Raw genomic sequence first — 230686 nt, 5'->3', positions numbered from 1 at the left:
TTTTTTATTTGCAAAAACAAAAAAAAAACGAAAAATCTTATAATTTTACTGCTTTTTAAAAATATAAAAGATAATGGATATAAATGGACTACTTAATGAAATGAAAATAGAAGAAAATCTTCTGTCAAATCATGAAATTCTATTTCAAAAAATAAAGAATGATTCAGATTGGAATACTGAAATTAAGGCGAGAAAAACAGTTAGTTATGGTGTTCCTTATAATTATTCTAATATATCTTATCCGTTTATAGAGTTTCCTGATTATATATCTGAAACAGCTTCTTTAGTTGAAGAAAGGCTTAGTTTTTCAATAAATAATTGTTTGATTAATTATTATGAAAATGGAGAGTCAAAAATGGGTTTTCATTCCGATCAAGTAGATATTCTTGCAGATAATACTGGAGTTGCCATTGTTTCATTGGGTAATAAAAGAATAATACGATTTAAAAGTAAATTAGATCCATATAGTATTCTTGATATTTCGCTTTATCCGAATAGTTTGTTCTATATGACTCAATCCGTTCAGGAATTTTGGCTTCATTCTATTTTGCCAGAAACAGGAAATAATGCTGCAGAAAGAATAAGTATTACTTTTAGAAAGTTGATTTCTTGATTTTAAACAAGCAATTGAAGTTATAAATAAATTAGGGGTTTAACTAACCTTAAAGTTTTAAAGAAAATAGAAAAGCGCCGTAATCTTAGGATTGTGGCGCTTTTTTCTTGATTCTATGGAATTATATTAGGTATTAAATTTTTTAAATAATCAGGTACATAATTTATCGATTGGATTTTTCCTGATTCAATAGATAATACGTAAGAAGGTTGTTGTTCATATGCGGAAGAATCATATATGTCAACATAATCAAAATAATCGAAAAATTTATTAAGATTATCATATCCATCTTTATATCGTCTTTCAATTTCTTTTTCCGGAACAAAATGACCTCCATTTTCAACACGTATAGCAACTCTTTTCTTTGCTTCTTGGATAGAATTTAGACATAGAAAAATAAGCTGTAAATCATATCCATTATTTTTAAATATATCAGGCCAGTGAAGTGGAGTTGAATTGAAATTAGTTTCATAACAAAAACTAGATTTGTTGCCGATAGCTGTTTTAACTTGATTTTCTAATTCAGTAAAGGCTAATCTATGAGCCATTTCTCCTCTTATATCTGAATCGAATAAAGAGCTATAAAATTTTAAAAAATAGAAATCGTAATCAAAAGGAGTAAAATTTTCAGGAGAAAGTACTTTAGAAAAAGTAGATTTTCCAGAGCCATTGCATCCGGCAATGACTGTTAAAATAGGTTTAGACATTCTTGAATTGAGGAGCTACTGGTGGATTTTTTTGATCTTTTCCCAAAGCTATGTTTCTTTCATAAACAGCCACTTGCTTCTTTACAGAAGGCATAACTTTACTCATTTGCTTTAAAGCAAATTGTACTCTTTCGGATGTGTTAGAAATATCTTTCATAATGATGCAAATTTACAAAAAACAAATTAAAGATGTATATAATGTAAACCTCATGCTGTTTTTAGATCACTTCCCCTTCATCAACTTCTCCAAATACTCCACTTTATCTTTTTCAGCCTGAACCAAACGCTCATAAAGTTCCACAATTTTATCAATTGGGTTGAAAGTGCATTCTAGAGCATTTGCATTAACAATACTATCAGTGATAGCGTTGTCATATACATTATTGAAATAATTAACGACACCTTCATCTGAAAAACTTTTTATTGAATCAGCCGAAACACCCAAAGCTTCTGCAATAACGTTTAGTTTTTCATCGTCAAGCGTTTCGCTTCCCTCAATATTAGAAATCGTCTGTTGGCTCATACCAATAGCAATGGCAAGTGCTTCTTGTTTCATTCCTCTAAGCTCACGAATGCGGCTTATGTTTCTCCCTATATGTTTTGGTTTTGTTGCTGTGCTCATACTTCAAAGATATTAAAAATCCTTAAAAATTAGGATAATAGTAAAACACTATCTTTTTTGGTGAATTACTAAACCTAATGTTTTGTTAGAATGGATTCTATTGTTTAATTCGCTCAAACAAAAATACAATTTTTCGTACAATAATTATTAAAAACCAAAACAGTAAATATAAACGCCATGACAACACAAAATGAAAACAATGCAAGCGAGAATAAGGTAATAGCATCTTTGTCCAAATTTGTATCAGATATTTGTTTCGATGGAGATTTTAGAAACCATCCTGAATACTTAAATGAAATTTTCGAACACCTTCTTGAAACAGAACCAGGAAACAGTCTCCCTTTACGAATTAAAATGCTGAGTTGCATTAGAACGAGTAAAATGCTCGTAAAAGCCTTAGAACCATTCACAGACGAAGAAATCCATAAAGCTTGTACGGAAAATAGGAATTATTAAGCGGAAATAGGCATTTAAACGTTTTTTAGGGTTTTTAAAAGGCGATTAGGACATCGAGAAGAGATATTGCGTAACTTTATGTAAGTTTTAAGTCCTGGCATTTAATTTTAATGATTAATCATGAAAAAGTATGGAGCAGTTTTAAGTACACTTGCATTCGTATTTTCTCTTCACTGTCCTGCCCAGCGCACCAACACTGCCTCCGCTTCATCAGCAAAAGGAAACACGATATTATTGACGGATAATCTTGCAGGTAGAGATCTTGTTATAAAATCCTATTATGTAGAAGAAAGAATTAATAAGCTTTTTGGGGGAAGAATTATAACCTATGAAGTTTCAAAACTGGATATGGTCGATACTTACGATTTAGGTCCAAATAACACCAGAACTGTAATCCCGATATATGCAAAACCAAAACATCTCATAGTTCCTAATGCTATACCGGCAAAAGCTCCTTTAGAAGATGTAAAAACACCTTTAGTACCCGCCCAAACAGCACTTACAGCTTCTGTTCCAAAATCAAAATCGATTAATATTGATGTAATAAATACTTATGGAAAAGTAATCGACAAAGGTTACAAAACAGTCGAAATGCTAAGAAAAGTTGCCGATCGACTTTATTTTGATGGAAATCTAACCGAAGCCGCAGGTTATTATACGCAGTTATTTGAGCTAACTTCAGATTTAGAAGTAATCTATTTTTATAGATATGCTCAATCTCTAAAAGCCATTAACGAAACTGAAAAAGCAGAGGCTTTAATGAAAAGATTCAAAAGCGAAACGCTAGCTGTTAAATAGTTTTTTTCTTAACCGCAAAGGCACAAGGTTTTACGCAAAGTTAGCAAAGTTTGATTATTAAAAACTTTGCTAACTTTGCGCTTTCTTAGCGTCTTTGCGGTTAAAAAACAACAACATAAGGAAGCTTTTTCCGTAATCAGGAAGGCTTCATCGAAAAAAGGTATTTTAACGTTTTTTCAAGTTAGTTACAGAGATTGTTAAAGTGTAACACGCTGAATCATATATATTTAATAAAATTTTTAGCCAGACCACTAATTTTATTGAACTGTTTATGAAAAAGTCCAGAGTGTTTTTCAGCGCATTTTTATTAATAATTTACCTCAATTGTTTCGCCCAGAAAAAAGAAAACACAACAGTTTCGACAGCAAAAGGGCAGACCATATTATTGACAGACACTCAGTCGGATGAAAATCTGGTTATAAAATCCTATTATGTAGAAGAAAGAATCAATAAACTTTTTGGCGGAAGAATTATAACCTACGAAGTTTCCAAACTTGAAATGGTTGACACTTACGATTTAGGTCCAAATAACACCAGAACGGTGATTCCGAGATATGTAAAAAGAAAAGACAAAACAATCGCTCCAGTTGAATCTCCAAAAGCCAAAGAAGAGCATTTATTAACCTCACTCAAACCTGTTGAGGTTGCTATTTCGGCTCCTGCCAAAGAAACGAAATACACTAGTGTAGATGTAACAGGCACTTACGCTAAAGTATTAGAGAAAGGCTATCGAACTCCAGAAATGCTACAAAAAGTAGCCGACCGACTTTATTTTGAAGGTAATTTTAATACCGCAGCGAGTTATTATGAACAGTTGCTTAATTTGGTCAAAGATCCCGATGTTATTTACTACTACAGATATGCTCAATCCTTAAAAGCAATCAATCAATTAGAAAAAGCAAATGCTTTGATGAAAAGGTTTAAAAGCAAAACTTTGGTTGTGAAGTAGTTTTTTTGCTTGCGAAGTTTTTTTAACCGCAAAGAACGCTAAGAAGGCGCAAAGGTCGCAAAGCTATTTTGATGCTGAGTGTTACCAAAATCTAAATATTAAGTTCACAGAGCTTTGTGTATGTATAGCTTTGTGAACTTTTTTTATTTTAAGTTTTAGCCTGATTTCTTATTTATAGTTATAGCCAATGGTTTTAACCATTGAGATATAAAGAGAGACTATTATTCGTTTCCCGTGGTTGAAACCACGGGTTATGTTTGATATTCTACACGAATAAAACTTTGCGAATTTTATCTAAAGAAGCAGTTTTGTCATTTCGACCGAAGGGAGAAATCACACACGCAGATCGGCAAAGATTGGAAATATACTTTGTGGAGTTTCTAGTGCGATTTCTCCCTTCGGTCGAAATGACAATTTTGTAGACCTTTGCGAACTCTTGCGGTTCCTATTAAGTCTTGCATAAAAAAAACTCTTAGCGTCCTCTGCGTAAAAAAGAATTTGGGCAAAAAAAAAGACGATCAATTTGATCGTCTTTTTTTAAGCTCCCCCTCTTGGGCTCGAACCAAGGACCCTCTGATTAACAGTCAGATGCTCTAACCAACTGAGCTAAGGAGGAATCACCTTAAAAGGTTAATATGTTTGCTAAAAAAAGTTGCTCCCCCTCTTGGGCTCGAACCAAGGACCCTCTGATTAACAGTCAGATGCTCTAACCAACTGAGCTAAGGAGGAAGTTGTTGCTCTTTTTAGCGAGTGCAAATATAAAACTATTTTTAGTTTCTCAAAAACATTTTCACTCTTTTTTTGACTTTTTTTTACTTGCCAACAATTGCCTTGTAAATGTCGTTACCATTAGCAAATAGTAGTAGTGAAATAAGTAAAACAAAACCAACCATTTGCGCATTCTCTAGGAATTTATCGCTCGGTTTTTTGCCACTAATAATTTCATACAATAAAAACATCACATGTCCACCATCAAGTGCTGGAATTGGCAATAAATTCATAACTCCAAGCATAATTGACAATAAAGCTGTGATTGACCAGAATACTTCCCAGCTCCAAGAACTAGGGAAAATGTTGTAAATCGCAGCAAAACCACCCACTTGTTTGTAAGCTTTAGTTTCTGGATTAAAAATCATTTTCAATTGTTTTCCGTAACCTACTAATTGATCTTTTCCTTTTTGAAGACCAACCGGAATAGATTCGAAGAAACCATATTCTTTTGTGCTTATTTTATAATAACCTAGTTTTTCTAATGATTTCATGTCTAAACCACCAGGTATAACTCCCAATTTTCCTTCATTATTAACTTTTAAAGTAATTGGAGTTTCTTTAAAATCACGTAAAACAACTGCAGGAATTTCTTTTCCTTTATTAGCTAATAAAACAGCTTTTGCCTCGTCAAAATATTTAATCTTTTGTCCATTAAGAGAAAGAATCAAATCTTTTGCCTTCAAATTCTGATTAGCAGATTCTTCTGTAACTTTTCCAATAGCATAAGGTCTGCGGATATCGATAAGCATTCCTTTTTCTGTTTTAGAAAGCTGGTCAACAAAATCTGTTGGCATAGTAATCGTTTGCTGTTGTCCGTTTCTTTCAATCAAAACGTGTTTTGCCATGATCACATTCATGTTCATGTCACTATCAAAATTTTCTACAGCTTTTCCATCAATAGAAATAATTTTATCACCAGTTCTAAAACCAGCTTTAAGCATAGCAGGATTTTCAATTGCAACACCATCTTTTAAGTCAGCATTAGCAATATACGTATCTCCATAAGCAAATGCCATACCTATATATATAATAAAAGCCAAGATAAAGTTTACCGTAACACCACCAAGCATAATAATTAAACGCTGCCAAGCTGGTTTTGTGCGAAATTCCCAAGGCTGTGGAGGCAGAGCCATTTGCTCTTTGTCCATACTTTCATCAATCATTCCAGAAATTTTCACATAACCACCAAGAGGAAGCCATCCAATACCGTATTCTGTTTCTCCTATTTTCTTTTTGAAAAGTGAATATTTAACATCAAAAAACAAATAAAATTTTTCGACTCTGGTTTTAAACAATTTAGCAGGGATAAAATGCCCTAATTCATGAAGAATAATAAGTAAAGATAAACTCAATAGAAATTGAGAGAGTTTGATAACTATATCCATTTTTTGTTTTTAATTCGTATTTAACGCACAAAAGTAGCGTTTTCTATTTTAATATAAGTGTGCAATATAGTGTTTAAGATTTTAAATGTTTGTTAATAATTATATTAGTTTTTATTAAACAAAAAAGTAAATCTCAATTATTGCATTAGTACTTCATTCCATGAAAATGTTACAAAATGTCCTATTCTGATATTTTTAAAACTTATTGGGGAAGGTTTTTTAAAATTTCAATTCTAATTTCATTTTTTTAAGCTTATAAGATTATTCTTAAGTAGTTAACAAAACTATTTTGAATTTCTTAAAGACTTTTTTGTTTTATTAATTTTTTACAGTGAGAATATGAATTTTATTAAACAAATTGAGAGAATAAAAGAAATGCACAAATTGATTTCTGGAGAAAAAACAGGCTCTCCTCTGGCATTTGCAAGAAGGTTATGTTTGAGCCGAAGCCAGTTTTACAACGAGCTAGACCTAATAAAAGAACTCGATGCTCCAATAAAATATTGTAAAAAAAGAGAGACATTTTATTATGAAACTCATTTTGAATTGATTTTGAATTTTTCCCTTAAAACAATAAAAGATGATGAATCTAAAGAAATTTTTGGAGGTTCTAACTTCCGTCCAAGTTTATTGGACGGAAGTCTGATAAGTTTGCTGTAACAAAATGCTTCTCGAGAAAATGAATTTTGTTGAGTTTATTAACATTTAAAATTTGAATTATGAATTTAGAAGAATTGAATTTGGTTGAGCTTAATGCTCAAGAGATAAAAGAAGTCGAAGGAGGAATTTGGTTAGTTGTTCTTGGAGCGATTGCAACTGCTTGTATTGCTGATTGGGATAATTTTGAAAGAGGTCTTAAGGGACTGCCTTGTAAAGACTAAATCATAAATGTAAAATTTTTAAGAATAGAAAATTATGGAAAAACAATATCAAAAAACTGAAAAGAAAAGAATAAAAAGAAATTTTATAAAAATTATAATTTTTATTTCATTGCTATTTGTTTTTTCACAATGGGATTTTATCGAAAAATTTATTAGAAGTCTTTTTTAACTAAAAATAATTAAATATGGAAAATATAACAGAATTAACAATAGAAGAAGCAAGAGAAATTAGTGGAGGAGTAACATTTGCTTACAGAGTTGGAGAATTTATAAGATTCTCAGGTCATGCATATTTGTCGGGCATCTCAAATGCTTACGATATGGTTTATTCTTGGTAAATCACAACTTTTTTTAGATGAGAGATTGTTAAAATTCCTCATCTAAAAACTTAATAATCAGGAAGTTGAAGGTGGAATTCTACTAGTTATACTTGTGGATATAACGATCATAGGTATCGCACATGGTGTTGGATATGCATAGGCTATTTATATCACATTAATTAATTTATTTATGGAAATGTCATCGGAATTAAAATCAATAATAATTACTATCTACATTTTAGGGTTCTCTTATCTGTGTGGATATGTTATTGGGCAATTTTTAAATTAAATTTCAGCTCTAAACCAATAAACAAGAAAGTTGATGTTTTAAATGAGGGATCTAAAACTCCCTCATTATAAATATTGTATGAAAGAAAATGGGATAATAATTTAATGTATTTATACTTGTTTTGTTTGGATTTTGTGTTTCTGTTTTTGTAATAGTCACTAGTACTTTGTTTTCATTAAATAATTGTTAAGCATACTTATACAGCGAAAACAATAAAACAGCAATAAAATATTATAAGTTATTTAATGATTTTTATTTTTCCAGTTGCATTCCTTTTCTTTTTAGTAGTTCATAAAATTAATGAGGAATTTGATAGAAATAAAACTCATGAGACGATTAAGGTTTAGTATTTATGATCATTTATATGGAAACAAATAAAGATTCAATTTTAAGAAACATTAAATATTTGTCAGATTTTTTATCAGCCTTATCAAAACAGAAACCTTTAGACGTTGAAGACATTGATAATTATATTAATGAGTTTACAGAATATCATTTTAGGCTGTCTTTAAAATTAATTTTAGAAAAGGAGACAGAAAAAATAATCGAAATAATTTCTGGAAATGTTGATTACGAAAATATTAAAGATTTTGCAGATCTTTTACATTTAAGAATTTCTGTCGAAATGAACAAAAATGACAAAAAAGAAATGTCGGGAAAAATTATTCAATTATATGAGATTTATAATAAAATGTCTAAAACCTATTCTTTTGAAAATCAATTAAAAATGAATGAATTAAAAAAATATGGGAAGTAGAAAATTTAAAATAAATATTAAGTTAGAAATTATTGTTACAGTAGCAGCATTTGTGATTTTTACATATTACAGTGGAAAAGTAATTGGAAAGGCTTTGTATTATTTATTAAACTAGGATTAATTATAAAGAAGAATATATATTATGGAATCATCTAAATTTTTAAAACAGATAAGATTGGGAATATTTATATGTGTATCCTTATACTTACTAGGCTATGCTATTGGTTATCTTTTTAAATAACAAATGCTTTTAATTTGGTCAGACAATCTCTTTCCTAAAGTTCTTGGAAAGAGAATTTTTTAATGTCAAAATCTTTCTATGAATTTTAGTTCAGACCCAATAAACACCCTAGAAAATCTTATAGCAAAAAACAAAACAAAAAGCTTTTCAATCTATTTGATTTTAATTTTAACCGTTCTGATTTTCTTGGGATTATTGCCTTTAATTAAAGTCGACATCAGTAGTCAGAGCCGTGGTATTATTAGAAGCAAGATAGACAATGTTCCTGTTGCAACAATTGTAAGCGGCAGGATAAATTGGATAGCATTAAAAAATAATGCTTTTGTAAAAAAAGGAGATACACTTTTAAAGATCTCTAAAGAGAATTTGGAAAGCGAGAAAAGAACCCAAGATACATTGTCAAGCTCTGTTTTGTTATTGTTAAGTGATATTTCAAATCTTTTGCACAACAAAACATCGCAATTGCAGACATCCACAGCGCGAGAGGATTTATTTAAATTTCAATCAGGGAAAAACGAACTGCAAAGTAAAATTTCGCAAGCACAAATAAATTACGATCGTAATAAAATTCTTTATGATAAAGATATTATTGCAAAAGCAGATTTTGAAAAATATGATTATGAATTACGTTTAGCCAAACAAGCGTTGCAAAGTTTTGTAAGTCAGCAAAAATCAACATGGGAAAATCAGAAAAGAGATTTAGAAGAACGATTAAAAAATCTTAATGGAACTGTTACTAAAATAAACGTTGAGTCGAATAATTATTTTGTTTTGGCTCCCATTTCGGGAACTATAGAAAACTTTTCAGGGATTCAAAAAGGTTCTTTTGTAAATGCATCGCAATCTATTGCAACAATTTCTTCTCCAGATCATCTTATTGTTGAGAATAATGTCTCTCCAAATGATATTGGTTTGATTAAGAAAAATCAAAAAGTAAAATTTCAATTAGATGCTTTTAATTATAACCAATGGGGTTTGTTGGAAGGGAAAGTAATTGATATTGACCAAAATATAACAATGCAGGGAGAACAAGCATTTTTTAAAGTTCGCTGTGCATTAGATTCTAAAACTTTACACCTAAAATCGGGTTACAAAACCGATGTTTCAAAAGGAATGACCTTAACCACAAGATATATAATTACACGCCGAAGTTTATTCGATTTGCTATTTGACAAAATAGACAATTGGCTAAACCCAAAACAATTATCTGCTAAAATATAAATGGCTTCAATAAAAATAAAACAACATGATATTAAAGATTGTGGTGCTGCTTGTTTGGCATCTATTGGAAACCATTTCAAAGTTAATCTTCCCATAGCCAGAATTCGTCAATATGCCAATACAGATAAGCGAGGGACTAATGTTCTTGGGATAATTGAAGCTGCCGAGAAAATGGGTTTTACAGCAAAAGGAGTAAAAGGAGGTTTTGATTCTTTAGATAAAATCCCGCTTCCAGCAATTGCCCACATTATCACAAAAGAGCAATTACATCATTATGTAGTGATTTATAAAGTTGAAAAATCTACAATCATGGCTATGGATCCAGGTTTTGGTAAAATGGAAACATACACTTTTGATGAATTTCAAAAAATCTGGACGGGCGTTTTAATTCTTTTTGCACCAAATAATGATTTTAAAACATTAAATGAAAAAACTTCGCCTATAAAACGGTTTTGGAATTTAATTCAGCCACACAAAACTATTTTAATTCAAGCATTAATTGGTGCTATTGTATTTACAGTTTTAGGATTGGCTATGTCTATTTATATTCAAAAAATAACGGATTATGTTTTAGTTGATGGCAATAGAAATCTGCTTAATTTATTAAGTGTTTCCATGATCGCAATTATTTTGCTTCAGGCTTATATTGGCTCAAAGAAAAGCATTTTTGTGATGAAAACACGCCAGTTAATCGATGCCAAATTAATCTTAGGTTATTATAAACATTTGCTTCATCTGCCACAGCGGTTTTTTGACACGATGCAAATCGGAGAAATCACATCTAGAATAAATGATGCTGTAAAAATACGATCCTTTATAAATGAAACTGCGATCGAAATGATTGTAAATATTTTTATCGTCGTCTTTTCATTTGTATTAATGTTTACCTATTATTGGAAATTGGCTTTGGTCATTATTCTGGTTATTCCGTTTTATGTTTTTGTTTATTTTCTGCTAAATAAATTCAACAAAAAGGTTGAAAGAAACATAATGGAAAATGCAGCTGAATTACAAACACAATTAGTTGAAAGCATTACGCATGTTAGAACTGTAAAAGAATTTGGGATCGAAGAGTTTTCAAATTTAAAAACCGAAAACAAATTTGTAAAACTATTGTTTATAACATATAAATCTGGTCTAAATGGCATTTTTGCCACAACATCGACGCAGTTTTTGGCATCTGTATTTACTGTAATCTTAATGTGGATTGGTTCAGGTTATGTAATCGACAGAGCAATTACTCCTGGAGAATTGTTTTCGTTTTATGCTCTGATAGGATATTTTACTTCTCCTGTGGCTTCTTTAATAAATATGAATAAAACAGCACAAAATGCACTAATTGCAGCAGACAGACTTTTTGAAATCATGGATTTAGAAAGAGAAGAAACAGAAAACAAAATTGAATTATCAAAAGAAAATTTGGGAGATATAAAATTTGAAAATGTTTCTTTTCGGTATGGATCTCGCATGGAAGTTTTTAAAAATTTTAATGCCGTATTCAAGAAAAACCAGACAACAGCGATTGTAGGTGAAAGCGGTAGCGGAAAAACTACTTTAATTTCGTTATTGCAAAACCTTTACCCAATAAAAGAGGGCAAAATTAATATTGGAGATTTTGACCTTCATCATGTTCATTATAAGAGTTTAAGAGAAATTGTTGGTGTTATTCCCCAACAGCTTAATTTGTTTTCTGGAAATATTATAGAGAACATTGCTTTAGGGGAATCTTTTCCTAATATTCAGAGAATTTTAGAGCTTTCAAAACAACTTGGAATTCATGAGTTTGTCGAAAAATTGCCAAATGGATTTGAAACACAGATTGGTGAAAATGGAGCGATGCTTTCGGGCGGACAAAAACAAAGAATTGCCATCGCAAGGGCATTGTATAAAAATCCCGAAATTTTGTTAATGGATGAAGCGACGGCATCATTAGATACTCAATCAGAAAAAATTGTGAAAGATGTTATTGATAATTTTAAATCCTCAGGAAAAACTATAATTGTCATTGCACATCGTTTGAGCACAATAGCCAATGCAGATACTATATTAGTTATGAAAAATGGTTCAATTGTGGAATCTGGAAATCATTTTGATTTGTTAGAACAAAAAACGGAGTATTTCAATTTGTGGAATAAGCAGAATTTGATTTAAATGTTTGTTAATTAATAAACATTTCGATTTCTCGTTTTAACAAGATGCTGTAACTTTACTTTTTGAACACTGCCTTACTCAATTGGTAGTATAAAATCATTAAAAGTTACAAGTATATGGCAACGAAATTATTTTCTCCGCTCACGATAAAAAAAATCACTTTAAAAAATAGAATTGCAATCTCCCCAATGTGCCAGTATTCTGCAATTGACGGATTTGCAAATGATTGGCATCTTGTTCATTTAGGAAGCCGTGCAACTGGCGGAGCTGGACTTATTATTCAGGAAGCAACAGCAGTTTCTCCAGAAGCCAGAATTTCTCCTTCAGATCTTGGAATCTGGAAAGATGAACATATCGAAAAATTAAAACAAATCAACGCTTTTATTGTTTCTCAAAATTCGATTCCGGGAATCCAGTTAGCACATGCGGGAAGAAAAGCAAGTGTTTCGGCTCCTTGGTTGGGAAATAAAAAATTAGATTTCGCTCAAGGCGGATGGCAGACCGTTGCGCCAAGTGCGATTCCGTATCATGATGGCGAACCATTTCTTCCAGAAGCTTTAGATAAAAACGGAATTCAAAAAGTAATCTCCGATTTTAAAACTGCTACAAAAAGAGTAGTGGAAGCAGGATATCAGGTTTTAGAAGTTCATGCGGCTCATGGTTATTTACTGCACCAGTTTTTGTCTCCTTTAACGAATGTAAGAACAGATGAATATGGAGGAAGTTTCGAAAACAGAATCCGTTTCACTTTAGAAGTTGTAGAAGCAGTTCAGTCAGAATGGCCTTCAGATTTGCCTTTATTTGTTAGAATTTCAGCAACAGATTGGGCAGAAAATGGTTGGAATCCAGAAGAATCTGTACAGCTTTCTAAAATATTAAAAGAAAAAGGAGTAGATTTAATCGATGTTTCTTCAGGCGGATTGGTTTCGCATCAAAAAATAACATTAGGATCAGGTTATCAGGTTCCTTTTGCAGAAAAAGTAAAACAAGAAGCCAACATTGCCACAGGCGCAGTCGGACTAATTACAGAAGCCAGACAAGCAGAAGAAATTTTAAATATGGATCAAGCTGATTTAATTTTATTCGCCAGAGAATCATTGAGAAATCCGAACTTGCCTTTAGATTTCGCTAGAGAATTAAATGACGATATTCAATGGCCAAAACAATACGAGAGAGCTAAACTTTAATTTTTTTTCCGCCACGAATTCACGAATCTATTTTTTTTTAATTCGTGAATTCGTGGCGAATAAACTAAAACAAAACCAATGCAAAAGATAAAGACAGCACTATTATCATACGGAATGTCAGGAAAAGTTTTCCATGCTCCGTTTTTAGATATTCACGAAGGATTTGAATTATTAGGTTCTTGGGAAAGAAGCAAAAAATTAATTCAAGAAGATTATCCATACGTAAAAAGTTACGCTTCGCTAGACGAATTATTAAGCGATGATGTCGATTTAGTAATCGTAAATACACCAGTGGGAACGCATTACGAATATGCTAAAAAAGTGCTTTTGGCAGGAAAGCATGCAGTTGTAGAAAAAGCTTTTACAACAACAGTTGCTGAAGCAAAAGAGTTAGTCAAAATTGCAAAAGAAAAAGGCTTGAAATTGGCTGTTTTTCAGAACAGAAGATGGGACAGCGATTTTAAAACCATAAAAAAAGTAATCGACGACGGCGTTTTAGGAGATTTGGTAGAAGCAGAATTTCATTTTGACCGTTACAATCCATTATTGAGTCCAAAAGCGCATAAAGAAACAGCAAATGACGGAGCTGGAGTTCTTAAAGATTTGGGGCCGCATATTATTGATCAAGCTGTAAGCTTGTTTGGATGCCCAAAAGCCGTTTTTGGAGACATTCGTGTAACCAGAGAAAATTCTGTTGTAGACGATTGGATCGATCTGACTTTGTTTTATTCTAATTTCAGAGTTCGTCTAAAAGCTGGTTTTTTTGTGAGAGAAGCCAATCCGGCATACACCATTCATGGAAAAAAAGGATCTTTCTTAAAACCTCGCGGAGATGTTCAAGAAGATGATTTGAAAGTGGGTAAAAAACCGAATTTAGATTCTTGGGGGACAGAAGACGAAAGCTTGCAAGGACTTCTACATACTGAAATTGAAGGTAAAATTGTGAGAGAAAAAATCCCAACGCTTCAAGGCAACTATTTCAGTTTCTTCGACGGCGTTTACGATTCGATTGCAAACGATAAAAAAGAACCGGTTACAGCAGATGAGGGTGTGAAAGTAATGCAGATTATAGAAGCTGCAATTGCAAGTAATGCACAGCAAAAGGTAATCAGCATATCCTAAGTTAGGATTATCATTCCGTAGGAATGTTTCGTCGGTAGAAAAAATAATATTCAGACGCATTTACGTTCCGTAGGAACGTTTGATTTTGATGCCATTTTTTAATAATCTAATGTGTCAAACGTTCCTACGGAACAAATAAATCATATATAAAAAGGGCTATCTCAATTTTGAGACAGCCCTTTTTATTAGTTTTAAAAAAATGAAACAAATTATAATTCTACTAAACCTGAAAAATTGTAATTTTAATAAGAAGATTATAATTGAAAACTTCTTAATTTATAAACAATAACGTTGTAAATTGTGTATAGTTCTTCAATATACGCACTTTGCCATGCGTTTTTAGTATTTTTGACAATATCATAAAAATTTAATATGCTGATAAATTTTAACCCATTAGCGCTTTTTCAGACCAAAGGAAAAATCAAGAAAGTATTTAGAGAAGCAAAAGCCTCTTATTTAAACCGTATTCGTTTTGCTGTTGGAATGTTTTATTTCGGAATGGGTTTGAGTTTTGCTACATGGGCGAGCAGAATTCCAGATATTAAAACGGCTTTAAATTTAAGCGAAGGAGATTTAGGTTCTATACTTTTTGCGCTTCCAGTTGGACAATTGGCTATCATGCCGTTTTCAGGAAAAATGGTCACAAAATTTGGAAGCCACCGCATTCTTATTTTTTCTTTAATAATGTACGTTTTCTGTCTTATAAACTTAGGTTTAGCAACAACGGCATTACAATTATCTCTCGGATTATTTTTGTTTGGTTTATTTGGAAACCTTGCCAATATCGCTGTAAACACACAAGGCGTTTATACCGAAGTTTTGTTTAAAAAGACAATCATGTCATCATTTCACGGAATGTGGAGTTTTGCAGGATTCACAGGTGCGTTAGTTGGTTTAGGAATGCTGGCTTTAAAACTAAATCCGCTGCATCATTTTATAATTGTGGGGATTATAGTTTTATTGATGGTCGCGTTTAATTTTAAATTTTTAGTTAGAGCCAAAGAAAAAAAGAAACCAAAAGAAGAAGGCAAAAAACTATTTGTAAAACCAGATACCGCTTTGCTTTGGCTTGGTGTAATCGGATTTTGCAGTATGGCCAGCGAAGGTGTTATGTTTGACTGGAGTGGTGTTTATTTTAAAGATATTGTAAAAGCGCCAGGACCATTGGTGGTTTTAGGTTATACTTCTTTTATGATTATGATGGCTAGCGGAAGATTTCTTGGTGACGGATTAATCAATAAATTTGGACGCGAACGCGTTATGCAGATTAGTGGTGTTATGATTTCGGCCGGACTTTTTACAGCTGTTTTTCTACCTTATATTATTCCATGTACCATTGCTTTTATGTTTGTAGGTTTGGGCGTTGCAACGATTGTTCCTACCGTTTATAGTATTGCAGGTAAAAACCCAACAGTTCCTGCGGGAGAAGCTTTAACGATTGTTTCGAGTGTAAGTTTCTTAGGTTTCTTAATGGGACCTCCAGTAATTGGGCATATTGCGCAAAGTTTCGGATTGCAGTTTTCTTTTGCATTTATTGGAATTTTTGGAGTTCTAATTGCTTTTATGGTTTCTAAAATTAGAACATCAGCTTAATATCTTTTTGATTAATATTGATTAAAAACAAATAAATTTGTAGGAATTTATTTGTTTTTAAATATTTCTTTCTATATTTGAATTCAAGCAATTGCTTGAGTTTACAACGCTCTTTTTTCCAAAAGCCAATTTTATCTTTTGAATGAAGGATTTCGATCCTAAAATGATTTTGAAAGTAAATTGAATTTTTTTAATGAGAAAAAAGTACGCGGTCTTCTTTATTGTATGGTTTTTTAATTTTGCTTTTTCACAGAAGGAAATTACGGTAACAGGAATTGTTATTGACGCTCGAACGCAAAATCCGCTAGAAAATGTAGTGGTAACGATACAAAATACTGCTGTAATGCAGCTAACGTCAAAAACTGGGAAATTTGAACTTCATATATTTCCCAAAAAAGAACAATTGCTTTTATTGAGAAGTCAAGGATATAAAGATTTCCTTTTAAAAGTGCAGTCTAATGCAGGTCAAAATATAGATCTTGGGATTTTACAATTAGAAGATACGTATTCAGATGAAGTTCCGGCAGCATTGATTACACTTTCTGATAGTGATTTTTCGGATGATAATAGCTCGTCTGAAATGACTTCTGGACTTTTACAGTCTTCAAAAGATGCTTTTATGTTGGCATCTGCTTTCAATTGGGGGCAAGCCCGATTTCGTATTCGTGGTTTAGACAGCGAGAACGGAACGATGATGCTCAACGGAATGGCCATGAATAAAATCTACGACGGTAGACCGCAATGGAGCAATTGGGGCGGTTTGAATAATGTACTTCGTAATCAAGAATTCTCGGTTGGAGCTGCTGCTTCCAATTACACTTTTGGTGGAATTTTAGGTACACAGCAAATTTTTACAAGAGCTTCTTTATATCGAAAAGGAACATCGCTCACATTTTCAGGAAGTAATACAACTTATACTTGGCGCGGAATTGGAACTTACGCTTCAGGAATGAATGCTTCGGGTTGGGCTTATGCAATTTCTGCAGGAAAACGTTGGGCTGATGAAGGTTATTTTGAAGGTACAAATTTCAATGCAGATTCTTTTTTTCTTAGTGTCGAAAAGAAATTAAACAATAAACATTCAGTCAATTTTACGGGATTTTATACTCCAAATTCGCGCGGAAAAAACTCAGCCAATACAAATGAAGTAACCGGTTTAATGAATGAAAAATACAATTCGTACTGGGGATTTCAGAATGGTGAAAAACGAAATGCAAGAGTAAAGAATGTTGAAGAGCCTTTAGTTATGCTTAATCATTATTTTAAAATTGATGATAAAACAAATCTAAATTCTGCGATAATGTATCAATTTGGAAAGGTAGGAAATAGCAATATAGATTACCAAAATGCTGAAAGTCCAGATCCTGTTTATTATAAAAAATTGCCAAGTTATTTTAGTTCGCTTTATGCGAAAGATCAAGGTGAATTTTCAGGCGAGTTTACTCCCGATTATGAAAATGCAGATAAAAACAAAATAGCCCTTTTAGCAAATCCCCAGATAGATTGGAACAAAATGTATTTTGCTAATCAGAAGGTTGGACCAAATGGTTTTGAACCTTCTCAAAGTCATTATGTGCTTTACGAAGACAGAACAGACGATCAAACTTTTGCTATAAGTTCAAATTTGAATACACAGCTTTCTTCTAATATTTCTTTTGACGGAGGCTTTACTTTTAAAAAATTGAAGTCTCATAATTTTCAATATTTACTAGATCTCCTTGGTGGAGAATACTTCGAGGATATAGATCCGTTTTACAAAGGAAATCTTTCGCAATCTGATTTGCAGAATCCAAATCGAAAGGTTAAAAAAGGCGATACTTACGGATATAATTTTAATTTTCTGGCTAATACTTTGGATGTTTTCACGCAGTTTAGGTTTACGTATAACAAAACAGAATTCTTTTTGGCACAGTCTTATTCTGTTTCAGATTATCAAAGAGAAGGTTTGTATCAAAACGGACTTTATCCTACTACTTCTTTAGGAAAAAGTGAAAATGTAAATTTTGAGAATTTTGGTTTTAAAGGCGGATTTACTTATAAAGTTTCAGGAAAACAATTGCTGTTTTTTAATGCTGCACATCTTACTCGTGCGCCTTCATTAAGAAATACTTTTTCCAATTCACGTTTAAATAATAGCATAGTTGACGGAATCGAAAGTGAAAATATTACAAGTGCAGAGGCAAATTATGTTTATCGTTCTGCTAAACTCAAATTACGTTTAACAGCTTATTATACTTTAATTAAAAATACATCAAAAACTTCTTTTTTCTACGCAGAAGGAATCTTTGATAATGGCGCGGGATATGATGCTACTGATGCTTTTGTAAGTCAGACTTTGACCAAGTTAGACAAGAAAAATACTGGCGCAGAATTGAGTTTTGAGTATCAGATTTCATCAACATTTAAAACGAATTTATCTGCAGCTTTTGGAAATTATATTTACAGTAGTAACCCAAATGTGATGATTACAAATGATGCTAATATGGCAAAAGATGGTGTGCAGACGACATTTAATTTTGGAGAATCTTATCTCAAGAATTACAAACAGCCTGGAATGCCACAACAAGCTTATTCATTTGGACTGGAATATCGTGATCCTAAATTTTGGTGGCTTGGCGCTAATATTAATTATTTGGCAGAAAGTTATATTGATGTTTCACCAATTTCTAGAACATCTCAGTTTTATATCAATCCAGCAAACGGATTTCCTTTTCCCGAAGCAACTTCAGAAAGAGGAAATGAATTATTAAAACAAGAAAAATTTAATCCAATTACATTGCTGAATCTTAGCGGTGGCAAATCTTGGCGTATCCGTAAAAAATATATTGGACTTTTTGCAAGCGTAAATAATGTACTTGATTTGGTTTATAAAACAGGTGGCTTTGAGCAGGCAAGAAATGCAAATTTTAGAGCCTTAAATCAAGATGTTTCTAGTGGCACCCCTTCTTTTGGACCAAAATATTATTACGGTTACGGACGAACTTATTTTCTAAATCTTACTATCGGTTTATAAATTGAAAATCTATTTCTTATGAAAAAACTAGTTTTATTTTTTATCTCCCTATTATTATCTGGATGCAATGCTGAAGTTGAATCTCCAAAATTAGCTTGCACGCAGCCCAATTTTACTGCAAACAAAACGGTTGAAAACATATATGAGCTTTCGGGTACAACTGCGAAACAATATGTATATGATGATATTATAGAAGCTTATGTAGTGTCGAGTGATGAAGGTGGTAATTTTTTCAAATCAATTTCACTGCAGACTTTACCAACTGCAGTAAGTCCATCTATTGGTTTGAGTGTTCCTGTAGATGCCTCAAATACCTACATAGATTATCGTGTGGGAAATAAAGTATATGTAAAACTTAAAAATCAATTTACAGATCTATATTATGGTGGTTTAAGAGTTGGAAGTCTTTATGTGAGTAATGCTGGAGATCCTACAATTGGCAGAATTTCTCAAAACGAATATAAAAATGTACTGAACGCATCCTGCGCAATGATCGATGAAAATCAATTGGTGGCATCACTTTCTATAGAAGAAGCATTGTCAGATTCTAGATTAAATACTTTGATTGAATTAAATGATGTTGAATTTACAGAAGCAGCATTAGGGCGCCATTATTTTGAAGAATCTAATAATGTTGGAGGCTCGACCAATTGGAATTTAAGAGATAAAACAGGAAATCAAATTATTTTTAGAACTAGCGGTTATGCAAAATTTGCAGACCATTTTGTACCTGAAGGAAGTGGAACAGCGAGAGGAATTTTAACAAAGTTTGGTTCAGATTATCAGTTTATGGTTCGTTCTGAAAATGATGTTGTTATGAATGGAAAAAGAAGTACACCATTTTTCTCAGAAGATTTCCAGTCGGTTAAAAACAACGTGAATTTTGCATTGCCAGGCTGGAGCAATATTGTAGAAAAAGCAGCCAAATTATGGAAGAGTATGGTTTATTCTGGAAATGGTTATGCAGAGTTTAATACAACAAGTACAACAGCGGCCGAGAATATTGCATGGCTCGTTTCGCCTAAAATTAATCTTGAAGGATACAAAAATGCTGTTCTTTCTTTTAGAAGCGCACAGCATGATTTGAAGGTTGATTCGCCACTAAATACTTTGGAGGTTTACGTTTCGACCAATTTCGATGGTTCAAGTATAGCGAAGGCTAAATGGACAAAATTAAAAGCAAATGTCCCAACGCTTTCTACACCCGCTCGACAATTTATTAGTTCTGGTGGAATTGATCTTTCGGAGTATTCTGGAAAAATAAATATTGCATTTAGATATGTAGGATCTGGAAAAGATAAGACTTTAAACGGTGCTTTTATGGTTGATGACGTTAAGATTTTTGGAGAGAAATAAGAACTGGCTTAGAATAATGGAAATAATTTGCTGATTTTTAATGTATTATTGAAAAGTTTGTAGTTTTTGTATTTCAAAACGTTAAAATCTAATTGAATTTTGTATTTTGGTCATCCCAAATCAATACAAAAAAACAAATATGAGAACCTACTTTATTGCCATCATAATGATGGTGTTTCCTTTCTTGATGCATAGTCAGGACAATGTTAGACTAAAGCAGATCAATATTGTAAAAACAAATTACCAAAACTCTAAAGACGGCGAAATTGTTAACAAAACAATGGCTTTTAAAGACGGTAAACTTCAAACTATAACTACTTCAGATGTTGTACAGCATTTCTATTACAACAAAAATGGGTTGCTTGATATGACAGTTAAAGATAAAATTGGAAGTGACTGGAAAGAAGTGGTAAACTATTCTTATGATGCTGATAACAACATAACTAAATTTGTAAAAAAATATCAGGAAGGGCCTAATTATATTACAAAAGTAGTTTCGTTTTTATATGAAGGAGCGAGAGTAAAAGTAACTACAAAAAAGAGTACCAATCATCAGAATTTAGTAGACGATATTGAATATCTTGTTGAAAACGGGATTATTGTAAGACGTACTTCACGTGATAGAAATAAGGCTATTATTGGAAAATTAGAATATGTTTATGTAAACGATAATGTGTCGAGACATAAAGGATTAGTTGGAGATAAAATCTCTAAATCATACACTTATGATGATAAAAAATCGGTTGACCAATTAATCGTTCAAAATCTTTTCGGTGATAATTACAAAGTAATCGTTCCAATGATTTCTTATCATGAAGATGAATTTGAATTTGAATCTATTTCATATAATAATGAAATGAATTTTAGTCCATCGTCAACAGCTTTAGTAGCAATCAGCAGAAAATACAAATACAATAAATTAAACTATCCAATTTCTTGCTCTCAGATAGAAGAAAACGGAATTGTGAAAACGGAAAAAACGTTTATTTACGAATAAAAGTTTTAAAAATAGACCATTTATTGAGTAAGTGGAATCTTGTTGAGTTTATCTTGACGGGTTCCATTTTTTTTTGAAGTTTATTCTCCTAATATAAATGTAAAAACAAAATTGTATAATCGATTGTAGCTGACAAATCATTAAATTTGCAACTTATTCAAGACTATGTTAGAAAAAGAAGTTATAAACTTTGAGCGAACAGTAATCGTTGGGATTGTTACTCAAAGTCAAAGTGAAGAAAAACTAAATGAATATTTAGACGAATTGGAGTTTTTGACTTTTACCGCTGGTGGTGAGGTTATTAAACGTTTTTCGCAGAAAATGGAGCGCCCTAATCCAAAGACTTTTGTGGGAACGGGAAAAATTGATGAAATCAATCTTTTTGTGGTTGAAAATAAAATATCGACTGTAATTTTTGATGATGAATTAACGCCATCACAGCAAAAAAATATTTCAAGAATTATTGATTGTAAAATTCTAGACAGAACGAATTTGATTCTGGATATTTTTGCACAAAGAGCCGAAACTTCATACGCAAGAACGCAGGTAGAATTGGCGCAATGCCAATATTTATTGCCAAGACTTTCTGGTTTATGGACACACCTTGAGCGTCAAAAAGGAGGTATCGGTATGCGTGGACCTGGGGAAACGGAGATCGAAACAGATAGACGTATCGTACGGGACAGAATTTCGTTATTGAAAGAGAAAATCAAAACGATTGACAAACAAATGGGAGTTCAGCGAAGCAACCGTGGCGCAATGGTTCGTGTCGCTTTGGTTGGATATACCAATGTTGGAAAATCGACTTTGATGAATGCAATTGGTAAAAGCGATGTTTTTGTTGAGAATAAATTGTTTGCAACCTTAGATACAACAGTTAGAAAAGTGGTTATTAAAAACCTTCCTTTTTTGCTTTCTGATACGGTTGGATTTATTAGAAAATTGCCGACACAGTTAGTAGATTCTTTTAAAAGCACACTAGATGAGGTTCGTGAGGCAGATTTACTTTTGCATGTTGTAGATATTTCGCATCCAGATTTTGAGGATCATATCGAATCGGTTAACAAGATTTTGCAGGAAATAAAAAGTAACGATAAACCAACGATTATGGTTTTTAACAAAATCGATACTTATAAACATCTTACTATCGATGAAGATGATTTGATTACCGAAAGAACTCGTAAACATTATACGCTTGGAGAATGGAAACAGACTTGGATGAGTAATGTTGGAGAGGATAAAGCACTATTTATTTCTGCAAGAAACAAAGAAAACTTTGAAGAGTTTAGAGAAAGAGTTTATGAAGCGGTTCGCCAGATTCATATTACGCGTTTTCCATATAATAATTTCTTATATCCTGATTATAAGGATGCAGTTGAAAAAGAAGATGAAGAATAAAATAGAAACGGCTTTTGAGAAATCAAAAGCCGTTTCTATTTTGCCACAGATTAAAGGATTTTTTAATCTAAATAATCCTTTAATCTGTGGCATTAATAAATCTAGCCAATGCAATAATTAAAATCCGAAATTGATTCCTAAACCAAATACTTCTCTGGTTTGAAAACCTCTAAAAGCATTGTCGTCATATATTGTCTGGAATGAAAAATTTGCCGATAGAAATTTATTTACTTTCATGACAATGTTTAAGGAATAATTAATATCGACATTTTGAGGGTCTTCTAAATAATTTGAATATAAATTTAGAGTATTTTCGGCAGTAACATTAGTCATAATAGCCAGTTTGTAATACACAGAAGCATAGAATCCGAGTTCGTAACGCATGCTTTTGTTGGTATCGACACCAAAATAATATCCATCAGGATAAGGTAAACCTGTCGCGGGATCAATAGCTGTGGTGTAAGCTTTGTCTACAAAGGTGAATTTTGAGGTAAGCGGTGCAAAATTTATCTTGAGATTTTCATCTTTTGACCAATAAATACCAGGACCAGTTGTTAGATAACCTGGAGACATGAATTTAGTGTTTTCGGTTCTAATTTCTTTTCCGTTTGCATCCTGTCCGTAAAGATATCCCGTTGTAAACTGTGTTCTGAAGTTTAAGAAATAAGAATAATACCATTCTCCAAATGCTCTTTTTCCGACGATTGAATTGAATTCTAAACGGTCATCCGTTTTCTTTTCAAAATCAGCGTTTTTAGTTTGAAGCAAACCGTAATAGGCAAGAACTTTGTTGTCCCAGGTTAAATCGTCTTTTTTGTAGTTGAAATCATAATTGATTCCGAGTGTTCCTGAGAAACTGTCTTCACCTCCAGCAATCCAGTTGTTAAAACTAGATTGGTTTAATAAAAGAGATACGGTTCCTTTTGCTTTCCAGCCTTCTTCTTCAATTGTATCATTGATTTTTTTTACGGCTTTTTCGGTATTTTGTGCTAGTTCTTTTTCTGTATTTTGGGCTTGTACAAATGTAAGATTTGCTAAAACGAAGAGTAATAATAGTATCTTTCTCATGGTTTTTAGTTTAGAGTGTATTATCAAATATACTAAAAACCAATGAAAAGTTAAGGGATACTATGTGTTATTGAAGGTTATTTCTTAGATTCTTTGTATAATGGCACTGCAGAACATGCTTCGCCGTACATAATGCTTCGGGCAAAAGGCTGAAGATTATTTGTTGCTAAAATATAAGCGCGCATCGGAACTGGTTTTCTAGAACAGCCTTTTACAATTACAGGTTTGTTTTGGTAAACGGAGTAATCGATTTTGCTTAAAATTTCTTCATAAAGGCTTGCGTCAAGATCTTCGATGGTTCCGTTGACTACTTTTTTTGCAAAAGGTGCTAAATGAACGCTAACCAGAATTAATGCCCAAGCGGGAATTATAGCATCTGTACTGCAGTGTACAGCTACATATTGATCTTGATATTGTGACCAATCGTGGTTTTTAAGATGTTCTCTAAAGTCTTTTTCTTTCAATAAAAATCCTTCCAAAAGCCATTGCGAAATGTCAATCTGCACACGCATTCCTTTTGGATAATAATCCTCTAAATCAAAAACTTCTAAAGCACTATTGGCAACTTTATTGATGATTTCTTCCATTTCTTTTTAGTTTTCAGTCGCAGTCTCAGTCGCAGTTGTTAACTGAGACTGAGACTGTAAACTGTATACATATATTCAATTGTTTTAGCCACAGTTGAATACTGAAAACTGCGACTGAAAACTGAAAGCTTTTTTAAAGCATTCCTAATTCTAACTTAGCTTCTTCGCTCATTAAATCTTTGCTCCAAGGCGGATCGAAAGTAATTTCTACGTCTACATCTTTGATGTTTTCGATTGTTTTTACTTTTTCTTCTACTTCTCTTGGCAAACTTTCTGCAACTGGGCAGTTTGGAGAAGTAAGTGTCATTAAGATTTTTACTTCGTAATCTGTGTTTACCATTACATCGTAAATTAATCCTAACTCATAAATATCTACAGGAATCTCAGGATCGTAAATGCCTTTTAAAACTTTTACGATTGATTCTCCTAATTCGTTTGTGTCTATTTCTTGTTCCATTTTTGTATTTGTTTTTACCATTAAGAAATTAAGAGAATTAAGTTTTGCTTCTGTATTTACTAAGCTTAATTTTCTTTTAATTATTTAAGAAAAATTAAGTTCAAAGCTTTATGAAACTTAATGCCTGAATGGTTTTATTTTTTTTTAATTTTTGTTTTTAGCATCAAACGCCAAAGCGTACATTTTGATGTTTTTTATCATCGAAACTAAACCGTTTGCACGTGTTGCAGATAAATGTTCTTTTAAGCCAATTTCATCTATAAAATCAGTATCAGCTTCCAAGATATCTTTTGCTTTTTGATTAGAGAAAGCACGAATTAAAATCGCGATTATTCCTTTTGTCAAAATAGCATCGCTGTCGGCAGTGAAAACAATTTTATCGTCGTTTTGTTCACCTTGCAGCCAAACTTTTGACTGGCAGCCTTTGATTAAATTATCATCGGTTTTGTATTCTTCTTTAATTAACGGAAGACTTTTTCCTAGTTCGATGATGTATTCATAACGCTGCATCCAGTCATCAAACATTGAAAATTCGTCTATTATTTCGTCTTGTATTTCTTTTATTGTCATAATTATTCTTTAGAAAAATCAACTAATAAATTTACTAGTTTTTCGATTTCTTTTGGAGGAAAACCATTGTCAAAACCTGCTGTTTCATAGGTTTTTCCGTCTTTAGTTATTTTTAAATTTCCGATAGCGGCGCCATCATATGTACGTTTATCAGTTGGAGCTTTTAAAGTGTTGAGACTTTCTAAGTTAACTTTTGAATAAGCATCAACAATTTTATTCCATTTTGCATCGTCAATATTGCTTTTAACAGCTTCGGCGTTACGTTCTTTAACAACAGAAACCGATTTATTTTGTACTACAATACTTTTGTAATAACCTCTCGACATTGCAGAATATTCAATTTGAGTAGATTTCATGTCGGCTTTTTTTTGACTGCAGCATCCCGTAGCAATAAAAAGTGTCAGGAGCAATAATGATACTATTCGCATATAATTTGTTTTTTTAGCTTAACATAGTTTGTGCTTTCTTAACAGCATCAACCATTGCATCGATTTCTTCTTTTGTGTTATAAAATGAGAAAGAAGCACGAATTGTTCCTGGAATACAGAAGAAATTCATAATTGGCTGAGCGCAATGGTGTCCGGTTCTAACCGCAATCCCTAATTTATCTATAATAGAACCAACATCATACGGGTGAATTCCGTCAATATTAAACGAAATTACAGAAGCTTTATTTTTGGTGTTTCCGTAAATTCGGATACCCTCAATTTCGTTAAGACGTTTTGTAGCGTGCTCTAAAAGCTCAGTTTCATATTCGTGAATGTTTTCAAAACCAATGCTGTTCAAATAATCAATTGCAGTTCCTAAAACAATCCCGCCAGCAATATTTGGAGTTCCAGCTTCAAATTTATGAGGCAAATCTGCGTAAGTTGTTTTCTCGAAAGTAACTTCTTTTATCATTTCGCCACCACCTTGGTAAGGAGGAAGTTTGTTCAGCCATTCTTCTTTTCCGTAAAGAATTCCAGTTCCAGTTGGACCACACATTTTATGTCCTGAAAAAGCATAAAAATCGCAGTCTAATTCCTGAACGTCCGGTTTTAAGTGCGGAACTGCCTGTGCACCGTCAATTAAAACTGCTGCTCCAACAGAATGTGCTTTGTCAATAATATATTTAATTGGGTTAATAACTCCCAATGCATTTGAAATATGATTTACGGTAACAATTTTTGTTTTGTCTGAAAGCAATTTGTCAAATTCCTCAATGATTAATTCTCCATTGTCATTGATTGGAATAACTCTTAAAATTGCTCCAGTTTTTTCGCATAACATTTGCCAAGGCACAATATTACTGTGATGTTCCAATGAAGAAACTACAACTTCATCACCTGGTTTTAAAATCGAAGCAAATCCGTTTGAAACTAAGTTAATTCCGTGTGTTGTTCCCGAAGTAAAAAGCACTTCATGTGCATGTTTAGCGTTGATATGGTCTTTTACTTTTCCGCGAGAAATCTCGTAAGCGTCAGTTGCTAACTGGCTTAAAGTGTGAACGCCACGGTGAATATTGGCGTTGATTTCGTTATAATATTTTACTTCTGCATCGATCACAACTTGTGGTTTTTGCGAAGTAGCTCCGTTGTCGAAATATACTAATGGCTTTCCGTTTACAGTTTGAGAAAGTATCGGGAAATCAGCTCTTATTTTTTGAATATCTAGCATGTCTTATTTAGAAAAAATCTATCTACAAAAGTACTAAAACTAAATTTGTTTATACAGCAATTCTATAATTTCCTTTTATGATGCCATTGATTAAAGGCTTAAATGCTGATTTTATAAAAATCAGTTCGCTTTTCTGAATTATCTGAAACAGATTTATAATTTGAGTCTTAAAATCGTGAACATAAATTATTTATATTGCATTAAAAATAACTTAAATCATCATGAAAAAATTTCTCAAAGTACTTTTGCTTGTTGTGGTTCTTGCTTTTTTATATTTCGGATTTACCACTTATCCGAAACTTGATTTAATTTCTGGCTTCTCTGCCAAAAGTGTCGCTTCAGGACATTTTATTGATAATCGTCCGTTGGATTTAATTCAAAAAACAGACAATGATATCAATTTGGTTGATTTGGCTAAAAATTCAATTGATGATGCTGGAAAATTTGCCGTTTCAAATGTTTATGGTTTAAAGGAAAGAAAAGCAATTTATCGAGAAGGTTTAGGAGCGGTTTTGATTAATGATGATTTTGATGTCTCAAAACCGTATCTGCTTCCAAAAAGAACGAAATTAGAAAACAATCTTGCTTTTCCATACGGAAATAATGAACCAAAAGATTCTGCTTTCGCAAATGTTGATTACACAAAATTAAAAAGTGCAGTTGAAAATGCTTTTGATAAAAATGGTGGAAGAGCAAAAAGAACTCGCGCTGTTATAGTTTTGTACAAAGATCATTTAATTGCTGAAAAATACGATACTGGTTTTAATAAAGACAGTAAAATTTTAGGTTGGTCAATGACTAAAAGTATTACAAGTTCGGCTTTTGGAGTTTTGGCGAAACAAGGAAAAATTGATATTTATAAACCAGCTCCAGTTAAAGAATGGCAGAACGACGAACGTAAAAATATTACGCTTAACGATTTGCTTCACATGAATTCAGGTTTAGAATGGGAAGAGAATTACAGTACAATTTGTGACGCTACAAAAATGCTTTTCCAGGCCGAAGATATGGGAAAAGTACAATTGGATAAACCAGCGCAATTTAAACCTAATACACATTGGAATTATTCGTCTGGAACTACCAATTTATTATCTTTAATTTTAAGAAGACAATTTAAAACACAACAAGAATATCTTGATTTTTGGTATAGCGCCGTAATTGATAAAATCGGAATGAACTCTATGATTGTCGAACAAGATATGTCAGGAACATTTGTAGGATCGTCTTACGGATGGGCAACACCAAGAGACTGGTCAAAATTTGGATTGTTATATCTTCATAAAGGAAATTGGAACGGTGAGCAGATTTTAGATGAAAGCTGGGTAAAATATACCACAACGCCAACGAATACTTCTGATGGAAAATATGGTGCACAATTTTGGCTAAACGCGGGAGGAAAATTCCCGGATGTTCCTAGAGATATGTTTTATTGCAGTGGATATCAAGGTCAAATGGTGGCGATTATTCCGTCTAAAGATATGGTTATTGTGAGAATGGGAGTGAGAGAAGGTGATAAAAGTTTTGATTTTAATGGTTTTTTAAAGGAAGTTATTGCTTCTGTTGGGAAATAAAATTTTACCGCAAAGACGCTAAGTAAAAAGCGCAAAGTTCGCAAAGTTTTGTAATAAACCTTTGCGAACTTTGCGTAACCTTTGTGTCTTTGCGGTAAAACCTGACTACAAATCAAATCCTAAATTCACGCCTAATTTCATGGCAATGATTTTAGTAATTCTTTGTTTTAATTCTGGTATTTTAATGCTTTCGATAACGGCATTTGAGAATGCGTACATCAATAAAGCTTTAGCTTCTTTTTTCGGGATTCCACGAGACTGCATGTAGAACATTGCTGTTTCATCCAATTGTCCAACTGTACAACCGTGAGAACATTTTACGTCATCAGCAAAAATCTCTAATTGTGGTTTTGCATTGATTGTCGCTTTGTCACTCAATAAAATGTTGTTGCTTTTTTGGAAAGCATTTGTTTTTTGAGCTTCTTTTTCTACCAAAACTTTTCCATTGAAAACCCCTGTTGAACGATCAGAGAAAATTCCTTTATAATCTTGAAAACTTTCGCAATTTGGCGTTGCGTGGTTTACCAAAGTATAATGATCAACGTGTTGTTTATCATTTAATATCGAAATTCCGTTTAACGTACTTGTCAATCTTTCACCAAAATGGTAAAAGTTTAAGTTGTTACGTGTTAGATTTCCACCAAAAGAGAAAGTGTGTACGTAAGCGTGACTTTCTTGCTGCTGCGAAACATAAGTATTGTCAACCAAATTCGCTTCGCTATTATCGTTTTGAATTTTGTAATAATCAACAATTGCACGTTTTTGAGCAAAAATCTCCGTAACAGAGTTTGTTAAAACTGGATTTTCATTTAAACTTTGGTGACGCTCAATAATCTGAACATGTGAATTTTCGCCTACAATAACCAAATTTCTTGGCTGAACCATTAAAGCAGCTTCGTTTCCAGTTGAGAAATACATAATCTCAATTGGTTTGTCAGCTACTTTTTTCTTTGGGATATTGATAAAAGCACCTTCAATTGCAAAAGCAGTATTTAATGAAGTCAAGCTGTCATCTTTACTTGCAATTTGATTAAAGTAGGTATCAATAACCATTTTATATTTTGGTTTGGTCAATGCCGAAGACATCAAGCAAACATCGATTCCGTCATGCGTTGTAGAAGACAAATGTGAACTGAAAACTCCATCAATAAATACTAATTTGTAAGTGTCAATTTCGTGTAAAAAGTATTTTTTTACTTGATTGAATTCGATTGCATTTTCTTGCTTTGGAAAAACCGTAAAGTCATTTTTTAAGATGGCATTTAGCGATGTATATTTCCAAGCTTCTTCTTTTTTGGTTGGGAAACCTTTATTTTCGAAGTTTTTTAAAGCATTTGTGCGTATGTCATGTAAATCTGAATGTACATCAACACGCTCTTCAAAAGCCATAAAAGACGATACTAATTTTTCTTTTAAATCCATTTTGTTTTTGTTTCCTTCGGTGTTTCAGGTTTCAAGTTTCATGTTGCCTATTGAAACTTATTTCCTTTGAAATCTTTTTTATTTAGATAAGTGATAAAGTTTTTTATTTTACCGCTTAAATTTTCATAATCCTTTTTTAAAACTTCGAATTTTTGTTCCGAAATATATTCAAAATCAAAAACGCGATATAACTGAGATCTCGTTTCTCCGGCTGAACCTTTTGCAATTGATAAAAATTGTCGAAATTCTAAATTTCCATCTCTTTCAAAACCTTCTGCAATATTATCCATTACAGAACCTGAAGAATCTTTTATTTGATTTTTAAATCTGAGATCTGATCTTAACTCTGTATGAACTGCAATAAGATGAATTTCTTTTGCTAATCGTCGAGCTTCTTTCCAAATTTCTAAATCTTCAAATCTATTAATTGTTGCCATTTCTGTTTTTATTTATAAGTTAAAGATTACAAATATAGTTTGTAACTTGAAACTAAAAAAACATGAAACCTGAAACAAATTAATTCTCTGCTTTGATCCAGTCGTATCCTTTTTCTTCTAATTCGTAAGCCAATTCTTTTCCGCCAGATTTTACGATTCTACCGTTGTAAAGTACGTGAACGAAATCAGGAACGATATAATCTAACAAACGTTGGTAGTGCGTGATAACGATAATAGCGTTTTTGTCGCTTTTTAATTTGTTTACACCATTAGCCACAATTCTTAAAGCATCAATATCAAGACCAGAATCTGTTTCGTCAAGGATAGCTAATTTTGGCTCTAACATTGCCATTTGGAAAATCTCGTTTCTTTTTTTCTCTCCTCCAGAAAAACCTTCGTTTAAAGAACGAGAAAGAAATTTACGGTCGATTTCTAACAATTCAGATTTTTCACGAATCACTTTCAGCATTTCGTTAGCTGGCATTTCCTCTTGTCCGTTTGCTTTACGGGTTTCGTTGATGGCAGTTTTCATGAAGTTAGTTACACTAACCCCAGGAATTTCTACTGGATATTGAAAAGAAAGGAAAACACCTTTGTGTGCTCTCTCTTCAGGAGCTAAATCTGCAAGATCTTCTCCGTCAAGGATTACCTCTCCGTCTGTAACTTCGTAGTTTTCGTTTCCTGCAATAACAGCAGAAAGTGTACTTTTTCCAGAACCATTTGGTCCCATGATAGCGTGAACTTCTCCAGCTTTTACTTCTATATTAATTCCTTTAAGGATTTCTTTATCACCAATTGCGGCGTGAAGGTTTTTTATTGATAACATCTTTTTTTTGTTTAAAGTTTCAAGTTTCAAGTTCTCAGTTGTGCTGAAAAGCGAAACTTTGAAAAATCTTTTATTTTAATATGATATAAAATTCTTTTTTAATGGTTAAAAACTTGGTTTTTAACCTACAGATCCTTCTAAAGAAATCTCTAATAATTTTTGAGCTTCAACAGCAAATTCCATCGGAAGTTTGTTCAGGACATCTTTACTGAAACCGTTTACAATTAAGGCAATGGCTTTTTCGGTTGGAATACCTCTTTGGTTACAGTAAAATACTTGATCTTCTCCAATTTTACTTGTAGTTGCTTCGTGCTCAATTTTAGCCGATGGATTTTTACTTTCGATATAAGGGAAAGTATGTGCACCGCAATTGTTGCCCATTAACAATGAGTCACATTGAGAAAAATTTCTTGCATTCTCTGCTCTTGGAGAGATTTGTACTAAACCGCGGTAGCTATTTTGTGATTTTCCAGCTGAAATACCTTTAGAAATAATAGTCGATTTAGTGTTTTTTCCTAAATGGATCATTTTAGTTCCTGTATCAGCTTGTTGGAAATTATTTGTTACAGCAATTGAATAAAATTCTCCTACTGAATTATCTCCTTTTAATACGCAAGAAGGATATTTCCAAGTTACAGCAGAACCAGTTTCAACCTGTGTCCAAGAAATTTTAGCATTAGTTTCGCATAAACCTCTTTTAGTCACGAAGTTGTAAACTCCACCTTTTCCTTCTTTGTTTCCTGGGAACCAGTTTTGAACAGTAGAATATTTAATTTCAGCATCATCCAAAGCGATTAATTCAACTACAGCGGCGTGCAATTGGTTTTCGTCACGGCTTGGTGCTGTACATCCTTCAAGGTAAGAAACGTAACTTCCTTCATCAGCAATAACTAGAGTTCTTTCGAATTGTCCAGTTCCTGCTTGGTTGATTCTGAAATAAGTTGAAAGTTCCATTGGACATTTTACACCTTTTGGAATATAACAGAAACTTCCATCAGAAAAAACAGCTGAGTTTAATGCTGCGTAGAAGTTGTCTTTTTGAGGTACAACAGTTCCTAAATATTTTTTTACTAATTCAGGATGTTCTTTAATAGCTTCAGAAATTGGACAGAAAATAATTCCTTTTTCAGCCAATGTTTTCTTGAAAGTTGTTGCTACAGAAACAGAATCGACAACAATATCCATAGCGACATTGTTCATCATTTTTTGCTCATCAACAGAAATTCCTAATTTTTTGTACATCTCCAATAATTCTGGATCAACATCGTCCAATGTTTTATTAGGATCTACTTGTTTTGGAGCTGAATAATATGAAATCGCCTGAAAATCTGGTTTTTCGTAACGAACATTTGCCCATTCTGGCTCGATCATTTCTTTCCAAGCTCGGAAAGCCTCGATACGCCATTCGGTCATCCATTCAGGTTCTTCTTTTTTAAGAGAAATAGCTCTTACAATTTCTTCGTTTAAGCCAATAGGGAAAGTCTCAGATTCTATATTGGTATAAAATCCGTACTCATATTCTTTAGTTTCCAGTTCGATCTTTAAATCGTCTTCGGTGTATTTGCTCATTATATTTTTAATGTTGTCTTAAAGTTTTTAAAGTCCAAAGTTTTTAAGCCAGTTAGAGTCTTAGAAGATTTTATGGCTTTCGGCTTTTGACTATAAAGAAAATGATTCTCCGCAACCGCAAGTTCTGCTTGCGTTCGGATTATTGAAAACGAAACCTTTTCCGTTTAATCCGCCAGAAAATTCTAAAATTGTTCCAGCTAAATAAAGGAATGATTTTTTTTCAACAGCAATTTGTATGTCGTTGTCAACGAATATTTTGTCGTCTTCTCCTTTGGTTTTGTCAAATTTTAAATCGTAAGACAAACCAGAGCATCCACCGCTCTTTACACCTACTCTTACGTAGTCGTGTGCGGCGTCAAAACCATCGTCAGTCATCAGGTCGATGATTTTCTTTTTGGCAGTATCAGAAACTTTTATCATTGTTCTTAGATGTTTGTTTTTAATGAACATTTTTGATCTGTAATGAATTTAGTACAGATTTAAAACGCTAATTTTCAATGTTAAATAGAAATTATTTGCAAAGATACGACTTAAAAACCTTTTTCCATAACGGTTCACATTATTATAACAAATGAGAAAATAGATATTACTTATTTTGGTAAAATCGATCTTAAAAACAGTTTCAACAATTTCAAAAAAACCTTTTTTTAGAATTAAGCGGCAAAGATCGCTCCTAAATGTTAAAAAACAAGTATTTATACTGATTATAGTCGTTTTTTATTCAATATTTTTGCAGGAAATTGTGAGTAATTATGAAAAAACAAAATGAAATGAAGTGGTTTAAACCCTTGTTTGCAATAATTTTTGTTTTAGGAGCGGGTGCCGCGGTTCTCGTTTTTAGTAATGAGACTGATAATAATGAAAATGAAGCTAAAGCTAAAGAGGATAATATTGTAAATATAATCTCGTCTGAGAGTAAGGAAACAAGCGAAAAAAAGAATATTTTAGATTCACTAAATACTTTAAAAACAGCTTATGACGAGGCTATTTTAGAAAAGACTGCTTTGTCAAAAGAATTAGAATTAGAGCGTAAGAATGTCGAAAATCTAATGGCAATTATTAAAGTTTCTAATAATCCATCGGCAGAACAAATTAAAATTTATCGAAATCAGCTATCAGATTTGAATTCTTCTTTAGAAAGCAGAGTTCAGGAAATTAAAAAGTTGAAATCTCAGAATAAAAATTTATTGACAGAGATTGAAAGTCAGAATGTTGTCATGTATCAGCAAAAAGCGGAAAATGATACTTTGCTTTTGAAACAAAAGAAATTGGAATCGACTCTTAAAGATGCTTCAAAACTTTATTTAAGCAATTTTAAAGCAATTGCCCTTCGCGAGAAAAGTTCTGGGACAGAATTAGAAACGACCAAGGCGAAGAATACTAAAAAACTTAAAATTAGTTTTACTGTTAACGGAAATGCTGTTGCAAAAACAGGAAAAAGAGTTTTTTACATTCAGGTATTAGATCAAAAAAATACAGTTTTAGGTGATAATAAACTAATTGAGTTTGGGAACGACAAAGCGCTGGTTTATAGCTTTATTGTCAGTGCAGATTTTCAAGGAAAGTCTTTAAGCGCTTATGGGGTTTTAAATGCAGATCAGTTTAAGAAGGGAACTTATTTTGTGAATTATTTTGATAAGCAAGAAATCATGGGAAGTACTTCGGTTACATTAGAATAATCGAAGTTTTTAGCATTAAATCTTAGTAAAAGGAGTTTGAATTTTCTAGCTTTGTTCTTTTAGAAAATCATTCTCATGAAACTTTACCCTATAGAATCCGGAAATTTTAAGTTGGATGGCGGCGCGATGTTTGGCGTTGTTCCTAAAACTATTTGGAATAAAACCAATCCTGCCGATGCCAATAATTTAATTGACATTGCAGCTCGCTGTTTGCTGATCGAAGACGGAAATCGTCTTATTTTAATTGATACCGGAATGGGGGATAAACAATCAGAGAAATTCTTCGGATATTATTCGCTATGGGGATCACATTCTTTAGATAAATCTCTGGCTAAATATGGTTTCAATCGAGATGATATTACAGATGTTTTTATGACTCATCTTCATTTTGATCATTGCGGTGGAAGCGTTCAATGGAATTCGGATAAAACAGGATATGAGCCAGCTTTTAAAAATGCAAAATTTTGGACCAATGAAAATCATTGGGAATGGGCTACAAAACCAAACGCAAGAGAAAAAGCTTCTTTTTTGTCTGAAAATATTCTTCCAATGCAAGAAAGCGGACAATTGAATTTTATTGAAAGGCCTGAAACTGATTTTGGTTTTTCGGCAGCACTAGGTTTCGATATCTATTATGTTGACGGTCATACCGAAAAACAAATGATTCCGTACATTAAATATAATGATAAAACGATTGTTTTTTGTGCCGATTTATTGGCTACAGCCGGACATATTCCACTTCCGTATGTAATGGGTTATGACACAAGACCTTTGCTGACAATGCCTGAAAAATCAAAGTTTTTAAATGCAGCGGCAGATCATAATCATTATCTCTTTTTAGAGCACGATGCACATAATCAAATTATAACGGTTGAACATACAGAAAAAGGCGTTCGATTGAAAGAAGTTTTTACCTGCGAAGAGGTTTTTTAAACGAAATAATTAAACATAAAAAATCCCATTTTCAATATTTCTGAAAATGGGATTTTTTTATTTAAAGGAATTAAAATCTATTCTACAATAACCTTTTTTGCTGAAGCAGCGTCTCCGCTTATTAAATATATATAATAAACTCCTTTTGGTAGTCCAGATAAATTAATGCTATTATCTGTATTGCCAGAATTTAAAGTAAATGATTTCACAAGCTGACCTAATGTGTTGTAAACGTTTGCTTTTTCTAAGTTTAGGTTTTTAATGTTTAATTCTCCTTTAGTAGGATTTGGATAAATTACTGCTTGATTACGAGTAGATTCATCAACACCAAGATTTTTACAAGTATTAGCATAAACAGTAGTTGATTCTTTTATGTTTGACCAATTTGCATTTGAATAATTCTCGTCATCAACTTGTATACAGCTAAGAGCTGTAAGCCCTAAGAAAGAAGTGTATAATCCAGAAGCTGATTTTTTGCCAGTATTTGATGGCAGAATAAAGTTAGCATTGTTTCCGTTTCTAAGATTTAAAGAAACCAAAGGATTATTAACCACATATACAATTGTAAGCTTAGTATTTTTAGATAAATCTAATGTTGTAAGCTGATTTGAAGAAGCATCTAACGTTTCAAGTAGTAAATTGTTGCTTACATCAAGAGAAGTAAGTTGATTGTTGCTTAGGTTTAAGGTTGTTAATGAAGTAAAATATTCAATTCCAGTTAAATCTTTGATGTTGCTATTTGAAAGGTCTAAAGTTGTAACAGAACTTACGTTTTCAACTGTTATTTTTCCGTTTAAACCATCAGTATCAATTCCTAAATCAATTAATTTTTGTTCGAAATTAGTATCTGAAAGCACCACAGTTGTTGTCTCACATGTGGTATTATAAGTTGCATTTGCATCTTTAAGAGTAGCCCAATTTGCGTTTGAATATACAACGTCATCAACTTGAATACAAGTCAAATTTGGATTGTTTGTAAATTTTGTATAATTGTTTAGAAGGAAATTTTTATTATTTCCATTCTTCAAATTTAGACTCGTTAATTGATTAGAAATAGCATATAAACCAACCATGGAAGTATTTACGCTAAGATCTAAAGTGGTTAGTTGGTTTTTTGAACAGTTTACATATTCTAAAACTTTATTTTTGCTTACATCCAAAATTGTTAATTGATTAGATTGACAATATAGTTCTGTTAGAGTAGTGATTTTAGAAACATCCAATGAGGTTAATTTATTTTCGCGACAATCCAGCAGATTTAAAGCGGTATTATTGCTTACATCTAAACTAGTTAATTGACTTGTATTACAGCCTAAAAATGTTAAAGCAGTATTTGAGCTTACATCTAAAGAAGTATATAGGTTTGAACCCGAATCTAATTTTGTTAGCGCCGTATTTGCTTTAACATCTAAAGATGTTAATTGATTCGCATAGCAGCTCAAATTAAGCAAAGCAATATTATTGCTTACGTCTAAAGAGGTTATTCTATTGTTATTACAATCTAGAGTGGTTAGAGCGGTATTTTTACTTATATTTAATGTTGTTAATAAATTTTGGCCACAATACAAATCAGTTAATGATACAAAATCTTGTATTCCTGTTAAATCTGAAATATTACTTTTGGTAAGGTTTAAGAACTTTACAGTGCTAATATTATGAGTAAGAACTTTTCCATTTAATCCATCAGTGTCAATTCCTAATTCGATTAATTTTTGTTCAAAATTAGCGTCAGGAATCAAGGTGTAAGATGGTGGTGCAGGAGTGTACAAAGCCGAAAGCTCTGTTGGAGTCAGGACACGATTCCATATAGCAATATCGTCTAAAACTCCTTCAAAATAATCTTTTTCATTGTTTTTTCCTATTCTTATTGAATCTCCAAAACCATTAGCAAACAAATCTGCAGTTCCAGACAGTTCGAGAACGTTATTGATATACAATGAAAAGAAATTAGTGTTATCGTCAAAAGTCAAAGCAAAAAAGGTCCATTGACTATTGAAGTAATTTTCTTGAGATGAAAAAGTTTGTTCTTCAAAAGTGATATCTAAATAACCTTTAGAATAAAAGCTTATTTTAAAAGCGTTATCTGGATTGTTTCCGTAATTTATTACTGCAAAATCCATGCTTTTGCTAATAGGCCAAGCGGCTTTAAACCAACCAGTAATTGTTCGAGTATTATTGACTTGAGGATTGTTTGCTAAATAGGGTTGCATGCTGCTGTTTATTCCATTAAACGAGCAAGCCGAATTGCTATTTCCAAATCGATCAGAGACAAAAGTAAGATTTGAGGGGTTTCCATTGATATTATTTCCACTTATGTCATTTGTATTTCCATTAAAAGGATAGTAAAAAAGTAATCCATTTGCAGGAACATTCGAAGGAAGTGTTTGGGCAAAGGACGATAAACCGATTAAAAAAAGTAAAAAAAGTAATTTTGTTTTCATAGGCTAAAGCAGTTTTTGGATTTACAATGATACAATATTCATTTTATTATTTTTTACGGAAAGACGTAACGCAAGAGAAATATTAAAGGATAACAGAATGACAATTAGAAATGTTCAAATAAAAAAATCCCATTTTCAGTATTTTGAAAATGGGATTTTTGATTTAACTATCCGTAATTTTAATTGGTTTGAAACTTCCAGATTTGACCAACAGTTTCACCACCCTGATTGTCTTTTACGACAACTCTCCAGTAGTATTGTTTAGTCGATTCTAAAGTTACATTTAATGTATTTGCCTTAATATTGTCACCAACTTTTTTGACTGGCGGATTTACAATATCAAGGAAAACATCATACGTTAACTGATCTGCTGTATCAACATCAGATCCTATCCAACTCAAATCTGCCGTTGTAACAGCCAATTTACTATTCACTGCCGGCTGAACCAAAGTAGGAGCAAATGGCAAATGATTTACTACCGCAGTTCCAGCAGTGTAAAATTTGAAAGTTGAAGAATAAGCGCTTGATAAACCTTTACTATCCGTGGCTTTTACTCTCCAATAATATGCTGTGTTTTTATCTAAAGCTAAACTGCTTGTTGAAAGCGATGAATTTTCAAGCGTGCTTACAATTTGTGCAAATCCATTGTCTTTTGCAATTTGAATCTGATAGACAATAACATCTTTCTGCGCATCTGTAGAAGCATTCCATTGAAAAGAAACATTGTTGTCTAAACATAGTTTATTGTCAGCTGGCGCAGCTAATACAGGAACTGTAGGCGCTGTATTGGTTGCAGGTGGAGTAACTTCTGTATCGTCTCCACCACCTCCGCCACAAGCAGCAAATAGTAAACAAGCAATTGATAAGTATATAGAATTCTTCATTTTTTATTTTTTTATGATTTTAATGTATTCAGGAGTTTCCGAATAAATCTTTGCTGCATAAATTCCTGCAGGTAAATTTTCAAGATTTAAAACAGCTATTCCGCTTTCAGTGTTGTAAGTTCCTTTAGAAACCAACTGACCTCCGAAGTTGTATAATTCTATCGCAGTTTCAGTTTTAGCGCCCGGAATTTCAATTTCTATAACTCCATACGTTGGATTTGGATAAGCTAAAAGCATCGTACCTAATTCGGCAGAAGTAACTTTTTTAGCAAAAACACCTTCACAAGCTTTTGCAGTTGTAACTTCAATTAATCCTGCTTTGTTCACATCAACACTAAAGTTTGTGTCTGTAGTTTGAAATTGCGCTGTACCATCAATAAATACAGTAAATGGAGCAGTTCCTTCTGTGATTTCAACATCTACTTTTTTAGAACTTACATTAGATTTTCCTGTAATGGTTGCTCCTTTTGCAATAGTTACATTAAAGTTTTGCTCAAAAATCATATTAGGAATAGTGATTTTGATGCTGTAAACACCTGGAGTTAAACTCGTAACTTGTAAAGTATTGTTTGTAAAAGTATACGATTTGTCATTTATTGTAGCAACGTACTCAAAAGCATTTTTGGCAACAATACTGATTTCGCCATTATTTTCTCCCAAGCAAGATTCACTCTTAGTTTCAACAGCAAAATTGTTTGCAGGAACTACTATTTCTCCAGTACATTCTGTGTTATAGGTTGCAATATTATCTTTTTTATACAACCAGTTTTGATTTGCATAGTCTACATCATCAACAAGAATACAGTATAATTTAGGATTCGAAGTAAATGATAAATAAGGAGTGCTTAATAAAGTATTTTTACCATTTCTTAAGTCAAGGCTTGTTAACTGATTTGAGTCTACTAATAAATTTGTTAAAGCTGGATTTTTAGAAACATCAATAGTTTGAATTTTATTTCCAGAAATTTCCAAATATCTCAAAAGAGGGTTTTTAGAAACATCAATAGCCGTTATTTGACAGTTTTTTGCATATAAATAAAGCAAATTAGGATGTTGAGATACATCAAGGCTTTTTATAGCTGCATTGTTAGAAATACTAATAGTATATAAAGATAAATTATTTGAGATATCGATAGTACTTAATTGATTTGAAGAAATGCTTATAGACTCTAAATCTTTATTTGCTGAAAAATCAATCTCTGTAAGTTTGTTAGTATATAGACCCAACGTTTTTAATGAAGTGTTTTTAGAAATATCTATACTTGTTAATCCATTGTTGTTAGCATTTAATAATTTTAGCAGAGTATTAGAAGAAACATTTAATTCAGTTAGACTATTAGAACTACAATCTAAAGTTTCTAATGCCTTGTTTTTTGATAAGTCTAAAGTACTCACTTTATTATCTGCCATATCAAGATGTCTTAATTTTAGGTTTTTAGAAACATCTAGTTTTGTAAGAGCTCCATGGTAACAGTATAGTTCTTCTAACGATGCAAAATCTTCTATACCTGTTAAATCTGTGATTTGATTTGTTAAATCAAGAGCATACAAAGTTGTAAGATTTTCGATGCTTGACGTTAGGACTTTTCCGTTTTCACCATCTTTATCGATTCCATTTGAAATTAAGACTTTCTCAAAATTCGGGTCAGGAATTAATGTGTATTGAAGATTTTCGGCACACGCATCAACAGAATAAGACGCTGTTGCATCTTTTGCAATCCATTTTTCAGTAGAAAATGCAACGTCATCAACTTGAATACAAAGCAAATTAGGATTATCAGCAAAGTTTCCAAAAATCATGTTTTGCATATTGGCATTGTTTCCATTCTTCACATTTAAATTGTAAAGATTATTACTAGCACAATCAAATTCTTTTAGATTGGTGTTTTTAGAAACATCAAAATATTTTATTTTATTGAAGCTCGTGCTTAAGTTAGTAAGCGCAATACTTTTTGAAACATCTAAAACTGTAAGCTCATTGTGAGAGCAGTCTAAATGTGTTAAATAAATACTATTAGACAAATTAAGAGATGTAATAGCGTTATTGCTACAGTTTAAATTAGTCAATAAAGTATCATTACCGTAGTAAATTTTAGTAATAGTCAATTTTGTTATAGCATTATTACTGCAATCTAAAGAAGTCAATGATGGAGCTTGTGCAGCATCTAAAGCAGTCAGCTGATTTTTGCTGATGTTTAAATTCTCTAACAAACTGTTTTTAGAGAAATCTACAGTCGTTAATGCATTATTACTACAATCTAAAGTTTTTAAAGAAGTAAAATCTTGGATTCCGGTTAAGTCTGTAATTTGGCTTCCAGAAATATTTAAACTGTTTAAGTCAACAATATTTAAAGTTTCCACTTTTCCATTTTTTCCATCTTTATCGATTCCAAGAGCAATTAATTTTTCTTCAAATTTAACATCCGGAATTAGAGTATAAGGAACAATTACAGGGCAGGCATCTACAGAGAAACTTGCGGTTACATCTTTTCTTTCTGTCCAGTTTGTATTTGCATAGTCAACATCATCAACTTGGATACAAGCTAAATCAGGATTGTCTAAGAAATTTGCACTTGAACCTTTAAGTAAGGTATTTGCTCCATTTTTTAAATTAAGACTAATCAGTTTATTACCGCCCACATAAACAAATGAAAGTTTAGTGTTTTTAGAAAAATCTAATTTTCTGATTTGATTTTGGGAAATACTTATGCTGCTTAATTCTAGATTTTTTGATAAGTCTAAAGAAGTTAAATAATTTCCATACGCATTTAGATAATAAACCTTTTCATTCGTAGATAAATCTAATGTGTTTAGTTTATTATTTTCAATAGATAATGCTTCTAATTTTAAATTGCCTTTAAAATCAACACTAGTAATTTTATTATTACCAATATATAACGTTTTAAGTTCAGCATTTTTCGCTAAAGATATCTCTGTTAGATTATTGCTTCCAACATCTAAATAGGTTAATAGGATATTTTTAGAAACATCAATTTTTGTTAAACTATTACCGCTAACATCTAATTGTTGTAATGAAGTAAAATCTTCAATTCCAGTTAAGTCAGAGATGCCTGATCTGTATAAACTAAGAGACTTTAATTCAGCAATGCTTTCTGTTTTTACTTTTCCGTTTTTTCCATCTTTATCAATATTTAAAGCAATCAATTTGTCTTCAAATTTTGAATCAGGAATAATTGTATAAACATTACAATCTAAATTGAAACTTGTAATAGCATCTTTAGTAACTGTCCAATTTTCTGTAGCGGTAACATCTGCAACTTGAATACATTTTAACGTTGGATTACCAGAAGAATTTATAGTTGTTAAAGCACTGTTTTTAGAAACATCTAATTTCTCTAATATGTTACCCGATACATTCAAATTAGTTAAACTTGTAAAGCCTTCAATACCTTTCAAGTTAACGATAGAAGCATTTGACACATCCAAAGAAGTAAGGTCTTTAATGCTTGAAGTTAAAACAACTCCATTTTTTCCATCAGTATCAATTCCTAAATCAATTAATTTGTCTTCAAATTTTGAGTCTGCTATATAAGTTACCAATGAACAATCTATGTTAGAGAAATAAGCCTCTTTATCTTTATTTACCCAATTAGCATTAGAATAAGCAGTGTCATCTACAAGAATACATTTTAGATCTGGATTTGAACCAACAGCAATATTATTGATTATAGTGTTATTGCCATTTTTTAAATTTAGGCTTTCTAATTTGTTAGAATAAGAACTAAAATTCTTTAAACGTGTGTTTTTAGAAAGATCAAGTTTTGTTAATTGATTTGAGTAAACACTTAAATCAGTTAATAATGGGTTTAAAGAAAGGTCAATTGAAGTCAGTGAATTTGCAAAACCAGTTATAGATACTAATTTACTGTTTTTAGAAAAGTCAATTGTAGTAATCGAGTTATTATAAAAATAAAGAGAAGCTAATTCAGTATTTTTCGTAATATTTAAAGTAGTCAATTTGTTATAACTAACATCGAGACTGTTTAGCTTTGTCGAGTTAGAAACATCAATAGTGGTTAACGAGTTGCCATAAAATGATAAAGTTAGTAATTCTGTATTTTTTGAAAGATCAATTGTACTTAACTTATTACTATCTGCAGACAGATAAATTAGCTTAGTGTTTTGTGAAACATCTAAGCTAGTCAATTCGTTACCTTGAATATTAAGACTCTGTAGTAAAGTATTTTTAGAAACATCAACTGAAGTTAAATCATTTGAAAAAGCAGTAAAATAAATTAATGCAGTATTTTTTGAAAGATCAATCGTAGTTAATTTGTTACTTCCAATATTCAATGAAGTTAAAGATGTATTTTGCGATACATCCAATGTTTCTAATTGATTGTAATTAAGGTTTACCTCTGTTAGTTTTGTGTTTTTACTAAGATCAACTTTTGCTAAAGGACCATTTCCAGTGTAAGGAGATCCGTTGCATTTTAATGTCTTTAAATTTTTAAAATCCTGAATTCCTGTCAAATCTGAAATGCCAGTTTCAGCAAGATCCAAAGTTTCAACATCTATAATACTCTCAGTATTAACTTTTCCATTTTTACCATCTCTATCAATTCCTAATGAGATTAATTTGTCTTCAAATTTTTCATCTGGAATAAGCGTATAGAAATTACAATCTAAACCAAAAGAAGTCGTTGCATCTTTTGTTGTTGCCCAAGTATTTGCACTTTCAACATTAGCTACTTTAATACAAATCAAAGAAGGATTATTAGAAGTGTTTAAAGTTGCAATTTGCGCATTTTTAGAAAGATCTACTTTTTTTAATAAATTATTAGAAGCATTCAAATTTGTCAATGATGTAAAACCTTCAATACCACTTAAATCTGTAATTGAACTATTAGAAACATCAAGTGTAGTAATTGCTGAAACGCTTGTTTTTAAAACAGTTCCGTTTTTACCATCAGTATCAATTCCTAAATCAATTAATTTATCTTCAAAAGCTGCATCAGCAATTTTTACTACTGTTGCGCAGTCATAATTTGAGAAAAATGCATAAGATTCTTTATTAGAAGCCCAATTCGTATTAGCATAATTTACATCATCTACAGTTATACAAGTAAGGTCTGGATTTCCTTTAAAAGTGATGCGATTCGTTAATAATGCTGTATTATTACCGTTTTTAAGGTTTAAACTCGTAAGTTGGTTCGATGCACATTCTAAACTAAACAAAAGAGTATTTTTAGAAACATCCAGAGATTTTAGTTTATTTACATTACAAACAAGAGATGTTAAAGCAGTGTTTGCAGAAACATCAAGTGCAGTTAATTGGTTACTGAAGCATGATATAAAGTCTAACTTAGTATTTTTAGACGTATCAAGTGTTGTTAATAAATTAGACCAACACATTAACCTGTATAATTTCAAATTTTGAGAAATATCAAGAGTCGTTAATGCATTTGAATAACAACTAAAATCATATAATTCTGTGTTTTTAGAAAGATCCAAACTTGTTAAGCCAAGTCCGCTTACACTTAAAGAAGTCAAAGCTATATTTTTAGTAACATCTATACTTTTAATATTCGTGTCAGAGCAATCTAATGCTGTTAACTTCAGGTGTTTAGTAGCATCAAATGAACTTATAGGGTTGTTGCTAATTGATATTTGCTCTAACAGAAGATTATTTGTAAGATCGATTTCAGATATTTTATTTCCATCTATTGTTAAATAAGTTAATTTAACATTTTTCGAAACATCTAAACTTGTTAATTGATTAGCATAACAACTTAATTCAGTAAGATTTAAATTCTTAGAAACATCTAAATTTTTCAGTTTACCATCGCCACCATTGGAGCTGGAATATGAGACTCCATTACATCTTAACACCTGTAATGCCTCAAAATCCTCAATTCCTGTCAAGTCAGAAACTTGTCTTGTGTTAACAGACAATGATTTTATGTTTTTAACATTACTAGTAAGTACTCTACCATCTGGCGCTCCAGAATCTATACCTTCAGCGATTAAGAAATTTTCAAATTCGATATCAGGAATAGTAGTATATTGTTCTGTACCTGCAATATAAACTTGAACATCGTCAATTAAAACGTCAAAAGAGGCAGCATCAAAACTAAAAGTTGAGATCGATAAATCATAAGAAAGATCTACATCTGGAGTAAAAGAAGCTTCTTTTACAGTCCAAGAGTTATTTGTAGCAAACGTACTGCTTGACAGAGCGGTTCCGCTACCATTTTTTGAGATATTCAATGAAATAGGATGAGTTCCATCAAAATTGTTTGTAAGATACTTATACTTAAATTTAATGGTATAAGTAACACCTCCTTTTAGTGCAACTTCAGTTGTAATTTTTGGAGACTGAGTTGTGTAAGACAACATAGCGCTAATTGCACCTTCCGCAGAAGTATAGCTGGAAGTAACAGTATTTGCAATTGTCCAATTTTCAGGTACGCCTGCGTTCCAAGTTTCAAATCCAGGATTAGAGACTAAATTGGTTTGCGAATAAATAGAAAAATTTGCCAGAAACAGCAACAAGAGTAGTTTTGCTTTCATAGATAAAATTTAGAATTCGGTTGCGCAATTCTACCCAATTAAATCCGATAAACCTTACGTGAAGCCGTAATGACTATATTATTTGTTGTTTTTTTTACATTTATAAAATAAATAATAAATCCAAAGTATATTTTTTGAAAACAAATGATGTTTAATTGTTTGATTTTTAGTCGTTTGATAATATTCTGATTTTGAATAATTTCATTTAAAATTTCATAACACATTGTTAACGGTTAGTTTTTTGTAACAAAAAAGCATAATTTAGACCCATCTTTTAACTTTACATATATTTATAGATACATGAATCATATAAAACCTCTTAAATTATCTGCTTTTGCATTACTTGTTTTAGCAGGTTGTAATGCAACAATGCAGGCACAGGCTTCGGCTCCTAAAGAGTTTATAAAAGCTCCTTTAGCAGTTGTAAAAAAAGCTCCAGTTAGTGAAAATGAATTAAAAAGATGGAGTCACCTTGATTTGATAAAAGATTCTATCCCGGGAATGAGTGTTGACAGAGCTTACGCCGAATTACTGCAAGGTAAAAAAGGTCAGAAAGTGATTGTTGGAATCGTAGATTCTGGTGTCGATATTGAGCACGAAGATCTTCAGGGAATGATCTGGACAAATCCTAAAGAAATTCCAGGAAACGGAATTGACGACGATAAAAACGGATTTATCGATGACGTTCATGGATGGAATTTCCTTGGAAATGCAGTTCACGAAAATCTTGAAATGACACGTGTTGTTAAAAAAGGAGATGATGGTTCAGCTCAGTACAAAGAAGCTTTAGCGCAATATAATGAAAAATATCAGGAAGCTTTAAAAGATAAAGAACAAGTAGATTTTTTACTTGATGTTCATAATACAATTAAAAAAGAGCTTAATAAAACTACATACAAAATTGAAGATTTAAGTTCAATTACTTCAGCAGACCCAAATGTTTTGAGAAGTAAAGCAATTATGACTCAAATTTTCACAAATGCGGGACCAACTTTTGATCCAGAAGCTGATTTTGGAGAATATAAAGATCAAGTATATGATCAAATAGATTATAACTTGAACAAAGATTTTGACGGAAGAAAAATTGTTGGCGATAATCCAAACGATATTAAAGACAATCATTACGGGAATAACATCGTTTTTGGACCAGATAAAGAAAAAGCACTTCACGGAACTCACGTTGCTGGAATTATTGCTCAAATTAGAGGAAATAATTTAGGAGGAGACGGAGTAGCAACAAACGTTGAAATTTTGACTGTTAGAGCAGTTCCAGATGGAGATGAGTACGATAAAGATATTGCTTTGGCAATTCGTTATGCAGTAGACAATGGAGCAAAAGTAATTAACGGAAGTTTCGGAAAAAGCTTTTCTCCGCAAAAACAATGGGTTTATGATGCCCTTGCTTATGCTGCAAAAAAAGATGTTTTAATTGTTCATGCTGCTGGTAACGATGGTTACAATATTGATGAAACAAAAAACATCAACTATCCAAATGACTCTAAAGACAACGTAAAAGAGTTTACAGATAACGTAATCACAATTGGAGCAATTAACAAATCTTATGGAGAAACAGTTATTGCACCGTTCTCAAACTTTGGAAAAATAAACGTTGACGTTTTTGCTCCAGGTGAAGAAATCTATGCAACAGTTCCAAACAATAAATACAAATATTTACAAGGAACTTCAATGGCATCTCCAAACGCAGCGGGTGTAGCAGCGTTGATTCGTTCTTACTATCCAAAATTGAAAGCAGCTCAGGTTAAAAAGATTTTAATGGACTCTGGAGTAGCGCTTCCTTCAAAAGTTGTTTTAGGTACGAGTGAAAATCCTGGAGAAAGACCACCTGCAGTTTCTTCTGCAGAATCATCAAAAACTGCAAAAATGGTAAATGCTTACAATGCTTTATTAATGGCAGAGAAGATGTCAAAAAAATAAACATAAAACACTATTAATCCAATGGAAGGGCTAACGCTCTTCCATTTTCTATTACAAATAAAAATGCGAAAAATTATTTTACTTTCTTTCCTAAGCTTAGGTTTAAACTCAGCGTTTGCACAAAGCGCTCCATATTGGCAGCAGCACGCCGACTATAAAATGGAAGTTTCGATGGATGTAAAAAACTATCAGTACAAAGGAAAACAAGAGTTGGTTTACACCAATAATTCTCCTGACACTTTAAAAAAAGTATTCTATCATTTATTTCCAAACGCTTTTCAGCCAGGAAGTGAAATGGATGCACGCCTTCATTTTATTAAAGATCCAGACGGAAGAATGGTAAATAAAGTAAAAGGCGCTGATGGAAAAGAAGTAAAACAAAGCCGCATCGAAACTTTAAAACCAAACGAAATTGGTTATTTAAAAATTACAAACTTCAAGCAAGATGGTGCCGTAGCTCAAACAAGAGTTTCTGGAACAATCTTAGAAGTAACTTTGGCTAAACCAATTTTACCAAATTCTAAAACTACTTTTACATTAGATTTTGACGGACAAGTTCCAGTGCAAATTCGTCGTTCTGGAAGAAATAATTCTGAAGGAGTAGAACTTTCAATGTCACAATGGTATCCAAAATTAGCTGAGTTTGATTTCGAAGGATGGCACGCAGATCCATACATCGCCAGAGAATTTCATGGAGTTTGGGGTAACTTCGATGTAAAAATTACAATCGATAAAGATTACACAATTGGAGGTTCTGGATACTTACAAGACAAAAACTCAATTGGACACGGTTACGAAGATGCTGGTGTAACGGTTACTTATCCTAAAAAAGCAAAAACGTTAACGTGGCATTTTATCGCGCCAAACGTTCACGATTTTACTTGGGCTGCAGATAAAGAATACAATCATGATATTGTAAAAGGACCAAACGGTGTAGATTTACATTTCTTTTACAAAAACAACGAAAAAACTACTGCAAACTGGAAACAGCTAGAGCCTTTAATGGTTAAAGTAATGGAATATTACAACCAAAGAGTTGGAGCTTATCCATACAAACAATACTCATTTATTCAAGGTGGAGATGGCGGAATGGAGTATGCAATGTGTACTTTAATGTTAGGTAACGGAACTCTTGAAGGAATTCTAGGAACTGCAACTCACGAATTAGGACACTCTTGGTTTCAGCATATTTTGGCTTCAAACGAATCAAAACACCCTTGGATGGACGAAGGTTTTACAACTTACATCGAAGACAGTGCTTTGAATGAATTAAAAGGAGACAAAAAAGAGGTAAATCCTTTTACTGTAAATTACAAAGCTTACTACAGTTTAGTAAATTCTGGTAAAGAACAGCCACAAGGCACACACGGAGATCGTTACGACGAAAACCGTCCTTACAGCATTTCATCTTATGTAAAAGGAAGTATTTTCCTTTCTCAATTAGAATATGTAATTGGAAAAGAAAATGTTGATGCAACTTTAAAAAGATATTTCAACGATTTCAAATTCAAACATCCAACTCCAAATGATATCAAAAGAACAGCAGAAAGAGTTTCTGGAGCTGAGTTAGATTGGTACCTTACAGATTGGACAGAAACAACAAATACGATCGATTACGGAATCAAAGACGTTGCTGATAATGCAGGAAAAACAACAGTTTCTTTAGAAAGAATTGGAAGAATGCCAATGCCAATCGATTTAAAAGTAGATTATACTGACGGAACTTCTGAAACATTCTACATTCCGTTGAGAATGATGAATTTCATTAAGCCAAATCCAAACCCGAACGAGAAAAGAACAGTTCTAGAAGATTGGGCTTGGGCACAGCAAAACTATAGTTTTACAATTGATAAAAACAAAACTGCGATCAAAAAAATCACTATCGATCCAAGCGGATTAATGGCTGATGTGAAGCAGACAAATAATGTTTTTGAAGTGAAATAATCTTCAAAAAGAATAAAAAAAGAAAGTCCCGTTTAATTAATTTAAACGGGATTTTTTGTTTTTTAGTTATCAGCAGAAAATTAATTTCCTCCAGCTTTAGCTGGAGGAACAAAAATGAAAATAAAAAGGCTTTAGCCAAACATACGAGTTTGGCTAAAGCCTTTTTCACTCTTATAATAAAAAACCTCCAGCTAAAGCTGGAGGCAATTGGATTTTTACTTTATAATGATATTAAACAAATTGTGCTGAAAAAGAATTTAACTCAAATGTTCAATCATATCTTTTGTCATAGATTCCAAATCAAATTTATGATTCCATCCCCAGTCTTTTCTTGCTTCAGCATCATCTATACTTGCCGGCCAGCTGTCTGCAATTTTCTGACGGAAATCAGGATTATAAGTAATCTCAAATTCTGGAATATGTTTCTTGATTTCAGCAGCAATTTCAGTTGGAGTAAAACTCATTGCAGCTAAATTGTACGAAGAATGAATTTTGATTTCTTCAGCCGGTGCTTTCATGATATTGATAGTTGCATCAATTGCATCGTCCATATACATCATTGGCATTTTGGTTTCAGATGACAAGAAACATTCGTATTTTTTATCAGCAATAGCTTTATAAAAAATATCAACCGCATAATCAGTTGTTCCACCGCCTGGAGGAGTCGACCAGCTGATTAAGCCTGGATAACGGATACTTCGAACATCAACACCATAAATATTATGATAATATTCACACCATCTTTCTCCAGCTTGTTTACTAATTCCGTAAACAGTAGAAGGTTCCATTACAGTATATTGTGGCGTATTTTCTTTTGGAGTTGTTGGGCCGAAAACAGCGATACTTGAAGGCCAGAAAATTTTCTGAATCTTTTTAGCTTTAGCTAAGTTTAAAACATGAAAAAGGGAATTCATATTTAAATCCCAAGCAAAAGCAGGATTTTTTTCGGCAGTTGCAGATAAAAGCGCAGCCATCAGATAGATATCTGTAATTTTATGCACTTCAACCAAATGTTCGATCTGATTAAAATCTAAAGCATTGACCACTTCAAAAGGTCCTGAATTTACAACATCAGTATTTAATTTTCGGATGTCAGAAGCGATCACGTTTTCTGTTCCGTATATTTTGCGCAGTTTTTGAGTCAGCTCTGTTCCGATCTGACCGCAAGCGCCAATGATCAATATTTTTGGATTCATTTTTTCCAGGATTTTTAGCGACACAAATATAACGTTTTCGCAATTACATCTGCTTTTTAGAATCATAAATTATTAATTCAATAATTAAAAAGTTTTTTTGTTGGATTATTCGCTTTTACAGGGGGTGTGTCTTTGTGCCTTCTTATTTTTTGTATTAAAGGTCATTTTTAATGGAATTAAAATGAAAAAAAACGTCTAATTTGGCTTGATTGACAACGAAAAAAATAACCTTGATTTATAGAATCTTTAGCAAAAAACAGAATTCATAATTGTAAATTTACTTCGTAACTTTGTAGCCTAACATTTTAATAAATGAAATATAAAATATCTCTTTTTCTGCTTTTGACAACTGTGTTATTTTCTTGCCAAAATGAAAATGAAAAACGACTTGCAGAAAACGCAAAAGAAGCAAAAAAGAAGGAAGCTATTTTTAATAATATAAATAAAGGCTGGACTTTTCTAGACGAGCCAATTAACGAAATTTCAGAATCACAATTAAACTCTTGGACAGAGTGGCGTGAATTTATGAAAGAGATTGGCGAGAAGCCAAGAAAAACAATTGGAGCATTTCAGAAAAAGTCTGCAGCGATTTCTAAAAAAGCAATGGCGTTGAATGATAATATTCCAGCGCAATTTAATCAGCCTCAGATAAAAAGCCGTATTTCTATTTTAATTACCAAAATCAAAATGCTGGATTTGTTTATTCACTTAAATAAAATTCCAGATGATAAAGTGGTTTTTTTAATTCAAGAAATCAATAAAGAGCTGATTTCGCTAGAAAGACAAATGGATAAAATTGTCGAAAAAGCCAAAATACCAAAAGAAGAAGGAGAAGCAGATTTCCTTAGAATGTTAGACACAACACGTGCAATTCCGAGTTCTGCGCCACCATTAGATCCAAATAAACCAAGAATTGAGTAAGAACGCCTTATATACAACCTACGATAATCTGCCGAAAGCGCAGCAGATTGCAGCAAGTTTACTGGAAGGAAATCAGATCAAAATGAACCTTAGCGGTTTGCTGGGATCTGCAGTTTCGTTTATAATACGATCTGTTTTCAGAAAAACTGAACTCCCATTTTTAATTGTTTTAGATAATAAAGAAGAAGCAGCTTATTATTTAAATGATTTGGAGCAAATGATTGGAGAACAAGATGTATTGTTTTATCCAGCTTCATTCCGTCGTCCGTATCAGATTGATGAAACAGACAATGCCAATGTTTTGCTTCGCGCTGAGGTTTTAAACCGAATTAATTCAAGAAAAAAACCAGCCGTAATTGTTACGTATCCAGAAGCACTTTTTGAAAAAGTGGTTACGAGAAGAGAACTCGATAAAAACACTTTAAAAGTAGCTTTGAATGATAAAATTTCGATTGATTTTATCAACGAAGTCTTGTTTGAATACGAATTTAAAAGAGTAGATTTCATCACAGAACCTGGCGAATTTTCAGTCCGTGGAGGAATTGTCGATGTTTTCTCATTTTCAAATGATCATCCGTATCGAATTGAATTTTTCGGAAACGAAGTTGACAGCATCAGAACTTTTGATGTTGAAACGCAATTATCGGTAGAAACACATAAAAAAATCACGATTATTCCGAATGTTGAAAACAAACTTTTTCAGGAAAACCGTGAAAGCTTTTTAGATTATATTGCTGAAAAAACAGTTGTTTTTATTCAAAATACTGACGGACTTTTTAGTCAGTTAGACAAACAATTTGCAAGGGCAGAGGAGGCTTTTGAGAAATTGTCAAAAGAAATAAAACATGCTGCACCCGAACAATTATTTTTAAATCAAGCTTCGTTTATAAAACGCGCTTTAGATTTTTCGGTTGTTGAATTGGCTTCAAGACCCATTTTTAAAACCACTAAAAAGTTTGAATTTCATATTCAGCCTCAACCATCTTTCAATAAACAATTTGATTTATTGCTGAATAATTTGAGCGATAATCATTTTAACGGATATGTCAATTATCTGTTTTGTTCGAATGAAACTCAGGCAAAACGTTTCCATGATATTTTTGAAAGTTTAGACGAAGCCAACTCAGAGAATATCAGAAAACAATATCATACGATTGTATTGCCTTTATACCAAGGTTTTATTGACGAAGAAAACCAAATAACGGCTTACACCGATCATCAGATTTTCGAACGTTATCATAAATTCAACATCAAAAACGGATATTCGAAAAAACAGAATATCACTTTAAAAGAATTGACGGCACTTTCTGTTGGCGATTATGTAACGCATATCGATCACGGAATTGGGAAGTTTGGTGGACTGCAAAAAATCCAAGTTGAAGGAAAAACGCAAGAAGCCATAAAATTGGTTTATGCCGATAATGATATTGTCTATGTGAGCATTCACTCGCTTCATAAAATTTCAAAATACAACGGAAAAGACGGAACGCCTCCTAAAATCTATAAACTAGGATCGAACGCGTGGAAAGTCTTAAAACAGAAAACCAAAGCACGCGTAAAACATATTGCATTTAATTTGATTCAGTTGTATGCAAAACGTCGTTTAGAAAAAGGTTTTCAGTTTGCGCCTGACAGTTATCTTCAAAACGAATTAGAAAGTTCGTTTATTTACGAAGACACGCCAGATCAAATGAAATCGACGGCCGAAGTGAAAGCCGATATGGAAAGCGATCGCCCAATGGATCGTTTGGTTTGCGGTGATGTTGGTTTTGGGAAAACAGAAGTTGCGATTCGTGCTGCTTTTAAAGCGGTTGATAATAGTAAACAAGTTGCCGTTTTGGTTCCGACAACTATTTTGGCATATCAGCATTTTAGAACTTTCTCTGAACGTTTAAAAGATATGCCGGTTACGATTGGTTACTTAAACCGATTTAGAACGGCAAAACAAAAAACGCAAACACTAAAAGATTTAGCCGAAGGTAAGCTAGATATTGTTATTGGAACGCATCAATTGGTAAACAAAAATGTCGTTTTTAAAGATTTAGGTTTATTGATTGTTGATGAGGAACAAAAGTTTGGTGTAAACGTAAAAGATAAATTGAAAACCATTGCTGCAAATGTTGATACGTTGACGTTAACGGCAACGCCAATTCCAAGAACGCTTCAGTTTTCATTGATGGCGGCGCGAGATTTATCGGTAATTACAACGCCTCCGCCAAATCGTTATCCGATTGAAACGAATGTTGTTGGTTTTAATGAAGAAATTATCCGTGATGCAATTTCGTATGAAATTCAAAGAAATGGACAAGTTTTCTTTATCAATAATAGAATTGAAAATATCAAGGAAGTGGCAGGAATGATTCAGCGTTTGGTTCCAAATGCAAGAGTCGGAATTGGTCACGGACAAATGGACGGTGCAAAACTAGAAGAATTGATGTTAGGTTTCATGAACGGGGATTTTGATGTTTTGGTGGCAACCACAATTATCGAAAGCGGATTGGATGTTCCAAATGCCAACACAATTTTCATTAACAACGCCAATAATTTCGGATTATCAGATTTGCATCAAATGCGTGGTCGAGTAGGTCGAAGCAACAAAAAAGCATTCTGTTATTTCATCTGTCCGCCATATTCATCTATGACCGAAGATGCGAGAAAACGTATTCAGGCATTGGAACAATTCAGCGAACTGGGAAGCGGTTTCAATATTGCGATGAAAGATCTTGAAATTCGTGGAGCAGGAGATTTATTGGGTGGAGAACAAAGCGGTTTCATTAATGAAATAGGTTTTGATACGTACCAAAAAATCATGAATGAAGCGATCGAAGAGTTGAAGGAAAACGAATTCAAAGATTTATATCCTGAGGAAAATGATATCGATACAAAAGAATACGTAAAAGACATTCAAATCGATGCCGATTTCGAGTTATTATTCCCAGATGAATATATCAATAACGTTTCGGAACGTTTGGTTTTATACAACGAATTGGGTGCAATAAAAGACGAAGCTGGTTTACAGGAATTCGAGAAAAAACTAATCGACCGTTTTGGACCATTGCCAAAACCTGCTGTTGCTTTATTAAACAGCATCAGAATTAAATGGATTGCAACTAAAGTAGGAATCGAAAAATTAGTCTTGAAGCAAGGTAAAATGATTGGCTATTTCGTATCCGATCAACAATCAGATTATTATCAATCTGTGAAGTTCAGAAACGTTTTAAACTTCGTTCAAAAACAAAGCTCACTCTGCAAAATGAAAGAAAAACAAACCGTAAACGGATTACGTTTGTTATTGACTTTTGAAAATGTGAAGTCGATAAAAAGGGCGTTGGAGTTGATGGAGTTGTTTGAGGAGTAATATTTAAAAAATATTGAAGAAAAAGATGACTTCAAAAAGTCTTTATAAATGGGGTTTTGTAGGATTGATTCCAAATTTCGGATTAATTTCTGGAGCAATTCTCATTGTTCAAGGCTTTATTAGAAAAGATAGAAAAATGAAAATAATTGGATTCGCAGGAATTCTTGTTACTCCTTTGTTTTGGTATTTTTATTTAACTAGTGATTTTCATAAAGGACATTTAATTCAATTTACAAATTATCGATTGAATGAAGTTGTAAAAGATTTGGAGTTTTATAAAAGTAAAAATGATCAATATCCAGATAGTCTTGCTCAACTGAAACCTCAAAATAAATTCTTTATAGACCAAGAGTTTTTTAGTGATGAATTTGATTTTAAAAAAGTGAAGCCTGCAAGATTTTATTATAAAAAAGAAAGAAACAATTATATTTTAAAATCGTTTGGTCCGGATTTGATTTTGAATACAAAAGATGATATTTATCCTGAATTGAAAAAATAAAAAATGCCGTTTGAAATTCTCAAACGGCATTTTTATTATGGCTTTTCTCCATTTAATGCATTGCTGATATTATTAAAGGCGTCTTTTATGACTTTAAAATTGACATTTTCTTTATGAAGCATTAGGGAAGTATAAAGTTTGATAATTTCTCTATCAGAATCAAATTCGATAATATTATTAAGCTTAATGATATAATTGGTCATGGAGCTTTTTTCGTACCATCTGTCAAAAACAGAAAATCTTTGAAATGCTTTTTTATCATTATCATCGCAAATATAAATTAATGCATCATGAATATTTTCAAAAAACGAGGCAATAATGTTTTTGATTGTTTCTGAAATCAATACATCAAACTGTTCAGGTTGAGAACTAATTCTGTCTATAGTAATTTGATAAACATTTCCAAGTTCTATATCATTCCCAACACAAGATGCTAATGTGAAATCTTCATAGAAAGCAACCCTGTATTCAATTTGTCTTTTTGTAAAGAAACTATAATAACCAGAATCAGAATTAAAAGTATAATTATATTGTTTTAACAAGTTTGATACCTTTTGAAGTTAAGGTTTCGGCAGAAGTTTTCCCTTGTAAAAAAGAGCGTACAGCAACCTTATCTTCTCTCATTTTGATAATTGCTTTTTTAATAACTTCTTTATTTACTGCTGTAGTTTTCATATTGCAAAGTAACAGATTTAAGTTGAATACTCCAAAATTTGTAGTATTATTTTTATTCTTTAAATGTATTTACTTGGTTATCAGTATAATTTAAAAATTAAGCTTTCTTTATCTTTTATTTAAGAAAAATCTTAGAACTAAAAAGTTTTCTTTGAAACAAAATTTTCAAAGCCAACTTTTATGCAAAATCAATTTCTTTTTCTTTTTTTACTTATTGGATTTACTACAATTTTCGCTCAAGGAAAAAATAAAATCATTTTAAACGATTCTTTAAAATCTGAAACTATTGATCCGCTTCGTCCTTCAAAAGCGGCTTTTTATTCTGCTGTTTTGCCAGGTTTAGGTCAGATTTATAATAAAAAATATTGGAAACTTCCTTTAGTTTATGGTGCAATTGGTACGAGCACTTATTTGTATATCGACAATCAAAAAAAATATAATATTTATAGAGACGAATACAAAAGCAGACTCGAAGGTATAGAAAGTGATTCGCAATTTTTAGCTGGATTAAGCGAAAGCCAATTGATTTCTGCACAAAAACAGTTTCAAAGAAACAGGGATTTATCCGCTTTGTTTATGGTCGGTTTTTATGTTTTAAATATTATAGATGCCAATATTGATGCCGCATTGTCACAGTTTAATGTAGATGAAAGATTGGCATTTAAACCTGCAGTTATAAAAAATGATATCACCTTCAATAATAATTTCGGGTTTGCTCTGAATTATACTTTTTAAGAAAAAAAATAGCCACGAATTCACGAATTTTTAAAAATTTACTTAGAATTAATTCGGAATTCGTGGCAAAAAAATTATTTAACAATCAGTTTTTTAGTCACATTAAAATCTTTAGAAACAATATTTACAATATAAATTCCAGAAGATAAATGATGATTAACTTGTCCTGAAGAAGAAAGTCTTTGATTTAAAACTGTTCTTCCGTTCAAATCAGAAACGAAAATTTCAGCATCTCCGTTTGTTAATTCAGGCATTAAAACATGAAATTCATTGTTTGTTGCCGGATTTGGATAAATACCAATTACAGGTTCAGTTGTAGAAGCTTCTTCAATATTTAATGCTGCTCTTGAAGTTCCAACAGTTGTTGGTTCTAATTGCCATTGCGCACTGTACCAGCCATCTTGTGAATTTCCGTATTGAGCAGAACCAGTTTGGTTTTCGATATGAATAATATTTCCTGTCTGCCATCTGTTTCTTAAACGAGTCCAAGTTCCGTCAATATAATCGCTTGACCATTGCGCACTCCAGAAAGTGGTATCGGTGATGTTACATTGTACATTTCCAGTTTGACCTTCGATATTCATCAATTCACCAGTTGCTACATTTTTCAATACAAAATAAGTAGCGTCAATTGCAATTTTTTGCCATTTATAATTGTTGCTAGAAACACTCGTTCCGTAACCTACATTTGTTCCTGCATCAGATAAATAAGCACCAGTCCATCTGTTTTTGATCGTGTAATAATTTCCTCCTCCAGAAGCTGTTGTAACCGATACTAAACAAGTACTTGTTTTACTTCCATCAACAGTTGTAACGGTAATTGTCGCCGTTCCATTCGCTACAGCGGTAACTAAACCTGAAGCATTTACAGTTGCTACAGCCGTATTATTTGAACTATAGGTTACCGATTTATTAGTAGCATTTGCAGGAAGAACAGTTGGAGTCAATTGTTGTGTTCCGCCAACATTCAATGAAGCTGTGGTTGGACTCAAACTTACACTTGTAACCGCAACACCCGTTCCCGGATTTGAATCGTACCAAGTAGCATTCATATACCACCCTGTTTTATTTCGGCTTAAGTCGGCAGTTTGATTGGTTCCGTCGTTGAAAATTAAATTGCTTGAAGTTACGTTTGTAAATGTATAACTGTACCAACCATTTCCAGCATCGGTCATGTTTACTCCAGGCCAGTTTACAGTTGCCAAAACTCCTGTTGGTAAAGCATTCCAATAGTAAATTTTAATTCCAGTTCCCCAATTTGATGGTTTATAGAAATAAACCGTGAAATTTGTATTCGGATTTACTGTAATTGTTGCCGAAGCTGTTTTATTTCCGTCTTGTGTAGTTGCTGTAATTGTTGCTGTTCCGGCAGAAACTGCTGTTACAAGTCCGCTTGAATTTACCGTTGCGATTGCGGTATTGCTTGATGACCAAGTAACCGTTTTATTTGTGGCATTTGCTGGTGAAATTGTTGCAGAAAGCTGTTGTGTATTTCCAGCATATAGACTTGCAGAAGTTGGAGAAACGGCTACAGAAGAAACGGGAATTGCAGCGACAGTTATTGCAGAAGTTGCTGTTTTATTTCCATCAACTGTTTTAACTGTAATAGTTGCTGTTCCTGCTGCAACTGCTGTAACTAAACCAGAAGCACTTACTGTTGCCACAGCTGTATTGCTCGATGTCCAAGTTACGTTTTGATTTGTTGCATTTGCAGGAGCAATTGTAGCATTTAATTGTTGTGTAGATCCTAAACCAACAGTTACTGTTGTTGGACTCACAGAAACTCCTGTAACGGCTACAACCGGAGCATTTGTATTAGTTAAAACCAAATATTCGAAAGCAGCAAAATTACGCGTTGCACCTGCGGTTAAAGTAACCGAAGCATTATTGTTATATGGATTTACATAAGTTCCCGCTAAAGCCGCTGGAATAACGTACGATTTAGCTGCGTTTCTCAAATTCGACATTACAATAACTTTCTCAGTTCCTAATGTTTTGGTGAAAATACTAATATCATCATTAGCATACGTCGTTAAATCACCGCGTCTAATGGCTGCACTTGTTGTTCTGAAATTTAAGATTTTTGCGAAATCTGCGGCGGCAGTTGGATTTTGAGACCAATTGAATTTAAAATTAGTCCACGGCCAGTCTGTTTTTGGTTCGTAATCAATTTCTTGTCCGCTCATTAAAAAAGGAACGCCTCGCATATAAGCTGAAACTAGAAAGTTTGCAACGACTCCGTTATGGTTTTTAAATACAACAAATGGTCTTCTTACGCCATCATCATTTGTGTAGGTATCGTGATTTCCAGTATATCTAACGATTTGCTGATTTCCAGTTGCTTTCGCATATTCATAAGTAGTTTGATCTTGAATTCTTTGAGAAACAGGTCCGCCGCTAGCAATATCATATAACCCAGCATGAAACCATCTATCTCCATAATTCATGTCGAAACCAACTTGAAAGTTTTCTTGTCTGTCGCCTTCGGCTAACATTAATAAGTTGTGAGAAGTTATGCTTCGAAGATTTGAATTTACTTCTGACCAAAAATCTAAAGGAGGGTTATTAGCATAATCGCAACGGTAACCGTCAATATTAGCTGCAAAAATCCAATAGCGCATAGCATCTTTAATGGCTGCTCTTGTTGCTGAACTATTAAGATCAAGCGCTGCAATATCAGAGAAGTTTCCTAACTGCTGAATTGTGGTTCCGGTTCGTTTGTAATATTCAGGATGTGAAACGGTCCATCCGTGATCCCATGATGTTCCGTTGATGGCAATATCTAAAATAACGGCCATGCCGCGGCTGTGAGCGCCATCAACCAAAGTTCTTAAATCAGCCAGTGAACCGTATTCAGAACCGACGGCTTTAAAGTCTTTGATACAATAGGGCGAAGCCGAACTTCGGGAGTCTGTGCCGTGGGGAAAAATTGGCATTAAATAAATAACATTAGTGCCGAGTGCTTTTATATTGTCTAATCGGGCGGTTACTCCGGCTAAATCTCCGTTGGCGCTAAACGGACGAATATGCACCTGATACATATTGATATCTCTCGTATCAGGCACTCCTGCAAAGGGTGTTCCGTACTGAGCAGGATCTTGTGCATAAACTGAACTTGCAAATAATAATAGAAAGCAAATTAATGCTTTGGTAATATGAAATAATCTAGTGGTAATTTTGATTTTCATAATAATAGTTTTTGCATGCTTGTCGGCATTTCTAACTAAAATTCATTCTCACTCGCATTGTTTTTAAATTCGACAAACATTTTGTGGTTAATAGTTTTCAAGTAGTAAGTTTTAATTTTTTGCTCAAAAAAGAGCATAGTTTTTCTGCCACGAATTCACGAATAAGGATTTATCTAGAAAATCTTAATTCTGAAAATTCGTGGTAAAAAAACTTAGAAACTGAGTATCTCAGTCCCGAAGCTTCGGGATAGCATCTTAAATTATAATTTTTTCAATCCTTTTAAATCTGAAGCAGTTCCTTCTTTGATGCTGATGGCAACACCACCGCCCGGAGCTAAATATTGCTTCAATTTGCTTTTTGAGTTTACAATAACTTTAGTAACGGTATATTTCTGTGGATTCTGATTCCAATTAGCATCTTTAGCATCGGCATAAATTGTTGCGACGAAATTTTTTCCTGCAGGTAAATAATCAAATGAAATGTTTGCTGTTCTTGCATTTTCATCTGTAATTCCGCCAATAAACCATTCGTTTTTGCTTTTTGCTTTACGTGCAATTGTAATATAATCTCCAGGTTCAGCTTCCAAAATATAACTGTTATCCCAATCTACAGCCACATCTTTGATGAACTGAAATGCGTCTGGAAAACGCTCATAATTTCCAGGAATATCAGCAGCCATTTGCAGCGGACTGTACATGGTTACATAATAAGCCAATTGTTTTACTAAAGTTGTGTTTACTCGTTGTGAACTTCCTGTTCCGTAGTAAGAAAGGTCAGTTTGGAAAATTCCAGGCGTATAATCCATTGGACCTCCCATTAAACGGGTAAATGGTAAAATTGTAGTATGATCTGGAGCTAATCCTCCCATAGATTCGAACTCAGTACCGCGCGCTGATTCCTGAGCAATCCAGTTTGGAAAAGTACGGTTTAATCCCGTTGGGCGAACTGCTTCGTGGCTGTTAATCATAATTTTATAATCGGCAGCACGTTTGGCAACGTTGATGTAATGATTTACCATCCATTGTCCGTCGTGATGTTCGCCACGCGGAATAATCTGTCCTACATAACCTGTTTTTACAGCATCATAACCGTTATCATTCATAAATTGAAAAGCGCGATCCAAACGACGTTCGTAATTTGTAGCCGATCCAGAAGTTTCGTGATGCATAATAATTTTCACTCCTTTTGAAGCTGCATAAGCATGCACCGCTTTTACATCAAAATCTGGATATGCGGTTACGAAATCAAAAACGTCTTCTTTCCAATTGCCAATCCAGTCTTCCCAGCCAATGTTCCAGCCTTCGATAAGAATCGCATCAAAACCATTTTTAGAAGCAAAATCAATGTATTCTTTTGCGCGTTCTGTTGTGGCTCCGTGTTTTCCGTTTGGAGTAAGTTTGGTGAAATCATCCGTCATTTTTACGTTGTTTTCTTTTCCAAAAGCCCAAGTACTTCTTCCAGCAACGAAATATTCCCACCAAATTCCGATGTATTTCACAGGTTTAATCCAAGAAACATCTTTATAACTTGTTGGTTCGTTAAGATTTAAAATCAATTTTGAAGCTAAAATATCAGTTGCTTTATCGCTTACTATAATGGTTCTCCAAGGCGTTTGAGCGTCAGTCTGCATGTAGCCTTTTGCACCAACGGCATCAGGCGCCAAATGACTTGTCATTTTGTTGGTTTTAGCATCAATTTCAAGGTACATTGCTGGATAATTGATTAATCCTGCTTCGTGAATGTTGATGTATAAACCGTCATCAGATTTCATCATAGATGGTGTTTGTACAGAAAGTTCCTTAATTGGCTGCTGTGCATTAATTTCAATCGTAGCTTTTTTTATCAAAGAAGGAATTTCTGAAATCTTCGAAGTCGTATAAGCATATTCGTTGGTATCATAATCTCCTGGAATCCAGAAAATTTTATGATTTCCAGCCAATTGAAATTCGGTGCGTTCTTCTTTAATTACAAAATAATTCAGGTCATTTTGTTTAGGAAATTCATATCTAAATCCCAATCCGTCGTTGAATAAACGGAAACGAATGCGGATAAATCTATTGTTATTTTTTGCCTGAGCTAAAGTGACAACCAATTCGTTATAATGATTACGAATTGTTTTTTCTTCCCCTAAAACAGGATTCCAATTTTCATCAAAAGTAGATTGAGCCGTATTTGTAACGGTAAAACCATCCATAAATGAAGCTCTGTTTAGAAGCTCTAAACCTAAAGAACTTGGTTTAATAACTGGTTTCTGCTTATATGATAATTGGTAAGACGGAATTCCGCCTTCTTTTAATTCAAATTTTAAAGAAAGATTTTTGTCTGGCGAAGTTATTTCTTGTGCCTGAAGCCAAAAAGAGGCAAGGATAAAAAATAAAAGCGCTGTTTTTTTGCTCAAACGTATTTGAAGCAATGATTTTTGGGATTGAAAATTCATGTTATTTGGTTTTTTGCAAATTTAATTTTATTTAAAGCTGCATTGAAATTAATTTTTCAATACTAAATATTGAAAAGGCTGAAGTGTTACATCTGAACTAACCGTTACTGAAGCTCCGCTAAAAGCATCTTTCCAAGTTCCTTTTAATGTTGAAGGAATTAGATGTTTTACAGTTGAACTTGTTAAATTTGAAAGTACGAATACTTTTTCAGAGTCTTTTGTCATTGTGAAAGCACTAACAGAATTACTGCTGTAACCTGTAAATTCTCCTGTTTTAAGAGCGTTGCTTGCGTTTCTGAAAGCAATGATTTTTTTGTATTCAGCTAGCATTTCATTGTCTGCAGTTGACCAGTCAATTGGTGTTTTTGCAAAATAATTTAATCTTTTGTCGTAGCCAATTTCTTGTCCGTTATAAATCATTGGAATTGATTTTAAATAAGCTGCGACAACAAATGTTGCCATAGATCCTTTTTTGCCTCCAAAAAGCTCTAATGGCGTTCCATCAGAAAGATTCACGTCATGATTGCTTGTGTATCTAACTACTTTGTTTGCTGGATCGTAAACGTTTGCATATTCTGTAGCATTCGAATCTTGAATAGTTGTTGCGGGTTTGTTTTCTTTAAAAAGCTGCTCAAGCGTAGAGAAAAAATTAAACCCAAAAGTATAATCAAAACCTGATGCAAAGTGATTGTATTTTGAACCTTCAGCCAGCATTAAAATCGTTTGATTCTTTTTAATTTTTCTAAGTTTTGATATTGCATCTGACCAGAAATTGTTCGGAACAAAATCGGCATAATCGCATCTGAAACCGTCAATATTCGCATTATAAACCCAATATGACATCGCATCGATCATCGCGTCTTTCATTTCAGTATTATTGAAATTTAGCTGTGCGACATCATTATAATTTGTTCCTGGAGGAATGATAATATTGCCACTAGCATCTTGCTGATACCAATCTTTATGCTGTGTAATCCAAGCGTTGTCCCAAGCTGTATGGTTTGCAACCCAGTCTAAAACAACAGCCATGTTTTTCTTGTGCGCTTCTTCAACTAAAGTTTGAAGATCTTGTAAAGTTCCAAAATCAGGATTTATCGCTTTATAATCTTTTACTGCGTAAGGAGATCCTAATTCGCCAGTTGCTCTTTCTTTTCCAACAGGATAAATAGGCATTAAATAAATGACATTTGCTCCTAATTCCTGAATTTGAGAAAGCCTTTCTTGAACTCCTTTAAGTGTTCCAGCCTGACTAAAAGCACGAATATTTACTTGATAAATTACTGCATCTTCTTTCTTTGGCATTTTTTCAAAAGGTGCTCCATATTGTGTATACGGAAATGCTGGAGTTTTGTTGTCATCATCAGAAGAACTGCACGAAACAAATGCTAATGCAAGCAATAATCCGTAAATGATTTTTATATTAAATTTCATAATTTTTACATTTTAAGTGGTTGAGAAGTAACCTGCCTTTCGAAGTAAAAAGACAGGTAAACTCAAACCAAACTAAACTTAATTTTTTATTTTTTTGTAATCGTATAAGTTGCTGTTGGAGGATATCCAGTACTTGCAGGATCGACATCATTTATTTGTAATGTGATTTCGTAAGTTCCGCCTTCGCCAACATAATGAGAACCTTGATCGTCTAGATATACAATTCCGTCAGTTGTGTTTTTAGGCCCGTAATTGATTGTCCAGCTGTTGTTTAATCTGAATTTCACATTTCCAGGAACTAAAACGGCAGTAACTTTCCAAGTTTTTGTCTGATGATCGTAGCTCATCGGTGTGCTGTTATCCCAGCTTCCAGAAGTCGCATCACCAACAATTCCCCAAGAATAAGGCGTTGCAGTCCATTTTAAAGTGTTCAAATTCACTTTAATTTGATATGAACCAGCTCCAGGGAGTACAAAATCTGTATCACTCATGTTTTTAAGATCACTGTTTGTATCGCCAGCGCCATAAAATTGAGCCCAGTTTCTTTCTGTATTTAACTTAAATCCTAGTCCTGCACCTTCGGCAACAGTCATGTAACCTTGGTACACTCCTTTTTGAATTGCTGTTAAAGCCGCAGCGGTTTCAATAGCCCAGCCTTGATAGCTTCCGGGCATATAAATTTCGCCAAAAACAACGCTTTTTTCATAAGGAGTAACTGTTAAAGTAACAGGATTTGAATATACTTTACGATCCATCGCAGCTTCTACGCGAACGACTAGTTTTCCTTCAACATTAATAGGAAGACCTAGATCTACAGCAATTTTATTTAATTCTTCTCCAATTAAAGCTCTGCTTAAAACATCTGTACCTACTTCAATTCGTTTTGCTTTCATCCAAGCGTTTGCACCACTCGTATCTCCAACTAAATCAAATTGAATAGCGTACGTTACTGGAGCTTCAATAGGAAAAGCGACTTCTGGCCAAGAAACCAGTAAAACCTGATCGGCAGCGGTATCTTCTGTTAAAACTAATGTACTTGTTGAAACACTTATTTCTGAAGGGAAACTAACAGATTTTAATGTCGTTAATGGGGCGTCAGTGTCGCAGGATGAACCCAAGAACAGCAAACTGCCTAATATGAATAATTTATTGATATATTTTTTCATGATAGTTTTGTTTTTAGTAACCAGGGTTTTGTTTTAATCCACGATTGGCATCTAAAGCTGAGGTTGGAATTGGGAACAATTTTCTGAAAGCAGGAGACTCAGGTCTAAATTCGTTAGCCAATAAAAATTTATTGAAACGAATCATATCTTGTCTTCTATGGCCTTCCCAGTTTAATTCAAATCCTCTTTCGTTGTAAATATCATCTAGAGTAGGATTGTGGTCTAAAGCGTTTAATCCTGCGCGTTGTCTAATCTGATCAATAAATGGTTTTGCAGCAGCAGCGTTTCCTAAACGAGCATTACATTCTGCCATCATTAAGATAACATCTGCGTATCTGAAAATAGGGAAGTCGTTAGAAGCACCTCCACCAGTTCTAGGTGCTACAGGATAAAATTTCACATTACGAACACCCGCTTGAGGATCTGCTCCTGGATTGTCTAATGAAGCAACATCAAGCGTATAATTGAAACCTCCTGGCTGTTCTCCAAACAAAAACTGTTTTCTACGAACATCATTTGCATCATATTTCAAGAAGAAATCTTTAGGAACAATTGTACCATTCCAACCGCTGAAACCGAATAAAGCTTGTGCATGAGCACCGTATAAACTACGAACTGCATAAACGTTACGTGAAACAATATCTAGAGTAGCATAAATTGGCAAGATCGTTTCGTCTTCTGGAAGCACATCTCCAAATAACTCGTAATATTTACTTCCTAACGGATTTGAAGCATCTGTAGCTCCAGAGTGAAGTGTAAATCCGCCATCGGCAACTTTGTTACAGGCTGTTAAAGCTTCGTTCCATTTTGGAGTTCCTGTATAAACTTCTGCGTTCAAATATACTTTTGCTAACAAAGTATAACCTGCCCATTTATTGAATCTTCCATAATAATTTCCGCCTCTTGTTCCAGATAACAATTCAACGTTTTCAGTTAGTTCTTTTACAATAAAATCATAAACCTCTTTACGGCTTGACTGCGGAATTTTATCAACAGTAATATTATTGTCTGTGTAGAAAGGAACATCACCAAAATCATCAATCAATAAATAATAAAAGAAAGCTCTTAATGTTTTTGCTTCAGCAATTTTTGAAGCGTCAGCATTCGCTTTTTGCAATAAATCTACTGCTAGATTGGCATTGAAAATAGATTTATAAAGCCAGTTCCAAGTATTACCTATAATAAAATCAGTTGGAAGCCATTCATGTTTGTGAAGACGAGCAAAATCCATCTGCCAGTCACCCGTATTTCTATGCGGAATAACCTGTTCGTCAGAAGACATACAGTTCATATCGTACCATCCGTTATCTGCTCCAGCATAACCAACACCACTTGCTCCGTCTCTCACGAATTCTCCAGGAATTTGCGCATAAACGCTTGCTAGTGCTATATCAGCACCTTCAGGAGTTCCGTAAAAATCTTCTGCAGGATATTTATCATACACATTTTCTTCTATGTCTGTACAACTAAAAAGTGTCAGGAAACACAAGCTTCCTGTTATCAATATATTTTTAATTTTCATGTTTTTTACTATTTAAATTTTACAGTCAAACCAAACGCCACGCTTCTGGTACGAGGATAAATTCCTCTATCGCCACCGAAGTTATCTTCAGTTCTGCCACTTCCGCTTACGTTCAATTCTGGATCAATACCTGAATAATCTGTAATTAGGAATAAATTGTTTCCTGTAAGTGAAAGTCTAATAGTATCAATATATTTATCTGTAAAACGGAAACTATATCCCGCTGTAAGATTTTCTAAACGAACGAAAGAACCATCTTCTAACCATAAATCAGAACCGTAAGGAGAAGTATAAATTCCTGTTTCTACTGCACTAGCTAAAACATTCGATTTACCAATATTTTCCAATCTGCTTAAGTTAGAACGTAATCCGTTGTAGATTTTATTTCCTCCAGAACCTCTTACTAACATAGAAGCATCGAAGTTTTTATATCTGTAAGAAGGATTAAACGCAAAAGTATAAGTTGGTAAAGCTGAACCTGCATAATAGCGATCAGGGCTTTTAGCACCTTGATCAATTGTACCGTTTCCATCACGATCCAAAACAGTTTCAACATTGTTTTCGTTTTTACCTGTATGTTCTAAAATATAAAACGCTCCAATTGGTTTTCCTTTAACTAAATAAGAGTTTGCAGCTCCCCAGCCAACATAATCAGTATTTAAAGGAACGCCATTAATGCTTCCATTTAAATTAAGAACTTCATTTTTCATGAATGCCACGTTTCCTGCCAAAGTAAGCGTACTGTTTTGCGATTTAATAACATCGTAAGCAAGCGAGAACTCAATACCTTTGTTTGAAATACTTCCAACATTTGCCTTAATAGTTGGATAAGGATATGGAGGTTGAGGTACTGTATAATCAAATAATAAATCTTCTGTTTTAGAAGTATAAACATCTACAGTTCCTCTTAATCTATTATTGAAAAGAGCAAAATCAAGACCTAAATTTGTTTGTTTTTTAGTTTCCCATTTCAAGTCGGCATTTGAGTTTTGATAAATGCTGTAATTTGTAATTGGCTGACCTCCAAAATAAGTGATTCCTGAGTTTCCAACCAATGAAAGAGACTGCTGCGGAAGAAGACCTTGCTGATTTCCAGTTGCTCCGTAACCCGCACGAATTTTTAGCTCATCAAAAACATTTTGCTTTTGCATGAAAGGCTCTTTGTCAATTTGCCAAGCAACCGATGCTGAAGGGAAATTTCCCCATTTGTTGTTAGCTCCAAATACAGACGAACCATCACGACGGATACTTGCAGTAACCAAATAACGATCTAATAAAGAATAGTTTACTCTTGCTAAAAATGAAACTAATGTTCTGTCATTTTTGTATGATTCAATATCCCCAGGACGAACTTTTGACAAATCTCCCAATTGTAATGCATTGTAAGTTGTTTTATCATTCATAAAACCTCTTGCTTGGGCATAATTTCCTTGATACATCTGATTTTGCCATTCGTATAAACCTAAGGCATTAATGGTATGTACACCAAATGTCTTTTTGTAATTAAGACTTAAGTTGGTTAACTTTTCATTTTGTCTTTGGTTTCTAATATTCGCAAAACCATTTTGATCAATTGCATAAGCAACAGTTGATTCTATAGGTTGGAAATAACCGTATGTTACATTTGTTTTTCTCCAGCTTCCAAACCAGTTTAATGTTAAACCTTTAGCTAAGTCCAAATCGGCTTTTAAACTTCCAAATAAGTTGTCATTTTGCGCCTCATTTGTGGTAGTTTGTGCCGCCGCGTAAGGGTTTAAATATTGAAATACATTTGAATCTGTAAAATAAGTTCCATCAGTATTGAAAACAGGATCTGTTGGTCTAACTAAATAAGCATTTGTAATTAAATTTGAAGTATAAGCCGCAGTTCCAACACTTTGAATAATACTTGTTGTATTGTTAATTCCGGTATTTAAATTGAAAGTTAATTTTAATTTGTCATCCAAAGCTAATTGAGTTGCCTGAATACGGCCGATGTATTTTTTGTTGTTTGAATTAATAACAACTCCATCTTGTAAAATTGCTGATAAGGAAGCTCTATAACTGAATTTATCTGTTCCTCCGCCAAAAGACAAAGTATGAGTTTGTGTAATTCCAGTTTGCGTTAAAATTCCGTACCAATCTGTATTTGAACCATGATTTGCAGATGCAGGAACACTAACACTTTGTGCCGCAGCCCACCATTCATCGGCATTTAGCATATCTAATTTCTTCGGAATAAAATCTAAAGAGGTAGAACCAATATATTCCATTGTAGTTTTACCCGCTTTATTCTTTTTCGTAGTAATGATAATTACACCTGGCGCACCGCGAGAACCATAAATTGCAGTTGCAGAAGCATCTTTTAAAATATCAAAACTTTCAATTTCGCTAGGCGGAACTTGGTTTAGCAAATCCATATTTCCTTGAATTCCGTCAACAACTACTAAAGGATCGCTTCCACCAATTAAAGATGAAATACCACGAATACGAACGCTTGGTCCATTACCTGGCTCACTTCCTAATTGCGTAATGTTAACACCTGCCGCTTTTCCCGAAATCAATTGCAACGGATTCACGATTGCTCCTTGATTCATGTCTTTTGCACCAATAGAAGAAACAGCTCCAGTAACATCTCTTTTTGTTGCTGTACCGTAACCAACTACTACAATTTCTTGTAAGTCAGTCGCATCTGGAAGAAGCTGAATGTTTATTACAGACTGATTTGCAGTTACTTTTTTCTCTTTGTATCCAACAAAAGAAACAATAATAACCGACTGGCTGCTTTCTACAGTAAGTTTGTATTTTCCATCAAAATCGGTAACCATTCCGTTTTTTGTTCCTTCTTCAATAACAGAAGCTCCAGGCAAAGGCATTCCGTTTTCGTCTGTAATTACACCCGAAACAGTTTGCTTTTGAAATTCTATTACCTGTGTTTTAAGTTCTGGTTTTTTAAGGATAATTTGAGTATCACGAATTTTAAATTCGGTAGGAGTTCCTTTAAAAATTTTATCTAAAACAACATATATAGACTGATCTTTTACAGAAATTGAAACCGTTCGATCTAAGTCGATATCGTTCAATTTGTAAATAAATCTGAAATCAGTTTTTTGTTCAATGGTCTCAATAACCTTTTCGATTGTTGAATTGTTTAATTCGAGAGTAACCTTTGTTTTTTGGGCATAAGTACTCGCTTTAATATTAAACATGGCGACCAAAATAAGTAGAGTAGTTAGTTTCAATTTTAGGTCTTTTTGGAACAATGAGTATAGAAACCCATTATTCTTAGATTTTTTTTTCATAATTTTGTTAATTGATTGTAGTTAATTCGTTATATTCAATCACTTAGTTAATCGGAAATTGTTCGCAGCTCTTTCCGATTTTTTTATTCCCGTAATGTTATTTCTTCATATTTTTTTATTGGTTTTAGTGGTTATTTAATTAGTATTTGATTGTTTTTTATCGTGTAATTAATGCCGTGGATATCGTTAAAATAACTCATAACATTTTCAATTGATTCATCTTTAAAGCTGGCATTGAATTTCTCGCTAGCCAATTTTTCATTTTTGTTGATGATTGTAACGTTGTAGCGTCTTTCCAACTTCGTAATAATGTTTCTGAAAGTCATATTTCTAAAGGTCAATCCGCCATCTATCCAAGAAGTGTAGATATCTGTGATAACTGCTTTAGTCGAAATTTTAGCATTTTCTCTATTGAAACTTCCTTTAAAACCTGGTTTCAAAATGATGTTTTTAGAAGCGTCAAATTCTTCATTGGATTGATACATCCCAACAGAACCTTCAACCAAAACAACATCAGTTGCAGCATCTTCAGGATAATTTGAAACGTTGAAATGCGTTCCTAAAACACGAACATTCAATTCGTCAGCATTTACTATAAATGGATGTTTTTTATCTTTTGCAACATCAAAAAATGCTTCTCCATCAAGAAAAACTTGTCTGTTTTCGCCAGCGATAAATTTTACAGGATATTTTAAAGTTGTTCCAGAGTTTAAGTGAACAAATGTTCCGTCAGATAATTGAAGACGGAATTTTTTACCGTACGGAATCTTGATGGTATTATAAACCAGTTTTTCAGAATCTGAACCATTTCCGTAAACTAATTTATCTCCATTTTGATTTCCAACGATATTTCCCTTCGCATCTTTTACATTAGATGAATTGTTTTCAGAAATAATCTGAGTTTCTCCATTTTCTAATTGTAAAACAATATCTGAGCTTTTAAAATCGAATTTTTGTTCAACAGCTTTGTTAGCCATGTTTTGTTTGTAGAAAAAACCAATTCCCAATAAAACAACTACAGAAGCCGCAATAGAAATGTATTTTCTATAATTTGATTTTCTAGGCTGTAATTCAATTACTGTTTCTTGTTCTTTTGAAGCAGATAAAATAGTATTGAAAATGGAATCAGCCTTTTGCTCATCCATTTTTGGCATTTCGATCAATAGATTTTTCACTTCATCAACCGTCGGAAAATCTTCTGTAAGATTATTTTCTCGGCAATAAGCAATGATCTGTTCTGTTTCTTCAGCAGTACATTGATTTAAAATAAACTTCTCTAAAAGCGCTTTTATTTCAGAATTTGAATTCATTAAGAATGTTTTTAGGTTCTGTGTTTCTATAATACAGATGAAGAGGAGTGGAGTACTACTCAAACGTTATAAATTTTTAAATTTTAATATTTTTAATTTCTTAATGTGTTGATTTTTATAGAAATGCAAAAAATTTCTTTTTTAAAGAAACAATAATTAAATGCATTTTGTCATCCTGAGGAACGAAGGATCACACAAGAAAATCGACAAAGAAATCTCCCAATCTGAATATAAAAAAGATATTTTGGGCGAGCCAGCATTAGAAAAAGGGGCCAACTATCTTTGTCTTTATTCGCCCCTTTTCCTAATGCTGTCGGGCTGTCCGCGCTACTTCGGTAGCTTGCTCCCATCCCTCTCGCGAGCAAAGAGGTTTATTCACGATTCTTTTTTTCATTTTTACTAGGGAAAATCAATAGAAGATGACAAAAGTTATCGATTCTGATTGTGGAATTCCTTGTGTGATCCTTCGTTCCTCAGGATGACAAGATTGAGTGAAGTTTTAAAAGCATTCAAAAAAAAAATCACTCCGAAGAGTGATTTTTAGGGTAATATTTGTGGTTTTGGTTAGATAATTTCATCGTGAAGTTGAAAAAAACCGCGCATCGATTCGAGCGCTTTACTCATTTGGTTCCGGACTGTATTTATTGAAATTCCGAGTTCCTGACTTATTTCTTCATAGCTCATTCCTTTTTTCCGTGACATTTTAAAAATCTGCCGTCGTTTAGGAGGAAGCTGTTTTATAGCTTGTTTTTGGAGTTTTTTGCAGTCGGCTTCCCGAATAGCATAATCTCCATATTCATGTGATTTTTGGCTTTCATAAAAAACAGCTTCTTTTAAAATAACTTCATTTGCTGCTTTATTCAAAACATTAAAAGCCTGATTTCGTGCAATTGTAAAAATATAGGCCTTAAATGATTGTTCTATATCTAAACTTTCGCGATTAAGCCAAACCTTCATAAAAACATCCTGTACATTCTCCTCTGCGGCTTCTTTTGATTTTAGAAGACTAATGCTGTACCCATAAATATCTTGGTGGTATAAATCAAAAAGTTGACGAAAAGCTTTTTCGTTTCCATTTTTGAGTTCACTTACCAATAATTTTTCACTATGGTTGGCAGCTTCTAACAATTTAATTCGCTTTATTTAATTTTAATTGTATTAAACTATCAAAATAAGAGGTCTTGTGTCTGACTTCATCGCAAATATATAAAAATATTATTCGCAACAAATTATATATAAAAAAACTTAATTCTGATTTTTGAGTTAATTTTTAAAGGAAAGATACAAAAAGTACTCGCAGGTCGCTTTTATACAAGTAAGTGTCTTAATGACGCTTTTGCGAAATAAATTTTAATTGAGAATATCACTTTTGAGAATATTCTTATCTGCGAAATATTAAATCTATTTCGAAAATGAGTAATATTTAAAGAAAAAATCCTTTTATCTTTTAAAAAGACAAAAGGATTTGTGTTATAAAAAGAATCAAAAAATGATTCTAAATATTCTTTTACGAATTAGTTTTTCAAATCTTTGATAACTTTAAAAGCTACATCAACTTGATCTTCTCCAACTAAAATAGTAAACTCATTTGAAGTCGAAATTACCTCATTAATGATAATTCCTTCCCAAGCCAAACGTTGGAAAATGAAGTAATAAATACCAGGAACAACAATGTTTTCTTTTGGTAATTTTACAGTAATTGAAGCTAAATTATCTAATTTCTGGATTAATTTTTCTCTCATAAAGTGTTTTTCAACTAAGTGATTTACACTACTGCTGACAACGATATTAGTTTCGTTTACACCACGAGATGAGGTATAAAAAATATCAGATAAAGCATTAATATCAGAGATTAAATCTGCTTGTTTGTTCAAAACAGTTTCTGAAGCAGCAAAAGTGTAATCTGTAAGCTCAGAGCGAACAGTGATTTCACCAATATTCTTAATTACTTTATTGATTTTGTGGTTAAGTTTAAAGTCTAGTTCTTCCGTCAGTCGTTTTAAAGACATTACAACAGCTCCTTGTTTTACTTCTTTTCCAAATTCACTTTCCAATTCGGTCATAATATTTCGCGAAAGTGAAGTTAGGTTAATAATTCCAAGCGAGAGGGCATTCAATAAAAATGGTTTTGTTTTAATGTAGTTTTCTACAATAGAAGAAACAGTTTTCATAATTCTTTTTTTTTTTTGGTAACAGTTGGTTGTTAATTTAACATTGCGATGTTATAATTCTCTGCAAATATAAATAAAAAAACAAATTGTTACAATTATAACAATAAAAAATTATGTTAAAAGTGATAAAAAGCGTCTGTAAGATGTTCAATTGCAAATGTTTCCCCGTTTTTATGGACCGCAATGATATCAAAACGGATTTCTAAATCTTCTGCAAAATCCTTTTCCCTATCGTTTATGTAGGCATTTACTGCTTTAATAAGTAATTGGATCTTTTTTTGCTTTACAAAATCTTGCGGAGAACCGAAATCTAAACTTGAGCGAGTTTTAACTTCAACAATTGCCAAGACAGAATCTTTTTGTGCAATTATATCTATTTCTGCTTTTTGGATTACAAAGTTTCGTTCTAAAATAGAATATCCATTTTCTTCCAAATGAGCCGCTGCGAGATCTTCGCCTAATTTTCCTAAATCGTTATGTTCTGCCATTGTTCTAGTATTAAGTCTCAGTCACAGTTTTCAGTGTGAATCTTAGAAATTATTTTTACTAAATGAAATTGTTGCATGAAAAAACGCAAAATCACAAAGCATTTTAAAACTTTGCGACTTTGCGTCTTTCCAAGATTTTTATGTGGTATTTTTTGAGTTTCCTTAAAAAGGATTGTGCGGTATTATTTTTTAAAAGTAACCGTACTTCCAGAAGCTGTAACTTCTATAGAAACGGTATTTCCCATAATTAAAGCCCTGTTGTCTCTAATATGCCCGGCTGGGAAATTGAAAATTACTGGAATATTGTATTTTTTGGTTACGTCATCAATAATTTCTAAAGCGTTTTTCCCCCAAGGCACTTCGTTGTCTTTCATGCTTGTCATTCCGCCAATGATAATTCCTTTTAGATTTTCAATACAACCGTTACGTCTTAGATTCATCATCATACGATCAATATGATACAGATATTCATCCAAATCTTCGATAAATAAAATTTTATCCTTGCAGTCAATTGCGGATGGAGATCCTAATAAACTGTATAAAATAGATAAATTACCGCCAACTAATTCTCCAGTAGCACTTCCTAAACGATTCATAGGAGTTGGGCTGATAGAGTAGGAAATAGGTTCGTTAAATAAAGCGGCTTTTAACGAGCTTACAGCATCTGGAGTCGCTCTAGGAACCGTTACAGGCATAATGCCATGAATAGATTTGTAACCCATAGTATTCAAATGATTATGTAGAACCGTTACGTCACTAAAACCGATAACCCATTTTGGATGCTGTTTGAATTTAGTAAAATCCAGTAAATCTAACATTCTAACAGTTCCGTATCCGCCTCGTACACACCAAATTGCTTTAATGTTTGGGTTGTCTAATTGCTTTTGAAAATCGGCAGCTCTTTGTTCGTCTGTTCCAGCCAATTGATGATAATCCAATCCAATTGTAGATCCAATTACGGCTTCTAAACCCCAACTATGCAATAAATCTATTGTTGGTTTTAAATTGTCATCGATGTTTTTTCTAGCTGTTGCCAAAAGCGCTACAGTATCTCCTTTTTGTAAATAAGGTGGTGTTATCATGTTTTGTTGAGATTGACAGTTGAATGATTGTAAAGCAAAAATAAGAAATGCGAGTTTACAAAAGGCAAAACGTCTTTTTATATAGTCAATTCGATTTTTATTCATTTTTTTCTTTTGCTTAAATTTATAAAATTAATTTTTAAGGTTTGGTAAATTTAGCCTCCGTATTGTTTTTGCAGTTCGGCCAAAAGCAACATTAAACCTTTATCAGCTTCTTCAGATTGCACATTGGAAAATAAGATAAAAGCTTTGTTGATGTTTTTGCAAATATACACTTTGGTTAAAAATGTTCCTGGATTTCCATAGTGAAAAGAATATTTTAAGCCCGATTTTTCATTTATTTCAGAATACCATCCAAAAGAAAACTCAGGAAAACCAAAATGCATTTTATTAAATTCTTCTTCAGATAATACTTTTGATTTCCCTAACAAACCTTGTAATTGCATCTGCGTAAATTTGCAAAAATCAGGAAGATTTACATTGATATTTCCTGCTGATGAAAGCCAATTTAATTTATAATTTACAAATGGTTTTTCGGGCTTCAAATTTTCATCATGTCCCCACGGCTGGCTTATATCACTAACGTTTGGCTGTCCAAAACCGAAGTTGATATTTAGCTTTTTACCCAATTCTTGCACTAAAGTTTCATAACTTTTTCCAGTTGCTTTTTCGAGCATTAAACCTGCAGCAACAAAACTTGGATTGGAACCATACCATTCTTGTTTTTCAGTAACAATCTGTTTTTGCTTAAAAAACCAGCTTATAAATTCATAACGTTGTTCTTGATTATTTCCTTTAATTTCTTGTTGATTTGGAGTTTCATTTCCATAAGACCAAGTTGGAATTGGCGCTCGAAATGTCAAGAAATCTTGTAAGGTTACGTTATAAATTTCGGGATTACTTTCTGGTTTTAATTCAGGATATAAATCAAAAAATTTAGTATTCCAGTTTAATTTTCCTTCCTTTACTAAAGTCGCTGCGATGTAACTTGTGATCGTTTTTGTGATTGATCCTAAACGAAATAAATCATTAATTTTTGCTTTATGAGAAGACTTGTAACGTTGAAATCCTAAAACGTTAATTTCAAGAATAGAATCTGAAGAAACAACTGCATAAGCTAATTCTGGAATTTTATATTGTTTCCTGATTTCCTCTGCTTTGGAACTATTTTTTTGTCCATAAAATGGATTTGTAAAGCTCATGAATAAAGCAAAAAGCAGTATTTTTTTCATGTTATAAATTGTCAGATTTTTTCAGCAAGATACAAGACTTTTATTAGAAACAAATGTAATATTTTCAGATTTTATTTAAGTAAAAATCTTACAAAATAATTAAATTTGTCTTTTAAAAAATCTTCTCTATGCCTTTAAAATATAAATTTTGTTTGATTTTTCTTTTTTCGCTGACACTTCTGTTTAGTCAACCAAAAAAATACAAAATACACACCGTTGCTTTTTACAATTTTGAAAATCTTTACGACACTGTAAATGATGAATTTACAAATGATGATGAATGGACTCCAAATGGAGCACAACGTTGGACAACAGAAAAATATCAGCAAAAATTAAAAAATCTGGCAAAAGTTATTTCTGAAATTGGAATGCCCGAAAATTCAAATGCTCCAACCTTGATCGGAGGAGCCGAAATAGAAAATCGTGGCGTTTTAGAAGATTTAATAAAAGAACCAAAGCTATTGCCACTAGATTTAGGAATCATTCATTTTGATTCGCCAGACAAAAGAGGAATCGATGTGGCTTTATTGTATCAGAAAAAATATTTTAGACCAACTTCTTATTCGAATATTCCTTTAATTATTTATAAAAAAGAAATTTCCCCAAAAGAAGCAGAAGTTTTGGATGATGAAATAGAAGTTAAAAAGGAAAATAATAATCGAGTTTTTACAAGAGATCAGCTTTTGGTTTCGGGATTTTTGGAAGACGAAGAAATACATATTATTGTCAATCACTGGCCTTCTAGATCTGGCGGAGAAAAAGCAACGACTGCATTTCGGGAAGCTGCAGGAAAATTAAACCGAAAAATTATTGATTCATTGCAACAGATTAATCCAAGAGCAAAAGTATTGACAATGGGAGATTTCAATGACGGACCTTTTAATAAAAGTATAAAAACAGGTTTAGGCGCACGCGGAGTAAAAACAGAAGTTCCAGAATTTGGAGTTTTTAACCCTTTTGAAGAACTTTCCAATAAAGGAATGGGAACAATTGCTTTTAGAGATTCCTGGAATATTTTTGATCAAATTATCATGACAGAGTCTTTAATTAATGCTGATTTTTCGACTTTTAATTTCTGGAAAGCAGGTATTTTCAATAAACCTTATCTCATTCAAAGTTCAGGGCAATATAAAGGCTATCCTTTACGCAATACAATCTCACAAGCTGGGTTTAGCGACCATTTTCCAGTTTATGTTTATTTGATAAAAGAATTTAAATAAGTATTCAGTCGCAGTTGCAGTTTTCAGCCAGAGCAATTAGTCTCAGCAAAACTGAAAACTGCAACTGCGACTGAATACTTTTCATTACCTTAGCTATTCATAAATTTAGTATTTAAAAAATGGCTATAGCAAAACCTTTTAACCTGACCCAATGGATTGATGAAAATCGTCATTTACTTAAACCGCCTGTTGGAAATAAAAACCTATATGTAGATTCTGGAGATTATATTGTAATGATTGTAGCGGGACCAAATGCTCGAAAAGATTATCATTATAACGAAACTGAAGAGCTTTTTTATCAGTTAGAAGGAAGCATAAAAGTTATAATTCAGGAAGATGGACAGCGTAAAGAAATGGAATTAAATGCGGGCGATATGTATTTACATCCTGCAAAAGTGCCACATTCTCCTGTTCGTTCAGAAGGTTCAATAGGACTTGTTATAGAAAGAAAACGTGCTGGACAAGGTTTTACAGATGGTTTGCTTTGGCATTGCGATAACTGCAATCATAAATTATATGAAGTGTATTTTGAACTTCATAATATAGAGAAAGATTTTCTACCTCATTTTGAGCATTTTTACAATTCAGAAGAATTAAGAACCTGCGATAATTGTGGAACTGTTATGGAAACTGATCCTAGATTTGTGGCGAAGAAATAATATTTTATTTTGATAGAAATACGAAACCCGACAGGTTTCAAAAACCTGTCGGGTTTAATAATGTTTATCGTTTAGGATTTATGAAGAAATCCCTTTAATCCTAAAAATCTGTGGCAGAATAAAATTATAACTCAAACTTTTTCCCCTGCTCAGGATAAATAATTTTCAATCCTAAATCATTTTGAGCTTTTAACTGCTCTTTAATTTTTGCAATATTCTTTGCTGGAGGTTTCAAATGTGTTATGATAATTTTAAAGTTTTCAAGAGACCCCTTTCCTGCTAAATCCTCTAGAACATGAAGTTCTTTCATTAAATAATTTGGAGTTAAATGACCAAACAAAAATTTATCCGGCTGTTCGTTCGGAAAAGAAACTTCGATAAAAATCCCTTTTAATTGTTTTTCTTTAACCAATGGCGCAACGGCTGTCCATAAATCACGAAGATTATTGCTTTTTTCTACTTCATCTGGTCCTGTATCACCTAAGTACAAAGCATAATCATTGTTGTTTTTAATTAAGAAAGCAGTACTCTCAAACGGATTAACATGGCTAAGAGAAAAGGCTTTAACCGTCATTTTAGTATTAGTTAAAGGAGTTTCTTCAGTCAGATTTAAAGTTTGAAAATGGTATTTTTTTAAAGGAAAACCTGGACCGGCATCTCCAAAATTTGCCCAAGTCTGATCGTTGAAATAATGGTTTTCCATCATTTCCATACATTTATTTGTGGCATAAACCGTTTTTGAAGAATCAGCAGGAGAATTGATAATCAAACCTGATACATGATCTAAATGTGCATGAGAAATCAAATATCCTTTGATGTATTTTCGTAAAACTTCGCTTGTCGAAACTTTAAAAATTTTCTTTTCAATAGCTTTTTCAATTCCGGCGTTTACAGTTCCGGCGTCAAGACAGATATAATCAGTTGTATTTGATGGAGCTATTAAATAAGCCGAAAGATTTTTTTCATCAATACCACCCATTACGCCTAATGGAACTACAGAAAAAGAGGTTTTTGCTTTTTGAGGAAAAACATTCCATGACATTAAAATTATAAAAAGAAAAAGGCGATAGAAATTATTCATGTTCAAAAAAAATTAGAATTGCAAATTTCATCAATAAAGAGAAATAAAGCACTCAATTTTGGAAAAAATCATTTTAATTAATCCTAAATTTACATTTAGCTAAAGATTTATAGGATGATTAAAAAGGTACTGTTTATACTGTTTTTGTTTTTAATGAGCTCAGAAGTATATTGCTGTGATTGCTCAGGAAAACCATCAATAAAAGAAAATTGGGAGCTAGCCCATCAGGTTTTTATTGGAAAAATTGTTAAAGTAGACAGTTTATTGTATGGAAGTTATGGACAAAAAGTTTATGTTTTTTCTGTAAAAATTAGTAAATCATATAAAGGAGAAATTTTCCCTGGTTATGAGTATAGAGATCTATTGGCTAATGGTTCAGGATCATGTGATAATTATTTCAATATTGGGGAAGAATATCTAATCTATTCTAATCGCAGTAATTATGTATTAAGTAGTTCAATGTGTTCTAGGACAGCTTTGTTGAAAAATGTTGATTTAGAAGAATTATCAGTCTTAGATAAGTTGAACAAAGCCTATTTAAACGATAACGAAGTTAAAGTTTCTAAACTTCGTAATGACCTTGACTATCAAATAGATTTAGTCAAAAATTCATTTCAAGAAAAATTAAAAAGAAAAGATTTAACAATTTATATTTTATCATTACTAAGCTTTATTCTTATTGTAATTCTTCTTATATCATTTTTCAAAAACAAAAGAAGTTTTAAAAGGAATAATTAATTTATAATTCAATTCTAAAACAATATCTTTACATAAAAATATAACAATTTTAACTAAAAAAGTTACAATGACAACAATAGCATCGCAATTTGGAATGAAGGAAGCTCTTGAAAAATTGGGCATCAAAACAATAAATGAAGGAACATCGACAGGAATTAATAATTTTTCTTCTGGGGAAATTCTAGAAAGTTATTCGCCAGTTAATGGAAAATTAATTGCTTCGGTAAAAATGTCAACAGCTGCAGATTATGAAAAAGCAATTCAAACCGCTGCAGAAGCATTTAAAACTTTTAGATTGATTCCAGCACCACAACGTGGTGAAATTGTACGTCAGTTTGGAGAAAAATTGAGACAAAATAAAGAAGCTCTTGGAAAATTGGTTTCTTATGAAATGGGGAAATCATTGCAGGAAGGATTTGGAGAAGTTCAGGAAATGATTGATATCTGTGATTTTGCAGTAGGTTTATCTCGTCAGCTTCACGGATTAACAATGCATTCAGAGAGACCTGGTCATAGAATGTATGAACAATATCATCCGTTGGGAATTGTTGGAATTATTTCGGCGTTTAATTTCCCTGTTGCAGTTTGGTCTTGGAACACAGCTTTAGCATGGATTTCAGGAGATGTCTGCGTTTGGAAACCTTCTGAAAAAACACCTCTTTGCGGTATTGCTTGCCAAAATATAATTGCTCAAGTTATTAAAGAAAACAATCTTCCAGAAGGAATTTCGTGTTTAATAAATGGAGATTATAAAATAGGAGAATTATTGACAGCAGATACGCGTATTCCGCTTATTTCTGCGACTGGTTCGACTAGAATGGGTAAAATCGTAGCACAAACTGTTGCAGGAAGACTAGGAAAATCATTATTAGAATTAGGAGGAAATAATGCTATTATTGTTACTCCAGATGCAGATATAAAAATGACTGTTATTGGTGCAGTTTTTGGCGCTGTTGGAACGGCTGGACAGCGTTGTACTTCAACTCGAAGATTGATCATTCACGAAAGTATTTATGATAAAGTAAAAGATGCTTTGGTTGCGGCTTATAAGCAATTACGAATCGGAAATCCGCTTGACGAAAATAATCATGTTGGACCGCTAATTGATACTCATGCAGTCGAAATGTATGCAGCAGCTTTAAATAAAGTAGTAACCGAAGGAGGAAAAATCCTAGTAGAAGGAGGAGTACTTTCGGGACAAGGTTACGAGAGTGGATGTTATGTAAAACCTGCAATTGCAGAAGCCGAAAATTCGTTTGAAATTGTACAGCATGAAACTTTTGCTCCCGTTTTATATTTAATTAAATATTCTGGAGAGGTAGAGAATGCCATCGAAATTCAAAACGGAGTTGCACAAGGATTATCTTCTGCAATTATGACTAATAATTTACGCGAAGCCGAAAGATTTTTATCTGCAATAGGTTCTGACTGCGGAATTGCAAACGTAAACATCGGAACTTCTGGAGCTGAAATTGGTGGTGCTTTTGGCGGTGAAAAAGAAACTGGAGGCGGACGTGAATCAGGTTCTGACGCTTGGAAAATTTATATGAGACGTCAAACAAATACAATCAATTATACAACAAATCTTCCGCTTGCGCAGGGAATTAAGTTTGATTTGTAATTCATGTTATCTGAAATAAAAAAGGCTTCCAAATTTGGAAGCCTTTTTAGTTAAGTTAGGTTTACTTTTTTATAAGAGTTTGGTTAAATGATCCATCAACAGTATAAATTTTTGCTAGATAAGTTCCAGGAATTAAACTGCTCGTATCGATGCTTTCAGATTTTCCAGAAGTGATTACTAGATTTCCAGAAATATTGTAAATAAGTATTTTTTGTACTTTTTGTTCGGCATCTGATAAATATAAAGTGCTTGAAACTGGATTTGGATATAAAATTATTTTCGAAGTTTCTGTAGTAGTTTCTGTTACTGCTAAATCAGTTGTTACAGCCATTTTTGCAGTTCCTCCGCTATATACTGTGCTAATATAGAATAAATTAGCAACAGAACCTTTTGTTATGGTATGAGAACCAGCAGCGATTGAAGCAGTTACAATACCGGCAGATGCTGTATAGGAAACATTATCTACTTTAATAGTTCCTGTAAAGCTTGAATCGAAAACCAAAGTTAAAGTTGATGCACTAGTTGTTGTATACGTTATTGATGTGCTTGATTCTATTTTTAAACGCTCTGTCAATGTTAATCCGTTGTAGGTTACAGATCCAGGAGTAGAATTCATATTTCCAGTAATAGCATAGAAAGTACTTGTTTTTCCAGAGGTTGTAAAGTTATGAAGCTCAGATCCGCCAGTTGAGCCTGTTGTAACCGTTATTGTTCCCGATGCAGTTACAGGCGTTCCTGCAGTTCCTGATGTTGTTACAGAATAAGATACATTTGCTGTTGGAGTTCCTGTAATAGTTATAGTTTTTGCCGTTGTGTTTTTTACAAAAGACAATCCAGAAGCAGGTAATCCAGTTACAGTTGCATCTGTAGCATTTCCACCCCAAGTAAATACAATAGAACCTATGGCTGTTCCAGATGAAACGGATTGGCTATTGTTGCCAGTAGAAGTCAAAGTTTGATTTCCTGCAGCAGTAACCGTTACAGTTCCTGAACCAGTGGCTGGGGAACCACTAGTTCCAGAAGTTGCAATAGAGTACGAAACTGTTGCAGTTGGCGTACCTGAAATAGTTATAGTTTTAGCTGTAGTATTTTTTACAAAAGTTAATCCAGATGCAGGTAATCCTGTTACAGTCGCATCAGTAGCATCACCGCCCCATGTAAACACAATTGAGGAAATAGCGGTACCGCTTGCAACTGTTTGATTATTGTTTGATGCAGAAGTCAAAGTTAGGGTCTGCGTTCCAGCAGGTGGATTATCTTCTCCTTGTACAGAAACTAGAGTTCCAGTATAGTTTGTAAGAGCTGTTTTTAATGCTGTAATAACTAAAGAAGAAGTATCGTCTGTAGCGTTGTTGAATGTCCATTTTAAATCACCTCCAGAAATACGTCCAGCGTATTGTGTTGTTTTAGTTTTAGCTGTAGCAGGATCATCAATTACTAAATTTTTCACATACAAATTCGCATCCGTGTCAAAATTGTTATAAACATTAGCGCCTGATTTCGATTTTACAGAACTGCTTACAACTTCTCCTCTTGTAGTTGCCACATACGCATCGAAATCTGTTGTAGAGCTAATTTTCCCTGAAATATTATATAATGGATTAGGATCGTTATAAGCTACGAAACGCATATTATTTGTTCCGTTTGAAGCATCAAAAGTATTATTATAAGCTTTAATACTTCCTCCAGCTTCTCCAGAAAATGTTCCCATCGTTCCAGCATTGTTAACTTGGTTGGCTTCATCCCAAATATCAGAACCTTGAAGTGAAGTTAACATTGGGTGTTTACTGTTTCTATAATAATTTCCTTCAACAAAAAGTGAAGATCCCATAGTTGAGCCAGCTCCATATTTAGAAACTCCGTCATAGTAATTGTTATAAATATGTGCTGAATAATAACGCACGCGTGGATGACGTGAATCTGAGTGATCAAACCAGTTGTGATGATAAGTTATATATAAGCCAGAGGTTGTTCCTTCGCTTAAACCTAAAAGGCTAGCTTTTCCATTATCCCAAAAGTGGTTGTACGATAATGTGATATATGTTGAAGTTTTATTGTCTAATGCTCCATCACCTTTTATTTGGTCGGCGTCGCTTCCTGCATTTCCGTAGAATAAATCGCAGTTATGAACCCATACGTGATCATTATCTTGTTGCATTCCTACGTTATCACCTGCAGTACTATCACAGTTCATAAATCCTATATTGCTTACTTCTATGTTTGAAGCCGATTTCAATCTAACTCCCCATCCATTTGCAACGGCATCGTTACCAATACCTTCAATTGTAACGTAGCTTGAAGCGTTGTTTGCGTTTTCAATCACAACATCGCCACCTTCCATAACAGTCATATCAGTGATATTTCCGATTAAGCGAATGATGAATGGACGAGTGTCTTTCCCTTTTTTGATAGCGTAAAGAATATTTTGTAAACCAATGCACGGATTTGAACTTGCACCCGTAATATTCATTGAAATAGTGTTTTTTGTATTTTGGGTAATGTATAGAATTACCGCATTATCTTTTGGAGTTCCGTCTGCTTTGTATCCTCCAGGCACACGTCCACCTTCAAAAGCAAATCCGTTTCTGTCTTGCGCTGCTACAGTTAGATTACCAGTTGTAGCTCCAGTCCCTTCAGTGCCATTTACGACTGGTTTTACTTTTACAGTGTAAGTTCCCGCTTTTAGACCTGGAATGTCAGCACGAAAATAAGAACCATAACTTCTAATAAGCTGGTCATCTATTTTTTTGTCTGTAAATCCATTGCCAGTGTAATAAACATTGTAGGTTTGTGCTCCGCTCACAGGTTGCCATTTTACAAAAACGGACTCAAGCCAGCCAGAAGCTTCGTTAATTTGAACGGTTTGGGCCCATAACTGAACTGTCATAAGAAAGACAGCTACGAAAAGTAGGTTTTTTTTCATAAGTGTTTGTTTAAGATAGTTAATAAATTAAGTAAGTGGTTTAATTGTAATCGATTACACGAAATTATATATTAATTTTTAATACCGTAATTTTTTTACTAAAAAAAATAATATACTTAATTTTTTTGGCTTTTAAAATGTTAAAAATGCAACTAATTGCATTAATTGTAATTTATTACACATTTTGTTTTGTTTGAGGAAAGCCGTATTTTCCTAGCTTTTGATAATTTTAAGATTTGTCTAGGAAGAATTTAGAAGATTTGTAATTTTTTTTAATTACATAAATTACATTTTAAATTTTTGTAAGAAATAGATTCTTTTTGAATTTTGAATAACAGATAATTCTTAGAAGTTTTAAATTTGATTTTTACTCTTATGATTAAAAAAGTAGTGTATAAACATAAAAAAAAGCCTTTCTGATTTTACTCAAAAAGGCTTCTGGATTATTTAAAAGAGACTTTTAGTCTTTACTAGAAAGTTTTGATAAAAGTCTTAAGAATTCAATATACAACCAAACTAATGTGATCATTAATCCCATAGCTCCGTACCATTCCATAAATTTTGGCATTTTTTCTCTTGCACCTTTTTCGATTAAATCAAAATCTAAGAAAAGGTTAAGAGCAGCTATAATGATCACAAAAACACTGATACCAATACTCATCATAGAATTTCCGTAATGAACAGGCGTCCAGCTTGTAAACATTGATACAAGCCAAGAAATTAAATAATAAGTCGCAATTGCCAATGTTGCCGCAACAACAACAGATTTGAATTGTTCTGTAACTTTAACGATTCTAAATTTGTATAAACCAAGACAAACCAAGAAAGTAACAAGAGTTGCACCAACAGCATTGATTACGATTCCTGGAAATTTTAATTCAAATATTGCAGAAATACCTCCTATGAACAATCCTTCGAATAAAGCATATCCTGGCGCTAGGTAAGGAGATAACTGTGGCTTGAATGAAGAAACTAATACTAAAATAAAACCAATAATTACACCTCCAATTGTAGGTAACATCGGATTCATTCCATTAAAAGCCATCCACCATGTTACCATAGCAGCACCGCATAAAATAAGAAATAAGATAGCTGTTTTGTTGATTGTTCCAGACACCGTCATTTCTTGATTGTAATCAATAATCTGAGCTTGGTGTACTTCAGTTCTTGGTTCAGCATTTGATGAAAAACGCTTACTGTTTAAAAATGGATTTTTTGAATTAAAGTTCATATTTTACTACATTTAATTGAATTCAAATATATGGAGATTTTTTGAAGTGCAACCTTAGGAAAGAATTTTTTAACATGAATTTCTGTTCTTTATTTAAGGCATAAAAAAAATCCATTAAAACTGATTTAATGGATTTTCGAATATTTTAATTATTAAAATAATCTTATTTCAACAAGTCTAAAACTAATGATGGGAATAAACCTAAAGCAATGTTTAAAACAATTGATACTATAGCTGTAGCATAGATAAGGAATGGTCTTCCCGTTCTTTCCTGATTAGCTTCCTTAGAATACATTGCAATGATTAATTTGAAATAATATCCAACACTAATAATAGAGTTGATTACGGCAACGATTACTAAACCAATGTATCCTGCTTGAATAGTTTGATTGAACAAGAATAACTTAGCAAAGAATCCAGAGAAAATAGGAATTCCAGCCATTGATAATAATGAAGCAGTAAGAACTGCAGCCAATAGCGGATTTGTTTTTCCTAAACCGTGGAAGTTTGTAATATCCTCATTATCTTGATCTCTGCATACATATAAAATTACACTGAAAGCTGCGATTCCTGCTAATGCATAAGCAGCAGTATAATATAATAAAACCCCAGCTGAAGCAGAAACAGTTAATAATGTCATTAACATGAAACCTGCGTGAGAGATTCCAGAGAAAGCAAGCATACGTTTTACGTTTACTTGTCTCAATGCCATAATATTACCAACGCACATTGAAGCAATAGAAATAATAACCACAATTACTTCAAACGTATGTAAAAGGTCTTGATTTTCTAAAGAAGAAATAACATTCATGCCAGCAATCAGCTTAAATAGAGTTGCAATTGCTACTACTTTTGCTAATGTACTCATTAAAGCAGTTGTTAAAGCTGGAGAACCTTCGTAAACGTCTGGAGCCCAGAAGTGGAAAGGAACTGCTGCTACTTTAAATAGCATTCCGATAATCATTAAAATTAGTCCAATTGGAAACCAAATAGGTAATTCTGCTGATAAAGCACTTTCGTGAATTTCACTAATGTCAAAACTTCCCATTGCTCCGTAAATTAAACAGATTCCGAATAAAATAATTCCAGAAGCAAAAGATCCCATTAAGAAATATTTCATACCCGCTTCGTTACTTTTGATATTCAAACGATCACTTGCAGCAAGCACATATAAAGCGATAGATAAGATTTCAATTCCTAAAAAGAACATTGCTAAGTTTCCAAAAGAAACCATTGCAACCGCTCCAGCTAGTAAGAAAACCTTAATGGCAACATAATCTGAAATTTTCGATGGATGATTTTGGTAAAAATTATGACTTAATGCTACAAGGAAAATGGTCAAAACGATAAACAATGATGAAAAAGCTGTAGAAAACTTGCTCACTGCTATCATATTGTTGTAATAACTTTGTTCTGCTCCAAATTCACAGTAATTAAGTGCCAATACGCCTAATAAACCCAAAATGGTAATAGGAACGATCGCCTTTCTTAAATTAAGAATTTCAAACAATAGGCAGAAAATACCCAATCCTGTTATAGCTATTAATGTATTCATTTTTATCTTTTTGATTTAGGATTTCAATTTTTAAATGTAATCCTAATTTATTTTTTGTTTAAAATATTAGTTCTTATTGATAACTTGTAAAATGTTTTCCAAGCTAGGTGTAATCAAATCTGTAATAGGTTTTGGATAGAATCCGAAGAACAATAAAACAGCGATAATTACCACAAATGAAATTCCTTCGTTAAGTGTAACATCAGCGAAAGTTTTAGAATTAGTTTCACCTAACATTACGTGTTGGAACATTCTTAACATATAGTAAGCTCCCAAAATAATAGTTGTTCCGCCAAGAATAGCAAACCAAATATTGATTTGAGATAAACTGTATAATACTGTAAACTCTCCAACAAAGTTAAATGTACTTGGTAATGCAACAGAAGCTAATACTAAGATTAAAAACATTGATGTGAATTTTGGAGACTGCGTACGGATTCCGCCCATTTCTTCAATTTCTCTAGTTTCATATCTTCTGAAAATCACTTCAGCAGCAAAGAATAATCCAACCACAACAAAACCGTGAGCGATCATTTGCATAACCGCACCTCTTAAACCATCAAGAGTTAAAGTATACGATCCTGCAGCGATTAAACCAACGTGAGCAAGAGAAGAATAAGCTAATAGTTTCTTTAAGTCTTTTTGTCTTAATGCAACGATAGATCCGTAGATAACACCTGCAATTCCTAAAGCAATAAAGATATATATGTATTCTTTTGCTGCGATTGGCGCAAGTGGCAATTGCCAACGAAGCACACTGTATAATCCCATTTTAAGCATGATACCAGATAAAAGCATTGTTCCAACTGTCGGTGCTTTTTGGTACACATTTGCTTGCCAAGTGTGGAAAGGAATAATTGGAATTTTGATAGCATAAGCTAAAAAGAAAGCCAAGAAAATCCAGAATTGCTCGCAAGCTGATAAGTTTACTTTATATAAGTCTTCGATTAAGAAAGAACCAGCTTTTTGGTATAAATAAATAAAAGCAGTTAGCATGAATAACGAACCAGCTAGTGTATAAATAAAGAATTTAACCACTGCTTTTCTGCGTTCTTCAGCATCGCCATTACCCCAAATCAAAGCAATAAAGTAAATAGGAATAAGCGCTAACTCCCAGAAAATATAATATAAAAGACCATCAGCAGCTAAGAAAGTTCCAGTCATAGCAAAAGCCATAAACAAGATTAGTCCATAAAAAGCTTTGGCATTTTTATAGTCATTTCCGAAAGAAGAAAATATGATAATCGGAGTTAAAGCTGCAGTTAATAAAACCATTGCAAGTCCAAGTCCGTCTGCATTTAAAGCGAAAGAAATTTTTGGCTGTGTAATCCAGCTGTTAATTACGCTGATATTTTCGCCAGCGTTATAATTATTCAATAATACAATTGAACATCCTAAAGCCGCTAAACTAAAAAGTAAAGCAACTTTCGAAGCTAGTTTGTCACCAGAAAAATAAGTGGCAAATGCACCAATTAAAAGTATAATTAATATAGTAGAAACGTTCATAGTAATAATATTATTGAGCTAAAAATATATAAGAAACAATTGCACAAAGTCCTAAGACAAAAACAAATAGATATAATCCTATACTTCCAGTTTGTAATTTTTTTCCTTGATAAGCAATTTCGTTTGCTATTTTACCTAATCCAAAAACAAGAGAAGATAATCCTGTTTCGATATAATCTCTAAAAAATTTAGATAGACTATTAACAGGCGCTACAAATACAGCATCGTAAATTTCGTCTACATAATATTTGTTGTATAACACTTTGCTTAAACCAGTAATGTTTTCATCAGTTTCTGGAACATTATCTTGTTTGAAGTATTTTACGTAAGCAATTAAAATTCCAAGTAATCCGCCTAAAACTGCAACACCCATTAAAGTGTATTCTGTTGTACCTAAATGGTGTTCTTCTCCTGCTACTTTTGTGAAAAGAGGAGAAAGGTATTCATTTAACCAGCTGTTTCCGGGTAAACTAATCAATCCGCCAAAAGTTGCCAAAATGGCTAATATGATAAGTGGAATAGTAATTAATGAACCACTTTCGTGTAAATGATGTTTTTGCTCTTCCGTTCCTCTAAATTCTTTGAAGAAAGTTAAGAACATTAAACGGAACATATAAAAAGCTGTCATGATTGAAGCAATCGAACCAACAACGTATAATGGAATACTGTGGTGGAAAGCTGTCAATAAAATTTCATCTTTAGAAAAGAATCCAGAGAAGAATGGAACTCCAGAAATTGCTAATGAAGAAATTAGCATTGTCCAGAATGTGATTGGCATCGCTTTACGCAAACCTCCCATGTTACGCATATCTTGCTCTCCGTGTAATCCATGAATTACAGATCCAGATCCTAAGAATAAACAAGCTTTAAAGAAAGCGTGAGTGATTACGTGGAAAACGGCTACTTCATAAGCTCCAAATCCTAATGCTAAAAACATTAAACCTAATTGTGAAACTGTAGAGTAAGCCAATACTTTTTTGATATCGTTTTGAACCAATCCGATTGTAGCCGCAACTAATGAAGTGATTGCTCCAATAATTGCAATTACAGATTGAACATCAGTTGCAAGGTCGAAAACAAAGTTTAATCTTGTTACCATAAAGATGCCAGCAGTTACCATTGTAGCCGCGTGGATTAAAGCAGAAACTGGAGTTGGTCCAGCCATCGCATCAGGTAACCAAGTGTATAACGGAATTTGAGCAGATTTACCACAAGCTCCAATGAACAAACATAAAGCAGCTAAAGAAAGTAATGGTAAATTTAAGTTAGAAGCTCCAGCAATTGCCGTTTTTAAAGTTGCATAATCTAATGTTGAGAACATTGAACCAATGATAAACATTCCGATTAATAAACCTAAATCTCCAATTCTGTTCATGATGAAAGCTTTTTTCGCAGCATCATTGTAATCTTGGTTTTTATGCCAAAATCCAATTAATAGGTAAGAACAAAGTCCAACACCTTCCCATCCTATGAAAAGAACTAATAAGTTGCTTCCAATTACAAGTGTAATCATAAAGAAAACGAACAAATTCAGATAAGAGAAGAACTTGTGCATGTTTTCATCATCATGCATGTAACTGATAGAGTATAAGTGAATCAAAGATCCAATTCCAGTTACAAAAAGTAACCAAAGAACAGATAATTGATCTAATAAAAATCCAAGATTGATTTTTAAGTTGCTAATTTGAATCCAATCAAATAAAGTAACTTGAATTCCTTTTCCAGTTAAAGTTATTTGATTAAAAAGTAAAAGAGAAACTACAAAAGAAATTGCTACGGCAATAGTTCCGATTGCACCAGAAACTGTTTTGCCTAAGCTTTTTCCAAAAAAGACATTTACTAGAAAACCTAGTAAAGGAGTTAAAACTAAAATTAAAGCTAAATTGGTATCCATTTCTGATTATCCTTTTAAATTTTTTAAATTATCGATACTAATTGATCCGATATTTCTAAAGATAGAAACTAAAATGGCCAATCCTACCGCAACTTCGGCTGCAGCAACCGCCATCGAGAAGAACACAAAAACTTGTCCTTGCGCATCTTGATGATAAGTTGAAAAAGCAACAAATAAAAGGTTTACCGCATTCAACATAATTTCGATAGACATGAAAACGATAATAGCATTTCGTCTGTACAATACACCAAAAATACCAATACAGAAAAGTACAACACTCAAAAAGATGTAGTTTTCAATACCTATTTGATTTAATATATTACCCATTATTTATTTAATTTTTCTTTTTTAGACAATAGAACTGTTCCAATCATAGCAACCAAAAGTAAGATCGAAGCAAACTCGAACGGAACCATATATTCGTCCAATAATATTTTACCTAAAACTTTAATTGATTGGAAATCTTCTCCAGTAGAATCGTATTCACCTACAATTGGTTTTGAATTAATAAAAATTGTAATCAAAACAATTAATATTAAACAGAAGGAAACAATAGCGCCTAAACGTGTAATTCTAGGACGGTGAACTTCTCGCTGTTCGTTCAGGTTCATCAACATGATGGTAAACAGGAACAGGATCATAATAGCTCCGGAGTAGACTATTATATGAACAACAGCTAAGAACTGAGAATTTAATAGTAAATAATGACCAGCGATAGAAAAGAAACAGATTACCAAATAGATGGCACTATGAATCGGGTTTCTGCTGAAAATAGTCAAGAAAGCAGTAATAACGGTAATAAACGCTAAAAAGCAAAAGATAATTTGAACAGTTGTTGCGTGTGCAAAATCAGGGATATGTATCATTTAGTTAGCGTTTTTAAGTTGAGCGTTTTTCAAAGCCATTTCTAAAGGCATTACTAATTTATCTTTCCCGAAAATGAAATCTTCTCTATTGTAGTTAGCAGGAACTAATACTTTAGATTCTGTCAAGTAAATAGCGTCTTTTGGACAAGCTTCTTCACATAAACCACAGAAAATACAACGAAGCATATTGATTTCGTAGATTTCTGCATATTTTTCTTCTCTATATAAATGCTTTTCATCAGGTTTGCGTTCTGCTGCTTTCATAGTGATTGCCTCAGCAGGACATGATAAAGCACATAATCCGCAAGCAGTACAGTTTTCACGGCCTTGTTCGTCGCGTTTCAACATATGTTGACCACGATAAACAGGACTCATTTCACGAACCTGCTCTGGGTAATGAATGGTAACTTTTTTTCTGAAAAGGTGTTTTACTGTAATAACTAAACCTTTTACAATCGCCACAAGATACAATCGTTCAACAAAAGACATGTCTTTATTTGACACCACCTTTTTTCTACCCGATAATGATATAGTTTCTATTGACATTTTTACTATTATAGTTTATGATTTATAATTTGAAATCGATCAAATTCAAAATCTATTTTGTTTTTATTTGAAGCTAATTACAGTTCTTAGAACCCTAAAGCTGCTAAGATTTCGTGTCTTAATATTACAATACCTGTAAGCATGATATTAACGATCGAAAGCGGAATTAAAATTCTCCAGCCTAAGTGCATTAATTGGTCATATCTAAATCTTGGAATTGTCCAACGTACCCACATATAAAAGAAAATGAAGAAACATATTTTTATAAATAATGCTCCAATTCCTAATAAGTTAGCTGTATTTACACCTACATTTTCTACCATCCATTGCATTCCTGGGTAGTTGTATCCACCAAAGAATAATACAGAAATAATAGTAGAAGAGATAAACATACTTGCATATTCAGCAAACAAATAGAATCCCATTTTCATAGATGAATATTCTGTATGGTAACCTCCAATTAATTCGTTTTCACATTCTGCCAAATCGAAAGGAGTTCTGTTTGTTTCTGCAAATGAACAGATTAAGAAAATTAAGAATGATAATGGCTGATAAAAAACATTCCAATTCATTCCTTGCTGCTGTAATGAAATTTCTTTTAAACTCATTGTTCCAGTCATCATCAATAAAGCAATTATTGATAATCCCATTGCAACCTCGTAAGAAACCATTTGAGAAGCGGCACGAATAGCTCCCATCAAAGAGAACTTGTTGTTAGATGCCCATCCACCAATCATGATACCGTAAACTCCAACAGAAAGAACTCCGAAAATGTATAATAAAGCAATGTTTACATCTGTAGCTTGAAGAATAATGTCTCTTCCGAAAAGATGCAAACGATCTCCCCACGGAATTACAGCACTAGTCATTAAAGCAGTACTCATTGCAATTGCAGGTCCAACTACGAATAAAAATCTATTTGGTGTGTTTGGGAAAAATTCTTCTTTAGAGAATAATTTCATACCATCTGCAAGTGGTTGTAATAAACCTCCCCATCCAGCACGGTTTGGTCCAACACGATCTTGCAAGAAAGCAGCAACTTTACGTTCTGCCCAAGTAGAATACATCGCCATGATCATTGTTACCGCAAAAACGACAACAATAACAACACTTTTTTCTATAATAAATGCACTTTCCATTTCTTACTATTTTTGATCTTTATCAGTTAATGGAATTGCAGCCATACTAATCTTTTTACGGTCAATATCTCTACCTAAAAGGATATTCTTTTCTGTATCGATTGTAACTTTCTCTAATTTTTGAGTGTAATTGTTTTGGTTGATAACAGAATCTTTTTCAAATTCTCTTGGTCCTTCAATTACCCAGTCATTCACATCTTTATGATCAAAACGACAGCTGTTGCAAATGAATTCTTCCACTTCATGGTACTCGTCTTTACGACCAGTTACACGCTGAATTTCTCCACCAAACATCCAAACGGTAGTTTTACCGCAACATCCTGGAGTTGTACATTCTCTGTGTGCGTTATAAGGTTTGTTAAACCAAACTCTTGATTTAAAACGGAAAGTTTTATCTGTTAAAGCTCCAACAGGACAAACGTCAATCATGTTCCCAGAAAACTCATTGTCGATTGCTTTAGAAATTCCAGTTGAAATATTAGCGTGGTCACCACGATCTAATACTCCGTGAACTCTGTTGTCTGTCAATTGATCTGCAACTTGCACACATCTTTGGCATAAAATACAACGGTTCATGTGAAGTTGAATATTTGGACCAATATCTTCTGGTTCAAATGTTCTTTTCTCTTCGATGTAACGTGATTTCGGATTTCCGTGCTCAAAACTTAAATTCTGTAAATCACATTCACCAGCTTGATCACAAATAGGGCAATCTAATGGGTGATTGATTAATAAAAATTCTGTTACAGATTTACGGGCTTCAGTTACTCTTGCAGACGATTTACTGTTTACTTCCATACCATCCATACATCCTGTTACACAAGATGCCATTAATTTTGGCATTGGTCGTGGGTCAGCTTCACTTCCTTTAGAAACTTCAACTAAACAACAACGACATTTACCGCCGCTGCCTTTTAATTTTGAGTAATAGCACATGGCAGGCGGAACTAAATCTCCACCAATCATACGTGCAGCCTGCAGGATCGTTGTTCCTGGTTCTACGTCTATACTTTGACCGTCTATGGTTACTTTCATCTCTTTATGATTTGAATGTTGAAAGTCGGAATATTGAAAAGAATTGCTGTCCTTTTTAACATTATGAACTTTATAACTTTCTGCTTTTTATTTTTATACGATTACTTTACCGCCAACTAAATGCTTAACTTGTGAGAAAGGCTCGGCAACAAAGTGATCTCTATTTTTGATTTTTTCTGGGAAACGAACGTGATATTCGAACTCATCTCTAAAGTGACGAATTGCTGCAGCTACTGGCCAAGAAGCAGCGTCACCAAGCGGACAAATTGTGTTTCCTTCAATTTTACTCTGAATACTCCACAATAATTCTATATCTTCCTCACGGCCTTGACCGTTTTCGATTCTCCATAAGATTTTTTCTAACCATCCTGTTCCTTCACGACATGGTGTACATTGTCCGCAAGATTCGTGGTGGTAGAAACGAGCAAAGTTCCAAGTGTTTCTAACAACACAAGCAGTATCGTTGTAAACAATAAATCCTCCAGAACCTAACATAGATCCAGTAGCGAAACCACCATCACTAAGAGATTCGTAAGTCATTAAACGGTCTTCGCCATTTGCTGTTTTGAAAATTAATTCAGCAGGTAAAATTGGCACAGAAGAACCTCCAGGTACAAATGCTTTTAATGGACGGTTAGAAGACATTCCTCCTAAATATTCATCAGAATTCATGAATTCGTCAACACTCAAACCTAATTCAATTTCGTAAACCCCAGGATTTTTGATGTGTCCAGAAGCAGAAATTAATTTAGTTCCTGTAGAACGTCCAATACCAATTTTAGCATAATCGTCTCCAGAATTGTTTACGATCCAAGGCACAGTCGCAATAGTTTCAACATTGTTTACCACAGTTGGATTTGCCCAAAGACCAGAAACCGCTGGGAAAGGTGGTTTAATACGAGGGTTTCCTCTTTTACCTTCCAATGATTCGATTAATGCTGTTTCTTCTCCACAGATATAAGCTCCAGCTCCACAGTGAACGTGAAGTTCTAGATCATAACCTGTTCCTAATATATTTTTTCCTAACCATCCGGCAGCTTTTGCTTCGGCGATTGCTCTTTCTAAAATTTTGAAAACCCACATATATTCTCCACGAATGTAGATGTAAGATAGGTTAGCGCCCAAAGCGTAGCTTGAAGTAATCATTCCCTCGATCAATAAGTGAGGGATATATTCCATCAAAAATCTATCTTTGAATGTTCCAGGCTCAGATTCGTCGGCATTACAAACTAAGTGTCTAGGTCTTCCTGATTTTTTGTCAATAAAGCTCCATTTCATTCCGGCAGGGAAACCTGCACCACCACGACCACGTAATCCTGATTTTTTTACTTCTTCAGTAACTTCGTCTGGAGTAAGTGTTTTTAAAGCTTTTTCTACAGAAGCGTATCCGCCATTTTGACGATAAACTTCATAGGTTTTGATTCCAGGAATATTGATTTTATCTAATAATATTTTTTGTGACATCTTATTTATCGTGTAATATTATTTTATCATCTTTACAATCAGCGATTAACTGATCGATCTTTTCTTCTGTCAATTTCTCTTTGTAGAAATCGCCTAATTGCATCATTGGAGCATATCCGCAAGCACCTAAACATTCTACACCAGCAATGGTAAACATTCCGTCTGCGGTAGTTTCACCCATTTTAATGCCTAATTTTTCAGAAGTGTAATCCATTAAATTTTCGGCACCGTTTAAACAACAGCAAGAAGTCTGGCAAAACTCAAACATGTACTTACCAATTGGCTTTTGATTGAACATGGTATAAAAAGTAACCACTTCATAAACCTCAATTGGTTTTATCTGAAGAATCTCGGCAACTTTATCTTGCAATTCAATACTAAGCCAGTTGTTATGTGCATCCTGAACTTCGTGCAAAACAGGCAATAAAGCCGATTTTTGTTTACCTTCTGGATAATGACTGATCAATTCATTGATACGAGCGATCAATGCCTCAGTCATGTTTATTTCTTGTTTGTAATGTTTACGTTCCATTTTTAATTTTAGATTTTAGATTTTAGATTTTAGATTTTTTTAATCTTTATCTACAATCTATGATTCTTCAATCATTATTTAAGTTTTAGATTCTTCAATCTGAATTTTTCAATTCCTAATTATAATTTTAAACCTAAATTCTAAAATCTGCATTCTCAATCAGCAATCTAAAATCTAAAATCTAAAATCAACAATCTTTTAAGCGTCTAATTCTCCAGCAATTACGTTCAAACTCGATAGAATGATAATTGCATCAGAAAGCATAGCGCCTTTAATCATTTCTGGAAATGCTTGATAATAAATAAAGCATGGTCTTCTGAAATGTAATCTATATGGAGTTCTACTTCCGTCTGTTACTAAATAAAAACCAAGCTCTCCATTTCCTCCTTCTACTGGGTGATAGATTTCTGCAACTGGTACAGGAACTTCTCCCATTACAATCTTAAAGTGATAAATTAAAGATTCCATAGAAGTGTAAACATCTTCTTTTGGAGGAAGGTAGTAATCAGGAACTTCAGCATGATATTCGTTTCCTGGAGGCATTTTTTCTAACGCCTGACGAATAATGCTTAAACTTTCCCAAACTTCAGCATTACGAACACAGAAACGATCGTAAGTATCTCCTGATTTTCCAACAGGTACAATAAAATCGAAATCTTCGTAAGATGAATAAGGTTGTGCTACACGTACATCGTAATCAACTCCAGCAGCACGTAAGTTTGGACCTGTAAATCCGTAAGCCATTGCTTTTTCAGCAGTGATGCCACCAACGTTTACAGTTCTGTCAAGGAAAATTCTATTTCTCTCGAATAAGTTTTGGAATTCTTGCCAAACTGGTGGGAATTCTTCTAGGAATTTATCTAGTTTTTTGAAAACTTCTGGAGACCAGTCTCTTTCAAAACCACCGATTCTTCCCATATTTGTAGTCAAACGAGCTCCACAAATTTCTTCGTAGATTTCGTAGATTTTTTCTCTAAATTGAAAAACGTATAAGAAACCAGTATACGCACCAGTATCAACACCCAAAATACCATTACAGATAATGTGGTCAGTAATACGAGCCAGCTCCATAACGATAACTCTTAAATACTGTGCTCTTTTTGGAACTTCAATACCTAATAGTTTTTCTACTGTCATCCACCATCCCATATTATTAATAGGAGAGGAGCAATAGTTCATACGGTCTGTAAGAGGTGTAATTTGATAAAAAGGACGATTTTCGGCAATTTTTTCGAATGCTCTATGGATGTAACCAATAGTTGGCTCAGCCTCAAGAATTTTTTCACCATCCATCAACAAGATATTTTGGAAAATACCGTGCGTTGCAGGGTGAGTCGGACCTAAATTCAGTACAGAAAGTTCGCTTCCGTCTTCGTTTAGTCTCTCCTTAATTATTTTAGCATAACGATGCTCTGGTGGTAATAATAGTTCTGACATTTTATAATGTTGAATTATTTTTTAGCAATTTGTTGTTGTTCTTCCAAAGAATCTGTCGTCTTTATCAGTTCTTCCGCTGTCTTCCAATGGGAATTCTTTTCTCATTGGGTGAGACTGCATTTCATCCATATTTAAAATACGTTTCAATTGAGGATGTCCTTTAAAGTCAATCCCATAGAAGTCGAAAGTTTCTCTTTCCATCCAGTTAGATGAAAGGAAAATATTTGAAATCGTTTTGATTTCTGGTTTTTCGCCGTTTAGATAAACTTTGATCTTCAATCTTTTGTTTTCGTACCAGTTGTGTAGATGATAAACAACTGCAAACTGACGTTCACTTTCATTGTCTGGGTAATGAATACCGCATAAGTCAGTTAAGAAATGAAATTTTAATTCTGGATCGTTTTTAAGGAATAGAATCAACGCTGTAATTTTATCAGCTGAAGCTTCTAAAGAAAAAATATCTCTTTCTTGCTGAAAATTGAAAACATCGTTGTTGAATGTTTCTATAAGTTTATCTTGAATCAGGGTATTTTCTAAAGCCATTTTATGAGATATTATATGAAGCTAACAATTCTTGGTACTCTGGAGAGCTTCTTCTTCTTACAGATTCACTTCTTACCAGGTCTTGAAGTCTCATTACTCCATCAACAATTTGTTCTGGTCTTGGTGGGCATCCAGGAACGTAAACATCAACAGGAATTACTTTATCAATTCCCTGAAGAACAGAATACGTATCAAATACTCCTCCTGAAGAAGCACATGCTCCTACAGCAATTACCCAGCGAGGCTCAGCCATTTGTTCATATACTTGTCTTAAAATTGGAGCCATTTTTTTAGAAATAGTTCCCATTACTAATAACATATCGGCTTGTCTAGGCGAGAAACTCACACGCTCAGAACCAAATCGAGCTAAGTCATAGTGAGATGCCATTGTTGCCATGAATTCGATACCACAGCATGAAGTCGCGAAAGGAAGCGGCCATAACGAGTTAGCTCTTGCTAAACCAACAACATCACTAAGTTTTGTAGCGAAGAAACCTTCACCAGTGACTCCTTCTGGCGGCGCAACCATATTTACTTTTGAATCGCTCATTTTATTTTAGATTTCTGATTTTAGATTTTAGATTTTTGAAATCATAAAAAATAAAGTCAATTTTTTAAATCAGTTTTTAGTTGAGGATTAAATCTTAAATTTTAATTCTAAATCGGTTAAATCTAAAATTAGAAATCTAAAATCTAAAATCTCTAAATTATTCCCACTCTAATGCTTTCTTTTTGATGATGTAAAAGAAACCAACTAAAAGAAGAGACATGAAAACTAACATTTTTAACATTCCCTCAATTCCTAAGTCTTTGAAGTTTACTGCCCAAGGGTAAAGGAAAATTACCTCTACGTCGAACAATACGAACAAAATGGCTACTAAGAAGTATTTTACAGAAAAAGGAATACGGGCGTTACCAACAGATTCGATACCACACTCGAAGTTTTTATCTTTAACTTCAGAGGTTCTTCTAGGGCCTAATTTTCCAGAAATAATGATTGTTCCTACCACAAAACCAACAGCTAGAATAAACTGCATTAAAATAGGAATGTAACTGTATTGATCAGATTGCATAAACTTCGATTTTATACTTAAAAAATGAGCCACAAAGATAGCTTGGAACTCTGTAAAACACAAGCTAAAAAAGGATTTAAGTGAGGGGTGAAACCGTGTTTATGCGTAATTTTTATTGATTATAAATAACATGGTGTTATTTTAATATTTTTTTAAGATTTGAGCAAAAAAAAACGTCCCGATACTTCGGGACGTCTTCTGAGACCATTCAGAGGCAAAAAAAATAAATTGCTATATTTTTCTTAGATTACTGCTACTTTAGCAGCAACTTTCCCTTTTCTTCCTTCTTCTTCTTCGTAGCTTACACGGTCACCTTCGCGTAATTCTTCCGCGTTAATTCCTGAAGCGTGAACGAAGATGTCCTTTCCTGTTTCTTCGTCTGTAATGAATCCATAACCTTTAGATTCATTGAAAAATTTTACTGTACCTGTACGCATTGTAATTGTAATAATAATTTATAATGAAACAAATGTAACATATAAATTCATACAAAAGACATGTACGTGTTAATTTTTTGTAAAAATTATTGATTTACAGTGTTTTTACGTGGTTTATTGCATCAATTTGTTTATAAAATACCTTAATTTGAGAATCATTAATTGTAAGAATATAAAAATGATGCAATTGTAGGAATTTGATAATTTAAAAAAATATGCATTTAAGATTTTTCCTAACATTTTGTTAAAATATAAAAGCCGTTGAATTTTCAACGGCTTTTTGAGTTTTTATTAGAAAAATTACTTCAATTTAGGCAATATCTACTTTAATGCGTAATTCTTTTAATTGTGCATCGTCAATTGCAGCTGGAGCATCAATCATTACATCGCGTCCAGAATTGTTTTTAGGGAAAGCAATGAAATCTCGAATTGTTTCTTGTCCGCCTAAAATAGCTACTAAACGGTCTAAACCGAAAGCTAAACCTCCGTGTGGCGGTGCTCCAAATTGGAAAGCATCCATTAAGAATCCGAATTGCGCTTTTGCTTCTTCTTCAGTAAATCCTAAATATTTGAACATTAATTGTTGTGTCGCTTTATCGTGAATACGAATAGATCCACCTCCAATTTCGTTTCCGTTTAAAACCATATCATAAGCGTTTGCACGGACTTTTCCAGGTTCTGTTTCTAGTAAAGCCATATCTTCTGGTTTTGGAGAAGTAAATGGGTGATGCATCGCATGGTAACGACCGCTTTCTTCGTCAAGTTCTAATAATGGGAAATCTACAACCCAAAGAGGTGCAAATTCTTCAGGATTACGCAATCCTAAACGAGTTGCCAATTCCATACGTAAAGCAGAAAGTTGAGCTCTTGTTTTGTTTGCTGGACCAGAAAGAACAAAAATCATATCTCCAGGATTTGCTTCTGTTGCTTTTGCCCAGTTTGTCAAATCATCTTGGTTGTAGAATTTATCTACAGATGATTTATATGTTCCATCTTCGTTACATTTTACGTAAACCATTCCAGATGCACCAACTTGAGGACGTTTAACCCAGTCAATTAATCCGTCGATTTCTTTACGAGTGTAATTTCCAGCTCCAGGAACAGCGATTCCGACAACTAATTCAGCTGCATTGAAAACAGGGAATTCTTTGTGTTGTGCAAATTCGTTTAATTCTCCAAATTTCATTCCGAAACGAATATCCGGTTTGTCGTTTCCGTATGTTTTCATGGCATAGTCGTAAGTAATTCTTGGGAATTTATCTACTTCAATACCTTTAATTTCTTTTAATAAATGTCTTGTCAATCCTTCGAAAATATTCAAAATATCTTCTTGCTCCACAAATGCCATTTCGCAGTCAATCTGAGTAAACTCTGGCTGACGGTCTGCACGTAAATCTTCGTCCCGGAAACATTTCACAATTTGGAAATATTTATCCATTCCTCCAACCATCAAAAGCTGTTTGAAAGTTTGTGGAGATTGCGGCAATGCATAAAACTGACCTTCGTTCATACGGCTTGGTACAACAAAATCTCTTGCTCCTTCTGGAGTTGATTTAATTAAATAAGGTGTTTCAACTTCGCAGAAATCTAAATCAGAAAGATATTTACGAACTTCCATTGCCACTTTGTGACGGAATAACAAACTGTTTTTTACAGGATTTCTTCTGATATCCAAATAACGGTATTTCATTCTGATGTCTTCTCCACCGTCAGTTTCATCTTCAATTGTAAATGGAGGAGTTAATGCAGAGTTTAAAATCGTTAATTCAGAAACTAAAATTTCGATTTCACCCGTTGGAATATTTTTGTTTTTAGCTTCACGCTCAATAACAGTTCCTTTTACCTGAATTACAAATTCTCTTCCAAGAGTTTTAGCTAATTCAAAAACGGTTTTATCTGTACGACTTTCGTCGAAAATAAGTTGTGTAATTCCATAACGGTCGCGTAGATCGACCCAATTCATAAATCCTTTATCACGTGATTTTTGAACCCAGCCCGCAAGTGTAACTTCGGTATTAATATTTGAAGCGTTTAATTCGCCACAATTATGACTTCTATACATAATCAAAATTTTAGACTGCAAAAGTAAATACAAAATTCAAGATAATATAGTAAAGTGATAAGTTGATTCAGAATAATTTCAAATAAATTGTTAATTGTGAAATTCCGAAGCATTAATTTTTTAGTTTTGATTCTCTAAAAACTAATTTTAATACCCATGAAGAAACTCCTTGTTGCAGGTTTGGTAATATTTAATGTCTTGAATGTTATAGGTCAAGGCAAGAATTCAATTAAATTCAGTGCTAAAATCGCCAACAGAAACAGCGATACTTTAGTGATTAAAGGAAAAAATAATTTCAGACAAGTTATTCCAATTGATAAAAAGGAAGTTTTTGCAGCAACTTTTGATGCTCCACAAGGTTTTTATGTGTTTTCTGACGGAACAGAATCTTCTAATTTATATTTAAAACCAAATTCTGAAGTCAATTTGACAATGAATGCCAAAGAATTTGATGAAACGATTGTATATAAAGGTAAAGGAGTAAACGAAAGTAACTTTTTGGCACAGCAAGCTTTAAAAGATGAAAATTTTCAGAAAGACGCTTTTGCAAAAGAATCTGCAGAATTCACTGCTTTACTTGATGGTAAATTAAAAGCTGATACAGAAAGTCTTGAAAAAGGAGATTTCGCTCCTGAATTTAAAACTGCCTTGAAAAGTAGTTTTGAAAGTTTTCATCAGTACGCAGCCGAAGAATACGAAAGAGCTGTAAAAGCAAATAAAATGGTTGGAAAGGCATCTCCAGATTTTGACTATGAAAATTATAAAGGAGGAAAAACAAAGCTTTCTGATTTAAAAGGTAAATATGTTTACATTGATCTTTGGGCAACTTGGTGTGCGCCTTGTAGAGCTGAAATTCCTTATTTGCAAAAAATTGAAGAGAAATATCACGGAAAAAACATCGAATTTGTGAGTATTTCTATTGATAAGTTGAAAGACAATGAAAAGTGGAAAAAATTTGTGACAGATAAACAACTTGGAGGAACACAGCTTTTTGCAGATAAAGATTGGGAATCTGAATTTGTTGTAAATTACGGTGTAACAGGTATTCCGAGATTTATTTTGATTGATCCAAAAGGAAATGTTGTAAAATCGGATGCACCTAGACCATCTGATCCTGAACTTGATAAGCAACTTAACTCATTGTTGAACTAAAAAGTTTACGAAATTATAACGTTATAGTAAAAATACGGTTTTTAAAAAATACCAGCAAAACCAGTGCTTCAGCGCTGGTTTTTTTGTTTTATACACTTTTCCAATGTTAAGTTTTTATCCAATGTTACCAAATTGTTAAGTAAAAGTTTTTTTAATGTAAATTATTGATTACATTTGATAACGATTTGATAACATTTAATACCTAAAGATATGAAAAAGTGTGTGATTTTAGCGGCTGTGTTATTCTCAGGAATTTTAACAGCACAGGAAGGTAAACCTGAATTAGAAGTTGTTGGAAATAAAGTAAAAGCTACTTATTATTATAACAACGGAAGAATACAGCAGGAAGGCTTCTTTAAGGATGGAAAATTAGACGGTGTTTGGGTATCTTATGATGAAAGAGGAAATAAAACTGTAGAAGGGGAGTATACAGAAGGTTTGAAAACTGGAAAATGGATGTTTTTCAATGAAAAAAATCTTACTGAAGTAGCCTATGTTGACAGTAAAGTAAGTTCAGTTAAGAATATGCAAAAAAACGCTGTAGCTAACAGAAATTAATTAATTACAATTTCTAGATAATTATTTAAACCGCTCTTTTTGGGGCGGTTTTTTTATGCTTTAGATTTTTTATTTTTATGATTTCTTCCGTACCAAATTATAAATCCTGTTACAGGAAGAGCTGCTGCAAATAGACTCACAATGAAAGCGATGATTTTTCCAGGCAAATCTAGAATTTGACCTGTGTGAATTCCATAATTCATTTCTACAACTTGCAGACCGAGGCTTTTATTTTCAAAAGGCTGTTTCTGGATTAGTTTTCCATCTTTTGGGTGAAAATAATAATTGCTTTGATGATCGTAACGGAGCGTATGAGGATATGCGCCAGTGCTTATAATATCCCCTTTTTGCTGCGGAATAAGAACAAAAAGCATTTCTGCATTGGGCTGTAATTTTGAGGTCTGGATAAAAGCGCGATCAATTGCTGTAATTGAATTGGTTTTGAATTGTGTCGTATCAATTACAGGAAGTTTGGTTTCTACAGCTTTGTCTCCTCCAAAATTGAATGATTTGTAAATTCCGTCACCAACCCATTCGTAAGTAAAAGTAAGTCCGGTTATAGCTAAAATTAATGCGATAAGAGAAATGTAAAAACCTGTAGTATTATGCCAATCGTAGTTGAGACGACGCCATTTTGCAGACCATTTTATCGTTAAACTTCTTTTTAAATCGGTTCTCTTTTTTGGCCACCATTGTATAATGCCAGAAATTAATAAAAGGATAAAAATAATCGTTGCGCCACCAATAATATGTTTTCCAATATAATCGGGAAGAAGCAAATACAAATGAATGTATTCTACAATAATGAAAAAATCGGTTTTGGGATTTTCGGTCTTTAAATATTTACCAGTGTACGGATTAAAATATAAATATTGATTTTCAGTATCAGAATAAGTATAAGCAATTGCAGAGCGGTTTTTTCCATAATAAGAAATCATACTCACTTTATTCTTCGGGACAATTTTTTTTGCTTTTTCTTCTAAAACGGAAGGTAAAAGAAATGTTTTGTTTTGAGGTTCAACCAAACGCCATTCTTTTCTGGTAATGTCTTTTATTTCGTCATGAAAACAGAAAATACAGCCCGTAATACTTATGATAAAAACAATAAGCCCAGAAATTAATCCGAGCCATTTATGTAGAAAACGTATTTTCGTTTTGAATCCCATTTTTGATTAAAAGCGTAAAAGTATACGCAAAATCAATAGAGGGCAAATTATTTAAGCTAATTTTTAAGCAACTGCTTTTTTAGGTTTTAAATGATAGGCAACATATAATGAAATCGAAGCCAAGAAAATCCAGAAAACATCAATAAAGAAAATCTGAATTCTGTTTTGCATGAAAGAAGTCCAAAACCAATCGCCAGAAACAATTCCGTTGGTAATTGGAATCAAAAAGCCTAAAATACTTCCCGAAATCAAGCAGAATTTGTTTGTAAACGAATCGTTCTTTTTAAGAATAAAGAAGATTGTAAGCACTAACCATCCGCCAAAATAAAGTGCAAATAAATTAGATTGACTTAAAGGATAGAAAATTTTACTTCCAATGAAAGCCAGTGCAGTAATTGGATACATACTCAAACAAATAGCCAAATAAATACGAACAACAGCAGCGTTGAAACGTCTCTTCTTTTCAGACATATTGTTTTTCTGTCTGGCAACTAGCCAAATCATAACTCCAGAAATAATTACAAAACAAGTTATAATCCCTAAAAGGAAACTTACGATTTTTAAAGCATATCCGCCGTAATCGCCAAAGTGGATTCTGTAGAGAACATTTTTTACAACATCTAAATAGCTAGTTTGAGAAATTGGATCTTTTTTGGCAATCACTTTTCCGTCGGCAATTCGGTAAACTACTTTCCCGATTCCAGTAAATTTTTTGTGGCTTAAAAGTTCGCCTTCAACCAAAACGTGCATATTTGCATCACCATAATTTTGAATGAAAACTCGAGTGATTTCAAAATCTGACCAGTTCTTTTTTGTTTTAGCAACCAATTCATCAATATTAAATGGGTTGGCTAGTTTTTTATTTTCAAATTTATAATCGGGATCATTATATTCTAACTCCTTATATAATTTGTTTTCATCACCATTATATAAAGCCATTACCGCAGGAGCTACAATTAAAAGTTTAATCATAAAAAACGCGCCAGTAACTGCATAAACAAATTGAAATGGTAAACCAATCATTCCTAAAGCTGTGTGAGCATCAGTCCAAAGTGTTTTTAGTTTTTCTTTTGGACGGAACATATAAAAGTTTGAAATAATTTTGTTCCAATGAAGCAAAACTCCTGTTACGATTGCAAACAAGAAAAATAAAGCTGTAAAACCAGCTAAATAATACCCGTAAGGATAAGGAATTTGCGCTAGAAAGTGCAGACGATATAAAAGTTCACCCAAAGAATATGATTCTTCGTAAGTAAAAGATTTGAAGTTTTTAGTATTCAAATAAAAGAATTGACTTTCTTTCTGTTCTTTTGGTGCCAAAGTATCTTTGGTTGCTTCCATATAAACAGCAACTCTTTCTTCTGTTGAAGGTTTAGAGATGGTGATATTTCGACCGTGTAAAATATATTTTTTATCTAAATGCTGAAGCGCTTTGTCATAATCTAATTGTATTTCTCTAGTTATTGCTGTAGATTCACTTCTTTCCCAATTGATGATTTCATCTCTAAAAAAAGAAAAAGATCCAGCAAAGAAAATTACAAATAGAGCTACACTGATAACGATTCCGCTTACAGTATGTGTATGAAAATAGATATTATAATGACGGTTGTTCATAGAGGTTATTTCGTCGTGTTATAAGTTTGACCTAGATAAATAAAAAGACAAAAAAGTAAAGTCAGCAGAATATAGATTCCCCATATTTTCCAACCGCTTTTGGCTAAAAAAGCCACGACCATTAATGCCACCCAAAGAATAAAACCACTAAAAGCCATTGTTATCAGCACATCTGCTCGACTAAACCAAGCCGCCAGAGCTAAATGAAAAGAAACAGAAACAAAGTATCCTCCTAAAATAGCAGCAGTGATTTTAGAAAAACGAGGCCAAAAAGCAGGATTTAAGTATTTTGAATTTGCTGGCATTTAAAAATGGTTTTTAATTGTAATAGAATTCTAGTAATGCGACAAAAATTAGAAGTGCCAAAAGTGCTTTACTGTTTACTTTTTTTAAAGGAGTAAGAATGATGATTAAGCTTCCAATTGTCATTAGCTGAATAAAAAACATCAAAGTGCCACAGCCTAATGATTTTGTGAAAAGCCACATTATATAAGCAGATAATAAAAGACCCAATCCAATAATTTTGGTTTGTTTAGGGTTTTTCTGCATCCATTTTTCAAAGCCTAAATCATACGACAATACGGCTCTTTTTGAAGTATAATAAAGTGTGTAAAAAGCTAAAAAAACAATAAGGCTGGCAATTGTAATCATAATCTCTAGATTTAAAAAACACCTTTCGGTTAGGAAAGGTGTTTTTGATATTGTATTAGAATTTATATGCAACAGATCCCATAAACATTCTTGGTGATTGAACGTTGATAGTTGTATATCCGTTAAAATATAATTCGTCTGTTAAGTTGTTAACCTTTAATGACAATCTATATTTAGGCTGATCGTAGTACAAAGCAGCATTTAATACAGCATAAGATGGCAATGTAAAAGTTTGTGTTGCTGTTACACCAGTGTTAGCATCAGTTACATTTCTGTTGTATGCATAAGTTTTATCAGCAAAGTTTCCTCCAAAACCAATTCCTAGACCTTTTAATTTGCTTGTCTGTAAACTATAGCTAATCCAGTAGTTGATTAAGTTTTCTGGACCTGCAGTTTCAGGACGTAATCCGTTTACGTCTGCATTTGCATTGTTTAATTTACTGTTGTTGAAAGCATATCCAAAAATGAAGTTTAATCCTGAAATTGGATTTGCAGTAATCTCAGCTTCAAATCCTTTACTAGTTTGGTTTCCATCTTGAACATTTGTATTTGCAATTGGTCCAGTTCTTACGATATCTTTTACTTCGATATTGTAATAACTGAAAGTTGCACTTACTTTATTAGAAAAAGCATTTACTTTAACCCCTCCTTCAAACTGATTTGCTTTTTCTGGATCAAAAGCTTTTAATTCTGGTGTTCCGTTAGAATCTGCATTTAGATAACCAACATTTTTGAAACTGTTTTGGTAGTTTCCAAAAATAGAAACCTGATCTTTTATGATTTGATATACAACACCAAATTTTGGAGACAATGCATTTTGAGAATAATTTCCTGTTTTAGTATTTCCTGCTGGATCAAAAGTTCCGTCATTCTGAAAATGATCGAAACGAAGTGCCGCAGAAAGAATTAATTGATCAGTTACATTTATAACATCTGCAACATATGCACTATAAGTAGTAAGAGAAGTAAGTGCTTTGTATGATGTTCCTTCAGCAAAAAGAGCTTCTACAGCTTTTGGGTTAAAATCGTAATAATTTGCATTTGCAGCAGTATAATCCACTTCGTCAAAATAGAAGAAAGTTGGTAAATAACCGTAACCAGTTTTACTTTCTAAACGATAAATATCACCTCCAACTAAAGCTCTGTTTTTCATTCCAAACAATTCAAATTCTCCGTTGAAGTTTTGTTGGAATTCTAAAATATTATCTCTTCCGTCGATATTCCAAACGTTTCTTGACATTTTATTATTTCCTAATAAATAAAACCAGGTTTGTGGTCCTTCAGACTGGTTTGTACTAGTGCTTAAAACAGTTTGAGATTTCCATTTGTCTGAAAGTGCATAATCTGCCTGCGCAAAAATGTTACTAGTTTTAGTGTTCATCATGAATTCGCCGCCTGTGAAAGATCTTGACCAATTCATTTTGATGTCTTTCGCATCATATAAACCTAAACTGCTTGGAGTTGAACCAAACGGGATATAAATCAACGGCATTGATGAAGCATCTACATTAGACAACTCAGCATCAATAGAGATTGTTAATCTGTCGTTTACTTTATAAGAGAAAGAAGGAGCAAAGAAGTAGCTTCTTGTATGTCCGTAATCTTGGAAAGTATTTGCATTGTTGTAAGCTCCATTAATTCTTAAAAGAGCAGTGTCGTCGTCATTTAATGACGTATTTACATCGGCAGTTAATCGGTTTAGACCATAACTTCCTGACTGATATGAAATTTCACCACCAAAACGTTCAGATGGTTTTTTCGTTACACGGTTGATTAAACCTCCATAAGAAGTTAATAAACTTCCGAATAATGTTGCAGATGGGCCTTTAATGCTTTCAAGTCTTTCTAAGTTTGAAGCATCAACATTATTGGTGATTTTACCAGCAATTCCATTTCTCAATAAACTTTGTGTAATGAAACCGCGAGAAGCAAAGTAAGATCCTCCATCACCAACACGACCAGTAGAAGCCCAAAGCTGATAAAGTCCCGGAACATTTTTTAAAGCTTCATCTTGGTTAACAACCAATTGATCTTTCATTAAATCTTTAGTTACTACACTATAAACTTGTGAGTTTTCAAGATTTTTAATCGTCATTTTAGAAACGTAGTTACTTTCAGCTTTTGTATACTTATTGGCGTTTCCTTTAACGAAAATTTCTTCTAATTGTTCTGAATTGTTGATTAGGACAAAGTTTCTAGTTAAAGTTTCACCTTCGTTTACAACAATACTTTCTTCTTTTGTAGAATGCCCAACAGCAGAAACTCTGATGGTATAGTTACCTGGATTTACATTTTTAATTTCGTAAAATCCAAGGTTATCTGTTACAGTTCCAATTTTGGTTCCTTTTAAAACTACAGAAACATTATCTGCAGCGTCATTATTTGAGAGACTAATTTGTCCTTTTATAGTTGCTTTTTCCTGAGCTTGTACTGTTGTTGAAACAAACAAAATAAAGCAAAAACTTACAAGAGATAGTAAAGTTTTAAAACTCATATTATTTAGAATTGATTTTAATAAGGCAAATGTAAGTTATGAACCTACACAAAGCAAATTATTGTTATTTATTCTAAATAATTTTTTAAAGATTGATTTTTTAACCAGAAAAGGTAATTTTTTAAAATAAAAAAAACCTGTTCAAATTAATGAACAGGTTTCTGTATTGAAAATGATTGTGATTACAATTCTAAAGCACGTTTAGCATCGCCATTCATCAATAATTCTAATGGATTTTCTAAAGCTTCTTTTACAGCAACTAAGAAACCAACAGACTCACGTCCGTCGATGATTCGGTGATCGTAAGAAAGAGCAACGTACATCATTGGGTGAATTTCAACTTTTCCGTTTACAGCAATCGGACGTTCGATGATGTTGTGCATTCCTAAGATTCCTGATTGAGGAGGGTTGATGATTGGAGTAGATAACATACTTCCAAAAACTCCACCGTTAGTGATTGTGAAAGTTCCTCCAGTCATATCGTCAACTGTAATTTGACCATCACGAGCTCTTAAAGCTAATCTTTTGATTTCAGCTTCAATTCCACGGAAAGTTAAAAGTTCAGCATTACGAACAACAGGAACCATTAAACCTTTTGGTCCAGAAACTGCGATAGAGATATCAGCAAAATCGTAAGCGATTTTGTAATCACCATCCATCATTGAGTTAACATCTGGATATAATTGTAAAGCTCTTGTAACTGCTTTTGTAAAGAATGACATGAAACCTAATCCTAAACCACCATGTTTTGCCTTGAAAGCATCTTTGTATTCGTTACGAATTTGGTTGATTGGCGTCATGTTTACTTCGTTGAAAGTAGTAAGCATAGCTGTTTCGTTTTTAGCTGAAACTAATCTTTCTGCTACTTTACGACGTAACATTGATAATTTTGTACGCTCAGTTCCACGGCTTCCACCAGTTGGAGTTCCCATAGAAGGTACTGCATTTACAGCATCTTCTTTAGTGATTCTACCACCTTTACCAGTTCCAGAAACTGTTGCTGGGGCAATATTTTTCTCGTCTAATATTTTTCTTGCTGCTGGAGATGGAGTTCCTGCTGCATAACTTGTAGCTGCTGGAGCTTGAACTGGAGCCGCTTTTGGAGCTTCAGCTTTTACTTCTGCCTTTGGAGCCTCAGCTTTAGGTGCTTCAGCTGCTGGAGCTGCAGGCGCACTTCCTGCTGGTTTAGCAGCATCTGTATCGATTAAACAAACTACAGCACCTACTGCAACTGTATCACCTTCTTCAGCTTTTAGTGTAATTACACCGCTCATTTCAGCAGGCAATTCAAGAGTAGCTTTATCTGAATCAACTTCAGCAATAGCCTGATCTTTCTCTACATAATCTCCGTCTTTTACTAACCAAGTTGCAATTTCAACTTCTTTTATTGATTCCCCTGGTGATGGGACTTTCATTTCTAAAATCATCTTGTTTTTGTTTTAGGTTTTTATGGTTTCAATCCCGATAATTATCAGGATTGAAACTTGAAACATTTTTTTAATTATCTAAATAAGTTTTTGTCGAATACCATTCTAATTGCATCTGCGTGACGACGTTTAGCACGTGTATAACTTCCTGATGCAGGAGCAGAGTATGCTTTTAATGAAGCTAATCTCCATTTTACAAGATCAAAGTTCATTAACATAAAGCTGTAAGCTCCCATGTTTTTAGGCTCTTCTTGTGCCCAAACATAATCGTCTGCATTTGGATATTTTGCAATGATTTCTTTAATCTGCTCAACTGGGAAAGGGAATAATTGCTCGATACGAACAACCGCAACGTCATTTCTTCCATTGTTTTCTCTTTCAGCAACAATATCATAGTAGAATTTACCTGTACAGAAAACCAAAGTTTTAACACCTTTTTTATCTACAGCATTATCATCGATAGTCTCTTGGAAACTTCCATTTGCTAATTCATCAACAGTTGATACACATCTTGGATCACGTAATAAACTTTTTGGAGAGAAAACTACCAATGGTTTACGGAAATTCGTTTTCATTTGTCTTCTCAACAAGTGAAAGAAGTTTGCAGGAGTTGTACAGTCAGCAACATACATATTGTGTCTTGCACAAAGCTGTAAGTAACGTTCCATTCTTGCAGAAGAGTGTTCAGCACCTTGTCCTTCGTATCCGTGTGGCAATAACATCACAATACCATTTTGGTTGTTCCATTTATCTTCTCCACAAGAGATATATTGGTCAATCATGATTTGAGCACCGTTAGAAAAATCTCCAAATTGTGCTTCCCAAATTGTTAAAGCATTTGGATTTGCCAATGCATATCCATAATCAAAACCAAGAACACCATATTCAGATAATAAAGAGTTGAATACTCCTAATTTTCCTTTTTTATTTTCGATTGCATCTAAAAGAATAACTTCTTCTTCAGAATCTTCAACTTTAACTACAGCATGACGGTGAGAGAATGTACCACGTTCAACGTCCTGACCAGAAATACGAACATCAAAACCTTCAGTTAAAAGAGATCCGTAAGCTAACGCTTCTGCAGTTCCCCAGTCAAGTGTATTGTTGTCATATCCAACTTTTCTGTCGGTAACAATTTTAGTTATTTTATTGATAAACTTTTTGTCTTCTGGTAAAGTTGAGATTGTATTGATGATAGAATCTAATCCTTTTTTGTCAAAAGTAGTGTCTACTTTTTGAAGCATTTGCGTATCTGTTACTTGAACAAATCCGTCCCATTCGTTTTTCATGAATGGAGTAATGATTGTTAAATCTTTTTTACGAGAAGCTTCTAAGTTTTCTTCTAATTGAGATTTGTATTGTTTTTCTAAACCGTTTACATAAGAAGCATCGATTACGCCGTCAGAAAGTAATTTCTCAGCATAAATGTCTCTTGGGTTTTTATGTTTAGCAATGATTTTATATAAAACTGGTTGAGTGAAACGAGGTTCGTCACCTTCGTTGTGACCGTATTTTCTGTATCCTAATAAATCGATAAATACGTCACGTCCAAACTGCATTCTGTAGTCTAATGCAAAAGAAACTGCGTGTACAACAGCTTCAGCATCATCAGCATTTACGTGTAATACTGGAGATAAAGTTACTTTAGCAACGTCTGTACAATAAGTTGATGAACGAGCGTCTAAATAGTTAGTTGTAAATCCAACTTGGTTGTTGATTACAATATGGATTGTTCCTCCAGTTTTGTAACCATCTAATTGTGCCATTTGGATAATTTCGTACAAGATACCTTGACCTGCGATTGCAGCATCTCCGTGAACGGCGATTGGTAATACTTTAGAGAAATCGTCAGCAAAATATTTGTCTTGTTTTGCTCTTGTGATACCTTCAATTACAGCTCCAACCGTTTCTAAGTGAGAAGGGTTTGGTGCTAAATTGATGTTGATGCTTTTTCCAGATCTTGTTTTTCTGTCGGCAGTAAGACCTAAGTGGTATTTTACGTCACCATCAAAATATTCTTGATCGTAATCTTTTCCGTCAAACTCACCAAAGATATCTTGAGTAGATTTTCCGAAGATGTTTGCTAAAACGTTCAAACGACCACGGTGAGCCATTCCCATTACGAATTGTTCAACACCTTTTTCAGCAGCTTGCTCGATCAAAGCATCTAAAGCTGGGATGATAGATTCTCCACCTTCTAATGAGAAACGTTTTTGTCCAACATATTTAGTGTGAAGGAAGTTCTCAAAAGAAACAGCTTCGTTTAATTTATTTAAGATTGTTTTCTTTTCTTCTGTAGAGAAATTTGGCTGGTTAACATTTACAGCTAATTTGTCCTGAATCCATTTTACAACATTAGGATTTCTAATGTACATATACTCAATACCGATATGCTGGCAGTAAATTGCTTTAAGGCGATTTACGATATCTTGTAAAGAAGATGGCGACATTCCGATTGTCTGTGCAGCATCAAAAACAGTTGAAAGGTCAGCTGTAGATAATCCGAAGTTTTCAATATCCAAAGTTGGAGATGAAGTTCTACGGTCACGAACAGGATTTGTTTTCGTGAATAAATGCCCGCGCGTACGGTATCCGTCAATTAATTTTAAAACGTTGAATTCTTTCTTTAATTTTTCAGAAATCTGACTGTAATCTGTGTTATCGCTAGTCACGTACTCAACGATCGTTTGCACCGGATTTTCGTCATTATAAGTAGTTTGTCCAAAGTCAAAACCTTGAAAGAAACTTCTCCAGCTAGGCTCAACGCTGTCTGGGTTTACTAAATATTGATCGTATAATTGTGCAAAAAACTCAGTATGCGCTGCGTTTAAAAATGAAAACCTATCCATAATATGAGTGAATATACTTTTTGTTATATAGAAAGGCAAAAGTACAACAATCACATTTATTTAAATCTTTTTTTTACGTACTTTTACGTAAAAATTTGTTAAAATAAACGTTAACTATGAATAAAATTCAATTTTCAATCGATTGCAGATATTTTTTTGTGATTTTGGCCGTCTTATTTTCAAGTTATAGTATTGCACAACAAAAATATGTCATTGACAACAGTAATCATTTTTGGGATAAAGTTCAATTTGGAGGCGGTTTGGGCCTCGGATTTGGTTCTGGATATACCAATATTTCTGTAATGCCCAGCGCTATTTATAACGTTAATGAAGTTGTAGCCGTTGGAGCAGGTCTTCAATTTGGTTATTTGTATCAAAAAAATTATTACGAATCTTTCGTTTGGGGAGGAAGCCTTATTGGTTTAGTAAATCCAATTCCAGAAATCCAGTTATCAGCTGAATTAGAACAAGTAAGAGTTGATACTCAATATGAAGCCACCTATAATTTTCCATCATATTCAGATAGTTATTGGAATACTGCATTATATCTAGGTGCAGGGTATAGAACAAATAATGTTACCATAGGCGCGCGTTATGATGTTTTGTACAATCCTAACAAAAGTTTATATGGGTCTGGATTTATGCCTTTTGTGAGAGTGTATTTCTAAAGATGCTAAGATGCTAAGGTTCTGAGATTCTAAGTTTTTAGAATTGGAGTAAATTAATTTACACAAAGAGAGTAAACCTTTGTCGCTTTGTACCTTTGCGACTTTGCACCTTTACTTGTAATAATTCCTAAACCACACCTTTTGCCACTCTCTTTTTAAAATCAAAAAAGCAACTTGTTCAGCCAATATTACCAAATCTGATTCGTCAAGTTGTTTGATTTCGTTTTCAGGAACGTCAATGATGTATAGCAGATTTAAATATTCAGCAAATTTGTACTGAATCATTCGGTAGACTTTTTCATGAAGCTGAATTTTCAATTCGTCTGGAGAAATGCTTAACGGAAAATCGATTCCTTCATTGGCCAAATTAAAATCCTTATTAATCTGTTCAATAAGATTCAAATATAAAGTCTCTGCTTGCGCCTGAGCCAACAAAGATTCTGTATTTACTGGTGCTACAAACATGAGGTTTTAGATTTTTTACTGAATACTGATACTGAAAACTGAATACTAAACTTTACGTCCCATTAAATTTTCTCCGAAAGTTCTCAAAACATCTTTCTTTTCGGCGCTTATTTCCATTTTTTCTAAAGTTTCAAAAGCTTTAAAAGTGTACATTTCGATCGCTTCCTGAGTAGCTTTTGATGCTCCAGATTCGTTAAAAATAGACTTAGCAGTTTCTATTTTTTCTGAATTATCTTCTAATTGTAAAGTAAATAATTGTTCTAATTCTGAAGCTTTTTCTTTAGAAGAAAACTCCAAGGCTTTTAGATATAAATACGTTTTTTTGTTCTCAATAATATCACCTCCAACTTGTTTTCCGAAAGTTTCAGGATCTCCAAAAGCGTCCAGATAATCATCTTGAAGCTGGAAAGCCAAACCTAAATTTAGTCCGAAATCATAAATTAAGTCTGCCTCTTTTTCAGAAGTTTTGGCAACAATAGCGCCCATTTTCATGGCTGCTGCAACCAAAACAGCTGTTTTATATTCGATCATTTTCAAATATTCCGGAATCGTAACATCTTTACGAGTTTCAAAATCAACATCCCATTGCTGTCCTTCACAAACTTCAAGAGCGGTTTTGCTAAATAATTTAGCAAGATTTCTAAAAACAACTGGCTCGTATTGCTCAAAATATTGGTAAGCCAAAATAAGCATGGCATCTCCAGAAAGAATTCCTGTATTTAAATTCCATTTTTCATGTACGGTAACTTGTCCTCTTCTTAAAGGAGCATCGTCCATAATATCATCGTGAACCAGTGAAAAGTTATGAAAAACTTCAACCGCCATTGCCGCTGGAAGCGCAGTAGTATAATCAGTATCAAAAACTTCAGCAGCCATTAAAGTTAAAACTGGACGAATTCTTTTTCCGCCAAGACCTAAAATATATTCAATAGGTTCGTAAAGATTAGTAGGTTCTTTATGTATGTTTTGACTTTGTAGATAATTGATAAAAAAATCCTGGTACTGACTTATATCGTGCATAATGAATTCTGATTTCAAGCCTCAAAGATACAATTCAATTATGAATTTCAATTACTGAAATGATTAAAAGCTTATTAAGAATTGAAAGGAGCTCTTAACCCTTCTCATTTCTAATATGTTAAAATTATTTTGAAAAAACTTGGAAACTTTTTTGGTATTTAGAGTTTCCTGTCTATATTTGCAGCGTTGAATGGAAACTCAAAACACTGTAAAAGTTTCCGAAGAGAGTTTTAATGATTTGTAAAATCTATTAAATCAAGTATTTATGAAAACAAAATGGACCTTAGATTCTAGTCAGTCAGATGTTTTATTAGAAATGAGAAGATCGAGAACTGCTTATATGGGTGGAAGTACAAATAAATTTGATGGTTACGTGAACATTGAAGATAATGAGATCGAAGATGCTTCGGTAGAATTCTCATTGGATATCAATAATAAAAATGAGAGTTTCCAGTCAATAGATGCTTATTTACAGCTTCAGGACTTTTTTGAAGAAGACGAACATCCAATTATTAGTTTCAAATCGACTTCATTTCAAAAAGTAAACCAGAACATCAATTTTTTCAAAGGAGATTTAACTATAAAAGATATTACGAGAGTAGTTGAATTAGACGCAGAATTCTTAGGAGAAAATATTTATAACGGAGAAAAGAAAGTAGCTTTTGAAATTAAAGGAAACATTAAACGTGAAGACTTTGGTTTAAATTTCAGCTCTTTTAATCATACTTCGGGTGCTGCATTAGGTAAAGACATTAAGCTTATCGCAAATTTAGAATTTAGCATATAATTCTTACTAAATGAATAAATTAATGTAAAATTATTACAAATTTATCGGAAACTATTTTTTTGATTTTAGTTTCCAAAGTATATTTGTGATGCAATTCGAGAGTTTAAAATGAAAGAGAAGATTATAGCAAAAGCAAGCGAGTTATTTTTAAAGCTTGGTTTTAAGAGTGTTACAATGGATGATATTGCGGGAGAAATGTGTATTTCGAAAAAAACGATTTACAAATATTTCTGTAATAAGGAAGTTTTGATTGAAGAAAGTACTTCATTGGTTCATGGTCAAGTGCATGAAATTATGGATACCATTATAGCGAAGAATTACAATGCGATTCATGAAAATTTTGAGATTAGAGAAATGTTTCGTGATATGTTTAAAAATAACATTGATACTTCGCCAATCTATCAGTTAAAAAAACACTATCCAGAGATTTACCAAAACATCTTGTCTCATGAAATTGATCAGTGCACGCAGCTTTTTAGAGAAAATATCGAAAAAGGAATTCGTGAAGGTCTTTATAGAAGTGATTTGAATGTAGAGGTTTACGTTAAATTTTACTACACTCTGGTTTTTCATATTAATGAAAATACGGTTTCTGAAAGTGAAGCGCAAAGAATAGAATTGGAAGCCTTGGAGTATCATACTCGTGCAATGGCAACCCAAGAAGGAGTAGAGGAATTAGAAAAGCAATTACGAAGAATTAAAAATTAATCATCAATCCAAATTGTCGTCATTTTTCTGGGAGAGTTGTAAAAGATAAAATGGCGATGCTATCTCAAATTAAAATAAATATTTAACTACTTATGAAAAGAATCTTTCTTATAGTTTTGTGTACAATAGGCTTGTCTGCCGGCGCACAAACCACTACTTTAACTCTGAAAGACGCAGTCAATTATGCGCTTCAAAATAAAGCTGATGCAAAAAAAGCAAAACTTCAGGTTGAAAATAGTGAGTACCAAATTCAAGAAATACGTTCGAGAGCTTTGCCACAAATTAGTGCAAATGGAAATCTAACCTATAATCCAGTAATTCAAACAACAGTTATTGATGGAGCAGCTTTTGGTGCGCCAGGAACTACAATTCAAGCGGCTTTTGGTCAAAAATGGACATCAACTGCGGGAGTTTCTTTGACTCAAGCTTTGTTTGATCAATCAGTTTTTACAGGTTTAAGAGCAGCAAAAACAACACGTGAGTTCTATCAAATAAACGATCAATTAACTGAAGAACAGGTTATTGAAAGAGTTGCAAATAACTATTATTCAGTTTATGTGCAACGCGAAAGATTGATTTTATTGGATAGTAACTATGTGAATACACAAAAAGTTCGTGATATTGTTCAAGGTCAGTTTGATAACGGTTTAGCTAAAAAAATTGATTTAGACCGTATTATTGTAAAAATGTCTAACATTGATACAGATCGTCAACAGGTTAAAAACCAGATCGAGTTACAGGAAAATGCATTAAAGTTTTATATGGGTATGCCTATCGAAACTCAAATCGATATGCCAAAAGAAGAATTTGAAGTAGTTCCTGCAGCTTTAACACAAGAGCCAAATATTGAAAACAGAACAGAATATTTGCTTTTGAAAAAACAAGAAGAACTTTTAGTATTCAATAAAAAAGCTGTTGAAGCAGGTTATTATCCTACACTTTCATTATCTGCAGGTTACAATTATATGGGACAAGGACCTGAAATGCCTTGGTTTGCAAAACCAGAAAAAGGGGTTTACTGGTCAGATTTCTCTGCAATTGCTTTAAACTTACACGTGCCAATCTTTACAGGTTTCGGAACTCGTGCAAAAGTTAGACAGGCTGATATTCAAATCAGAGAACTTCAAGAAGATATTAAAGACACTAAACTTTCTCTTGATTTAGATTACAGAAATGCAATGGCACAGATTAATAATAATCTTGTAACTATTGAAAACCAAAGAGAAAATATGCGTTTAGCGTTAGAAATTCTAAGCAACACCAAAAATAATTACTTTCAAGGGTTAGCATCTTTAACCGATTTATTAGATGCAGAAAATGCATCACTTGAAGCTCAAAATAACTTTACAAGAGCAATTTTAAATTATAAAATTGCCGAAATATCTCTAATCAAATCAAAAGGCGAACTTAAATCTCTTATTAAATAACTAATTACAATGAAGAAAACTATTATAACAATCGTAATCATAATTGCATCTCTGGGTGTAATTGGATATATCTTAAATAATAATAAGAAGAAGAATAAAGAAAAAACAGATATCGTTGCTGAGAAAAATGCTGCTGTTTCTGTAAAAGTTTCAGAAGTTAAAACAGAAGAAATTTCATTGGATTTCGTTGCAAATGGAAACTTTCAACCTATTCAACAATTAACTTTTTCTGCAGAAAAATCTGGAAAAGTAATTAGTGTTTTAGCTAAAGAAGGTGACTATGTAAGAGTTGGTCAAACTTTATTGACAGTTCGTGGAGACGTAATCAATGTAAATGCGCAACAAGCACAGGCGGTATATGCAAATGCAAAATCAGATTATGCTAGATATGAGAATGCTTATAAAACTGGCGGAGTTACAAAACAACAATTAGATCAGGCTAAATTAGCTTTAACAAATGCTCAGTCAAACTTAACTCAGGCAAATATTAATGTTGGAGATACTAAAGTAAAAGCGCCAATTAACGGTTTTATCAATAAAAAATATATTGAGCCAGGATCTATTTTAGCTGGAATGCCTGCAACTGCATTGTTTGATATTGTAAACGTTTCTAAATTGAAATTGGCTGTTACAGTAAACGAAACTCAAGTTGCTAGTTTAAAAGTTGGAAACCAAATTAACGTAACAGCTAGTGTTTATCCTGATAAAACGTTCTCTGGAAAAATTACTTTCATTGCTTCAAAAGCAGATGAGTCTTTAAACTTCCCAGTTGAAATCGAAATCACAAACAATTCTAACAACGACCTAAAAGCGGGTATGTACGGAACAGCAAATTTTGCTTCAAACCAACAAAAACAGCACCTTATGGTTGTACCTAGAAATGCTTTCGTAGGAAGTGTAAGCAGTAACGAAATCTTCGTAGCTGAAAATGGTGTTGCTAAATTGAAAAAAGTAACAGCTGGTAGAATTTTAGGAGATCAAGTAGAAATCATTAACGGATTATCTGATGGAGAAAAAGTAATTACTACAGGTCAGATTAACTTACAAGACGGAAATACAGTAGAAATTATTAAATAATTTAAAGCATTAAGCTATAGGCTGTAAGCATTAAGCTTATTGCCTAAAGCCTAAAGCCTAAAGCAACAAATATGAAATTAGCCGAAATATCCATAAAACGTCCGTCGTTGGTAATTGTATTGTTTACAATTCTGACTCTTGGTGGATTGTTCAGTTACAGCCAATTAGGCTATGAGCTGATCCCGAAATTTGAACAAAACGTTATTACAATTTCTACGATTTATCCTGGAGCTTCTCCAAGTGAGGTAGAAAATACAGTTACAAAGAAAATTGAGGATGCGATTGCTTCCTTAGAAAATGTCAAGAAAATTGATTCGAAATCATACGAAAGTTTATCTATTGTTTCGATTACATTGACATCAAATGCAAAAGTCGATTTCTCTTTGAATGATGCGCAGCGTAAAATCAACGCCATTATTAGTGATTTGCCAGACGACGTAAAAACGCCAGCTTTGACTAAGTTCTCGCTGAGTGATTTACCAATTATGACGCTTGGTGCCAACGGAAAAATGGATGAAGCTGAATTTTATGACTTAATTGACAAAAAAATTGCTCCTATTTTATCTCGTGTACAAGGTGTTGCTCAGGTAAATATTATTGGTGGTTCTGAGCGTGAAATTCAGGTGAATCTTGATGCTGTAAAAATGCAAGGTTACGGACTTTCTGTTCCTCAAGTGCAACAAACTATTTTAAGTTCTAACTTAGATTTCCCAACAGGTAACATTCAAACTCGTAACCAAAAAATATTAATTCGTTTAGCGGGTAAATATAAAAGTGTTGAAGAATTAAGAAACTTAGTGGTTTCTTCTCAAAACGGAATTCAAATTCGTTTAGGTGAAATTGCTGACGTTCAGGATACACAGAAAATTGCTGAAAAGATTTCTCGTGTAGATCAAAAAAGTGCCATTGTATTACAGATTATCAAACAGTCTGACGCCAATGCGGTTGCGGTAAGTGAGCAATTATTAAAAACAATTGCAACTCTAGAAAAAGATTATAAAGTAAATCAGTTAAAATTAGAAGTAGCAAAAGATAGTACAATCTTTACTTTAGAAGCAGCAGATTCTGTTGTACACGATTTATTAATTGCGGTTGTTTTGGTTGCTTTTGTAATGTTGTTCTTCTTACATAGTATTAGAAACTCGTTGATCGTAATGGTTTCTATTCCGGCATCGTTAATTGCAACTTTCATCGGAATTTATTTAATGGGATATACCTTAAACTTAATGAGTTTATTAGGATTATCTCTGGTTGTTGGTATTCTGGTCGATGACGCGATTGTGGTACTTGAGAATATTTACAGGCACATGGAAATGGGTAAAAACCGAATTCGTGCATCGTATGATGGAACAGCTGAAATTGGTGGAACCGTAACTTCTATTACTTTAGTAATCGTGGTTGTATTCTTGCCTATCGCGATGAGTTCTGGATTGGTTTCTAATATTATTACGCAATTCTGTGTTACGGTAATTATATCAACGATGTTATCTCTTTTAGCTTCGTTTACTATTATTCCTTGGTTGTCTTCTCGTTTTGGAAAATTAGAGCACATTGAAGGAAAGAATTTATTCGGAAGAATAATCCTTGGTTTCGAAAGCTATTTAACACGTTTTACTGACTGGGTTTCTCATTTATTAACTTGGTGTTTAGATCATTATATTAAAACTTTTGTAGTAGTAATTATTTTATTCTTCGCTTCAACAGTTGGATTAATGGGTGGAGGTTTCATCGGAGGAGAGTTCTTTGCTTCTTCTGATAGTGGAGAGTTCTTAGTTCAAATCGAAATGCCAAAAGATGCTTCGTTAGAACAAACAAACTTTATGACTCAAAAAGCTGAGGCTTATTTGAAATCTCAGGAATATGTTCACAGTCAAATTACAACGGTTGGACAAACTTCTGAAGGTTTTGGAGCGTCTCAAGCTACTGCTTATAAAGCTGAGATTGACGTAAAAATGATCGAACAAAAAGATCGTACAGATGATGCGAATGTTTACGCAGCAAAAATCAAACGTAAATTAGAGAAAGTTTTAGTTGGAGCAAAAGTAAAAACAGTTCCTGTAGGTATCTTAGGTACAGCCGAAGATGCAACTTTAGGATTAATTGTTACTGGTCCTTCAACAGAAGCAGCAATGGCTTTTGCAAAACAAGCTGAGGCTGAATTACGTACAATTCCAGGAACAACTGAGATCAAATTAACGGTTGAAGACGGAAACCCTGAAATTAACGTAAAAGTAGACCGTGATAAAATGGCTGCTTTAGGATTAACACTTCAAACAGTTGGTTTAACCATGCAAACTGCTTTTAGTGGAAATACAGATGGTAAATATAGAGCTGGTGAATACGAATACGATATCAACATTAGATACAATGCTTTTGACAGAAAAAGTATTGCTGACGTTAGTAATTTGATTTTCGTAAACACAGCTGGACAACAAATTAAATTATCACAATTTGCTGATATTACAGAAGGTTCTGGACCTAGCCAGTTAGAGCGTAGAGATAAATCTGCGTCTGTAACCGTAAAAGGACAAAACGTTGGGGTTCCATCTGGAACAATTGTACAGCAATGGCAAGTGAAATTAGATAAATTGAAAAAACCTGCAGGTGTAAACTATATCTGGGGTGGAGATCAAGAAAACCAATCAGAAGGTTTTGGTACTTTAGGAATCGCTTTATTAGCCGCTATTATTTTGGTTTATCTTGTAATGGTGAGTTTGTACGACAGTTTCGCGCATCCATTCGTAGTATTGTTTGCAATTCCACTTTCGTTTATTGGAGCGATGTTAGCTCTTGCATTAACAAACAACTCGTTAAATATCTTTACCATTTTAGGTATTATCATGTTGATTGGTCTGGTATGTAAGAATGCGATCATGCTTGTCGATTATACGAACCAAAGAAGAGCAGCGGGAGAATCTATTAGAACGGCTTTAATTCAAGCCAACCACGCACGTTTACGTCCGATCTTGATGACAACAATTGCGATGGTATTTGGTATGTTCCCAATTGCATTAGCATCTGGAGCTGGAGCAGAATGGAAAAACGGATTGGCTTGGGTAATTATTGGAGGTTTGATTTCTTCTTTATTCCTAACCTTGATTGTAGTTCCTGTAATTTATAACATTATGGAGAAATTAATTCAGAAATTCTCTAAAGGAGAAAAAATCGATTACGAAGCTGAAATGGTTGCCGATTATACGCCAACTGAATTAAGCGAAGACGGTTTTAATCCAAAACATACTCATTAATAGTTTTAATTTTTGATAGAAATTCCAAAGTCCGAAATTGGAATTTCAAAATGAAAAATCCCAAGTTCCTTTAAATTGGAATTTGGGATTTTTTTAATTCAGTCTAAAAATATTTCACGCAGATTTTACAGATTTTGGCAGATTAATTAGAAAAGATCTGTGTGTATCTGCTTAAATCTTTTTAAATCTGCGTGAAAAAATATATCAGTTTTAATTTCCAATTCGAAGTTCTTCAAATTGGAATTTGGGATTTTTTTATTGTTAATTGAAAAATCTGTTTATTTGCATCACCTTACAAAACATATTATGCTACAAAAAGATAAGTCTGCCGCGATTGGTTTTATTTTCATAACCATGTTAATTGACATTACAGGATGGGGAATTATCATTCCTGTGATTCCAAAATTGATTGAAGAATTGATTCATGGAGACATTAGTGAAGCTGCAAAAATAGGTGGCTGGTTAACTTTCGCGTATGCGATAACCCAATTCGTTTTTGCTCCTGTAATTGGAAATTTAAGTGATAAATTTGGAAGAAGACCAATCATTTTAATTTCCCTTTTCGGATTTTCGTTAGATTATCTTTTATTGGCATTTTCACCAACGATTATCTGGCTTTTTATAGGAAGAATTATTGCTGGAGTGACTGGCGCAAGTATTACTACAGCTTCTGCATACATTGCCGATGTCAGTACTGCAGAAAACAGAGCTAAAAACTTCGGATTAGTCGGTGCAGCTTTCGGATTAGGATTCATCATCGGACCAGTTATTGGCGGACTTTTAGGTCAATATGGATCTCGAGTTCCTTTTTATGCAGCAGCCATTTTATGTATGGTAAACTTTCTGTACGGATTTTTCATTTTACCAGAATCGCTTAAAAAAGAAAACCGCAGACCTTTTGACTGGAGACGTGCCAATCCAATTGGAGCGATTTTAGGATTAAAAAAACATCCAACTTTAATTGGTTTAATTGCAGCAATATTTCTTTTGTATGTAGGTTCTCATGCCGTACAAAGCAACTGGAGTTTCTTTACGATTTACCAATTCAAATGGGACGAAAGAATGATCGGAATTTCATTAGGAATAATCGGTTTATTGGTTGGAGTTGTACAAGGAGGATTGGTTCGTTACATCAATCCGAAAATCGGAAATGAGAAAAGTATTTATATTGGTTTAGCTTTATATACAATTGGAATGCTGTTGTTTGCTTTTGCAACCGAAAGCTGGATGATGTTTGTGTTTTTAATTCCGTATTGCCTTGGCGGAATTGCAGGACCAGCTTTGCAGTCAGTTGTTGCAAGTAAAGTTGCTCCGAGTGAACAAGGAGAAATTCAGGGAACTTTGACCAGTTTAATGAGTGCTTCTTCTATTATTGGTCCCCCAATGATGGCCAATACATTTTACTTTTTTACTCATAACGATGCGCCTTTTAAATTTGCTGGAGCGCCTTTTATTTTGGGTGGATTTTTAATGTTATTGAGTACAGTTGTAGCTTATTTTTCGTTGAAAAAACATGCCGTTTCAAAAACAGAAATTAATCGGCAAGAAATAGAATAATAAAAAAGCCTTCATTGTTTAGATGAAGGCTTTTTTATTGCATTTGAAAAATTATCGTTTAATCAATTTTATTGTCTTTTGCTGATTTTCAGATTTTACTTTTAAAAGGTAAAGACCACTCGAAAGATTTGAGAAATCAATTTCAGAATGTATATCATTTATTGTTTTGAATAAAACAGATGTTCCAGAAACTGATATAATTTCAATATCATTGATTATTGAATTATTTTTAATGGTTAAAATATCTTTCACCGGATTAGGATAGAATTGGAAAGAAACCAAATTAAAATCAGGAGCAGAAAGAGAACCGTTTACCTTAGCCGTTACAGCAAGACGTTCTTTACTTTCGATTCCATTAATAGTCTGTGAAGCATAATATGTAGTTCCATTGACCAAAACAGTTGTTAATGGTAAAGGAGTTTCATTGGTTTTACTTGTTTTTCCTGCAGAAGAATTTGGAGTACTATACCATTTAATGTCTTCTCCTTCAACAATTAAATCTGCTAGAGTTTGGCCTTCTTTAAATTCTACAGTCAGATTACTCTGTCCATTTACTGTTGGAGCGACTGGATCAACAACAGCATTTATGATTACAACGCATCCATATAAATCAGAAGTAATAATGCTATACGAACCTGGCGATAAATTAGAAAAAGTATTATTTGATGAAAACTGATTCAAATTTGGAGAAATAGCATATCTATAACCTCCGTTTCCACCTGTGGCATTTACAGTAATATTTTGGTTTTGCACTGTTGTTGTGACTGCTAATGCATTAGGTTCAGTTATAGTAACTATCATAGTAGAAGAGCAGTTATTACTATCTTTTACTGTTACAACATAGTTGCCAGCGGAAAGATTAAAAAAGCTATTGTTAGATTGATAAGCGCTTCCGTTTAATGAATAGATGTAAGGAGCTTTTCCTCCAGAAGCTATTACTTGTATCGCAGCATTATTACTTCCTTTACAATATACAGGAGAAGTGATAGACGCTGTAACAACCACAGGACTTACAGGTGCTAAAGAAGCAGAAAGGGTAATTGTAGCATCTGAAGCATCTTTAACTTTAATAGTATAAGTTCCCGCACTTAAATTTGAAGCTATATTCGAAGTGCCATAAGTAATTCCACCATCAAAAGAATATTGATGAGGATATTTACCTCCTGCAGCATTTATAATAATAGTCCCTAAGGCTGTACAAGTAATAGGGGTAATCATAAGAGTGCCAAAAAGCGTTTGTGACGTGATTGTTATTCCAGATTTACTTGTGATACATCCATTTGCATCCTTCACTTCAATAGTATATTGTCCAATCGATAAATTGTCAAAAATGTTAGAACTTTGAGGAGAAATTATTAGTGAACCATTTGCATTTTTCAATGAATATAAATAAGGAGCAGTCCCACCAGAAGGAGTAACTGTTATTTTTCCATCGTTACTATTAACATTGGTGCTATTTGAAGCAGTATTATTTATAACTAAAAGATCTGGCTGTGTTACTAGCGCTGTCGATGAAATAATGCATCCAAGAGCGTCTTTTACATTGATAGTATATTGTCCAGCAGACAAAGCAGTAAAAACGTTATTGGAACTATATATACTATTGTTTATCGAATAAATATACGGAGCTTCTCCTCCGGTAGCTGTTACAGTTATTGATCCGCTATTATCATTGAAACAGTTTGTCGTGGTTGTAGTAACATCTACAATTACTGAAGACGGTGTCGTTAAGGTCACACTATTATCGTAATCTATAGTTCCTGCTGCATCTTTTACCCAAACAGTATAAAGTCCCGCAGATAAATTGCTAAAAATATTGCTTGATTGGTAAGTTGTTCCACCATTAATAGAATATTCGTATGGAGCCTGACCTCCTGATGCAGCAATTGAAATCGTTCCGCTATTAGTTGTACAATCTATTGCTTTTATAATAGTGGCTTGTGCTGTTAGGGCATTTGGATCTGGAATAGAGAAACTAACAGCAAATCCAAAACAGCCAAAAGAATCATAAACGGATATAATATTATTTGATCCATGAAGGTTGGTAAAAACATTGCTAGACTGTAATTCTCCGTCGTTAAGTGAATAAAGGTAAGTACCGCTTCCGCCACTTAGATTAACAACAGTTGCCGTTGTTCCTTCGAAAGTAATATATCCTTTGATTTTCGTTGGTTCTGCTATTGTGTAAGGTAGAGTGAAAATACAGTCATTTGCATCTTTTACTTTAATAATATAATTTCCAGATAAAACTTCGTCGAACTTGTTGCTATTTGTGTAGATATCATTGTTTAGCGAATATTGATAAGGAGCTTTCCCTCCCGAAGCAATAATTGTAATCGAACCCTTTTCATATCTACATAATATCGGCGTATTTGTAGCAGTTGCGCTTAAGTTAGCAAGAGGTTCAACTACCAAACTATTTGAATTTGAAATACAATTATTGCTGTCTTTTACAATTATTGAATAAATTCCCGCCAGAGCATTAGAAAAAGTATTGCTGCTGATGTAAGTACTTCCATTATCGAAAGAGTATAAATATGGAGCTTGTCCTCCCGTTGCAAAAACCGTTATTATTCCATTGCTAAGACAATCTATTGTTTTTGTAAGTACTGCTGTTGTTACTAAAGGTGCAGGAGCAATTAAAGTAATTGTTATAGATGTTTCAGAATTTTCAGCATCCTTAACCTTAATCAAATAATTGCCAGGTAATTCTTGAAAAGTATTAGAAACACTATAAGTGGCTCCATTGTCAATAGAATAAGTATATGGTGCAGTTCCTCCAGTAGCATTGACTGTAATTGTTCCATAAGGATTGTTACATGTCGGTTGAGTAGTAACGGTAGCTGCCGCTGAAAGCGTGTTGGTTTTATTAATAATTGAAATATTAGTTTGTGTGGTAAAACATCCATTAGAATCTTTTACCTGAACGCCATATAATCCAGATTTTAAACCATTAAAAATATTTGAAGTTTGAAAAAAAACAGCAGGCAGTCCGTTTTCATCTGTCAATGCGTAGGTATAAGGAGGAACTCCTCCCGTCGCATTAACTGTTATTGTCCCATCATTATCGGCAATAGAGGTTGAGTTTGTTGTACTTACTGTTGGCACTATAACATTCGGCTGATCTATATTTACAGCGAAAGAACTAAGACATCCGTTTGCATCTTTTACGGTTACATTATAAAAGCCAGCTGCTAAACCTGTAAAGGTATTAGCTGAACTATAACTGTTGCCAATTGAATAAACGTATGGAGCTTTTCCGCCAGTTACACTTGCGGTTATGATTCCATCATTGGCTTGAAAACAACTCAGATTGGTTTTTGTAAGAACTATTATTGGATAACTAGTAGGCGAAATGATTAAATTGTTTGCAATAGCTAATGTGCCATTAGCATCTTTTACAATTATTGAATAAGTTCCTGCAACTAAATTGGTAAAAACATTAGATGTCTGAAAAGTTACTCCATTTTTAGAATAAGTATATGGAGCTATTCCCCCAGATGCCGTAACAACTATTTCTGCATCACTCATACAATCGATCTCTTTGGCAATTGTAGCTACAGATGTAAGCGGACTTGCGATTTCAGCTGAAAAGCTTCCTGGTTCGCAATTATTAGAATCCTTTACTCTCACTCTATGTAATCCAGGAGCAACATTGCTAAAAACATTATTAGTTTGAAAATTACCGTTATCTATTGCATAAAAATAAGATCCAGTTCCTCCTTTTGCATCGATAATTGATATAGTATTTCCATCAATTACCATTTCTGCGTCTACAACTGCTGGTTCAGTAATCGTGTACGGAAGTGTATTTTCACACCCTGCAGCATCGATAACCTTAATGATATAATTTCCTGCTTTAAGATCGCTAAATACATTATTGCTTGTTATAGCACCATTATTTATTGAATATTGATAAGGTGCTTGCCCTCCTGTAGCCGTCACTGTCAGCGAAGTTTTTTCACCCCAGCATAATATTGGCGTGTTGGCAACTGCTATCGTTAGCGGAGGTGCTGGAGGTTGTACAGTATTGGATAAAAAGGCTGAAACACAACCTTTACTGTCTTTAATAAGGAAAACGTAATTACCAGGAACCAAATTGCTAAAAACATTGTTATTCGTAAAAGTTTGTCCATTATCAATAGAATAAAGATATGGACCTTGACCAGATGTTGCCTGAACACGAATTGATGCACTGCTGCAACTTGTAGCACCAGTAACCAATGCAACACCAGTTACAGCAATAAGCGGAGGTACAGTCACTGAAGTTGGACTAGAAACCGTATTCAAAGCATCCTTAACAATTATTGAGTAAGTACCAGCACTTAGATTGTTAAAAGTGCTGTATGGCTGATAGTTAAGTCCATTATCTATTGAATAATAATAAGGTAATTGGCCGCCTGAAGCATTCGCAGTTATTACAGCATTATTACCATTTCCAGCGCAATATAATTCTTGAGTAAGCGCTGCGGTAACAACTAAATAAGGAGCAATAATTGCATTTACTACCGTGCCACATCCTTCAGCATCGCGAACTCTAACAGTATAATTGCCAGGAGCTACAGTTGTAAAAACATTACTAGATTGATAATTTATTCCATCTAATGAATATTGATAAGCACCAGTCCCTCCAGTAGCTGAAACAATTATTACATTTTGATTCACAATTGCAGAAGTGGCAACTACAGCTGTAGGCTCAGTAATGGTATGACTAATAGAAGTCATACATCCAAAAATATTATCCATAACTCTTATGCTATAAACGCCTGGAGCAATATTCGGATAATAATCTTGATTTGTAAAAGAACCTCCATTTAAAGAATATGAATACGAACCATTTCCGCCGGAGGCGTTTATCGATAAAGATGCCGTGTCTCCTTTGCATAAAATAGGTTTGTGTGAAGCACTTACAGCTATCGTTGGAAATGTAGTCAGATTAAAATAATTGGTAGTAATAATACCATTATTATCAATTCTTCCATAAATTTTCATTGTACCAATTGTACCTATATAAGTAGTTGGATTTGCAATTGCATTTGTATTGTTTAATGCATCAGCCTCACTTAAAAAATAAGTAACAGTTGTTTCAGCAGGATTTAAATTGCCAATAAAATCTGCTTTAAGTATAGTTAAATTGAAAGATTCATTGCCACAAGTCGAAACAGAGGTAACTTGAGCAAAAAAAAGATTGGTAAATAATAAAAGAAAACAAAGTAGAGTTTTTTTCATAGTATTAGATTTGTTAAAATGGCTCAACAAATATAATTAAAAAACCCAGCCTCTAAATATTATAATATAAATATTGTTAAAATTACGGTTTCCCGTAAAAAATTAAATTCTAAAAAGATCTATTTTAAATACAAATAATGATTAAAATAGTCAATAATTGCTTTTCCTTCCAATAAAACATCAGCGCCAATAATACCGTGAACAGCTTTTGCTTTAAAAGATTCCAAAGCTTCATTTACATGCGAAAGATCAAAAATTACGATATTGAAATCTTTGTTTTTCCAGCTTCCCAATTGCAATTTGTTTTTAGATGAAATTTGTGTTGTCATTCCAGTTCCTCCAGCTCCAGAAGCTTTTGTTTTAGAATTTTTTGCAGAAAGTTCAAAACGTTCAATAGACTCAAAACCAACACAAGTGTTTGATGCGCCCGTATCTAAAATAAAATTGCCAGAAATGCCGTTAATTTTGGCTTTAATCTGTAAATGTTGTGTTTTAGTTATTTTGAACTTTATTTTTTTGTACTTCTCTATTTTGAGAATTTCGTGAAGATTTTCCATTTCTGTACTGATTGAAAACCAAAAATAAGGTAATTGTAGCCAAAAAGCTAGCTAGAGAAAAGATTTTCTATTTAATATTTAAAGAATAAAAAAGCAACAATTTTGCTGTTTTTTAACTGTTATGGTGTTGAATATGATATAATTATGCGTAATTTTTGATATTCTTTTTTTAAATTAGCTACAAAATGTTTTTTTATGGATCTAAATAAAATTCATCCTGATCAAAAATATATTGACGGACTTGCTGCAAATGATTCAGTAGTAATTGAAATGATATATAAGAAGTTTGCGCCTAAAGTAGTTCAGTTTATCACCAATAATTCTGGAGACAAAGATCAAGCGCAGAATGTGGTTCATGAAATCATGATTTTGCTTTTTAATCAGGCGAAAGCCGGAAAACTTCATTTAACGTGTCCGTTTGATGCTTATTTTTTCTTGTTGTGCAAAAGACGCTGGCTGAACGAATTGAAAAATTCTGTCCATAAAGAGGTGACCATTTATGAGAATGTGGTATCTGTCAATGAATCTGCTCACGAATTGATTGCTCAAGCACAAGAGTTTGAAGAAGAACAAAAGCGTTCTCAACAGGAAAATAAATTGGAAATAACACAGGAAAGAGTTGCTTTTGAAGAAAACCTGACCCGAATTTCAGATAAATATTTCAATAAAAAGAAACACAAAGTTGCTTCGCTAAAACCTTGGTATTTTGCCGCGGCGATCTCTATAATTGTGATGTTTGGTTTATTTTTCTTTGATTATAAGCATAATCCGTCTTTTGAAGATTATAATCATCCAGAAAGTGCTTATTTTACAGAAAGAGGAGTTTCTGAAGCCATTTTAAAGCAAGCAGAGAATAATTTCAACGGAAAAAGATATGAAACAGCTATTCCGATTTTTGAAATGATTTTGAAAGAAAATAATTCAGACGAAATAAAATATTTCTATGCAGTTTCATTATTGCAGGTAAGCAAATATCCAAAAGCCGAAAAGATCTTTAAAGAATTAGAAAACGGAAATTCTGTTTATAAAGAAAAAGCCAAGTGGAATATGGCTTTATCTAAACTAAAACAAGGAAAATACAAGGAATGTAAATCGATTTTAGAGACTATTTCCCAAGATTATGAAGACTACGATGATGTAGAACGTCTGCGCGAAGATTTGGAATAGATTTCAAATTATTAAAAAAAATATTACCCATTTACGGGAAACCTCAATCGAATTTAGAATTAAAGCTCTAAATTCGATTTTATTTTTATAAGAATTTACCCAAATTCAAAAATTAACTTAACCAAGAATGTAAATGAAAAAAGCTTTATTAGTTTTTCTTTTTGTGTTTTCTCAAACTGTTTTCAGTGCTTCCAAAATTACTGAGACAGAAAAACTTGCCACAACTTGTAAAGTTTGGGGATTCTTGAAATATTATCATCCAGAAGTTGCCAAAGGACAATTGAATTGGGATAGCCAGCTTTTGGAGAAATTACCATTAATAGAAAAAGCACAAACCAAAGAAGAGTTTTCATTAATTCTAGAAAATTGGATTGATGATCTTGGGCCAGTAAATGAAATTGCTCCAATTGTTACTCCAAAAGAGGTTAAACTTTTTGATAAAAATTTCGATTTAAGCTGGTTTAATGATAAATCGTTTTCTAAAAAGCTTTCAAAAAAATTAAAATTTATCGAAGAAAATAGATTTCAAAGTAATGAAGAATTTGGGCCAAGTTTTGACGGTTTTAAAAACTTAAAAAACTATTTTAATCTTGATTACACTAATAAAAATTCTAAGCTTTTAATGCTTTATGCGTATTGGAATGTGGTAGAATATTACTATCCATACAAATACAAAATGGATCAGAAATGGGATAAAACTTTAACTGAGGTATTGCCTTCTGTTGTTGAGTCCAAAACTCCAGAAGATTTTTATAAAGTATTGAGAAAAGCAGCTGCAAAACTCAATGATACTCATGTCGAGTTTCATATTTACCCGTCTTCTGCAACAGCAAAAAAGAGTTATTATTATTTTCCAGCAACAGGTAAAGTAATTGATGGAAAATTAGTAATTACTGAGATTTTAGGAGATAGTTTGGCAGAGGCCGACAATATTAAAATTGGAACCGTAATTACTAAAATAAACGATAAGAGCATTAAAGAAATTATTGAAGAGAAAAGAGATATTGTTTCTGCTTCAAACGACGCTGCTTTTCTGGATAAAGTTCTACGCACAATTTTAGTGAGCGAATCTGAAAAGGTAAACGTAGAATTCCTGAACGATGGAAAATACGAAACTAAGTCAATGACTTGGTTTAACTATCACGATTCGCATCGAAATGAGTATAAAAAAGGAGCTCAGATAAAGAAAGATAAATTTAAACTTCTGGACAATAATATTGGTTACGTAAACATGGGAGTTATTAAACCAAAAAATGTTCCTGATATGATTGATGCTCTCAAATCGACAAAAGCTATAGTTTTTGATATGAGAAATTATCCAAACGGAACTTTTGGAGAAATTGCTAATTTTTTAAATTCTGAAGAAAAAGAATTTTGCATTTATACCTACCCGTATCCAAATTATCCAGGAAAGTATACTTGGGAAGAAGGAAGAAAAGTGGGATTTGAAAATAAAGACAATTACAAAGGAAAAGTCGTTGTATTGCTTAATGAAGATTCTATAAGCCAGTCAGAATGGACGGCGATGTGTTTTCAAACAGCTGGCAATACCACAATTATTGGAAGTCAGACGGCAGGAGCAGACGGAAATGTTTTTGAATTTGATTTTAGTGGCTATCATACTAATTTCTCTGGTATTGGCGTTTACTACCCAGACGGAAGAGAAACCCAAAGAATCGGAATTGTGCCAGATATCGAAATAAAACCAACCATAAAAGGAATTCAGGAAGGAAAAGATGAGGTTTTGGAACGAGCTTTGCTATTTATTGAAAATGGAAAATAAGACTTAATTTGTCGTCTTGAGGAACGAAGAGTCACACTAGTTGATCCACAGAAAAATTTGGGGGTTTTCTTGGCGAAACTTCTTGTGAGATTCTTCGTTCGTCAGCGTGACAAAAACTAGTCTTTAATTTGTCAACCTTTGTCAAAGTTTTAAACTTTGTCAAAGGTTTTTATTTTTTAGGCAAGTTTTAAAAAATCGTTTTTTCAGTGTTTTCACGAAAGAGAATCCGTTAAATCTATGTGCCAATTTACACGAATTGCTATTCTTTTATTATTGTCGTAATTTTGGCACTTTAAAATTACAGCCTTGAATTCAACACCAATTATTACCGATACCCACACGCATTTGTATTCTGAAGAATTTGATCAGGATCGCAACGAAATGATTCAGCGCGCTATTGATGCTGGAGTTACTCGTTTTTTTATTCCTGCAATCGATGCTGCCGCAACGCAATCTATGTACGATTTAGAGAAAAATTATCCAGATAATGTATTCTTAATGATGGGTTTGCATCCCACTTACGTAAAAGATAATTATCTGGACGAATTGGCACATGTAGAAACCGAATTATCAAAACGAAAGTTCTACGCTGTGGGTGAAATTGGGATCGATTTGTATTGGGATAAAACGCATTTGAAAGAGCAGCAAATTGCTTTTAAAAGGCAAATTCAGCTGGCAAAACAATACAAATTGCCAATTGTAATTCATTGTAGAGAAGCTTTTGATGAGATCTTCGAAGTCTTAGAAGAAGAAAAATCTGAAGATTTATTTGGGATTTTTCATTGTTTTTCCGGAACTTTAGAACAAGCAGAACGCGCGATTTCTTACAAAATGAAATTAGGAATTGGAGGTGTAGTAACGTTTAAAAACGGAAAAATCGATCAGTTTTTGAATCAAATCGATTTAAAACACATTGTTTTGGAGACAGATTCTCCATATTTAGCACCAATTCCGTACAGAGGAAAACGAAATGAAAGCAGTTATTTAGTCAATGTTATTGCGAAATTGAGTGACATTTATGGAATTTCAGCCGAAGAAATTGCTACAATTACAACTCAGAATTCAAAGGACGTTTTTGGGATTTAACCCAGACCTTACAAAACTTTAATTTTTTTTTTGTTCTTTTGCCCACTTAAACCCAAATAAATAATGCAGAGATTTGATGCCATTCGACCGTTTTATGATTCCGAAATAAATGAAGCCCTTCATGCTGTGGTCAATCATCCTATGATGAAAACCATGATGAACTTTACGTTTCCGGATGTAGAAGATGAGGTTTGGAAGGAACAATTAAAGAAAACACACTCGATTCGTGATTTTCAATGCAATTTTATTTATAATACAATCCAGAAAGTTCTTGAAAAAAGCTCTGAAGGTTTAACGACTTCAGGTTTTGAGAAACTGGAACCAAATACGTCTTATCTTTTTATTTCAAATCATAGAGATATTCTTTTAGATACTACATTATTGAACGTTTGTTTGTTCGAGCACGGTTTGGTAATGACTGCTTCGGCAATTGGAGACAATTTAGTAAAGAAAGCTTTCTTGGCAACTTTAGCAAAACTAAATAGAAACTTTTTGGTTTTAAGAGGTTTATCGCCTAGAGAAATGCTTCAAAGTTCGAAGTTATTATCTGAATATATGGGACAATTATTGCTTCGCGAAAACCGTTCGGTTTGGATTGCTCAAAGAGAAGGAAGAACAAAAGACGGAAACGACGAGACCAATCCAGGGGTTTTAAAAATGATTGGAATGGGTTCTGACGAAGAAAACTTAATGGATTATTTTAAGAAATTGAAAATCGTTCCGGTTTCTATTTCTTACGAATATGATCCGACGGATGTTTTGAAAATGCCACAATTAATGGCAGAAGCAAAAAACGAAGTTTACGTAAAAGATAAAAACGAAGATTTCATGAATATCCTTAGCGGTATTATGGGAACTAAAAAAAGAATACATATTTCTGTTGGTGATGTTTTAGATACAGAAATCGATCAAATTGTGGCCGAAAATGATAATGTGAACAAACAAGTTCAAGCTTTGGCACAAACGATTGACGATGTTATTTTGAAAAACTACCAATTATGGCCAACAAATTTTATTGCTTACGATATTTTAAATGAAACAGACAAATTTGCTCACAAGTATAAAGAAAGTGAGAAATCATTGTTTGAGCGTCGTTTAGAAATGAGAATTGGGGGCGATAATCCTGTGACAAGACAAGGATTTTTAGCAATGTATGCGAATCCTGTTGTCAATAAATTAAAATACCAAGATGTCATCTAAAGCAAAAATATTGTTGATTTATACTGGTGGAACCATCGGTATGAGCAAAGATTTTGAAACTGGAGCGCTTAAAGCCTTCAATTTTGGTAAATTAATTCAGAAAATTCCAGAAATTAAACAATTGGATTGCGAAATCGAATCGATTTCATTTGAACATCCAATTGATTCTTCTAATATGAATCCTCAAATGTGGACGAAAATTGCCACTATGATTGAGGAAAATTACGATGCATTTGATGGATTTGTCGTGCTGCATGGATCAGATACGATGTCATATTCGGCTTCAGCATTGAGTTTTATGTTGGAGAATTTAGCAAAACCAGTTGTATTTACAGGTTCGCAATTGCCAATTGGAGATTTGCGTACCGATGCAAAAGAAAACCTGATTACAGCGATTCAGATTGCTTCTCTTCAAGAAAACGGAAAACCTGTTATTACAGAAGTTTGTTTGTATTTTGAATACAAATTGTACCGAGGAAACAGAACTTCTAAAGTAAACGCAGAACATTTTAAAGCTTTTACAGCGCCAAATTACCCTGAATTAGTAGAATCTGGCGTGCATTTAACATTAAACAGACATTTATTTCTTCCGATAAATAAAAATGCGAAATTGATCGTTCATAAAAATCTGGACAATCATGTAGCCATCATAAAAATGTTCCCTGGAATGAGCGAAATTGTTTTGGCTTCAATCTTGGCAACGACTGGTTTACGCGGAATTGTTCTAGAAACATACGGCTCAGGAAACGCACCAACCGAAGATTGGTTTTTAAGTTTAATCGAAAAAGCGATTAAATCTGGAATGCATATCGTAAACGTAACCCAATGTTCAGGCGGAAGCGTGAATATGGGACAATACGAAACCAGTACAGCTCTAAAATCTTTGGGAGTGATCTCAGGAAAAGATATTACTACAGAAGCAGCAATTACTAAATTGATGTATTTGCTGGGTCATAATATTCCTCAAAACGAGTTTAAAGATATTTTTGAAACTGCTCTTCGCGGGGAAATATCTTAAAGTAAAATTCCAAATTCCAATGCTTTGCCGTAAAGAACTTTGTCAAAGTTTTAAACTTTGACAAAGTTGAACACGTTTAGTTGTCATTTTTGGATTTAGAATTTAATTTTTGGAATTTCGATATGGAACAGGACAAGTTTCCAAATCTTCAATTGCTTTATGTTTTTTGTAATACAAATAAACGATTACAGAAATAATACATATAATTCCTTGAATAGCAACAGTAGTTCTAACGCCAAGTGAATGAGAAACATATCCAATAATCAAACTTCCAACAGGAATCATTCCTTGATATGCCATCATGTAGTAACTGATGCTTCTTGAACGCATATTTACAGAACTATGAGTCTGAATATAAATATTGATAGAAGAAGTTTGTCCCATCATCCCGATTCCGCTTAATGTCATACAGATTAAAGCGATTGTTATGCTGCTTGAAACAGCTAAAATAATTACGCTGAAACCAAGAAGCAAACTCGCTCCAATCATTAGTTTGTTCATATTCTCAGCAGATTTTAGATTAGCTAAATAAATTGCAGATAGAACAGAACCAATTCCGGCAGCACTTTCAAACCAGCTGAAAGTTTCAGCGTTTCCGCTAAAAATATCTTTTGCAAAAACGGGCATCAAAGTATTAAAAGAAATTACAAACAAACTGCTACAAGTAAGCATCATTAGCATTCTTGCCATTTCGGTTTCTTTTTTCACATAATCTAAGCCTTCGATAAGGTCGTCCAGCATATTCAATTTGTTTTCAGCTTTAATGTGCGGTGTAATTTTCATCATCATTAATGAAATTAAAACAGGCACGTAGCTTATGAAATTCCCAATAAAACAAATATCTTCTCCATATTCATGCAGAATAATTCCCGCAAGCGCAGGACCTGCAATACGTGCAAAGTTGTTCAAAGTTGAGTTTAATGCGACAGCGTTTGGAAGATCTTCTTTATTGTCCACAATATCAATCATCATCGTTTGACGACAAGTCATATCAAAAGCATTAATAATACCTTGAATAAGGCTTAAAGCCAAAATAAAGTTGATGTTATAAATTTTGAAATAGATAAGCAAAGCTAAAGTTCCCGCTTGAAGCATCGCAAGAGATTGCAAGAACATCATTGTTTTGTGTCTGTCATAACGACCAATAATACTTCCCGCTAAAGGCGCTAGAAATAAAGACGGAATCATACTTAAAAATGTCGCTAATCCCAATAAAAATACAGATCCCGTTATACTATAAACCATCCAGCTTACAGCTGTTTTTTGCATCCATGTTCCGATAACAGATACGGATTGACCGTAGAAAAATAACTTGAAATTTTTTGATTTTAACGCTTTAAACATAATCCTAAATATTTAATACAAAGGTCGGGATTATGATAGCATTAGAAAAATTAATAATTTTACTGATAATAAGTATTAAAACTTATCAATATGGAGATTTATCAACTAGAGTATTTTGTAAAAACTGCTGAGGTTTTGCACTTTACCAAAGCCGCAGAATTGTGTTTTGTAACGCAATCGGGGCTTTCGCAGCAAATTAAAAAGCTGGAAGAAGAACTCGGAATGCCTTTGTTTATCAGAATTGGAAAAAAAGTGCGACTTACAGAAGCAGGTTCGGTTTTCTTGATTCATGCGAAAAGGGTTCTCGAAAATGTCCAAAACGGGAAACAGGCAATTGAAGATTTAAACCAAATGATTGGTGGCGAACTGCGAATAGGTGTTACGTATATTTTTGGGTTATTAATTTTGCCAATTGTAAATACATTTGCCCATAGATATCAAAACTTAAAGATTATTGTAGACTATGGCACAACAGAATCACTGGAACAAAAGCTTCTTAATAATGATGTCGATGTAGTTTTGGTAATTCCATCTCATGAAATTGAAAGCGGAATTCAGAAAGTGCCATTGTTTACTTCCAATATGGTTGTGGCGGTTTCTAAAAAGCATGCTTTGGCCCATTTGGATAAAATTGCTTTTAAGAAAATAGAAGAAATTCCGTTAGTATTGCCAGGAAAAGGATCTAATTCAAGAGAATTTGTCGAAGAATTGTTTCAGAAGTTTAATTTGAAACCTAAAATTTCGATCGAACTCCATTCTATTCACGCTTTATTGCAAATGGTAGAAAACAGCGATTGGGCTACTATTGTAGCTGAGAAAGCATTAAAAGACTGGGACACTATAAAAGCCATTCAAATTACGGGAGTTCCCACAAAAAGAGATTCTTATATGCTAACAATGGGAGGTTACCAGAAAAAGGCTGTAAAATTGTTTATCGAAGAATTTAGAAAAAGCATTTAGAGTAACTGCAACTTTACTTTTGTAAAGTCAGATTTTTTTGTGTTATTTGCAGACCAAAATAGAAAGGTGTCCGAGTGGTTTAAGGAGCTAGCCTGGAAAGCTAGTATATGGGTAACTGTATCGAGGGTTCGAATCCCTTCCTTTCTGCAAGATAAAAGTCCGCAGTTTCATAAAATGGAATTCTGGACTTTTTTTATGCCTTATAAAACCAAAACGTATAATCTAGCCCCGATAGTAGCGGCATCCTTTTGTGGTGGGGTTCACCACAAAAGATAAAGCGGATAGCGGGACTAAAGCCGTACTGAAAACCAAAATTCCGGCTTCTTAAAAAAAGAAAAAATCATAAATACATAGTCCTAAAAAGTTATTTTCAAAATACGGTTTTCCACATTATTTTATTCTAGAAATATTATATATTTGGCTCCTGTGTAATATAAATAATTTGATGGATTTACCTCCTTATTCGCCAGGATTGCATAAACTGGTTACTTTACATGTCGGCGAAATTTCGAAGCTTACCAATAGCAAAGGTTTTGTCGCGGTTACTAATTCCATTTTAGAAAAATACGAACTTGAGAAGGTTGGAGCTGTTGTTCATGACTTTGATAATGATAGTTTTACGATTTCGTATTGTCTTAAAGAATCACATATTTGTATACACACTTGGCCAGAATACAATCAGCTTACTTTGGATGTTTATTTGTGTAATTATCTTCAGGATAATTCAGGAAAAGTGCGTGCCGTTATGGCTGATTATGTGGCTTATTTTGATGCAGAAATTATTAAAGATTTTGAAATTAACCGATAAGATATGAAGATTCCTTGTTACGACTGTAATACAGAAACCGAATTAGAGGTTGGTTTTGAAGTAATAAATTTTGTTTGTCCAAAGTGCCATAGTTTATATGCTCGAGATGATGAGGGAAAGTTTAGAAGAAAAAGCAAATATAAATCTGAAGAGAATGATGCTCCGTTGGCAATTGGTGATATCGGATTTCTAAAAGGCAGCAATTATAAGGTAACTGGAATCTTGTTTAAAAGCGTTCAAAGTTATAAATGGACCGAATTTATTCTTCAAAACGATAAAAAAGAGTTTATTTATCTCTCGCTTTCGCAAGGTCATTGGATTTTATTAACTGAAATGGAAGAGACTTTTAATGTTAAGTCACATCCTTTGGTTTTAGAACATGATGGGAAGGATTACGATATTTATGATTATTCGAATACTCAAATCATTAATGCAGAAGGTTTTTTTGATTTCGAACTTCCACAGAATACCATAATTCATGTTGTTGAGTATATAAGACCACCTTATATGATTTCTATTGAATCTTTGCATAAGGTCGATACAACATTTTATGGCGAATACATTAAAAAAGAAGATATTAGGAAAGCGTTTAAGAAAGTTTTTCTGCCATATAAGTTTGGCGTAAACATTATTCAGCCTTCGATGTTTGATCTTCGAAATACGGCAATTATTTTCTGTTTTATCGCTTTGTTAATTATTATTTCAAATTGGTTAATTTATAGAGACCAGCCAGAACAAAACGTTTTTTCAAAATCAATAAGATTTAGTGAATTTGATAATAAAGAAATAACTAGTGAAGCATTTGTTTTAAAAGGAGGTTCCGCTCCAATGACAATCAAAGTTTCTTCAGATGTTGATAATTCGTGGGCAAATCTTAATATTGCCTTGATAAACGAAGATAATGGTGATGAAATTTATGCAAATAAAGACATAGAATATTATCATGGTTATTCGGAAGGAGAATCTTGGATAGAAGGAAGCCAGTCTGAGAAGTTTAATATTTGTGGTGTAAAAGCGGGTAAATATCATCTTTTAATCACCCCAATGAAAGCGCCAGAAGACGTTAATAATGCTGAAATGCGTGTAAATGTGATCTGGAACCAATCTTCTAGCAGAAATGTTTGGCTGGTTATTATTGGTATGATTGCCATTTATTTTATAATACGATTTTTTAAATTGAGTTTTGAAAGAGATAGATGGGCTGATAGCTCCTATTCTCGCTACCAAGATTAAACAAATTATGGAAAGAATTTTCGATTTTATACGAAACAATATCACATCCTTACTTATAGGATTGTGTTGCTTTGGGGTTTATCTTTATTTTACTATTGCAGGAAATAGAATCTGCGATTGCGAATCGACAGAAAATTATAAATCAACAACGAGCGGAAGCCGTTCATCATACAATCATTTTTACCACAAATAAAAAAATCAATCAATATGGAATTATTTCACGCACAGCCTATAGTAAATTCGATTATTTATTCTTTTTTAGGAATAGTTATTTTATTAATCGGTTATTATATTATCGAAAAACTTACTCCAGAAAATACTTGGAAAGAAGTTGTAGAAAAAAATAATGTTGCTGTTGCCATTGTTTTGGCAGCATTTATCATTGGAATTTCTATGATTATTAGTGCCGCAATTCATGGGTAAAAAGTTTCTTAGGTTTGAATTTCTTTTACTTTTTGCCGTATTTATAATTGCCACTTGCGGACTAATTTACGAATTGGTTGCAGGAACTTTGGCGAGTTATTTATTGGGCGATTCGGTAAAACAATTTTCGTTTATTATTGGCGTATACCTGTTTTCGATGGGTATAGGCTCGTTTTTTTCAAAGTTTTTCCACAAAAATTTACTCAACACTTTTGTAGAAATCGAAATACTGGTTGGACTTATTGGAGGTTTGAGTTCGGTAGTTTTATTTCTATTGTTTGAAAGTGTTGGTTCGTTTCAGTTCATTTTATATTTATTCGTTTTCGTAACAGGCTTCTTGGTCGGATTGGAGATTCCGCTTTTAATGAATATTTTAAAAGATAGAGTCGAGTTTAAAGATCTGGTTTCGAATGTTTTTACATTTGATTATATCGGAGCTTTGCTGGCTTCAATTTTGTTTCCGTTAGTTTTAGTGCCAAAATTAGGCATTATGGGAACTTCTCTTTTCTTCGGAATGATTAATGTAAGTATCGCTATTGTTTTGTGTTTTTTACTGAAGAGAGAACTAAAAAATGTTTATTTTTTGAAAGCAAAAGCCATTTTTTCGTTTGTATTATTACTGGCTGTTTTTGTTTTCTCGAATGATATTCTCGCCTATTCAGAAGGGAAATTATACGGAGAAAATATCATTTATACCAATTCAACACCCTATCAGCGTATTGTTTTAACGCATAATAAGAGCGATTACAGGCTTTATTTAAATAACAACCTGCAATTCAGTTCTGCAGACGAATATCGTTATCACGAGGCTCTAGTGCATCCCGTAATGTCGATGGCTAAAAGCGCTAAAAATGTTTTGGTTTTGGGCGGAGGCGATGGTTTGGCAGTTCGTGAAATCCTGAAATACAAAGACGTTGAAAAAGTAACTCTAGTCGATTTGGACGAAGGAATGACAAAGTTGTTTAAAACCAATATTGTATTAACCAACTTCAATCAAAACTCGCTGAACAATCCAAAAGTTAAGGTAATCAATACGGATGCTTATATTTGGGCAAAAAACTGTAAAGAGCAATTTGATGTTGCTATAATCGACTTTCCAGATCCGTCAAATTATAGTTTAGGGAAATTGTATTCGCTAAATTTTTATCAGACTATAAAAACTATTTTAAAACCTGATGCTGCGGTGGTTATTCAAACTACTTCGCCCTATTTTGCACCAAAATCTTTTTGGTGTATCAATAAAACAGTGATGCAAGTTTTTCCGCAGGTAGATGCGTATCATGCTTACGTTCCTTCATTTGGAGAATGGGGTTATACGATTGCCATAAACGGTTTTGGAACTACTTTTAATACCGTAAATCGAAAAGCAGACAAATTGAAATTTTACAATTATCAATTTGATCGTTTCAATTATTTTACAAACGATATGATTTCGAATGAAATTGAAATTAATCGTTTAGACAACCAGATTTTAGTACGCTATTTTGATGAAGAGTGGGGAAGATTGCAATAAATCCAGAAGGAGTTTTTTAAAAGTAGTTGGTGCGGCTTTAATTGCGGTTCCGTTTCTGCAGTTTTGTTCCGATAAAATTGCGGTCATGATGATTCGTTTATCGGGAACTAAACATTTACTTGGACATCGTTTATGGATTAAAGATTTTCCTAAACCAACCAAACAAATTCAGATTCCGTATTTAATTGTTGGAGGCGGAATTTCGGGTTTGAGTGCTGCACGACAATTTCAGAAAAGAGGAATTTCAGATTTTTTAATGCTAGAATTGGAAAATCATTTGGGAGGAAATTCTTCAAGCGGAGAAAATAAATATTCGAAATATCCCTTAGGCGCACATTATCTGCCTTTGCCTAATTTTCAGGATAAAGAATTGCTTCATTTTTTAGAAGAAGAAAAAATTATTCTAGGTTATAATGAAAAAGGATTTCCCATTTTTGATGAATTACAATTGACTTTTGCTCCAGATGAACGTTTGTTTTATAAAAATAATTGGCAAGAAGACGTTGTTCCAAAAAATGGAAATTTGATTGCTGATGATTTAGAGTTTGACCAATTTTTCAAACAGATGGATGTTTTTAGAACAGGAAAAGGAGAAGATCAAAAGTATTTATTTGATATTCCGATTTACCTTTCTTCTAAAGATGAAAAGACGAGAAGTTTAGACCAAATCACAATGAAACAGTGGTTTAAAGAAAACAATTTTACTTCTGAACCTTTGTTTAACTACATCGATTATTGCTGTAAAGACGATTTTGGATTAGGAATTGAGTATGTTTCGGCTTGGGCTGGAATTCATTATTTTGCAGGAAGAAAACAAGATAGCACGCCCGAAAAACATGACAGCGTTTTAACTTGGCCGGAAGGAAATGCACGTCTTGCAGCTCATTTAAAAAAATATACTGAAGATAAATCTCTAAAAAATCATTTGGTTTATGAAGTCAAAACAGAGGGAAATAAAGTAATCGCAAAAGCTTTTGATGATGTCAATAAATCTTCTGTCGAAATTATTGCAGATAAAGTGATAATGGCTTCTCCGCAATTTGTAAATCAATATTTGATTCAGGATCGAAAGACATTTACAAAAGATTTTCATTACACGCCTTGGCTTTTGGCTACTTTAATTGTCAGTGAACTTCCAGATAATAGCAGTTTTCCGTTGTCTTGGGATAATGTAATTTATGGTTCTAAAGGTTTGGGTTATGTTTACGATCAGCATCAGACTTTGAATCAGGTTCAGGATAAAAAAGTTATTACGTATTATTTCAGTTTTTCTTCTGCTGATTTGAAGAAGACGAGAAAAGAGCTTTATAAAAAAGACAAAGAATATTGGAAACAGTTTGTTTTGAATGATTTGAAAATCGCTCATTTAGATATTGAAGAATATACAGAAGATATAGAAGTTTTTCTTTTAGGACACGGAATGATTTCGCCTGCGCCAGGATTTATTTTTGGCGAAGCCAAGAAACAAGCCAAACAAAACATTCAGGAAAAGATTTATTTCGCGCATAGTGATTTGTCTGGAATTTCCATTTTTGAAGAGGCTTTTCATCAGGGAATTAATGTTGTAAATGAGATTTTAGATGGAACAACCGTGGATTCATAAAGCCAAAACCGATTTAACTTTTATTATCGGGCCGTCGTTTTTTGTGCTAGCGATAATCTTTGTTTTTCAGGATTATATTGCTGAAATTGAGGAGAATTATTCTTTTTATACTTGGCTTTTCCTTATTGTTTTTATAGACGTAGCGCACGTTTATGCGACTTTATTTAAAACCTATTTTGTTGCCGATGAATTTCAGAAACAGAAAAGAAGATTGATTCTTTTGCCTCTTTTTTGTTTTGTTACGGGAATTGTGCTTTTCTCTTTTGGAAGTTTAGTCTTTTGGTCATTTTTGGCTTACGTTGCTGTTTTTCACTTCATCAGACAGCAATATGGATTCATGAGATTGTATGCCAGAAAAGAAGTAAAAACTAAAATTTCGATTTGGATTGATAATCTGGCGATTTATGCTTCAACGGGATACCCGATGTTGTATTGGTTTTTTTCGTCTAAGCGAAAGTTCAACTGGTTTGTAGAAAATGAGTTTTTTAGGTTTGAAAACCAGCTTATTTTAGAAATTCTATTTTGGATTTATATCAGCATTTTGATTTTATATGTTGTTTATACCACGATAAAATCTATTCAAAATCAGATTTTTAATATTCCAAAAAACAGTATTATTTTAGGAACTGCTTTGTCTTGGTATTTCGGAATTGTTTATTTTAACGATGATTTGATTTTTACTTTATTGAATGTCGTTTCGCATGGAATTCCATATATGGCTTTGGTTTATTTTAAAGAAATTGATGGAAAATCGGAATCAGAATTGGGGCGTTTGTCTTTCTTGAAACAATATAAAGGGCTTTTGATTTACGTTGGAATCCTTCTTTTAATTGCTTTTTCCGAAGAATTTCTTTGGGAACTTTTTGTTTGGAATGAAAACATCAGCGTTACGAATTTTGACTTTTCGAGCTGGCAGATTTTACTAGTTCCATTGTTGACTGTTCCTCAGTTTACGCATTATTTATTGGATGGTTTTATTTGGAAAACTAAAAGATGAGTTTTGGTTTTATTGGTTCTTTTGAAAACAAAAGTTCTAATCTAGCCCCGATAGAAGCGGTATCCTTTTGTTCTGGGGTTCAGAACAAAAGATAAAGCGGATAGCGGGACTAAACGTACTTTTGAAAATGAGTTTTTCAGCTTCTGAAAAAAAACTTAATTCTGCAAAGCTATTTTGACTTTCGGCATCATCTTGTCTACAAACATTTTATATGCGATTTCTGAAGGATGAAGGCCATCGGAAGCAACCAAACTTGGATTATTAAGGCCTTGACGTGTAATATCTGTAATGGATACAAAAGCGATTTGATTGTTGTTGCAGTATTTCTCGGCAAAGGTATTGTATTGGTCGATTTCTGTTGAAATTGTACTGCTTTGATTTCCTGCAAGAGCTTGTCCGTATGGAGTATACGCATAGTCTGGAATAGAAATAACGACAACATTTTTTTTATCGCCTTTGGCTAGCATTATGGCTTTATTGACTAATTCTGGAAATTCTTGTTCGTAAACTGAAAAATTTCTGTGCTGATATTGATTGTTTACTCCAATTAAAAGTGTTACCAAATCATAATTGGATTCTGGATTTTGAGAATTAATTGCTGAAATTAAATTGGATGTTGTCCAGCCTGTTGTAGCAATTATTTTAAGCGAAATGGTACTAGAATACATTGCGTTTAAACTTGTCTTTAATTGCTCTGGAAAACGGCATGTAGCGCATACACTTTGACCAATGGTATAACTATCGCCTAAGGCTAAATAATTTACGGAACTTGGAATTGGCGGTTGTGGCGTTGTTGGAGGGTTTACAACGGGTGGAGTAGTGGTTGTAGGTTTAGAATCAGTTTCATCTGAATTGCAGCTCAAAAGAAATACTGAAAGAATAACGGTAACTATTTGTTTAAAATGTGGTTTCATAATTTGTTTAAATTAGATTCTAGTGGCTTTAAACAAATAGTTACGTTAAATATGTGGATTTGGATTTTAAACCATTTCGGTTTTCATCATGATTTCTTCTTCGATGGCATTCCAAAGTCCAATGCGTTTTTCAAGGGCAAGAATTGAAACTTCTTCTACTTCTTTCCATTTTTGTGCATCTTCTTCACATAATTCTGTAATCATTTGCATTGCCATTGGTCCATGTTCATCGGCATCCAATTCGATATGTCTTTCAAAATAATAAAGCAATTTTGCTAAATCTGTTTCTGGAAGGTTTTTTTGGAAATTTTTCAAAATCTGAGTAAACATACTCGGAATCAAATCTTCTCTTCCAAAGGTAAATGCTGCGGCAATTTCGTGTGGTTTTCCTTCTTCGATTACTCTAAAAGTAAAGTCTAAAAACGATTTTACATTTGGGTGCAGTGAACTTTGTTTGATTGCAACAAATATATTATGAAGGGAATGTACTTCTGATAAAAAGCTTAAAACTCCAGTTGTATCAGCTCCACAATCTTCCATTGCTTCTAAATACATTTCATAATGACTTTGTCTTCTTCCGTCGATCGTTAAATCTGTTTCTTCTGCAAGAACAATTTCATTAATTAAATAACGAGTTTCAGAGTTTTTGGTAGCAAACCAAGGCGTTGTTGTACAGGTAAGTTTGGCTTGTAATGCTTTTAAAAGTGACATAAAATCCCAAACAGCAAAAACGTGAGTTTCTAGAAAGCTGTGTAAGTCATCTATGTTTTGAATCTTATTGTATAATGAGTGGTTTAATAGTTGGTCTTTTTGTGGTTGGATGCTTTTGTTTACCGCTTCGATATTCATTTTAAAAAATTTTGATGCAAAGATAAAAAGCTTCTTTATTAAAGAAGCTTTTTTAGATTGATTTTGTATATATTTTAATAAATATCAATTATTTAAATGCAGAAATTCCTGTTACATCCATTCCAGTTATTAATAAATGAATGTCATGAGTTCCTTCATAAGTAATAACACTTTCCAAGTTCATCATGTGGCGCATAATAGAGTATTCACCAGTGATTCCCATACCTCCAAGCATTTGTCTTGCTTCGCGCGCAATGGTAACCGCCATATTTACGTTGTTACGTTTTGCCATCGAAATTTGTGCAGTTGTTGCTTTGCCTTCGTTTCTTAAAACACCTAAACGCCAAGTTAATAATTGCGCTTTTGTGATTTCAGTAATCATTTCAGCCAGTTTTTTCTGCTGTAATTGAGTTCCCCCAATTGGTTTTCCGAATTGAATTCTTTCTTTCGAATATCTTAAAGCAGTATCATAACAATCCATTGCCGCACCAATTGCTCCCCAAGCAATTCCGTAACGAGCTGAATCTAAACAGCCAAGAGGTGCGCCTAAACCAGATTTATTTGGTAAAAGGTTTTCTTTTGGCACTTTTACGTTATCAAAAATTAATTCGCCCGTTGCAGATGCACGAAGCGACCATTTATTGTGCGTTTCTGGAGTTGTAAAACCTTCCATTCCGCGTTCTACGATTAAACCATGAATTCGGCCTTCTTCATTTTTAGCCCAAACAATGGCAATATCTGCAAACGGAGCATTTGAAATCCACATTTTTGCACCATTTAAAAGATAATGATCTCCCATATCTTTAAAATTGGTGATCATACTTCCTGGATCTGAACCGTGATCTGGTTCGGTTAAACCAAAACAGCCAATGAATTCACCTGTTGCCAGTTTTGGAAGGTATTTCATTCTTTGTTCTTCGTTTCCATATTTCCAAATCGGATACATTACCAAAGAAGACTGAACAGATGAAGTAGATCTTACACCAGAATCACCTCGTTCAATTTCCTGCATAATTAGTCCGTAAGAAATTTGGTCTAATCCAGCACCTCCATATTCAACAGGAATATAAGGTCCGAAACCACCAATTTCGCCAAGACCTTTAATAATTTGTTTAGGAAATTCTGCTTTTTGAGCATATTCTTCTATAATAGGAGATACTTCTCTTTTAACCCATGCACGAGCTGATTCACGAACCAATTTGTGTTCGTCTGTTAGCAAATCGTCTAAGTTGAAATAATCTGGAGCTTGAAATAGGTCTGGTTTCATTTTTATTAATTTTAGCAAAGCAAATTTACACAATAAAAATATAACAAATACAAGTTAAATTGTTATATTTTTTTATATCAAAAATAAAATTAATAGGAATTTGGCAAATAAATTGTAGTTTATTGATAATTTATAGACTATTTTTGAATTCCAAAAACAAAATTAAATGAGGCTGATCATCTCTTTTTTATTTTTCTTGATACTTAATACCGCTGTGGCTCAAACAAAAAAGGAGTTTACTGAACAAGAGTATCTAGAATTACAGGATAAAATTCGTTTCAGCATGAATGGTAACTTTGACCAAGGTCTAGAGTATGCGGCTGAATTACAGAAATCTAACAACGAAGAGCACGTAGCTTTTGCTTATGGTGCTGGATCATACATATATGAATTAAAAAATAATAGAGTTAAATGTGATGAATGGTATAGAAAGGCATTGACTTACTATGATAAACTTCCAGAATCTGTTCAAAAAATTAATCTAAGGGCCTACCTATATAATTATAGAGGATTAACGGAATGGAAAAGAAAAAATTTCAGTAATGCTTTAAGTAATTATCAGGAAGGAATTAGGCTTTCTACTAAAACATCTGATGTTATACAGATCGTAAAATTTAAAAGTAATATTGCTTTAGTTAATGAAGAAGTAGGTAACTACGAACTTGCTATTAAGAATCTTAGACAGAATAGTGACTTTGTAGATAAGAATGAAAGCCTATATGAAAAAGACCAATTTCAAAATAATAAAAGTAATATTTATACCAATTTAGGAAATGTCTATGAAGGATATTTCATGAAGGAACGCGGTAAAACAATTTTATTAGATTCGGCCGAGTACTTTTACAAAAGAGCAATAACTTATTCTCAAAATTATTTAAACAATAAAATTGCCTCTACGCTTAGTTTAGGAAATATTTATTTGTACAAGAAAGATTTTAAAAACGCAGAGAGAACTTACTTTGATATTGCGATGTATGCAAAACAAAATAATGATGATGGTTATTATAGAATTGCAAATTACAATTTAGGGGATCTTTATTATTCTCAAAAAAAGTACGACAAGGCTTTGGTTTTTTTGAAAAAAGTGGATTCTATTTCTGTTAAAGGAAAAAAGATAGATAGAATTTCTTTTCAATCTAATTACCTGCAGGCTAAAATTTATAATGCAAAAAATGAACCTGAATTAGCATTCAAACACTCTAAATTATATTTGGATTCTTATGAGCAATTTGAAGGAGATTTAAGAGAAGAAGCTTTAGAAGTTAATTACAAATTAGGAACAGCTAATCTAAGTGATGAGATGATTAGTATCCAGGAAAAGTATAAGTATGAGGTTTTATGGAATAAAGCCCTAAAAGTTTTCTATGTTATTTTGGTAGTGGGAATTGTATTTTTTCTAATTAAGAATATTCGAGATAAAAATAAAGCACAAAAGAAAATGAATGCTTTAATTGAAGAATTTAAAGCTAATTTGGAGAAAAAAGAAATTGAAAAAGCTGAAATCGAAAAAGTGGCAATTGAGAATACGTTATATGTAGAGGAAATTCCGGAATTGGAAGAAGCTTTCCTTAAAAAGGAAAATGCAAATCTTAGTATTGATGAGGCAAAAGAAAATAAAATTGTAGAAAAACTATTGGCACTAGAAGATAAACTAGAATACCTAAATGCCGACTTTACGCTTTCGTATGTTGCCAAAAAAATCAAAACCAATACAACCTATTTATCTTATGTTGTCAATAAAAGATTTGGTAAATCTTTTGGAGAATATTCTAATGAGCTGAAGATTAATTATGTTATTAATCAAATGATTACTAATCATTTATATCGTAAATATTCGACTCAGGCAATTGCAGAGAGTGTAGGTTTTAAAAATGCAGTTTCATTTGCAAAATCGTTTCGCAAAAGAACTGGAGTTTCTCCAGCTCAATTTGCGAACAATATTTAAAGCTGATATTAACCACTTCCATTTCCACTACCTTTTGCAGGATTGTTTGTTGGATCAACAGGATCGCCATCGCCGCCTCGTATGACTTTTTGAGCTCCTCTATCTATTTTTTCTAACTCAAAATCGTTGATATTTGATATTTTAGTTTTCATGTCTTAAAAGTTTAGTTGTTTTTACATTATTTTCTTAAAAAAGAATTAACCACTTCCATTTCCGCTTCCTTTTGCAGGATTGTTTGTTGGATCAACAGGATCGCCATCTCCGCCTCTTATAACTTTCTGAGCTTCTTTATTTAATTTCTCTATTTCGAAGTCTTTTATATTTAATATTTTAGTTTTCATGTCTCTCTTTTTTGGATTACTTTTATATTCTATTTTTTATGTTTTGATTAATAAGAATTAACCACCAGTAACACCGCTTCCATTTCCGCTTCCTTTTGCAGGATTGTTTTTTGGATCAACAGGCTCGTCATCACCTCCTCGTACAGTTTTTTGAGCTTCTTTATTCAATTTTTCTACTTCGAAATCTTTGATTTTTAATATTTTAGTTTTCATATCTCTCTTTTTTTGGATTGCTTTTATATTCTATTTTTTATGTTTTGATTAATAAGAATTAACCACCAGTAACACCGCTTCCATTTCCGCTTCCTTTTGCAGGATTGTTTTTTGGATCAACAGGCTCGTCATCACCTCCTCGTACAGTTTTTTGAGCTTCTTTATTTAATTTTTCTATTTCGAAATCTTTGATTTTCAATATTTTAGTTTTCATATCTCTCTTTTTTAGGATTGCTTTTATATTTTATTTTTTTAATTAAGGTTTAACCACGCCACTTCCATTTCCTCCTCCGCCTTTTGCAGGATTGTTAGGATCAGTAGGGTCATCTCCGCCACCTCTTACTGTTTTTTGAGCATCTTTATTCAATTTTTCTATTTCGAAATCTGCGATTTTTAATGAATTAGCTTTCATATCTTTCTTTTTTTTGGATTGCTTTATATTTTATTTTTTTAATTAAGGTTTAACCACGCCACTTCCATTTCCTCCTCCGCCTTTTACAGGATTGTTAGGATCGGTAGGTTCATCCCCGCCGCCTCTTACTATTTTTTGAGCTTCTTTATTCAATTTTTCTATTTCGAAATCTGCGATTTTTAGTGAATTAGTTTTCATATCTTTCTTTTTTTGGATTGCTTTTATATCTTATTTTTTTAATTTGATTAATTAAGGATTAACCACACCACTTCCATTTCCACCACCACCTTTTACAGGATTGTTTGTGTCATTTCCTCCGCCTCTAATTGTTTTTTGGGCTTCTTTGCTTATTGTTTCTACTTTAAAATCTCCTAATGTTAATGTTGTATTTTTCATGTTTTTAAATTTTTATAGTTTAAATTTTTGTACTATTAATCTTTCATAAATATTTTTTTCAGCTTTATTAAATGCGACAAAAAGAGCGCTGAAAATTGGTTTATGCTAAAAGTTTTTTTGGGTTTTATTTTGGTCAAAAGCAGTAAAAAATCGAATCTTATTTGTGAGGTAAAACTTTCAAATTATGGTCTGCTTTTTGCTTTTAGGGGAGTTTTTTGCTGCTGATTTGAGGTGTTTTTTGACGATTTGAAGCCGTTTTTTAAACCTCTTTTTTATGATTTTTGTTCTTCAAAATCATAAGTTTTTCTTGTCCTTATTTTCATGTTTTTCGATGTTTAGATTATTACTTATCCAAAACTAGAGAAAAAGCGAAACCGTTAATCGAAAATGGGCTCTGTGAGCTTTTTAGAAAGAAAAAATAAGCGTAATCATTTGGTATACAATAGTTTGTAATGTGTACTATACTTGGTATAATTTATAAATTGTATGTGGTATAATTAATAAAATGTATGTGTTTATGCGATTTTTATCAATAAAAACACCAATATTTGCAGTGTAATTATGATTTAAAAACGATCAAAAACGATGCTAAAACTGGTCCAAAAATTTCTACAAATCAATCGATACTCAGACATAAAAAATGAGTTCAAGGATCTGTTTTTGTCTCATCCAAACTATCCGAGTTTGTTTGCCATTACAGACTCGTTTGATTTGCTTTCGGTAGAGAACGCAGCGGTGAGAGTTTCGAAAGAACAAATAGTAGATTTACCACCTAACTTTTTGGCGTATTTTAAAGATGAATTAATTCTTGTAGAAAAGATTAAAAATGGTGTTCGCATTACAACATCAAAAAAAGGAAGTCAGAAATTATCTTATGACAATTTCCTTTTAGATTGGAATGGAGTTATTGTAGCGATCGAACCAAATAATGTTGTTGCAAGAGAAAATTTAAAAGTAGAGTACAATTGGATAAAATATTTTTTACCGCTTTTACTTTTAACAGGATTGTCATTTTTTTATAATGGCTACAATTTATTAAGTTCTGTTTTTTTAGTGACTTCTGTAATAGGTTTAATTGTAAGCATTTTTATTGTGCAACAGAAATGGGGAGTCAAAAATACTGTGATTTCTAAATTCTGTAATTTAAGTTCTAATTCTTCTTGTCATTCAGTTATAAGCTTCAATGATGATATAGCTAATAAATGGTTGAGCTTTTCAGATTTACCATTATTATTCTTTAGTTCTAGTATCATTGCCATCTTAGTAGCGCCAGCAAGCTCTGCTGTATTTGTTGGATTTTTAAGCCTTTTGGCAATTCCATTAGTAGTTTGTTCTATTTGGATCCAAAAATTTGAAATTCAAAAATGGTGTGTAATGTGTTTAGCAGTTTCATTTATCATTTTAATTCAGAGTATTGCTTGGTTTTCATCAGATCTTTTTACGTTAAGTTTTAGCTTAAATACTATTTTTCCTTATGTGTTTTCTCTTTTGCTTTTAATTCCGATCTGGGCTGTAGTAAAAGTGATGATCAAGAATATGTTAGACAATGAAAACTCATTAAAAGAGCTTAAAAAATTTAAAAGAAATTATTCTCTATTAAATTTCTTATCTAAAAAAGTAAAATATACAAAAGGATTTGAAGATTTGAGAGGTTTAACTTTTGGAAACAAAAGTGCATCTGTTAGACTTTCTGTGATTCTAAGCCCAAGTTGTGGACATTGTTATAAAACTTTTCAAGAGGCATTTGAATTGGTAATGAAGTTTCCAGATAAAATTTATTTAAACGTTCTTTTTAATATTAATCCAGAAAACAACGATAACCCTTATAAGGCAGTTGTTGAAAGACTTTTAACGATAAACAGAACAACTCCAGGGAAAACTGTTGAAGCGATTTCAGATTGGTACATTAAAAGAATGATACACAAGAAATGGCTTAAAAAATGGAATGTTGATTCTGTAAGTATGATGATAAGCCAAGAAATTCAAAAACAATACGATTGGTGTTCAATGAATAATTTTAATTATACACCGGTTAAAATTGTAAATGAAAGGCTGTTTCCGAACGAATATGAATTGAATGAGTTGAAATATTTCTTAAATGATTTTGTAGACGAAGTTCAAGTATTAGAAAAAATAGCATAAGTAAGAACAAGAGTTCTGCTTTGGAAAATAAAAATAATATTAACCCCACTAATACCTGCAGTTATGTTAAAGAATATTTTGAAATTGAAAGGTGCAGTAGAATTAACTGCTAATGAGCAAAAAACAATGAACGGAGCTAGCACTCCTATTTGTGATGACGGATTTAAAGCTAAAAGATGTACAGAATTTGGAACAGTACCAGCTTATTGGAACTGCATACCAAGTAACTATGTTGGAAGCTGTTAAGATTAGATTTTTGAGCAGCAACTTTTTTACAGATTAGAGGCTCAAACCCGAAAACGTAAATAACCAGTTATGTTAGAAAAAATTTTAAAGAGCAAAGAAACTAAGAAACTGACTAAAAAAGAGCAGAAAAACATTTTAGGTAGTGAATTTTCAACTGAACTAAATTGTGATGATGCTACGGTCGAAAAATATTATGCTTGCTAATTTGAATATATAAATAGTAACAGAGAGTAAGACCTCTGTTACTATATATAAAATGGTATTAAATATGCTAAAGAAAATTCTAGATCTAAATGGTGCTCAGAGTATTAGCAAGAGTGAGCAGAAAAACATGAAGGGCGGAATTCCAGAATGTTGGATTTATGCATTAGAAGCAGGATGCTTTTTAATACCACCAGGCGAAACTTGTCCGCTAAATACATCATCCGGTATTTGTGATACAAGTCGTCTTTGTTGTTGAATTTTTAACTTTTTTAAAAGTAATACGATATAGCCTTATTTAGAATTTAGTCATGTTTTTTTTGAATGTATAGGCGCTCGATCGTGGAACATTGAGCATATTCTCAGTATTGATGATTGGTACTGAGATTCTTAGGAGTTGGCCGCCGCGTTAATTTTATTTGGTTAGGGTAAACCGCGGCCATGTCCTAAAGAAATTGTGTTGCTAAAAATTTGTTTATAAATACTGAAACAGAGAAGATTTAGGTCTTCTCTGTTTTTTTATTTGCCTAGTTGTCTTCTTAAAAGAGAATTCTCTTCTTCTAGTTTTTGATTGTATTTACTAATAATCTCTATAATATTTAGATATAAAGTGTGGTCCTTCTCCTTATCTTGAGAAATATCATCTTTAAGTTCATCAACATCTTTGCCTAAAATTTTTGCAAATTGCATCCATTCATTTTCTCGTATTCGAGATACTCCTCTTTCTTTTTTAGAATAGGTTGTCTGCTCCATGGCAAGCATGTCAGCCATCTGTTTTTGCGAGAACCCTTTTTCTTTTCTGGCTTTTACTAGATTTTTATGTAACATAATATTTAGGAAAATAAATAAGCAATTTACAGTTATTTCTTAATAATTTTCACTCTATTTCAAAAATATCCTAAAAAATTCCTAAGAAATTTCTTTCTTTATTTAAAGAATTAACGATTTTTGAAAAATTAAAAGGGAGTATTTGTTTTTAAAGGCATTCCTTTTAATAAAAAATATCAATAACTAAAGAATAAGAAAATGAAAAGATTGCAAAAAATGGGTCTTGAAAATGTAAAGAAATTGTCAAGAGAAGAAATGAGAATTATTACAGCAGGAAAGTATGTTGAAAGACAAGGAGGTGTTTGTGTATCGACAAGTTCTTGCAGTTCGGGTTGTGCAGTTACTTCCGATGGGGAAACTGGGGTGTGTGACAACTGCTGTTACGCGTAGCATTGAAAATATTGTAATGTGAATTATAGTTTCACTACTAGCATAGTAGTGAAACTTATTTTTTAAGTAGTAAAGATGTCAAAAAAAATTATTATACTTTTTGCCTTATGTTTTAGTCTTTTGAATTATAGTCAGACAGCCGTTAAATTGCACGGAACTATTTTGACAAAAGACAATATTAACGATACAATATGTTTTGTTCCAGAAGCTTTTTTAGATAAAAAATACTATTCAAATGAAACTTTTAAAGCTAAAATTATTAATAACGAGTTTAATTTAAATTTTCGGTCTTATTATCCGCAAATGTATGTGTTGAACTTAAATAGTGAAAAGAATAATGGAAAATTTAGAATTGATTGCTTTTTTATTGACTCTAGTACGACAAAGATTAGTTTTGATTCTAACTATAAATTAAGTGTATCAAATGGGAAAACTAACACAGAGTTTTTGAAAAAATTCTTGCCTTATATTTTTAAGAATAGAAAAGAAAATCTCCATTTTTACAAATTTGATGAAAGTTTAGATGTGCGACTTTGTAACTACATTGAAGAGAACCCTGATTCATATGTTGCTTTATGGTTTTTAATTGGAAGATTTAATAAAGAAGGGCATACTGAATTGTATGAAAAATGTATGAAATCTTTTTCGCAAAAAATGAAGGCTCAGCCACTTTGGAAAATTTTAAATGAAGAGTTTGCTGAAATAAGTATAAAAGAAAATTATAAATTTCCAGAGATACTTTTAAAAAATATTGATTTAGAACCTGAAGCATTACAAGTGCCTGAATCAGAATATACTTTGATTGATTTTTGGTTTAGTCGTTGTCGCCCTTGTCTAGAAGAACTTCCAAAATGGATTGACCTTTATGAAAAATATAATTCAAAGGGATTGAATATAATTAGCATTTCTACAGATAAGACCGAAAATGTAAAAAACTATTGGCAAAAACGAGTAGTCGAAAAAAAAATGCCTTGGAAAAATTATTTAGATGAGAACGCTATTTTTGCGACCAAAGAAAAAATAGTTTCTTTTCCCACCAATTATTTGTTGAATAATAAAGGTGAGGTTATTAAAAAAAATGTTACTCCTGAAGAACTAGAAAAATTATTAATTGAAGCTTATAAAATTAAAAGTTATTTTGATAATTATATTACACAACCTTCAGTGCTTATTAAGAATTAAGCAATGTACACTGCTAATTTTTCATAAATAAAAGTGTAAACATCCTTCATAATGATTATGACTAATTTTGATTATCTTTTTCAATACTTAGAAAAAGAAAATATATCTATAGATAAAACCGAATTTCTGTTTCAAGTTCAATCACATCCTGATTATCCTACATTGCTTTCAATATCAGATACGCTTACTTTTTTTGATATTGAAAATGGTGTTCTAAAGTTAGATTTTGATTCTTTTGAATTTTTGCCAAATCGATTTGTTACTTTTTTAGATGATTCTAGCCAATTGTATTTAGTCGAGAGAACTCAAGATCATACATATATTTACTTTGATTCAAATAAAATAAAAAGTTTAGATCTCTTTCAATTGAAAAATAATTGGAGAGAAATAGTGTTTTTGGTTGAAAAACCTGAAACAGAAATTATTGAAAAAAGTAATAGAAAAAGAATCCAACTTCTTTTTCCAGCATTATGTACAATTTTACTTTTTGTTGTTTTATTTTTATTAAAAGTAGATTTAAAAGTCTATTTGTTTTTTATATTTCCAACAGTAGGAATTATTTTTTCAATTGCATCATTAAAGAATTTATTTGGTACAAAAAGTGATTTCTTTAATAATTTTTGCAACATTTCTTCTACATCAAGTTGCTCTGATGTTTTAAGCTCAAAAAAATGGAAACTATTCGAATATATAAATTTGAGCGATGTCAGTTTTGTATTTTTTGTGTTTCAATTTTTTCTGTTTTTCTTTTCAATTATCATAAATTCTATAAATGATTTTTTTCAAATTCAAAAAATATTTTTATCACTAGCCATGCCTGTAATATTGCTTTCAATTTACTATCAAATGAAAATTGAAAAAAAATGGTGCCCAATATGCTTATCCATAAGTTTGATCCTTATTGTTGAATTGGTTTTTATTCATTTGTTATTTAGTGGTGATAGCAGGTTATCAATAAATTATATTTCAATAACTGCTTTAAATTTTTCCTTGGTTTCATATGGGTGGTATATTGGTAGAGATTCATTAACTGAGCATAAAAATTTGAAGGAATTTCAATTAAAGGTAAATCGTTTTATGAGAAATTATCCCCTGTTTAAAAGTTCCTTACTGTCTAAACCAAAGGTTGAATTAGTAAATAGCCCGATTGTTTTAGGAAATGATAGTTGCAAAACAGAAATTACAATAATTACAAGTCCATTTTGTGGCCATTGTAAAACTGCTCATTTTATTTTAGAAAAAATTTATGAATCTCATAGAGAAGATATCAAGATTAAAATTATCATAAACACAAATATTGATAATCAAACAGAAAAGAAAAAGGTTTTTTTTAGAACTTTACTATCAATCTATTTACAAAAAGGTGAGAGAGAATTTATAGACGCTCTTAATTATTGGTTTAATAATCAGAGTATAGAGTTATGGTTGGAAAAATATAAGATGAAATACAATCAGGAACAAATAGATTATTTATACAGAGTATCTAATATTTGGTGTGAACAAAATAGATTTACTTTTACACCAGCAATATTTATAAACGGATATATTTACCCAAAAACTCATTATAGGGAAGACTTAAAATTTTACATCAATGAAATTATAGAAGATGAGCTTTGAGTCAAAACTAAAATCAATAATAATTATTTATCACTTCAATAAACTAAAAAAGACTATAAAAGCGCATTAAATCAGTGACTTATAGTCTTGATTGGTGTTTTGTTTTAATTTAAATTTACTTTTTATTTCTTTTTCTTTAAGTCAGGAAATTTATTGTTAAATTGCTTTTGATTTAATTAATTTAAAATTGAAAAAATTCACTCATTATAGACAAGCAGATAATAAAGATTGCGGGCCAACATGTTTAAAAATTATTGCTAAATATTACGGCAAGACAATCAATATTCAGGAGTTGAGAGATTTTAGCGAAACAACTCGTGAAGGAAGTAATTTGCTTTTTCTGAGTGATGCCGCCGAAAAAATCGGATTTAGAACTTTAGGAGTAAAATTGTCTGTAACAAGAATTGAAGAAGCTCCTTTGCCATGTATTCTTCATTGGAATAAAGACCATTACGTTGTACTTTATAAAATAAAAAAAGGCAAATATTATATTTCAGATCCTGCTTTTGGACTTTTAGAATACAATAAAGAAGAGTTTGTGAAATTTTGGATCGGAAATAATGCCGATGACCAGACAAAAGAAGGAATTGCACTTTTAATTGAAGCTACGCCAAAATTCTTTGAATCTGATTTCGAGAATGAAGAAAACTCTGGTTTAGGACTTGGTTTTCTTTCTAAATATTTATTCCAATACAAATCATTCCTGATCCAGTTAGCTATCGGACTTCTGGCAAGCAGTTTACTCAATTTAATCTTTCCGTTTTTAACGCAGAGCATAGTCGATGTGGGGATTCAGAATCAGAATATTCATTTTATCTATCTGATTCTTTTTGCCATGCTTTTCATCTTTGCAGGAAGAACCGGATTGGAATTAATCAGAAGCTGGATTCTGCTTCATTTATCCACTAGAATCAATATTTCGCTCATATCAGATTTCTTTATCAAATTAATGAATCTGCCAATTTCCTTTTTTGATGTGAGAATGACAGGAGATATCATGCAGCGAATTAACGACCACCGCCGAATCGAAAAAATACTGACCACATCTTCTTTAAATGTGCTTTTCTCTGTGATTAATATGTTTGTAATGGGTGCAGTTTTAGCCTATTTCAATCTGCAGATATTTTTGGTCTTTTTTGCAGGAAGCGTACTTTATTTTGTTTGGATAGTTTTGTTTCTGAAAAGAAGAGAAGCTTTAGATTATAAACGTTTTGCAGAAGTGTCCAATGAACAGAGCAAAGTGATGGAGCTGATAAACGGAATGCAGGAAATAAAACTCCATAATGCCGAAAAGCAAAAACGTTGGGGTTGGGAATATGTTCAGGCAAGACTTTTCAGGGTTTCAATAAAAGGCTTGGTTTTAGAACAGACACAGACAATAGGCTCTTCGGTAATCAACGAGCTAAAAAATATTTTCATCATTCTGCTTTCGGCAAAATTAGTTATAGATGGTTCTATTACGCTAGGGATGATGCTGGCAATAAGTGCCATTGTGGGAAGTTTAAACGGCCCTGTTACGCAATTAATCGAATTTGTGAGAGAACTTCAGGACGCCAAAATATCTCTTGCCAGACTGTCTGAAATTCATCAGAAAGATGATGAAGTGCAGCAGGAAGTTCATCAGACGAATGAAGTGCCTCAAAATGTCGATATTGAAATTAAAAATCTTTCTTTTAGATACTTAGGTTCAGATGTTCCAGTTTTAGATGATTTAAGTCTGATAATTCCAGCCAATAAAGTAACCGCAATAGTTGGCGTTAGCGGAAGCGGAAAAACAACTTTAATGAAACTGCTTCTGAAATTTTATGAACCCGAAAAAGGAGAAGTTTTAATAGGAAATGCGCAGCTTAAAAATATTTCTCAGAAAGCATGGAGATCTAATATTGGGGCTGTAATGCAGGAAGGTTTTATTTTCAGCGATACAATTGCCAATAATATTGCTTTTGGAGTGGATCATATTGATAAAGAGAGATTAATGTATGCTGCAGATGTTGGCAATATTAAAGAATACATCAGCGGACTTCCTTTGGGTTTTAATACCAAGATAGGAGCTGAGGGAATAGGAATGAGTACCGGACAGAAACAGCGTCTGCTGATTGCAAGAGCAGTTTATAAAAACCCTGAGATTTTATTTTTTGATGAAGCTACTTCTGCTTTAGATGCCAATAATGAAAAGGAGATTATGAAGAAGCTGGATATCTTTTTTAAAGATAAAACGGTTGTGGTTATTGCACACCGATTAAGCACTGTAATGAACGCCGACCAGATTGTCGTTTTAGATAAAGGAAAAATTATCGAAATCGGAAGCCATTCGGCATTAGTGGAACAGAAAGGCAATTATTTTGAACTGGTTAGAAACCAGCTGCAATTAGGAAATTAATTATGACAGAAGACTCATTTGAATTAAGAAGCGAAGAGGTTCAGGATATCCTGGCCAAAGTGCCGCATTGGATGATACGATGGGGAACCGTTTTGATATTTGCTATTATCATAATGCTGTTTTTTGTGTCCTGGTTTGTCAAATATCCCGACGTTGTAAGTACTGAAATTGTTATTACCACCAATATTCCGCCAGAGAAAATAGTATCGAAATCTTCAGGACGTATCGAAGCGATTTTAGTAAAAGATAAAACACAGATTGCTAAAAACAGCACGCTGGCAATTATTGAAAATACGGCGAATTACAAAGATGTTTTTCTGCTGAAAAAGATTGTGGATGCTTATGATATTAATAATCCTGAAAAAGCTTTTCCTTTTGCATCATTAAAAAACACGCAATTGGGAGAAATTGAAAGTGCTTTTGCGGTTTTTCAGAAAGATTATCAGGCGCAGCAATTGAATGAAAGTCTGCATCCTTTTGAAATCGAAAGCAGGGCGCAGAGTTCGGAGAAAATTCAAATTAAGGAAAGGCTGGATATTTTACAGCAGCAAAAGCTCTTGAACGAAAGCGAATTGGAACTTCAGAAAAACGAAATTGCCCGTTTTGAAGTGCTATTTAACAAAGGAATTATTTCTGCGCAGGAAATGGAAGCTAAAAAGCTTGGCTATCTTCAGGCGCAAAAGAGCTATAGAAGCCTTCTTTCGTCGATTTCCCAATTAAGGTCCTCTTTGATTGATAATACAAAATCGAGCCAGAATTCGCAGATAAATAGCACAAAAGAAGAAGTTAACTTAGGGCGTAATGTAGCACAATCCTTTTATCAGCTGAAAAAAGTCATAAAAGATTGGGAATTGGCTTATACACTTAAAACTTCGGTAAGTGGCGTGGTTACTTTTCTGCAGGTTTGGAATGAAAACCAGACTATCAATGTCGGAGATAATGTTTTCTCTATAATTCCAGATGCTAAAAATACTTTTATTGGAAAAGTAAAAGCTCCGGCTTTAAATTCAGGAAAAATAAAAGTAGGACAGAGAGTCAATATTCGTTTAGCTAATTATCCTGACAGGGAATTTGGCGTTTTAAAAGGCGAAATCAAAAATATTTCATTAGTGCCAGATAAAGATGGAAACTTGCTTCTTGACGTTGCGCTTCCAAACGGATTAAAAACCTCTTATAACAAACAGATTAACTTTCAGCAGGAAATGAAAGGAAGCGCAGAAATTGTAACCGAAGATTTGCGTTTAATTGAACGAATCCTGTATCAGTTTAAAAATATTTTTGAACAAGTTTAATACTAATTCTAATTAACCTAAACCCCAAAAAATAAATCAATGAAAAAAACAGTACTTATTGCATTTTTACTATTATTTCAATACTCTTTTTCAAAACCAATTACCGAAACTCAAAAGTTAGTTGCAACTTGCAAAGTTTGGGGCTTTTTAAAATACTATCATCCAAATGTTGCTGATGGAAGTAAAAACTGGGATGAACAATTATTTCAAATTCTGCCAAAAGTAGAAGAGGCTCAGACTTCCGAAGCTTTTTCTCTTGTTATAGAAAATTGGATTGATTCTTTGGGGGAAATTAAAAAACAGGAATCTTTAAAACCTGTTGTAAAAAAAGAATATTTTGATAAAAACTTCGATTTGTCGTGGGTTAATAATAAAGAATTGTTCTCGAAATCACTTTCAAAAAAATTGAAATTTATTGAAGAAAATAGAATTCAGGAAAAACAGTATTATGTTGCTTATGAATTTGGCAGTAATGGCCCTCCATTACAATTTAAAAATGAAGTAAAATATGCAGATTTTAAATGGACTGATAAAAACTTACGTCTTTTAGCCCTTTTTAGATATTGGAACTACATCGAATATTTCTTTCCATATAAATATCAAATGGATGAAAATTGGGATAAAGTATTAAATGATATGTTGCCAAGATATTATAAGCCAGAATCTGAAAAGGATTTTACTTTAGCAATGCGCGAGATCTCTGTAAAGCTAAATGATACTCACGCCGCGACTAGTATGGCTCAATTGTCGGACTATTTTGGAGATAAATTTATCCCTGTTGATGTTAAAATTATTGATCAAAAAGCTATTGTTATAGATTTGAAAAATGACTCTTTGGCAAAAATCAGCGATCTTAGAATTGGAGATGTAATTACAAAAGTAGAAGGAAAAACGATTGCCCAGCTTTTAAAAGAAAATTCAAAATATGTTGAAGGGTCAAATGAACCTTCGGTTTTAAAAAATGCCTATTGGACAATCTTTAATGGAAAAACACCAACTTTCGAGATTGAATTCATCCGAGATGGAAAAACAGCAGTAAAAACAATAAATCGATATAAATATCAAGATTTAAAAATTCAATTTCCTGATCAGGAAAAATGGAAAATTCTAGAAGGAAATATTGGATATGTAAATTTTGGAGAAGTTAAAGAAGAAGATCTTCCAAATTTGATTGCAGCACTTAAAAATACAGTTGCTATAATTTTTGATGATAGGAAAAGACCTCATGATGTAATATATCCGCTTGCAGATTGGCTTAATCCTGAACCTGTAGAATATGTGAAGTATGTAGATCCAGACGTTAATTATCCAGGTCGTTATATTTGGAGAAAAGAGGAAGAAAAAATTGGAAAGGTTAATCCAGATAATTATAAAGGAAAAGTAATTGTTTTAGTTGATGAAAATGCAGTTAGTCATGCTGAACATGCAGCAATGGCACTACAGACCGTCCCTAAATCGACTATTATTGGTTCTCAAACAGGAGGCGCAGATGGTGCAAATGCTAGATTTTTGATCATTAAAGGATTTTCTTCGTCGTTTACTTGTTACGGAGTTTTTTATCCAAACAAAAAAGAAGTACAACGTATTGGAATTGTTCCTGATATCGAAGTAAAGCCTACTATTTTAGGTATTCAACAAGGAAGAGATGAGGTTTTGGAAAGAGCAATTCTTTTTGCTAAAAAAGGGAAATAGAAAATCTAAATAAGAATCTTTGTCAAAGCTTTAAACTTTGACAAAGATGTTTTTACATCTTTAAATAAAAATCTTTAGTAAGCTCAATATATTCTGGAGTATAAACGTGTCTGTCAATTTCGATTGTCAATTCATCAATTTCAATTCCAGAAACTTCATTTCGGCTAAAAGCCAATAAACTGCGTTTGATTTCTGATTTTGGAGTTCCTTTTACGCGAGTAATCTTTAATGGAAACAATTCTGCTTCTTTTGCAAGAGCAATGAATTTTTCTTCTTCTTTAAAAGGAATAATTAAAGCAAATATTCCATTTTCTGAAAGTAATAAATCGGCAGCTTCGACTAATTCTTCAAAAGGCATTGCATCTTGAAAACGAGCTAAATCACGTTGTTCGCTTTCTGTTTTATAATCTTCAGCATAAAAAGGCGGATTCGAAACGATTAAATCGTATTCGTCTTCTGGTTCATCAATAAATTCATCTAAACCAGCATGAAAACAAAATAGTCGATCGCCCCAAGGAGAACTTTCAAAATTTTCTACGGCTTGCTCGTAAGCGTCTTCATCAATTTCAAGCGCATCAATTTGTTCTGCATGAGTTCGTTGAGCGAGCATTAAAGCAATAATTCCAGTTCCAGCGCCAACATCTAAAACACTAAACGGATTATGATAAATAGGTGACCAAGCACCAAGTAAAACACCATCTGTGCCAACTTTCATAGCTGTTTTATCTTGTTTTATAGAAAATTGTTTGAAACTAAATGTTGACATTTCTAAAAATTAAAAAATAAAAATTTACGAAAAGTAATGACTGAAAACTGTGACTGAGACTGATTACTAGATTATAGATACATCTCAATAAGACCTTCAGGAAGATCCATGATTACTTTTTTGTTCTCGCGATCGATTTTTACAAGAAACTGATCAATCATCGGAACTAAGATTTCAACTTCGCCATTTAAAACTTCAAAAAGAGGCTGTGCAGTTGAATCATTAATAGAAGTTATTTTTCCAAAAATGCCTAAACGTTTGTCTTCAATTTCGAAACCAATAACTTCATGGAAGTAGAATTTGTTACCAGTAAGTTTTGGTAACATAGTTAAAGGAAGATAAATAGGACTGCCAAGAAGAGCATCTGCATCTTCTTCGGTATTTACATCTTCAAAACGAACTCTTAAAAAGTCGTTTTTGTGTAATGAACTTGTTTCAATAAAAAAAGGAACCAAGTGTTTGTTGCTTTCAACAAACACTGATTCCAGATTTTCGTATAACTCAGGTTCATCTGTGTCTAAATAGACCAAGACTTCACCCTTGAAACTAAATTTTTTAGCGATTTTACCTAAATAAAAACAATCTTCTTTACGCATTATCGCTAAGTAAAATTATGCTTCAGTTGTTTCGTTATTCTCTTCAGCAGCAGGAGCTTCTTCTGTAGCTTCAGCAACTTCTTCAGCAGCCTCTTCTGTAGCAGCGGCAGCAGCTTCAGCTTGTGCAGCAGCAGCATCAGCAACACGTTTAGCGTTAACTTCTTGCTCAGCTTTTAAAGCTTTTGCTTTCACATCAGCTTTTGCTTTAGATAAACCTTCTTTTTTAGCATCAACTTTTCCAGCTTTTGATTCTAACCACGCAGTTAATTTAGCATCTGCTTGCTCTTGTGTTAAAGCACCTTTACGAACTCCTCCATCAAGGTGGTGTTTCAATAAAGCACCTTTGTAAGAAAGGATAGCTCTTGCAGTATCAGTTGGTTGTGCACCATTGTGTAACCATTTAACTGCGCTGTCAAGGTTTAACTCAACAGTTGCTGGGTTAGTGTTTGGATTGTAAGTACCGATTTTTTCTAAGTATTTACCATCTCTTTTTGAGCGTGCATCTGCAGCTACTACCCAGTAAAAAGGTTTTCCTTTTTTACCGTGTCTTTGTAATCTAATTTTTACTGACATAATCTTACTGATTAAATTTTGAGGTACTCGACCTCTGTTAATTAAGGGCGCAAAGATATAATTTTTTTATGAAAAACACGTTTTAAAAAAGATTAAATATATTTGGATTGTTTTTTTAGCATTTTTTTGACTTTTTAATTTAAGTATTTAGCTCTTAATGCGATACTTTTGCACCAACATTCATTTTAAATATGAAAAAATACTTTTACTTTTTATCACTTTTACTTTTAGTTGCATCTTGTACAGAGGATATAAGATTTAACAATCCAGCTTTTCAAACCTTAAAAGATAATACTTTTTGGAGGGCTCGGGCTTATAATTCTGGAATACAGACGAATGGGGTTTTTGTTGTTGAAGGTTCTTTAGGCTACGAACAAATAAGTTTACAGCTTCCTGAGCCAGCTGTAAAGACCTATATCTTAGGTGATAATGATGTTACAAAAGCCACTTATAAAAATACTTACAAAGGACAAGAAGAAGAATTTAGTACAGGAACAGATAAAGGAAACGGGGAAATTGTTGTTACAGAATATAATACAACTGATAATACTATTTCAGGAACGTTTAAATTTACAGCTATTAATGCTGATGCCGATGCCGAAAAGCAAACATTGCATTTTACAGAAGGTGTTTTCTATAAAATACCAGTAACACCGGGAAGTAACTTCACTATTAATTAGGTTTTTGGTTTAAATATTTCTTTGTCAAATCCAAATAAAAACTTAAATAAATTAATATTATAGTAGTTTAGAGATAAATAAGGTTACATTTGTTCCTATTATAAAAAATAATTTATGAATATTTTCGTGGGAAGCCTTCCATTCAGTATTGAGGAAGCAGATTTAAGAGAGTCTTTTGAGGCTTATGGAACAGTTGACTCTGTTAAGATTATTACTGATAAATTTACAGGAAGAAGTAAAGGATTTGGTTTTGTTGAAATGCCAAATGATGCAGAGGGCCAAAAAGCAATTGACGAATTAAACGGAGCTGTTGTTTCGGGACGTACAATTGTTGTAAATAAATCTGAGCCAAAACCAGAAGGCGAAAGAAGAAGCTTTAATAGCAACAACCGCGGAGGAAACAATCGTGGAGGTTTTGGAAACAACCGTGGCGGAGGAGATCGCGGAAACAGAAGAGAATATTAATATTTTTTTTCTAAAATATAAAAGGGATCAACGAAAGTTGATCCCTTTTTTTTGTTTTTTGTAGAGACGCACCGCAGTGCGTCTAATATAACGAGAAGACGCACTGCAGTGCGCCTCTACGATTTCTTATACATTCGCAGCTAACCAGTCACCAACTTCTTTAGTGCCGTATGCTTTGCCTCCATCTGCTAAATCTTCAGTAACTACTCCAGCTTCTAAAGCTTTATTTACAGCATCTCTCATTGCTTTTCCTTCTTCCATTAATCCGAAGTTTTCGAACATCATAGCAGCAGATAAAACAGTAGCCATTGGGTTTGCAATGTTTAATCCTGTAGCTTGCGGGTATGAACCGTGAATAGGTTCGAATAAAGATACTTCAGCTCCCATAGAAGCAGAAGGCATTAATCCCATTGAGCCTGAAATTACAGAAGCTTCATCCGTTAAGATATCTCCGAATAAGTTTTCAGTAATTAATACATCATAAGAGTTTGGCCATTGAACCAAACGCATTGCTACAGCATCAACAAATTCGTAGCTAACTTCAACTTCTGGATAGTCTTTTTCCATTGCTTGAACCGTTTCTCTCCACAAACGTGAAGTTTCCAAAACGTTTGCTTTATCAACGCAACATAATTTTTTAGAACGAGTCATAGCTAATTCGAAACCTTTTTTAGCTAAACGCTGCACTTCTGTTCTTGTGTAAACACAGTTGTCAAAAGCTGTATCGCCATTATCTTTTCTTCCTTTTTCTCCAAAGTAAATTCCACCAGTTAATTCTCTTAAGAAAACTAAGTCAGTTCCTTCAATTCTTTCTCTTTTTAAAGGAGATTTATCTAATAAAGAAGGGAATGTGAAAGTTGGTCTTACGTTTGCAAACAAGCCTAATGCTTTACGCATTTTTAGCAAACCTTGTTCTGGGCGAACTGGTGCAGAAGGATCGTTATCGTATTTAGGATGACCGATTGCTCCAAAAAGAACAGCATCAGCATTTTTACAAACTTCGTGTGTTGAATCCGGATATGGTTCTCCTACTGCATCAATTGCAGCTGCTCCAGTTAAAGCTGGTTTCCAAGTAATTTCATGTCCATATTTTTGTGCAATAGCATCTGATACTTTTACTGCTTGCTCAATTACTTCTGGTCCGATTCCGTCTCCGGCTAAAAGGGCAATGTTTAATTTCATTCTATATTTTTTAAGGTTCTAAGATTCTAAGATTCTGAGTTGCTAAGGTTCTAAGTTTTTATTCTTAGTGGCTTAGTTTTTTTGTTTTAAAGGTTTGAGTTGCTAAGATTCTAAGTTCAAAGAAAAATCTTAGTAGCTTAGAATCTTAGCAACTTAGAACCTTAAGTAATTATGTTAAGCATTTTCTGCGTTGCAATAATCGCTGCAACGGTTTGATCTGAGTCTAATCCGCGGGTTTTGAATTCTTTTCCGTTGTTTACCCATGTAATAATGGTTTCGCACAATGCATCAGAACTACTTCCTGGAGGGATTCTTACTGCATAATCAATTAATTTTGGAAGCGTTAGTTTCTTGCTTTTGTAAATCTTCGATAAAGCATTCATAAAAGCATCAAACTGACCGTCTCCCTGTGCATTTTCTTCGATTATTTCTCCGTTTAAATTTAAAGATAAAGTCGTAGATGGGCGCATTCCTTTAGAATGAACCAGCATATAAGAATTTATAGTTATTTTTTCTTCATAAGTATGACTGTCCAAAACATCCGAAATAATGTATGGAAGATCTTCCTTAGTTACGGTTTCTTTTTTGTCGCCCAATTCGATAATTCTTTGGGTAACCAATTTCAAATCTTCGTTATTTAGTTTTAATCCTAATTCCTGAAGATTTTTTTCGATATTGGCTTTTCCAGAAGTCTTTCCAAGAGCGTATTTTCTTTTTCTTCCAAAACGTTCTGGAAGAAGATCATTAAAATATAAATTGTTTTTGTTGTCTCCATCGGCATGAATTCCAGCTGTCTGCGTAAAAACATTATCGCCGACAATTGGTTTGTTGGCAGGAATTCTATATCCAGTAAAAGTCTCAACCAGTTTGCTTACAGAATACAATGAGGTTTCTTTCACATTGATTTTTACTTGTGGTAAATAATCGTTGATAACAGCAACAGTACTTTCAAGAGGCGCATTTCCAGCGCGTTCTCCCATTCCGTTTACGGTTACATGAAGCCCGTTGATTCCAGCTTTTATCGCTTCCATAACATTGGCAACGCTTAAATCGTAGTCGTTATGAGCGTGGAAATCAAAGTGAATGTTTGGATATTTTGCTTTTATGTTTGAAATAAATTCAAAAGCCAAAGAAGGAATTAAAACTCCTAAAGTGTCTGGAAGTAAAATTCTTTTGATTGGCTGAGTGGATAAAAACTCTAGAAATTGAAAAACATATTCAGGAGAATTTCTCATTCCGTTGCTCCAGTCTTCCAAATAAACATTGGTTTCGATATTGTTTTCTTTTGCTAAAGCAATGATTTGAGCGATTTCAGAAAAATGCTGTTCGGGTGTTTTTTTTAACTGATGCGTTAAGTGATTCATTGAACCTTTGGTCAATAAATTTTGCACTTTGGCACCGGCCTTTTTCATCCAGTCGATTGAAACGCCTCCGTCAACAAACGTTAGCACTTCAATTCGGTCAATATAGCCTCTTTCTTCAGCCCATGAAGTAATGCCTTTTACGGCTTGAAATTCTCCTTCGCTCACTCGCGCCGAAGCAATTTCGATTCTATCAATATTTAATTCCTCCAACAACAATTGCGCAATGGTTAGTTTTTCCGCAGCAGAAAAAGATACTCCTGAGGTTTGTTCACCATCACGAAGTGTCGTATCCATTATTTCAATTTTTCTTTTTTCCATATTGATGTTTCTAACGGGTCGGATATTATTAACATCCTATTTAATTTTGACGCTGATTTTACGTATTCGTTTTGCGAAGACGCTGATAAAACGGATTTTTTTATATTGAATAGAATAAAATCCGTGTCAATCCGCGCTTTTGCGAAAATAAATCAGTTTCATCCGCGTCCTATTATTCTAGAAAGACCCGACTGGTTTTTGAAACCTGTCGGGTCTAATATCCTGAATGAGATTTCTATTTAGTAAGGAAGTTTATCAGCAAAAGCTTTAATATCTTCCTTCATATCTTGTAAGTAATCAATGTCGTCAAAACCATTAATCATATTGTTCTTTTTGTAACCGTTGATAGCAAAAGATTCTTGCTGACCAGTCGACAATAAAGTAATTGTTTGGTTTGGAAGATTGATTTCTAATTCTGTTTTAGGATCAGCTTCAATTGCTTTGAAAATAGTTTCAGCAAATTCTGGGCTAATTTGTACTGGCAAAACACCAATATTTAAACAGTTTCCTTTGAAAATATCAGCAAAGAAACTGGAAACTACAGCTCTAAAACCGTAATCGTAAACTGCCCACGCAGCGTGCTCTCTAGAAGATCCAGAACCGAAGTTTTTTCCTCCAACCAAAATTTTTCCAGAATAAGTAGAATCATTTAAAACGAAATCTGCTTTTGGTGTATCGTCTCCGTTATATCTCCAGTCTCTAAAAAGGTTGTCTCCAAAACCTTCGCGTTTTGTAGCTTTTAAGAAACGAGCTGGAATGATTTGATCTGTATCTACGTTCTCAATTGGCAGTGGCACTGCACTGCTGGTAAGTATATTAAATTTATCGTATGCCATTTTTTGGAATTTTAGATTTTAGATTTTAGATTTTAGATTTTCTTTTGAAAACTTAAAACACAGAATCTAAAATGTTTTGTTTTAATAATGTTAGTTAATTTTATTTTGAAGAAATTTAGATGAAGATTACACAAAGTGAGAAATCTAAAATCTAAAATCTCCAATCTAAAATAATTCTCTCGGGTCAGTTAGTTTTCCTGTAACAGCAGCTGCAGCAGCCATAATTGGACTTGCTAATAAAGTTCTTGAACCAGGACCTTGACGACCTTCAAAGTTTCTGTTTGAAGTACTTACAGCGTATTTTCCAGCAGGAACTTTATCGTCGTTCATTGCTAAACAAGCTGAACAACCCGGCTGACGTAATACGAAACCAGCTTCAGTCAAAATATCTAAAATACCTTCTTCTTTAATCTGAGCTTCAACAACGTGAGAACCTGGAACCAACCAAGCCGTAACATTATCTGCTTTTTTTCTTCCTTTTACAATTTCAGCGAAAGCTCTAAAATCTTCAATACGTCCATTTGTACAACTTCCCAAGAAAACATAATCGATTTGTTTTCCAATCATTACGTCATCTTCGTGGAAGCCCATGTAAGCTAAAGATTTTTTGTAAGTCTCCTCACCACCTTCAACTTGGTTTGCACTTGGGATATGTTTTGTGATACCAATTCCCATTCCTGGGTTTGTACCATAAGTAATCATTGGTTCGATATCTTCAGCTTTGATGTTTAATTCGGCATCAAACACAGCATCAGTATCTGTTTTAAGAGTTTTCCAATATTCAACAGCTTTTGTCCAAGCTTCTCCTTTTGGAGCATAAAGTCTTCCTTCTAAGAAATCGAAAGTAGTTTGGTCAGGTGCAATCATTCCTCCACGAGCACCCATTTCGATACTTAGGTTACAAACTGTCATACGACCTTCCATAGTCATGTTTTCGAAAACATCACCAGCATATTCAACAAAATATCCTGTACCTCCAGAAGTAGTTAACTGAGCAATAATATAAAGTGCAACGTCTTTTGGGCCAACCCCTTTACTTAATTGTCCGTTTACGTTGATACGCATCTTCTTTGGTTTAGGCTGCATAATACATTGAGTAGAAAGCACCATTTCAACCTCAGAAGTTCCGATACCAAAAGCGATAGCTCCAAAAGCACCGTGAGTAGAAGTATGAGAATCCCCACATACAATAGTAGCACCTGGCAAAGTAATTCCGTTTTCAGGACCAACTACGTGTACAATTCCATTTTTTTGGTGACCTAATCCCCAGTGCGAAATTCCGTATTCGTTTGCATTGTCTTCAAGAGCCTGAAGCTGATTAGCAGAAAGCGGATCCTGAACTGGTAAATGTTGGTTTATGGTTGGTGTATTGTGGTCGGCAGTTGCAAAAGTACGTTGTGGGTATAAAACGTTAACGCCTCTTGACTTTAATCCTAAAAAAGCAACAGGACTCGTAACTTCATGAATGAAATGGCGGTCAATAAAAAACACATCTGGTCCATCTTCAATTTTACGCACTACATGTGAATCCCATACTTTGTCAAATAATGTCTTACTCATTTTTTATTTTTTTTAATTGTAATTTCTATAACCACAGCAATTTCCTGTTCATTATAATAGCAAAACAAAAGTAAAAAAAGATAAAAAAGCGTCAATTTCAATATTTCATTATATACGATACCCAAACTAATTTACAAATTGCCAAATGGCTTTTGCAGACTAAAATTTGAAAGAAAAATGATTAAGAAACTGATTTAGCTTTTCTTTTTCGGCTTTAATTTTTCTTGTTTGATTTTTGTTTTAATAGTTTGCAAATTTATCTCAAAATCAATATAAAATATAAGGATTTGATTGAAAAAATCTAACAAAATGAATAAAAATAGTAATAATTGTTAGTTTTGATTTCTTTGTGAAAAGGTTGCTTTTAAGGTTTTTTGAAGCCTTTAAGAGAGTTTTTTGGGCGTTATTTAGATTGAATAAAACACCAAAATACTACGACATCCAAGAGGTATATTTTTATGAAATTTTATGATTTTTTAAGGCTGAAATTGATTTTTTGAGAGTAGTACTTTTAAAAATTAATTCAGGGAGTTTTTAAATTCTAATGGAGTAAGACTCGTTTTCTTTTTGAATAATTTACTGAAAGATTGCGGATACTCAAAACCTAATTGATAAGCAATTTCTGCTACCGAAAGATTAGTCGTAATCAGAAAATCTTTTGATTTTTCTATTAATTTCGAATGAATATGCTGTTGCGCATTTAATCCAGTTAAATTACGAAGCATATCACTAAGATAATGACTTGAAACGTTAATCTGTGAAGCAAGAAATTCTACCGTTGGCAATCCTTTTTTCAAGGTTTCTGCATTGCTAAAGTAGTTATCCAGAGTTTCTTCGACTTTTAATAATAAATCGTGACTGATGGTTTTTCTGGTTATGAACTGGCGTTTGTAGAAACGATTGCTGTAATTCAGCAGAACATCAATATAAGAGACAATCACATCTTGGCTCATTTCGTCTATTGCGGTATTGAGTTCGTTTTCGATACTCTGCAATAATCCAATAATAATTGTTTTTTCACTATCAGAAAGATGCAGCGCTTCATTGGTATCATAAGAAAAGAAGCCATATTTTTTGATGCTTTTTCCCAAAGGATAATTTCGAATAAAATCAGGATGAAATAAAAGTGTATAACCACCATATTCAGCGCCTTCCTCATTTTCAGTAAAAATTAACTGAGTTGGGGAAGCAAACATAAGTCCGCCTTCGTTGAAATCATAATAGCCTTGACCGTAGCCCATTTTTCCGTTGGTCGAAAACTTATAAGATACCTTATAAAAATCAAGTAAAAAAGCATGATTGGCCAAATCTTCATTTATGACCAATTGTGTATTGTCTACCAAACTCACCATCGGATGAAGCGGTTTTGGCAATCGAAGCAAGTCATGAAACTGCGATATAGAAGAGATTTTTTCCGGATTATTGTTTTTCTTTTCCATGATATAAAAATAAGAAAATTAAAAGACTAATGAGGTATTATGAAAAGTATTGAACAATCTCTTTAGCTTCGGAGAAGCGAAATATCTATAGAAATCATATTTAATATTGATCGCAAAGCTCCAGCGGAGCGAAATATTTTAATACTGTATTTCGCTCCGCTGGAGCTCTTTTTCATCTGTATGCTTGAAGTTCTATAAATATTTAGCTCCGCTGGAGCTTAATAAAATAACGTTCAAGCTTCTTGGATTGCCTCATCAGGAATTATTATGAACCTAAAAACTGTTTTCCAAATTCAGTGCGGAAAGTTTCAGCGCCTAATTCTAATCGTTGTTTGTAAAGTGCTTTTGCATCTTCTCCGGCAACATATCTTAGCTGATTTTTTCCATCGGTTGCAGCTTCATAAACCACATCAGCAATTTGCTCTGGAGTTGATGCCATTTCAAACATCGTGTCAACACTTGCAAACATGCTGTTGGTCATAGCCTCATATTCAAGTTTTGCTCCTGTGTCAAGAGAACCGTGTAAAAATTCAGTTTTAATACCGCCCGGAGAAACCGTTTTAATATGTACACCAAACGGATTTAATTCGTAAGCCATACTTTCGCTCCAGCCTTCCAATCCCCATTTTGTAGCGTGGTAAACAGATCCTAAAGGGAAAGCGATTAATCCGCCAATAGAAGTTGTTGAGATAAATAAACCGCTTTTTCTTTCTCTGAAATACGGAATAAAAGCATTGGTAACACGAATAACTCCTAATAAGTTAGTGTTTAATTGTTTGATGATTTGATCGTCAGAAAGACTTTCTAAAGGGCCAATTAACCCATAACCTGCATTATTAAAAACGATATCAATGTCGCTTAGTTCCAATGCTTTTTTTACTGTAGTTTGTATCTGATCGTAATTGGTAACGTCCAAAGGTAAAAGCGTTACGTTTTTTAATTGAGAAAGTTCAGTTTCTTTTTCTGGAGTTCTCATCGTAGCAATTACATTCCATCCTTTTTCGTGGAATAATTTTGCTGTTGCTTTTCCTAAACCTGATGATGCGCCTGTGATAAAAATTGTTTTCATGATTATTGTTTTTTTAATTGTTATAATTTGATGAAGCAAAGTTCAGGATACACTACAGCTTAAAAGTGTTCATTTTGGTGCAATGAGTATCCAAAATGAATAATCGAAGTTTTTTGGATTAAAAACTTTGAGTGTAATTTGTTTTAAACACATAGAGACATAGTTTTTCTTTGTCTGCAAAGGCGTTTCACTTATTTTAAAAACATCCCGAGGCTTCGGGACTATGTGTTAAAAATCTAGATTTTTTTTAGGCTTCTTTTTATAAAATTGAGATCTATGTTTCTATGTGTTTAAAATTTTAAGAATTGCATTTGACAGTTTTATTGGATGCTTTTGTTAACAACTTTAGTTTCGTTATTTCTGTAAAAAAAGCGTAAATTTGAATTCCTCCGATTTTTCATTTCGCATTTTGTTATGTTTCATGTTGTCAATGTTTTGCAATGTGTAGGATTTGGAATTTGGAGCTTTAAAATTTGACTTTTACAACTCTATGTATTTAATATTCGATACCGAAACAACCGGATTACCAAAACGCTGGGATGCCCCAATAACCGATTCTGACAACTGGCCTCGCTGTATACAAATTGCGTGGCAGCTTCACGACGAAATGGGACAGCTTATAGAACATCAGGATTATTTGGTAAAACCAGAAGGATTTAATATTCCGTATGACGCCGAGCGTATTCACGGAATCTCTACTGAATTGGCTGAAGCCGATGGAATCACTTTGGCCGAAGTTTTAGAGAAATTCAATATTGCTTTAAGCAAAACTAAATTTATCGTTGGACAGAATTTAGGTTTCGACGTTAATATTATGGGAGCCGAATTCCATAGAATGGGTGTAGATTCTCAAATGAGTTCAATGCCTGTTCTGGATACTTGTACCGAAGTTACCGCTTCTTTATTACAGCTTCCCGGAGGTCGTGGAGGAAAATTCAAACTTCCAACTTTGACCGAATTACACAGCTATCTTTTCGATCAGCCTTTCGCGGAAGCGCACAACGCAACTGCCGACGTTGAGGCAACTACGCGTTGTTTCTTGGAATTGGTTAGAAGAGAGGTTTTCACCAAAGAAGAATTAGACGTTCCGAAGGAATATTTTAAAGATTTTCAGGAAAGAAATGCTGAGCCTTTTAAACTAATTGGCTTAAAACATATTAATTTAAAAGCAGCTTCTGATAAAATCAGAGAACAGCTTAAAGCTTTAGCAGGAGAAGGTCAGCAGACCGTTGTTTCAGAAGAAGATAAAGCTGATTTCAAAGTAGCGAAATTTGCGCATTTGCACAATCACACGCAGTTTTCGGTTCTTCAATCGACTATCGGAATTGGAAATATTGTCGCAGCTGCAGCCAAAAACGGAATGCCGGCCGTTGCAATGACGGATACTGGAAACATGATGGGAGCTTTCCATTTTGTGAGCGCTGTTATGAACCACAACAAAGCTGCTTCTGGAAAAAATAAAGCTTTGGTTGAAGCTGGTGAAGAACCAACAGAAACTGAGGTAAAGCCAATTGTGGGTTGTGAATTTAATATCTGCGAAAATCACTTAGACAAAAGCAAAAAAGACAACGGTTATCAGGTTGTTTTGTTAGCTAAAAATAAAGCAGGTTATCATAACTTGGCTAAAATGGCTTCGATCGCCTATACAGACGGATTTTATTATGTTCCGAGAATTGACCGCAAAATTGTCGAGCAATATAAAGGAGATATCATGGTTTTGTCTGGGAATTTATACGGAGAGATTCCGAGTAAAATCTTGAACATAGGTGAAAACCAAGCCGAAGAAGCTTTAATTTGGTGGAAAGAACAATTTGGCGAAGATTTCTATCTAGAAGTGATGCGCCACAATCAGGAAGACGAAAATCGCGTCAACAAAACCCTGATTGAATTTTCGCAAAAGCATAATGTCAAATTAATTGCGACTAACAATACGTATTATTTAAATAAAGAAGATGCCAATGCGCACGACATTTTATTGTGTGTAAAGGACGGTGAAAAACAAGCAACACCTATTGGACGTGGACGTGGTTACCGCTACGGACTTCCAAATCAGGAATACTACTTCAAGTCGCAAGACGAGATGAAAAAGCTTTTTGCTGATTTGCCAGAAGCGATTATCAATATTCAGGAAATTATTGATAAGGTTGAAGGATATTCACTTTACCGTGATGTATTGCTTCCGAAGTTTGATATTCCAGAAGAATTTGTTGATCCTGAAGATGAAAAAGACAATGGTGTTCGTGGTGAAAATGCGTATTTGCGTGATCTTACAATGCGAGGAGCTGAAAGAAGATATGGCGTAATTACCGAATCAATTCAAGAACGTCTAGATTTCGAATTGCTGACAATTTCAAATTCTGGATATCCAGGTTACTTTTTGATCGTACAGGATTTCATTGCCGAGGCTAGAAAAATGGACGTATCGGTAGGGCCAGGTCGTGGATCTGCAGCAGGTTCAGCCGTTGCATATTGTCTGGGAATTACCAATATTGACCCTATTAAATACGACTTACTTTTTGAGCGTTTCCTAAATCCTGACCGTGTATCGATGCCCGATATTGATATCGACTTTGATGACGAGGGTCGTGGACGTGTAATGGATTATGTAATCAACAAATACGGTCAAAAACAGGTAGCACAGATTATCACTTATGGTAAAATGGCAACCAAATCGGCTATTCGTGATACGGCGCGTGTACTGGATTTACCGTTGTTCGAAGCCGATAGAATTGCAAAACTGATTCCAGGAATGATGCCGTCTAAATGGAATTTGGCGCGTTTTATTTCAGAGAGTGAAGAGGAAGTTAAAAAAGCCCTTCGTTCAGACGAATTTGATAACGTAAAAGAATTAATTGCGATTGCCAATGAAGATGATTTGGCAGGAGAAACCATTCAGCAGGCAAAAATTCTTGAAGGATCGATGCGTAACACAGGAATTCATGCCTGTGGTGTAATCATTACGCCGTCGGATATTACGAATTATGTTCCTGTTACGACAGCAAAAGATTCTGATTTATATGTAACACAGTTCGATAACTCGGTTGCAGAAAGTGCCGGATTGCTGAAAATGGACTTCTTGGGTCTGAAGACCCTTACGCTGATAAAAGATACCGTAAAACTGGTAAAATACAGAACAGGAATTGATCTTGATCCAGATAATTTCCCGATTGATGATGAAGAAACGTATGCGCTTTTCCAAAGAGGTGAAACCGTTGGAATCTTCCAATATGAGTCACCTGGAATGCAGAAATACATGAAAGATCTGAAACCAACGGTTTTTGGAGATTTAATTGCCATGAATGCATTGTATCGTCCGGGACCTTTGGAATATATTCCGTCTTTCGTTCGAAGAAAAAACGGCGACGAGGAAATCAAATACGATTTAGATGCCTGTGCCGAATATTTATCTGAAACCTATGGAATTACGGTTTACCAAGAGCAGGTAATGCTTTTGTCTCAGTCTTTGGCAGGATTTACAAAGGGTGAGGCCGACGTCTTGCGTAAAGCGATGGGTAAGAAACAAAAAGACGTACTAGATAAAATGAAGCCGAAGTTTGTGGAGCAAGCTGCTGCTAAAGGTCATGACGCAAAAGTCTTGGAAAAAATCTGGAAAGACTGGGAAGCGTTTGCGAGTTACGCCTTCAACAAATCGCACTCGACTTGTTATGCTTGGATTGCGTACCAAACGGCTTATTTGAAAGCGCATTATCCTGCGGAATATATGGCAGCAGTACTTTCGAATAACATGAACGATATCAAACAGGTTTCGTTCTTTATGGAAGAATGTAAACGTATGGGATTACAAGTACTTGGACCAGACGTAAACGAATCGTATTATAAATTTACGGTAAACGATGATTATGCCGTTCGTTTCGGAATGGGTGCAATTAAAGGTGTAGGTTCTGGAGCTGTAGAAACCATTGTAGAAAATAGAAAAGACGGAAGATATAAATCAATTTTTGATTTAGCGAAGCGAATTGATTTGCGTGCAGCTAATAAAAAAGCGATTGAGAATTTGGCACTTGCGGGAGGATTCGATTCATTTGAAGGAACAACAAGAGCGCAATATTTTCATGACGATGGCGACGGAATTACATTCTACGAAAAAGCGATGCGTTACGGATCAAAGTTTCAGGAAAATGAAAACTCATCTCAGGTAAGTTTGTTTGGAGAAACCAGTGAAGTACAAATTGCTGAGCCTGTTGTACCGCCATGTGAAGACTGGAGCACAATGGAAAAATTAGCTAAAGAAAAGGAAGTTGTCGGAATCTATATTTCTGGACATCCGCTGGATGATTTTAGATTTGAAATGAAATACTTCTGTAATGCTCGATTGGAAGCATTGAAAAGTATGAATGAATATGTTGGAAAGAATTTACATTTTGCCGGAATTATCAATAACGTACAGCATCGTGTTGCTAAAAACGGAAAAGGTTGGGCAGCGTTCAACTTAGAAGGGTATGACGAAAGTTATGAGTTTAAGATTTTTGGTGAGGAGTATTTAAAATTCCGCCATTTCTTAATTCAGAACAATTTTGCCTTTTTGAAAATATTGATAAAAGACGGTTGGGTAAATCATGATACAGGTAAAAAATCAGATCCAAGAATGCAGTTTGTTGAGATTCGCCAATTGCAGGATATTTTAGAAGCTTTCGCTAAAAAGCTGATCGTTCTATTGAATATAAAAGATCTTCAGCCTGAATTTATACATAAGCTGAGTCATTTATTTAATGAAAATAAAGGAGAGAATTCTGTGACTTTTGAAATCATGGAATTAGAAAAAATAAAAAAACTGGTTGAGGTAGAAACGCCGACAGATTTTGAAGATTCTGATGATGCTATTTTTGAAGGTGAAAATGAAAATGAAGATGCCGCACTTGAAGATACAAAAATACAAGAGGTAAATGAAGTCGAAGAGATAAAAGTAGTTACCAAATTGACGATGCCTAGCCGTCGTCTGAAGATCAAAATATCAGCTGAGTTATTGCAGGAATTGGAGAAAATGCAGATTAATTTTAAACTGAACTAAAAAATTAACAGTTAAAATTTAAACACATGTTAAATTTTTATGTTAAAAATATGCGTGCATAATAGTTTTTTAGTAATATTGCCCAAAATTACAACGTTTTCGTTCCAAGTCTAACTTTACAAACCATAAGAATATGTTAAAATATCCTAAGTTTGTACTAATCAATAAATCAAAATTATGAAAAAGAACCTATTTTTATTAGGATTATTAGTTTGCTCTATGGCCACAATGGCGCAAACAGAAAAAGCAGAAAAACCAGAAAGCTGGTATTTTAAATTGGGTGGATCATATTTTAACCAAACAGCATCTACAGAATTTCCTGAAGTAGGAGGACAAGCTCCTAATAGAGATATTTATTCAGGTACTTTAACTAGCAATAAATTGGTTTCAAGAGAAAGTATAACTGGTTCTTTTGGACAAGGTTTCAGAAGTGGTATTACTGCTGGTTACCGTTTTTCTACTCGTTTAGGAGTTGAGATGGCTGCAAATTACTACATAAGTAATAGTAAGACAATGGCTCAGACTGTAGATAGACTTTATGGATACGATGCTGCTACTACTGCCGCTACATACATTAGTTTTACAGCTGAAGGACAAATCAAAGCATTTGATTTAGCACCTTCTATTGTAATGTTTTTAGGTGATGCTCATGGTTTTGAACCATATACTAAAGTTGGAGTTATTGTGCCAATTCACGGTACATTAGATATTAAAACAGATAGAGAGCTTTTGACTTATGTAGGTGCTAATCAAGTAGCTAAAAATGATATCTATTCTAAAGATGTTGTGAAGCCAAATCCAACAATTGGATTTATGGCAGCATTAGGAACGTCTTATAAATTAGGAAAACACATTTCTGCTTTCGCAGAGTTAGAATACCGTAACTTTACTGTTCATGGTAAGACTAAAGAAACTACAGAATATACAGTAAATGGACAAGATGCATTAGCAACTAGAACTACTGCACAGAGATATACAAACTATCACAAGAAATTAGATGTAAATTCTAACAATCCATTATTCAATCCAAATACTGCAACGTCAGACACGGCAGATACAACTAGACCAAATGATAAAATGGATGAGTTAAGTTCTTATGTTGGAATTTCTGGTTTAGGATTAACTTTAGGTCTTAAATACAGCCTATAATTTTTCCAATTTTTTTTATAGTTTATAGTTTACAAAAAGAGGATATTCGAAAGAATATCCTCTTTTTTTTGAGTCTTGTCTGTCATCCTGACGAAGGAAGGATCACACTAGAGACTCGACAAAGATTGACGATTTAGATTGCGGAGTTTCAAGTGTGATCCTTCCTTCGTCAGGATGACAAATTGTATTTTAATTGATAATTATAATTTCGAATCTCTAAACTCCTTCAAAACTTGATCAATAACCCAAGTGGTTCTGGCGCCAGAAGTACCTTTTGATGGAGAAGCATTTTCATTCCCTAAAAGTTCAGCAATAACAGTTTCAATAAACGGCTGTTGAATGTGAAGCGGGTTTTCAATCGTAATGGTTTCTTTTTCGCCATTAACATATTGAATATGCAGGGGATCATTTCCAAAAGTAGAAAAAGAGATTTTTCCTTTATCACCTACAATTTCGGTATTGTCATAACGTTCGAAACTAGTAAAATTCCAAATGCCTGATCCGTGAATTCCGTTTTCAAATAAAAATGACATTGAAACAGCATCTTCGGCAGGATAAGCCATTAACTGAGAAGTGGCATGTCCGCGAACTGATTTTATCGGACCTAAAACAAAATCTAGGAAATCTAGAGTATGACAAGCCAAATCAACAAAAATTCCACCTCCAGAAATATGAGGTAAAACCGTCCAAGGAAGATTGATTTCGTCGTCATAACGTGCTTCAAAAGGATGGTACAAAACACAATTTACGTGTCTGATAGTTCCTAATTTTCCCTGATCGATTATTTCTTTTATTTTTAAAAAACGAGGCAAAGCTCTTCTATAATAAGCGACAAATAAAGGAACATTGTGTTCTTTGCAAGCGCTGATCATTTCGTTACATTCCGCAAAAGTTAAAGCCATTGGTTTTTCAACATAAACAGGTTTTCCTGCTTTGGCGCATAAAATGGTATATTCTTTATGAGAAGATGGAGGAGTAGCAATATAAACAGCATCAACTTCTGGATCATTAATTAAATCTTCAGCATTAGAATACCATTTCGGAACATTGTGGCGTTTGGCATAATCTTCGGCAAGTGTTGCGTCTCTTCGCATAACCGCTACTAAAGCCGAATTTGGAGCTTTCTGAAAAGCTGGTCCGCTTTTTACTTCGGTTACATTTCCGCAGCCAATAATTCCCCATTTTATAATTTCCATTGTTTAAGTTTTTAGTTTCTCAAATTTAGCATAAATGGTTTATTTAAAAAAGTTAGCCACGAATTCACGAATTTATTTTAATCTACATGTTTAAAATTCTGTATCGAATTGTATGAATTTATTTCACGCAGATTTAAAATGATTTTAGCAGATGCACGCAGATTTTTTTAAATCAATCTGCCTAAATCTGCCAAATCTGCGTGAAAAAAAATAAAAGCCACAGATTAAAAGATTTTCACAGATTTATCTAATCCATCAAATTCGTTTAATCTGTGGCATAAAATAAATTAGCCACGATATTCAGAAATAAATTCGTGAATTCGTGGCTAAAAAAAATCTAGCTTAAAGTTCTACTTTTTTGGCAAAGCTTTAAAACCCATATTGTAAAGTGTAAATGCTTGAATATCTACATTTTCTTGAATAGACGCCGCAACAGATTTTCCTGCTCCGTGCCCTGCTTTTACATCAATTCTAATTAAAACTGGATTTTCTCCTGTTTGTTTTTCTTGTAATTCAGAAGCAAATTTAAAGCTGTGTGCCGGAACAACACGATCGTCATGATCTCCAGTTGTAACCATTGTTGCAGGATAATGAGTTCCTTTTTTAACGTTGTGAACTGGAGAATATCCTTTTAAGTATTCGAACATTTCTTTGTTATCTTGAGCAGTTCCGTAATCAAAAGCCCATCCTGCGCCAGCAGTAAAAGCATTGTAACGAAGCATATCCATAACTCCAACGGCTGGTAGAGCGACTTTCATTAAATCTGGTCGCTGAGTCATTGTAGCACCAACCAATAATCCTCCGTTAGATCCTCCGCGAATAGCTAAATAATCTGATGAAGTATATTTTTGAGCGATTAGATATTCCGCAGCAGCGATAAAATCATCGAATACATTTTGTTTTTGCAATTTCGTTCCTGCATCATGCCATTTTTTTCCGTATTCACCGCCTCCTCTTAAGTTAGCAACAGCGTAAACACCTCCGTTTTCCATCCAAACAGCATTTGCAATACTGAAACTTGGCGTTAAACTAACATTGAATCCGCCGTAACCGTAAAGGATTGTCGGGTTTTTACCGTCTAATTTTGTTCCTTTTTTATAGGTAATAATCATCGGGATTTTTGTACCATCTTTTGAAGTATAGAAAACTTGCTTAGACTCGTAATCTTCACTTTTGAAATCAACTATTGGTTTTTGATAAACTTCAGATTTTCCAGATTTTGGTTCAAAAGAATAAATGCTTCCTGGAGTTGTGTAATTTGTAAAACTGTAATAAAGAATCTTTTCGTCTTTTTTTCCAGCAAATCCTCCAGCAGTTCCAACAGCAGGAAGTTTGATTTCTCGAACTAATTTTCCGTTGTAATCGTATTGTAATACAAACGAAACGGCATCTTTTGTATAATTAGCAAAAAAGTATCCAGCGCCAGTTGAAGGGTTCAATACGTTTTCAGTTTCTTTAATAAAATCTTTCCAATTTTCTATTTTTGGATTAGCCGCATCAACAGTAACAACACGGCCGTTTGGCGCATTATAATCAGTATGAATGAATAATTTTGTTCCTTCATTTTCAATAATTGAATTGTCAGAATTAAAATTATCTACAATTGTAACGATTGGACTATTTGGTTTAGTCAAATCTTTAATATACAGTTCATTTCCGTAAGTCGAATTAGCAGCTGTAATTATTAAGAAATGGTCGTCTTCAGTAACATAACCGCCAACATATCTTCTTTTTAAATCTCCTCCAAAAATAACTTTATCGTCTTTTTGAGAAGTTCCTAATTTGTGAAAATATAATTTGTGCTGATCTGTTTTTGCAGACAATTCGCTTCCTTTTGGCTTTTCATAACTAGAGTAGTAGAAACCTTCATTTTTGTACCAAGAAATACCGCTGAATTTTACATCAACCAAAGTATCTTCAAGAACTTTCTTAGAAATAGCATCAACAATAATTACTTTTCTCCAGTCGCTTCCTCCTTCAGAAATTGCGTAAGCCGCTTTGTTTCCGTCTTTAGAAAAATCTAAACCGCCAAGTGAAGTTGTTCCATCTTTAGAAAAAGTATTCGGATCTAAGAAAACTTCTTCTTTTCCGTTTTGATCTTTTCTGTAAACAACAGATTGATTCTGAAGTCCGTTATTTTTAGAATAATAAGAAAATTTTCCTTCTTTAGATGGAGCGCCGATTTTTTCGTAGTTCCAAAGCGTTTCCATTCGCTTTTTAAGTTCGTCGCGAAACGGAATTTTATCTAAATAAGCATAAGTAACTTCGTTTTCAGCTTTTACCCAAGCTCCAGTTTCAGCAGATTTATCATCTTCAAGCCAACGATAAGGATCGCTTACTTTTGTGTCAAAATAGACATCGACAGTTTCTCCTTTTTTGGTTTGTGGATATTGTATTTTGCCTTGCCCAAACGAAATTCCTGCGGTTGTAATTGCCATTAATAAAAATGTTTTTTTCATAGTTAGTTTTATCTGTTGTAACAAAAATAGCACTTTTTGTGAGAATTGATAAATGTTTAACCGCAAAGAACGCTAGGAGTTTTTCGCAAAGTTCGCAAAGCAAATAAAACTTTGTGAACTTTGCGTTTTCCTTTGCGTTCTTTGCGGTTAAATAAAATTACAAGTTGAAATTAACTCCCAAAACGATATTTCTTCCAATGTTTGGAATACCGTCTGTTTTCAATCTAGAAAGGTGCGCAATGTATTTTTTGTCAAATAAATTGTTTCCGTTTAAATTAATGTCGAAAGCCGTTTTTCCTAATTTAACTGTTCCTCCAAAACCTAAGTTCACCAAAGTATAACCTTTAGAAGCCGTTTCAAAACCACTAACATTGTCTTGGTTGAAAGTCGAAGAAACATTCAAAGAAGCAAAACCTTCGCTTAACCAGTTTTTGATATTAAATTCGGTTCTAAGTGTGTTGTTCCAGTTGTTTGCAGGAATCAAAGGCAAGTAATCTTTGTTTTCTTTTTTACCTGTAACCGTTTCAAAACTAGTTTCAAAATGCAACCAGTCTAATGGATGCGGGTGAAAGTGCAAACCAACTTCCCCACCGTACAATTGTGCATTGTCCTGAACATAAGCAAACACATCATTATCGTCTCTAACTTCTCCAGTTGGCGAAGTGTAGATATAATTGTTTACGTGATTATAGAATCCGTTTACGAAAAATTCAAAATGCGTGTTTTTGTACTCTAAATTCAAATCGGTCTGAACGTTTTGTTCTGTTTTCAAATCGGCATTTCCAATTTCGTAACGATTTGTTCCTTCGTGAACGCCATTTGAAGTTAATTCAGCCAAGTTTGGAGCTCTAAATCCTGTCGCAACATTTAAACGAAGCGTTAAAGGTTCTGCCAATTTTGTTTTATAACCTAACGAAGCATTAAAGCTGTCAAAAGATCTATCAAGTGGTAAAAAATATCCCTCTTCACCTTCAGTTCCGTGTGCAATTGAAGTAATATTTCTGTTGTCAAAACGTAATCCAGCTTGAATAACGCTGTTATCCCATTCGTAATTTGCAGTTCCAAAAACTCCAAAATCGTTCGTTGTAGCATTTGGAATTAAATATTCTTCGCCAGAATTTTTGTTGGTTTGATGCATTCCTTGAACTCCTAAAATAGTTTCAACTTTTCCGAATTTCGGAAAATGATATTTTGCATTATAATTGAACGTATTCAATTTCATGTGAAGAGAAGCTTCATTACTGTCTTCAAACTCGCTTCTGTCATTGGCAATATATCCTAAATCAACATCTAGTTTTGAATTTTCGAAGAAAATAACATTGTTTAAACTCAATAAATGATTGAAAATTCCTTGTCTTGGAAATTGTGTGTCTTTGCTAGAAGATTGTTCCGCGATTCCGTCTTCTGGAATTCCAATATCCAGTTTGTTGTAGTTGTATCTTAAAACACTTGAAAAACTTGAATTGCTGTATCCAATTCCGGTTTTAAAATCTGTTTCGTTATAACGTGAATTTGTCACTCGGTCTCCGCCAGAAATTTTGTAATCAGAATGTGTGTTGTAGCTTCCGCGAGCCAAGAATTTCCAATTATCAGTAGAAGTTTTTAATCCGATAGAAGAATTGCTTCCTTCTGTATTAGTAAAATATTTTTGGCTGAAATTAGCTTTGAAAGTTCCTGCATCAGCAAATTTTTCAGGATTGAAATATAAAACGCCACCCAAAGCATCAGAACCATATAATAAAGAAGCTGGGCCTTTAATAACTTCAACACTTTCTATTCCGGCATCATTTAAACCTAAACCATGCTCGTCTCCAAACTGTTGGTTTTCGATACGAACACCTTGAGAATAAACCAAAACACGATTACCGCTAAGTCCACGAATTACAGGTTTCCCGATAGAAGTTCCAGTAGAAATCTGAGAAACTCCAGGAATTGTCGCTAAACCTTCAATTAAAGTTGAAGTTCCTTTTTGCTGTAAGGTTTTGATGCTTTCGTGCTCGATTTTCATTACGTTTTGCGATTGCAATTTGTTGAAAGGCGTAGAAACAACAACTTCATCCATTTCCAAAATAGATTCTTCAAGCGTAATGTCTAATGTATTTTGCTTCAGCAATTTTGCAATCGTTTTATTCTGATTTGCATAACCAACATATGTAAAAGCAACACGAAGACTTCCGTTTGGAAGATTGTTCAATTCGTATTTTCCGTTTGCATCTGTTGTTGTTCCTTTGTGTAATTCTGGAGCATAAACAGAAACTCCTGGCAATGGATTATTCTGATTATCGGTTACGGTTCCTGAAACCGAATTTTGAGCAGAAAGCATGCCCGAAAACCCTAAAATAAGGGCAATTATAAATTTTTTCATTTGAAAATGATGCTATAGTTAAATTGATTTTTTTCTTCGAATGAAAATCAAAACTAACAATAAAGCATTCTGATCCTGATTGATAAAAATAGGATTAGGAAACTCAATGTTTTTTTGAATTTTAAACTAAAAGAAATGTGATGTTTTTTCGAATAATCGAAACTTAAGAAACTATAACAGCAGGGGGACCTCGTAAGTAATACGAAGTGTTTGAAACAGAAAAAATCTTCTCTGAAAATGGGAAGAAATAAGGTGTTTCTCTATCAAATGAATGAAATTCAAAAGAGAAATTTTGAGGAAGAATAAAAGATTCAAAAGCAAAATGACAAACGAAACAAACGTCATAATCATGATGTTGATGCGTTATTTCGCCACTCGGATCATTGTAATTATGATGGCATTGTTTTTCTGAAAGCTGTTTTACAATATGCTCATAGCTGTGTATCGACTGAAACAATATCGAGAACAATATTGTTACAGCAAAAGATAAACTTAATATGAGCTGCTTTCTTTTCATGATTTGCAAAGGTATAAAAGATAAAAGAAAATTCATTTATTTTTTAAGCCTTCGAATCGATTTATTAAAGAAAATGCAGCAATTAATTTTATTCGCGATCAAAAAGAGAATATTTCGACTTCTTATCGTAACTACAGAAACCATTATATTATATTTGTATGTGAAATAAATACGCTCAAAATAGCGTTTGTTTAAAATCATCTCTTTAAAACCAAAACTACGATATGCGAATTATTTTTAGCTGCTTATTTTTACTCACTTTCTTTAACTCTTTTGCACAAGAAGATGTTAAACCTGAGATAAAACCAGTTATAAAAATAGATTCTTTGTATCGAGAAGATCAGTTTTATTTTTCGGTTACGTATAACATGTTTACTGATATTCCAATCGATTTCAAACAGAATAAATTTTCTCTTGGACTTTCGGGAGGTTTCTTGCGCGATATGCCTGTTAATAAAACTAGAACCATTGCTATTGCTACAGGATTAGGCTTAAGTTATCAAAACTACTATCAAAATTTAACGATTTCTGAAGATGCTTCAGGTGCCATTATTTATGGTGTGAATAATTCTAGCGAATTTGTTTCTAATCGTTATAGACAATATTCCGTAGATCTTCCAATAGAATTTAGATGGCGTAACTCGACTTATGAAAGTACTAAATTCTGGCGTATTTATGGCGGAGTAAAATTGAGCTATATCTTTTCGAGTACATCTGTTTTAGATGATGGCGAAAAAACATATAAAATCAAAAATAACGGAGATATCAATAAATTCCAATACGGACCTTATATTGCAGCGGGATACAATACATGGAATGTTTACCTCTATTATGGTTTAAGTCCGTTGTTTAATTCTGCGACGACTTTATCTGGCGAAAAAATCAATATGAAAACCTTAAATGCGGGATTGATATTCTATATTTTATAACCACAGATATAAAAATAAAAGCTGCGGCATTATTCCAACAAACAATCCAATTAATATTTCTCTTGAAGTATGAGCGTTCATTTCTAAGCGAGATGAAGCTACAATTCCTGACAATAAAATCAGTAACGCAGGCCAATATGGATTATGCAGTTGAAGATGAATATTTAAGCCAATTACAAAAATGGTGAAACCGCTTATCGCAACCATATGCAAGCTTGCTTTGGTTTTAAACAATACACATACCAAAGCCAAAATCGAACTAAATAATGCTCCGAGAAAAAAGAAATGAAGCTCAGGATAACGAGTAATTACGATACTTCTTTTGACCAATAAAATATATAGAAAGCACTGCAAAATTAGCGGAATTGTACGTTCTGTAGTTTGGCTTAACATAATCGATTTTACATGTCCAGTCGATTTCAATAATAAATAAAACAAGACTGGAACAATCACATTTATTACCAAAATTTGAATTAAAACATAATATTTCTCATTTACACTAAATACATCTTCTTTATAAAAAAGATAAAATAAAGTGGCGTACACTGATATAAAAATGGGATGTAATATATAAGAGAAAACGGGCAGTAACTTTTTCAAAATGATTAAATTTTTGGTATAAAAACAAATATAATCAATAAATGTTTTCTGCCACGAATTACACGAATTCACATGAATTATTTTTTTAGCCACAGATTTCAGGATTGAAAAGATTATATTTTTCACGCAGATTCTGCAGATTGAGGCAGATCTAAGCCAATTTAATTAAAAAAAAATCTGCGCGCATCTGCTTAAATCTTTTTAAATCTGCGTGAAATTAATTTGTAAAAATTTGGGACATTAGTGGCAAACCTTTTTTTAATTTTGAAAAAAAGAAATTTCTAAATGAGCATAAATTTAAAAAGCCTGGTTTCAGTTCTAAATGCCAAATGGATTGGCTCAGATGCTGATGTTTTAATCGATCATATCTCAATTGATAGCCGTTCTCTTCAAAACGGATCACAGACTTTATTTTTTGCTCTGGCTGGCGTTAACAACAATGCTCATTTATTTATTCCCGATTTAATCGAAAATGGCGTGCATAATTTTGTAGTTCATCATATACCTGAAGGTTATGCAGACAAAGCTAATTTTTTGGTTGTTGAAAACACACGTCAGGCGCTTCAGGAATTTGCGGCTTACTACAGAAATCTGTTTCATTTTCCAGTTATCGGATTAACGGGAAGCAACGGCAAAACGATTGTAAAAGAATGGCTTAATTTCTTATTGAGTCCTGATTATAATATTATTAGAAGTCCAAAAAGTTACAATTCTCAAGTTGGAGTGCCGCTTTCGGTAATTGCAATTAATGTAAAACATAATTTAGGAATTTTCGAAGCCGGAATTTCAACGGTTAATGAAATGGTGAAACTGGAGAAAATCATCAAACCTAATATTGGAATTTTAACTAGTATTGGTTCTGCACACGATGAGGGTTTTTTAAATTTAGTGCAGAAAATTGATGAAAAACTGATTTTATTTAAAGATTGCCCAATCATTATTTATCAAAAAAATGAAGTGGTAGATTCTTGTTTGTCTCAATTTGTTGCCGAATATATGCATCATCCGAGAAAATTGTTTTCTTGGAGTTTTACAGATAAAAAAGCTGATGTTTTTATTGAAAAACGAGAACATAAAAACGACCATACTTTTATCCAATATCGATACAAAAACGAAAAATTCAATTTAGAAATTCCGTTTAATGATTCGGCTTCTGTAGAAAATGCGATTTCCTGTTTGTTGGTTTTATTGCATTTTGATTACGATCAAGAAACGATTCAGAATCGAATCGAGATGCTTTATCCAGTTCGAATGCGTTTGGAAGTAAAAAACGGAATTAACAATTGCAGTATTATTGATGATAGTTATAGTTCCGATTTTCAGTCGCTTAAAATTGCTTTGGATTTCTTAGAAAGCCAAAAGAAAAAAGGAGCTTCAAAAACCGTTATTTTATCTGATATTTTCCAGAGCGGATTCGCCAATGAAGAATTGTATTCTAAAGTGGCTCAATTAATTTCAGATAATAAAATAAACCGCATAATTGGCATTGGTTCAACGATTTCTTCTTTTGGAGCTAAATTTCCAAATAGCGTAATGTTTCCAAACACAGCTGATTTTATTGCAGAAATTGACAATCTGAATTTCAATAATGAAACTATTTTAATAAAAGGAGCAAGGTCATTTAAGTTCGAAGAAATTGTTTCACTTCTTGAAGAAAAAACACACGAAACGGTTTTAGAGATTAATCTCGATGCCATTAGCCACAACTTTAATTATTTCAAATCCAAATTGGCTGCTAATGTAAAAATGATGGTGATGGTAAAAGCATTTGGTTACGGAAACGGCGGTTTAGAAATTGCCAAATTATTAGAACATCATAAAGTGGATTATTTGGGTGTGGCTTTCGCCGATGAAGGAATAGCGTTAAAAAATGGCGGAATAAAACTTCCAATTATGGTTTTAAATCCTGAATCGACAAGTTTTCCATCCATTATTCAATATCAGTTAGAACCTGAAATTTATAGCATAAAAGGATTAAATGCTTTTTTGAAAATTGCACGTGAAAAGAAACTAAAGGATTTCCCAATTCATATCAAAATCGATACAGGAATGCATCGTCTAGGTTTTGAAGAAAATACACTCGAAGAATTGATCGAAACTTTAAGAGGAAATGCAACTGTTCGCGTTCAAAGTATTCTTTCGCATTTAGCGACAAGCGATGATCCAAAACATTATGATTTTGTGAATCAGCAGATTGCATTGTTTGAAAAATTATCTTCAAGATTAATCAGCGAATTAAATATCAACCCAATTCGACATATTTTGAATACTTCTGGAATTAGTAATTTTCCAAATGCACAATATAATATGGTGCGTTTAGGAATTGGTTTATACGGAGTTTCAAATGATCCTTTGGAACAAAAATATCTGGAAAACGTTGGAACTTTAAAATCTATTATTTCTCAAGTTAGAACCATTCCTGCGGGCGATAGCGTAGGTTACGGACGCCGTTTTATGGCAGAAAAAGAAACTAAAATTGCCACAATTCCGATTGGTTATGCTGATGGAATTGCGAGATTATGGGGAAATGAAGTTGGTTTTGTCACCATTAAAAATCAAAAAGCCAAAATAGTCGGAAGCGTCTGCATGGATATGCTAATGGTCAACGTAACCGATATAGATTGCAAAGAAGGTGATTCTGTGATTATTTTTGGCGAAAGCCCGACCGTTATTGAGATGGCTGAGGCTTTAAAAACGATTCCGTATGAGATAATGACGAGTATTTCGCAGCGCGTAAAGAGGGTATTTTTCAGATAATTTTAAGAAATTCCAATAAAATTGCGTATTTTCGATAATCATTTATTATTCAACTAAACAGATCAAATATGGGATTTTTTTCAGAATTTAAGGAATTTGCAATGAAAGGCAACGTAGTCGATCTGGCTGTCGGGGTGATCATTGGAGCTGCTTTTGGTAAAATTGTAAGCTCATTTATTGAAGATGTAATTACGCCATTATTATTGAAACCAGCTTTAGATGCTGCGCATTTATCGACTATTGAACAATTAACTGCTTTTGGAGGTGTAAAGTACGGAGTCTTTATATCGGCAGTAATTAACTTTATAATTGTGGCTTTTGTTTTATTTCTGATAATTAAGGCGATGAACCATGCTAAAAAGAAAGATGTTGCGCCACCGCCTCCAGCTGGACCAACTCAAGAAGAATTATTGACACAGATTAGAGATTTATTGAAAAATAAATAAAAATATAATACCGCTACACTAAGTCTAATTTAACCGCCTTCTAAAGAGGCGGTTTTTTTACAAGAATTAATTAATAAAGTATGGGACATAATACAAGTGCTTTAATTGGACGAATGCCAATTAATATTGAAAAAATAAAATTTTATGGACTTGCGGTTGCATTTGAAGATGATTTTGCAATTATCTTTTTAGATGAAGATCATCTTTTTCAATGGTATTTAAAATTAAATTTAGATTATGTTTCGGATAATGAGAATTTGCGTTTCGGCGATGAATTAGTTCATTTTTTTGCGAAAGAAATCGAACTGGAAGATTAATAATTGCATATTTGAGTTATGAATTTTACGGAGAATTTTATAAAAGTGCCGTAAAAATTAATGAAGGAGAAATTAATTTAATGCTGAAAGAAATAGGTGTTGATGCTTTTAATAGTAAAAATGAATTTCATAAGTTAAATCTTGACCATTATCGAATGTCAGAATGTTATTATTGGGATGAGAAGTTAAATAGGGCACAATTTAAAGATAATGTTATAGCTGGATTTATAATAAAATAATTGATTTATAAAGATATAGGCTTTAAAACAGTTTTATTAGGTTAGATGTTTTAAATAATGAAGCTTATAATTGTTACAAAATGTTTGTTTTGTAACAATTTGTTATTTTTTGTGAATCACCTTGCAGAGACTTTTATTATACTTACTTTTGCGTTACAAATTAGATTAATTGATTATTTAAAAATATAAAAATGAGAATTGCAGTTGTAGGCGCTACTGGAATGGTAGGCGAAGTAATGCTTAAAGTATTAGCAGAAAGAAATTTTCCTGTTACAGAATTAATTCCTGTTGCATCAGAAAGATCAGTTGGAAAAGAAATCGAATATAAAGGAACGAAATATAAAGTAGTAGGTTTACAAACAGCTGTTGATATGAAAGCTGATATTGCAGTTTTCTCAGCTGGTGGAGATACTTCATTAGAATGGGCTCCAAAATTTGCTGCTGCCGGAACAACTGTTATCGACAACTCATCTGCATGGAGAATGGATCCAACTAAAAAATTGGTAGTTCCAGAAATCAATGCTTCTGTTTTAACTAAAGAAGATAAAATTATTGCAAACCCAAACTGTTCTACTATTCAAATGGTTTTGGCTTTGTCTCCTTTGCACAAAAAATACAACATTAAAAGAATCATTGTTTCTACTTACCAATCTATTACAGGAACGGGTGTAAAAGCGGTAAAACAATTAGAAAACGAGTACGCTGGAGTTCAAGGTGAAATGGCTTACAAATATCCAATTCACAGAAATGCGATTCCACATTGCGATAGTTTTGAAGAAAACGGATACACTAAAGAAGAAATGAAATTAGTTCGCGAAACTCAAAAAATCTTAGGAGATAATACTATCAGAGTTACTGCAACTGCAGTTCGTGTGCCAGTTGTTGGCGGACACAGTGAAGCGGTAAATGTTGAATTTACAAATGATTTTGATGTAAATGAAGTTCGTGAAATCCTTCATAATACTGACGGAGTAACGGTACAAGATAATTTAGATACGTTTACTTACCCAATGCCTTTATACGCAGAAGGTAAAAATGATGTTTTTGTTGGAAGAATTCGTCGTGACGAAAGCCAGCCAAATACATTAAACATGTGGATTGTTGCTGATAACTTAAGAAAAGGAGCTGCAACAAACACAATCCAAATCGCTGAATACTTAATTCAAGCTGGTTTAGTATAATTAGAGATTAAATAAAATTGTTATAAAGAGAAAACCGTAATTGCAGTAATGTAATTACGGTTTTTTTGATTTTTTAGAACTAGAAATTTACTTCTTTTTCATTAATTCCTGACCACATTGAATTCCTATTTCTCTTGCTATTTTACTTTTTTTAGGATCTTGTAAATCTGCTGGACCAATATTTTGTTCTTTCATTTTTGTCAATGCGCAATTGGCAAGAAATTCAGCTTTGTCGCTCATTACACCGTTTTGCATAAAGCTTCTTTTTAAAACGCTTTTGTATGTTTTTTCGGTTTCTGCTGTCCAGTTATTGTTTATTGCTGTATTAGATTTAAATTTGGAAAGTGCTTCTTGCGAACATTTAGCTCCCATTTGTCTTACAGACATTACAACTCCAGGTTTTTTAATATCGTTTGGTTTTAAATTATCCGCTTTAATTTTATCAAAAACACAGTCTGCAATATAAGTTGCTTGTTCGTCTGAGAACATTCCGTTTCCTTTAGTTTTTGCAGTTTCTGTAAATTGCTTTTTAAAATCGGCTTCTTTTTCTGGTGTCCATTCGTTTTTATTGCATGAAAACAGCGTTAAAGTAACTAATGCAATGCTGATGTAATTTAGAAATTTTTTCATTTTGTTTATTTTTTTTACTGATTAAATCAGATATTTAATTTTTTGCAAATGTACTTAGGAGCGATTCCTTAAATAACCTGTAAAAGTCAAATTACTAATAGGATAAGTCTTTTTATTAGAGTTTGAAAAACTATTTTTTCTCGATTTCTTGCGAACAGCTAACAGATATTGATAATATTTCCATAGAGTTTTTATAATCTCGAACCGCTTTAGGCATTAGGTTTTGTTCTTTCATTTTTGTAATAGAACATTCGGCAAACTTTGAAGCATCTTCTTCTTTAATTCCTTTCTTGATCATGCTCTTTTTTAAATTTTGCCTGAAATAAGCTTCGATTTTCGGATTCCAGTTTTCCCATAAATCTTCTGATGGTATACTTTCATCATCTATTACTTGTTTTTGAGATTCAATTGATTTCTCAATTTTAGGTTTGGCTTCTTTTTCAGAAACTATATTTTCTTTATTCCCGCAAGCAAATATTGCGAGTAAAAGAAGTAAGCTAAAGCAGGATTTTACCTTGTTCATTTTTAATTAAAATTTTATTCGACAAAAGTAATTTCAAGGCTTTTCTTCAATACACTCTAAAAGACATAAGAATATTAAGATGAGGTAAAAAATAGGAAGAGTTAGAAATGGCTTAATATGATAGTTTTAAATCTATGTGGGACGAAGAATTGACTAAAAGACCGCTGATTGTGAATTTAGAAATGGACGATTATAATAATTTTCATGAAGTTATTTTAGTCGCCGAAAATTTTGGAGATATTCCACCAAATACGGCATTAATGAAAATAAAAGCCGGAGATAAAAAATATGAAATTAAAATAACATCGACAGAACAGAAAAATGCTGTGATTAATTTTAAGTATAAAGAGTAATATAGATAATTCCTAAAGATAAAAAATGAAAAACATCATTTTGTTTTTTATGTTTTTTTGGAGATTTTGACAATCAAATAAATATAAAAGTTTTTTGCTCCATATAGAGAGAATTAAGCAGGGATATTAAATAATTTAATTATAAACATTTGAAAGGAAAGAGATGAAAATAGTATTTCTTATTTTGTTGGTATTGATAATTGTTTTAGGATATAATCTAATACAATATATGTCATTTAATTTTAATTCTGAGGGGAATTATTTTGATGAAACTAATATGATTGTTTATAAAGAACAAACAAAGGAAGTTTTAATAATGGGAACGGTTTTATTAACATTCTGTTTATCGGTTTGCAGTTATTACTTATGGAAATTGAAAAACAAAAAAAGCGAGAATCAATAAAATTCTCGCTTTTCTATTTTTTAATATTCCGGAGCTAGTTCTAATTCCAGTCCTTCTAAATCTTCAGTAATTGGGATCTGACAACCTAAACGGCTATTAGATTTAACGTAAAATGCTTCCGAAAGCATGGCTTCTTCATCATCTCCCATTTCCGGTAATGCAACATCATTTAGAACATAACACTGGCAAGAAGCGCACATAGCCATTCCTCCGCAGGTTCCTTCAACAGGAAGTTCGTATGCTTTGCATAACTCCATTATATTCATTGCCATATCAGTTGGAGCCTGTAATTCGTGTATAACTCCTTCTCGATCTTTAATCTTTATTAATACATCCATTTTTGATTATTGGAATTTTATTGTAGAATTTGAAAACGTGTTCAAACTCTTATTAATTTTAACTTTTTTCTTTTAAGCTAAAAGCATATTCTTTTGGATTACCATCTTTAAGGCGCATTTTTACACCAATAATATTGCCTCCTTTTTCTAATATCGTCACAAGAGATACAACAGAGTAATAATCTTTATCAGACTGGAAAATTAAAGTTCCTTCGTAAGTAGAATTTAAAATTCCTTGTTTGTCTGTTTGTGCACTTACTTTTCGCGGATGCGAGAATTCGGCAGAACTATAAGTTGCTTTATTAGTGAACTTTGCTTTTCCGTCGCAAAGGTCATATAAAAAATCATAATTGCCAATTCTTAAAGCGCCTTCTTCAGTTTTCCCATTCGTAGAAAAAATAATTTGTCCCGAATATTGAAAATCTGACCATTCTTCAGATTCATTTACCCAAGCTTTGTCAGCAAAAAGTGTTTGGCCCTGTTGTGCATTTACAGCGCTTATAAAAAATAATAAAAAAAGAGCGTAAAAGTTTCTCATAAGTTTAAGATTTAGGGTTACGTTTACAAATTTAAGTTAAAAATGTAATAATTATGTAACCAAAACTCTTAAAACTTTGAGTAGTTTTTTATGAATGTCGCAAAAATGATCGTTTTTTGAAGATGTTTTTACGATTTATTTAAACAAATCATAATAAGGCTTATTATTCTTGTTAAAGCCTAATAAAATACTTTCAAAAAACAATACAGAGGTTGTTACATTATATTTACCACTGTTTCAATTTGTGGGGCGTATTTTTTTATTGTTGTTTCAACTCCAGCTTTCAGTGTCATTTGATTTACACTGCAGCTAATACATGCGCCTTCTAAACGAACTTTTACATGTTTATCATCTTCAATGGAAATTAATGAAATGTCTCCTCCGTCTGATTTTAGGAAAGGCCTAATCTCATCTAAGGCCAATAAAACATTATTTGTTAATTCTTCTGTTGTCATAATATAATGTGTCAATTGTGAAAAGGTGCCAATTAGAAAATTTCAATTATGATCTAATTGGCAAATTATCTCATTATCTAATTAGTTTTTCTTAACTGCTGAGCAACCTGCCATTGTTGTAATTTTGATGGCTTCTGTTGCTGGTAAACTTTCGTTTCTGTTTACTGTTTCTTGTACCACATTTCTAGTGATTTCTTCAAAAACTTTTTCTATCGGAGAAGCTGTCTGCAATGCCGCTGGACGACCATAATCTCCTGCTTCACGAATAGATTGTACAATTGGAACTTCACCTAAAAATGGTACGCCTAAATCTTCAGCAAGGTTTTTTGCACCTTCTTGTCCAAAGATATAATATTTGTTTTCCGGCAATTCTTCTGGTGTAAAGTAAGCCATATTTTCAATAATTCCTAAAACAGGAACATTGATATTATCTTGCATAAACATTGCAACTCCTTTTTTAGCATCTGCAAGTGCTACTGCTTGTGGAGTACTTACTACAACAGCTCCAGTAATAGGAAGCGATTGCATAATAGATAAGTGAATGTCTCCAGTTCCAGGAGGTAAGTCAAGAAGCATGAAATCTAATTCTCCCCAATCTGCGTCAAAAATCATTTGGTTTAATGCTTTTGCTGCCATTGGTCCTCTCCAGATTACGGCCTGACTTGGTGCAGTAAAGAATCCGATTGAAAGCATTTTGATTTCATAACTTTCAATTGGTTTCATTTTTGATTTTCCGTCAACTGTTACAGAAACTGGTTTTGCGTTTTCAACATCAAACATAATTGGCATAGATGGTCCGTAAATATCGGCATCCAAAACTCCAACTTTAAAACCCATTTTAGCTAGAGTAACAGCTAAGTTTGCAGTAACAGTAGATTTTCCTACTCCTCCTTTTCCAGAAGCAACTGCAATAATATTTTTGATTCCAGGAATAGCACGACCTTTAATTTCAGGTTTCTCTGGAGTTTCTACTTTAATATTTACTTTAACTTTAGCATCAGGCGATATTAAATCATGAATTGTTTTTTTAATATCATCTTCTGCTCTTTTCTTGATATGCATAGCAGGTGTATGCAATACTAAGTCTACAACAGCTTCATCACCAAAAGTAATAACATTGGTTACAGCGCCGCTTTCAACCATATTTTTTCCTTCTCCAGCAATAGTGATTGTCTCTAAGGCTTTTAGAATTTCTTTTCTATCTAGTTTCATTGTAAATGGGCTATTTTTTATTCTTAGAAAGCAGTCTTATAAGATTATATTTATTTAAACTGATTTCAGGGTGCAAAGATAACAGATTAAGTTCGGAATTAAGCCTTTTTTGAATTGTAATTATTGATAGAGAGATTATTCAAAATTATTCTCGATTACTTTTCGAACTTGATTTTGAATAAAGATTTTAAAATAAATTACTGTTTTGGATCACAACTAATTGATTGGCAATCTAAATAAGATGTCTTTTTGTATAAATTTTCTGCTTTTTAAGAGCCACTTCTCACAAAACTTCGTTATATTTGAGTACCCCAAACCGATGATTATCAATTTATTAAAAAGTATCTGAGAACTTATTTCTTTAGAACTGTTTAAAGGGTTTTCGGTATTTTTTTAAAGTTGTTTCTACTAATTTAAAACTTTAAAAACATGCGAAATTTTACTTTTTCTTTAATTATTGTTACAGTCAGTTTTTTTGCATTTTCATTTAATTCACTGCCCAGCAATGTCAAAAACAAGGCTGATTTAACGAATCGAAAAGCGGTTTCGGTTATTACTATCGATGCTGCTTCAATTAATGCCTTTTTTAAAAAATATCCTAAACTTAAAAAATATCAGAAAGATGTTGAGGGTATTTACAAAGCCAAAGACTATAAATCTATTTGGTATGATGATAAAAGCATCTCTGAATTTGGGTCATTATTATACCAGAAAGTAAATGTTCTGAAAGATCAGGGAATTGAAGAAAAAATGCCTTACAAAGAAGAAATCGATGAGGCATTTAATGAAAGTTCTTCAAACAAACCAACACAACTTGATACCGAATTATTGCTAACCAGCATGTATGTATTTTATGCGAGCAATGTGTATTCTGGAGTTGATCCTGCAACATTAAAAAAAATAGGATGGTATCTGCCTGCAAAATCTATTTCATATTCTCACATTCTAGATTCATTAATGGTGGATTCAGACCGATTGGATAAAGATGATAATCTTTTATTTAGCCAATATTATAGATTAAAAGATGCGCTGAAAAAATACCGTAAAATAGAAACCGATAATCTATGGCAGAAAATTACAATTGACAGCTCTACTTTTAAAGATTTAAGACCAGACGATACCGCTATTGCCATCAAACAAATTAGAAACCGTCTGTTTGTAGTTGGAGATTTAAAACAAGATTCAGGAAGTGATATTTATGATGAAGAATTAATGGCGGGAGTTTTAAATTATAAAAAAAGATATAATTTAAAGATAAATTATGCTCTAACCAGAGATATTATCAATCAGATGAATGAGCCGATAGGTAAAAGAATTAGAACTATTATGCTAAATATGGAAAGATGCAGATGGATTCCGACCAAATTGGCAAAAGCAGACGAGTATGTTATGGTTAATATTCCTTCGTTTAGATTGTTTTATGTCAAGGATGGAAAGTATGATCTAGTTTCGGATATTTTTGTGGGTAATAGGCTTAGCGAAACGGTAATTTTTAGCGGAAATATGGATCGAATTGTTTTTAGTCCGTATTGGTATGTGCCGAATAGCATTATTCAAAATGAACTAAAACTCCAGATTGCAAGTGATAAAAACTATTTGGAAGAACATAATATGGAATGGAACGGAGGGAAAGTAAGACAAAAACCAGGGCCTAAAAATTCTCTGGGATTAGTGAAATTTATGTTCCCAAATCCAAATGATATTTATATGCATGATACGCCTGCAAAGAGTTTGTTTGAATTTGAAAAACGTACTTTTAGCCACGGCTGTATAAATGTGAAAGAAGCCAAAGAGCTTGCGCTTCATATTTTGAAAGATGATCCAGACTGGCCAGCCGATAAAATCGAAAGCGCTATGAACGGCGGAAAAGAAACAACCTGTATGCTTAAACGTAAAATTCCGGTTTATATAGGTTATTTTACGTGTTGGGTGCAAGACAATGGAGAAGTCAATTTTTTCCCAGATGTATATGATCGAGACCAAAGTTTGGACAAGCTGATTTATAATGATGCGATAACAATGAAGGACTAAAAAATAGAAGCCCGGCGGATTTAAAAAAATCTGTCGGGCTTCTTTAAAAAAAATGGTCTACAAGCTTATTCGTATTTTAGATATTTTAAAACGTCTATTTTGGTTACCTGAAACGCTTTTGTTAAAACAATTACTAAAGTTAAAATCAAAAGAGAAATCAGTGCAATTACAAAAGGAACGGATGATATTCCAATTCTAAAAGCGAAATCTTCAAGCCATTTCTGTAATAATATATAAGCAGGAACAATTCCAATTCCAAATCCTATTAAACAAAAAACAATATATTGTTTCGATAATTCTTTTAGGAGAATATCTGTTTCTGCTCCTAATGTTTTTCTAATGGCGATTTCTTTCAATCTTCTCTCCATCGAAAATGATGCCAAAGCGAACAATCCGAATATAGCAATTATGATTACGACTAAATTTAGGATGAAAAAGAGGTTTTTTTGTTTGACTTGCTCTTCATAAGTTTTTGCAAATCCTTTGTCAACAAATTGATAGTCAAAAGGGTAGTCTGGATTTACGTTTTTCTCCCAATATAATTTCAATTTTTCTAATGTTTCTGTTAAATTGTTTGGAGAAACCTTTACAAGGACATTGTTAAAGTTATTCCATTTTAAAGTTTTAAGATTTATAAAAACCATTGGCGGAACTTTATCCTGCAGACCAGTGATGTTGAAATCTTTTACAACTCCTACAATTTTAAACTTCAAATTGCCTTTTTCATTTCCCCATCCAGAAGTTATAATCGTGTTTATTGGATCTTTAATATTAAGTGCTTTTACCAAAGTTTCATTCATAAGCATACTGCTTATAGTATCTGAAGCATATTGAGGAGATAAATCACGTCCTTTTACGATTTTGATTTTCATCATATCCAAGAAACCAAAATCCATTTCGACATTTCTTGGCTGAACAAAAATGCCATTGTGTTTAAAGCCAGAGCTAGAATTGGTACTTCCTCCAAAAGATCCTGCAAAAGTAGAAACATCTAAAACTCCAGGTATTTTTTTGATTTCCTGTTTGGCAGTTAAATACTCGTCTGTTCGTTTAAATCTATCAAGGCTGTTAAATGGAATTGAAATTACTTGATCTCCGCTGAAACCTAAATCTTTCTCCATCATATAATCGACTTGAGAATTCACAATCAATGCGCCGATTATAAAGAATGCCGCAATTCCGAATTGAAAAATAAGCATCGAATTACGAATCCAGATTCCGCTTTTACTTCTAGAAAAATTCCCTTTCAAAACTTTTAGAGTTTCAAAATTTGAGATATAAATGGCAGGGAAAATACCAGCAAAAATGATTACTAATCCAAATATTAAAACAAGCTGCAGGTAAAATTCACTGCCATTCATAGTCAGCGTTTTGTTTAGGAAATTATTATAATACGGTAATGCAAGTTCAACAATTGCCAAAGCAAATAAAATGGCAAGCGTTACAATTATAGCGGTTTCAAAAATAAATTGAGTAATAATCTGGTTTTTTGAAGCGCCTACAATCTTACGAACTCCAACTTCTTTTGCACGTTTTATTGCCGATGCAGTTGCTAAATTGATATAGTTTACCAATGATAAAACTAAAATCAAAATAGATAAACCTACCATGATATAAAGTAATTTTAAATTACCATAACCCTCAGGAAAGTTTCTTCCTCCAGAACTTTTTGTCCCATGTAAACGAGAGGTTTTCAACTGATCTATAATCACTTTTACTTCACCATTCTCTTTAATATACTGTTCAACAGTTTGTCCGCTTTCTTTGGCATCTTTAACAGTTCTGTTTACAAAAACTACATTCTGCATTTTCTTTAAAACAAGAGCAGGATCTACTCCATCTTTAATTTTGACCATTAAGCCATAATTAAAATTCCCCCAGCTGTTTAAATCTCCCTCTCTTTTTACACCGCTGAAAACGTAAGTTGGCTCAATAGATGAAGGTTTAATTAATCGATAAACCGACTTAACAGTATAATTGTTGTTTTTGTATAAAATAGATTTTCCAATAGGATCTTCATTCTTAAAAAGCAACTGAGCTTGTTCTGTAGAAATAGCAACACTGTTTTTTTCTTTTAGAATATTCTGTTTAGCACCTTGGATGATTTCGAAAGGGAAAAAGTCAAAGAAATTTTCATCAGAAACCATGATGTTTTTAGTCAATAGTTTTTGATCTTTATATTTGATAATTTCCTCGTCATACCAATTGTTCATAAAGCAAACTTTCTCAATTTCTGGAATGCTAGCTTTACAAGTTTCTCCAAACGGAATTGAATTGGAAGCCCAAATATCTCCCGAACCAATTTTATTAAGAACCAAATAAGAGCTTTCTTTTTCAGGATTCCATTGATCGTAAGAATGCTCATTGTTCCAATATAAAATTGCAAAAATCACCGCAGCAATTCCGATGCTTAATCCTAAAACATTTAAAAACGAAAACAGTTTGCTTTGTCTTAAATGATAGATAAATATTTTAAACCAGTTAAAAATCATTTTGATGTATATTTTTATAGTTGATATGGTTGTTCTTGAAAACCTTTCGGTCTTAAATCATAGTAAATATTTTGCAAACCAGTTCTACCAGAACTACGAGTGCAGTAACAATAATTTTAATCATCACTTTATTATTTAGCGTCCATAAAAACATCAACATTACGTTGATTTAATTTCTCAGAAAATATAACTCCGTCTTTCATGTGAATGGTTCTTTGCGAAAAAGAAGCGTCATAATCAGAGTGGGTAACCATCAAAATAGTAGCGCCTTTAGCGTGTAAATCGGTTAAAAGTTCCATTACTTCATTACCGTTTTTACTATCTAAGTTTCCTGTTGGCTCATCGGCAAGAATAATCTTTGGATCGTTTACCAAAGCTCTTGCAACGGCAACTCTCTGCTGCTGTCCTCCAGAAAGCTGTTGTGGAAAATGTTTCAAACGATGAGAGATATTTAACTTCTCAGCAATAGCTTCAATTTTTTGCTTTCTTTCAGAAGCTTTTACATTGTTGTAAAGCAAAGGCAATTCGATATTATCATAAACAGAAAGCTCATCGATTAAGTTGAAGTTTTGGAAAATGAAACCAATATTTTCTTTTCTAACTTTTGCTCTTCCTTTTTCTTTTAGGCTAATCATTTCTTGATCCAATAATTTATAGCTTCCATCATTTGCACTATCCAAAAGTCCAATAATGTTTAGTAAAGTCGATTTTCCACAGCCAGAAGGTCCCATGATAGTTAAAAAATCTCCTTTTTTTATTTCTAAGTTGATACCGCTTAAAGCAGCAGTTTCTATTTCTTCTGTTCTAAAAACTTTGGTTAAATTCTGAATTGTGATCATAATTTTTAAGGTTTTGAAATGTTATTAAATGCGTTTTTTGATTGATGATTGAAACGATGATTTTTTTATAATTGTAAATTGTAACTGAAAACTGTGACTGCGACTGAAAACTAATTATTCAAGAGAAAGCTCTTCGATATCTTTATAATCGGTGTAAGAAGAAGTAACTACAGATTCGCCTTCTTTTAAACCTTCTAAGACTTCATAATAAGAAGGATTTTCGCGACCTAATTTGATGTTTCTCCTTTCGGCTTTGTTTCCTTTTACTACAAAAATCCATTTTCCAGCCGCTTCCTGATTAAAAGCGCCCCTCGGAATAACTAAAGTTTTGTTCTTTTCAGACAAAATCAGTTTTACGCCAAAGCTAAGTCCATCCTGCAAGACAATATTTTCTTTTGAAACAAAAGCTAATTCAACTGTAAATCGGCCGCCTTTAACCTCTGGAATTACTTTGGTCACAACAACTTCAAGATTTTTTCCTTTAAACTCTACTTGTCCTTTCAAACCTTCTCTCAGTTTTTCAAGATAAAACTCATCTACTTCTGCTGTAAGTTTATAGCCTTTATTAGAATCAATTTTTCCGATGCTCGCGCCCGCCTGAAAAGTTTTTCCTAAAACAGGTTCAAAAGAAGTCAATCGTCCTGTTTCTGGCGCTGTGATTAAAAAGTTCTTTTTGTTGTTTCTAAGAATATCCAAACTCTTTTCCATAGTCTGGATCGAACGGTTTATTTGAGAAATCTGAACCTGATTGCTTTGTTTCTCTTTTTGAATGCTCTGCTGAATTGTTCTTTTACGTTCTTCCTGAAAACGAAGACTTTCCTTAAAAGTATTCCAGTCATTTCTAGAAATTACATCTTTCTCATAAAGTTTAGCATTCATTTCATACAATCTTTTAGCATCATTGTAATCGTGTTCTATTAAAACTAAATCTTTTGTCAAGTTCAATTCCTGATTTCTGATATTTAATTTCCCTGTATTTAAATTGTTGATTTGCTCAATAATAGCTGTTTCCTGAGTAAGATAATTCAATTCTGTATTCGGATTGTATAAACGAGCCAGCGATTGTCCTTTAGTAACCATTGCGCCATTTTCTACAAAGATTTCTTTTACAGAACCGCCCTCAGTAACGTTTACCAGCATCATATTCAAAGGTTCTACTTTTGCCTGAAAAACAACGAAATCTTCAAAAAAAGCTTTTTCTGCTTTTTGAACTACCAATTCTTCTGCTTTTACATTTAAAGTCCTTTTGGTATTAAAAGCAAAAATCGTGATGGCTAGCAAAACTAAAAAAACAGCAATTGCTATTGCGAGATATCTAAATTTTTTATTTTTACGAGGAATTATCGTGTCCATTTTTTATTTATTTTACTGATAATCAATAGGTAAATACTGTGCCATAAAATTTATTATTTGTAAAGTATTGATTTTAAAGAGGCTCTAGAAAACACATCAAAAAAGCAGTGTCCGATAATGAACAGTTGACCGTTCGAAAGCGGACAGAAAAAAGACCACATGAGAAAAAAACTAGCCCAAATATTAGTTGTTGACGATCAGGAAGAAATTCTTTTTTCTGCAAAAATGATTCTTAAAAAGCATTTTGAGACCATTTTTACAACTAATAGTCCAAAAAAAATCATTTCGATCTTAAGCGAAAATGACATAAATGTGGTTTTGTTGGACATGAATTACCGAATTGGTTTTGAAGATGGGCGAGAAGGAATTCATTGGCTGAAAGAAATCAAAACGCTTTCTCCGAGTACAATCGTTATCTTAATGACAGCTTTTGGTAAAATTGAAACAGCTGTAGAGGGAATTAAAATTGGAGCTTTTGATTATGTTCTAAAACCTTGGAATAACGAAAAACTGCTAGAAATCATTGATAAAGCGGTTACTGAAAGCAGAAAAAACAGTAAAAAAGCCTCTGTAGAAAAGGAAGAAAAAAACGAAAAGAAATATTTTGTTGGCACTTCGGCCAAAATCAAACAAGCTTATTCTATCGCCGAAAAAGTTGCTCGAACAGATGCAAACGTTTTAATTTTGGGTGAAAACGGAACAGGAAAGTATGTTTTTGCTGAATATATTCACCAACATTCAGAAAGAAAAAATCAGCCTTTTGTACATGTAGATTTGGGTTCACTAAGCGATAATTTGTTTGAAAGCGAACTTTTTGGCTACGCCAAAGGTGCTTTTACCGATGCTAAAATCGATACTCCGGGACGTTTTGAAAATGCATCGAACGGAACTATTTTCTTAGATGAAATTGGAAATATTCCGCTGCATCTTCAAGCTAAATTATTGCATGTTTTACAGACCAAAACGGTAACGCGTTTAGGCGAAAGCAAACCGCGTCCGCTGAATGTTCGTGTTATTGCCGCAACAAACAGCGATATTAAAACTGAAGTAAAAAATAAAACATTCCGTGAAGATTTGCTGTATCGAATTAATACAATGGAAATAAATCTTCCGTCTTTACGCGAAAGAAAAGATGATATTGTGCCGATGGCAAACTTTATTTTAGAAAAGATTGCTGAAAAATACAATCATGCTCCCGAAGCTTCGGGATGGCATTTTGAAGATAATGTTGATCTATATCTTGAAAAATATCCGTGGAAAGGAAACGTTCGCGAAATGGAAAACAAAATCGAACGCGCTTTGATTTTAGCAGATAATAATACCATTTCTGTAATGGATTTGGATATTTTGGACTTCGAAGAAATTCAGGAAAATGATGAAAATCCGTTATCAGAAATGGAGAAAGGCGCAATTGAAAAAGCACTTTTTAAACATAACGGAAACATCAGTAAAACTGCCGAAGAATTAGGTTTGTCTCGTGCCGCTTTGTACAGAAGAATTGAAAAATACGATTTGAAGAATTAAAGAAAATGAGTAGCGTCCAGCTTTAGCTGGATGTTAATATTGAGATAAGATTGGGGCTTTAGCCAAACTTACGCGTTTTGGCTAAAGCCTATTTCTGTAAATAATATATCTCTCCAGCTAAAGCTGGAGGCAATTCAAAAAAATAATGAAGAATTGGAAGTTTTATAATGCCTTGTTCGTGAGAGTCGTGTTTGTAATGGCACTCTTTCTTTGCAGTGCGCTATTGTTATATAAAGGATTTCAATACAATGCTTTATTAGTTGGAGTTTTTGTTTTAATTTTTCTTTTCGAAATGTATTTTTATGTCAAAAACCAATTGCTGTTTTATGACAAAACGATAAACTCGATTCTACACGACGACTTTTCTACCCATTTCCCAGAAGAACATAAAAAAGACAATTTTAATAGCCTGTATCTTTTATATGACACTTTAAAAGTTCAGAAACAAGAGCAGATTTCCAAAGAATTAATCTACCGTTCGATTTTGAACAGTATTGATACTGCTGCTTTAATCTTAGAAAGACAAGATGATGATTGGTCTATTTTTATAATGAATGACTGCTTTTCGAATCTTTTTAAAGTACCAAAAGTAAACCATTGGAAATACCTAAAAAACTATCTTCCGAGTTTATGTAGCGAGATTGAAAAAGTTGGTTTTGCAGAACTTAAAACGGCTATTTCAATCAAAATTGAAGATCAGGATTTGCAGACTTTTATGCTCCAGACTTCGCGGACACAAACCTATAATAAAGAGTATTTTATCATTTTGCTGGATAGTATTCAGCGTGTTATTGAGAAAAAAGAAAAAGAAGCATGGATTAATTTGATGAAGATCATTTCGCATGAATTAATGAATTCTTTAACGCCTATTCGTGCGCTTTCGCAGAATCTGCTTCATATTGTAGATCAGGAAGAGTTGGAAGAAGATGATTTTGAAGACATCAAAAGCAGTATTTCGACAATCATAAATAGGAGTGATCATTTACAGTTTTTTGTGGAGAATTACCGTAAACTGGCAATGCTGCCAACACCAAATAAACAAATGACGCCAATCAATGCTTTGTTTGAAGATTGTCTTCGAATTATGAGTCCGATCTTGAAGGAAGAAAAAATCGAGTTGATAAATGAAATACATAGTTCCCGTTCTATTATGATTGATAAAAATCAGATGGAGCAGGTGATTATCAATTTGATTACCAATAGTATTCATGCTTTAAAAGAAAAAGAAGAAAAGAAATTAATAATCTCCAGTTATACAGAAAACAATCGTTTTTTCATTGTGATTTCAGACAACGGAAAAGGAGTAGATGCTGAGATTCGAGATAAAGTTTTCTTGCCATTTTTCACCACAAGAAAGGATGGCGCGGGAATTGGTTTGACGCTTTCTAAGAATATTATTGAAGCTCACGGAGGTTATCTAAGCTATCAAACCGACGAAGATCAAACGAGTTTTGTGATTTGCTTGATTTAGTGGGTTTGCCACAAAGATTTTATCGTAGAGACGCACTGCAGTGCGTCTACGCAAAGAGAATAAATATCGAGAATGGTTTTAATTTCGTAAAGTCGAGAAGTCGCAAAGTTTTTTTCACGCAGATTTTACAGATTTGAGCAGATTAAATTTGAAAAAATCAGTAAAAAGATCTGCGCTCATCAGCTAAATCTAAAAAGATCTGCGTGAAATAAATATTTAGCTTTCAACTTCTGGTTTCCAAAAATGCTTTTCAAAATCTACAATCTGATTGTTAACTACTTTGATTCCCTCATTTTCCAAAAGCTGTTGCATTAAATTAGTTCCGTCAAAATGATGTTTTCCTGTCAAAAGCCCTTTTTGGTTAACGACTCTGTGCGCAGGAACATCATCCATATTATGACAGGCATTCATTGCCCAGCCCACCATTCTTGCAGAGCGTGCTGCACCTAAAGCTTTTGCAATAGCACCATAAGAAGTAACTTTTCCAAACGGAATTTGTCTGGCGATTACATAAACTCTTTCGAAAAAATTTTCCTCTGCCATGATTATTTTGCCACAGATTAAAAGGATTAAAAAGGATTTTAAAATTACTATTTATCTGCTAAAATCTGCGGAATCTGCGTGAAAAATTATTTACCACAAAGGAAAAAATCATTTTAAACCTTTTATCCCGATAGCTATCGGGAGTGGCTATAAAAATTAACCGAAATAATAGTTTAAAATATTAAAAAGCGTTGCAACAGCCACTAATCCAGTAATAGTCCCGATAATGGTATTCATGTTTCTCATGAAGTAATCGGTTTTCTTTTCTATTCTTCCGAAGAAAGCAATATAGCTGTATAAAATTCCGAAAGCACCAAGAACAGAACCTAATACAAATGTTAGTATAATCGGGTTTTGAAAAGTAAAAAGATTGTATGAAGCCAGTGTAACACTTACGACAACATAATACGGAATAGGGAAGAAGTTTAATCCAGAAAGCAGCATTCCGAGGAAGAAACTGCTTTTTTTGCTGCTCTTCTTTATTTTCGTTTTTTTCTTTGCTATTGGATCTTTCGCAAAAAATAAAAAGTAAATAGTTAAGATCGAAAAAATAACAAAACCAACTTCACGCAATAAGGTTACAACATCTGGACGATTGTCTATAACACGAGCAAATAGCACTGCGATATAAGCCTGAAAGAAAATAACCAAAACAGCACCAATTACAAACGATAATGCATTCTTTTTCCCTTCTTTCATTTTTATTTTGGCAGCAGTCATATTGAGCAATCCTGGCGGAATTGTCCCAATAGCAGCAGCAATAAAACCTGTAAGTAATGGAGTAAGGTAGGTCATTTAGTTATTAAATCAGTTAGATAAAGGTTTCAAAATTAAAGTTAATCTTTAATTTTGAAACGAATATACGTAATTGCCTTATTAATTTCTAAATATTGTTTTTCGTAGAAAGTCTGGATAGAAGTCACAACTTCAGGGCTTCCTTCGTTTTTATACACGTTATGATTCGCGTATAAAACTTCGTGACCTTCACCATGAAGTAATCCAAGTGTATAACCGTGCATAAATTCGCTATCGGTTTTAAGGTTTACAACACCGTCTTTTTTCAGGATTTTTTTGTACAGTTTTAAGAACTCAGAATTGGTCATTCTGTGTTTCGTTCTTTTGTATTTGATCTGAGGATCTGGGAAAGTAATCCAGATTTCGTCTACTTCGCCTTCGGCAAAAATATGATTGATCAATTCGATTTGTGTACGAACGAAAGCAACATTATGAAGACCGTCTTCAACAGCAGTTTTAGCACCACGCCAGAAGCGAGCACCTTTAATGTCAATTCCGATAAAATTTTTGTTTGGGTATTTCTCTGCTAATCCAACAGAATATTCTCCCTTTCCACATCCTAATTCTAAAACTAATGGATTGTCATTTTTAAAGAAATCAGAGTTCCATTTTCCTTTTAAAGGCATTAAATCGCCTACAACTTCTTCTCTGGTTGGCTGAAAAACGTTTTGGAATGTTTCGTTTTCTCTGAATCTTTTTAGTTTATTTTTACTTCCCACTTTTACAAAAATTTTCGGCAAAATTAAGGAATATAAACGAATGAAAATAGCGTAATTAGGTTTAAAAAGTTTTCAGCCACGAATTCACGAATTTTATTTTTAAAATAATTCGTGAATTTGTGGCTGAAAAAAAAATATTTTTAACCGTAATGAGGCTCAGTAATTGGCTTTGATTTTGGATCTAATGTTTCATCGTGTTGAGATAAATCCAATCCGATGTGTTCTGATTCTTCTGAAACTCTTAGCGGAATAATGAAATTAGTTACTTTAAACAAGAAATAAGCTCCGAAGAAAGTAAAGATTGACACTAAAACCAACGCCATCATGTGATGTCCAAAAACATTCCATCCACCGTGAAGTAAGCTTGCATCTTCGCCGTGAGCGAAAATCGCAGTCAAAATCATTCCCATAATTCCTCCAACACCGTGGCAGGCAAAAACGTCAAGTGTATCGTCGAATTTTTTTGAATATTTACAGTTTACAGCTGTGTTAGAAACCAAGGCCGTAACGAATCCGAAGAACATACTTTCTGGCACCGAAACAAATCCTGCAGCTGGTGTAATGGCAACAAGACCCACTACAGCTCCAATACAAGCACCTAAAGCAGAAACTTTTCTTCCGTTCATTCTGTCAAAGAAAATCCAAGTTAACATAGCTGCAGCCGATGAAGTTGTTGTTGTAGCGAAAGCCATAGCAGCAGTTCCGTTAGCAGCAAGAGCAGATCCAGCGTTGAATCCGAACCATCCAAACCAAAGCATTCCTGTTCCTAATAAAACAAAAGGAATATTAGTTGGAATATGCTGACTGTTTTTTCTTTTTCCTAAAACAATAACTCCTGCCAAAGCAGCAAAACCAGAACTCATGTGTACCACAGTTCCTCCTGCAAAATCTTTTACTCCAAAATAACTTCCTAAAATACCCGTCGGGTACCAAACGGCGTGACATAAAGGAGCATATATAAAAATGGTAAATAAACTAATGAAAACTAAATAAGAGATAAAACGAACGCGCTCTGCAAATGAACCTGTAATAATTGCAGGGCAAATGATGGCAAATTTCATTTGAAACAAAGCAAAAAGCATAAAAGGAATTGTGCTTGCCAATTGTTTATGAGGCAGAACGCCAACATAATCCATAAAAGCAAAAGTGGTCGGATTACCGAAAAAGCTGTAAAAATGATCTCCAGAACCAAAACCAACCGGTTCTCCAAAAGCCAAACTAAATGCAACTACAACCCACAAAAGCGTCACGACACCCAGACAGATAAAACTTTGAAGCATGGTCGAAATAACGTTTTTCTTTCCCACCATTCCGCCATAAAAGAAAGACAATCCTGGCGTCATGATTAAAACCAGACAGCTAGAAGTAAGCATCCAAGCAACATCGGCAGGAACGATATGATCTGTAGTTCCAAATTCTGATAAAACATAATTATTTTCTGTAACTGTTGGCCAAAATGCCCCTATCGTACATACGACGCTTATCATGATAAAGGAGATAATCCAGCGTTTTTCTATTTTCATTTTTAAAATACTTTGTTTAACCCTATTTTTTTTGGGGTCAAAGTTAGAAAAAAATAAATATTCTTGTTTTAAAGGCTGTTAAAATAGAGGTATAGGTTTTATTTTGATTGATTTTGTAAAATACAGGTCGTTTTTTTGACAGTATCTTATTCTAAAGTTACAAAAAAGCGCTGTTTTTAACGAATTTATTAAAATTAATTTAGCAACAGCGCTTCTAAAGTGCTAGAAAAGTTACGTTTATAATAAGAAATATGTAAAATGTTTTATTTTTTTTGAAGTTTTGCAATCAAAGCGTCTTCAATTGGAGCTTTTATTTTGGTTACGGCATCAACCTCATCATTTGGAACAGTCATAGATAGAACATAATGCTGAATTTTCCATTCGTTACCTACTTTTACCAAAACTCCAGAACCGCGGCAGATTTTCATTTGTGTGTCTAACAATTCATCAAACCAAGCAATCTTTCCGCTTTTATCAAAAAAGATATGACGTTCTAAAGCTTTAAAATTCCACGTTGTTCCTTTATCGAAATAAGGTTTTGCCCAAACTGAAAATTCTTTTTTGGTCCAATTTTCGGTTGCATCGGTTCCAATGTAAATCGCATTGTCTGCCAATACATTAAAGTAAGCGTCATATTTTACTTCACCCGCAGCTTTATGCCACGCATCAAGAGTCTGGTTGATTTTGTTTTTGTCAGCTTGAGCATTTGCAAAAGAAGCAATGAATAAAATAAGTAAAAGTGTTTTTTTCATGAGTACTATTATTTGAGTTTAAAGATATTAATTTTTTTGAACCATATAAAATTACATAAGAAAAAAACAAGGAAGATTTCTTACAATATAGATAATCGTCTATAGAAAGAATGCAAAGTTTGTTTTAAGATTTTCTAATGACTCTGTAACTTTGCAACTTTGTTTCTTTATTCTTTACTAAATTATCTTACATTACTTATATGGTGTAATATCTCAAAAACCACTATATTTGATTTTCAATAAAAATACCCCAGTCATGAATGCAAAAATACTTCTAAGCTCACTAGCTGTTACTTCTTTACTTTTTATTTCCTGCAAAAAGGAATTAGAACCGCAAGAAACCACAGCAACCTCTGAATTAGTAAGGTTAGGACTAGCAAAAGATACTACAAAAGCTGCTCCAGTGGTGCAAAATCCTGCAGCAAACCCAAATACTGTTTTAAGTGACACAAAAGGAATTAATCCTGCTCATGGTCAGCCAGGACACCGTTGCGATATTGCTGTTGGAGCGCCTTTAAATTCTGCACCACCACAGCAAGGACAGGTTACAGCACAAGCAGGACAAACTGTAAAGGTAAGTCAGCCTCAAGTTGTGACTACTACTACGACAACACCAGTTAAAGTGGCAAAAGGAATGAATCCTCCACACGGACAGCCAGGACACAGATGTGATATTCCTGTTGGAGCTCCTTTAAATTCACCTAAAGCGACAGCGACAACAACAGCTTCAAACACAGCTCAAAGCGGAACAGTTACGCAAAACTTTACTGTTACTCCGCCAGCATCAAACCCAGTTCCTGCTTTGTTAAGCACAGAAGGTAATGAAGTGAAAGTAGCAGACGGAATGAATCCGCCACACGGAAAACCAGGTCACCGTTGTGATATTGCTGTTGGCGCACCATTGCCGAAATCGTAAGTGAAAGTGACAAAGTAATAAAGCAACAAAGTGACAAAGATTCTAGGAAAACTTAGAATCTTTGTCACTTTGTTACTTTGCAACTTAATTATATTAATGTTCTTTTATTTTTTCGAAAGTGCTCGTCAATGTTTTTTTAGCTTTTGCCAATGCACCGCTAAAAGCTTTTTCAAGACTTTCGGCGTGTTCTGTAACTGTAATTGGCTGTAGTTTTACGGGACGAACTTCAATCACACACTTTTTGTCATGCAAGCTGAATTTTTCTCCATTTTCATCTCCAAAATGAATTTCTACGCGAGTAATTTTATCTTGAAAACGGTCTAAGCTTTTTTCTACTTCTCCAGAAAAATAACTTTCTAATCTTGCACTTCCTTCAATGTTTTTGTCGGTGTTGATTTGTACTTTCATAACAAATAAAATTTAATGATTCATTCTCAAACTTATCGATTTTAAAGATAAAAGACAAGTTGGTTAAGGAAATATTATGAAATTTTAAACGATTTATTTTTCAATTTTGTAATTTCGATTTGGAGAAAATATACTCAGAGTATCTTATTTTTAAAATAAAGAAAAAACTTACAATTTGTTTTTGTTTTTCATATATTTGAAGTTCCTAAAACTTCAAATAATGAACACAAAAAAAATTTTTGCCCGTACGGCATGCTGGCGGTATTGGAAACAACTGCAACGCGTATTTGAAGGCGTAGGACAGCTAACCCGTGCGGGTTTTATTTTCCCTAAACTTCAAATTTATGAGTACCAACACCCTTTCCAAAGAAACCGAATTGAGGTTAACAGAATTCTTCAACAATTCAATCGATTCGAAAAGTATGGCAAAAACCATTAGGCAAGTAAATTATATGCTTGCGCTAAATGTTATTCGAGAAGATGGATTTTTAAAAACCGAAACAATAAATCTTGAAGACAGTTTTTTTTGGTTAAATCAGTTAGCTGAAGCTCTTGATCCTTATTTGGATGTGGAGTAAGAAATGAGAAAAGCCACTGAGAAGTGGCTTTTTTGTTTGACTACTTAATAAATCTAATTTGTAAGTTCAATTTGAAGTATAGTGTGTCTTTTTCAATATACAAATCTCCAAATTCATATCTTGATGTGCTTGCTGTATCTAATTTTGTCGTATTTAAAAGATAATTTTCAAATTCGTTTTTATTGTATATATGATAGCAAACAATTTCTCCGTCGTTTTTAACTATAAGATATCCTCCTGTAGCATGATATTCTCCTGTCCAAACTTTTGTTGGTGTCATGCCTAAAGCAATATCGGTCAGCAATTTTTTTATTTTATAAGAATAAAATTTATGATTGTTGCTTAGATCAAAGTTTAAAGGATTATTTTCTTGTGCATGTTCAACAAGTTCAATTAATTTAGATCTTTTGCTAGCATAAAAGTCAAAAACAATTTCACTAAGAATATTTGGTAATAAACTATCAATAAGAGCCAGATTATTTCCGAAAATTTGATTTTCAATCTTGACAAATTCTAACTTTCCATTCCGCTTTAAAATTTCATTTATTCTTCCTTTGATGTCACGAGATATTTTCTCTCCTTTTTTTATGAAAATTGAATTTATGTATTTTATATCTTCAGTGTAATTTAAGCCTGTAACCTTAAAAATAAAGTTTGTTGGTTTACCTGGATTTAAAAGCGTAGAAGGATTTCCAATCTGAGATTTAATGCTAAATCCTAAAGTTGGTTGTTGATTTGTTCTTAAATCATGAATAACGATTTGTATGTCAGATTTTGTTTTTGAATCAGCTTTCAGAGAAATACATTTAATCTCAGACATGAAAGATTCAATCTCAGGAACAGCAAATGTATTTTGTTTGTTTTCTTTAATTTTTTCAAATAAGTACAAAGATCTTATTTTAAACTCCTCCATTGGAATTCTTAATAATTCTTCTTTATCACTTGATATTATAACGATATCATCGTGAATAGAATATTCAAAGGAACCGTTTGATTCTGTTCTGAGTATTTTTACAATAGGATAAAAGATACCTTTTAACTTATTTATATTTTCATCTCCAGGGGTTAATTTTCCATCACTTAGAAGTTTTAGCAAAGTATAAATTTCACTCCATTCTCCTTTATTTCCGCTAATCATAAGAAAGGTCTTATTATATCAATTATTTTCTCAGCCGTTGCTTGAATTGCAGGAATAGCAACAGAATTTCCAAATTGTTTATATGCGGAAGCATCAGCAACTGGAATTACAAAATGATCAGGAAAACCTTGTAATCTTGCCCATTCCCGAGGAGTCATTTTTCTGATTCCTTCACGATTTACTTCGCCTTTAATATGGGTAGATGGAGTAAAATCTGTAATTCGATCGTCAAAAACTAAATTTCTTTCTCTTCCCATTCCTCCAACTAAGATAGAATTTGATATTTCGTCATCTTTAATGATTTGATATCCAAATCCATTTCCTTTGCTAGCGTGTCTTTCTTTGTGATTTTTTAAAGTTTGTAAATATTGATTTGATAAATAGTATTTCGTAGGAACTACATTGGTTTCTTTAACATCTTTAAATGTAACTTTTTCATCTAAAGTTTCTGGATATTCAAATGACTTTATTCCTAAGTCACTTCTAAAACCAACAATATAAATACGCTCTCTGTTTTGAGGTACACCAAATTCTTTTGCGTTCATGATTTCAGGATCAGGCACATAATATCCTAAATCATTTCGTAGAACATTTAAAATTGTTTCTAAAGTTTTTCCTTTATCGTGACTTTTCAGCCCTTTTACGTTTTCTAAAAAAATTGCTTTTGGTTGTTTGTCTCTTATAATTTTGGCAACGTCAAAAAATAATGTTCCTCGCGTATCTTCAAATCCGCCTCTTTTTCCTGCAATTGAAAAAGCTTGGCAAGGAAATCCTGCGCATAAAACATCAAAACCTTCTGGAATATAATTCTTTGTTCTTTCTTTTGTTATATCTCCAAAAGGAGTTTCTCCAAAGTTTGCTTTGTAAGTTTTTTTTGCGTTTTCATCCCATTCAGAAGTAAAAACACATTTTCCTCCTAAATTCTGTAGAGCAATTCTAAAACCACCAATTCCAGCAAAAAGGTCGATAAATTTAAAAGTATAATTTTCGGGAGTAGGAAACGGAACATCTTCCACTTCAAAAAGTAATTGTTGTAATGCAGAATCAGAAACCATATTTAGGTTCTCTTCTTCGTTCTTATATTCAACAATTTGTTTTATGTATTGAGCAGCTTCTTCTTCAAAATGATCTTTAACGCCGTTATGATAATTGTGCAGATAATGTGTAACAACGGCTTTTCTATTATCGTCTTCTTCTACAAAGCGATTTTTAAATTTTTTACCATCAAATTCGTCAATGTTGATCTTTTCTTCTCCCGTCATTTTGCGCTAAAATTAATGGTGCAATTTATGAATAATAATCCAAAATTAGGAATTATGTTTTCCACAAAACGGAGTTGATAAGCAGTAATTATTTCTTTAACTCTTATCCTTCTTCCCCCACTTAACCTTCATTTTTCCTTCATTATCATAAGCGATCAAATGCAGGACAATACCCTTTTCGCGAACGGCTTTTCGTTCTTCTTTGGTGGCGAGTTTGGCGTCGTTTTTAGAATTTCTTAGCGGAACTGTAAGCGCAAGATTGGTGCCTCGTCCGAAAGAATAAATACCTTCTGCATCAAGGTTGAGAACGCTCGAACTGATAGTCAATTTATGAACATCTATCTGTTCGCCGCGAAGATTGAGCGAACCCGATAAATCGCTGAAAGTAATATTCTCCACATCGCGAAACGGAAAAGCAAATTTGCCGACTTTCATAATCGGTTCAAAATTGATTAAGGCACCTTGGTTGACATTAAAATCGAGTTTTCCTTTCATAGAATTCATAATCAAATCGCCTGTGCTGCTCATTAAACCTGCAACATTGGCATTGCTGGTTAATCGGCCACGAATGTTTTTTGGACTAAAAGATTTGATTCCGAAATTGTTGAAAGACCTTAAAAAACTCGCAATATCAACTCGGTTTACCTGCGCGTTTGAGGTAAAAACATAATGGTTTCCGCTTGGCTGGACAGAACCGCTAAAATTAATACTTCCGCCAGAGGTTTGTAGTTTTCCGTTTTTGAGCAGAACTTTAGAATTGAGCATTTGTAGCGTAGCTTGCGTATTGGTTGCAGTAAGCGCGCCATATGTGATTTTATCGGCCTTTAGATTAATTACAGCTGTACATTTTTCGATTACCGATCTTAATTGATTTGTAAAATTCACATTGTTTTTAACTGGTTTTTTCTCTGCTACTTTCTGTTTTGGCGAATTTTTTAAAACGCCTAAAAACTGTTTCACATCAATATTTGGGCAGTAAATATTCCAATTTACGACCATTTTTTCGGGCGCATCGTAATAGAGATTTAAGAAATTATCGATTTTTCCGTCAATGCGAATAATGTTCTTTTTGTGTTTGTAGGCAATTTTTTTAATATAAAGTGCCTCTTGCGTAAAGGATAATTGCACTGCCGTTTTTTCGGCGTGAATGTTTTTCGGAAGATAATCAAATGTGGCATCAGCAATATCTACATCGCCGGTAAATTTGGGTTTATTGATGTAGAGATCGACAATATCAAACTGAAATTTCAAATTGGCTTTGGCATGACCGCTTTCAAAATGAAGGATTTTTTCGTTCGTCATTCCGTTCAATTTTGAAATATCAAAATCAGAATTTACAACTCCAGTTGCAATTGGTTTTTCTAAATCATTGATAACTGCTTGTGCAATTTTTAATGGAATACTTTCATATTCAGCTTTAAAATTGGTTAGAATAATGGCTGAATTTGGATCGCTGGATTCCTTTTCGGGTTTAAAAGTGTTAGTAAAAATTCCTTTGAAAGAACAATTGGTAAACAAACCATCCGGAATGCTCAATTCGTTATCTCTCACATCTGCTTGCACCACAATCTTCGGATCGCCTTCTACATTCAAATCGCCTTTGATGTCGCAATTTACTTTAATTGGTTTTTTTATATCGAATTTATTCAGCTTCGAACTGATATTTCCAGACAATAAATTAGAAGCATTTTGCCATAAAATATCCGTTCCGATATTGATTCCGAAAAGCGAATTGCTTTTCCCGATATTAAAGAAAGCAACAATATCAAAGGCATCAGATCCAATTTTGAGTTTTTGAGTTTTGATATCTATTTTTTGATTGGCTTCAGCATACGAAATGTCAAAATTGCCTTCTAGAACTTTTTCTTTGGCAAAACTTCCATGAACGGTATTAAAAGCTAGACTGTTAATTTTGGTTTTCAAATACAGATTAGTCTGCCAGCTGTCATCATCATAATTTACTTTAGATTCCAAACTCGCTACATCAAAATCAAACAATTTATGTCCTAAATGATTGTCGATAATTACGTGAACTTGGCTCAAGCTAACCTGATCAATTGTAGTTTCAGGTTTCTCTTTATCGGTTTTAGGTTTTTTCTTTTTAGGTTTAAAAATGTTAGCATTAGAATAACCATCTTCGGCTTTGTAAATGTAAATATCAGCGTCGTTGATCAAGATTTTATGAATGTTGATTTCATGATGTAGTAAGCTCCAAATATTTAATCGTGCTTCGATTTCTTTCGCTCTCAGCAGAGTATGTTTGTGAGTTGGCCATTTATTGTCTTTTATTTCGACATCATTTAATGCCAATGTGAAGTAGGGAAAACCCGTTAGAAACTTATAATGGAAATCGGTAATATGAAATTTACCATTTATATTTTCGTTGATTTTGGTATTGACTTTGGCAATAATTTCGGTTTTATGTCGGTTGAAATAAATGGACAAACCTCCGCAAGCAAGCAGAAGAATTGCAATTAAGCCCAAGATAAAATATCCAAAACGTTTGGCATACTTTTTAAAAGAATCAGATTGCAGAAAGGATTTGGTTTTGGATAAAGCTTCTTTCATAGTAGCCGAATTTTGAATGTATTAAAGATACTACAAAAAACTTTAACTTTTTATTAGTTTGATTTTCAGGTAAATAAATTGTAAATTTAGTTTTGTATAGTTCATAATTAATGACAATACATTTATAATGAAAACTAATTTAGTAATCGTGTTTGATTTATTTTAAATTTTTAAATTTGTACTGTAGTTTGAAAGTTAAATATTCAGACATAATTTTAATCTTAATATATTATGGCATTAGCAATAACAGATGCTACTTTTGATGAAGTAGTTTTAAAATCAGATAAACCAGTAATGGTAGATTTTTGGGCAGCATGGTGTGGTCCTTGTAGAATGGTTGGTCCAATCATTGACCAATTAAGCGAAGAGTACGCTGGTAAAGTAGTTGTTGGTAAAGTAGATGTAGATGCTAACCAAGAATTCGCTGCAAAATATGGTGTGCGTAACATACCAACCGTTTTGGTGTTTCAAAATGGTGAAGTTGTAGGAAAACAAGTAGGAGTAGCTCCGAAACAAGCCTACGCAGATAGTTTAGACGCTTTATTGTAATCTCAGATTACTGACTAGTCCTAAATAATCGATACAGATTATTAGACAAATATATTTAATTAAACACCTGTAAGAACTTTTTTTGCAGGTGTTTTTGTTTTATAAGTTCTCATTTCTACTATGTTTTGTTTGTGCATTTGATTGGGTGTTAGCATATAATTAGAATAATGGGGCCTTTCATTATTATAAACCTCAATTGCATCTTTTATTAAAATCTTCATCACAGCAAGTTGCTGATTAAATTTATCAATATTAAATTCTTGTTTTAAAATTCCATTTATTCTCTCCGCCACTGCATTTTCATAAGGATCAGAGTTTTGTGTCATACTGCATCTTATATTGTTTTTATATAATAGTTTTTGATATTGATCAGAACAATACTGCAGTCCTCTATCTGAATGGTGGATTAATGTTTTTCCTTTATCTCGGCGCTGTTTTATTGCATTTTTTAAAGCTGTTAAACTGCTTTTAGTATTCATATTATCTGCCACATAAAAACCCATTATTTTTTTAGAGTAAGCATCTGTTATAAGACTTAAATAACATGGATTCTCTCTTTTTCCAACATAAGTTATGTCTGATACCCAGACTTGTTCTGGTCTGCAGATTTTTAAATCCAATATTAGATTCTCATGCTTTCTAAATCTATGATGAGAGTTTGTTGTTATATGATAAGAACGTCTAGGTGTTATTAATAAATGATTAGCTCTAAGTATATCTATAAATTTATCCCTGCCGATTTTGAGTTGATTCAATTGGATTTTTAAAAGATAATATAGTTTTTTTGCTCCTATTCGGGGCATTGTATTTCTAATTTTCAAAACCAGACTAATAACTTCTGAGGCAATAAGCTTTCTGGAACTGGTTCTTTTTATTCTTCGATAATAAACCTGTCTGTCTATCCCGAACAAAGTACAGGCAAACATTATTGTTTGTTGATGTTCTTCTTTAAAATGTTCGATTGTTCGGGTGGTGAGTTTTTTCGAATGTCAATTTGATATTCTTTTTCTGCTATATCAATCATCATATCGAAAATAATAGCTTTTTTATCGGCAACGTAAGCCTGCTGTTCTAAAAATGATTTTTGTTTTTCTAATAACTTCACTTTGGCTTCAAGTTCCATTATTTTTTGTTCAGGAGATTTTGGCATAGCAGAAGGTGTTTGATTGTCCCAATCAAAGTTACCAAATTTTCGAAGCCATTGAACGATTGTAGAACGGGACTGAATGGCATAATCTTTTTTAACCTGAGAAATTGAAATTCTTCCTTGTTCTATTTCCTGAACAATTTGAAGCTTAAAAGACATGCTGTAATCTTTTTGGGTGCGCTTTACATAGCGCAATTCTTGATCTTTTTCCATAATGATACTTTTTGTGTATCGCTATTTCAGGACAAGACACACGATTAATATAAAAAAGGTCCGACGAAAGTTGGACCTTTTTTATTGGGTTTATTTTTTTTTGCCACGAATTTCACAAATTGACACTAATTTAGTTTTTAAAAAGCAGATAAAACTGTCTTGATAATTTCACAAATCTAATTCGTGAAAATTTATGAAATTGCTTCGCTTGTTCACTATCGCTCGAGTCGTGGCGTACTTATTTAAAAATAATGGTAAAAGTTGCTCCTGCATTTGGCTTCGAGCAAACTTCGATTTTGCAGTTAATGGCTGCAGCCAAGTCACGAATTAAATGCAATCCTAATCCCGATTTGATCCCAATTACTTCTGAATCGTTGTACAAAGCCTTGAATTTTTCTTGCGTTCCGCCTGGGCCATTATCTGTAATAGAAAGATAGTTTTTCTGATTTTCATGCCAAGCTTTCCACACAATTTTGGCATTCGGAGTTTTGTCTAATGCTTTTATGGCGTTTCCTGTCAAATTCCTGATAATGGTTTTTAGATAATTTTCGTCTGTTTCTAAAATTATGTTTTCAGGATTTTCGAACAAGATTTCAACGTTTTCAATATTTGAAAAGTGTTTTTCAGTTTCATCGAATAAAATAGTTACGGCAATTTTTTTAGGCTGAGGTTTAAAGTTTTCCATCTGTCCTTTGCTCCAAAGCAGAATATCTTCCATCGATGACAATAAATTTTCGGCTCCAGTTGTAATTTTATGCTGCATTCTCGATGCGGTTTCTTCATCAATCAATTCAGGATTTTCTTTTTGAAGATGTAAAAAATGAATCAGATTTGAAATCGGACTTCGCAAATCATGATTTAAAATACTAAAGAATCTAGTTTTAATTTTATTGGCTTCGTCCAATTCCTGATTTAAAGCCTGAAGTTTCAAATTGGTTTTCTTTCGATTTTGACTTTGCTTCATTAATAATAATCCTATTATACAAACCAAAGCAATTCCCGAAATCAGAAATATACGCTGTTGTTTTACTTCTTTAATTTGAATGTTTTTAATGTCATTTTCTGTCGAAAGATTCTTGATTTTTTGCTGTTTAGTCTGATTCTGATAACGCGCTTCGGCAGTTGCAATGCTTTGTTTAGCAGACTGTGCCATCATTTCGTCATTGTTTTTGCTGTAGATTTCGTTATAATAATAAGCTTCTTTCCATTGTCCGAGCGCGGCATAACTTTGAGATAGTTTTTTATTGATCATGACAAAAGATTCTTTGTCATAATGCAGGGCATTTTTTGAAGCTTTTTTCAGTGTTTCGATCGCTTTTTTGTATTCTCCTTTTTCATATAAAACCCTTCCCATTATGGTATTAGCTTCCATGATCATATCTCCGTCGTTGGATTTTTGCCCAAACCGAATGGCTTTTTCAGCATAAATATAAGCGATGTCAGGTTTGCGTTCATTTGCATAATACTCAGACATACTGCGGTTTGCAAAGCTCAAATTAAGAAAAAGAGAATCTTTTTTAGAAGGGTAAATGTGTATGAGTTTGTAATACTTTGTAATACTATCAATGTTTTTTAAAGGAACAAAACTCTGCAAATAATAATTGCATAAAAAAGCACTTACGTAGGGAGAATTTTTTACATAAGGTTTTGCTTCATTCAAATACTCTATCGCCTTATTATACTGCTTCATTTTAGTGTAAGCACTTCCAATTTGAAGATAAGATATTCCAATATTCTCTTCGTTGACTTTGTCTTTTTTAAGCAGTTTTTTGTATGAAATCGCTTTTAACTGATAGCCAATAAAGGTTTCATATTGCGCATTATTCTGATAATATTCGGCTAAACTTCCGTTTAAAATAGCTTTGGTATAATTGTTTTTTGTAGTATCTAAAACTTGTTCGATATAGGTTGCCAAAGATTTGCTTTTTACGGTATCTTGAACCGAATAATAAACGTAATTAAGACGCATTAAAATGGTCGTTTCGTTTTTTAAATGTTTGACTTTATGAGCATATTTCCAAGCCTGTTCATAATTTATTAATGCTTTTTGATATTGATTGTTAGTGAATTCGTAAGCAAGTCCTTTTTGAAGATAAAAACGGCTTAAATAAGCATTGTTGTTTTTAGAAAGCAATATTCCTTTGTTTGCGGCAGGAATAAGTCTCGCATAATCTTCGGCATCTAAAAGTGATGTGGAGTATTTCAGCCATACTTTAAGTTTTTCGTCAATAGTTTTATAACGTGCCAAATTAGGTTCCCGCTGAGCAAAAGCATTAAAACTTATAAAAATAAAAAGCAGGAACTTTAAGTTTTTCATGCCATTAGATTTAAGTTTTCCTTATAACTTCTTCCAATTGGGATAATGGCATTATTATTCAAAACAATTTCATTCGAATTTATTTTTTGAACATATTGTTTCTGCACGGCATAACTTCTATGTATTCGGACAAAAGACTGAAAATGATCTTCTTTCAGTAAATTTCCGATACTCGAAAGCACGCAATGCCTCTTTCGGTCTGTAACTACCAAAGTGTAATCTTTTAGCGCTTCTAGATATAAAATTTCGTGAAGTTTTACTTTGGTTTGTTCATGTCCTTCTTTAATATAAATAGTATCGCCACCAATACTCGCTTCAAAGAGAGAAACTTTCAGTTTTATTTCCATAAATTCTTCAATACGATTTATGGTTTGAGTAAAGCGATCTAGTTTTAAAGGTTTTATAATAAAATCAAGTGTTTCGATCTGGAAACTTTCTACAGCATGTTCAGAATGTGCCGTTATAAAAACGCAAACAGGAACTTCGAGCGCTTGTTTTCTAAATTCAATTCCGTTTAAGCCAGGCATATCAATATCTAAAAACAAGATTTCTATTTTTTCTTTTTCTAGAAACGAAAGCGCTTCTTCGGCAGTTTCAAAAACGCCCAAAATATCCAGAACAGGAAACTTTTTGGCAAATGACAATACAGTTAACCTATCAATTTCGTCATCATCAACAATAATACAACTGTATTTTTTCATCATTCGAATCTAGATTTATGTTGTCTGTCTATTTAAAATGCTGTTCGTCTATTGGTGGTTTTTCCAATGATTTTATTGATTCAAATTTGTCCTGTAAATCATTTGGAAACGGAAAAAAACGAACTTTTGAGTTTTACAAAAATAATGTTATTGAATTAAATAAGAACCATTTAACCAATTTTTTAAGACTAGATTATTATGAGAGCTTTCAAAACCATTTTTACCATTTTACTAACTGCCGCTTTGGCTATTTCTTGTAGCAGCGACGACAATGACAATACACCAAAATTTGAAAAAGAGAATCCGCTTGACGCTTATTATACTGCAACAGGTTTTAGTACAGTAACGAACTTCATTAATTTTGGAGATTATGAATTCGGATTGGTATTTACGCCAACTGTCAAAGGAAAAATTAAAGCCATTACGCTCAAGCTCCCGTCGACAAACCCGTCTGTGCGGGTAACGATTTGGGATTATACAGCAAAAACTGTTTTGCGTTCTGAGACTTTAAATGTTGAAACAGCAGACGTACAAGTTTCTAAAGAAATCAGCGAATTAGCTTTAGATAAAGACAAAAAATACATGATTACCATGAATTCTAATGATTGGTATAAAAAGAACAAAGCCGACAATTCGAACGTAACGTATCCTATTGTTGCTGGAAACATTACATTCAATGAATACAGATGGGTTTCTGGAACTGCACAAATTTTCCCGACAAATGTTTCGGCAAATTACAATGCAGGAGATTTAAGCTTTGATTTTCAACAAACTGAATAATTCTTATTTTGGATAGCTTTGAATTAGTAAAGGAAAAGGTTTGACGATTGTCAAACCTTTTTCGTTTTTTTTAAATAATGAATTAGTGACTATGGTTTTCACTGTTTTCATAACCTAAAATCGTAATCATATAAGGTGTGCTGGAAACCTTAGTCTTTTTGATTGCCAATGTAGAAAGGTTTACTTGTATTAATTCTCCAGTTGTTGGCGAAGTGATATAGGCAAAACGATCTGTAACCGCCATTTGAGGTTTTAATGTCGCATCTGTAGCCGTTTCGGTTGTTGCTTTAATTTCTTTTGCAACTTGTAAACTACTGATATCATAAAGTTTAAAATCTCCAGAATGCAATAAAACAGCTAGTTTTGTATGATCGTAACTTACTTTACACTGCATAATTGTTGTGTTTTGAATAATTGGCTTTACGGTATTGGCTACAACGTCAATTAAATAAGCACCTTTTGCAGCAGTATAACCAATGAATTTTCCAGCAGAAGCCGTTTCTAAAATACTTCCAAACCAAGCCGTTCCAAAATCTTCAGGATGATCAATTAGTTTTTGGTTTCCGTTGCTTTCTACAACTAAAATTCCGCTAGAAGAACCGAAAACTGCATAAACTCCATCTGAAGCATTTCCGTGAATTCCTTTTGTGGTAATTTTAGCATCAAAAAGTGTTTTTCCTGTGTTGTCAATGATTTTTACTTTTTCAGGAAGCGTTCCTGTTACTGAATTGTCTTTCTCAGTAATCGCATAAGTTCCGTTAGTAAAAGTCGCCATTGCACCGTGATGCGCCAATAAACCTGCATTTATTGTTTTGAACGTTGCTCCAGCGGTATTTACATCAGCTTCTTTACCGACAGAAAGTGTTCCGTCTCCGTCATTGAAAGTCAGGATTTCTCCAATTTTACTTTTAAAATGCGTTGGTTTTAATGCGCTTGTCGCTAAAACTCCAAATTTTGCAACATCATCAACATCAACGTGATCGCCGTGTAATTCCAATCCGCTGTCGAAAGTTTCTACGAAATTATTATCTCTGTGAACAATTCCTGCAAAACGCCCAGATTCTGTTGTGTATAAAGAGGCTTTAGCAAATTTTGCCGTAAAAGAACTGATCTTATCTTCATGCGGATCAAAAAGCGTTAGCTCAGTCGTTTTTTCGTCAGAGAGTAAAACTCGAACAAATGTATGTTCTTCCGAAGTGTCGTGATCATGATCATGATCATCGTGGTTATCATCGTCGTTGCTACACGAAACCGCAAAAAGCGATACAGCAAATAAAAATAGTAGTTTGTAAAACTTGTTTTTCATTGTAATAAAGGATTTAAAATTTGTAAATAATTGAGTTTTGAATGGTTTGCTTATCGCGAAAACGAAAAGGGAATTTTCATAGAAACAATAATGTTTCGTCCCGCTTCTGGAAGTTCGATAAGTCGGTAAAAGCTGGTGTGATTTAAATATCTTGTATTAAATAAATTTTGGATCTGAATATTGATGCTGATATCCTGTTTTCCTGTCTTAACTTTTGAGCCAAAAGCCACATTAAAAACATGACTTTCAGCCGTTTTTTTCTCAGGTGGAACGATATTATTTTGCTGTGCTGTAAAACGATAATCAACAGAAAAATAAGGTTCTTTTAAAAATGAGATTTGTGGTTCGTAATTCAATCCGAACAAAACAGAAGGTGGCGGAGAAAACGGAATTGTATAGCCTTTTTTACTTCCTGACTTTTGTTCCGAATAAAGATATTCGGCACCAATTTCTGCACTTAAAGATTTCAGGAAATAATATCTTGTTTGAAATTCTGCGCCATAGCGAAAGACTTTACTTTGCTCATATTCAAAAACCTGATTTCCGGCACCATAATAAATATCATGCGTTGAGGTTGGATTGAGATAAATGAAATTCGGAAAATAGTTAACAAACGGAGTCAGTTGAAAAGAGAAGTTTTGTGCTGCCCATTCCATTCCCAAATCCAATTGATACGAACGTTCTGCGTCCAGATTCGGATTTCCTTTTTCGAATCGGAAATAATGATAATTCACGCCATTTGAAGCCAATTCTTTGGCAATAGGCATTCTAAAACTTGATCCCAAATTGGCTTTCAGAGAAAGCTTTCCAGGATTGTAATTTGCACCAATTGACCATGTAAAACTGTCAAAAGTTTTCGTGAGATCTTGAGAACGCTGTAAATATTCCAATTCTGTTTGATTGTTTTCTGAAACCGGACTTTGAAACCAATCGTAATACGATTTCATTTTAATTTTTCCGTAATCGTAACGAACAGCGCTGTTTAAGAACCATTTTTCGTTCAGTTCAATTTTATCATAAGCAAATAAACCAGCATTAAATTGTGTGAAAGACGGAATTAAAAAGCTCCATCCGCCAATTTCATTTTGTTGAAAAACCAAATTCGAACCAACCGTAATTTGATGGTTATCAATTCTGAATTCATCTTTAGCAGAAAAAGACCAGACATCTTTATCGTATTGGCGTTCCAAATCTTGTGGAGCGTACATATCTTCAGGATAAATTGGAGGCATATAACCGTGATTGACATAATGGCTATATTCTCTTCTAAAATTATTTTGAAAACCAATTTGCGTTTCAAAAGCATGATTTCCCAACTGAAAAGAAGTCGTATTACTAACCTTTAAATGATTGACTTGTTGATACGGCATCAAAATATCACGGCTCGATTTGTCATGTAATTCCAGATCTACATTTCGAGGTTCCAGCCCGTGCGCATTCGCGAAAAATCCGCTTTTGGTATGTACGTTACTGAAATAGAAAACCGATTTGAAATATTCTCCAGAATAACCTGTACTCAAATGAAGATCGAGTTCACGTCCAGCCGTATTTCGCAAATGATTTTTATATAACGGAACGGCATAACTATAGACATGAACCACATCGGTTGGAACGCGATAATCGCCGTAATCCATTGTGGTTACTCGAGAATCAAAGAACCAATTTTCGTTTCTTCCAAATAAATTAATAGAACTTCCAAATTGCGCATTGTTGCTTTTTCCGGTAAGATCAACGCTTCCGCCAAAAGTGTTTTGCGACGGAAGAGGCAAAGGTTTAATATTTATTGCGCCGCCCACAGCATCAGATCCATAAATAAATGAAGAAGGACCTTTTATAATTTCTACTCGGTTTACCGCATATTGATCGATTTCCAATCCATGATCTGCGCCCCATTGTTGGCCTTCGTGTTTCAAACCGTTCTCCACCACAATAACCTGATTAAAGCTCAAACCACGAATTAGGGGTTTTGAACCTCCAGAACCGATAGAAATAGTTTTAACTCCTGGCAATTTCTGCAAAGACTGCATCAAACTTCCGCCAAGATTACGCTGAATAAAACTATTGTTCACCGTTTCAACATTCAGCGATTCTTCTTTTTTGCGTTTTTCGGCAGAATTTCCGTTAATTAAAACTTCGTCAAGTTCCTTGATTTCTGGTTTCTTTTCTGATGGCTGATTTTGAGAAAAAGCTTCAGCTGAAACCAATAAACTGAGGAGTAAGAAACAATATTTCCAATACATGGATAGGGCATTCTTCATTAATCTGATCTTATAAAATTTTAATACTTAAACCTTTCAGCGTTTGCCAGCCTTCCTTATCCGTCAAGCGGATCATAAAATGGTAATCTCCAGAATCAACATCGGCAGGAATGGTGATTTGTGTCGTTGCTTCATAACTTTTCAAACCATTTGGAATAGTGTAATTGCTGATGAAAAGCATTGGTTTTACTGGAGTTTTTACAGCATCAGTTTCGCAAGTTGTTACTTCTGTGCTATGAGTATGATGATCGAAATTGTGATGAATATCTAAGCTATAAGAACCCAATTCGACATTGTCGTTAAAAGTGGCTTTGAAAGTGAAGGTCTTTCCGCGTTCAATTGTACTGCATTGAATAGGAAAAGCATCTACTGCTGAAATGTCAATTACTGGATATTCGGTATCGATTTCTACATTATCACTGGAGCACGAAGAAATAAAGGCAAGAGCAAAAATGCCTAATAGGAATTTTAAATTTTTCATATTTTTTGATTTATAATCGTTAGGTTTTTCTTCACTTCTAGCTTACTTCCGTTTTGATCGTTTACGATAATAATGAAGTCGTATTTTCCTTCTGCAGCATCTTCAGGAATGTCAAAATGCTTGTGAACCGTAGCGTTTTTTGAGTCCGCATATTGCGTCCAAGTAATTTCGTGAGACCAAGTTTTAGAATACGTTTCAGTGCTTTTTTGTACAATTTTCACTTGTACATTTTCGATTTTATCAGCAGCAGTTACTTCAGCATTAAAATGGAAATCTTGTCCAATAGTTGCTGTTTCGCTGTTGTTAAGACCTAGTTCGATTTTGTCAATCGAAGGAATGGCTGGTTCTGAATCATCATTGCTACAGCTTGAAAAAGCAATTGCAGCAAAAAGCGAAGCCAGAATGAGTTTTGTTGTTTTCATTTTTTCTGATTTGATTTTAATCATTTTATAAAGGGTATTTGGGTTACGAAAAAGGTATAATGATTCTAATATTCAAGTCCCAGAGAAACGGAATAGAATTAGAAAATTCGCCATTTGACTAAGTCCCAGCGGGACGAAATATTTATAGAAATCGATTTGCCATTTTAGAAGAGCCCCAGCGAGGTGAAATATCTTCTGAATGATTGAAAAACAGCACAACACAAACTAAAAACCAGAATTAAGTTTTAGTTTAAATGTTATAATCGATAAAATTGAAAGGGGACTTTTTGTGCAGAAAAAGCAATATTCTAGCAAAGAAATTTTGAATTCCAATGCAAAAATGAAATATCAATACAAAGTATTAACTGCTGTAAATGAAAGAGATTGCTATAAAAAGTTTTAAGATTTAAATCATTAAAAACAAATTAATAACCGAATTGGCATGCAACCTGTGCACAAAAAATTAAAGTGTAAAAGTGGGCGGGGCTCGCAGTGAGAAAAGCGACCCTTTGAAAAATGTAAAATGCTGTTGGTTGTAAAAATTAAGGTGTTTTACAACAGAAATATTTTTATAGAATTGAAAAATAGCAACTTCAAATGTGCCAACCGCGCTGAATTTAAAATCGCAAATCGAACATTTATGAAACGAATGAAGTTTTGCCTTAAATTGTGGTTTTTCTGAAACCGAAAATTCTATTTTCTCTTTCTGCGAATGCGTGTCCAAAATATGCTCATACGAGTGGACAGCAGGAAAAAGTATTGCAAACAATACGATTAACGGCATCAAGAGATTTATAAATTTAATTTTCTTTTTCATTCGTTGAGATTGCTTCTGATGGTTTTTAAAACCAGAATTAATGCAATAGTGTTGCAAATATAGAAATCTTATTTTTAAATGCAATATTGTTGCGGTAATTGTTTGTGAAAAATCAATGCATTTGCTTATTTTAGCAAATCTTATATTCCTTAAAAATGAAAATTTTCTACAGCCTTTTTGCTTTTTTTATGACAATTATGATTGGATTTTCGCAATCAAAAACAAAAGGAAATCTTGTTTTAGAAAATGGTGTTTCAGAGCAATTAGCTCAATTTAGAAAACATCAAATTTCTAATATTACTTACGAACTTTCATTTGAAATTCCGAATAAGAAAAATGAAGATATTGTTTCAAAATTAGCTTTAGAAGCAACATTATCAGATGTGAGCGAGCCTTTGTATTTAGACTTTAAAGAGAAATCGCAAAACATCAAAACAGTTGAAGTAAACGGGAAAACAGTTGCAATTGTTCACGAAAAAGGACATATTGTAATTCCTGTTGGAAATTTGATTTCAGGGAAAAATACAATTAGGATTTCGTTTATCGCAGGGAATTTATCTTTAAATAGAAACGACGATTTTTTATACACTTTATTAGTTCCAGACCGC

The 230686-nt window shown here is 33.2% G+C and carries 199 protein-coding genes and 3 tRNA genes (1 of these 202 cut by a window edge); 84 read left to right on the top strand and 118 right to left on the bottom strand.

The genetic code is table 11. The features are described from left to right. Positions 1-73 precede the first annotated feature (73 nt). Positions 74-613, top strand: a complete 540-nt coding sequence (locus tag V6624_RS09200) for an alpha-ketoglutarate-dependent dioxygenase AlkB (protein ID WP_338841609.1) — start codon at positions 74-76, stop codon at positions 611-613. A 113-nt stretch (positions 614-726) separates the two neighbouring features. Here V6624_RS09200 and V6624_RS09195 read toward each other — a convergent pair whose 3' ends face one another. The 3 genes from V6624_RS09195 to V6624_RS09185 all read right to left on the bottom strand — a co-directional run bounded on the left by V6624_RS09195 (position 727) and on the right by V6624_RS09185 (position 1942). Beyond that, positions 727-1320 (bottom strand): zeta toxin family protein, encoded by a 594-nt coding sequence (locus V6624_RS09195; RefSeq protein WP_111286386.1) that lies wholly within the window; start codon positions 1318-1320, stop codon positions 727-729. Continuing rightward, positions 1313-1477, bottom strand: a complete 165-nt coding sequence (locus V6624_RS09190) for a hypothetical protein (protein WP_162614952.1) — start codon at positions 1475-1477, stop codon at positions 1313-1315. The genes V6624_RS09195 and V6624_RS09190 overlap by 8 nt, the downstream gene beginning before the upstream one ends. 66 nt (positions 1478-1543) lie before the next feature. Continuing rightward, positions 1544-1942 (bottom strand): helix-turn-helix domain-containing protein, encoded by a 399-nt coding sequence (locus V6624_RS09185; RefSeq protein ID WP_111286384.1) that lies wholly within the window; start codon positions 1940-1942, stop codon positions 1544-1546. Between the two features lie 177 nt (positions 1943-2119). On the opposite strand from V6624_RS09185, the gene V6624_RS09180 reads away from it, so the two are divergent. The 3 genes from V6624_RS09180 (at position 2120) to V6624_RS09170 (ending at position 4145) form a co-directional block, all read left to right on the top strand. After that, the gene (locus tag V6624_RS09180) at positions 2120-2398 is read left to right on the top strand and encodes a hypothetical protein (protein ID WP_111286382.1); all 279 of its coding nucleotides are present in this window, start codon (positions 2120-2122) and stop codon (positions 2396-2398) included. A 120-nt stretch (positions 2399-2518) separates the two neighbouring features. Then, complete coding sequence (locus V6624_RS09175) at positions 2519-3196, top strand: hypothetical protein (RefSeq protein WP_111286380.1); 678 nt, start codon at positions 2519-2521, stop codon at positions 3194-3196. Between the two features lie 271 nt (positions 3197-3467). Then, positions 3468-4145 carry a hypothetical protein gene (locus V6624_RS09170; protein WP_111286378.1) on the top strand — a complete coding sequence of 226 codons (678 nt, stop codon included), beginning with the start codon at positions 3468-3470 and terminating at the stop codon, positions 4143-4145. A 542-nt stretch (positions 4146-4687) separates the two neighbouring features. Here V6624_RS09170 and V6624_RS09165 read toward each other — a convergent pair. The 3 genes from V6624_RS09165 to rseP all read right to left on the bottom strand — a co-directional run bounded on the left by V6624_RS09165 (position 4688) and on the right by rseP (position 6301). Further along, a tRNA-Asn gene (locus V6624_RS09165) sits at positions 4688-4761 on the bottom strand. A 39-nt stretch (positions 4762-4800) separates the two neighbouring features. After that, positions 4801-4874, bottom strand: a tRNA-Asn gene (locus tag V6624_RS09160). Positions 4875-4957: 83 nt separating this feature from the next. Next, entirely contained in the window at positions 4958-6301 is a 1344-nt protein-coding gene (rseP, locus tag V6624_RS09155) for an RIP metalloprotease RseP (RefSeq protein ID WP_111286376.1), read from the bottom strand. A 339-nt stretch (positions 6302-6640) separates the two neighbouring features. On the opposite strand from rseP, the gene V6624_RS09150 reads away from it, so the two are divergent. From V6624_RS09150 to V6624_RS09085, 14 genes are all read left to right on the top strand, one after another. Beyond that, positions 6641-6961, top strand: coding sequence for a hypothetical protein (locus V6624_RS09150; protein ID WP_239455657.1), 321 nt, complete (start codon positions 6641-6643; stop codon positions 6959-6961). A gap of 59 nt (positions 6962-7020) precedes the next feature. Next, positions 7021-7182, top strand: coding sequence for a class IIb bacteriocin, lactobin A/cerein 7B family (locus V6624_RS09145; RefSeq protein ID WP_111286374.1), 162 nt, complete (start codon positions 7021-7023; stop codon positions 7180-7182). Between the two features lie 185 nt (positions 7183-7367). Continuing rightward, the gene (locus V6624_RS09140; RefSeq protein ID WP_162614951.1) at positions 7368-7520 is read left to right on the top strand and encodes a hypothetical protein; all 153 of its coding nucleotides are present in this window, start codon (positions 7368-7370) and stop codon (positions 7518-7520) included. 635 nt (positions 7521-8155) lie between these two features. Beyond that, the gene (locus V6624_RS09135; protein WP_111286372.1) at positions 8156-8548 is read left to right on the top strand and encodes a hypothetical protein; all 393 of its coding nucleotides are present in this window, start codon (positions 8156-8158) and stop codon (positions 8546-8548) included. A gap of 319 nt (positions 8549-8867) precedes the next feature. After that, on the top strand, positions 8868-10010 hold the full coding sequence (locus V6624_RS09130) for an HlyD family secretion protein (RefSeq protein ID WP_111286370.1): 1143 nt from the start codon (positions 8868-8870) through the stop codon (positions 10008-10010). After that, a complete protein-coding gene (locus tag V6624_RS09125; protein WP_338841608.1) occupies positions 10011-12161 on the top strand; it encodes a peptidase domain-containing ABC transporter in 2151 nt (716 codons plus the stop codon). A 116-nt stretch (positions 12162-12277) separates the two neighbouring features. Beyond that, positions 12278-13348: an NADH:flavin oxidoreductase/NADH oxidase gene (locus V6624_RS09120; protein ID WP_111286366.1), complete on the top strand. Its 1071-nt coding sequence runs from the start codon at positions 12278-12280 to the stop codon at positions 13346-13348. A 78-nt stretch (positions 13349-13426) separates the two neighbouring features. Beyond that, positions 13427-14470 carry a Gfo/Idh/MocA family oxidoreductase gene (locus V6624_RS09115; protein WP_111286364.1) on the top strand — a complete coding sequence of 348 codons (1044 nt, stop codon included), beginning with the start codon at positions 13427-13429 and terminating at the stop codon, positions 14468-14470. A 372-nt stretch (positions 14471-14842) separates the two neighbouring features. After that, entirely contained in the window at positions 14843-16063 is a 1221-nt protein-coding gene (locus tag V6624_RS09110; RefSeq protein WP_111286362.1) for an MFS transporter, read from the top strand. 193 nt (positions 16064-16256) lie between these two features. Then, entirely contained in the window at positions 16257-19076 is a 2820-nt protein-coding gene (locus tag V6624_RS09105) for a TonB-dependent receptor (protein ID WP_338841607.1), read from the top strand. A gap of 18 nt (positions 19077-19094) precedes the next feature. Then, on the top strand, positions 19095-20432 hold the full coding sequence (locus tag V6624_RS09100) for a DUF5689 domain-containing protein (protein ID WP_338841606.1): 1338 nt from the start codon (positions 19095-19097) through the stop codon (positions 20430-20432). Between the two features lie 139 nt (positions 20433-20571). Continuing rightward, positions 20572-21429, top strand: coding sequence for a hypothetical protein (locus V6624_RS09095; protein WP_111286452.1), 858 nt, complete (start codon positions 20572-20574; stop codon positions 21427-21429). Between the two features lie 165 nt (positions 21430-21594). Further along, positions 21595-22827: a GTPase HflX gene (gene hflX, locus V6624_RS09090; RefSeq protein WP_111286356.1), complete on the top strand. Its 1233-nt coding sequence runs from the start codon at positions 21595-21597 to the stop codon at positions 22825-22827. Then, a complete protein-coding gene (locus V6624_RS09085) occupies positions 22817-22948 on the top strand; it encodes a hypothetical protein (RefSeq protein WP_262510498.1) in 132 nt (43 codons plus the stop codon). The genes hflX and V6624_RS09085 overlap by 11 nt, the downstream gene beginning before the upstream one ends. Here V6624_RS09085 and V6624_RS09080 read toward each other — a convergent pair. The 6 genes from V6624_RS09080 to V6624_RS09055 form a co-directional block, all read right to left on the bottom strand. After that, positions 22945-23895 carry a DUF3078 domain-containing protein gene (locus V6624_RS09080; protein WP_338841605.1) on the bottom strand — a complete coding sequence of 317 codons (951 nt, stop codon included), beginning with the start codon at positions 23893-23895 and terminating at the stop codon, positions 22945-22947. The two genes, V6624_RS09085 and V6624_RS09080, sit on opposite strands and share 4 nt — an antisense overlap. Before the next feature lie 77 nt (positions 23896-23972). Continuing rightward, a complete protein-coding gene (locus tag V6624_RS09075) occupies positions 23973-24482 on the bottom strand; it encodes a DUF2480 family protein (RefSeq protein WP_111286352.1) in 510 nt (169 codons plus the stop codon). Between the two features lie 133 nt (positions 24483-24615). Beyond that, a complete protein-coding gene (locus V6624_RS09070) occupies positions 24616-24939 on the bottom strand; it encodes an SUF system Fe-S cluster assembly protein (RefSeq protein WP_017494560.1) in 324 nt (107 codons plus the stop codon). Positions 24940-25083: 144 nt separating this feature from the next. Continuing rightward, positions 25084-25509 carry a SufE family protein gene (locus V6624_RS09065; RefSeq protein WP_012023259.1) on the bottom strand — a complete coding sequence of 142 codons (426 nt, stop codon included), beginning with the start codon at positions 25507-25509 and terminating at the stop codon, positions 25084-25086. 2 nt (positions 25510-25511) lie between these two features. After that, positions 25512-25865 (bottom strand): hypothetical protein, encoded by a 354-nt coding sequence (locus V6624_RS09060; RefSeq protein ID WP_338841603.1) that lies wholly within the window; start codon positions 25863-25865, stop codon positions 25512-25514. An 85-nt stretch (positions 25866-25950) separates the two neighbouring features. Next, entirely contained in the window at positions 25951-27165 is a 1215-nt protein-coding gene (locus V6624_RS09055; RefSeq protein ID WP_338841602.1) for a cysteine desulfurase, read from the bottom strand. A gap of 221 nt (positions 27166-27386) precedes the next feature. Here V6624_RS09055 and V6624_RS09050 point away from each other — a divergent pair, with 221 nt between their 5' ends. Then, positions 27387-28736 (top strand): serine hydrolase, encoded by a 1350-nt coding sequence (locus V6624_RS09050; RefSeq protein WP_338841601.1) that lies wholly within the window; start codon positions 27387-27389, stop codon positions 28734-28736. Between the two features lie 105 nt (positions 28737-28841). Here the strand turns inward: V6624_RS09050 and sufD are convergent, their stop codons facing one another. The 5 genes from sufD to V6624_RS09025 form a co-directional block, all read right to left on the bottom strand. Further along, positions 28842-30158 carry a Fe-S cluster assembly protein SufD gene (gene sufD / locus V6624_RS09045; protein WP_338841600.1) on the bottom strand — a complete coding sequence of 439 codons (1317 nt, stop codon included), beginning with the start codon at positions 30156-30158 and terminating at the stop codon, positions 28842-28844. Positions 30159-30205: 47 nt separating this feature from the next. Continuing rightward, a complete protein-coding gene (locus V6624_RS09040; RefSeq protein ID WP_111286340.1) occupies positions 30206-30595 on the bottom strand; it encodes a four helix bundle protein in 390 nt (129 codons plus the stop codon). Between the two features lie 79 nt (positions 30596-30674). After that, positions 30675-31421 (bottom strand): Fe-S cluster assembly ATPase SufC, encoded by a 747-nt coding sequence (gene sufC / locus V6624_RS09035; RefSeq protein WP_008466070.1) that lies wholly within the window; start codon positions 31419-31421, stop codon positions 30675-30677. Positions 31422-31541: 120 nt separating this feature from the next. Continuing rightward, on the bottom strand, positions 31542-32990 hold the full coding sequence (gene sufB, locus V6624_RS09030; RefSeq protein ID WP_111286338.1) for a Fe-S cluster assembly protein SufB: 1449 nt from the start codon (positions 32988-32990) through the stop codon (positions 31542-31544). A gap of 90 nt (positions 32991-33080) precedes the next feature. Then, a complete protein-coding gene (locus V6624_RS09025) occupies positions 33081-33410 on the bottom strand; it encodes a HesB/IscA family protein (RefSeq protein WP_111286450.1) in 330 nt (109 codons plus the stop codon). 350 nt (positions 33411-33760) lie between these two features. Here V6624_RS09025 and V6624_RS09020 point away from each other — a divergent pair, with 350 nt between their 5' ends. Next, positions 33761-34669: a hypothetical protein gene (locus tag V6624_RS09020; RefSeq protein WP_338841599.1), complete on the top strand. Its 909-nt coding sequence runs from the start codon at positions 33761-33763 to the stop codon at positions 34667-34669. Positions 34670-34744: 75 nt separating this feature from the next. Next, positions 34745-35602: an MBL fold metallo-hydrolase gene (locus tag V6624_RS09015; protein ID WP_111286334.1), complete on the top strand. Its 858-nt coding sequence runs from the start codon at positions 34745-34747 to the stop codon at positions 35600-35602. A 77-nt stretch (positions 35603-35679) separates the two neighbouring features. Here the strand turns inward: V6624_RS09015 and V6624_RS09010 are convergent, their stop codons facing one another. From V6624_RS09010 to V6624_RS09000, 3 genes are all read right to left on the bottom strand, one after another. Then, positions 35680-38043, bottom strand: a complete 2364-nt coding sequence (locus tag V6624_RS09010) for a leucine-rich repeat domain-containing protein (RefSeq protein ID WP_338841598.1) — start codon at positions 38041-38043, stop codon at positions 35680-35682. Positions 38044-38222: 179 nt separating this feature from the next. Beyond that, the gene (locus V6624_RS09005) at positions 38223-38927 is read right to left on the bottom strand and encodes a hypothetical protein (protein ID WP_111286330.1); all 705 of its coding nucleotides are present in this window, start codon (positions 38925-38927) and stop codon (positions 38223-38225) included. Between the two features lie 3 nt (positions 38928-38930). Further along, positions 38931-45461 (bottom strand): T9SS type A sorting domain-containing protein, encoded by a 6531-nt coding sequence (locus V6624_RS09000; RefSeq protein ID WP_338841597.1) that lies wholly within the window; start codon positions 45459-45461, stop codon positions 38931-38933. A 300-nt stretch (positions 45462-45761) separates the two neighbouring features. On the opposite strand from V6624_RS09000, the gene V6624_RS08995 reads away from it, so the two are divergent. Together V6624_RS08995 and V6624_RS08990 are read left to right on the top strand one after the other, a co-directional pair. Continuing rightward, positions 45762-47396: a S8 family peptidase gene (locus V6624_RS08995; protein WP_338841596.1), complete on the top strand. Its 1635-nt coding sequence runs from the start codon at positions 45762-45764 to the stop codon at positions 47394-47396. A gap of 63 nt (positions 47397-47459) precedes the next feature. Continuing rightward, positions 47460-49340 (top strand): M1 family metallopeptidase, encoded by a 1881-nt coding sequence (locus V6624_RS08990; protein ID WP_338841595.1) that lies wholly within the window; start codon positions 47460-47462, stop codon positions 49338-49340. A 257-nt stretch (positions 49341-49597) separates the two neighbouring features. Here the strand turns inward: V6624_RS08990 and V6624_RS08985 are convergent, their stop codons facing one another. After that, positions 49598-50536, bottom strand: coding sequence for an L-threonine 3-dehydrogenase (locus tag V6624_RS08985; RefSeq protein ID WP_111286321.1), 939 nt, complete (start codon positions 50534-50536; stop codon positions 49598-49600). Positions 50537-50848: 312 nt separating this feature from the next. Between V6624_RS08985 and V6624_RS08980 the strand changes: the two genes are divergently transcribed. Genes V6624_RS08980 through V6624_RS08970 form a run of 3 tightly spaced genes read left to right on the top strand, consistent with a single transcriptional unit; the run spans position 50849 to position 55314 of the window. Further along, a complete protein-coding gene (locus V6624_RS08980; protein ID WP_111286319.1) occupies positions 50849-51457 on the top strand; it encodes a hypothetical protein in 609 nt (202 codons plus the stop codon). Beyond that, complete coding sequence (gene mfd / locus V6624_RS08975) at positions 51450-54815, top strand: transcription-repair coupling factor (RefSeq protein ID WP_111286317.1); 3366 nt, start codon at positions 51450-51452, stop codon at positions 54813-54815. Before V6624_RS08980 ends, mfd begins: the two co-directional genes overlap by 8 nt. 25 nt (positions 54816-54840) lie before the next feature. Further along, positions 54841-55314 carry a hypothetical protein gene (locus V6624_RS08970; RefSeq protein ID WP_111286315.1) on the top strand — a complete coding sequence of 158 codons (474 nt, stop codon included), beginning with the start codon at positions 54841-54843 and terminating at the stop codon, positions 55312-55314. Between the two features lie 35 nt (positions 55315-55349). On the opposite strand, the gene V6624_RS08965 is transcribed toward V6624_RS08970, so the two are convergent. Next, positions 55350-55856: a DUF6169 family protein gene (locus tag V6624_RS08965; protein ID WP_111286313.1), complete on the bottom strand. Its 507-nt coding sequence runs from the start codon at positions 55854-55856 to the stop codon at positions 55350-55352. Then, complete coding sequence (locus V6624_RS08960; protein WP_162614949.1) at positions 55840-55989, bottom strand: hypothetical protein; 150 nt, start codon at positions 55987-55989, stop codon at positions 55840-55842. Before V6624_RS08960 ends, V6624_RS08965 begins: the two co-directional genes overlap by 17 nt. Positions 55990-56169: 180 nt before the next feature. Between V6624_RS08960 and V6624_RS08955 the strand changes: the two genes are divergently transcribed. Further along, positions 56170-56724: a DUF5683 domain-containing protein gene (locus V6624_RS08955; protein WP_111286311.1), complete on the top strand. Its 555-nt coding sequence runs from the start codon at positions 56170-56172 to the stop codon at positions 56722-56724. A gap of 74 nt (positions 56725-56798) precedes the next feature. Here V6624_RS08955 and V6624_RS08950 read toward each other — a convergent pair whose 3' ends face one another. The 12 genes from V6624_RS08950 to V6624_RS08895 all read right to left on the bottom strand — a co-directional run bounded on the left by V6624_RS08950 (position 56799) and on the right by V6624_RS08895 (position 76033). Further along, positions 56799-59912: an Ig-like domain-containing protein gene (locus tag V6624_RS08950; RefSeq protein WP_111286309.1), complete on the bottom strand. Its 3114-nt coding sequence runs from the start codon at positions 59910-59912 to the stop codon at positions 56799-56801. A 260-nt stretch (positions 59913-60172) separates the two neighbouring features. Then, the gene (locus V6624_RS08945) at positions 60173-62350 is read right to left on the bottom strand and encodes a glycoside hydrolase family 97 protein (RefSeq protein WP_239455655.1); all 2178 of its coding nucleotides are present in this window, start codon (positions 62348-62350) and stop codon (positions 60173-60175) included. A gap of 48 nt (positions 62351-62398) precedes the next feature. Beyond that, positions 62399-63781 carry an alpha-amylase family glycosyl hydrolase gene (locus V6624_RS08940; protein WP_338841594.1) on the bottom strand — a complete coding sequence of 461 codons (1383 nt, stop codon included), beginning with the start codon at positions 63779-63781 and terminating at the stop codon, positions 62399-62401. An 86-nt stretch (positions 63782-63867) separates the two neighbouring features. Next, on the bottom strand, positions 63868-64947 hold the full coding sequence (locus tag V6624_RS08935) for a SusE domain-containing protein (RefSeq protein WP_111286305.1): 1080 nt from the start codon (positions 64945-64947) through the stop codon (positions 63868-63870). A 13-nt stretch (positions 64948-64960) separates the two neighbouring features. Next, positions 64961-66469 (bottom strand): RagB/SusD family nutrient uptake outer membrane protein, encoded by a 1509-nt coding sequence (locus V6624_RS08930; RefSeq protein ID WP_111286303.1) that lies wholly within the window; start codon positions 66467-66469, stop codon positions 64961-64963. A gap of 8 nt (positions 66470-66477) precedes the next feature. Then, positions 66478-69690: a TonB-dependent receptor gene (locus V6624_RS08925; protein ID WP_239455654.1), complete on the bottom strand. Its 3213-nt coding sequence runs from the start codon at positions 69688-69690 to the stop codon at positions 66478-66480. Between the two features lie 191 nt (positions 69691-69881). Beyond that, positions 69882-71060: a FecR family protein gene (locus V6624_RS08920; protein ID WP_338841593.1), complete on the bottom strand. Its 1179-nt coding sequence runs from the start codon at positions 71058-71060 to the stop codon at positions 69882-69884. Between the two features lie 564 nt (positions 71061-71624). Beyond that, positions 71625-72188, bottom strand: a complete 564-nt coding sequence (locus V6624_RS08915; RefSeq protein WP_111286297.1) for an RNA polymerase sigma factor — start codon at positions 72186-72188, stop codon at positions 71625-71627. A gap of 386 nt (positions 72189-72574) precedes the next feature. Next, entirely contained in the window at positions 72575-73231 is a 657-nt protein-coding gene (locus tag V6624_RS08910; RefSeq protein WP_008466087.1) for a hypothetical protein, read from the bottom strand. 116 nt (positions 73232-73347) lie between these two features. Then, positions 73348-73719, bottom strand: coding sequence for a YraN family protein (locus V6624_RS08905; RefSeq protein WP_111286295.1), 372 nt, complete (start codon positions 73717-73719; stop codon positions 73348-73350). A gap of 182 nt (positions 73720-73901) precedes the next feature. Further along, the gene (locus tag V6624_RS08900; RefSeq protein WP_095929630.1) at positions 73902-74801 is read right to left on the bottom strand and encodes a S66 peptidase family protein; all 900 of its coding nucleotides are present in this window, start codon (positions 74799-74801) and stop codon (positions 73902-73904) included. Between the two features lie 155 nt (positions 74802-74956). Continuing rightward, the gene (locus V6624_RS08895; protein WP_338841592.1) at positions 74957-76033 is read right to left on the bottom strand and encodes a serine hydrolase; all 1077 of its coding nucleotides are present in this window, start codon (positions 76031-76033) and stop codon (positions 74957-74959) included. Between the two features lie 128 nt (positions 76034-76161). Here V6624_RS08895 and V6624_RS08890 point away from each other — a divergent pair, with 128 nt between their 5' ends. Both V6624_RS08890 and V6624_RS08885 read left to right on the top strand, forming a co-directional pair. Next, entirely contained in the window at positions 76162-77253 is a 1092-nt protein-coding gene (locus V6624_RS08890; RefSeq protein ID WP_338841591.1) for an endonuclease/exonuclease/phosphatase family protein, read from the top strand. Between the two features lie 119 nt (positions 77254-77372). Beyond that, positions 77373-77912 (top strand): 3-hydroxyanthranilate 3,4-dioxygenase, encoded by a 540-nt coding sequence (locus V6624_RS08885; RefSeq protein ID WP_111286287.1) that lies wholly within the window; start codon positions 77373-77375, stop codon positions 77910-77912. Between the two features lie 124 nt (positions 77913-78036). Here the strand turns inward: V6624_RS08885 and V6624_RS08880 are convergent, their stop codons facing one another. Further along, positions 78037-78993, bottom strand: coding sequence for an MBL fold metallo-hydrolase (locus V6624_RS08880; RefSeq protein WP_111286285.1), 957 nt, complete (start codon positions 78991-78993; stop codon positions 78037-78039). Between the two features lie 114 nt (positions 78994-79107). Here V6624_RS08880 and V6624_RS08875 point away from each other — a divergent pair, with 114 nt between their 5' ends. Next, positions 79108-79731: a hypothetical protein gene (locus V6624_RS08875; RefSeq protein WP_162614948.1), complete on the top strand. Its 624-nt coding sequence runs from the start codon at positions 79108-79110 to the stop codon at positions 79729-79731. Positions 79732-79798: 67 nt separating this feature from the next. Then, positions 79799-81352: an aldehyde dehydrogenase family protein gene (locus V6624_RS08870; protein ID WP_338841589.1), complete on the top strand. Its 1554-nt coding sequence runs from the start codon at positions 79799-79801 to the stop codon at positions 81350-81352. 61 nt (positions 81353-81413) lie between these two features. On the opposite strand, the gene V6624_RS08865 is transcribed toward V6624_RS08870, so the two are convergent. From V6624_RS08865 to aspS, 18 genes are all read right to left on the bottom strand, one after another. Further along, entirely contained in the window at positions 81414-84275 is a 2862-nt protein-coding gene (locus V6624_RS08865; protein WP_338841588.1) for a T9SS type A sorting domain-containing protein, read from the bottom strand. Between the two features lie 460 nt (positions 84276-84735). Next, positions 84736-85506, bottom strand: a complete 771-nt coding sequence (locus tag V6624_RS08860) for a Bax inhibitor-1/YccA family protein (protein ID WP_338841587.1) — start codon at positions 85504-85506, stop codon at positions 84736-84738. 163 nt (positions 85507-85669) lie between these two features. After that, the gene (locus V6624_RS08855) at positions 85670-87061 is read right to left on the bottom strand and encodes an NADH-quinone oxidoreductase subunit N (protein ID WP_338841585.1); all 1392 of its coding nucleotides are present in this window, start codon (positions 87059-87061) and stop codon (positions 85670-85672) included. 66 nt (positions 87062-87127) lie between these two features. Continuing rightward, the gene (locus tag V6624_RS08850) at positions 87128-88567 is read right to left on the bottom strand and encodes a complex I subunit 4 family protein (RefSeq protein ID WP_111286273.1); all 1440 of its coding nucleotides are present in this window, start codon (positions 88565-88567) and stop codon (positions 87128-87130) included. Between the two features lie 10 nt (positions 88568-88577). Continuing rightward, positions 88578-90461 (bottom strand): NADH-quinone oxidoreductase subunit L, encoded by a 1884-nt coding sequence (nuoL, locus tag V6624_RS08845; protein WP_111286271.1) that lies wholly within the window; start codon positions 90459-90461, stop codon positions 88578-88580. 6 nt (positions 90462-90467) lie between these two features. Beyond that, positions 90468-90788 (bottom strand): NADH-quinone oxidoreductase subunit NuoK, encoded by a 321-nt coding sequence (gene nuoK, locus V6624_RS08840; RefSeq protein ID WP_008466103.1) that lies wholly within the window; start codon positions 90786-90788, stop codon positions 90468-90470. Then, positions 90788-91327 carry an NADH-quinone oxidoreductase subunit J gene (locus V6624_RS08835; protein WP_111286269.1) on the bottom strand — a complete coding sequence of 180 codons (540 nt, stop codon included), beginning with the start codon at positions 91325-91327 and terminating at the stop codon, positions 90788-90790. The genes nuoK and V6624_RS08835 overlap by 1 nt, the downstream gene beginning before the upstream one ends. After that, positions 91328-91873, bottom strand: coding sequence for a NuoI/complex I 23 kDa subunit family protein (locus tag V6624_RS08830; RefSeq protein ID WP_111286267.1), 546 nt, complete (start codon positions 91871-91873; stop codon positions 91328-91330). A gap of 86 nt (positions 91874-91959) precedes the next feature. After that, positions 91960-93012, bottom strand: a complete 1053-nt coding sequence (gene nuoH, locus V6624_RS08825) for an NADH-quinone oxidoreductase subunit NuoH (RefSeq protein WP_338841581.1) — start codon at positions 93010-93012, stop codon at positions 91960-91962. 6 nt (positions 93013-93018) lie between these two features. Continuing rightward, complete coding sequence (locus V6624_RS08820) at positions 93019-94047, bottom strand: 2Fe-2S iron-sulfur cluster-binding protein (RefSeq protein ID WP_091490522.1); 1029 nt, start codon at positions 94045-94047, stop codon at positions 93019-93021. A gap of 93 nt (positions 94048-94140) precedes the next feature. Beyond that, positions 94141-95511 carry an NADH-quinone oxidoreductase subunit NuoF gene (gene nuoF, locus V6624_RS08815; RefSeq protein WP_338841578.1) on the bottom strand — a complete coding sequence of 457 codons (1371 nt, stop codon included), beginning with the start codon at positions 95509-95511 and terminating at the stop codon, positions 94141-94143. Between the two features lies 1 nt (position 95512). Continuing rightward, positions 95513-96043: a complex I 24 kDa subunit family protein gene (locus tag V6624_RS08810; protein ID WP_232677658.1), complete on the bottom strand. Its 531-nt coding sequence runs from the start codon at positions 96041-96043 to the stop codon at positions 95513-95515. 198 nt (positions 96044-96241) lie between these two features. Further along, positions 96242-97480 (bottom strand): NADH-quinone oxidoreductase subunit D, encoded by a 1239-nt coding sequence (locus tag V6624_RS08805; RefSeq protein ID WP_095929651.1) that lies wholly within the window; start codon positions 97478-97480, stop codon positions 96242-96244. Positions 97481-97501: 21 nt separating this feature from the next. Beyond that, on the bottom strand, positions 97502-98023 hold the full coding sequence (locus V6624_RS08800) for an NADH-quinone oxidoreductase subunit C (RefSeq protein WP_111286257.1): 522 nt from the start codon (positions 98021-98023) through the stop codon (positions 97502-97504). 1 nt (position 98024) lies between these two features. Then, positions 98025-98573 carry an NADH-quinone oxidoreductase subunit B gene (locus V6624_RS08795; RefSeq protein WP_111286255.1) on the bottom strand — a complete coding sequence of 183 codons (549 nt, stop codon included), beginning with the start codon at positions 98571-98573 and terminating at the stop codon, positions 98025-98027. Between the two features lie 157 nt (positions 98574-98730). Then, positions 98731-99096: an NADH-quinone oxidoreductase subunit A gene (locus V6624_RS08790; RefSeq protein WP_095929654.1), complete on the bottom strand. Its 366-nt coding sequence runs from the start codon at positions 99094-99096 to the stop codon at positions 98731-98733. A gap of 242 nt (positions 99097-99338) precedes the next feature. Then, positions 99339-99533 carry a cold-shock protein gene (locus V6624_RS08785; RefSeq protein ID WP_007137066.1) on the bottom strand — a complete coding sequence of 65 codons (195 nt, stop codon included), beginning with the start codon at positions 99531-99533 and terminating at the stop codon, positions 99339-99341. A 310-nt stretch (positions 99534-99843) separates the two neighbouring features. Next, positions 99844-101595: an aspartate--tRNA ligase gene (gene aspS, locus V6624_RS08780; RefSeq protein WP_338841574.1), complete on the bottom strand. Its 1752-nt coding sequence runs from the start codon at positions 101593-101595 to the stop codon at positions 99844-99846. A 156-nt stretch (positions 101596-101751) separates the two neighbouring features. Here aspS and V6624_RS08775 point away from each other — a divergent pair, with 156 nt between their 5' ends. Continuing rightward, positions 101752-102747 (top strand): TlpA disulfide reductase family protein, encoded by a 996-nt coding sequence (locus tag V6624_RS08775; RefSeq protein WP_338841573.1) that lies wholly within the window; start codon positions 101752-101754, stop codon positions 102745-102747. A gap of 210 nt (positions 102748-102957) precedes the next feature. After that, positions 102958-103305 (top strand): toxin-antitoxin system YwqK family antitoxin, encoded by a 348-nt coding sequence (locus V6624_RS08770; protein WP_111286249.1) that lies wholly within the window; start codon positions 102958-102960, stop codon positions 103303-103305. A gap of 53 nt (positions 103306-103358) precedes the next feature. On the opposite strand, the gene V6624_RS08765 is transcribed toward V6624_RS08770, so the two are convergent. From V6624_RS08765 to V6624_RS08735, 7 genes are all read right to left on the bottom strand, one after another. After that, a complete protein-coding gene (locus V6624_RS08765) occupies positions 103359-104471 on the bottom strand; it encodes a PepSY-associated TM helix domain-containing protein (protein ID WP_338841572.1) in 1113 nt (370 codons plus the stop codon). A 63-nt stretch (positions 104472-104534) separates the two neighbouring features. Then, positions 104535-106085 (bottom strand): PepSY-associated TM helix domain-containing protein, encoded by a 1551-nt coding sequence (locus V6624_RS08760; RefSeq protein ID WP_338841571.1) that lies wholly within the window; start codon positions 106083-106085, stop codon positions 104535-104537. A 5-nt stretch (positions 106086-106090) separates the two neighbouring features. Further along, positions 106091-106390, bottom strand: coding sequence for a hypothetical protein (locus tag V6624_RS08755; protein ID WP_338841570.1), 300 nt, complete (start codon positions 106388-106390; stop codon positions 106091-106093). Positions 106391-106403: 13 nt separating this feature from the next. After that, positions 106404-106736, bottom strand: a complete 333-nt coding sequence (locus V6624_RS08750) for a hypothetical protein (RefSeq protein ID WP_111286241.1) — start codon at positions 106734-106736, stop codon at positions 106404-106406. Between the two features lie 55 nt (positions 106737-106791). Continuing rightward, the gene (locus V6624_RS08745; RefSeq protein ID WP_338841569.1) at positions 106792-109230 is read right to left on the bottom strand and encodes a TonB-dependent receptor; all 2439 of its coding nucleotides are present in this window, start codon (positions 109228-109230) and stop codon (positions 106792-106794) included. A gap of 182 nt (positions 109231-109412) precedes the next feature. Next, positions 109413-110657: a 2-oxoglutarate dehydrogenase complex dihydrolipoyllysine-residue succinyltransferase gene (gene odhB, locus V6624_RS08740; protein ID WP_338841568.1), complete on the bottom strand. Its 1245-nt coding sequence runs from the start codon at positions 110655-110657 to the stop codon at positions 109413-109415. A gap of 74 nt (positions 110658-110731) precedes the next feature. Next, positions 110732-113506: a 2-oxoglutarate dehydrogenase E1 component gene (locus V6624_RS08735; protein ID WP_111286235.1), complete on the bottom strand. Its 2775-nt coding sequence runs from the start codon at positions 113504-113506 to the stop codon at positions 110732-110734. Between the two features lie 116 nt (positions 113507-113622). Here V6624_RS08735 and V6624_RS08730 point away from each other — a divergent pair, with 116 nt between their 5' ends. Next, complete coding sequence (locus V6624_RS08730) at positions 113623-114174, top strand: hypothetical protein (RefSeq protein ID WP_111286233.1); 552 nt, start codon at positions 113623-113625, stop codon at positions 114172-114174. Between the two features lie 111 nt (positions 114175-114285). Here V6624_RS08730 and V6624_RS08725 read toward each other — a convergent pair whose 3' ends face one another. Next, positions 114286-114639 (bottom strand): hypothetical protein, encoded by a 354-nt coding sequence (locus tag V6624_RS08725; RefSeq protein WP_338841567.1) that lies wholly within the window; start codon positions 114637-114639, stop codon positions 114286-114288. A gap of 45 nt (positions 114640-114684) precedes the next feature. After that, a complete protein-coding gene (locus V6624_RS08720; protein ID WP_111286229.1) occupies positions 114685-115659 on the bottom strand; it encodes a polyprenyl synthetase family protein in 975 nt (324 codons plus the stop codon). A gap of 265 nt (positions 115660-115924) precedes the next feature. On the opposite strand from V6624_RS08720, the gene V6624_RS08715 reads away from it, so the two are divergent. The 6 genes from V6624_RS08715 (at position 115925) to V6624_RS08690 (ending at position 124463) form a co-directional block, all read left to right on the top strand. Further along, positions 115925-116446 (top strand): YceI family protein, encoded by a 522-nt coding sequence (locus V6624_RS08715; RefSeq protein ID WP_111286227.1) that lies wholly within the window; start codon positions 115925-115927, stop codon positions 116444-116446. Positions 116447-116554: 108 nt separating this feature from the next. Continuing rightward, positions 116555-117154, top strand: a complete 600-nt coding sequence (locus V6624_RS08710; RefSeq protein ID WP_111286225.1) for a TetR/AcrR family transcriptional regulator — start codon at positions 116555-116557, stop codon at positions 117152-117154. 92 nt (positions 117155-117246) lie between these two features. Next, positions 117247-118581, top strand: a complete 1335-nt coding sequence (locus V6624_RS08705) for a TolC family protein (protein WP_338841566.1) — start codon at positions 117247-117249, stop codon at positions 118579-118581. Between the two features lie 9 nt (positions 118582-118590). Next, positions 118591-119658, top strand: coding sequence for an efflux RND transporter periplasmic adaptor subunit (locus V6624_RS08700; RefSeq protein WP_338841565.1), 1068 nt, complete (start codon positions 118591-118593; stop codon positions 119656-119658). Between the two features lie 71 nt (positions 119659-119729). Next, complete coding sequence (locus tag V6624_RS08695) at positions 119730-122906, top strand: efflux RND transporter permease subunit (protein ID WP_338841564.1); 3177 nt, start codon at positions 119730-119732, stop codon at positions 122904-122906. A 306-nt stretch (positions 122907-123212) separates the two neighbouring features. Then, entirely contained in the window at positions 123213-124463 is a 1251-nt protein-coding gene (locus V6624_RS08690; protein ID WP_111286446.1) for a TCR/Tet family MFS transporter, read from the top strand. Between the two features lie 51 nt (positions 124464-124514). Here V6624_RS08690 and V6624_RS08685 read toward each other — a convergent pair whose 3' ends face one another. Beyond that, positions 124515-129692, bottom strand: a complete 5178-nt coding sequence (locus V6624_RS08685; RefSeq protein WP_338841563.1) for a T9SS type A sorting domain-containing protein — start codon at positions 129690-129692, stop codon at positions 124515-124517. 119 nt (positions 129693-129811) lie between these two features. Continuing rightward, positions 129812-130249 carry a retropepsin-like aspartic protease gene (locus tag V6624_RS08680; RefSeq protein ID WP_111286215.1) on the bottom strand — a complete coding sequence of 146 codons (438 nt, stop codon included), beginning with the start codon at positions 130247-130249 and terminating at the stop codon, positions 129812-129814. A 195-nt stretch (positions 130250-130444) separates the two neighbouring features. On the opposite strand from V6624_RS08680, the gene V6624_RS08675 reads away from it, so the two are divergent. The 5 genes from V6624_RS08675 to V6624_RS08655 all read left to right on the top strand — a co-directional run bounded on the left by V6624_RS08675 (position 130445) and on the right by V6624_RS08655 (position 136503). Then, a complete protein-coding gene (locus V6624_RS08675) occupies positions 130445-131416 on the top strand; it encodes a tetratricopeptide repeat protein (RefSeq protein ID WP_338841562.1) in 972 nt (323 codons plus the stop codon). A 133-nt stretch (positions 131417-131549) separates the two neighbouring features. Further along, a complete protein-coding gene (locus V6624_RS08670; protein WP_338841561.1) occupies positions 131550-133199 on the top strand; it encodes a S41 family peptidase in 1650 nt (549 codons plus the stop codon). A gap of 306 nt (positions 133200-133505) precedes the next feature. After that, the gene (locus V6624_RS08665; RefSeq protein WP_111286211.1) at positions 133506-134285 is read left to right on the top strand and encodes a TatD family hydrolase; all 780 of its coding nucleotides are present in this window, start codon (positions 133506-133508) and stop codon (positions 134283-134285) included. Positions 134286-134348: 63 nt separating this feature from the next. Continuing rightward, complete coding sequence (locus tag V6624_RS08660) at positions 134349-135485, top strand: 1-acyl-sn-glycerol-3-phosphate acyltransferase (RefSeq protein WP_111286204.1); 1137 nt, start codon at positions 134349-134351, stop codon at positions 135483-135485. Continuing rightward, positions 135475-136503, top strand: a complete 1029-nt coding sequence (locus V6624_RS08655) for an asparaginase (protein ID WP_111286202.1) — start codon at positions 135475-135477, stop codon at positions 136501-136503. Before V6624_RS08660 ends, V6624_RS08655 begins: the two co-directional genes overlap by 11 nt. A gap of 102 nt (positions 136504-136605) precedes the next feature. On the opposite strand, the gene V6624_RS08650 is transcribed toward V6624_RS08655, so the two are convergent. Continuing rightward, complete coding sequence (locus V6624_RS08650; protein ID WP_111286200.1) at positions 136606-137847, bottom strand: MFS transporter; 1242 nt, start codon at positions 137845-137847, stop codon at positions 136606-136608. Between the two features lie 90 nt (positions 137848-137937). Here V6624_RS08650 and V6624_RS08645 point away from each other — a divergent pair, with 90 nt between their 5' ends. From V6624_RS08645 to V6624_RS08605, 9 genes are all read left to right on the top strand, one after another. Further along, positions 137938-138807 (top strand): LysR family transcriptional regulator, encoded by an 870-nt coding sequence (locus V6624_RS08645; protein ID WP_111286199.1) that lies wholly within the window; start codon positions 137938-137940, stop codon positions 138805-138807. 60 nt (positions 138808-138867) lie between these two features. Continuing rightward, positions 138868-138954 (top strand) — tRNA-Ser (locus V6624_RS08640). Positions 138955-139252: 298 nt separating this feature from the next. Further along, the gene (locus V6624_RS08635) at positions 139253-139615 is read left to right on the top strand and encodes an S-adenosylmethionine decarboxylase family protein (RefSeq protein WP_111286197.1); all 363 of its coding nucleotides are present in this window, start codon (positions 139253-139255) and stop codon (positions 139613-139615) included. A gap of 3 nt (positions 139616-139618) precedes the next feature. Next, positions 139619-140848 carry a DUF4178 domain-containing protein gene (locus V6624_RS08630; protein WP_338841560.1) on the top strand — a complete coding sequence of 410 codons (1230 nt, stop codon included), beginning with the start codon at positions 139619-139621 and terminating at the stop codon, positions 140846-140848. Positions 140849-140855: 7 nt separating this feature from the next. Continuing rightward, positions 140856-141041 carry a hypothetical protein gene (locus V6624_RS08625; RefSeq protein WP_338841559.1) on the top strand — a complete coding sequence of 62 codons (186 nt, stop codon included), beginning with the start codon at positions 140856-140858 and terminating at the stop codon, positions 141039-141041. 14 nt (positions 141042-141055) lie between these two features. After that, positions 141056-141271, top strand: a complete 216-nt coding sequence (locus tag V6624_RS08620; RefSeq protein WP_111286191.1) for a DUF350 domain-containing protein — start codon at positions 141056-141058, stop codon at positions 141269-141271. Further along, positions 141264-142784 (top strand): polyamine aminopropyltransferase, encoded by a 1521-nt coding sequence (locus V6624_RS08615; protein ID WP_338841557.1) that lies wholly within the window; start codon positions 141264-141266, stop codon positions 142782-142784. Before V6624_RS08620 ends, V6624_RS08615 begins: the two co-directional genes overlap by 8 nt. Next, entirely contained in the window at positions 142759-144387 is a 1629-nt protein-coding gene (locus V6624_RS08610) for an NAD(P)-binding protein (RefSeq protein ID WP_338841556.1), read from the top strand. The genes V6624_RS08615 and V6624_RS08610 overlap by 26 nt, the downstream gene beginning before the upstream one ends. After that, the gene (locus tag V6624_RS08605; RefSeq protein ID WP_338841554.1) at positions 144365-145384 is read left to right on the top strand and encodes a hypothetical protein; all 1020 of its coding nucleotides are present in this window, start codon (positions 144365-144367) and stop codon (positions 145382-145384) included. The genes V6624_RS08610 and V6624_RS08605 overlap by 23 nt, the downstream gene beginning before the upstream one ends. 155 nt (positions 145385-145539) lie before the next feature. Here the strand turns inward: V6624_RS08605 and V6624_RS08600 are convergent, their stop codons facing one another. From V6624_RS08600 to V6624_RS08590, 3 genes are all read right to left on the bottom strand, one after another. Further along, positions 145540-146298, bottom strand: coding sequence for an SGNH/GDSL hydrolase family protein (locus tag V6624_RS08600; protein ID WP_111286183.1), 759 nt, complete (start codon positions 146296-146298; stop codon positions 145540-145542). A 66-nt stretch (positions 146299-146364) separates the two neighbouring features. Further along, entirely contained in the window at positions 146365-147147 is a 783-nt protein-coding gene (locus V6624_RS08595; protein WP_111286181.1) for a DUF3050 domain-containing protein, read from the bottom strand. Between the two features lie 88 nt (positions 147148-147235). Beyond that, the gene (locus tag V6624_RS08590; RefSeq protein WP_111286179.1) at positions 147236-148414 is read right to left on the bottom strand and encodes an acyl-CoA dehydrogenase family protein; all 1179 of its coding nucleotides are present in this window, start codon (positions 148412-148414) and stop codon (positions 147236-147238) included. 1510 nt (positions 148415-149924) lie between these two features. Here V6624_RS08590 and V6624_RS23715 point away from each other — a divergent pair. Beyond that, a complete protein-coding gene (locus tag V6624_RS23715; protein WP_394364527.1) occupies positions 149925-150359 on the top strand; it encodes a helix-turn-helix domain-containing protein in 435 nt (144 codons plus the stop codon). A gap of 8 nt (positions 150360-150367) precedes the next feature. Here the strand turns inward: V6624_RS23715 and V6624_RS08580 are convergent, their stop codons facing one another. The 7 genes from V6624_RS08580 to V6624_RS08550 are packed head-to-tail and all read right to left on the bottom strand — an operon-like array spanning position 150368 to position 151721. Next, positions 150368-150511, bottom strand: coding sequence for a hypothetical protein (locus tag V6624_RS08580; RefSeq protein WP_162614947.1), 144 nt, complete (start codon positions 150509-150511; stop codon positions 150368-150370). 45 nt (positions 150512-150556) lie between these two features. Continuing rightward, on the bottom strand, positions 150557-150700 hold the full coding sequence (locus tag V6624_RS08575; protein ID WP_111286175.1) for an rSAM-modified peptide: 144 nt from the start codon (positions 150698-150700) through the stop codon (positions 150557-150559). 57 nt (positions 150701-150757) lie between these two features. Beyond that, on the bottom strand, positions 150758-150913 hold the full coding sequence (locus V6624_RS08570) for an rSAM-modified peptide (protein ID WP_111286173.1): 156 nt from the start codon (positions 150911-150913) through the stop codon (positions 150758-150760). 58 nt (positions 150914-150971) lie between these two features. Then, positions 150972-151127 (bottom strand): rSAM-modified peptide, encoded by a 156-nt coding sequence (locus V6624_RS08565; RefSeq protein ID WP_111286171.1) that lies wholly within the window; start codon positions 151125-151127, stop codon positions 150972-150974. A 42-nt stretch (positions 151128-151169) separates the two neighbouring features. Continuing rightward, positions 151170-151325: an rSAM-modified peptide gene (locus V6624_RS08560; protein ID WP_111286169.1), complete on the bottom strand. Its 156-nt coding sequence runs from the start codon at positions 151323-151325 to the stop codon at positions 151170-151172. Between the two features lie 42 nt (positions 151326-151367). After that, the gene (locus V6624_RS08555; RefSeq protein WP_204251677.1) at positions 151368-151523 is read right to left on the bottom strand and encodes a hypothetical protein; all 156 of its coding nucleotides are present in this window, start codon (positions 151521-151523) and stop codon (positions 151368-151370) included. 51 nt (positions 151524-151574) lie between these two features. Further along, positions 151575-151721, bottom strand: coding sequence for an rSAM-modified peptide (locus tag V6624_RS08550; protein ID WP_111286167.1), 147 nt, complete (start codon positions 151719-151721; stop codon positions 151575-151577). 684 nt (positions 151722-152405) lie between these two features. Here V6624_RS08550 and V6624_RS08545 point away from each other — a divergent pair. From V6624_RS08545 to V6624_RS08535, 3 genes are all read left to right on the top strand, one after another. Beyond that, positions 152406-153863 (top strand): vitamin K epoxide reductase family protein, encoded by a 1458-nt coding sequence (locus tag V6624_RS08545; RefSeq protein ID WP_239455652.1) that lies wholly within the window; start codon positions 152406-152408, stop codon positions 153861-153863. 63 nt (positions 153864-153926) lie between these two features. Continuing rightward, a complete protein-coding gene (locus tag V6624_RS08540; protein WP_111286163.1) occupies positions 153927-154109 on the top strand; it encodes a hypothetical protein in 183 nt (60 codons plus the stop codon). A 69-nt stretch (positions 154110-154178) separates the two neighbouring features. Next, a complete protein-coding gene (locus tag V6624_RS08535; protein WP_262510496.1) occupies positions 154179-154313 on the top strand; it encodes a hypothetical protein in 135 nt (44 codons plus the stop codon). Between the two features lie 516 nt (positions 154314-154829). Here the strand turns inward: V6624_RS08535 and V6624_RS08530 are convergent. Further along, entirely contained in the window at positions 154830-155138 is a 309-nt protein-coding gene (locus tag V6624_RS08530) for a helix-turn-helix domain-containing protein (protein WP_111286160.1), read from the bottom strand. Positions 155139-155336: 198 nt separating this feature from the next. Between V6624_RS08530 and V6624_RS08525 the strand changes: the two genes are divergently transcribed. The 6 genes from V6624_RS08525 to V6624_RS08500 all read left to right on the top strand — a co-directional run bounded on the left by V6624_RS08525 (position 155337) and on the right by V6624_RS08500 (position 163691). Next, positions 155337-155528 carry a hypothetical protein gene (locus V6624_RS08525; protein ID WP_111286158.1) on the top strand — a complete coding sequence of 64 codons (192 nt, stop codon included), beginning with the start codon at positions 155337-155339 and terminating at the stop codon, positions 155526-155528. 75 nt (positions 155529-155603) lie between these two features. Then, positions 155604-156710, top strand: coding sequence for a TlpA disulfide reductase family protein (locus tag V6624_RS08520; RefSeq protein ID WP_338841550.1), 1107 nt, complete (start codon positions 155604-155606; stop codon positions 156708-156710). A gap of 57 nt (positions 156711-156767) precedes the next feature. Next, positions 156768-158327: a vitamin K epoxide reductase family protein gene (locus tag V6624_RS08515; RefSeq protein WP_338841549.1), complete on the top strand. Its 1560-nt coding sequence runs from the start codon at positions 156768-156770 to the stop codon at positions 158325-158327. Positions 158328-158514: 187 nt separating this feature from the next. After that, positions 158515-160707: a peptidase domain-containing ABC transporter gene (locus V6624_RS08510; protein ID WP_338841548.1), complete on the top strand. Its 2193-nt coding sequence runs from the start codon at positions 158515-158517 to the stop codon at positions 160705-160707. A gap of 2 nt (positions 160708-160709) precedes the next feature. Next, on the top strand, positions 160710-161999 hold the full coding sequence (locus tag V6624_RS08505; RefSeq protein ID WP_338841547.1) for an HlyD family secretion protein: 1290 nt from the start codon (positions 160710-160712) through the stop codon (positions 161997-161999). 39 nt (positions 162000-162038) lie between these two features. Next, positions 162039-163691, top strand: a complete 1653-nt coding sequence (locus V6624_RS08500; protein WP_338841546.1) for a S41 family peptidase — start codon at positions 162039-162041, stop codon at positions 163689-163691. Between the two features lie 52 nt (positions 163692-163743). Here the strand turns inward: V6624_RS08500 and V6624_RS08495 are convergent, their stop codons facing one another. The 3 genes from V6624_RS08495 to V6624_RS08485 all read right to left on the bottom strand — a co-directional run bounded on the left by V6624_RS08495 (position 163744) and on the right by V6624_RS08485 (position 165626). After that, a complete protein-coding gene (locus V6624_RS08495; protein WP_111286146.1) occupies positions 163744-164457 on the bottom strand; it encodes a tRNA1(Val) (adenine(37)-N6)-methyltransferase in 714 nt (237 codons plus the stop codon). Positions 164458-164528: 71 nt separating this feature from the next. Continuing rightward, positions 164529-165053, bottom strand: coding sequence for a ribosome maturation factor RimM (gene rimM, locus V6624_RS08490; protein WP_111286144.1), 525 nt, complete (start codon positions 165051-165053; stop codon positions 164529-164531). A 15-nt stretch (positions 165054-165068) separates the two neighbouring features. Further along, entirely contained in the window at positions 165069-165626 is a 558-nt protein-coding gene (locus tag V6624_RS08485) for a 30S ribosomal protein S16 (protein WP_111286142.1), read from the bottom strand. Between the two features lie 191 nt (positions 165627-165817). On the opposite strand from V6624_RS08485, the gene V6624_RS08480 reads away from it, so the two are divergent. Both V6624_RS08480 and V6624_RS08475 read left to right on the top strand, forming a co-directional pair. Next, complete coding sequence (locus tag V6624_RS08480) at positions 165818-166306, top strand: DUF6252 family protein (RefSeq protein WP_111286140.1); 489 nt, start codon at positions 165818-165820, stop codon at positions 166304-166306. 114 nt (positions 166307-166420) lie between these two features. Continuing rightward, positions 166421-166771, top strand: coding sequence for an RNA recognition motif domain-containing protein (locus V6624_RS08475; RefSeq protein ID WP_111286138.1), 351 nt, complete (start codon positions 166421-166423; stop codon positions 166769-166771). A 126-nt stretch (positions 166772-166897) separates the two neighbouring features. Here V6624_RS08475 and leuB read toward each other — a convergent pair whose 3' ends face one another. The 6 genes from leuB to V6624_RS08445 form a co-directional block, all read right to left on the bottom strand. Continuing rightward, positions 166898-167953, bottom strand: coding sequence for a 3-isopropylmalate dehydrogenase (gene leuB / locus V6624_RS08470; protein ID WP_111286136.1), 1056 nt, complete (start codon positions 167951-167953; stop codon positions 166898-166900). A gap of 161 nt (positions 167954-168114) precedes the next feature. Then, positions 168115-169635, bottom strand: coding sequence for an alpha-isopropylmalate synthase regulatory domain-containing protein (locus tag V6624_RS08465; RefSeq protein ID WP_338841545.1), 1521 nt, complete (start codon positions 169633-169635; stop codon positions 168115-168117). Positions 169636-169874: 239 nt separating this feature from the next. After that, positions 169875-170471: a 3-isopropylmalate dehydratase small subunit gene (leuD, locus tag V6624_RS08460; protein ID WP_111286132.1), complete on the bottom strand. Its 597-nt coding sequence runs from the start codon at positions 170469-170471 to the stop codon at positions 169875-169877. 165 nt (positions 170472-170636) lie between these two features. Beyond that, a complete protein-coding gene (gene leuC, locus V6624_RS08455) occupies positions 170637-172031 on the bottom strand; it encodes a 3-isopropylmalate dehydratase large subunit (protein ID WP_111286130.1) in 1395 nt (464 codons plus the stop codon). A 518-nt stretch (positions 172032-172549) separates the two neighbouring features. Then, positions 172550-173470, bottom strand: a complete 921-nt coding sequence (locus V6624_RS08450; RefSeq protein WP_111286128.1) for a helix-turn-helix domain-containing protein — start codon at positions 173468-173470, stop codon at positions 172550-172552. A 265-nt stretch (positions 173471-173735) separates the two neighbouring features. After that, positions 173736-174539: an SDR family oxidoreductase gene (locus V6624_RS08445; RefSeq protein ID WP_111286126.1), complete on the bottom strand. Its 804-nt coding sequence runs from the start codon at positions 174537-174539 to the stop codon at positions 173736-173738. A gap of 490 nt (positions 174540-175029) precedes the next feature. Here V6624_RS08445 and dnaE point away from each other — a divergent pair, with 490 nt between their 5' ends. Together dnaE and V6624_RS08435 are read left to right on the top strand one after the other, a co-directional pair. Beyond that, positions 175030-179568, top strand: a complete 4539-nt coding sequence (gene dnaE / locus V6624_RS08440; protein WP_338841543.1) for a DNA polymerase III subunit alpha — start codon at positions 175030-175032, stop codon at positions 179566-179568. Positions 179569-179745: 177 nt separating this feature from the next. Beyond that, the gene (locus V6624_RS08435) at positions 179746-180717 is read left to right on the top strand and encodes an outer membrane beta-barrel protein (RefSeq protein WP_338841542.1); all 972 of its coding nucleotides are present in this window, start codon (positions 179746-179748) and stop codon (positions 180715-180717) included. A 200-nt stretch (positions 180718-180917) separates the two neighbouring features. Here V6624_RS08435 and V6624_RS08430 read toward each other — a convergent pair whose 3' ends face one another. From V6624_RS08430 to V6624_RS08415, 4 genes are all read right to left on the bottom strand, one after another. Beyond that, positions 180918-181913: a Gfo/Idh/MocA family oxidoreductase gene (locus V6624_RS08430; protein WP_338841541.1), complete on the bottom strand. Its 996-nt coding sequence runs from the start codon at positions 181911-181913 to the stop codon at positions 180918-180920. Between the two features lie 350 nt (positions 181914-182263). After that, positions 182264-184372, bottom strand: coding sequence for a prolyl oligopeptidase family serine peptidase (locus V6624_RS08425; protein ID WP_338841540.1), 2109 nt, complete (start codon positions 184370-184372; stop codon positions 182264-182266). Between the two features lie 157 nt (positions 184373-184529). Then, complete coding sequence (locus V6624_RS08420; protein ID WP_111286118.1) at positions 184530-186737, bottom strand: TonB-dependent receptor; 2208 nt, start codon at positions 186735-186737, stop codon at positions 184530-184532. A gap of 163 nt (positions 186738-186900) precedes the next feature. Continuing rightward, positions 186901-187254, bottom strand: a complete 354-nt coding sequence (locus V6624_RS08415) for a hypothetical protein (RefSeq protein ID WP_204251676.1) — start codon at positions 187252-187254, stop codon at positions 186901-186903. Positions 187255-187478: 224 nt separating this feature from the next. Here V6624_RS08415 and V6624_RS08410 point away from each other — a divergent pair, with 224 nt between their 5' ends. Beyond that, a complete protein-coding gene (locus V6624_RS08410; protein ID WP_111286116.1) occupies positions 187479-188183 on the top strand; it encodes a porin family protein in 705 nt (234 codons plus the stop codon). Here V6624_RS08410 and V6624_RS08405 read toward each other — a convergent pair. After that, positions 188178-188783, bottom strand: a complete 606-nt coding sequence (locus V6624_RS08405; protein ID WP_239455651.1) for a hypothetical protein — start codon at positions 188781-188783, stop codon at positions 188178-188180. The genes V6624_RS08410 and V6624_RS08405 overlap by 6 nt on opposite strands. A gap of 285 nt (positions 188784-189068) precedes the next feature. Here V6624_RS08405 and V6624_RS08400 point away from each other — a divergent pair, with 285 nt between their 5' ends. From V6624_RS08400 to V6624_RS08380, 5 genes are all read left to right on the top strand, one after another. Next, positions 189069-191540 (top strand): bifunctional UDP-N-acetylmuramoyl-tripeptide:D-alanyl-D-alanine ligase/alanine racemase, encoded by a 2472-nt coding sequence (locus V6624_RS08400; protein ID WP_338841539.1) that lies wholly within the window; start codon positions 189069-189071, stop codon positions 191538-191540. 68 nt (positions 191541-191608) lie between these two features. Continuing rightward, on the top strand, positions 191609-191986 hold the full coding sequence (gene mscL, locus V6624_RS08395; RefSeq protein ID WP_111286112.1) for a large conductance mechanosensitive channel protein MscL: 378 nt from the start codon (positions 191609-191611) through the stop codon (positions 191984-191986). A gap of 80 nt (positions 191987-192066) precedes the next feature. Next, positions 192067-192303, top strand: a complete 237-nt coding sequence (locus V6624_RS08390; RefSeq protein ID WP_338841537.1) for a hypothetical protein — start codon at positions 192067-192069, stop codon at positions 192301-192303. 11 nt (positions 192304-192314) lie between these two features. Continuing rightward, positions 192315-192542: a hypothetical protein gene (locus tag V6624_RS08385; protein ID WP_338841536.1), complete on the top strand. Its 228-nt coding sequence runs from the start codon at positions 192315-192317 to the stop codon at positions 192540-192542. Between the two features lie 191 nt (positions 192543-192733). Beyond that, on the top strand, positions 192734-193723 hold the full coding sequence (locus tag V6624_RS08380; RefSeq protein ID WP_111286109.1) for an aspartate-semialdehyde dehydrogenase: 990 nt from the start codon (positions 192734-192736) through the stop codon (positions 193721-193723). An 87-nt stretch (positions 193724-193810) separates the two neighbouring features. Here V6624_RS08380 and V6624_RS08375 read toward each other — a convergent pair whose 3' ends face one another. Both V6624_RS08375 and V6624_RS08370 read right to left on the bottom strand, forming a co-directional pair. Beyond that, entirely contained in the window at positions 193811-194353 is a 543-nt protein-coding gene (locus V6624_RS08375; protein ID WP_111286107.1) for a hypothetical protein, read from the bottom strand. A gap of 130 nt (positions 194354-194483) precedes the next feature. Next, complete coding sequence (locus V6624_RS08370; RefSeq protein WP_111286105.1) at positions 194484-194876, bottom strand: hypothetical protein; 393 nt, start codon at positions 194874-194876, stop codon at positions 194484-194486. Positions 194877-195010: 134 nt separating this feature from the next. Between V6624_RS08370 and V6624_RS08365 the strand changes: the two genes are divergently transcribed. Next, complete coding sequence (locus V6624_RS08365) at positions 195011-195229, top strand: hypothetical protein (protein WP_111286103.1); 219 nt, start codon at positions 195011-195013, stop codon at positions 195227-195229. Positions 195230-195392: 163 nt separating this feature from the next. Continuing rightward, a complete protein-coding gene (locus V6624_RS08360) occupies positions 195393-195632 on the top strand; it encodes a hypothetical protein (protein ID WP_162614946.1) in 240 nt (79 codons plus the stop codon). 20 nt (positions 195633-195652) lie between these two features. On the opposite strand, the gene V6624_RS08355 is transcribed toward V6624_RS08360, so the two are convergent. The 4 genes from V6624_RS08355 to V6624_RS08340 form a co-directional block, all read right to left on the bottom strand. After that, a complete protein-coding gene (locus tag V6624_RS08355; RefSeq protein ID WP_091490641.1) occupies positions 195653-195970 on the bottom strand; it encodes a 2Fe-2S iron-sulfur cluster-binding protein in 318 nt (105 codons plus the stop codon). Positions 195971-196028: 58 nt separating this feature from the next. Then, positions 196029-196508, bottom strand: coding sequence for a hypothetical protein (locus V6624_RS08350; RefSeq protein ID WP_111286101.1), 480 nt, complete (start codon positions 196506-196508; stop codon positions 196029-196031). Positions 196509-196723: 215 nt separating this feature from the next. Then, positions 196724-196963 carry a NifU family protein gene (locus V6624_RS08345; protein WP_057116000.1) on the bottom strand — a complete coding sequence of 80 codons (240 nt, stop codon included), beginning with the start codon at positions 196961-196963 and terminating at the stop codon, positions 196724-196726. Positions 196964-197044: 81 nt separating this feature from the next. Next, a complete protein-coding gene (locus V6624_RS08340; protein ID WP_111286099.1) occupies positions 197045-198175 on the bottom strand; it encodes an Mrp/NBP35 family ATP-binding protein in 1131 nt (376 codons plus the stop codon). Between the two features lie 429 nt (positions 198176-198604). On the opposite strand from V6624_RS08340, the gene V6624_RS08335 reads away from it, so the two are divergent. Continuing rightward, positions 198605-200206 carry a L,D-transpeptidase family protein gene (locus tag V6624_RS08335; protein ID WP_111286097.1) on the top strand — a complete coding sequence of 534 codons (1602 nt, stop codon included), beginning with the start codon at positions 198605-198607 and terminating at the stop codon, positions 200204-200206. A gap of 65 nt (positions 200207-200271) precedes the next feature. Here the strand turns inward: V6624_RS08335 and V6624_RS08330 are convergent, their stop codons facing one another. From V6624_RS08330 to V6624_RS08320, 3 genes are all read right to left on the bottom strand, one after another. Next, positions 200272-202698, bottom strand: a complete 2427-nt coding sequence (locus V6624_RS08330) for an ABC transporter permease (RefSeq protein ID WP_111286095.1) — start codon at positions 202696-202698, stop codon at positions 200272-200274. Positions 202699-202829: 131 nt separating this feature from the next. Further along, complete coding sequence (locus V6624_RS08325) at positions 202830-203537, bottom strand: ABC transporter ATP-binding protein (protein ID WP_111286093.1); 708 nt, start codon at positions 203535-203537, stop codon at positions 202830-202832. 114 nt (positions 203538-203651) lie between these two features. Next, a complete protein-coding gene (locus tag V6624_RS08320; protein ID WP_111286091.1) occupies positions 203652-204890 on the bottom strand; it encodes an efflux RND transporter periplasmic adaptor subunit in 1239 nt (412 codons plus the stop codon). 159 nt (positions 204891-205049) lie between these two features. On the opposite strand from V6624_RS08320, the gene V6624_RS08315 reads away from it, so the two are divergent. Together V6624_RS08315 and V6624_RS08310 are read left to right on the top strand one after the other, a co-directional pair. After that, a complete protein-coding gene (locus tag V6624_RS08315; RefSeq protein WP_111286089.1) occupies positions 205050-206414 on the top strand; it encodes a sigma-54-dependent transcriptional regulator in 1365 nt (454 codons plus the stop codon). Between the two features lie 145 nt (positions 206415-206559). After that, positions 206560-207885, top strand: coding sequence for a sensor histidine kinase (locus V6624_RS08310; RefSeq protein WP_111286087.1), 1326 nt, complete (start codon positions 206560-206562; stop codon positions 207883-207885). 216 nt (positions 207886-208101) lie between these two features. Here the strand turns inward: V6624_RS08310 and V6624_RS08305 are convergent, their stop codons facing one another. The 5 genes from V6624_RS08305 to V6624_RS08285 all read right to left on the bottom strand — a co-directional run bounded on the left by V6624_RS08305 (position 208102) and on the right by V6624_RS08285 (position 212217). Further along, complete coding sequence (locus tag V6624_RS08305) at positions 208102-208428, bottom strand: MGMT family protein (RefSeq protein WP_338841535.1); 327 nt, start codon at positions 208426-208428, stop codon at positions 208102-208104. A 156-nt stretch (positions 208429-208584) separates the two neighbouring features. Continuing rightward, a complete protein-coding gene (locus tag V6624_RS08300) occupies positions 208585-209223 on the bottom strand; it encodes a LysE family transporter (RefSeq protein ID WP_338841534.1) in 639 nt (212 codons plus the stop codon). Between the two features lie 41 nt (positions 209224-209264). Then, complete coding sequence (trmB, locus tag V6624_RS08295) at positions 209265-209942, bottom strand: tRNA (guanosine(46)-N7)-methyltransferase TrmB (RefSeq protein ID WP_095929742.1); 678 nt, start codon at positions 209940-209942, stop codon at positions 209265-209267. 140 nt (positions 209943-210082) lie between these two features. Beyond that, the gene (locus V6624_RS08290; protein WP_338841533.1) at positions 210083-211465 is read right to left on the bottom strand and encodes an ammonium transporter; all 1383 of its coding nucleotides are present in this window, start codon (positions 211463-211465) and stop codon (positions 210083-210085) included. 263 nt (positions 211466-211728) lie between these two features. Continuing rightward, on the bottom strand, positions 211729-212217 hold the full coding sequence (locus V6624_RS08285; protein ID WP_338841532.1) for a nuclear transport factor 2 family protein: 489 nt from the start codon (positions 212215-212217) through the stop codon (positions 211729-211731). A gap of 256 nt (positions 212218-212473) precedes the next feature. Here V6624_RS08285 and V6624_RS08280 point away from each other — a divergent pair, with 256 nt between their 5' ends. After that, entirely contained in the window at positions 212474-213133 is a 660-nt protein-coding gene (locus V6624_RS08280) for a hypothetical protein (protein ID WP_338841531.1), read from the top strand. A 93-nt stretch (positions 213134-213226) separates the two neighbouring features. Here the strand turns inward: V6624_RS08280 and V6624_RS08275 are convergent, their stop codons facing one another. Further along, positions 213227-213541, bottom strand: a complete 315-nt coding sequence (locus V6624_RS08275) for an HPF/RaiA family ribosome-associated protein (RefSeq protein WP_095929746.1) — start codon at positions 213539-213541, stop codon at positions 213227-213229. A gap of 344 nt (positions 213542-213885) precedes the next feature. Between V6624_RS08275 and V6624_RS08270 the strand changes: the two genes are divergently transcribed. Then, complete coding sequence (locus tag V6624_RS08270) at positions 213886-214119, top strand: hypothetical protein (RefSeq protein WP_250348755.1); 234 nt, start codon at positions 213886-213888, stop codon at positions 214117-214119. Positions 214120-214159: 40 nt separating this feature from the next. Here V6624_RS08270 and V6624_RS08265 read toward each other — a convergent pair whose 3' ends face one another. From V6624_RS08265 to V6624_RS08255, 3 genes are all read right to left on the bottom strand, one after another. Further along, positions 214160-215257, bottom strand: a complete 1098-nt coding sequence (locus V6624_RS08265) for an HpaII family restriction endonuclease (protein WP_338841529.1) — start codon at positions 215255-215257, stop codon at positions 214160-214162. Beyond that, a complete protein-coding gene (locus tag V6624_RS08260; RefSeq protein WP_338841528.1) occupies positions 215254-216519 on the bottom strand; it encodes a DNA cytosine methyltransferase in 1266 nt (421 codons plus the stop codon). The genes V6624_RS08265 and V6624_RS08260 overlap by 4 nt, the downstream gene beginning before the upstream one ends. Before the next feature lie 96 nt (positions 216520-216615). Further along, positions 216616-219087, bottom strand: coding sequence for an AsmA family protein (locus tag V6624_RS08255; protein WP_338841527.1), 2472 nt, complete (start codon positions 219085-219087; stop codon positions 216616-216618). A 231-nt stretch (positions 219088-219318) separates the two neighbouring features. Here V6624_RS08255 and trxA point away from each other — a divergent pair, with 231 nt between their 5' ends. Then, entirely contained in the window at positions 219319-219636 is a 318-nt protein-coding gene (trxA, locus tag V6624_RS08250; protein WP_008466289.1) for a thioredoxin, read from the top strand. Between the two features lie 59 nt (positions 219637-219695). On the opposite strand, the gene V6624_RS08245 is transcribed toward trxA, so the two are convergent. The 4 genes from V6624_RS08245 to V6624_RS08230 all read right to left on the bottom strand — a co-directional run bounded on the left by V6624_RS08245 (position 219696) and on the right by V6624_RS08230 (position 224017). Further along, the gene (locus V6624_RS08245; RefSeq protein ID WP_204251648.1) at positions 219696-220562 is read right to left on the bottom strand and encodes an IS3 family transposase; all 867 of its coding nucleotides are present in this window, start codon (positions 220560-220562) and stop codon (positions 219696-219698) included. Then, positions 220562-220996, bottom strand: a complete 435-nt coding sequence (locus V6624_RS08240; protein WP_204251647.1) for a hypothetical protein — start codon at positions 220994-220996, stop codon at positions 220562-220564. Before V6624_RS08240 ends, V6624_RS08245 begins: the two co-directional genes overlap by 1 nt. A gap of 238 nt (positions 220997-221234) precedes the next feature. Further along, positions 221235-223313: a tetratricopeptide repeat-containing sensor histidine kinase gene (locus V6624_RS08235; RefSeq protein WP_338841525.1), complete on the bottom strand. Its 2079-nt coding sequence runs from the start codon at positions 223311-223313 to the stop codon at positions 221235-221237. Then, the gene (locus tag V6624_RS08230; RefSeq protein ID WP_338841523.1) at positions 223310-224017 is read right to left on the bottom strand and encodes a LytTR family DNA-binding domain-containing protein; all 708 of its coding nucleotides are present in this window, start codon (positions 224015-224017) and stop codon (positions 223310-223312) included. The genes V6624_RS08235 and V6624_RS08230 overlap by 4 nt, the downstream gene beginning before the upstream one ends. Positions 224018-224212: 195 nt before the next feature. On the opposite strand from V6624_RS08230, the gene V6624_RS08225 reads away from it, so the two are divergent. Next, positions 224213-224794, top strand: a complete 582-nt coding sequence (locus V6624_RS08225) for a hypothetical protein (RefSeq protein WP_338841522.1) — start codon at positions 224213-224215, stop codon at positions 224792-224794. Between the two features lie 82 nt (positions 224795-224876). Here V6624_RS08225 and V6624_RS08220 read toward each other — a convergent pair whose 3' ends face one another. From V6624_RS08220 to V6624_RS08200, 5 genes are all read right to left on the bottom strand, one after another. After that, a complete protein-coding gene (locus tag V6624_RS08220) occupies positions 224877-226100 on the bottom strand; it encodes a hypothetical protein (protein ID WP_338841521.1) in 1224 nt (407 codons plus the stop codon). 50 nt (positions 226101-226150) lie between these two features. Beyond that, positions 226151-228358 (bottom strand): TonB-dependent receptor, encoded by a 2208-nt coding sequence (locus V6624_RS08215; protein WP_338841520.1) that lies wholly within the window; start codon positions 228356-228358, stop codon positions 226151-226153. A gap of 10 nt (positions 228359-228368) precedes the next feature. After that, complete coding sequence (locus V6624_RS08210) at positions 228369-228839, bottom strand: DUF4625 domain-containing protein (protein ID WP_338841518.1); 471 nt, start codon at positions 228837-228839, stop codon at positions 228369-228371. After that, positions 228836-229261, bottom strand: a complete 426-nt coding sequence (locus tag V6624_RS08205; protein WP_338841517.1) for a DUF4625 domain-containing protein — start codon at positions 229259-229261, stop codon at positions 228836-228838. Before V6624_RS08205 ends, V6624_RS08210 begins: the two co-directional genes overlap by 4 nt. A gap of 463 nt (positions 229262-229724) precedes the next feature. Continuing rightward, the gene (locus tag V6624_RS08200) at positions 229725-230078 is read right to left on the bottom strand and encodes a hypothetical protein (protein ID WP_111286051.1); all 354 of its coding nucleotides are present in this window, start codon (positions 230076-230078) and stop codon (positions 229725-229727) included. 155 nt (positions 230079-230233) lie between these two features. Between V6624_RS08200 and V6624_RS08195 the strand changes: the two genes are divergently transcribed. After that, on the top strand, positions 230234-230686 hold the 5' portion of the coding sequence (locus tag V6624_RS08195; RefSeq protein ID WP_338841515.1) for a M1 family aminopeptidase. Its footprint extends 2124 nt past the window's final position; only the first 453 of its 2577 coding nucleotides appear in the window; its start codon is at positions 230234-230236; its stop codon lies off the right edge, out of view.

The organism is Flavobacterium ginsenosidimutans, from assembly GCF_037478105.1.
Taxonomy (GTDB): Bacteria; Bacteroidota; Bacteroidia; order Flavobacteriales; family Flavobacteriaceae; genus Flavobacterium; species Flavobacterium ginsenosidimutans.
The sequence above is the reverse complement of the archived record's forward strand: the minus strand, read 5'-3'. Positions and strand labels throughout refer to the sequence as shown.

What these genes read in the sequence shown, in the direction of transcription:
- V6624_RS09200 (WP_338841609.1), top strand. Translation starts at nt 74, where the DNA reads ATGGATATAAATGGACTACTTAATGAAATGAAAATAGAAGAAAATCTT.
- V6624_RS09195 (WP_111286386.1), bottom strand. Translation starts at nt 1,320, where the DNA reads ATGTCTAAACCTATTTTAACAGTCATTGCCGGATGCAATGGCTCTGGA.
- V6624_RS09190 (WP_162614952.1), bottom strand. Translation starts at nt 1,477, where the DNA reads ATGAAAGATATTTCTAACACATCCGAAAGAGTACAATTTGCTTTAAAG.
- V6624_RS09185 (WP_111286384.1), bottom strand. Translation starts at nt 1,942, where the DNA reads ATGAGCACAGCAACAAAACCAAAACATATAGGGAGAAACATAAGCCGC.
- V6624_RS09180 (WP_111286382.1), top strand. Translation starts at nt 2,120, where the DNA reads ATGACAACACAAAATGAAAACAATGCAAGCGAGAATAAGGTAATAGCA.
- V6624_RS09175 (WP_111286380.1), top strand. Translation starts at nt 2,519, where the DNA reads ATGAAAAAGTATGGAGCAGTTTTAAGTACACTTGCATTCGTATTTTCT.
- V6624_RS09170 (WP_111286378.1), top strand. Translation starts at nt 3,468, where the DNA reads ATGAAAAAGTCCAGAGTGTTTTTCAGCGCATTTTTATTAATAATTTAC.
- rseP (WP_111286376.1), bottom strand. Translation starts at nt 6,301, where the DNA reads ATGGATATAGTTATCAAACTCTCTCAATTTCTATTGAGTTTATCTTTA.
- V6624_RS09150 (WP_239455657.1), top strand. Translation starts at nt 6,641, where the DNA reads ATGAATTTTATTAAACAAATTGAGAGAATAAAAGAAATGCACAAATTG.
- V6624_RS09145 (WP_111286374.1), top strand. Translation starts at nt 7,021, where the DNA reads ATGAATTTAGAAGAATTGAATTTGGTTGAGCTTAATGCTCAAGAGATA.
- V6624_RS09140 (WP_162614951.1), top strand. Translation starts at nt 7,368, where the DNA reads ATGGAAAATATAACAGAATTAACAATAGAAGAAGCAAGAGAAATTAGT.
- V6624_RS09135 (WP_111286372.1), top strand. Translation starts at nt 8,156, where the DNA reads ATGGAAACAAATAAAGATTCAATTTTAAGAAACATTAAATATTTGTCA.
- V6624_RS09130 (WP_111286370.1), top strand. Translation starts at nt 8,868, where the DNA reads ATGAATTTTAGTTCAGACCCAATAAACACCCTAGAAAATCTTATAGCA.
- V6624_RS09125 (WP_338841608.1), top strand. Translation starts at nt 10,011, where the DNA reads ATGGCTTCAATAAAAATAAAACAACATGATATTAAAGATTGTGGTGCT.
- V6624_RS09120 (WP_111286366.1), top strand. Translation starts at nt 12,278, where the DNA reads ATGGCAACGAAATTATTTTCTCCGCTCACGATAAAAAAAATCACTTTA.
- V6624_RS09115 (WP_111286364.1), top strand. Translation starts at nt 13,427, where the DNA reads ATGCAAAAGATAAAGACAGCACTATTATCATACGGAATGTCAGGAAAA.
- V6624_RS09110 (WP_111286362.1), top strand. Translation starts at nt 14,843, where the DNA reads ATGCTGATAAATTTTAACCCATTAGCGCTTTTTCAGACCAAAGGAAAA.
- V6624_RS09105 (WP_338841607.1), top strand. Translation starts at nt 16,257, where the DNA reads ATGAGAAAAAAGTACGCGGTCTTCTTTATTGTATGGTTTTTTAATTTT.
- V6624_RS09100 (WP_338841606.1), top strand. Translation starts at nt 19,095, where the DNA reads ATGAAAAAACTAGTTTTATTTTTTATCTCCCTATTATTATCTGGATGC.
- V6624_RS09095 (WP_111286452.1), top strand. Translation starts at nt 20,572, where the DNA reads ATGAGAACCTACTTTATTGCCATCATAATGATGGTGTTTCCTTTCTTG.
- hflX (WP_111286356.1), top strand. Translation starts at nt 21,595, where the DNA reads ATGTTAGAAAAAGAAGTTATAAACTTTGAGCGAACAGTAATCGTTGGG.
- V6624_RS09085 (WP_262510498.1), top strand. Translation starts at nt 22,817, where the DNA reads ATGAAGAATAAAATAGAAACGGCTTTTGAGAAATCAAAAGCCGTTTCT.
- V6624_RS09080 (WP_338841605.1), bottom strand. Translation starts at nt 23,895, where the DNA reads ATGAGAAAGATACTATTATTACTCTTCGTTTTAGCAAATCTTACATTT.
- V6624_RS09075 (WP_111286352.1), bottom strand. Translation starts at nt 24,482, where the DNA reads ATGGAAGAAATCATCAATAAAGTTGCCAATAGTGCTTTAGAAGTTTTT.
- V6624_RS09070 (WP_017494560.1), bottom strand. Translation starts at nt 24,939, where the DNA reads ATGGAACAAGAAATAGACACAAACGAATTAGGAGAATCAATCGTAAAA.
- V6624_RS09065 (WP_012023259.1), bottom strand. Translation starts at nt 25,509, where the DNA reads ATGACAATAAAAGAAATACAAGACGAAATAATAGACGAATTTTCAATG.
- V6624_RS09060 (WP_338841603.1), bottom strand. Translation starts at nt 25,865, where the DNA reads ATGAAATCTACTCAAATTGAATATTCTGCAATGTCGAGAGGTTATTAC.
- V6624_RS09055 (WP_338841602.1), bottom strand. Translation starts at nt 27,165, where the DNA reads ATGCTAGATATTCAAAAAATAAGAGCTGATTTCCCGATACTTTCTCAA.
- V6624_RS09050 (WP_338841601.1), top strand. Translation starts at nt 27,387, where the DNA reads ATGAAAAAATTTCTCAAAGTACTTTTGCTTGTTGTGGTTCTTGCTTTT.
- sufD (WP_338841600.1), bottom strand. Translation starts at nt 30,158, where the DNA reads ATGGATTTAAAAGAAAAATTAGTATCGTCTTTTATGGCTTTTGAAGAG.
- V6624_RS09040 (WP_111286340.1), bottom strand. Translation starts at nt 30,595, where the DNA reads ATGGCAACAATTAATAGATTTGAAGATTTAGAAATTTGGAAAGAAGCT.
- sufC (WP_008466070.1), bottom strand. Translation starts at nt 31,421, where the DNA reads ATGTTATCAATAAAAAACCTTCACGCCGCAATTGGTGATAAAGAAATC.
- sufB (WP_111286338.1), bottom strand. Translation starts at nt 32,990, where the DNA reads ATGAGCAAATACACCGAAGACGATTTAAAGATCGAACTGGAAACTAAA.
- V6624_RS09025 (WP_111286450.1), bottom strand. Translation starts at nt 33,410, where the DNA reads ATGATAAAAGTTTCTGATACTGCCAAAAAGAAAATCATCGACCTGATG.
- V6624_RS09020 (WP_338841599.1), top strand. Translation starts at nt 33,761, where the DNA reads ATGAAGTGGTTTAAACCCTTGTTTGCAATAATTTTTGTTTTAGGAGCG.
- V6624_RS09015 (WP_111286334.1), top strand. Translation starts at nt 34,745, where the DNA reads ATGAAACTTTACCCTATAGAATCCGGAAATTTTAAGTTGGATGGCGGC.
- V6624_RS09010 (WP_338841598.1), bottom strand. Translation starts at nt 38,043, where the DNA reads ATGAAAACAAAATTACTTTTTTTACTTTTTTTAATCGGTTTATCGTCC.
- V6624_RS09005 (WP_111286330.1), bottom strand. Translation starts at nt 38,927, where the DNA reads ATGAAGAATTCTATATACTTATCAATTGCTTGTTTACTATTTGCTGCT.
- V6624_RS09000 (WP_338841597.1), bottom strand. Translation starts at nt 45,461, where the DNA reads ATGAAAGCAAAACTACTCTTGTTGCTGTTTCTGGCAAATTTTTCTATT.
- V6624_RS08995 (WP_338841596.1), top strand. Translation starts at nt 45,762, where the DNA reads ATGAATCATATAAAACCTCTTAAATTATCTGCTTTTGCATTACTTGTT.
- V6624_RS08990 (WP_338841595.1), top strand. Translation starts at nt 47,460, where the DNA reads ATGCGAAAAATTATTTTACTTTCTTTCCTAAGCTTAGGTTTAAACTCA.
- V6624_RS08985 (WP_111286321.1), bottom strand. Translation starts at nt 50,536, where the DNA reads ATGAATCCAAAAATATTGATCATTGGCGCTTGCGGTCAGATCGGAACA.
- V6624_RS08980 (WP_111286319.1), top strand. Translation starts at nt 50,849, where the DNA reads ATGAAATATAAAATATCTCTTTTTCTGCTTTTGACAACTGTGTTATTT.
- V6624_RS08970 (WP_111286315.1), top strand. Translation starts at nt 54,841, where the DNA reads ATGACTTCAAAAAGTCTTTATAAATGGGGTTTTGTAGGATTGATTCCA.
- V6624_RS08960 (WP_162614949.1), bottom strand. Translation starts at nt 55,989, where the DNA reads ATGAAAACTACAGCAGTAAATAAAGAAGTTATTAAAAAAGCAATTATC.
- V6624_RS08955 (WP_111286311.1), top strand. Translation starts at nt 56,170, where the DNA reads ATGCAAAATCAATTTCTTTTTCTTTTTTTACTTATTGGATTTACTACA.
- V6624_RS08950 (WP_111286309.1), bottom strand. Translation starts at nt 59,912, where the DNA reads ATGAAAATCAAAATTACCACTAGATTATTTCATATTACCAAAGCATTA.
- V6624_RS08945 (WP_239455655.1), bottom strand. Translation starts at nt 62,350, where the DNA reads ATGAATTTTCAATCCCAAAAATCATTGCTTCAAATACGTTTGAGCAAA.
- V6624_RS08940 (WP_338841594.1), bottom strand. Translation starts at nt 63,781, where the DNA reads ATGAAATTTAATATAAAAATCATTTACGGATTATTGCTTGCATTAGCA.
- V6624_RS08935 (WP_111286305.1), bottom strand. Translation starts at nt 64,947, where the DNA reads ATGAAAAAATATATCAATAAATTATTCATATTAGGCAGTTTGCTGTTC.
- V6624_RS08930 (WP_111286303.1), bottom strand. Translation starts at nt 66,469, where the DNA reads ATGAAAATTAAAAATATATTGATAACAGGAAGCTTGTGTTTCCTGACA.
- V6624_RS08920 (WP_338841593.1), bottom strand. Translation starts at nt 71,060, where the DNA reads ATGAATTCAAATTCTGAAATAAAAGCGCTTTTAGAGAAGTTTATTTTA.
- V6624_RS08910 (WP_008466087.1), bottom strand. Translation starts at nt 73,231, where the DNA reads ATGAAAACTGTTTCTTCTATTGTAGAAAACTACATTAAAACAAAACCA.
- V6624_RS08905 (WP_111286295.1), bottom strand. Translation starts at nt 73,719, where the DNA reads ATGGCAGAACATAACGATTTAGGAAAATTAGGCGAAGATCTCGCAGCG.
- V6624_RS08900 (WP_095929630.1), bottom strand. Translation starts at nt 74,801, where the DNA reads ATGATAACACCACCTTATTTACAAAAAGGAGATACTGTAGCGCTTTTG.
- V6624_RS08895 (WP_338841592.1), bottom strand. Translation starts at nt 76,033, where the DNA reads ATGAAAAAAATACTGCTTTTTGCTTTATTCATGAGCTTTACAAATCCA.
- V6624_RS08890 (WP_338841591.1), top strand. Translation starts at nt 76,162, where the DNA reads ATGCCTTTAAAATATAAATTTTGTTTGATTTTTCTTTTTTCGCTGACA.
- V6624_RS08885 (WP_111286287.1), top strand. Translation starts at nt 77,373, where the DNA reads ATGGCTATAGCAAAACCTTTTAACCTGACCCAATGGATTGATGAAAAT.
- V6624_RS08880 (WP_111286285.1), bottom strand. Translation starts at nt 78,993, where the DNA reads ATGAATAATTTCTATCGCCTTTTTCTTTTTATAATTTTAATGTCATGG.
- V6624_RS08875 (WP_162614948.1), top strand. Translation starts at nt 79,108, where the DNA reads ATGATTAAAAAGGTACTGTTTATACTGTTTTTGTTTTTAATGAGCTCA.
- V6624_RS08870 (WP_338841589.1), top strand. Translation starts at nt 79,799, where the DNA reads ATGACAACAATAGCATCGCAATTTGGAATGAAGGAAGCTCTTGAAAAA.
- V6624_RS08865 (WP_338841588.1), bottom strand. Translation starts at nt 84,275, where the DNA reads ATGAAAAAAAACCTACTTTTCGTAGCTGTCTTTCTTATGACAGTTCAG.
- V6624_RS08860 (WP_338841587.1), bottom strand. Translation starts at nt 85,506, where the DNA reads ATGAACTTTAATTCAAAAAATCCATTTTTAAACAGTAAGCGTTTTTCA.
- V6624_RS08855 (WP_338841585.1), bottom strand. Translation starts at nt 87,061, where the DNA reads ATGAATACATTAATAGCTATAACAGGATTGGGTATTTTCTGCCTATTG.
- V6624_RS08850 (WP_111286273.1), bottom strand. Translation starts at nt 88,567, where the DNA reads ATGAACGTTTCTACTATATTAATTATACTTTTAATTGGTGCATTTGCC.
- nuoL (WP_111286271.1), bottom strand. Translation starts at nt 90,461, where the DNA reads ATGGATACCAATTTAGCTTTAATTTTAGTTTTAACTCCTTTACTAGGT.
- nuoK (WP_008466103.1), bottom strand. Translation starts at nt 90,788, where the DNA reads ATGGGTAATATATTAAATCAAATAGGTATTGAAAACTACATCTTTTTG.
- V6624_RS08835 (WP_111286269.1), bottom strand. Translation starts at nt 91,327, where the DNA reads ATGATACATATCCCTGATTTTGCACACGCAACAACTGTTCAAATTATC.
- V6624_RS08830 (WP_111286267.1), bottom strand. Translation starts at nt 91,873, where the DNA reads ATGTCAATAGAAACTATATCATTATCGGGTAGAAAAAAGGTGGTGTCA.
- nuoH (WP_338841581.1), bottom strand. Translation starts at nt 93,012, where the DNA reads ATGGAAAGTGCATTTATTATAGAAAAAAGTGTTGTTATTGTTGTCGTT.
- V6624_RS08820 (WP_091490522.1), bottom strand. Translation starts at nt 94,047, where the DNA reads ATGAAAGTAACCATAGACGGTCAAAGTATAGACGTAGAACCAGGAACA.
- nuoF (WP_338841578.1), bottom strand. Translation starts at nt 95,511, where the DNA reads ATGTCACAAAAAATATTATTAGATAAAATCAATATTCCTGGAATCAAA.
- V6624_RS08810 (WP_232677658.1), bottom strand. Translation starts at nt 96,043, where the DNA reads ATGGAACGTAAACATTACAAACAAGAAATAAACATGACTGAGGCATTG.
- V6624_RS08805 (WP_095929651.1), bottom strand. Translation starts at nt 97,480, where the DNA reads ATGTCAGAACTATTATTACCACCAGAGCATCGTTATGCTAAAATAATT.
- V6624_RS08800 (WP_111286257.1), bottom strand. Translation starts at nt 98,023, where the DNA reads ATGGCTTTAGAAAATACCCTGATTCAAGATAAACTTATAGAAACATTC.
- V6624_RS08795 (WP_111286255.1), bottom strand. Translation starts at nt 98,573, where the DNA reads ATGAGCGATTCAAAAGTAAATATGGTTGCGCCGCCAGAAGGAGTCACT.
- V6624_RS08790 (WP_095929654.1), bottom strand. Translation starts at nt 99,096, where the DNA reads ATGCAATCTGATCAATACAGTTACATTCCTATTTTAATGCAGTTTATT.
- V6624_RS08785 (WP_007137066.1), bottom strand. Translation starts at nt 99,533, where the DNA reads ATGCGTACAGGTACAGTAAAATTTTTCAATGAATCTAAAGGTTATGGA.
- aspS (WP_338841574.1), bottom strand. Translation starts at nt 101,595, where the DNA reads ATGTATAGAAGTCATAATTGTGGCGAATTAAACGCTTCAAATATTAAT.
- V6624_RS08775 (WP_338841573.1), top strand. Translation starts at nt 101,752, where the DNA reads ATGAAGAAACTCCTTGTTGCAGGTTTGGTAATATTTAATGTCTTGAAT.
- V6624_RS08770 (WP_111286249.1), top strand. Translation starts at nt 102,958, where the DNA reads ATGAAAAAGTGTGTGATTTTAGCGGCTGTGTTATTCTCAGGAATTTTA.
- V6624_RS08765 (WP_338841572.1), bottom strand. Translation starts at nt 104,471, where the DNA reads ATGGGATTCAAAACGAAAATACGTTTTCTACATAAATGGCTCGGATTA.
- V6624_RS08760 (WP_338841571.1), bottom strand. Translation starts at nt 106,085, where the DNA reads ATGAACAACCGTCATTATAATATCTATTTTCATACACATACTGTAAGC.
- V6624_RS08755 (WP_338841570.1), bottom strand. Translation starts at nt 106,390, where the DNA reads ATGCCAGCAAATTCAAAATACTTAAATCCTGCTTTTTGGCCTCGTTTT.
- V6624_RS08750 (WP_111286241.1), bottom strand. Translation starts at nt 106,736, where the DNA reads ATGATTACAATTGCCAGCCTTATTGTTTTTTTAGCTTTTTACACACTT.
- V6624_RS08745 (WP_338841569.1), bottom strand. Translation starts at nt 109,230, where the DNA reads ATGAGTTTTAAAACTTTACTATCTCTTGTAAGTTTTTGCTTTATTTTG.
- odhB (WP_338841568.1), bottom strand. Translation starts at nt 110,657, where the DNA reads ATGATTTTAGAAATGAAAGTCCCATCACCAGGGGAATCAATAAAAGAA.
- V6624_RS08735 (WP_111286235.1), bottom strand. Translation starts at nt 113,506, where the DNA reads ATGGATAGGTTTTCATTTTTAAACGCAGCGCATACTGAGTTTTTTGCA.
- V6624_RS08730 (WP_111286233.1), top strand. Translation starts at nt 113,623, where the DNA reads ATGAATAAAATTCAATTTTCAATCGATTGCAGATATTTTTTTGTGATT.
- V6624_RS08725 (WP_338841567.1), bottom strand. Translation starts at nt 114,639, where the DNA reads ATGTTTGTAGCACCAGTAAATACAGAATCTTTGTTGGCTCAGGCGCAA.
- V6624_RS08720 (WP_111286229.1), bottom strand. Translation starts at nt 115,659, where the DNA reads ATGCACGATATAAGTCAGTACCAGGATTTTTTTATCAATTATCTACAA.
- V6624_RS08715 (WP_111286227.1), top strand. Translation starts at nt 115,925, where the DNA reads ATGAAAACAAAATGGACCTTAGATTCTAGTCAGTCAGATGTTTTATTA.
- V6624_RS08710 (WP_111286225.1), top strand. Translation starts at nt 116,555, where the DNA reads ATGAAAGAGAAGATTATAGCAAAAGCAAGCGAGTTATTTTTAAAGCTT.
- V6624_RS08705 (WP_338841566.1), top strand. Translation starts at nt 117,247, where the DNA reads ATGAAAAGAATCTTTCTTATAGTTTTGTGTACAATAGGCTTGTCTGCC.
- V6624_RS08700 (WP_338841565.1), top strand. Translation starts at nt 118,591, where the DNA reads ATGAAGAAAACTATTATAACAATCGTAATCATAATTGCATCTCTGGGT.
- V6624_RS08695 (WP_338841564.1), top strand. Translation starts at nt 119,730, where the DNA reads ATGAAATTAGCCGAAATATCCATAAAACGTCCGTCGTTGGTAATTGTA.
- V6624_RS08690 (WP_111286446.1), top strand. Translation starts at nt 123,213, where the DNA reads ATGCTACAAAAAGATAAGTCTGCCGCGATTGGTTTTATTTTCATAACC.
- V6624_RS08685 (WP_338841563.1), bottom strand. Translation starts at nt 129,692, where the DNA reads ATGAAAAAAACTCTACTTTGTTTTCTTTTATTATTTACCAATCTTTTT.
- V6624_RS08680 (WP_111286215.1), bottom strand. Translation starts at nt 130,249, where the DNA reads ATGGAAAATCTTCACGAAATTCTCAAAATAGAGAAGTACAAAAAAATA.
- V6624_RS08675 (WP_338841562.1), top strand. Translation starts at nt 130,445, where the DNA reads ATGGATCTAAATAAAATTCATCCTGATCAAAAATATATTGACGGACTT.
- V6624_RS08670 (WP_338841561.1), top strand. Translation starts at nt 131,550, where the DNA reads ATGAAAAAAGCTTTATTAGTTTTTCTTTTTGTGTTTTCTCAAACTGTT.
- V6624_RS08660 (WP_111286204.1), top strand. Translation starts at nt 134,349, where the DNA reads ATGCAGAGATTTGATGCCATTCGACCGTTTTATGATTCCGAAATAAAT.
- V6624_RS08655 (WP_111286202.1), top strand. Translation starts at nt 135,475, where the DNA reads ATGTCATCTAAAGCAAAAATATTGTTGATTTATACTGGTGGAACCATC.
- V6624_RS08650 (WP_111286200.1), bottom strand. Translation starts at nt 137,847, where the DNA reads ATGTTTAAAGCGTTAAAATCAAAAAATTTCAAGTTATTTTTCTACGGT.
- V6624_RS08645 (WP_111286199.1), top strand. Translation starts at nt 137,938, where the DNA reads ATGGAGATTTATCAACTAGAGTATTTTGTAAAAACTGCTGAGGTTTTG.
- V6624_RS08635 (WP_111286197.1), top strand. Translation starts at nt 139,253, where the DNA reads ATGGATTTACCTCCTTATTCGCCAGGATTGCATAAACTGGTTACTTTA.
- V6624_RS08630 (WP_338841560.1), top strand. Translation starts at nt 139,619, where the DNA reads ATGAAGATTCCTTGTTACGACTGTAATACAGAAACCGAATTAGAGGTT.
- V6624_RS08625 (WP_338841559.1), top strand. Translation starts at nt 140,856, where the DNA reads ATGGAAAGAATTTTCGATTTTATACGAAACAATATCACATCCTTACTT.
- V6624_RS08620 (WP_111286191.1), top strand. Translation starts at nt 141,056, where the DNA reads ATGGAATTATTTCACGCACAGCCTATAGTAAATTCGATTATTTATTCT.
- V6624_RS08615 (WP_338841557.1), top strand. Translation starts at nt 141,264, where the DNA reads ATGGGTAAAAAGTTTCTTAGGTTTGAATTTCTTTTACTTTTTGCCGTA.
- V6624_RS08610 (WP_338841556.1), top strand. Translation starts at nt 142,759, where the DNA reads ATGAAGAGTGGGGAAGATTGCAATAAATCCAGAAGGAGTTTTTTAAAA.
- V6624_RS08605 (WP_338841554.1), top strand. Translation starts at nt 144,365, where the DNA reads ATGGAACAACCGTGGATTCATAAAGCCAAAACCGATTTAACTTTTATT.
- V6624_RS08600 (WP_111286183.1), bottom strand. Translation starts at nt 146,298, where the DNA reads ATGAAACCACATTTTAAACAAATAGTTACCGTTATTCTTTCAGTATTT.
- V6624_RS08595 (WP_111286181.1), bottom strand. Translation starts at nt 147,147, where the DNA reads ATGAATATCGAAGCGGTAAACAAAAGCATCCAACCACAAAAAGACCAA.
- V6624_RS08590 (WP_111286179.1), bottom strand. Translation starts at nt 148,414, where the DNA reads ATGAAACCAGACCTATTTCAAGCTCCAGATTATTTCAACTTAGACGAT.
- V6624_RS08580 (WP_162614947.1), bottom strand. Translation starts at nt 150,511, where the DNA reads ATGAAAACTAAAATATCAAATATCAACGATTTTGAGTTAGAAAAAATA.
- V6624_RS08575 (WP_111286175.1), bottom strand. Translation starts at nt 150,700, where the DNA reads ATGAAAACTAAAATATTAAATATAAAAGACTTCGAAATAGAGAAATTA.
- V6624_RS08570 (WP_111286173.1), bottom strand. Translation starts at nt 150,913, where the DNA reads ATGAAAACTAAAATATTAAAAATCAAAGATTTCGAAGTAGAAAAATTG.
- V6624_RS08565 (WP_111286171.1), bottom strand. Translation starts at nt 151,127, where the DNA reads ATGAAAACTAAAATATTGAAAATCAAAGATTTCGAAATAGAAAAATTA.
- V6624_RS08560 (WP_111286169.1), bottom strand. Translation starts at nt 151,325, where the DNA reads ATGAAAGCTAATTCATTAAAAATCGCAGATTTCGAAATAGAAAAATTG.
- V6624_RS08555 (WP_204251677.1), bottom strand. Translation starts at nt 151,523, where the DNA reads ATGAAAACTAATTCACTAAAAATCGCAGATTTCGAAATAGAAAAATTG.
- V6624_RS08550 (WP_111286167.1), bottom strand. Translation starts at nt 151,721, where the DNA reads ATGAAAAATACAACATTAACATTAGGAGATTTTAAAGTAGAAACAATA.
- V6624_RS08540 (WP_111286163.1), top strand. Translation starts at nt 153,927, where the DNA reads ATGTTAAAGAATATTTTGAAATTGAAAGGTGCAGTAGAATTAACTGCT.
- V6624_RS08535 (WP_262510496.1), top strand. Translation starts at nt 154,179, where the DNA reads ATGTTAGAAAAAATTTTAAAGAGCAAAGAAACTAAGAAACTGACTAAA.
- V6624_RS08530 (WP_111286160.1), bottom strand. Translation starts at nt 155,138, where the DNA reads ATGTTACATAAAAATCTAGTAAAAGCCAGAAAAGAAAAAGGGTTCTCG.
- V6624_RS08525 (WP_111286158.1), top strand. Translation starts at nt 155,337, where the DNA reads ATGAAAAGATTGCAAAAAATGGGTCTTGAAAATGTAAAGAAATTGTCA.
- V6624_RS08520 (WP_338841550.1), top strand. Translation starts at nt 155,604, where the DNA reads ATGTCAAAAAAAATTATTATACTTTTTGCCTTATGTTTTAGTCTTTTG.
- V6624_RS08515 (WP_338841549.1), top strand. Translation starts at nt 156,768, where the DNA reads ATGACTAATTTTGATTATCTTTTTCAATACTTAGAAAAAGAAAATATA.
- V6624_RS08505 (WP_338841547.1), top strand. Translation starts at nt 160,710, where the DNA reads ATGACAGAAGACTCATTTGAATTAAGAAGCGAAGAGGTTCAGGATATC.
- V6624_RS08500 (WP_338841546.1), top strand. Translation starts at nt 162,039, where the DNA reads ATGAAAAAAACAGTACTTATTGCATTTTTACTATTATTTCAATACTCT.
- V6624_RS08495 (WP_111286146.1), bottom strand. Translation starts at nt 164,457, where the DNA reads ATGTCAACATTTAGTTTCAAACAATTTTCTATAAAACAAGATAAAACA.
- rimM (WP_111286144.1), bottom strand. Translation starts at nt 165,053, where the DNA reads ATGCGTAAAGAAGATTGTTTTTATTTAGGTAAAATCGCTAAAAAATTT.
- V6624_RS08485 (WP_111286142.1), bottom strand. Translation starts at nt 165,626, where the DNA reads ATGTCAGTAAAAATTAGATTACAAAGACACGGTAAAAAAGGAAAACCT.
- V6624_RS08480 (WP_111286140.1), top strand. Translation starts at nt 165,818, where the DNA reads ATGAAAAAATACTTTTACTTTTTATCACTTTTACTTTTAGTTGCATCT.
- V6624_RS08475 (WP_111286138.1), top strand. Translation starts at nt 166,421, where the DNA reads ATGAATATTTTCGTGGGAAGCCTTCCATTCAGTATTGAGGAAGCAGAT.
- leuB (WP_111286136.1), bottom strand. Translation starts at nt 167,953, where the DNA reads ATGAAATTAAACATTGCCCTTTTAGCCGGAGACGGAATCGGACCAGAA.
- V6624_RS08465 (WP_338841545.1), bottom strand. Translation starts at nt 169,635, where the DNA reads ATGGAAAAAAGAAAAATTGAAATAATGGATACGACACTTCGTGATGGT.
- leuD (WP_111286132.1), bottom strand. Translation starts at nt 170,471, where the DNA reads ATGGCATACGATAAATTTAATATACTTACCAGCAGTGCAGTGCCACTG.
- leuC (WP_111286130.1), bottom strand. Translation starts at nt 172,031, where the DNA reads ATGAGTAAGACATTATTTGACAAAGTATGGGATTCACATGTAGTGCGT.
- V6624_RS08450 (WP_111286128.1), bottom strand. Translation starts at nt 173,470, where the DNA reads ATGGAAAAGAAAAACAATAATCCGGAAAAAATCTCTTCTATATCGCAG.
- V6624_RS08445 (WP_111286126.1), bottom strand. Translation starts at nt 174,539, where the DNA reads ATGAAAACAATTTTTATCACAGGCGCATCATCAGGTTTAGGAAAAGCA.
- dnaE (WP_338841543.1), top strand. Translation starts at nt 175,030, where the DNA reads ATGTATTTAATATTCGATACCGAAACAACCGGATTACCAAAACGCTGG.
- V6624_RS08435 (WP_338841542.1), top strand. Translation starts at nt 179,746, where the DNA reads ATGAAAAAGAACCTATTTTTATTAGGATTATTAGTTTGCTCTATGGCC.
- V6624_RS08430 (WP_338841541.1), bottom strand. Translation starts at nt 181,913, where the DNA reads ATGGAAATTATAAAATGGGGAATTATTGGCTGCGGAAATGTAACCGAA.
- V6624_RS08425 (WP_338841540.1), bottom strand. Translation starts at nt 184,372, where the DNA reads ATGAAAAAAACATTTTTATTAATGGCAATTACAACCGCAGGAATTTCG.
- V6624_RS08420 (WP_111286118.1), bottom strand. Translation starts at nt 186,737, where the DNA reads ATGAAAAAATTTATAATTGCCCTTATTTTAGGGTTTTCGGGCATGCTT.
- V6624_RS08415 (WP_204251676.1), bottom strand. Translation starts at nt 187,254, where the DNA reads ATGAAAAGAAAGCAGCTCATATTAAGTTTATCTTTTGCTGTAACAATA.
- V6624_RS08410 (WP_111286116.1), top strand. Translation starts at nt 187,479, where the DNA reads ATGCGAATTATTTTTAGCTGCTTATTTTTACTCACTTTCTTTAACTCT.
- V6624_RS08400 (WP_338841539.1), top strand. Translation starts at nt 189,069, where the DNA reads ATGAGCATAAATTTAAAAAGCCTGGTTTCAGTTCTAAATGCCAAATGG.
- mscL (WP_111286112.1), top strand. Translation starts at nt 191,609, where the DNA reads ATGGGATTTTTTTCAGAATTTAAGGAATTTGCAATGAAAGGCAACGTA.
- V6624_RS08390 (WP_338841537.1), top strand. Translation starts at nt 192,067, where the DNA reads ATGGGACATAATACAAGTGCTTTAATTGGACGAATGCCAATTAATATT.
- V6624_RS08380 (WP_111286109.1), top strand. Translation starts at nt 192,734, where the DNA reads ATGAGAATTGCAGTTGTAGGCGCTACTGGAATGGTAGGCGAAGTAATG.
- V6624_RS08375 (WP_111286107.1), bottom strand. Translation starts at nt 194,353, where the DNA reads ATGAAAAAATTTCTAAATTACATCAGCATTGCATTAGTTACTTTAACG.
- V6624_RS08370 (WP_111286105.1), bottom strand. Translation starts at nt 194,876, where the DNA reads ATGAACAAGGTAAAATCCTGCTTTAGCTTACTTCTTTTACTCGCAATA.
- V6624_RS08365 (WP_111286103.1), top strand. Translation starts at nt 195,011, where the DNA reads ATGTGGGACGAAGAATTGACTAAAAGACCGCTGATTGTGAATTTAGAA.
- V6624_RS08360 (WP_162614946.1), top strand. Translation starts at nt 195,393, where the DNA reads ATGAAAATAGTATTTCTTATTTTGTTGGTATTGATAATTGTTTTAGGA.
- V6624_RS08355 (WP_091490641.1), bottom strand. Translation starts at nt 195,970, where the DNA reads ATGGATGTATTAATAAAGATTAAAGATCGAGAAGGAGTTATACACGAA.
- V6624_RS08350 (WP_111286101.1), bottom strand. Translation starts at nt 196,508, where the DNA reads ATGAGAAACTTTTACGCTCTTTTTTTATTATTTTTTATAAGCGCTGTA.
- V6624_RS08345 (WP_057116000.1), bottom strand. Translation starts at nt 196,963, where the DNA reads ATGACAACAGAAGAATTAACAAATAATGTTTTATTGGCCTTAGATGAG.
- V6624_RS08340 (WP_111286099.1), bottom strand. Translation starts at nt 198,175, where the DNA reads ATGAAACTAGATAGAAAAGAAATTCTAAAAGCCTTAGAGACAATCACT.
- V6624_RS08335 (WP_111286097.1), top strand. Translation starts at nt 198,605, where the DNA reads ATGCGAAATTTTACTTTTTCTTTAATTATTGTTACAGTCAGTTTTTTT.
- V6624_RS08330 (WP_111286095.1), bottom strand. Translation starts at nt 202,698, where the DNA reads ATGATTTTTAACTGGTTTAAAATATTTATCTATCATTTAAGACAAAGC.
- V6624_RS08325 (WP_111286093.1), bottom strand. Translation starts at nt 203,537, where the DNA reads ATGATCACAATTCAGAATTTAACCAAAGTTTTTAGAACAGAAGAAATA.
- V6624_RS08320 (WP_111286091.1), bottom strand. Translation starts at nt 204,890, where the DNA reads ATGGACACGATAATTCCTCGTAAAAATAAAAAATTTAGATATCTCGCA.
- V6624_RS08315 (WP_111286089.1), top strand. Translation starts at nt 205,050, where the DNA reads ATGAGAAAAAAACTAGCCCAAATATTAGTTGTTGACGATCAGGAAGAA.
- V6624_RS08310 (WP_111286087.1), top strand. Translation starts at nt 206,560, where the DNA reads ATGAAGAATTGGAAGTTTTATAATGCCTTGTTCGTGAGAGTCGTGTTT.
- V6624_RS08305 (WP_338841535.1), bottom strand. Translation starts at nt 208,428, where the DNA reads ATGGCAGAGGAAAATTTTTTCGAAAGAGTTTATGTAATCGCCAGACAA.
- V6624_RS08300 (WP_338841534.1), bottom strand. Translation starts at nt 209,223, where the DNA reads ATGACCTACCTTACTCCATTACTTACAGGTTTTATTGCTGCTGCTATT.
- V6624_RS08290 (WP_338841533.1), bottom strand. Translation starts at nt 211,465, where the DNA reads ATGAAAATAGAAAAACGCTGGATTATCTCCTTTATCATGATAAGCGTC.
- V6624_RS08285 (WP_338841532.1), bottom strand. Translation starts at nt 212,217, where the DNA reads ATGAAAAAAACACTTTTACTTATTTTATTCATTGCTTCTTTTGCAAAT.
- V6624_RS08280 (WP_338841531.1), top strand. Translation starts at nt 212,474, where the DNA reads ATGAATGCAAAAATACTTCTAAGCTCACTAGCTGTTACTTCTTTACTT.
- V6624_RS08275 (WP_095929746.1), bottom strand. Translation starts at nt 213,541, where the DNA reads ATGAAAGTACAAATCAACACCGACAAAAACATTGAAGGAAGTGCAAGA.
- V6624_RS08270 (WP_250348755.1), top strand. Translation starts at nt 213,886, where the DNA reads ATGAGTACCAACACCCTTTCCAAAGAAACCGAATTGAGGTTAACAGAA.
- V6624_RS08265 (WP_338841529.1), bottom strand. Translation starts at nt 215,257, where the DNA reads ATGATTAGCGGAAATAAAGGAGAATGGAGTGAAATTTATACTTTGCTA.
- V6624_RS08260 (WP_338841528.1), bottom strand. Translation starts at nt 216,519, where the DNA reads ATGACGGGAGAAGAAAAGATCAACATTGACGAATTTGATGGTAAAAAA.
- V6624_RS08255 (WP_338841527.1), bottom strand. Translation starts at nt 219,087, where the DNA reads ATGAAAGAAGCTTTATCCAAAACCAAATCCTTTCTGCAATCTGATTCT.
- trxA (WP_008466289.1), top strand. Translation starts at nt 219,319, where the DNA reads ATGGCATTAGCAATAACAGATGCTACTTTTGATGAAGTAGTTTTAAAA.
- V6624_RS08245 (WP_204251648.1), bottom strand. Translation starts at nt 220,562, where the DNA reads ATGTTTGCCTGTACTTTGTTCGGGATAGACAGACAGGTTTATTATCGA.
- V6624_RS08240 (WP_204251647.1), bottom strand. Translation starts at nt 220,996, where the DNA reads ATGGAAAAAGATCAAGAATTGCGCTATGTAAAGCGCACCCAAAAAGAT.
- V6624_RS08235 (WP_338841525.1), bottom strand. Translation starts at nt 223,313, where the DNA reads ATGAAAAACTTAAAGTTCCTGCTTTTTATTTTTATAAGTTTTAATGCT.
- V6624_RS08230 (WP_338841523.1), bottom strand. Translation starts at nt 224,017, where the DNA reads ATGATGAAAAAATACAGTTGTATTATTGTTGATGATGACGAAATTGAT.
- V6624_RS08225 (WP_338841522.1), top strand. Translation starts at nt 224,213, where the DNA reads ATGAGAGCTTTCAAAACCATTTTTACCATTTTACTAACTGCCGCTTTG.
- V6624_RS08220 (WP_338841521.1), bottom strand. Translation starts at nt 226,100, where the DNA reads ATGAAAAACAAGTTTTACAAACTACTATTTTTATTTGCTGTATCGCTT.
- V6624_RS08215 (WP_338841520.1), bottom strand. Translation starts at nt 228,358, where the DNA reads ATGAAGAATGCCCTATCCATGTATTGGAAATATTGTTTCTTACTCCTC.
- V6624_RS08210 (WP_338841518.1), bottom strand. Translation starts at nt 228,839, where the DNA reads ATGAAAAATTTAAAATTCCTATTAGGCATTTTTGCTCTTGCCTTTATT.
- V6624_RS08205 (WP_338841517.1), bottom strand. Translation starts at nt 229,261, where the DNA reads ATGAAAACAACAAAACTCATTCTGGCTTCGCTTTTTGCTGCAATTGCT.
- V6624_RS08200 (WP_111286051.1), bottom strand. Translation starts at nt 230,078, where the DNA reads ATGAAAAAGAAAATTAAATTTATAAATCTCTTGATGCCGTTAATCGTA.